This is a genomic window from Panacagrimonas sp. (assembly GCF_965216805.1).
Lineage (GTDB): Bacteria > Pseudomonadota > Gammaproteobacteria > Nevskiales > Nevskiaceae > Panacagrimonas.
Map to the genome: position 1 here is coordinate 230,100 of NZ_CBDCGN010000002.1, position 228,718 is coordinate 458,817.

The 228,718-nt window shown below is 65.0% G+C and carries 209 protein-coding genes, 1 tRNA gene, 2 pseudogenes and 1 other annotated feature (2 of these 213 only partly in view); of the genes and pseudogenes, 130 read left to right on the forward strand and 82 right to left on the reverse strand.

The genetic code is table 11. The features are described 5' to 3' along the window. From ACOOHP_RS01110 to ACOOHP_RS01130, 5 genes are all read left to right on the forward strand, one after another. On the forward strand, positions 1-3,799 hold the 3' portion of the coding sequence (locus ACOOHP_RS01110) for a beta-ketoacyl synthase N-terminal-like domain-containing protein (RefSeq protein WP_420464624.1). Its footprint begins 1,046 nt before the window's first position; 3,799 of the gene's 4,845 nt are visible here — the last part of the coding sequence; its start codon lies beyond the left edge, outside the window; its stop codon occupies positions 3,797-3,799. 38 nt (positions 3,800-3,837) lie between these two features. Further along, on the forward strand, positions 3,838-5,439 hold the full coding sequence (locus tag ACOOHP_RS01115) for an alkaline phosphatase family protein (protein WP_420464625.1): 1,602 nt from the start codon (positions 3,838-3,840) through the stop codon (positions 5,437-5,439). Between the two features lie 6 nt (positions 5,440-5,445). Next, positions 5,446-6,207: a CatB-related O-acetyltransferase gene (locus ACOOHP_RS01120; protein WP_420464626.1), complete on the forward strand. Its 762-nt coding sequence runs from the start codon at positions 5,446-5,448 to the stop codon at positions 6,205-6,207. Positions 6,208-6,392: 185 nt separating this feature from the next. Further along, positions 6,393-6,674, forward strand: a complete 282-nt coding sequence (locus ACOOHP_RS01125) for a phosphopantetheine-binding protein (RefSeq protein WP_420464627.1) — start codon at positions 6,393-6,395, stop codon at positions 6,672-6,674. A gap of 124 nt (positions 6,675-6,798) precedes the next feature. Next, entirely contained in the window at positions 6,799-7,665 is an 867-nt protein-coding gene (locus tag ACOOHP_RS01130; protein WP_420464628.1) for an alpha/beta fold hydrolase, read from the forward strand. 65 nt (positions 7,666-7,730) lie between these two features. Here the strand turns inward: ACOOHP_RS01130 and ACOOHP_RS01135 are convergent, their stop codons facing one another. After that, a complete protein-coding gene (locus tag ACOOHP_RS01135; protein ID WP_420464629.1) occupies positions 7,731-8,249 on the reverse strand; it encodes an RDD family protein in 519 nt (172 codons plus the stop codon). A gap of 59 nt (positions 8,250-8,308) precedes the next feature. Between ACOOHP_RS01135 and ACOOHP_RS01140 the strand changes: the two genes are divergently transcribed. The 5 genes from ACOOHP_RS01140 to ACOOHP_RS01160 all read left to right on the forward strand — a co-directional run bounded on the left by ACOOHP_RS01140 (position 8,309) and on the right by ACOOHP_RS01160 (position 11,648). Next, the gene (locus ACOOHP_RS01140; protein ID WP_420464630.1) at positions 8,309-8,878 is read left to right on the forward strand and encodes a glutathione peroxidase; all 570 of its coding nucleotides are present in this window, start codon (positions 8,309-8,311) and stop codon (positions 8,876-8,878) included. Positions 8,879-9,200: 322 nt separating this feature from the next. After that, positions 9,201-9,932: a hypothetical protein gene (locus ACOOHP_RS01145; protein WP_420464631.1), complete on the forward strand. Its 732-nt coding sequence runs from the start codon at positions 9,201-9,203 to the stop codon at positions 9,930-9,932. 63 nt (positions 9,933-9,995) lie between these two features. Continuing rightward, the gene (locus ACOOHP_RS01150) at positions 9,996-10,958 is read left to right on the forward strand and encodes an IS5 family transposase (RefSeq protein WP_420464632.1); all 963 of its coding nucleotides are present in this window, start codon (positions 9,996-9,998) and stop codon (positions 10,956-10,958) included. Positions 10,959-11,072: 114 nt separating this feature from the next. After that, entirely contained in the window at positions 11,073-11,567 is a 495-nt protein-coding gene (locus tag ACOOHP_RS01155) for a site-specific integrase (protein WP_420466924.1), read from the forward strand. A gap of 5 nt (positions 11,568-11,572) precedes the next feature. Then, positions 11,573-11,648, forward strand: a tRNA-Arg gene (locus tag ACOOHP_RS01160). 3 nt (positions 11,649-11,651) lie between these two features. Here the strand turns inward: ACOOHP_RS01160 and ACOOHP_RS01165 are convergent. Continuing rightward, positions 11,652-13,124: a hypothetical protein gene (locus ACOOHP_RS01165; RefSeq protein WP_420464633.1), complete on the reverse strand. Its 1,473-nt coding sequence runs from the start codon at positions 13,122-13,124 to the stop codon at positions 11,652-11,654. A 246-nt stretch (positions 13,125-13,370) separates the two neighbouring features. Between ACOOHP_RS01165 and ACOOHP_RS01170 the strand changes: the two genes are divergently transcribed. The 5 genes from ACOOHP_RS01170 (at position 13,371) to ACOOHP_RS01190 (ending at position 18,184) form a co-directional block, all read left to right on the forward strand. Then, the gene (locus ACOOHP_RS01170; protein WP_420464634.1) at positions 13,371-13,622 is read left to right on the forward strand and encodes a helix-turn-helix domain-containing protein; all 252 of its coding nucleotides are present in this window, start codon (positions 13,371-13,373) and stop codon (positions 13,620-13,622) included. Between the two features lie 15 nt (positions 13,623-13,637). Next, entirely contained in the window at positions 13,638-14,732 is a 1,095-nt protein-coding gene (locus ACOOHP_RS01175) for a replication protein RepA (protein WP_420464635.1), read from the forward strand. Further along, complete coding sequence (gene mobF / locus ACOOHP_RS01180; protein ID WP_420464636.1) at positions 14,732-17,539, forward strand: MobF family relaxase; 2,808 nt, start codon at positions 14,732-14,734, stop codon at positions 17,537-17,539. Before ACOOHP_RS01175 ends, mobF begins: the two co-directional genes overlap by 1 nt. A 112-nt stretch (positions 17,540-17,651) precedes the next feature. Beyond that, on the forward strand, positions 17,652-17,963 hold the full coding sequence (locus ACOOHP_RS01185) for an XRE family transcriptional regulator (protein WP_420464637.1): 312 nt from the start codon (positions 17,652-17,654) through the stop codon (positions 17,961-17,963). Between the two features lie 29 nt (positions 17,964-17,992). Next, complete coding sequence (locus ACOOHP_RS01190; RefSeq protein ID WP_420464638.1) at positions 17,993-18,184, forward strand: hypothetical protein; 192 nt, start codon at positions 17,993-17,995, stop codon at positions 18,182-18,184. Positions 18,185-18,285: 101 nt separating this feature from the next. On the opposite strand, the gene ACOOHP_RS01195 is transcribed toward ACOOHP_RS01190, so the two are convergent. Further along, on the reverse strand, positions 18,286-18,567 hold the full coding sequence (locus ACOOHP_RS01195) for a helix-turn-helix domain-containing protein (protein ID WP_420464639.1): 282 nt from the start codon (positions 18,565-18,567) through the stop codon (positions 18,286-18,288). 62 nt (positions 18,568-18,629) lie between these two features. Between ACOOHP_RS01195 and ACOOHP_RS01200 the strand changes: the two genes are divergently transcribed. Both ACOOHP_RS01200 and ACOOHP_RS01205 read left to right on the forward strand, forming a co-directional pair. Further along, on the forward strand, positions 18,630-19,052 hold the full coding sequence (locus tag ACOOHP_RS01200) for a hypothetical protein (RefSeq protein ID WP_420464640.1): 423 nt from the start codon (positions 18,630-18,632) through the stop codon (positions 19,050-19,052). Continuing rightward, entirely contained in the window at positions 19,049-19,474 is a 426-nt protein-coding gene (locus tag ACOOHP_RS01205; RefSeq protein ID WP_420464641.1) for a hypothetical protein, read from the forward strand. Before ACOOHP_RS01200 ends, ACOOHP_RS01205 begins: the two co-directional genes overlap by 4 nt. Before the next feature lie 748 nt (positions 19,475-20,222). Here ACOOHP_RS01205 and ACOOHP_RS01210 read toward each other — a convergent pair. Next, positions 20,223-21,448, reverse strand: a protein-coding gene (locus ACOOHP_RS01210; protein WP_420464642.1) for an IS3 family transposase whose coding sequence is annotated in 2 segments (ribosomal slippage) — positions 20,223-21,163 and positions 21,163-21,448 — 1,227 coding nt in all. Because the reading frame shifts where the segments join, the coding sequence is not laid out codon by codon here. Next, positions 21,054-21,170: a sequence feature (AL1L pseudoknot), on the reverse strand. (Overlaps the previous gene by 117 nt.) 344 nt (positions 21,449-21,792) lie before the next feature. On the opposite strand from ACOOHP_RS01210, the gene ACOOHP_RS01215 reads away from it, so the two are divergent. From ACOOHP_RS01215 to ACOOHP_RS01300, 18 genes are all read left to right on the forward strand, one after another. Next, entirely contained in the window at positions 21,793-22,197 is a 405-nt protein-coding gene (locus ACOOHP_RS01215) for a hypothetical protein (RefSeq protein ID WP_420464643.1), read from the forward strand. Positions 22,198-22,298: 101 nt separating this feature from the next. Beyond that, positions 22,299-23,339 (forward strand): DNA cytosine methyltransferase, encoded by a 1,041-nt coding sequence (locus tag ACOOHP_RS01220; RefSeq protein ID WP_420464644.1) that lies wholly within the window; start codon positions 22,299-22,301, stop codon positions 23,337-23,339. A gap of 63 nt (positions 23,340-23,402) precedes the next feature. Continuing rightward, positions 23,403-23,819 (forward strand): very short patch repair endonuclease, encoded by a 417-nt coding sequence (locus tag ACOOHP_RS01225; protein ID WP_420464645.1) that lies wholly within the window; start codon positions 23,403-23,405, stop codon positions 23,817-23,819. A gap of 19 nt (positions 23,820-23,838) precedes the next feature. Then, positions 23,839-26,967: a DISARM system SNF2-like helicase DrmD gene (gene drmD, locus ACOOHP_RS01230; protein ID WP_420464646.1), complete on the forward strand. Its 3,129-nt coding sequence runs from the start codon at positions 23,839-23,841 to the stop codon at positions 26,965-26,967. After that, on the forward strand, positions 26,964-31,328 hold the full coding sequence (locus ACOOHP_RS01235; protein WP_420464647.1) for an Eco57I restriction-modification methylase domain-containing protein: 4,365 nt from the start codon (positions 26,964-26,966) through the stop codon (positions 31,326-31,328). The genes drmD and ACOOHP_RS01235 overlap by 4 nt, the downstream gene beginning before the upstream one ends. After that, a complete protein-coding gene (locus ACOOHP_RS01240) occupies positions 31,325-33,466 on the forward strand; it encodes a KAP family P-loop NTPase fold protein (protein WP_420464648.1) in 2,142 nt (713 codons plus the stop codon). Before ACOOHP_RS01235 ends, ACOOHP_RS01240 begins: the two co-directional genes overlap by 4 nt. A gap of 10 nt (positions 33,467-33,476) precedes the next feature. Then, entirely contained in the window at positions 33,477-35,462 is a 1,986-nt protein-coding gene (locus ACOOHP_RS01245) for an ATP-binding protein (protein WP_420464649.1), read from the forward strand. Positions 35,463-35,473: 11 nt separating this feature from the next. After that, positions 35,474-36,538: a PDDEXK nuclease domain-containing protein gene (locus ACOOHP_RS01250; RefSeq protein WP_420464650.1), complete on the forward strand. Its 1,065-nt coding sequence runs from the start codon at positions 35,474-35,476 to the stop codon at positions 36,536-36,538. Then, the gene (gene drmA / locus ACOOHP_RS01255) at positions 36,535-40,512 is read left to right on the forward strand and encodes a DISARM system helicase DrmA (RefSeq protein ID WP_420466925.1); all 3,978 of its coding nucleotides are present in this window, start codon (positions 36,535-36,537) and stop codon (positions 40,510-40,512) included. Before ACOOHP_RS01250 ends, drmA begins: the two co-directional genes overlap by 4 nt. Before the next feature lie 2 nt (positions 40,513-40,514). Next, positions 40,515-42,374: a DrmB family protein gene (gene drmB / locus ACOOHP_RS01260; protein ID WP_420464651.1), complete on the forward strand. Its 1,860-nt coding sequence runs from the start codon at positions 40,515-40,517 to the stop codon at positions 42,372-42,374. A 1-nt stretch (position 42,375) separates the two neighbouring features. Next, on the forward strand, positions 42,376-43,137 hold the full coding sequence (gene drmC / locus ACOOHP_RS01265; RefSeq protein WP_420464652.1) for a DISARM system phospholipase D-like protein DrmC: 762 nt from the start codon (positions 42,376-42,378) through the stop codon (positions 43,135-43,137). Between the two features lie 37 nt (positions 43,138-43,174). Beyond that, entirely contained in the window at positions 43,175-43,351 is a 177-nt protein-coding gene (locus tag ACOOHP_RS01270; RefSeq protein ID WP_420464653.1) for a hypothetical protein, read from the forward strand. Positions 43,352-43,798: 447 nt separating this feature from the next. After that, positions 43,799-45,811, forward strand: coding sequence for a hypothetical protein (locus ACOOHP_RS01275; protein WP_420464654.1), 2,013 nt, complete (start codon positions 43,799-43,801; stop codon positions 45,809-45,811). 220 nt (positions 45,812-46,031) lie between these two features. Then, the gene (dacB, locus tag ACOOHP_RS01280; RefSeq protein ID WP_420464655.1) at positions 46,032-47,441 is read left to right on the forward strand and encodes a D-alanyl-D-alanine carboxypeptidase/D-alanyl-D-alanine endopeptidase; all 1,410 of its coding nucleotides are present in this window, start codon (positions 46,032-46,034) and stop codon (positions 47,439-47,441) included. Positions 47,442-47,535: 94 nt separating this feature from the next. After that, the gene (locus ACOOHP_RS01285; RefSeq protein WP_420464656.1) at positions 47,536-47,937 is read left to right on the forward strand and encodes a CBS domain-containing protein; all 402 of its coding nucleotides are present in this window, start codon (positions 47,536-47,538) and stop codon (positions 47,935-47,937) included. Between the two features lie 2 nt (positions 47,938-47,939). Beyond that, positions 47,940-48,368 carry an RNA-binding S4 domain-containing protein gene (locus ACOOHP_RS01290; RefSeq protein ID WP_420464657.1) on the forward strand — a complete coding sequence of 143 codons (429 nt, stop codon included), beginning with the start codon at positions 47,940-47,942 and terminating at the stop codon, positions 48,366-48,368. Beyond that, positions 48,365-48,799 (forward strand): CoA-binding protein, encoded by a 435-nt coding sequence (locus ACOOHP_RS01295; protein ID WP_420464658.1) that lies wholly within the window; start codon positions 48,365-48,367, stop codon positions 48,797-48,799. The genes ACOOHP_RS01290 and ACOOHP_RS01295 overlap by 4 nt, the downstream gene beginning before the upstream one ends. Positions 48,800-48,918: 119 nt before the next feature. Continuing rightward, on the forward strand, positions 48,919-50,514 hold the full coding sequence (locus tag ACOOHP_RS01300; protein WP_420464659.1) for a glucan biosynthesis protein: 1,596 nt from the start codon (positions 48,919-48,921) through the stop codon (positions 50,512-50,514). Positions 50,515-50,739: 225 nt separating this feature from the next. On the opposite strand, the gene ACOOHP_RS01305 is transcribed toward ACOOHP_RS01300, so the two are convergent. From ACOOHP_RS01305 to ACOOHP_RS01315, 3 genes are all read right to left on the reverse strand, one after another. Further along, on the reverse strand, positions 50,740-51,435 hold the full coding sequence (locus ACOOHP_RS01305; protein WP_420464660.1) for an FkbM family methyltransferase: 696 nt from the start codon (positions 51,433-51,435) through the stop codon (positions 50,740-50,742). Positions 51,436-51,575: 140 nt separating this feature from the next. Continuing rightward, positions 51,576-52,055: a YHS domain-containing (seleno)protein gene (locus tag ACOOHP_RS01310; RefSeq protein ID WP_420464661.1), complete on the reverse strand. Its 480-nt coding sequence runs from the start codon at positions 52,053-52,055 to the stop codon at positions 51,576-51,578. A gap of 127 nt (positions 52,056-52,182) precedes the next feature. Next, the gene (locus ACOOHP_RS01315; RefSeq protein ID WP_420464662.1) at positions 52,183-52,452 is read right to left on the reverse strand and encodes a hypothetical protein; all 270 of its coding nucleotides are present in this window, start codon (positions 52,450-52,452) and stop codon (positions 52,183-52,185) included. A 199-nt stretch (positions 52,453-52,651) separates the two neighbouring features. On the opposite strand from ACOOHP_RS01315, the gene ACOOHP_RS01320 reads away from it, so the two are divergent. Beyond that, complete coding sequence (locus ACOOHP_RS01320; protein WP_420464663.1) at positions 52,652-53,389, forward strand: TetR/AcrR family transcriptional regulator; 738 nt, start codon at positions 52,652-52,654, stop codon at positions 53,387-53,389. A 181-nt stretch (positions 53,390-53,570) separates the two neighbouring features. Here ACOOHP_RS01320 and ACOOHP_RS01325 read toward each other — a convergent pair whose 3' ends face one another. Continuing rightward, complete coding sequence (locus tag ACOOHP_RS01325; RefSeq protein ID WP_420464664.1) at positions 53,571-54,251, reverse strand: hypothetical protein; 681 nt, start codon at positions 54,249-54,251, stop codon at positions 53,571-53,573. A 45-nt stretch (positions 54,252-54,296) separates the two neighbouring features. Further along, positions 54,297-55,517: a helix-turn-helix domain-containing protein gene (locus tag ACOOHP_RS01330; RefSeq protein ID WP_420464665.1), complete on the reverse strand. Its 1,221-nt coding sequence runs from the start codon at positions 55,515-55,517 to the stop codon at positions 54,297-54,299. A 178-nt stretch (positions 55,518-55,695) separates the two neighbouring features. Between ACOOHP_RS01330 and ACOOHP_RS01335 the strand changes: the two genes are divergently transcribed. The 4 genes from ACOOHP_RS01335 to ACOOHP_RS01350 all read left to right on the forward strand — a co-directional run bounded on the left by ACOOHP_RS01335 (position 55,696) and on the right by ACOOHP_RS01350 (position 57,641). Next, a complete protein-coding gene (locus tag ACOOHP_RS01335; protein ID WP_420464666.1) occupies positions 55,696-55,824 on the forward strand; it encodes a hypothetical protein in 129 nt (42 codons plus the stop codon). Between the two features lie 54 nt (positions 55,825-55,878). Next, the gene (locus ACOOHP_RS01340; protein ID WP_420464667.1) at positions 55,879-56,259 is read left to right on the forward strand and encodes a nuclear transport factor 2 family protein; all 381 of its coding nucleotides are present in this window, start codon (positions 55,879-55,881) and stop codon (positions 56,257-56,259) included. Positions 56,260-56,327: 68 nt separating this feature from the next. Continuing rightward, the gene (locus ACOOHP_RS01345) at positions 56,328-56,753 is read left to right on the forward strand and encodes a cupin domain-containing protein (RefSeq protein ID WP_420464668.1); all 426 of its coding nucleotides are present in this window, start codon (positions 56,328-56,330) and stop codon (positions 56,751-56,753) included. A gap of 48 nt (positions 56,754-56,801) precedes the next feature. Next, a complete protein-coding gene (locus tag ACOOHP_RS01350) occupies positions 56,802-57,641 on the forward strand; it encodes a TauD/TfdA dioxygenase family protein (RefSeq protein WP_420464669.1) in 840 nt (279 codons plus the stop codon). 15 nt (positions 57,642-57,656) lie between these two features. On the opposite strand, the gene ACOOHP_RS01355 is transcribed toward ACOOHP_RS01350, so the two are convergent. Further along, positions 57,657-58,865, reverse strand: coding sequence for an acyl-CoA dehydrogenase family protein (locus ACOOHP_RS01355; RefSeq protein WP_420464670.1), 1,209 nt, complete (start codon positions 58,863-58,865; stop codon positions 57,657-57,659). 181 nt (positions 58,866-59,046) lie between these two features. On the opposite strand from ACOOHP_RS01355, the gene ACOOHP_RS01360 reads away from it, so the two are divergent. Next, on the forward strand, positions 59,047-59,901 hold the full coding sequence (locus ACOOHP_RS01360; RefSeq protein WP_420464671.1) for an enoyl-CoA hydratase: 855 nt from the start codon (positions 59,047-59,049) through the stop codon (positions 59,899-59,901). On the opposite strand, the gene ACOOHP_RS01365 is transcribed toward ACOOHP_RS01360, so the two are convergent. Next, positions 59,841-60,194, reverse strand: coding sequence for a hypothetical protein (locus ACOOHP_RS01365; RefSeq protein WP_420464672.1), 354 nt, complete (start codon positions 60,192-60,194; stop codon positions 59,841-59,843). The two genes, ACOOHP_RS01360 and ACOOHP_RS01365, sit on opposite strands and share 61 nt — an antisense overlap. Positions 60,195-60,465: 271 nt before the next feature. On the opposite strand from ACOOHP_RS01365, the gene ACOOHP_RS01370 reads away from it, so the two are divergent. Together ACOOHP_RS01370 and ACOOHP_RS01375 are read left to right on the forward strand one after the other, a co-directional pair. Then, positions 60,466-61,314: an alpha/beta fold hydrolase gene (locus tag ACOOHP_RS01370; RefSeq protein WP_420464673.1), complete on the forward strand. Its 849-nt coding sequence runs from the start codon at positions 60,466-60,468 to the stop codon at positions 61,312-61,314. Positions 61,315-61,431: 117 nt separating this feature from the next. Then, positions 61,432-62,940 carry an NAD(P)-binding protein gene (locus ACOOHP_RS01375; RefSeq protein ID WP_420464674.1) on the forward strand — a complete coding sequence of 503 codons (1,509 nt, stop codon included), beginning with the start codon at positions 61,432-61,434 and terminating at the stop codon, positions 62,938-62,940. A gap of 489 nt (positions 62,941-63,429) precedes the next feature. On the opposite strand, the gene ACOOHP_RS01380 is transcribed toward ACOOHP_RS01375, so the two are convergent. Both ACOOHP_RS01380 and icmF read right to left on the reverse strand, forming a co-directional pair. Continuing rightward, entirely contained in the window at positions 63,430-65,859 is a 2,430-nt protein-coding gene (locus ACOOHP_RS01380; protein WP_420464675.1) for a S8 family serine peptidase, read from the reverse strand. A gap of 459 nt (positions 65,860-66,318) precedes the next feature. Beyond that, a complete protein-coding gene (gene icmF, locus ACOOHP_RS01385) occupies positions 66,319-69,585 on the reverse strand; it encodes a fused isobutyryl-CoA mutase/GTPase IcmF (RefSeq protein WP_420464676.1) in 3,267 nt (1,088 codons plus the stop codon). 126 nt (positions 69,586-69,711) lie between these two features. Here icmF and ACOOHP_RS01390 point away from each other — a divergent pair, with 126 nt between their 5' ends. Both ACOOHP_RS01390 and ACOOHP_RS01395 read left to right on the forward strand, forming a co-directional pair. Further along, positions 69,712-70,755, forward strand: coding sequence for an AraC family transcriptional regulator (locus ACOOHP_RS01390; protein ID WP_420464677.1), 1,044 nt, complete (start codon positions 69,712-69,714; stop codon positions 70,753-70,755). 116 nt (positions 70,756-70,871) lie between these two features. Then, a complete protein-coding gene (locus ACOOHP_RS01395) occupies positions 70,872-71,372 on the forward strand; it encodes a flavin reductase family protein (RefSeq protein ID WP_420464678.1) in 501 nt (166 codons plus the stop codon). A gap of 24 nt (positions 71,373-71,396) precedes the next feature. Here ACOOHP_RS01395 and ACOOHP_RS01400 read toward each other — a convergent pair whose 3' ends face one another. After that, a complete protein-coding gene (locus ACOOHP_RS01400; protein WP_420464679.1) occupies positions 71,397-71,795 on the reverse strand; it encodes a nuclear transport factor 2 family protein in 399 nt (132 codons plus the stop codon). Between the two features lie 156 nt (positions 71,796-71,951). On the opposite strand from ACOOHP_RS01400, the gene ACOOHP_RS01405 reads away from it, so the two are divergent. From ACOOHP_RS01405 to ACOOHP_RS01425, 5 genes are all read left to right on the forward strand, one after another. Beyond that, complete coding sequence (locus tag ACOOHP_RS01405; RefSeq protein WP_420464680.1) at positions 71,952-72,701, forward strand: SDR family NAD(P)-dependent oxidoreductase; 750 nt, start codon at positions 71,952-71,954, stop codon at positions 72,699-72,701. A gap of 127 nt (positions 72,702-72,828) precedes the next feature. Next, entirely contained in the window at positions 72,829-73,926 is a 1,098-nt protein-coding gene (locus ACOOHP_RS01410; RefSeq protein ID WP_420464681.1) for an LLM class flavin-dependent oxidoreductase, read from the forward strand. A 134-nt stretch (positions 73,927-74,060) separates the two neighbouring features. Next, entirely contained in the window at positions 74,061-74,669 is a 609-nt protein-coding gene (locus tag ACOOHP_RS01415) for a 2-hydroxychromene-2-carboxylate isomerase (protein WP_420464682.1), read from the forward strand. 186 nt (positions 74,670-74,855) lie between these two features. Further along, a complete protein-coding gene (locus ACOOHP_RS01420; protein ID WP_420464683.1) occupies positions 74,856-76,934 on the forward strand; it encodes a 3-hydroxyacyl-CoA dehydrogenase NAD-binding domain-containing protein in 2,079 nt (692 codons plus the stop codon). A gap of 224 nt (positions 76,935-77,158) precedes the next feature. Further along, positions 77,159-78,697 carry a sodium:solute symporter family transporter gene (locus tag ACOOHP_RS01425; protein ID WP_420464684.1) on the forward strand — a complete coding sequence of 513 codons (1,539 nt, stop codon included), beginning with the start codon at positions 77,159-77,161 and terminating at the stop codon, positions 78,695-78,697. On the opposite strand, the gene ggpS is transcribed toward ACOOHP_RS01425, so the two are convergent. Both ggpS and ACOOHP_RS01435 read right to left on the reverse strand, forming a co-directional pair. Further along, positions 78,672-80,981 (reverse strand): glucosylglycerol-phosphate synthase, encoded by a 2,310-nt coding sequence (gene ggpS / locus ACOOHP_RS01430; RefSeq protein WP_420464685.1) that lies wholly within the window; start codon positions 80,979-80,981, stop codon positions 78,672-78,674. The two genes, ACOOHP_RS01425 and ggpS, sit on opposite strands and share 26 nt — an antisense overlap. Positions 80,982-81,137: 156 nt before the next feature. Beyond that, complete coding sequence (locus ACOOHP_RS01435) at positions 81,138-82,316, reverse strand: acetyl-CoA C-acyltransferase (RefSeq protein WP_420464686.1); 1,179 nt, start codon at positions 82,314-82,316, stop codon at positions 81,138-81,140. 151 nt (positions 82,317-82,467) lie between these two features. Between ACOOHP_RS01435 and ACOOHP_RS01440 the strand changes: the two genes are divergently transcribed. The 3 genes from ACOOHP_RS01440 (at position 82,468) to ACOOHP_RS01450 (ending at position 85,423) form a co-directional block, all read left to right on the forward strand. Continuing rightward, positions 82,468-83,289, forward strand: a complete 822-nt coding sequence (locus ACOOHP_RS01440) for a crotonase/enoyl-CoA hydratase family protein (protein WP_420464687.1) — start codon at positions 82,468-82,470, stop codon at positions 83,287-83,289. Positions 83,290-83,361: 72 nt separating this feature from the next. Continuing rightward, on the forward strand, positions 83,362-84,141 hold the full coding sequence (locus ACOOHP_RS01445; protein ID WP_420464688.1) for an SDR family NAD(P)-dependent oxidoreductase: 780 nt from the start codon (positions 83,362-83,364) through the stop codon (positions 84,139-84,141). A gap of 103 nt (positions 84,142-84,244) precedes the next feature. Then, complete coding sequence (locus ACOOHP_RS01450; RefSeq protein WP_420464689.1) at positions 84,245-85,423, forward strand: PQQ-dependent sugar dehydrogenase; 1,179 nt, start codon at positions 84,245-84,247, stop codon at positions 85,421-85,423. An 84-nt stretch (positions 85,424-85,507) separates the two neighbouring features. Here ACOOHP_RS01450 and dut read toward each other — a convergent pair whose 3' ends face one another. The 19 genes and pseudogenes from dut to coaBC all read right to left on the reverse strand — a co-directional run bounded on the left by dut (position 85,508) and on the right by coaBC (position 98,281). After that, positions 85,508-85,963: a dUTP diphosphatase gene (gene dut / locus ACOOHP_RS01455; RefSeq protein ID WP_420464690.1), complete on the reverse strand. Its 456-nt coding sequence runs from the start codon at positions 85,961-85,963 to the stop codon at positions 85,508-85,510. A 217-nt stretch (positions 85,964-86,180) separates the two neighbouring features. Continuing rightward, a complete protein-coding gene (locus ACOOHP_RS01460) occupies positions 86,181-86,873 on the reverse strand; it encodes a transposase (RefSeq protein ID WP_420464691.1) in 693 nt (230 codons plus the stop codon). Between the two features lie 101 nt (positions 86,874-86,974). Further along, positions 86,975-87,304 (reverse strand): hypothetical protein, encoded by a 330-nt coding sequence (locus ACOOHP_RS01465; RefSeq protein WP_420464692.1) that lies wholly within the window; start codon positions 87,302-87,304, stop codon positions 86,975-86,977. Next, positions 87,288-87,572, reverse strand: coding sequence for a hypothetical protein (locus ACOOHP_RS01470; RefSeq protein WP_420464693.1), 285 nt, complete (start codon positions 87,570-87,572; stop codon positions 87,288-87,290). The genes ACOOHP_RS01465 and ACOOHP_RS01470 overlap by 17 nt, the downstream gene beginning before the upstream one ends. An 80-nt stretch (positions 87,573-87,652) precedes the next feature. Beyond that, a pseudogene (locus tag ACOOHP_RS01475) lies at positions 87,653-87,893 on the reverse strand (antitoxin). 409 nt (positions 87,894-88,302) lie between these two features. Beyond that, positions 88,303-89,223 (reverse strand): TfpX/TfpZ family type IV pilin accessory protein, encoded by a 921-nt coding sequence (gene tfpZ, locus ACOOHP_RS01480; RefSeq protein ID WP_420464694.1) that lies wholly within the window; start codon positions 89,221-89,223, stop codon positions 88,303-88,305. A gap of 256 nt (positions 89,224-89,479) precedes the next feature. Further along, complete coding sequence (locus tag ACOOHP_RS01485) at positions 89,480-89,899, reverse strand: PIN domain-containing protein (RefSeq protein WP_420464695.1); 420 nt, start codon at positions 89,897-89,899, stop codon at positions 89,480-89,482. Next, entirely contained in the window at positions 89,892-90,119 is a 228-nt protein-coding gene (locus ACOOHP_RS01490) for a DUF6364 family protein (protein WP_420464696.1), read from the reverse strand. Before ACOOHP_RS01490 ends, ACOOHP_RS01485 begins: the two co-directional genes overlap by 8 nt. A gap of 404 nt (positions 90,120-90,523) precedes the next feature. Then, positions 90,524-90,700, reverse strand: a pseudogene (locus tag ACOOHP_RS01495) (transposase); the annotation flags it as partial. 256 nt (positions 90,701-90,956) lie between these two features. Next, positions 90,957-91,256, reverse strand: coding sequence for a HigA family addiction module antitoxin (locus tag ACOOHP_RS01500; RefSeq protein ID WP_420464697.1), 300 nt, complete (start codon positions 91,254-91,256; stop codon positions 90,957-90,959). 13 nt (positions 91,257-91,269) lie between these two features. Next, entirely contained in the window at positions 91,270-91,548 is a 279-nt protein-coding gene (locus tag ACOOHP_RS01505; protein WP_420464698.1) for a type II toxin-antitoxin system RelE/ParE family toxin, read from the reverse strand. Between the two features lie 614 nt (positions 91,549-92,162). Beyond that, positions 92,163-92,294, reverse strand: a complete 132-nt coding sequence (locus ACOOHP_RS01510) for a hypothetical protein (RefSeq protein ID WP_420464699.1) — start codon at positions 92,292-92,294, stop codon at positions 92,163-92,165. Positions 92,295-92,583: 289 nt separating this feature from the next. Beyond that, on the reverse strand, positions 92,584-92,982 hold the full coding sequence (locus ACOOHP_RS01515) for a hypothetical protein (RefSeq protein ID WP_420464700.1): 399 nt from the start codon (positions 92,980-92,982) through the stop codon (positions 92,584-92,586). Between the two features lie 128 nt (positions 92,983-93,110). Continuing rightward, a complete protein-coding gene (locus ACOOHP_RS01520; RefSeq protein WP_420464701.1) occupies positions 93,111-94,685 on the reverse strand; it encodes a sulfatase-like hydrolase/transferase in 1,575 nt (524 codons plus the stop codon). Positions 94,686-94,746: 61 nt separating this feature from the next. Continuing rightward, entirely contained in the window at positions 94,747-95,154 is a 408-nt protein-coding gene (locus ACOOHP_RS01525; RefSeq protein WP_420466926.1) for a pilin, read from the reverse strand. Between the two features lie 735 nt (positions 95,155-95,889). After that, entirely contained in the window at positions 95,890-96,264 is a 375-nt protein-coding gene (locus ACOOHP_RS01530; RefSeq protein WP_420464702.1) for a helix-turn-helix domain-containing protein, read from the reverse strand. Further along, the gene (locus ACOOHP_RS01535; RefSeq protein ID WP_420464703.1) at positions 96,261-96,674 is read right to left on the reverse strand and encodes a DUF5615 family PIN-like protein; all 414 of its coding nucleotides are present in this window, start codon (positions 96,672-96,674) and stop codon (positions 96,261-96,263) included. The genes ACOOHP_RS01530 and ACOOHP_RS01535 overlap by 4 nt, the downstream gene beginning before the upstream one ends. Beyond that, on the reverse strand, positions 96,671-96,901 hold the full coding sequence (locus ACOOHP_RS01540; protein ID WP_420464704.1) for a DUF433 domain-containing protein: 231 nt from the start codon (positions 96,899-96,901) through the stop codon (positions 96,671-96,673). Before ACOOHP_RS01540 ends, ACOOHP_RS01535 begins: the two co-directional genes overlap by 4 nt. A gap of 159 nt (positions 96,902-97,060) precedes the next feature. Beyond that, positions 97,061-98,281 carry a bifunctional phosphopantothenoylcysteine decarboxylase/phosphopantothenate--cysteine ligase CoaBC gene (gene coaBC, locus ACOOHP_RS01545; protein ID WP_420464705.1) on the reverse strand — a complete coding sequence of 407 codons (1,221 nt, stop codon included), beginning with the start codon at positions 98,279-98,281 and terminating at the stop codon, positions 97,061-97,063. A gap of 35 nt (positions 98,282-98,316) precedes the next feature. Between coaBC and ACOOHP_RS01550 the strand changes: the two genes are divergently transcribed. Both ACOOHP_RS01550 and ACOOHP_RS01555 read left to right on the forward strand, forming a co-directional pair. Then, positions 98,317-99,672, forward strand: coding sequence for an MFS transporter (locus ACOOHP_RS01550; protein ID WP_420464706.1), 1,356 nt, complete (start codon positions 98,317-98,319; stop codon positions 99,670-99,672). Between the two features lie 136 nt (positions 99,673-99,808). Then, on the forward strand, positions 99,809-100,291 hold the full coding sequence (locus tag ACOOHP_RS01555) for an REP-associated tyrosine transposase (protein ID WP_420464707.1): 483 nt from the start codon (positions 99,809-99,811) through the stop codon (positions 100,289-100,291). A 211-nt stretch (positions 100,292-100,502) separates the two neighbouring features. On the opposite strand, the gene ACOOHP_RS01560 is transcribed toward ACOOHP_RS01555, so the two are convergent. Beyond that, positions 100,503-102,839 (reverse strand): NADP-dependent malic enzyme, encoded by a 2,337-nt coding sequence (locus tag ACOOHP_RS01560; RefSeq protein WP_420466927.1) that lies wholly within the window; start codon positions 102,837-102,839, stop codon positions 100,503-100,505. 75 nt (positions 102,840-102,914) lie between these two features. Here ACOOHP_RS01560 and radC point away from each other — a divergent pair, with 75 nt between their 5' ends. The 10 genes from radC (at position 102,915) to ACOOHP_RS01610 (ending at position 113,524) form a co-directional block, all read left to right on the forward strand. Continuing rightward, positions 102,915-103,589, forward strand: a complete 675-nt coding sequence (radC, locus tag ACOOHP_RS01565) for a RadC family protein (protein WP_420464708.1) — start codon at positions 102,915-102,917, stop codon at positions 103,587-103,589. A 310-nt stretch (positions 103,590-103,899) separates the two neighbouring features. Further along, on the forward strand, positions 103,900-104,136 hold the full coding sequence (gene rpmB / locus ACOOHP_RS01570; RefSeq protein WP_420464709.1) for a 50S ribosomal protein L28: 237 nt from the start codon (positions 103,900-103,902) through the stop codon (positions 104,134-104,136). 5 nt (positions 104,137-104,141) lie between these two features. Next, on the forward strand, positions 104,142-104,315 hold the full coding sequence (gene rpmG, locus ACOOHP_RS01575) for a 50S ribosomal protein L33 (RefSeq protein ID WP_420464710.1): 174 nt from the start codon (positions 104,142-104,144) through the stop codon (positions 104,313-104,315). Between the two features lie 444 nt (positions 104,316-104,759). Beyond that, positions 104,760-106,223, forward strand: coding sequence for a magnesium transporter (mgtE, locus tag ACOOHP_RS01580; RefSeq protein ID WP_420464711.1), 1,464 nt, complete (start codon positions 104,760-104,762; stop codon positions 106,221-106,223). 104 nt (positions 106,224-106,327) lie between these two features. Beyond that, complete coding sequence (locus tag ACOOHP_RS01585) at positions 106,328-106,924, forward strand: methylthioribulose 1-phosphate dehydratase (RefSeq protein WP_420464712.1); 597 nt, start codon at positions 106,328-106,330, stop codon at positions 106,922-106,924. 249 nt (positions 106,925-107,173) lie between these two features. Beyond that, on the forward strand, positions 107,174-107,746 hold the full coding sequence (locus ACOOHP_RS01590; protein WP_420464713.1) for a 1,2-dihydroxy-3-keto-5-methylthiopentene dioxygenase: 573 nt from the start codon (positions 107,174-107,176) through the stop codon (positions 107,744-107,746). After that, the gene (gene mtnC, locus ACOOHP_RS01595) at positions 107,743-108,423 is read left to right on the forward strand and encodes an acireductone synthase (protein ID WP_420464714.1); all 681 of its coding nucleotides are present in this window, start codon (positions 107,743-107,745) and stop codon (positions 108,421-108,423) included. Before ACOOHP_RS01590 ends, mtnC begins: the two co-directional genes overlap by 4 nt. A gap of 149 nt (positions 108,424-108,572) precedes the next feature. Then, positions 108,573-110,726: a bifunctional metallophosphatase/5'-nucleotidase gene (locus tag ACOOHP_RS01600; protein ID WP_420464715.1), complete on the forward strand. Its 2,154-nt coding sequence runs from the start codon at positions 108,573-108,575 to the stop codon at positions 110,724-110,726. Between the two features lie 157 nt (positions 110,727-110,883). Further along, a complete protein-coding gene (locus ACOOHP_RS01605; RefSeq protein ID WP_420464716.1) occupies positions 110,884-112,197 on the forward strand; it encodes an NADH:flavin oxidoreductase/NADH oxidase family protein in 1,314 nt (437 codons plus the stop codon). Then, complete coding sequence (locus tag ACOOHP_RS01610) at positions 112,190-113,524, forward strand: hypothetical protein (RefSeq protein ID WP_420464717.1); 1,335 nt, start codon at positions 112,190-112,192, stop codon at positions 113,522-113,524. The genes ACOOHP_RS01605 and ACOOHP_RS01610 overlap by 8 nt, the downstream gene beginning before the upstream one ends. 29 nt (positions 113,525-113,553) lie before the next feature. Here the strand turns inward: ACOOHP_RS01610 and ACOOHP_RS01615 are convergent, their stop codons facing one another. The 3 genes from ACOOHP_RS01615 to cysQ all read right to left on the reverse strand — a co-directional run bounded on the left by ACOOHP_RS01615 (position 113,554) and on the right by cysQ (position 116,059). Beyond that, positions 113,554-114,465, reverse strand: a complete 912-nt coding sequence (locus tag ACOOHP_RS01615; RefSeq protein WP_420464718.1) for a hypothetical protein — start codon at positions 114,463-114,465, stop codon at positions 113,554-113,556. Between the two features lie 98 nt (positions 114,466-114,563). Further along, on the reverse strand, positions 114,564-115,238 hold the full coding sequence (locus ACOOHP_RS01620; RefSeq protein ID WP_420464719.1) for a lysophospholipid acyltransferase family protein: 675 nt from the start codon (positions 115,236-115,238) through the stop codon (positions 114,564-114,566). 17 nt (positions 115,239-115,255) lie between these two features. Next, on the reverse strand, positions 115,256-116,059 hold the full coding sequence (cysQ, locus tag ACOOHP_RS01625) for a 3'(2'),5'-bisphosphate nucleotidase CysQ (RefSeq protein ID WP_420464720.1): 804 nt from the start codon (positions 116,057-116,059) through the stop codon (positions 115,256-115,258). An 83-nt stretch (positions 116,060-116,142) separates the two neighbouring features. On the opposite strand from cysQ, the gene yrfG reads away from it, so the two are divergent. Further along, positions 116,143-116,826, forward strand: a complete 684-nt coding sequence (gene yrfG / locus ACOOHP_RS01630; protein ID WP_420464721.1) for a GMP/IMP nucleotidase — start codon at positions 116,143-116,145, stop codon at positions 116,824-116,826. Between the two features lie 52 nt (positions 116,827-116,878). On the opposite strand, the gene ACOOHP_RS01635 is transcribed toward yrfG, so the two are convergent. After that, a complete protein-coding gene (locus tag ACOOHP_RS01635; RefSeq protein ID WP_420464722.1) occupies positions 116,879-118,672 on the reverse strand; it encodes a patatin-like phospholipase family protein in 1,794 nt (597 codons plus the stop codon). A 117-nt stretch (positions 118,673-118,789) separates the two neighbouring features. Here ACOOHP_RS01635 and ACOOHP_RS01640 point away from each other — a divergent pair, with 117 nt between their 5' ends. Genes ACOOHP_RS01640 through ACOOHP_RS01650 form a run of 3 tightly spaced genes read left to right on the forward strand, consistent with a single transcriptional unit; the run spans position 118,790 to position 120,365 of the window. Then, positions 118,790-119,251: a YiiD C-terminal domain-containing protein gene (locus tag ACOOHP_RS01640; RefSeq protein ID WP_420464723.1), complete on the forward strand. Its 462-nt coding sequence runs from the start codon at positions 118,790-118,792 to the stop codon at positions 119,249-119,251. Positions 119,252-119,304: 53 nt separating this feature from the next. Next, positions 119,305-119,775 carry an NUDIX domain-containing protein gene (locus tag ACOOHP_RS01645; protein WP_420464724.1) on the forward strand — a complete coding sequence of 157 codons (471 nt, stop codon included), beginning with the start codon at positions 119,305-119,307 and terminating at the stop codon, positions 119,773-119,775. A gap of 44 nt (positions 119,776-119,819) precedes the next feature. Further along, positions 119,820-120,365, forward strand: a complete 546-nt coding sequence (locus ACOOHP_RS01650) for an HD domain-containing protein (protein ID WP_420464725.1) — start codon at positions 119,820-119,822, stop codon at positions 120,363-120,365. Between the two features lie 57 nt (positions 120,366-120,422). On the opposite strand, the gene ACOOHP_RS01655 is transcribed toward ACOOHP_RS01650, so the two are convergent. The 6 genes from ACOOHP_RS01655 to ACOOHP_RS01680 all read right to left on the reverse strand — a co-directional run bounded on the left by ACOOHP_RS01655 (position 120,423) and on the right by ACOOHP_RS01680 (position 126,819). Next, a complete protein-coding gene (locus tag ACOOHP_RS01655) occupies positions 120,423-121,091 on the reverse strand; it encodes a glutathione S-transferase (protein WP_420464726.1) in 669 nt (222 codons plus the stop codon). Then, complete coding sequence (locus ACOOHP_RS01660; RefSeq protein ID WP_420464727.1) at positions 121,088-122,710, reverse strand: GMC family oxidoreductase N-terminal domain-containing protein; 1,623 nt, start codon at positions 122,708-122,710, stop codon at positions 121,088-121,090. The genes ACOOHP_RS01655 and ACOOHP_RS01660 overlap by 4 nt, the downstream gene beginning before the upstream one ends. Before the next feature lie 11 nt (positions 122,711-122,721). Further along, the gene (locus ACOOHP_RS01665; protein ID WP_420464728.1) at positions 122,722-123,279 is read right to left on the reverse strand and encodes a twin-arginine translocation pathway signal protein; all 558 of its coding nucleotides are present in this window, start codon (positions 123,277-123,279) and stop codon (positions 122,722-122,724) included. Between the two features lie 190 nt (positions 123,280-123,469). Beyond that, complete coding sequence (locus ACOOHP_RS01670) at positions 123,470-124,315, reverse strand: AAA family ATPase (protein WP_420466928.1); 846 nt, start codon at positions 124,313-124,315, stop codon at positions 123,470-123,472. Between the two features lie 135 nt (positions 124,316-124,450). After that, a complete protein-coding gene (locus ACOOHP_RS01675) occupies positions 124,451-125,605 on the reverse strand; it encodes a fatty acid desaturase family protein (protein ID WP_420464729.1) in 1,155 nt (384 codons plus the stop codon). Positions 125,606-125,715: 110 nt separating this feature from the next. Further along, entirely contained in the window at positions 125,716-126,819 is a 1,104-nt protein-coding gene (locus ACOOHP_RS01680; RefSeq protein WP_420464730.1) for a ferredoxin reductase, read from the reverse strand. Positions 126,820-127,055: 236 nt separating this feature from the next. Between ACOOHP_RS01680 and fabR the strand changes: the two genes are divergently transcribed. The 4 genes from fabR to ACOOHP_RS01700 all read left to right on the forward strand — a co-directional run bounded on the left by fabR (position 127,056) and on the right by ACOOHP_RS01700 (position 130,450). Continuing rightward, the gene (fabR, locus tag ACOOHP_RS01685; protein WP_420466929.1) at positions 127,056-127,724 is read left to right on the forward strand and encodes an HTH-type transcriptional repressor FabR; all 669 of its coding nucleotides are present in this window, start codon (positions 127,056-127,058) and stop codon (positions 127,722-127,724) included. Between the two features lie 58 nt (positions 127,725-127,782). Beyond that, on the forward strand, positions 127,783-128,397 hold the full coding sequence (locus tag ACOOHP_RS01690) for a pyridoxamine 5'-phosphate oxidase family protein (protein ID WP_420464731.1): 615 nt from the start codon (positions 127,783-127,785) through the stop codon (positions 128,395-128,397). Between the two features lie 52 nt (positions 128,398-128,449). Beyond that, positions 128,450-128,938, forward strand: a complete 489-nt coding sequence (locus tag ACOOHP_RS01695) for a GFA family protein (RefSeq protein ID WP_420464732.1) — start codon at positions 128,450-128,452, stop codon at positions 128,936-128,938. Between the two features lie 222 nt (positions 128,939-129,160). After that, positions 129,161-130,450, forward strand: coding sequence for an OmpP1/FadL family transporter (locus tag ACOOHP_RS01700; protein WP_420464733.1), 1,290 nt, complete (start codon positions 129,161-129,163; stop codon positions 130,448-130,450). Between the two features lie 86 nt (positions 130,451-130,536). Here the strand turns inward: ACOOHP_RS01700 and ACOOHP_RS01705 are convergent, their stop codons facing one another. The 11 genes from ACOOHP_RS01705 to ACOOHP_RS01755 all read right to left on the reverse strand — a co-directional run bounded on the left by ACOOHP_RS01705 (position 130,537) and on the right by ACOOHP_RS01755 (position 142,404). Beyond that, positions 130,537-131,892, reverse strand: a complete 1,356-nt coding sequence (locus tag ACOOHP_RS01705; RefSeq protein ID WP_420464734.1) for a phosphomannomutase — start codon at positions 131,890-131,892, stop codon at positions 130,537-130,539. 20 nt (positions 131,893-131,912) lie between these two features. After that, positions 131,913-133,340: a mannose-1-phosphate guanylyltransferase/mannose-6-phosphate isomerase gene (locus ACOOHP_RS01710; RefSeq protein ID WP_420464735.1), complete on the reverse strand. Its 1,428-nt coding sequence runs from the start codon at positions 133,338-133,340 to the stop codon at positions 131,913-131,915. A 220-nt stretch (positions 133,341-133,560) separates the two neighbouring features. Beyond that, positions 133,561-134,979: an NAD(P)(+) transhydrogenase (Re/Si-specific) subunit beta gene (locus ACOOHP_RS01715; protein ID WP_420464736.1), complete on the reverse strand. Its 1,419-nt coding sequence runs from the start codon at positions 134,977-134,979 to the stop codon at positions 133,561-133,563. A gap of 107 nt (positions 134,980-135,086) precedes the next feature. Continuing rightward, positions 135,087-135,398 (reverse strand): NAD(P) transhydrogenase subunit alpha, encoded by a 312-nt coding sequence (locus ACOOHP_RS01720; protein ID WP_420464737.1) that lies wholly within the window; start codon positions 135,396-135,398, stop codon positions 135,087-135,089. A 63-nt stretch (positions 135,399-135,461) separates the two neighbouring features. After that, positions 135,462-136,619, reverse strand: a complete 1,158-nt coding sequence (locus ACOOHP_RS01725) for an NAD(P) transhydrogenase subunit alpha (RefSeq protein WP_420464738.1) — start codon at positions 136,617-136,619, stop codon at positions 135,462-135,464. 172 nt (positions 136,620-136,791) lie between these two features. Beyond that, positions 136,792-137,199, reverse strand: a complete 408-nt coding sequence (mscL, locus tag ACOOHP_RS01730; protein WP_420464739.1) for a large-conductance mechanosensitive channel protein MscL — start codon at positions 137,197-137,199, stop codon at positions 136,792-136,794. Positions 137,200-137,375: 176 nt separating this feature from the next. Next, positions 137,376-138,338 carry an IS5 family transposase gene (locus tag ACOOHP_RS01735; protein WP_420464632.1) on the reverse strand — a complete coding sequence of 321 codons (963 nt, stop codon included), beginning with the start codon at positions 138,336-138,338 and terminating at the stop codon, positions 137,376-137,378. A 139-nt stretch (positions 138,339-138,477) separates the two neighbouring features. Further along, positions 138,478-139,344 carry an SDR family oxidoreductase gene (locus ACOOHP_RS01740; protein WP_420464740.1) on the reverse strand — a complete coding sequence of 289 codons (867 nt, stop codon included), beginning with the start codon at positions 139,342-139,344 and terminating at the stop codon, positions 138,478-138,480. 17 nt (positions 139,345-139,361) lie between these two features. Then, on the reverse strand, positions 139,362-139,862 hold the full coding sequence (locus tag ACOOHP_RS01745) for a DUF4124 domain-containing protein (RefSeq protein ID WP_420464741.1): 501 nt from the start codon (positions 139,860-139,862) through the stop codon (positions 139,362-139,364). A gap of 47 nt (positions 139,863-139,909) precedes the next feature. Continuing rightward, positions 139,910-141,244, reverse strand: a complete 1,335-nt coding sequence (locus tag ACOOHP_RS01750; RefSeq protein ID WP_420464742.1) for a DUF1329 domain-containing protein — start codon at positions 141,242-141,244, stop codon at positions 139,910-139,912. 53 nt (positions 141,245-141,297) lie between these two features. Then, entirely contained in the window at positions 141,298-142,404 is a 1,107-nt protein-coding gene (locus tag ACOOHP_RS01755; protein ID WP_420464743.1) for a murein hydrolase activator EnvC family protein, read from the reverse strand. 178 nt (positions 142,405-142,582) lie between these two features. On the opposite strand from ACOOHP_RS01755, the gene ACOOHP_RS01760 reads away from it, so the two are divergent. The 4 genes from ACOOHP_RS01760 (at position 142,583) to ACOOHP_RS01775 (ending at position 144,906) form a co-directional block, all read left to right on the forward strand. Continuing rightward, a complete protein-coding gene (locus tag ACOOHP_RS01760; protein WP_420464744.1) occupies positions 142,583-143,008 on the forward strand; it encodes a rhodanese-like domain-containing protein in 426 nt (141 codons plus the stop codon). Positions 143,009-143,017: 9 nt separating this feature from the next. After that, positions 143,018-143,275, forward strand: coding sequence for a glutaredoxin 3 (grxC, locus tag ACOOHP_RS01765; RefSeq protein ID WP_420464745.1), 258 nt, complete (start codon positions 143,018-143,020; stop codon positions 143,273-143,275). A 104-nt stretch (positions 143,276-143,379) separates the two neighbouring features. Continuing rightward, positions 143,380-143,895 carry a protein-export chaperone SecB gene (gene secB / locus ACOOHP_RS01770; RefSeq protein ID WP_420464746.1) on the forward strand — a complete coding sequence of 172 codons (516 nt, stop codon included), beginning with the start codon at positions 143,380-143,382 and terminating at the stop codon, positions 143,893-143,895. A gap of 12 nt (positions 143,896-143,907) precedes the next feature. After that, positions 143,908-144,906, forward strand: a complete 999-nt coding sequence (locus tag ACOOHP_RS01775) for an NAD(P)H-dependent glycerol-3-phosphate dehydrogenase (protein ID WP_420464747.1) — start codon at positions 143,908-143,910, stop codon at positions 144,904-144,906. Between the two features lie 15 nt (positions 144,907-144,921). On the opposite strand, the gene ACOOHP_RS01780 is transcribed toward ACOOHP_RS01775, so the two are convergent. Then, positions 144,922-145,668, reverse strand: a complete 747-nt coding sequence (locus ACOOHP_RS01780) for an anti-sigma factor (protein WP_420464748.1) — start codon at positions 145,666-145,668, stop codon at positions 144,922-144,924. A gap of 1 nt (position 145,669) precedes the next feature. Next, complete coding sequence (locus tag ACOOHP_RS01785) at positions 145,670-146,233, reverse strand: sigma-70 family RNA polymerase sigma factor (RefSeq protein WP_420464749.1); 564 nt, start codon at positions 146,231-146,233, stop codon at positions 145,670-145,672. 233 nt (positions 146,234-146,466) lie between these two features. Between ACOOHP_RS01785 and hemB the strand changes: the two genes are divergently transcribed. Next, positions 146,467-147,459, forward strand: a complete 993-nt coding sequence (gene hemB / locus ACOOHP_RS01790) for a porphobilinogen synthase (protein ID WP_420464750.1) — start codon at positions 146,467-146,469, stop codon at positions 147,457-147,459. A gap of 17 nt (positions 147,460-147,476) precedes the next feature. Continuing rightward, on the forward strand, positions 147,477-148,370 hold the full coding sequence (gene aroE / locus ACOOHP_RS01795) for a shikimate dehydrogenase (protein WP_420464751.1): 894 nt from the start codon (positions 147,477-147,479) through the stop codon (positions 148,368-148,370). Positions 148,371-148,393: 23 nt separating this feature from the next. Here the strand turns inward: aroE and tatC are convergent, their stop codons facing one another. From tatC to dtd, 9 genes are all read right to left on the reverse strand, one after another. Then, positions 148,394-149,173: a twin-arginine translocase subunit TatC gene (gene tatC, locus ACOOHP_RS01800; protein WP_420464752.1), complete on the reverse strand. Its 780-nt coding sequence runs from the start codon at positions 149,171-149,173 to the stop codon at positions 148,394-148,396. Beyond that, on the reverse strand, positions 149,170-149,460 hold the full coding sequence (gene tatB, locus ACOOHP_RS01805) for a Sec-independent protein translocase protein TatB (protein ID WP_420464753.1): 291 nt from the start codon (positions 149,458-149,460) through the stop codon (positions 149,170-149,172). The genes tatC and tatB overlap by 4 nt, the downstream gene beginning before the upstream one ends. Before the next feature lie 12 nt (positions 149,461-149,472). Continuing rightward, entirely contained in the window at positions 149,473-149,703 is a 231-nt protein-coding gene (gene tatA, locus ACOOHP_RS01810) for a Sec-independent protein translocase subunit TatA (protein ID WP_420464754.1), read from the reverse strand. A gap of 47 nt (positions 149,704-149,750) precedes the next feature. After that, entirely contained in the window at positions 149,751-150,098 is a 348-nt protein-coding gene (locus ACOOHP_RS01815) for a phosphoribosyl-ATP diphosphatase (protein WP_420464755.1), read from the reverse strand. 10 nt (positions 150,099-150,108) lie between these two features. Then, positions 150,109-150,903: an imidazole glycerol phosphate synthase subunit HisF gene (gene hisF / locus ACOOHP_RS01820; protein WP_420464756.1), complete on the reverse strand. Its 795-nt coding sequence runs from the start codon at positions 150,901-150,903 to the stop codon at positions 150,109-150,111. A 79-nt stretch (positions 150,904-150,982) separates the two neighbouring features. Continuing rightward, on the reverse strand, positions 150,983-151,705 hold the full coding sequence (gene hisA, locus ACOOHP_RS01825; protein ID WP_420464757.1) for a 1-(5-phosphoribosyl)-5-[(5-phosphoribosylamino)methylideneamino]imidazole-4-carboxamide isomerase: 723 nt from the start codon (positions 151,703-151,705) through the stop codon (positions 150,983-150,985). 213 nt (positions 151,706-151,918) lie between these two features. Beyond that, on the reverse strand, positions 151,919-152,575 hold the full coding sequence (hisH, locus tag ACOOHP_RS01830; RefSeq protein WP_420464758.1) for an imidazole glycerol phosphate synthase subunit HisH: 657 nt from the start codon (positions 152,573-152,575) through the stop codon (positions 151,919-151,921). A gap of 121 nt (positions 152,576-152,696) precedes the next feature. Further along, the gene (hisB, locus tag ACOOHP_RS01835) at positions 152,697-153,290 is read right to left on the reverse strand and encodes an imidazoleglycerol-phosphate dehydratase HisB (protein WP_420464759.1); all 594 of its coding nucleotides are present in this window, start codon (positions 153,288-153,290) and stop codon (positions 152,697-152,699) included. Positions 153,291-153,386: 96 nt separating this feature from the next. Next, a complete protein-coding gene (gene dtd, locus ACOOHP_RS01840) occupies positions 153,387-153,824 on the reverse strand; it encodes a D-aminoacyl-tRNA deacylase (RefSeq protein WP_420464760.1) in 438 nt (145 codons plus the stop codon). A gap of 433 nt (positions 153,825-154,257) precedes the next feature. Here dtd and ACOOHP_RS01845 point away from each other — a divergent pair, with 433 nt between their 5' ends. Continuing rightward, positions 154,258-155,139, forward strand: a complete 882-nt coding sequence (locus tag ACOOHP_RS01845) for a lysophospholipid acyltransferase family protein (RefSeq protein ID WP_420464761.1) — start codon at positions 154,258-154,260, stop codon at positions 155,137-155,139. 10 nt (positions 155,140-155,149) lie between these two features. Here ACOOHP_RS01845 and ACOOHP_RS01850 read toward each other — a convergent pair whose 3' ends face one another. Then, positions 155,150-155,803, reverse strand: coding sequence for a TetR family transcriptional regulator (locus ACOOHP_RS01850; protein ID WP_420464762.1), 654 nt, complete (start codon positions 155,801-155,803; stop codon positions 155,150-155,152). A gap of 237 nt (positions 155,804-156,040) precedes the next feature. On the opposite strand from ACOOHP_RS01850, the gene ACOOHP_RS01855 reads away from it, so the two are divergent. From ACOOHP_RS01855 to ACOOHP_RS01905, 11 genes are all read left to right on the forward strand, one after another. Next, on the forward strand, positions 156,041-156,946 hold the full coding sequence (locus ACOOHP_RS01855) for a metal-dependent hydrolase (protein ID WP_420464763.1): 906 nt from the start codon (positions 156,041-156,043) through the stop codon (positions 156,944-156,946). 60 nt (positions 156,947-157,006) lie between these two features. Continuing rightward, positions 157,007-157,840: an SDR family NAD(P)-dependent oxidoreductase gene (locus ACOOHP_RS01860; RefSeq protein WP_420466930.1), complete on the forward strand. Its 834-nt coding sequence runs from the start codon at positions 157,007-157,009 to the stop codon at positions 157,838-157,840. A gap of 10 nt (positions 157,841-157,850) precedes the next feature. Then, positions 157,851-158,777 (forward strand): ferritin-like domain-containing protein, encoded by a 927-nt coding sequence (locus ACOOHP_RS01865; protein ID WP_420464764.1) that lies wholly within the window; start codon positions 157,851-157,853, stop codon positions 158,775-158,777. Positions 158,778-158,955: 178 nt separating this feature from the next. Next, positions 158,956-160,407, forward strand: coding sequence for a flavin-containing monooxygenase (locus ACOOHP_RS01870; protein ID WP_420466931.1), 1,452 nt, complete (start codon positions 158,956-158,958; stop codon positions 160,405-160,407). A 94-nt stretch (positions 160,408-160,501) separates the two neighbouring features. Further along, the gene (locus tag ACOOHP_RS01875; RefSeq protein WP_420464765.1) at positions 160,502-161,578 is read left to right on the forward strand and encodes a zinc-binding metallopeptidase family protein; all 1,077 of its coding nucleotides are present in this window, start codon (positions 160,502-160,504) and stop codon (positions 161,576-161,578) included. A gap of 41 nt (positions 161,579-161,619) precedes the next feature. Further along, the gene (locus ACOOHP_RS01880) at positions 161,620-162,789 is read left to right on the forward strand and encodes an alpha-hydroxy acid oxidase (protein ID WP_420464766.1); all 1,170 of its coding nucleotides are present in this window, start codon (positions 161,620-161,622) and stop codon (positions 162,787-162,789) included. A gap of 80 nt (positions 162,790-162,869) precedes the next feature. Beyond that, on the forward strand, positions 162,870-163,577 hold the full coding sequence (locus ACOOHP_RS01885; protein WP_420464767.1) for a dienelactone hydrolase family protein: 708 nt from the start codon (positions 162,870-162,872) through the stop codon (positions 163,575-163,577). Positions 163,578-163,763: 186 nt separating this feature from the next. Continuing rightward, positions 163,764-163,964, forward strand: coding sequence for a hypothetical protein (locus ACOOHP_RS01890; RefSeq protein WP_420464768.1), 201 nt, complete (start codon positions 163,764-163,766; stop codon positions 163,962-163,964). Continuing rightward, positions 163,964-164,647, forward strand: a complete 684-nt coding sequence (locus ACOOHP_RS01895) for an SDR family oxidoreductase (protein WP_420464769.1) — start codon at positions 163,964-163,966, stop codon at positions 164,645-164,647. The genes ACOOHP_RS01890 and ACOOHP_RS01895 overlap by 1 nt, the downstream gene beginning before the upstream one ends. Before the next feature lie 46 nt (positions 164,648-164,693). Next, positions 164,694-165,548 (forward strand): glutathione S-transferase family protein, encoded by an 855-nt coding sequence (locus tag ACOOHP_RS01900; protein WP_420464770.1) that lies wholly within the window; start codon positions 164,694-164,696, stop codon positions 165,546-165,548. Position 165,549: 1 nt separating this feature from the next. Further along, positions 165,550-166,341 carry an SDR family NAD(P)-dependent oxidoreductase gene (locus ACOOHP_RS01905; RefSeq protein WP_420464771.1) on the forward strand — a complete coding sequence of 264 codons (792 nt, stop codon included), beginning with the start codon at positions 165,550-165,552 and terminating at the stop codon, positions 166,339-166,341. Here ACOOHP_RS01905 and gcvA read toward each other — a convergent pair. The 4 genes from gcvA to ACOOHP_RS01925 form a co-directional block, all read right to left on the reverse strand. After that, positions 166,295-167,356, reverse strand: a complete 1,062-nt coding sequence (gene gcvA, locus ACOOHP_RS01910; protein ID WP_420464772.1) for a transcriptional regulator GcvA — start codon at positions 167,354-167,356, stop codon at positions 166,295-166,297. The genes ACOOHP_RS01905 and gcvA overlap by 47 nt on opposite strands. A 603-nt stretch (positions 167,357-167,959) precedes the next feature. Further along, positions 167,960-169,126 (reverse strand): serine hydrolase domain-containing protein, encoded by a 1,167-nt coding sequence (locus tag ACOOHP_RS01915; protein ID WP_420464773.1) that lies wholly within the window; start codon positions 169,124-169,126, stop codon positions 167,960-167,962. 54 nt (positions 169,127-169,180) lie between these two features. After that, a complete protein-coding gene (locus ACOOHP_RS01920; RefSeq protein ID WP_420464774.1) occupies positions 169,181-169,801 on the reverse strand; it encodes a response regulator transcription factor in 621 nt (206 codons plus the stop codon). After that, entirely contained in the window at positions 169,801-171,441 is a 1,641-nt protein-coding gene (locus tag ACOOHP_RS01925; protein WP_420464775.1) for a PAS domain-containing sensor histidine kinase, read from the reverse strand. The genes ACOOHP_RS01920 and ACOOHP_RS01925 overlap by 1 nt, the downstream gene beginning before the upstream one ends. A gap of 155 nt (positions 171,442-171,596) precedes the next feature. Between ACOOHP_RS01925 and ACOOHP_RS01930 the strand changes: the two genes are divergently transcribed. The 18 genes from ACOOHP_RS01930 to egtD all read left to right on the forward strand — a co-directional run bounded on the left by ACOOHP_RS01930 (position 171,597) and on the right by egtD (position 194,375). Next, complete coding sequence (locus ACOOHP_RS01930) at positions 171,597-173,147, forward strand: acyl-CoA synthetase (RefSeq protein WP_420464776.1); 1,551 nt, start codon at positions 171,597-171,599, stop codon at positions 173,145-173,147. A 346-nt stretch (positions 173,148-173,493) separates the two neighbouring features. After that, complete coding sequence (locus tag ACOOHP_RS01935) at positions 173,494-175,377, forward strand: DUF1302 family protein (RefSeq protein WP_420464777.1); 1,884 nt, start codon at positions 173,494-173,496, stop codon at positions 175,375-175,377. Between the two features lie 244 nt (positions 175,378-175,621). Continuing rightward, positions 175,622-177,634 (forward strand): hydantoinase/oxoprolinase family protein, encoded by a 2,013-nt coding sequence (locus tag ACOOHP_RS01940; protein ID WP_420464778.1) that lies wholly within the window; start codon positions 175,622-175,624, stop codon positions 177,632-177,634. Between the two features lie 110 nt (positions 177,635-177,744). After that, on the forward strand, positions 177,745-178,626 hold the full coding sequence (locus ACOOHP_RS01945) for an alpha/beta hydrolase (RefSeq protein ID WP_420464779.1): 882 nt from the start codon (positions 177,745-177,747) through the stop codon (positions 178,624-178,626). 157 nt (positions 178,627-178,783) lie between these two features. Then, positions 178,784-179,170: an acetone carboxylase subunit gamma gene (locus tag ACOOHP_RS01950; protein WP_420464780.1), complete on the forward strand. Its 387-nt coding sequence runs from the start codon at positions 178,784-178,786 to the stop codon at positions 179,168-179,170. Continuing rightward, positions 179,167-181,389 carry an acetophenone carboxylase subunit gamma gene (gene apcC / locus ACOOHP_RS01955; RefSeq protein ID WP_420464781.1) on the forward strand — a complete coding sequence of 741 codons (2,223 nt, stop codon included), beginning with the start codon at positions 179,167-179,169 and terminating at the stop codon, positions 181,387-181,389. Before ACOOHP_RS01950 ends, apcC begins: the two co-directional genes overlap by 4 nt. A gap of 106 nt (positions 181,390-181,495) precedes the next feature. Continuing rightward, positions 181,496-183,553, forward strand: a complete 2,058-nt coding sequence (gene apcD, locus ACOOHP_RS01960) for an acetophenone carboxylase subunit delta (protein WP_420464782.1) — start codon at positions 181,496-181,498, stop codon at positions 183,551-183,553. Further along, the gene (locus tag ACOOHP_RS01965; protein ID WP_420464783.1) at positions 183,554-184,435 is read left to right on the forward strand and encodes an NADP-dependent oxidoreductase; all 882 of its coding nucleotides are present in this window, start codon (positions 183,554-183,556) and stop codon (positions 184,433-184,435) included. Continuing rightward, positions 184,393-184,569: a hypothetical protein gene (locus tag ACOOHP_RS01970; RefSeq protein WP_420464784.1), complete on the forward strand. Its 177-nt coding sequence runs from the start codon at positions 184,393-184,395 to the stop codon at positions 184,567-184,569. Before ACOOHP_RS01965 ends, ACOOHP_RS01970 begins: the two co-directional genes overlap by 43 nt. A gap of 1 nt (position 184,570) precedes the next feature. Continuing rightward, on the forward strand, positions 184,571-185,476 hold the full coding sequence (locus ACOOHP_RS01975) for a hypothetical protein (protein ID WP_420464785.1): 906 nt from the start codon (positions 184,571-184,573) through the stop codon (positions 185,474-185,476). Next, positions 185,473-186,540, forward strand: coding sequence for a CobW family GTP-binding protein (locus ACOOHP_RS01980; RefSeq protein ID WP_420464786.1), 1,068 nt, complete (start codon positions 185,473-185,475; stop codon positions 186,538-186,540). Before ACOOHP_RS01975 ends, ACOOHP_RS01980 begins: the two co-directional genes overlap by 4 nt. A 1-nt stretch (position 186,541) precedes the next feature. After that, entirely contained in the window at positions 186,542-188,407 is a 1,866-nt protein-coding gene (locus tag ACOOHP_RS01985; protein WP_420464787.1) for a feruloyl-CoA synthase, read from the forward strand. Next, positions 188,404-189,594 carry a thiolase family protein gene (locus ACOOHP_RS01990; protein ID WP_420464788.1) on the forward strand — a complete coding sequence of 397 codons (1,191 nt, stop codon included), beginning with the start codon at positions 188,404-188,406 and terminating at the stop codon, positions 189,592-189,594. Before ACOOHP_RS01985 ends, ACOOHP_RS01990 begins: the two co-directional genes overlap by 4 nt. Positions 189,595-189,603: 9 nt before the next feature. Next, on the forward strand, positions 189,604-189,858 hold the full coding sequence (locus tag ACOOHP_RS01995; RefSeq protein WP_420464789.1) for a hypothetical protein: 255 nt from the start codon (positions 189,604-189,606) through the stop codon (positions 189,856-189,858). Positions 189,859-189,939: 81 nt separating this feature from the next. Next, positions 189,940-190,386 (forward strand): hypothetical protein, encoded by a 447-nt coding sequence (locus ACOOHP_RS02000; RefSeq protein WP_420464790.1) that lies wholly within the window; start codon positions 189,940-189,942, stop codon positions 190,384-190,386. A gap of 261 nt (positions 190,387-190,647) precedes the next feature. Beyond that, positions 190,648-191,934, forward strand: a complete 1,287-nt coding sequence (locus tag ACOOHP_RS02005) for a mechanosensitive ion channel family protein (protein ID WP_420464791.1) — start codon at positions 190,648-190,650, stop codon at positions 191,932-191,934. A 195-nt stretch (positions 191,935-192,129) separates the two neighbouring features. Further along, the gene (egtB, locus tag ACOOHP_RS02010; RefSeq protein WP_420464792.1) at positions 192,130-193,407 is read left to right on the forward strand and encodes an ergothioneine biosynthesis protein EgtB; all 1,278 of its coding nucleotides are present in this window, start codon (positions 192,130-192,132) and stop codon (positions 193,405-193,407) included. Further along, on the forward strand, positions 193,404-194,375 hold the full coding sequence (egtD, locus tag ACOOHP_RS02015; RefSeq protein WP_420464793.1) for an L-histidine N(alpha)-methyltransferase: 972 nt from the start codon (positions 193,404-193,406) through the stop codon (positions 194,373-194,375). Before egtB ends, egtD begins: the two co-directional genes overlap by 4 nt. Positions 194,376-194,377: 2 nt before the next feature. On the opposite strand, the gene ACOOHP_RS02020 is transcribed toward egtD, so the two are convergent. The 5 genes from ACOOHP_RS02020 to ACOOHP_RS02040 all read right to left on the reverse strand — a co-directional run bounded on the left by ACOOHP_RS02020 (position 194,378) and on the right by ACOOHP_RS02040 (position 199,552). Continuing rightward, positions 194,378-194,659: a DUF427 domain-containing protein gene (locus ACOOHP_RS02020; protein ID WP_420464794.1), complete on the reverse strand. Its 282-nt coding sequence runs from the start codon at positions 194,657-194,659 to the stop codon at positions 194,378-194,380. 263 nt (positions 194,660-194,922) lie between these two features. Next, complete coding sequence (gene truD / locus ACOOHP_RS02025) at positions 194,923-195,927, reverse strand: tRNA pseudouridine(13) synthase TruD (protein WP_420464795.1); 1,005 nt, start codon at positions 195,925-195,927, stop codon at positions 194,923-194,925. 69 nt (positions 195,928-195,996) lie between these two features. Next, the gene (locus ACOOHP_RS02030; RefSeq protein ID WP_420464796.1) at positions 195,997-196,968 is read right to left on the reverse strand and encodes a DUF7064 domain-containing protein; all 972 of its coding nucleotides are present in this window, start codon (positions 196,966-196,968) and stop codon (positions 195,997-195,999) included. Positions 196,969-197,165: 197 nt separating this feature from the next. Then, positions 197,166-197,966, reverse strand: coding sequence for an alpha/beta fold hydrolase (locus ACOOHP_RS02035; RefSeq protein ID WP_420464797.1), 801 nt, complete (start codon positions 197,964-197,966; stop codon positions 197,166-197,168). Continuing rightward, positions 197,963-199,552, reverse strand: coding sequence for a benzoate-CoA ligase family protein (locus ACOOHP_RS02040; RefSeq protein ID WP_420464798.1), 1,590 nt, complete (start codon positions 199,550-199,552; stop codon positions 197,963-197,965). Before ACOOHP_RS02040 ends, ACOOHP_RS02035 begins: the two co-directional genes overlap by 4 nt. Before the next feature lie 335 nt (positions 199,553-199,887). Between ACOOHP_RS02040 and ACOOHP_RS02045 the strand changes: the two genes are divergently transcribed. From ACOOHP_RS02045 to ACOOHP_RS02075, 7 genes are all read left to right on the forward strand, one after another. Continuing rightward, positions 199,888-200,775, forward strand: coding sequence for a helix-turn-helix transcriptional regulator (locus tag ACOOHP_RS02045; protein ID WP_420464799.1), 888 nt, complete (start codon positions 199,888-199,890; stop codon positions 200,773-200,775). An 81-nt stretch (positions 200,776-200,856) separates the two neighbouring features. Further along, a complete protein-coding gene (boxC, locus tag ACOOHP_RS02050) occupies positions 200,857-202,524 on the forward strand; it encodes a 2,3-epoxybenzoyl-CoA dihydrolase (protein ID WP_420464800.1) in 1,668 nt (555 codons plus the stop codon). Positions 202,525-202,663: 139 nt separating this feature from the next. After that, complete coding sequence (boxB, locus tag ACOOHP_RS02055) at positions 202,664-204,088, forward strand: benzoyl-CoA 2,3-epoxidase subunit BoxB (protein WP_420464801.1); 1,425 nt, start codon at positions 202,664-202,666, stop codon at positions 204,086-204,088. A gap of 171 nt (positions 204,089-204,259) precedes the next feature. Then, positions 204,260-205,513, forward strand: a complete 1,254-nt coding sequence (gene boxA / locus ACOOHP_RS02060; protein WP_420464802.1) for a benzoyl-CoA 2,3-epoxidase subunit BoxA — start codon at positions 204,260-204,262, stop codon at positions 205,511-205,513. Between the two features lie 35 nt (positions 205,514-205,548). Then, a complete protein-coding gene (locus tag ACOOHP_RS02065; protein WP_420464803.1) occupies positions 205,549-206,001 on the forward strand; it encodes a MaoC/PaaZ C-terminal domain-containing protein in 453 nt (150 codons plus the stop codon). Between the two features lie 81 nt (positions 206,002-206,082). After that, positions 206,083-206,322, forward strand: a complete 240-nt coding sequence (locus tag ACOOHP_RS02070) for a hypothetical protein (protein WP_420464804.1) — start codon at positions 206,083-206,085, stop codon at positions 206,320-206,322. A 168-nt stretch (positions 206,323-206,490) separates the two neighbouring features. Beyond that, positions 206,491-208,647, forward strand: coding sequence for a PQQ-dependent dehydrogenase, methanol/ethanol family (locus ACOOHP_RS02075; RefSeq protein ID WP_420464805.1), 2,157 nt, complete (start codon positions 206,491-206,493; stop codon positions 208,645-208,647). A gap of 362 nt (positions 208,648-209,009) precedes the next feature. Here the strand turns inward: ACOOHP_RS02075 and ACOOHP_RS02080 are convergent, their stop codons facing one another. The 4 genes from ACOOHP_RS02080 to ACOOHP_RS02095 form a co-directional block, all read right to left on the reverse strand. Further along, on the reverse strand, positions 209,010-210,203 hold the full coding sequence (locus tag ACOOHP_RS02080) for an MFS transporter (protein ID WP_420464806.1): 1,194 nt from the start codon (positions 210,201-210,203) through the stop codon (positions 209,010-209,012). A gap of 39 nt (positions 210,204-210,242) precedes the next feature. Continuing rightward, complete coding sequence (locus ACOOHP_RS02085; protein WP_420464807.1) at positions 210,243-211,583, reverse strand: MFS transporter; 1,341 nt, start codon at positions 211,581-211,583, stop codon at positions 210,243-210,245. 95 nt (positions 211,584-211,678) lie between these two features. Beyond that, positions 211,679-212,311, reverse strand: coding sequence for a 2-hydroxychromene-2-carboxylate isomerase (locus ACOOHP_RS02090; protein WP_420464808.1), 633 nt, complete (start codon positions 212,309-212,311; stop codon positions 211,679-211,681). A gap of 61 nt (positions 212,312-212,372) precedes the next feature. Then, the gene (locus tag ACOOHP_RS02095; RefSeq protein ID WP_420464809.1) at positions 212,373-213,440 is read right to left on the reverse strand and encodes a substrate-binding domain-containing protein; all 1,068 of its coding nucleotides are present in this window, start codon (positions 213,438-213,440) and stop codon (positions 212,373-212,375) included. A 167-nt stretch (positions 213,441-213,607) separates the two neighbouring features. On the opposite strand from ACOOHP_RS02095, the gene ACOOHP_RS02100 reads away from it, so the two are divergent. The 14 genes from ACOOHP_RS02100 to ACOOHP_RS02165 all read left to right on the forward strand — a co-directional run. Further along, positions 213,608-214,123 carry a formate dehydrogenase subunit gamma gene (locus tag ACOOHP_RS02100; protein WP_420464810.1) on the forward strand — a complete coding sequence of 172 codons (516 nt, stop codon included), beginning with the start codon at positions 213,608-213,610 and terminating at the stop codon, positions 214,121-214,123. Continuing rightward, positions 214,120-215,706 carry a formate dehydrogenase beta subunit gene (locus tag ACOOHP_RS02105; protein WP_420464811.1) on the forward strand — a complete coding sequence of 529 codons (1,587 nt, stop codon included), beginning with the start codon at positions 214,120-214,122 and terminating at the stop codon, positions 215,704-215,706. Before ACOOHP_RS02100 ends, ACOOHP_RS02105 begins: the two co-directional genes overlap by 4 nt. 139 nt (positions 215,707-215,845) lie before the next feature. After that, complete coding sequence (locus ACOOHP_RS02110; RefSeq protein ID WP_420464812.1) at positions 215,846-216,130, forward strand: GxxExxY protein; 285 nt, start codon at positions 215,846-215,848, stop codon at positions 216,128-216,130. A gap of 71 nt (positions 216,131-216,201) precedes the next feature. Further along, on the forward strand, positions 216,202-219,096 hold the full coding sequence (gene fdhF, locus ACOOHP_RS02115; RefSeq protein WP_420464813.1) for a formate dehydrogenase subunit alpha: 2,895 nt from the start codon (positions 216,202-216,204) through the stop codon (positions 219,094-219,096). 3 nt (positions 219,097-219,099) lie between these two features. Continuing rightward, a complete protein-coding gene (gene fdhD / locus ACOOHP_RS02120) occupies positions 219,100-219,915 on the forward strand; it encodes a formate dehydrogenase accessory sulfurtransferase FdhD (protein WP_420464814.1) in 816 nt (271 codons plus the stop codon). Beyond that, complete coding sequence (locus ACOOHP_RS02125; RefSeq protein WP_420464815.1) at positions 219,912-220,145, forward strand: formate dehydrogenase subunit delta; 234 nt, start codon at positions 219,912-219,914, stop codon at positions 220,143-220,145. The genes fdhD and ACOOHP_RS02125 overlap by 4 nt, the downstream gene beginning before the upstream one ends. Positions 220,146-220,206: 61 nt before the next feature. After that, complete coding sequence (locus ACOOHP_RS02130) at positions 220,207-220,614, forward strand: ketosteroid isomerase-related protein (protein WP_420464816.1); 408 nt, start codon at positions 220,207-220,209, stop codon at positions 220,612-220,614. Beyond that, on the forward strand, positions 220,615-221,205 hold the full coding sequence (locus ACOOHP_RS02135; protein ID WP_420464817.1) for a GNAT family N-acetyltransferase: 591 nt from the start codon (positions 220,615-220,617) through the stop codon (positions 221,203-221,205). Next, on the forward strand, positions 221,202-222,092 hold the full coding sequence (locus ACOOHP_RS02140) for a carbon-nitrogen hydrolase family protein (protein ID WP_420464818.1): 891 nt from the start codon (positions 221,202-221,204) through the stop codon (positions 222,090-222,092). Before ACOOHP_RS02135 ends, ACOOHP_RS02140 begins: the two co-directional genes overlap by 4 nt. An 83-nt stretch (positions 222,093-222,175) precedes the next feature. Next, positions 222,176-223,285 carry an S-(hydroxymethyl)glutathione dehydrogenase/class III alcohol dehydrogenase gene (locus ACOOHP_RS02145; protein WP_420464819.1) on the forward strand — a complete coding sequence of 370 codons (1,110 nt, stop codon included), beginning with the start codon at positions 222,176-222,178 and terminating at the stop codon, positions 223,283-223,285. 249 nt (positions 223,286-223,534) lie between these two features. Next, positions 223,535-225,472, forward strand: coding sequence for a hydantoinase/oxoprolinase family protein (locus ACOOHP_RS02150; protein ID WP_420464820.1), 1,938 nt, complete (start codon positions 223,535-223,537; stop codon positions 225,470-225,472). A gap of 12 nt (positions 225,473-225,484) precedes the next feature. Continuing rightward, positions 225,485-225,901, forward strand: a complete 417-nt coding sequence (locus tag ACOOHP_RS02155; RefSeq protein ID WP_420464821.1) for an acetone carboxylase subunit gamma — start codon at positions 225,485-225,487, stop codon at positions 225,899-225,901. A gap of 13 nt (positions 225,902-225,914) precedes the next feature. Then, positions 225,915-228,098 (forward strand): hydantoinase/oxoprolinase family protein, encoded by a 2,184-nt coding sequence (locus ACOOHP_RS02160; RefSeq protein WP_420464822.1) that lies wholly within the window; start codon positions 225,915-225,917, stop codon positions 228,096-228,098. A 25-nt stretch (positions 228,099-228,123) separates the two neighbouring features. Then, positions 228,124-228,718, forward strand: partial view of a hydantoinase B/oxoprolinase family protein gene (locus ACOOHP_RS02165; protein ID WP_420466932.1) — the start only. 1,673 nt of this gene lie beyond the right edge of the window; only the first 595 of its 2,268 coding nucleotides appear in the window; its start codon is at positions 228,124-228,126; the stop codon falls past the right edge of the window.

A 228,718-nucleotide genomic window follows, 5' to 3' on the forward strand; every position in this document is an offset into this window, starting at 1 on the left:
CGACGCCACCGAGATCCAATCGCTGACGCAGGTCTACGGCGCCCGCGGCGTCGGCCCGCACATCGCCGTGTCTGCGGTGAAGTCGATGATCGGTCACTGCCTGCCCGGTACCGCGGCGGCGTCGATGATCAAGACGGCGCTGGCGCTGCATCACAAGATCCTGCCGCCGATGCTGTGCGACGAGCCTGATCCGGCGCTCAACCTGGAACGCACGCCGTTCTACATCAACAACCAGACGCGGCCGTGGATCCACGGCGGCGCCACGCCGCGGCGCGCCGGGGTCAACGCCTTTGGATTTGGCGGCATCAACGCCCACGTGATCCTGGAAGAGTATTCCGGGCCGCGGCGCGAGCTGGTGCCGTCGTCGCAACTGCTGCCGCCGCGCGCCAGCGAGATGCTGCTGCTGTCGGCGGCCAACCATGCGCAACTGGTGAGCCTGGTGCGCTCGGTATTGGCGCACCTGCGCAGCGCGCATCCGCCGGGGCTGGCAGAACTGGCGCAGTCCGCGGCGCGGCGCGCGGTCGGCGAGCATCGCCTGGCGCTGGTGGCGGAGAGTGCGGAGGAGCTGACCCGCAAGCTCGAAGCGGCGCTGGAAAAACTCATTGCACCGGATTGTCGCCCGTTCAAATTGCGTGGCGGCGCCGCCTACGGTCGCGGCGCGGCGCCGGGCAAGCTGTGCCTGTTGTTCCCCGGCGAAGGTTCGCAGTATCCCGGCATGCTGGCCGAGTTGTGCCTGCACTTTCCGCAGGTGCGCGACTGGTTCGATTTCATCGAGGACAACGCGCGCGCCCGCGGCAGTCGCTCGCGTTCGGAACTGTTGTTCCCTGCGCCCACGGTGCTCAACACCGAGCAGCGCGCCGCGCTCGAAGCGGCGCTGTTCGACATGGATGTGGGCGCCGAGAGCGTCTACGCCGCCAGTCTCGGGCTGCAGGCGTTGATCGACGATATCGGTCTGCTGCCGGATGCGATGCTGGGTCATTCCACCGGCGAGAACACCGCGCTTACGGCCGGCAAGGTGCGCCGCTTCGTGCACCGCGAAGAGGTCGCCGAGGCGGTGCAGTCAGTCAATGCCTTCTTTCGCAAGCTGGAGGCTGAAGGCCGCATCGCCCACGGCAGCTTGCTCACAGTCGGCGGCTTGACCCGCGACACCCGCTCGCAACTGATGGCGCAGGTGCAGGCCGCGGGTTGCCGCATGCAGCTGGCGATGGACAACTGTCCCAACCAGGTGGTGCTGTTCGGTCCCAGCGACGTCGCCGCGCAGTGGCGCGAACGCCTGGCCGCCGACGGCGCAATCTGTCAGGAGCTGCCGTTCGGGCGCGCTTACCACACGCCATTGTTCAAGCCGCTGGCGGACGCCTTTCGCGCGTACTTCAAGACCCTGGATTTCGGTCCAGGCCGGGTACCGCTGTACAGCGCGCGTGCCTGTGCGCCGTTCCCCGAAGAGCCCGACGCCATTCGCGAACTGGCTGCGCAGCAATGGGAAAATCCGGTGCGTTTTACCGAAACCCTGGAGCGCCTGTACGCCGACGGTTTCCGCGTGTTCCTGGAAGTGGGTCCCAGCGCCAACCTCACGGCCTTCGTGTCCGACACCCTGCGCGGGAAAGCCGACGTGCTGGCACTGGCCACCAACAGCCGCCGCAAGGATGGACTGGCGCATCTGCAGCAGACCTTGGCGCAGTTGTTCGTCGCCGGAGTGCGCTTCGACGCCGCGCGGCTCTATGCGCATCGGCGTATCGACGAATTCGACCTGCTGGCCGATCCGCGTCCGGCTCCGAAGGCACGGCCGCGCAATGCCATCCCGATGCCGGAGGTGCGGCTGCCGGAGGCCTGGAAGCAGCGCAAGCCGCCACCGATCGTCGCGGCGCCGGCGCCGGCGACGCCGGCCGCTGCATCGGCACACGCGGCCGAGTCGGCGCCGTCAGCGGCGGCGGTATCCGAGGACCCGCGCGCGCAGGCGCTGCGCGCCCACTTCGGGTTGATGCAGGAATTCCTTGACAGCCAGGCGCGCGTGCTCGAAATGGCGGGCGTGCTGCCTTCGTCCGCAGCCGCTGGCGCAACGCTGCTGGCCGCCGATGCGGACCGGTTTCCCTTGCTCGGGCCCATCGTCGACAGCAGTGCCGACATGCTGGTCAGCGAGCGTCGCTACGATCTGCTCACCGACCTGTTCATTCGCGATCACTGCATTGGCGGAGCGCCCAGCGCACGCGAGCCCGAGCTGCTCGCCATACCGGTGATCCCTTTCACCTTCAGCATGGAGATCTGTGCCGAGGCGGCGATGCGCCTGCTCGACCGCAGCGATCGCGTGGTGGTGGCGCTGGAGAAATGTCGCGGCAGCCGCTGGCTGTCGCTGGACGATGGCCAGGTTCAACTGCGCATCGTGGCCGAACGCGCGGGCAGCGACGGCGAGCAGGACCGCATCCAGTGTCGTCTGTTCCTGCAGGATCCGGGTGGTCCGGCCGGTGGCATGGCGGTATTCGAAGCCCAGGTGTTGCTGGCGGAGGCTTATCCCGCGCCGCCGGCGCCGATGGGCTGGACCTCGCCCGATGCGCAGGCGCCGGTGTTCAACGCCGACGGCAGGCTCTACCGCCGCGGCATGTTTCACGGACCGCGTCTGCAAGGCGCCGTGCAGGTGCGCCGGCATGGCGACGCGCACATCGACATGGATCTGCAGACGCTGCCGACGCAGGATTATTTCGCCTTCACCACGGCGCCGCGGCTGCAATTGGATGCCACCCTGGCCGATGTGCTCGGGCAGACGTTCTATTACTGGCTGCAGGAACGTGAGGGCGCGCTGACCAATTGTTTTCCCTACCAGGTCGCGCGCCTGAGCCTGTATGCGCCGCCGCTCCCGGCGGGTACGCGCGTGAGCAGCCGTACGCAGCTTGGCGTCGCCGGTCCGGAGCGTCTGAGCGGCACCATCGAGGCGCTGGGGCCCGACGGACGCGTGCTGATGCGCGCCGAGGGTTGGGACGATCGAACCTTCGAGGTACCGCAACGCTTCCACCGTTTCCGTCTGGAGCCGGCGCAGGGCGCGCTGGGCGAACCCTGGATGGACGGCTTGTTGCCGCCGGGGCTGTTCGCACGCCGGGTGGCACCGTTCGAAAACGATCTGTTGAGTGCCGGGGGCGGTATCTGGGGTCGCGGCCTGGCACACATGGTGCTGGGCCGCGCAGAGCGCCAGCAGTTCTATGCGCTGCCGGCCACCGGGCCACGGCGTGCGCAGTGGCTGATGGGTCGTGTTGCGGCCAAGGAGGCGGTGCGCGACTGGGTGCGTTACAAGCACGGCCAGACACTGGCCAGCGCCGACGTCGAGATCGTGGCGGACACGCACGGCAAGCCGCTGGCTCGCTGCGCAGCGTTGGGCCTGAGCCCGATGCCGGCCGTATCGATCTCGCACAGCCAGCAGTGGGCGGCCGCGGTCGTTGCCGAACCGGGGCTGGATCTGGGGCTGGACTATCAGCGCCTGGATCGTCTGCAGGACGAGTCGCGCCTGATCGCGGCGTTCGATGCCGAGGAGCGGCGCTACATCGATGCTGCCAACGACCGGCCGCGCGTCGCCTGCGCCCTGTGGTGCGCGCGCGAAGCCGCCGCCAAGGCTGCGGGTCTGGGCTTGCAGGGCCGCCCGCAGGATTGGCGCGTGGTGGATGCGCGGCTGGATCCGCGCGCAGTGAGTTTCGGTTCCGTGCGCATCCGGCACGGTGACAGACTGTACGACGTGGCCCTGCAGTTCGAGGGCCGCGAGGCGCTCAGCGCGCTGTGTCTGAGCGCCGCCAGCGGCATGCCGGTGGCCACCGGCTGAGCATCCGATTCCGGTTTTCCATCATTCTTGCGGACACCATGACCAAAACACTTTTCATCGGACTGGACGGATGCACCTTCACCGTCCTCGACCAGATGACGCGCGACCTGCCGGGCGAAGGCCTGACCATGCCCTTCATGAAATCGGTGATGGAGCGCGGCGTGCGCGCCAGGCTGCGTTCCACGCCCAACCCGCTGACGCCGCCGGCCTGGTGTTCGATCATGACCGGCAAGAACCCGGGCGAGCACGGCGTGTTCGATTTCATCCGTGCCGAGGACAAGGGCGGCGAGGTGTTCTGGACCCTGTACGACGCACGCGACATCGATACCGAAACCATCTGGTCGATCTGCTCGCGCAAGAACCGTTCGGTGGCCGCGCTGAATTTTCCGCTGACCGCGCCGGCACCCGAGGAACTCAAGGGATCGATCGTGCCCGGCTTCATACCGGCCAAGCACCTGCGCCGCAACACCCATCCTCGCGAATTGTTCGAGCGCATCAAGACGCAGATTCCGGGCTTCGACCCCAGGGAGCTGGCCTGGGATTTCGACAAGGAAAAGCAGGCGATGGAGTCGCTGTCCGCCGACGAGACCGCCAAGTGGGTGCGATATCACCTGCCGCGCGAAGAGCAGTGGTTCAAGGTGGCGGAGTTCATTCTGGGCAACGATGCGCCGGAACTGATGGCAGTGATGTTCGACGGTACCGACAAGATCCAGCACCAGGCCTGGCCCTGGCTGGACCAGGCCCTGCTGCCTTCGAATCCGCAAGGCCACGACAAGCAGATGCGCGAGGTGTGCCTGGAGTACTTCCACAACCTCGACGGCTATATCGAGAAACTGGTGACGATGGCAGGACCGGACACGCAGGTGTTCTTCGCCAGCGACCACGGCTTCACCGCATCGACCTTCGTGCTGCGCATCAACGCCTACCTGGAGGACATGGGTTATCTGGCGTGGGCGCACAGCGACGGCAGCGACCAGGCGATCCGGCGCGAGGCCAGCGATTTCGCAAACCTCGACTGGAGCAAGACCACCGCGTACTGCCGCACGCCCTCGTCCAACGGCATCCACATCCGTGTCGCCGAAAAGCCCGGCGATCCCGGTATCCGCCCCGAGGACTACACCCGCTTCCGCGACCAGCTCATCGTCGATCTGCTGGCGCTGAAGGACCCCGACACCGGCGAGCAGGTGATCGTGGAGGTGCTCAAGCGCGAAGAGTGGTTTCCCGGCAAGCACATGCTGCGCGCCTGTGATCTCACCCTGGTACTGCGCGATCACGGCTTCGTGTCGATCAAAAACCTGCGGCCGGTGGTGGCTCAGCGTCCGCACGCGGCCGGCACCCATCACCCGGACGGCATCTTCATGGCAGTGGGGCCAGGCATCCCGGCGGCGGGCGAGGTGGGCCTGCGCCAGATCGTGGACGTGGCGCCTACGCTGCTCTACAGCCTGGGCGTGTCGGTGCCGTCGGACTTCGAGGGCGTGGTTCCGGGCACGTTCTTCAGTCCTGAATGGATGGCCGCGCACCCGGTCAAGAAGGGCGCGAAAACCCGCGCCAGCGGGCGCCGCGCGCTGGACCAGGAAATGGATGCCGGCGAAAAACAGCAGATCATCGAGCAGCTCCAGATGCTCGGTTACATGGAGTAGGCGGCAATGGACCCGGCGACGCCCGAACTCGATGCGCAGGGTCTGGTACTGGGCCCCGGGCCCGGCGTGCAAGGCTGGATGGATTTCGAAGCGCCGGTGTATCCCTTCGGACACCGGCTGAAAAACTGCACCTTGGGCGCGTTCACATTCTTCAATGCGGCTGGCCAGACCAGCGCCTATCGCGTGCGTTTCGGCCGCTATTCGCAGATCGGGGAGGGTTCGGTGCTCGGTCCACCGGAGCATCCACAGGACTGGTTTTCCAATCATCCCTTCGCCTTCACCCGACCCTCGTTGATGCCCAGCATCTACCGTGCGCCGCAGTTCGTGCGGCTGGGGCCCGAAGAAGGCAGCGCCGATTCGTACGTCGACGGTGTGGTCAACGACACCTGGATCGGCCACGAGGCCTATGTCGGCGTCGGCTGCTACGTCAGCCGGGGCGTGCGTATCGGTGACGGTGCGGTGATCGGCGCGCGCAGCGTGGTTACCCGCGATATCCCGCCCTATGCGGTGGCCGTCGGTGCGCCCGCGCGGGTGATCCGCCTGCGATTCGCCGAGCCGCTGGTCGAACGCCTGCTGAAGCTCCAGTGGTGGCGCTACGACCTGGCTCCCTACAAGCAGCGTGTGAATTACGCGCACCTGGAAGACACGCTGGCCTTCTTCGAGGATGAGTTGGCCGCCGGGCGCCTGCAGCCCCTGCGACCCGAGTGTCATCGCTACGTGCCTGGCACTCCGTTGCAACCGATCGCCTCGCCGTTGTACTGCGGATGAGCGTGCGGCGCTGGCCGGAAGCGGAAAGCGGAAGGCGGAAGGCGTTCAACGCAAGGGCGTGCATAACAGCCGAAGGACGCAAGCAAAGACGATTGGCGTGGTCGGGCGGCTCCTCGGGTGCATGTGCGGGCATGGCTTGGGTTAAGTTATGGCGCGTCCCGCCTTCCACGCACCAGACCAAATAAATGCTCCCTGCCGACAATCCCCACCTGACCCCGCTGATCGAGTTGCTGGAGGACTTCACGCAGGACTGGGATCACGAGTTCTCCGGCGAGATGGGGCCGGACACGCGCCTGCTCGCCGATCTGGGCTTCGAATCCATCGACATCATCCAGTTGGTGGTGGCGATTCAAGAGGAAGTGGTGCGCAGGAAGCTGTCCTTCGATCAATTGCTGATGAAGGACGGCCGCTACGTGGACGATTTGTCCATCGGGCAGATCGCGGGTTACCTCGCAGCCAACACCTGAAGCCCGGCTTTGTCACGCTTGATCTCCGCCGCCTGTCGTCCGTGCCCCGCAGGCGCAGCGCACCCGCGGCGGCACGGTGCGGCCCGTCCTCGCCGCTGGCGAATCCCGGCTGCGGTCGTCGTCCATGGCTTTCATTGAAGTCAACGGTGCGCGGCTGGCCTGGCAGCAACTGGGCGAAGGCCCCGATCTGATTCTGGTCCACGGGCTGGCGACCAGCCGCGCATTCTGGATGCCGACCGCGATGCGCCTGCAGACGCGGTTCCGGGTGACTCTGTTCGACCTGCGCGGCCACGGCTATAGCAGCCGCCCGCAGCAGGGATATCGCCCGCAGGATTTTGCCGCCGACCTCGTCGGATTGATGGACGCGCTGCAGCTTCAGCGCGCAGCCCTGGTCGGTCACAGCTATGGTGGCGCCGCGGCGCTGGAAGCCGCCGGGCTGATCGGGGATCGCGTGACGCATCTGGGTTTGCTGGATACGCGGGTGGCGCGTCTGCAGCCGCTGATGCGGCTGCACGACGGTCCGCGTATCAGTGAAGTCGAGAAACAGGTCGCTGCCACCACCGCACACGACTGGGCGGCACTGCCGCAGGTCGGGTATCTGTTCCTGGAAGCCGCCGCGCGCATGCAACTGTCCGGGCAGCCAGTGCAGGCGCGTGACGACTTCGCGCCTTTCGGCCAGGGCCGCGGCGCGGCCCGCGCGGCCAAGGCCTGGCTGGACCTGCTGGACCAGACCAGCGCGCGGGCGGACCTGGACCAGCCCGGCATGCATGAAGATCGGATCGCGGCGCTGGCCATGCCGGTGTACCTGATCTACGCGGAATATTCGCGCTGCGCCGCGTCGGCCGAAGCGCTGCGGCGACTGCTGCCGCAGGCGCGCTATCGCCTGGTCGCCGACGCCGGCCATTTTTTTCCGTTGAGCCAGCCCGATTGGGTGGCGCAGTGGATCGAGGCACTGGTCTCGGAGACCTCGTCCGCGGAGCCTGGGCGGTAGAAGCGCGCGTTTGCCTGCGCGGCTGCGGCCTCGCCGACTCGATCAGACTCTCTGGAGCGGCGCGGTCAGCCCTGCGCTCGCGGCAACTGCACCACCTCGGTGCCCGACACCCAGTCGCAGGGTGCGCGGCGGCGTGCATCGGCCCGCATCCATGCTGCGGCCACGACGGTTACCAGCACACAGGCGAGCGCGATCGGGCGCATCGCATCGTGCTGCGCGTAACGCGGAATCAGCAGCAGACCGGGCGTCAGCACCACGGCCCAGGTGGTCAGCATCGCGGTGTATCGCAGCAAGGCGATCGGCCAGCGCAGCGACGCCGCATCCAGCCGGCGCACCTGCAGTCGCCAGGCATGCATGCCCAGGGTCTGGCCGCCGCGCGTCCATGACCAGCCGAAAAATCCCAGCCCGATCGCGAAAAAGTAAAGCTGCATCCACGCGGCCGAGCGCGGCAGGCCCAGCATCTGTTGGCGCACGATCACTTCGATCAGTGCCGCCGCCATCCATAGGCCCAGCAGCAACAGGCCGTCGTAGGTGGCGCTAGCCAGTCGGCGCCACAACGGCGCGGGAACGATCAAGTTGGACATGGAAGACTCGCAAGGCGCAGCCTGTTAGTTTGCGGCAAACCGTTTCCGGGAGAGAGCCCATGCGTCTGGTCGTCGCCCTGTTGCTGATGCTGGCCGGCTCTGCCGCCTGGGCCATCGATTGCGATCGTTCCGACATCGATGTCGACATGCGCCGCTTGATGGGTGGCGCGGAGAATCTGTGCCAGACCTACGGCGGGCAGGTGATGCTGGTCGTCAACGTGGCCAGCCAATGCGGGTTCACGCCCCAGTACGAGGCGCTGGAGCAGACCTATCGCCGCTTTCGCGAACGGGGCTTTGTGGTGCTGGGGTTTCCTTCCGGCGATTTCGGTGACCAGGAATACGACGACGAGGCGCAGATCGCCAAGTTCTGCAAGGTCAATTTCGGCGTCAGCTTTCCGATGTTCGGCAAGAGCGCGGTCAAGGGCGACAAGGCCAACCCGCTGTTCCGCGGCCTGATCGCGCGGACCGGCCAGGCGCCGGGGTGGAACTTCAACAAATACCTGATCGGGCGCGACGGCCGCGTCATTCGACACTTCCCCAGCGATGTCGCGCCCGACAGCGCCGAGTTGCGCACGGCCATCGATGCAGCACTGGTGGGCGCCGCTGCGCGCGAAGTGACCGGCCGTTGAGGCTTGCAAACCGCGGAATCGGATGGTCAGGGCGGGTGTTGCGCCCATCCCGTCGCTGTCGGGAGAAGGGTGCTGTAGTTGGGCCTGCTTCCAGTCGTGTCAGCCAGGTGGCAAGACGCTGACAAGACGATCGGGCGCAGTCGTAACGCCTGGGAAGTTAAAGCGAACATAAAAGAAGTTGAGGTGGTGCCCCGGGCAGGAATCGAACCTGCGACCCTCCGCTTAGGAGGCGCAGGTACGATATTCTCTAGGCTCATGTTCACAAAGAGTTTTTACAGGTCCAGATGGTTGCCCATCTGCTCTGTATCTGCTCGTCGAGACAATGGCCTACTACAAAGAGCGTCGCTGGGAAGTAGAACGCGAATACGCGGACGGACGCAAGAAAGTCCTGAAGCAAGTTCGCCACGATTTCCGCATCACCCAGCCTGACGGGCGGCGGGTTACGCGCTCGTTCAAAACGCTGGAGGCAGGCAAGCGTTGGCTCGCGGAGCAGGAGCGCTTCGTTGAACTTGGCGCTGATCTGGCGGGCGTCGAACGCGCGAAGAAGATCACCGTCGCGAAGATCGTCGATCAGTACATGGACGAAATCGCGGGAACGCTCCGTTCGCCGGGAGCAGCCAAAAGTTGCGCGGACCCCATCCGGCGCGAGCTGGGGACCATCCCGCTGGCCGCGCTCACTCCGGAAAGGGTCGGCGAATACCGCGACAGTCGCCTGCGGCAACGCTGCCGTCGGGGCGGCGGCCGGGAGGGTGATCCGGTTGTCGAGCTGGACAGACTCGTGAAGCCGCCGACGGTGAAGAAGGAGATGGCCTTTCTCGCGCGCGTCATCGACATCGCGATCAAGCGCTGGGGGTACCGACTACCGTTTGGCAATCCCGCGCGCGGCGTCGACCGCCCCCCGGAAGGTGATGGCCGCGATCGGAGGCTCAATGAGGGCGAGGAAACGCGACTGCTTGCGGCGTGCGTCTACAACGAGCCGTTGAAAAATGCCGTCATCCTTGCCATCGAAACCGCGGCTCGTCGCGGCGAGTTGTGCGCCCTAGGGATTCTCTGATTTACCTCTCGAAGTTGCACGCTGTTTGCGTTTCAATCTGGAACGGACAGACGGATGACTTTGATGAAGCAACAGAGCCTGGGCAGTGGATTTGAGAAGTACGCGCGCACGACCAAGCGGGCGCGCTTCCTGGAGCAGATGGACTCGGTGATGCCGTGGTCCTCGCTGTGCGAGGTGATCGAGCCGTATTACTTCAAGGATACCGGCAGCGGCGGACGGCCACCGATAGCACTGGAGCGGATGCTGCGGATCTACTTTCTGCAGCAGTGGTTCGATCTGTCGGACCCGGCGGCCGAGGAGGCCTTGTACGACTCGGCGTCGATGCGCCGTTTTGCGGGGATTGACCTGGGCCTGGAGGCGCCGCCGGACGAAACCACGATCTGCAAGTTCCGCCACCTGCTGGAGCGCAACACCCTGGGCAAGCCGCTGTTTGACCAGGTCCAGCGCTACCTTCAGGAGCAGGGCTTCAAGATCAGCAAAGGGACGATCGTGGATGCCACGATCATTGGCGCGCCGAGTTCGACCAAGAATCAGCAACAGCAGCGCGATCCCGAGATGCACCAGACCAAGAAAGGCAACCAGTGGTACTTCGGCATGAAGGCGCACGTGGGTGTCGACAGCCGGACCCGGCTGATTCATTCGGTACAAGCCACGGCGGCGAACGTGGCCGACTGCCGGGTATTGCCGGAACTGCTGCACGGCCAGGAGACGCGGGTGTGGGGTGATCAGGCGTATCGCGGTCAGGGCAGCGTCATTCGTGAGAAGGCCCCGCAGGCGCTGGATTTCACCAACCGGCGCTACCGTCTCAAGGGCGTCATCGACGAATCAGAGCGGGCGAAGAACCGGACCAAGTCCAAGGTGCGCGCCAAGGTCGAGCACGTCTTTGCGGTGATCAAGCTGCGCTTCGGTTTTACCAAGGTCCGCTACCGCGGTCTGGCGAAGAACCTGCACCGGCTGCAGGTGACCTGCGCGCTGGCCAACCTGTACCTGGCGCGCGCTCAATTGATGAAGCTGCAGCAGGCGTAATCCGCCTGCTGCACAGCGATTGAGGCCGAAAGGCCAAGAAACGAGGCATCCGAGGCGATCCAAGCACCCATAATTCGGATTTCTTATCGGCTTGGGGCGCCAGTCACCAGGTAAATCAGAGAATCCCTAGTCTGGGGAGATGTGAACTTCGAACGTCGCACACTGCAAATCCGAGCAGAAGATGCCGGGGCAGCCAAGACCGGCACGAAACGAACGGTGCCACTCAGCCAGCGAGCCATTGATCTTCTGACGGAGACGAAGCCGAAGCGTGCCAAGGACGACGACTCCCTGCTCGGGTTCAAGGTCGATTCCCTGAGCCAGGCGTTCGACCGGGCGTGCAGACGTGCTGCGATCGACGGCCTACGTTTTCACGACCTTCGGCATGAGGCCACGTCTAGGCTCTTTGAGCTGGGCCTCGACATGATGGAAGTCAGCGCCATCACCGGGCACAAGACGCTGGATATGCTCAAGCGTTACACTCAGCTTCGTGCCGAGCAGATCGCCGCCAAGATGGATCGGCTGGCTTTGCAGGCGGCCGACAGTGCGTCTCTGGACGTGCAAATTGCCGCAATTTTTAAGGAATTGCGGCTGCTGCGGCAGATGAAATAGTCGCCGCCTCGGTAGCTCAGTGGATAGAGCATCTTCCTCCTAAGAAGAGGGTCGCAGGTTCGATTCCTGCTCGGGGCACCAACTTCATCTCCGTGATGTTCCCGTTCGGTGAGCATCCAAGCACAACAGTGCAGCCCGCACGGCCAGCCGTTGGGATTCGATCGTCACTTTCTTCTCTTCCGCGATCCATGCTGACGGCGCCCCGACGATCTCATCCAGGATTTTCTCAACTTGAACCTTCGCTCGGTCAGCTGCTGCTCGGTGATGAGATATTCGCTGGCGGCTCACGCCCATAGTTTCAGCAAGCCTGCTCGCCCCGCCTCGGCTCACGAAAGCTGGGTTCTTCAGCATTAGGCCTATACGAAAAGCGTTCGGTCGAATCCTTCTCCTGACGAGCTCATGAGCAATTTGGCGAACAGAGCGGCTTGAAAGTAAAAGCTCGTCCCGCTGGACCCACTGATCGAATCGAACGCCGGTGTTTCGAAACTCGTTCAGGGCCTCTTCAGAGCCGTGTTGACTCAAATGTGCCCGCGCAAATTCATATAGCGATTCTTGCCGAGCGAGCTTCTGACGGAGGTGGGCGAACTCTTCGAGCTCAAAGATTTGCTTCTCCACGCGACGGACGTAGTGCAGAAGGTCTCGGCTTAGGGATGCGAAACGTTCATGGTGGGCGCTTCGGCGATCGCTGTGAACGTGACGAGCGCATCGAAACGTCCTTGGCCGCGCGTCTCGAAAGCACAGCTCGCAGGTCCTGGTGATCCCGATCGGCGCGTTCGGGATGATCGTGATGCGCGGCCGCAGTGCCTCGCCGAGCTCGGAGAGGAACACGGTCAAGACGTAGTCGGGGTCTGCGCGCCACTCGACGCCGCGGTTCTTTGATTGGCACACGCGCTTGTACGCGGCCAACACGCTGGAAACGCTCTCTGCCCGCTGCCCGCGTGGGTCTCTGGAGACTTCGCGAAGATAGCCGGCGGGGTTGAGCGCGAGATCGGGCATCCCGGGCATCGTCCGAACAATACGATCAGGTGCTAGGCGATCCAGCAGGCCGGTGCGAGACACCGCGCCAATGACGGCGCGCAGGTCGACCGTTGCATCGCCATCGCGACGTCTCGCCGCCGAGAAGCTGTTGATTGCCTCTACCGCCGATGCTAACGCCGGACAGTCGTCTCGGTTGGGACTGGACCTCCGGTGAACGGACGTCGCAGACAAGATCAAGACGTCCCGTATAAAGAGCCGCCCATCGGCATCCACCTCGTGCGCGGCGGCGGACATCACCGCATCGACGCGCTTGGCTGCGGCGAGGATCGATCGGGGCGAGAGGAACGTCCGCGCGCTGATGCCGGTTACGGGAGCTCCAGCCAGGCGCTGAGCCCAGATTGATAGATCGCGCTGCCACCGGTCCCTGCCGTGGCGATCGCGTGCTGCTGTTAGGCAAGCGAAGTCCCGAACAACTGCCGCGAATGAAACGCTCTGCTGCCCGGATATTCCTCTGTCTTGCGCGAGTTCGTCCGCATGTCGCCAGAGCTCAGCGAGCCCCTCACGGAAGCCGGGAATCACGCGCTTGTGGAGAGCGCAATAGCGCCGAGCTGGCAGCGCTCGCGACGCGCCCTCTGCCTCGCGTTGCGCTTCGGCCGGCCGGCCGCAGGTCGCGCAGAACCGGATCCGTGGGATGGAATCTGGCTTGTCAACGATCTGGCCGGTTGATCTCGACATCGGAAGCATTCTGAACAATCGAATGCTCGTCCCGCCACCGCTGCAGGAATAATTTTCGAAGCCACCGCAAACAACTGCACGGGTGGCGCGATGGAACAGCAAGACAGCACAAACGGAATGCTCGGCATTGCCGAGGTCAGCCAACTGCTCGGGGTGAGCCCGGCGACACTTCTCACACTGAGGTGCCGCGCCCCCGAACGGCTCCCGCCTTCCTGGCGGTCAAGGCCGCTGCGTTGGCGGCGCAAGACGGTGCTCAAGTGGATCGAGGATCAGGAGACGATCGAACGGCGGCGTTGCGAGCTGAAGGGCCGTCCTGAGCGATCCGGACCGCTCGACCTCTGATCGGGATTCACAGACGTGAAATGCCCCGACCGTCCCCGGCGACGTCTGGTTGATGCCGCCGTCGCCATCGGCCTCGATCGGCCGCACGGCGACGACCTCGGCTTCGTCGACGCGCTTTTCTGCAGCGTCACATTTCCTCGGTCGCGTATCGATGGCCGGGTCTATGAATCAATGTCGGGCCGTGCGCATCTCCGCGTCGAGGCCGGTTGCGTTCTCGTGGGCGAGCGCTGGGTCCAAGTGCCGCTTCCGTTCGGCCCACTGCCGCGCTTGTTGATGTGCTGGTTGGTGACACAGTCACTGAGGCGTGACACGCAAAAGGTTTGTGTCGGCGGCTCTGCAAGCGCTTTCCTACGCGCGCTTGGCAAGACACCCCGAGGTGCGCAAACGAACCGTGGCGGACTGGCAGCGCTGCGGCAGCAAATCGAAGCGCTCGCTGTTTGCCGTATACAAATCGGGTGGATCCAGAATGGGCGCACGCGTACAGAAAACGTGCAGCCAGTCGCTTCAATTGAGGTGTGGACGCGTCGAAACGACGAGCTGCGATCCGAATGGGAGCCAATCGTCGAGTTGACGGAAGATTTCCGGCGTCGGCTGCAGAAACACGCCGTCCCGATCGACATTCGTGCGCTACGGGCGCTCGGATCGTCAGCATTGGCAATCGACGTCTACTGTTGGCTCATTCGGCGGACAGCCAAGCTCAAGGCGCCTGTGTTCATTCCTTGGCTGGCGTTGCATCGACAGTTCAATGCTGAGTCGGCACCTGTCGGCCGGAAAAACTTCAAACGTCAACTAAAGGCGTCGTTGAGCCGGGTTCTCGTCGTCGCGCCGAGTCTTGGCGTGTCGGTTGTCCGCGGCGGCGTGCGGATCGTGCCTTCGGATGCTTCCGCCGCGCGTGGTCGCAGTTGTCCACAGAAAGCTGTGGGTACGAAGAGTTATCCCAACGACATCGCCACCCCCCGAAGTACGACATCGTCACCCCGTTCGACCGGGGCGATGTACGACATCGCCACCCCCCTAAAACTGATTGCGTCTTCTGAACGCGATCCTGATAGCAGCGAGCCGCAACCTGTGGGTAGCTACCTGCCGCTCGCACGGTTGGGAGCTCGCTGATGCTTTCGATGGCAGCAGTAAGCTCCAGCGCCGTTGCCGCGTCCTACTTCGAACGAGACGATTACTACGTTGGTGATCGTGATGGCGAAACCGTTGGCGAATGGTTCGGCGATGGCGCGAGCCGCCTCGGGATGAACGGTGCTGTCGACAAAGACGATTTCAAAGCGCTACTCGATGGTCGTCTGCCCGCGGGTGAGCAACTCGGCACGGTTCGCGAGAAGGGCGGCGACGTCGAACACAGGCCCGGCTGGGATCTCACTTTCTCGGCGCCAAAGTCGGTTTCGCTGCTCGCGGAAGTCGGCGCAGATAGAAGCGTCATGTCGGCGCATGATCGTGCGGTGAAAGCTGCTTTGAGCTGGATCGAAGCGTCAGTGGTCGGGGCGCGCATCCGCAAGGACGGTATCGTTGATCGTGTCTCGACGGGGAACCTGGTCGCCGCCACGTTCCGCCACCACACGAGCCGCAACCACGATCCGCAGCTGCACACGCACGCGATCGTGATGAATGCGACGCAAAGCGCGGATGGCCGTTGGCGTTCCTTGGACGACAAAAAGTTGTTCGAGAACAAAATGGCTGCAGGCGCGGTATACCGAGCCGAGCTCGCCGTCGAGATGCGCAAGCTCGGCTTTCAGATCGAGCAGACGTGTGCCGATGGTCGTTGGGAGGTAGCAGGTGTCTCTGCCGCGGCGCTGCGGGAGTTCAGTACGCGGCGTCAGGAGATCGAAGCGTCGCTCGCCGCCAGAGGCGAATCCGGCGCGGAGGCGTCGGCGCAGGCGGCGCTGATGACCCGCCATACCAAAGTGCCGGAGAACCGGGCCGAGCTGGCGAAGGAATGGCGTGCGCGCGCTGAAGTGATCGGTTTCGATCCGCAGCAACTCATTCGAGCGGCCGGCCAGCGTGAGACGTCGTACCAGGTGGCGGATGCAGAGGATCAGTCACGCGCACTGCACGCCGCGATCAACCGACTCGCAGACCGGGAAGCCGTGTTCAAGCACTCCGCGCTGATTGCGTGGACGCTCGCTGGCGGCATGGGCCGCCTGACGGTTGGGCAGGCTGAAGCCCAGATAGAGCGTGAGCGGGCAGCGGGCCGACTGCATTCAGCGAAGCTGGGCGATCAAGCCGGTTGGACGACGATCAGCGCGCTTCAGCAGGAGCTGCGGATTCAGGTCGCCGTCGACACAGGGAAAGACGCTGTCGCGTCCGCCTATACGGGGACGGACGCTGCGGCCGCACTTGCCACCACGTCCCTAAATACGGGGCAGCGCACAGCGGTCGAGATGATCCTGACGACGCATGATCGCCATGTTGGCGTCGTCGGCCGGCCGGGGAGCGGCAAGACGTTCATGCTTGGGAAGGCGCGTGAGCTGATGGAAGCACGCGGTTTCGAGTTGGTAGGGATGGCCGCGAATGCCGAAGCGGCCAGGCAACTTGAGCAATCAGCCGGGATGAGTTCACGGACGCTGCGGAAGCACTTGGGCGAAATCGCGAAGGATGCCGCCCGTCTTCAGTCGGACAATCCTGCCATTCGGTCGGAGGTTGAAGCGCGATACCGGAAGCAGGTCTGGGTGGTGGACGAGGCATCGCAGGTGAACAACGCCACCATGCGGCGGCTCCTTGATTTAGCGGCAAAGCTGGGCGCGAGAACCGTTCATGTCGGCGACACCGCGCAGCTTGGCGCGATCGATGCCGGCAAGCCGTTCGCGCAAATGATTTCTCACGGCATGCAAAGCGTCGAAATGGATGAGATCCGCCGTCAGACGGACGCCCGGCACGTCGAGGCAATCCGCGATGTGATCGGTGCGGACATTGTTGCCGCGATCCGGAAACTGGCGCCCGAGACGCGGGAGATCGCTGATCGTGAGGATCGGGTTTCAGCGATGCTCAGGGACTGGACGGCTGCCGGCGATGGGCGTGAAAGGCCCTTGATGCTCGCCGTGAAGAATGCGACCCGCACCGAGCTGAACGACCGTGCGCGAGACATCCTGCGCATTGAGGGCCGGCTGGCGAACGAAAAACCAGCCCAGCAGCTGATCGCGGTGTATGCCGCGCGAGCGGACACTGCTCTGGCCAACAGCTACAAACCCGGCCATATCGTGCATTTTCCGCGGGCACTCGGCAGCCTCGGCATTGCGCGCGGTGCCTATGCGCGCGTGATAGCGGTCGATCTTCAAACTGGAACGGTGCGGCTGGACGTCGGCGGTAGCGCTGTCGACTGGCAGCCCAGCGTGATCGCCGGTGGCTCGAAGATGCCGCCGCAGATCTACACGCCGAGACAAACCTCGCTCGCGCCGGGGGAACACATCGTATGGTCTAAGAACAACGCCGATCTTGGACTCACCAACGGCCAGCGGCTGACAGTCATCGCTAACGGTGAGTCGTCGATGACGGCGCAGACCGAGAACGACCGGCGCGTAGTGATTGATCAGACGATCCCACGGAATCAGCACTGGGAGCATGGCTACGCGACGACCGTCTACAAGGCGCAGGGCCAGACCGCCGAACGTGTGCTGGTCGAGGCCAGCAGCGCTGACAAAACGCTACTCAGCCAAAAGGCGTTTCTGGTCGCCATTAGCCGCCAGAGAAACAGCCTGACGATCTACACCGACTCTGTATCGAAACTCTCCAGCACGGTCGAGCGCGAAACTGGCGACAAGACGTCAGCCCTCGAAGCGCGGATCGCGGCGCCAGCTCCTGATCAGCGAGACCGGTTCGAGCGTCGCTACCAACAGCTCAGCGAATCGCGGCAGGTCGAGCCGCGAGGGGTGCTCCGGCGTACACGGGATATTGATCGTGGGTGGGAGCGATGACCCGCCGCCACCCACTTTCGCATGCGAAAGTCCCCGCTCACTTACGGCGAGGTTTACGGGCATTTATAACTACAGAGTTATAATTGAGCACCGTTCGAGGCGCAGCCAATCCATGGATACCGTTGACGCAAGCACCATCAGCCAAGCCTACGAGGATGCCTTCGAGGCAGTTCATCCAGCCGATATCGCCGCGGTTCATCGCGCGCGTGCCGAGGCGCTGCGTTCGCTGCGTCGGTGCCTGTTGTCACTGCCGGGTACCCAACAGCAGATCGCAGGGCAACTCGGTCTCAAACAACCCCGGCTGAACCGGCTGCTGCGCGGCGAGATGTCTGCGATCTCGCTGGACAACATCGTCAAGATCGCCGCCCGGGCTGGACTGCGCGTGCGGGTGGAATTGCTGGCCGGCGGTGCGGACGCTGCTTGAGGAGCGCAACGGGCACCGTCGATTGGATGGTGAGCGATGCCGTCGAGGCATTGGCCCGCGCCGACCGTCACTGTGATCTGGAGGGATTGCCCGTCGCCTCTGGCTTCGCGCGTGGCCTGGACGACCGTCTCGTCAGCGGCCGAATCAGCGCGGAAGACGCGGTGCAGATGTTGATCGCGTTCCATCGCGAGCGAACGAAAGCACCGGACAGTCGCGGCTGACGATCAGTCATCGACTTTCGCATGCGAAAGTCCGGGCGGATTGTGTGTAGCGTAGTGTTGTGTAGCGCTACACGACACTACACCGCCGCCAACTCATGCAATCACGCCGGCTTGCGTGGGCGTCTCGGGGCCTTTGATCGCTCCGGGAGATTCGTCAGCGCATCGAGGGCCGGCATCAACTCGCCAGGCGCGCATTGCAAGCCGCGGGCGATTCGGAACAGTACCGACAGGGTGATGTTGTAGCGGCCTCGCTCGACGTGGCTGTAGTAGGCGCGGTCGAGCCCGACCACCGCCGCAAACTCTTCTTGCGAATGCCCGGAGGCCTCGCGCCGGGAACGAATCGCATGAGCGACGGAGACGATGGCGGGATGCTGAATTTGCATCCTGCCCATTCTTGGCAGATTGCGCTATAACTCCACGGTGTTTTACACACATGGAGATAATGATGAAGCAGCACAAGGGGAGCTCCGGCCAGCGAGCCAGATCCGGAGACGATGTTTTGCAGATGGATGCAGAAACTGCGTTCGAAACGTTTGGCCTCGTCTGGACGGACCCGCCGCCGCTCTTCGAGATGCGAAGCCCGTACGCACTGAACGCGGTGCAGTCGCTGGATGCCCTGATGGACATCGCCGAGGCCGGCGAGGAGGACGCAGAGGCAGTGATCGACGTGCTCGCCGCGTTTGCCGATCCCGTCGCACGGCCGCTGTCGCTCCATCTGCTCGGCGCGCTGAAGCCGCAAGCCTGGGCACACGTCGCGCTGTGTCTGGACATGCTGCGGCTCACCCAGGGCGTGAGTCCGCGCGACTTCCGGGACGGCGGCCAACGCCTCAAGTCGATTCTCGATCGCGCGGAGCGTGACGAGTCATGACGCCTGCGTACCGAACTCGCCACCAATTGATCCTCGTTGCTGCCGTCGTCGCAACCCTCGGCGCGCTAATGCCGATCGCGGAGCGCGGGGTCCTGTTCCTCTCGATCAGTCACATCGGCGGCCTGTCAGTTGCGCTATACCTGACCGGGCCGCTGATCGCTCTGTTCGCGTTGCTGTCTTTGACGGGGAAAATGCACGCCACGCGCATTTGGTACCTGCCGCCTGCCGTCTTCAGCCTCGCACTTTCGCTACTGATTTCCTTCGGGGTGGCAGAGAGTTTGGACCAGCGACCTTCGCTGCGCGATGCAAGCCCGGCGTCGTTCGGGCTGGGCGCGTACGCGCTGATGCTAGGTCATGCGGTGGTGACGTTCGCCACCATCGGATTGAAGGCGTCGAGAGCGTCCGTTGATGATCAGACTTAACAGATCTGTCCACACTTTCGCATGCGAAACGTCCGCTCGCCGGGAGCGGTGGTGTTGCCGTCGCCGCACCAACCTTGCTGGGCTGCCGTCAGCAAAACTGTGTGACTCACGCTGACACGCGGCTGTCCCGAAGCGTTTTGCCGAGGTACGAAGGTGTCAGCAGTCGTGGATACTTAGACTTGCCAGCGAGGCGCTACCAGCTGAGGGCATCGATGCGAGCAATCATGCTGCCGGCCGCAAAACGACGGACCTCGCCGACCCGCGTCCGCCGCCACCAAGCTGACGACAGGGCAGGCCCGGTTCCGTTGCCTCGTTACCCACGGCGACGCATGCAAATCTGCACGCCGAGCGTCAACAGCGGCGTTACGTCAATGTCGTCAGAGAACTCCCCGTGGTGTGGAAAATCCGTTAACGGATTTGTTGAGCCGACGCGAAACGGACGTCAGCGCTGACGGCATCACCGGACGAGTCTCGGGCACAACTTCTTGCAAACGTGCTGACGACATGACGGCTGCACAATCGTACGCGCGGATGACGACAAGATGCTGACGAGGTGTCCTCGCGCGTGACGACAAAAGTGACGTCGTCTCGCGAACAGGTCGTCGACAAGTTCGTCGCGAAGTCGTCAACACAGGAAAGTTGGGAAAGCATCAGCCGTGAAGGCGCTACGGTTACACGGCGTCAACAGAATTGACGACATGCTGTTGACTGAACCGCCCCGGTTTTCCCGGAGGCTCGTTGTTGTGAGTCACGCCGCGAGGGCGAGACTCGGGATTTGTGAATAGTAGGCAGCTTCTGCTTCGGCGGGTGGGATGTCGCCAAGCGGTTCCATCAGTCGGCGATTGTTGTACCAGTCCACCCACTGCAGCGTGGCCCACTCGACGTCTTCGCGGCGTTGCCAGGAAGGCCGCCGGTGAATCACCTCGGCCTTGTACAAGCCGTTGATGGTCTCGGCCAGCGCGTTGTCGTAGGAATCGCCCACACTGCCCACGGAAGGTTCGAGACCCGCGTCGGCAAGACGCTCGGTGTAGCGGATCGACACGTACTGGACACCTCTGTCGCTGTGATGCACCAGCCGATCCGGGCCGACCGGTTTGCGCTCATGCAGCGCCTGCTCCAGCGCGTCGAGCACCAGGTCGGTCCGCGCCGAGGACGAAGCCCGCCAGCCGACGATGCGCCGGGCGAAGACGTCGATGACGAAGGCGACGTAGACGAAGCCCTGCCAGGTCGACACGTAGGTGAAGTCCGAGACCCACAGCTTGTTCGGCCGATCCGCCTTGAAGTGACGACGGACATGATCCAGCGGGCAAGGTGCGTTGGCATCACTCACCGTCGTGCGCACCGACTTGCCGCGGATGACGCCACGCAAGCCCAGGCGCTTCATCAGGCGCGCCACCGTGCAGCGGGCCAGATCAAAGCCTTCGCGCCGCAGTTGCCGCCACACCTTGCGCACGCCGTAGACCTGGAAGTTTTCGTTCCAGACCCGTTCGATCTCCGGCACCAGCGCTCGATCTCGCTGGTCCCTCGTAGAACGGCGCTGTGGGTCGGCCTCGCGAGCCGCATGGGCGTAGTACGTCGACGGGGCAATCGGCAGCACCTTGCAGATCGGCTCGACCCCGTGGACCGAGCGATGCTCGTCGATGAACGCCTTCATCGTTTGAACGGGCGGTCGAGCTCCGCCTGCGCAAAATACGCTGACGCCTTGCGCAGGATTTCGTTGGCTTGGCGCAGCTCGCGATTCTCGCGCTCCAGCGCCTTGATGCGCTCGCCCTCGGCCGTGGTCAGGCCGGGCCGCACGCCGGCGTCACGCTCGCCCTGGCGCACCCAGCGCCGCAGCGTCTCGGCCGTACAACCAATCTTGGCGGCAATCGATTCGATCGCCGCCCACTGCGAGGTGTGCTGCGCCGCGTGCTCCGCCACCATCCGGACCGCGCGCTCCTGCACTTCCGGGGAATACTTCGATGCTCTGGTCATGGCTCCATTCTCTCAAGTGAGGGAGCCTCCGAGATTCCCGGGGCGGTTCAGACGCCATGCCTGCAAGATTGTTGCGTGACCCCATCACGCCTGCATGCAAGGTTGATGGCGTCGTGCAACAGATCCCTCCGCCTGTGGCGTAGGGTCAGAATCTTCACACCTGATGCACTGTTTCAGTTCGGACAAAAGCCGGCCCATCTCATTGAGCCGCTTGTCTTTTCCGCCGCTGAGTCGTCTAATGTACAAGCGCGTGGCAGACGCCACGCGACCTCGCAGAATCAATGCATTGCGGGCTTTCGACGGCGCACCGCGCCGTCGTGTCGTTTAGTGCATAGGGGGACGTGATGGCGGAGCAGATAGATGCCGGTTTGAAGTTCAGCCTGCGCCTAAGCGGGGAGATGGCCGAGCAGGCGCGGCAGCTGGCAAAAACGCGCCGGTCAACGCCCTATCGCGTCGTCAAGGACATGCTGGCGACCGCATTGCCGGCAGCGCTCGCCCAGCCCGCTGAACCCGCGGTGACGACCGAAGATTTAGCTGCCCAACTGCAGGAACAGCGCAAGACCATCGACCGACTGACACGGATGCTGCAGACCTCCACCGATTTCACGGCAGAAACCCTGATGCTTCTTCGTCGTGTCTCGGAGGAGCTGTCGATCACCCGGGACTTGCCTGGGAAACAAGCACTCTGGCGGAGCGTCAACAAGCAGATTCAGGATATGCGCGATGGCAACAAGGGCGGCGCTCACTGACGGAAGTGACAGGAGCCAATCTTTATCACTGGAAGAGCCGCCGAACGAAGCAACTCAATGAACGTCTGAGGCAGGACGGTGGGAAATGGGGTAGGTCGAATATGAAAAAAATTGCTTGTGTAGATCTGTTTTGCGGTGCTGGGGGACTGACGCATGGCTTCTCACTCGAAGGCCTTCCGGTCGTCGCAGGCATTGATCTCGACCCCGCCTGCCGTTTCCCCTACGAGGCCAACAACGAGGCCCGCTTCATTGAGCGCGACATCAGCACCGTCACGACCGAAGACCTCAGACAGCTCTTCGGCGACGCCGAACTGACGATCTTGGCGGGGTGTGCGCCGTGCCAGCCGTTCTCTACCTACGCCCAGCGTTACGAACTGGATGGCAAGGACGGCAAGTGGGGGCTGCTCTATCAGTTCGCCCGTCTCGCCCAAGGCACGATGCCGGACGTCATCACGATGGAGAACGTGCCGACGGTCGCCAAGCACGCGGTGTTCCATGACTTCGTCGATACGCTGAAACGGCTCGGCTACGGCGTCTGGTTCGATGTCGTTGACAGCTCTCTCTACGGCGTCCCGCAGTTGCGGCGTCGGATGGTGCTGCTGGCTTCCAAGCACGGCAGCATTCAGATGATCGAACCGACCCACAAAAAGCCGAAAACCGTGAAGAAGGCCATTGGACGGTTGCGCAAGCTGGGGGCTGGAGAATCTGCTCCACGGGACAAACTGCACGTTACCTCGACACTGTCCGAAACCAATCTCAAGCGGATCAAGGTCTCCAAACCCGGTGGTACGTGGCGCGACTGGCCGAAGCATTTGGTTGCCGAATGCCACCGCGCCGAGACCGGCCGCACCTATCCCGGCGTCTATGGGCGCATGGAGTGGGGCAAGCCCGCACCGACGATGACGACCCAGTGCTATGGGTTCGGCAACGGTCGCTTTGGCCACCCCGAGCAGGATCGCGCTATCTCCCTGCGGGAAGCCGCCATCCTGCAGAGCTTTCCGCGCGGCTATGCGTTCATCCCGCAGGACGGAGAGGTGAACTTCAAAGTGCTCGGCCGGCTCATCGGCAATGCGGTGCCGGTCGATCTCGGTCGCGCCATCGCCCGCAGCATTGGACAACATCTCGCATCGGTTGCGCGGTGATGGCCTGACATGGGCTGTCCGATGCCCAGACTCGCGTCTCTGCCATCCGATGCTAGTGACCGCATGGCGAGGGTGCGGCAGACCGGCACGGACGTCGAACTGGCGCTGCGTCGGGAGATGTACCGGATCGGTCTGCGCTACCGGGTCGGCTACGAGGTGCTGAAGAAGCCGCGCCGCGTCGCTGATGTGGCTTTCCCCGGTCGCAAGATCGCAGTCTTCGTCGATGGCTGCTTTTGGCACGGCTGCCCGGATCATGCCACGTGGCCGAAACGGAACGCGGAGTTCTGGCGGCAAAAGATCGAGGCCAACCGCCAGCGGGATGCCGATACGAATGCGAGGCTCGAAGCTGCCGGTTGGACGGCGCTGAGGTTCTGGTCACACGAGTCGTCAGTCGAAGCCGCTGCGACGGTCGCCCGCGCGGTCGCCAATGCTGACGCGAAGCCCGGTGTTCCGTCATCCGGCGCGAACGAGAAGAACTAAAAAGGTAGATGGCCACCAGATGGGCACCCCAAACGAACGGCAACCGCAGACATATCGCGCCCGCCCCGAGCCAGGGCAACTCGTGGAGGTGCGTCGTCGTCAATGGGTGGTGGCCGACGTCGACGCCGCGGGGCTGGAAACCGGCGCTCCCCAACACTGCGTGACGCTATCGTCCATCGACGAGGACGGTCTCGGCGAGGAGCTGCAAGTCGTCTGGGAAATCGAGCCGGGTGCTCAGATCATCGAGCGCGCAGGCCTGCCCTCGGTGACGGGGCAAGACGATTCGAGCGTGCTCGACGCTTTCCTCGATGCCGTGAGGTGGGGCGCAGCCACCAACGCCGACCGCGGGTTTCTCCAGGCTCCATTCCGCAGTGGCGTCAGCATTCAGGACTTCCAGCTCGATCCGCTGGTGCGTGCCATCGACATGGCTCGCGTCAACCTGCTCATCGCCGATGACGTCGGTATCGGCAAGACCATCGAAGCTGGACTGGTCATTCAGGAACTGCTGCTGCGGCACCGCGCACGCACCGTCCTGATCGTCTGCCCCGCATCGCTTCAGGAGAAGTGGCGCGTCGAGATGCTTGAGAAATTCGGACTCGACTTCCGCGTGGTGGACACCGACTACATCAAGCAGCTACGGCGCGAACGCGGCATCCACGCCAACCCGTGGACGTCGCATCCGCGTCTCATCACGTCGATGGATTGGGCGAAGAGTGGCGAAGGATTGCGCGCCATGCGCGACGTGATCCCTGCGCACGTCGGCCATCCGCGCAAGTTCGATCTCCTTGTCGTGGACGAAGCCCACAACGTCGCGCCCGCCGCAGGCGCGCACTACGCGCTGGAGAGCCAACGCACGCGCTTCGTTCGCACCATCGGCCCACACTTCCAGCATCGTTTGTTCCTGACTGCGACGCCGCACAACGGCTATACCGAGTCGTTCACCTCACTACTGGAATTGCTCGACGACCAGCGTTTCGCACGCAACATCCTTCCCGACGAAAAGCGCCTCGGTCAGGTGATGATCCGTCGCCTGAAAAGCGATCTGGTCGATGCGGACGGCAATCCCCTGTACGCCCGGCGCACCTTGCAGGCGCTCGAAGTTCCGTACTCGGCGGAGGAGCGCGAGATCCATCGCAAGCTGGACGCCTACTGCGCCAGCCGCGAGAAGGGCGCCGGGACCGCGGGCATCGGGTTCGGCACGGTCTTCGTCAATCGCCTCCTCAAAAAGCGGCTGCTCTCGTCGCCTGCGGCGTTCGCGTCCACGCTCGAAAAGCACGTTGCGTCGCTATCGCAAGCGCGTCCCGAGAAACCGGACGCGATGGCCGAGCGCATCCTGCACAAGGCCATCCTGAAGGTCGACGAGGACTATGCCGACGACCGGGAAGTCGAGAACGCCCAAGCTGAAGCCATCGAGGAAGCCACGCGCCGCTCGATGCCCTCGACGGCGGAACAGCGAGCGATGCTGGATGACTTGAGGGCGTGGGCGCAGCGTGCCCGCAATCAGGCCGACTCCAAGGCGCAAGCCATCCTCGACTGGCTCGCGGTCAATCTCAAGACGAACGGCGAGTGGAACGACCGCCGGGTGATCCTGTTCACCGAATACCGCACTACGCACCAGTGGATGCAGCAAATCCTGGCGAGCCACGGTTTCGGCGGCGAACGTCTCGGCCTGCTCCACGGCGGCCTATCCCAAGAAGAACGCGAGCCCATCAAGGCCGCGTTCCAAGCATCGCCGAAGGATTCGTCCGTCCGCATCCTGCTCGCCACCGATGCCGCATCCGAAGGCATCGACTTGCAGAACCACTGCAATCTGCTCATTCACTTGGAGATTCCCTACAACCCCAACGTGATGGAGCAGCGCAACGGGCGTATCGACCGCCACGGACAGCGCGAGAAGGAAGTGCTGATCTGGCACCCAGTCGACGGCGGCGGCATGAACGGCGCATCGGTCGGCGGGCACGGCGAAGACATACTCCGTGCTCTGCGGAAGCTGGACTCGATGCGCGCCGACATGGGCAGCGTCAACCCAGTCATTGCGCCGCAAATGTCAGGTCTCATCGAAGGCTCGCTGAAGGAATTGGACACCCGCATGGCCGAGGCGCGGATCGCCCGCGCCAAGAACTTCGTGCGCGCCGAGCGCGAGTTGAAGGAGCGCATCGCCAAGCTGCACGAGCGTCTGCTCACCACCAAGCGGGATTTTCACCTCACGCCCGACCATGTTCTGATGGCCGTGAAGACCGGGCTCGCGCTGGCGGGCCGTCCGCCGCTGGAACCCTTTGAACTGACGGGCGCACCTTCGGGAAGTGTCTTCCGGATGCCCGCACTGTCCGGCTCGTGGGCGCGCTGCCTGGAGGGGCTGCGCCACCCGCACACCCAGAAGATTCGGCCCATCACCTTTGACCATGCCGTCGCCAGTGGCCGCGACGACGTCGTGCTCGTCCACCTGAACCATCGCTTGGTGCAGATGTGCCTTCGGCTACTGCGAGCCGAGATCTGGGCGCATGACGATGTAAAGAAACTGCACCGCGTCGCTGTCCGCAGCGTGCCGGATGGGCTCATCGATGGCCCGGCCGTGATCGTCGTCTCGCGGCTGGTCGTCACCGGCGGCAACCACCATCGGTTGCATGAGGAACTGACTCTGGCGGGCGGCTACCTGCGCGACCAATCCTTCCGCCGCGAGGAAGGTGTCACCCGCGTCCAGCATTGGCTAGACGAATCCAAGCCGATCACGGCGGATCCGTCCCTGTTCGACACGCTGCGCGTCCGCTTAGACAGTCATCAGGAAGCCATCCTGAAAGCCGTGGATGTCCGTTCCAAAGAGCGGCTCCGCTACCTCACAAACACGCTCCAGACCCGCAAGCAGCAGGAGGTCGGCGACATTGGCGCAGTGCTCGACGAACTGGAGAAGGCGATCCAGTCCGAGTTGAAGAAGGGCGAACAGCCCGAACAGTTCACGCTCTTCACCGAGGACGAGCGCTCGCAACTGCGGCGCGACACTGCCGCGCTGGAAGCGCGCCTCGCGCGCATCCCTGACGAGCGCAGGACGGAGACACAGGCCATCGACGCCCGCTACGCCAAGCTCGACGACCGCACCTTTCCGGTTGCAGTGATTTTCATCGTGCCCGAATCTGCCGGAGGTGCCGCATGACCATGCACCACGACTGGCTCTCCCTCGTCGAGATTTCCGGCCCTTTCCTCGCCGTTCCCGTCCTGAAGGAAGCCTTCCCGCAAGGGCTGGACGAACTCGATGGCGGCAAGCGCAAACGGTTGCGCCAAGCCTACGACGAATGGCGTGACGCGCTGGACACGGACGACCCTGACTTCGCTGATCTGCACGCGGCATGGACCGACGAAGTGCTATCGCGCGGACTGGAACTCGACGAGGACCGTCGCGGCGACGTACTGCGACGCAATGACTGGTGTGCCGCGCACGTGAACGTCGCGCTGCCCGAGCACGGCATCAGTCTGTCGCCGGACTTTGCCGTCGTTGGGAACGGCGACATGCCACTGATGCTCATACACGCCTACGGGCCGGACATCGACCTCGATGCCACCCGGAAGATGGACGGCTGGGCCAGCACACCGGCGGAACGCATGGTGACGCTCTGCCGCGCCACCGGCTGCCGCCTCGGGCTGGTGACCAACGGCGAACGGTGGATGCTGGTCGATGCGCCAGTGGGCGCAGTCACCACCTTCGCCAGTTGGTACGCACGCATCTGGGCTCAGGAACCCTTCACCCTCCAAGCCTTCGTCCACCTCTTGGGTATCCGGCGCTTCTTCGTCGACGAGTCGGAACGGCTGCCAGCGCTCTTCGATCGCTCACTGAAGTTCCAGGACGACGTGACCGACGCCCTGGGCGAGCAGGTCCGGCGCGCGGTCGAAGTGCTGATCCAGTCGCTCGACAAAGCCGATCAGGACCGCGACCGCGCACTGTTGCATGGCGTGAAGGAAGCCGAGATCTACGAAGCTGCGCTTACGGTGATGATGCGGCTGGTCTTCCTGCTCTCCGCCGAGGAACGCGGCCTGCTGCTCTTGGGCGATGAACGCTACGAAGCCAACTATGCGATCTCGACCCTGCGCATGCAGTTGCGCGCCGAGTCCGACGAGATTCTGGAACGCCGCTGGGATGCGTGGTCGCGTCTGCTTGCCGTTTTCCGCGCCGTATACGGCGGCATCGAGCACGAAAACCTACGCCTGCCGGCGCTCGGGGGCTCGTTGTTCGATCCGGATCGCTTTCCATTCCTCGAAGGCCGAGCGAAAGGCTCTGACTGGCGCACCGACGTCGCCAAGCCGCTGCCGATCGACAACCGTACGGTGTTGTTGCTGCTCGAAGCCATTCAGCAATTTCAGGGCCGCACGCTGTCGTACCGAGCGCTGGACGTGGAGCAGATCGGCTACGTCTATGAGGGTCTGCTGGAACGCACCGTCAAGCGCACCGCCGAGGTCACGCTGGAACTCGATGGCACCAAGAGCGCCCAGTCCCCCTGGGTGAGGTTGGCCGAACTCGAATCTGCGAGTCTGGATGGCCGGGACCGACTGGCCGAACTGCTGCAGCAGCGTTCCGGCAGTTCCGCCAGCCGCGTTCGCAACGACCTGGCTCGTCCCGTGGACGATGCGCTTGCCGATCGCCTGCTGACGGCCTGCCACGGCGACACGGCGCTGCGCGACCGCATCAAGCCGTTCGGCCATCTGGTACGCACCGACCCTTGGGGCTACCCGTTGGTCTATCCCGCCGGGGCCTTCATTGTCACCACCGGCTCCGAACGGCGCGAGACCGGCACCCACTACACGCCGAAGTCGCTCACCGAAGCCATCGTCGCCGAGACGCTCACGCCCATCGCCTACGTCGGTCCGGCGCAGGGTACGCCGCGGGCGGGCTGGGTGCTGAAGTCGCCTGCCGAACTGCTCGACCTGAAGATCTGCGACCCGGCGATGGGTTCGGGCGCGTTCCTCGTGCAAGCCTGTCGGTGGCTGGCCGACCGGCTGGTGGAGGCTTGGGCCATTGCCGAAGTGCAAGGGCACGCGGTTGGCATCGATGGGCGGGTTGTGGCCACCGACGCCAACGTCGAGGCGCTGCCGCGCGACAGCGAAGCGCGCACCGTCGTCGCGCGCCGCCTCATCGCTGAACGCTGCCTCTACGGCGTCGATCTGAACCCGCTAGCGGTCGAACTGGCCAAACTCTCCATCTGGCTGGTTACGCTGGCCAAGGGCCGCCCCTTCGGCTTCCTCGACCACAATCTGCGCTGCGGCGATAGCCTGCTTGGCATCCACGAGTTGGATCAGCTCACCCAGCTTTCGATGAGCCCCACAGGCCAGGGCCAACTGCGCCTGTTCGGGCAGAATATCGAGCAAGCCGTGCGCGAGGCCACCGAACTGCGCTCTCGCCTGCGCGAGATGCCTATCCGCGACATCCACGACGTGGAGGTGATGGCGCATCTGGACGCCGATGCGCGCCGCAGGCTCGAAGTGCCGGAAAGCATCGCCGATGCGTTCATCGGGGAGGTCTTGGCTTCGGGTGGCAATAGTGCGGGGCTGGAGAACACGCTGACCTCGCTGACTGTCCAGGCTGGACAGGTCATCGACGGCGACCGCGACGTGCTCGCCTCGATGCACCGGAGGTCGATTGCCGCGCTCTCGACCGATCTGCCCGCCGACAAGCCCGCGCGTCTGCCTTTCCATTGGCCGTTGGAGTTTCCGGAGGTGTTCGCGCTCAAGCGCGGTGGCTTCGATGGCATGGTCGGCAATCCGCCCTTTCTGGGCGGTCAACGCATCACTGGCGTCGCGGGCACGGCATTCCGCGATTGGCTGGTTGCCCATATCGCTGAGCGGCGGCGCGGCTCTGCCGATCTGGTCGCCTATTTCTTCCTGCGTGCTTGGAGCCTGTTGCGCGATGGAGGCGGATTTGGGCTGCTCGCAGTCAATACCATCGCGGAAGGCGACACGCGGCAGGTCGGGCTGGAAGCGATGGTCGGCGCGGGTGCCGTCATCCATGCGGCATACCCGAACGAACCTTGGCCGGGCAAGGCGGCGGTCGTCACCAGTCGCGTGCATGTCCACAAGGGCGTGTGGCAGGGCGAACGCTCGTTGCTCGGACGACCTGCTCCCTTCATATCGGCCTTTCTGTCCGATCGTGAAGAGTGGAGTCCAGAAAGACTGAAAGCGAACGAAGGTCTTGCATATCAGGGTTCGATAGTGCTCGGCATGGGCTTTGTGCTCGCACCCGGCCAGGCTCGCAGGATGCTGGACGCCGATCCAAGAAACGCCGAAGTGGTCTTCCCTTACATCAATGGCGATGACCTCAATTCAGACCCCGGGCAGCAGCCGAGCCGCTGGGTAATCAACTTCTGGGATTGGCCCGAAGAAAAGGCGAAGACATACGCACTGCCCTACGAGTGGCTGGTAGAAAACGTAAAGACGGAGCGCCTTGCCAACAACGACAAGGGGGCACGCGAAAAGTGGTGGCTGTTTCTCCGAGCGCGGTCTGAGCTGTACCACGCCATCGGTCGTGGCCGCCATTTCGAGCGTCACCCGGATGGTTGGTCGCCCGCCAGTCGCCAACCGCCGCGGGTGCTGGCAATCACTCGCGTGAGCAAGACGCTGGCGTTCTCGTTCGTCGATTCCAACATAGTGTTCTCCGATGCGACTGTCATGTTCTCGCTCGGTCGCGGGCGGGACTTCGCGCTCTTGCAATCAAACATCCACGCCGTCTTCGCGTGGCAGCACGCGTCACGCCTCAAGAGCGACTTGCGGTATAGCCAGACGGATGCGCTTGAACCGTTCGTCTTTCCCGATGGTTTCAGTGGCGCACAGAACGACCCGCTTGATGGCTTGGGAGATCGCTTTCACCAAGCGCGCATCGACGTCATGCTAGCCGATCGCATCGGCCTGACCAAGGTCTATAACCGCTTCCATACCGACACCGAACGCGATCCCCGCTTCCACGGGCTACGCGCATTGCAGCGCGAAATGGATGTAGCCGTAGCGCGCGCCTACGGCTGGAACGACCTCGACTTATCGCACGGCTTCCACGAAGTACCTTACCTGCCGGAGAACGACCGCGTCCGCTTCACCATCTCGGAAACCGCGCGCGTCGAAGTGCTGCGGCGGCTGTCGGAGTTGAACCGTCAGCGATACCAGGAAGAGGTTGTCCGTGGCCTGCATGGCGACGCCACGCCACGCGCTTCGACCCGTGCCCCACGCGCCAGTAGCACCACCAGTACCGCAACAGTTCAACCCTCGCTCGACTTCGAAGCCATTCCCGCCAATGAAGGCCAATACCTCAAAGTCGCCGAACCTCGCGCCAACTATCACGCTGGCCCAGCCCACGCCATCGCCGAATATCTGAGCGCCCATCCCGGCTGGCACGCCAAGGCCGATGTTCTCGCTGCTACCGGCATCACGGACGGCCAATGGAATGCCACGATCACCGACCTGATCTCGCGCGGCAGAGTCGAGCGCCAGGGCGAGCGGCGCGGCGCTCGGTACCGCCTCATTGGAGATGGCGCATGACACCCCTTTCTGCCGATCGTCCCAGCATCGACCCTATGGACGATCTCTTCGGCCATGCGCCATTCGCAAAGAGCCTGGCTGAGAGCATTTGCCGTTATCCGGGCAGCGATGGCCTGGTACTCGCCCTTTACGGCCCGTGGGGTTCAGGCAAATCCACGGTGCTCGCCTATGTCAGCCATTACATTGATCAAGAGCCTGAAGAGAGCCAGCCTGTCGTTGTAGCGTTCAATCCTTGGTGGTTCTCCGGGCAGGAAAACCTTGCACGCGCATTTCTCGGTCAACTCCAAGCAGTGCTACCTAGCAGGAGCGATAAGTTCAAGAAGTTGGGCGATCTGCTGGGCGACTTTGCGGAAGGTGTGGGCGGACTGATCGACCTTTCTGGCGTAACTGGCGGTGCAGCCGGCACCATCGGAAAGTTCATCGCGAAGCTGACCAAACGGAAGCCGAAAGACGTTCCGGCCTTAAAGGCCGAGATCAGCCAAATATTGAGGGATGCCAAAAAACGCATCTTGGTCGTCATAGATGACATTGATCGCCTGGCGCCAGATGAAACACGGCAGTTGTTTACCGTCATCAAGGCGCTGGCTGACTTCCCGAACGTTGTCTACTTACTGGCCTTCGACCGTGATGTCGCCGCGCAGGCCATCGAGCAGCAGAGCGGCCTACCTGGCGAACGCTATCTGGAGAAGATCATTCAGGTGCCGTTCGAGTTGCCACCCATCGATCGCGTGGCGTTGAGGGCTGCCCTGTTCAAGCGCCTCGATCAGGTACTGGGCAACACGCCTGATGGTCTGTTCGACCAGTCTTATTGGACGAATGTGTTCTTTGATGGCATCGACCCTCTGATAAAAGTGCCACGGGATGTCGTTCGCTTCACGAATACTCTGTCAGTGACGTATCCGGCGGTGCGTGGAGAGGTCAACCCCGTCGACTTTATCGCGCTCGAGGCGATCAGAGTATTCCTGCCTGATCTGTACGGGGTCGTTCGGGCGAATTCCGAGAGGTTCTCCGGCCACAGCCGTGACGCGAGGTATGAGGGTGATCGGAATGCAGCACAAGCCTTCCATCAGACATGGGCAAATCAGGTGACGGAGTCGCTGCGAGCCAGCACCAAAGCACTGCTGGAGCGCATCTTTCCGAAGATCGGTCAGATGGGGCACGGCTCCGAGTGGTTGGCTGAATGGCGCAGAAATCTGCGGGCCTGTCACCCCGAAGTATTCCCGATCTACTTCAAACTCACCGTGCCTCTTGGGGCCGTACGCCGTAACGAGATGATGGCCTTACTGAGCCTGGCGGCCTCGCCAGTGGATTTCGGCGACGCACTCGTCCGCGCCAAAACAGAGCGGCGCCCGGATGGCCTATCGAAAGCTCGCGCCCTGCTTGAACGCCTAATGGATTACGTCGAAAAAGACGTGCCTGCCGAGCACATCTCGACGGTCATTCAAGCTCTCTTCAACGTAGGCGATTCATTGATCGATCCTGCCGATGAGCGGGGGATGTTCGACTTCGGCAACGTCTCACGCGCGTCTCGTCCCGTATATCACTTGCTAAAGCGCTTGCCTGCCAATCAGCGCGTCGGAGTTTTGGATGCGGCCATCAAGGCAGGTATAGCCGTCGCAGTTCACTCGTGCGTGCTGCGAGAGTTGGAGGACGACGCCACCAAGGCGAAGGAGTCGGGCGAGGTCACACTGCTGTCGCCTGATGAAGTCGCGCAACTGAAAGCCACTTGGCTCGATAAGGTGCGTACGCTTTCGTGTGAAGCTAGCTTCATAGTTCACCCGGAACTATCCAGGCTGCTCGCGGTGTGGCGGCAATGGGGTGATGACGCCGAGGTGCGAGCGTGGTGTGGCCGATTCACTGAGTCCGACGATGGACTTTTGGCGTTGCTGCCGAAATTCCTCCAGCACACCAGATCCCAGACCATGGGCGATTGGGCCGTGCGCCTTGAGCCTCGCCTCAATCCGACATGGCTGGAGAATTATCTCGATACTGCCGCTTGTTCCCAACGATTGGCTGAACTTACAAGGAAAGGAATGATTCCCGGTGAAGCCGAGGAAGCCGTTTCCCAATTTCTGAAGGAGTTCGAAATGCTGAGAGCGGGGAAGAGCCCAGATGGTTTGGGTGCATTCGATGAGTGACGGGGAAATCATGTCCGAGAACAACACCGCCGATAAGGGATCGACCATGCCGACGTTCGAGATGACCGTCGACCTCAACGTCCTCGAACATCTCGGCATCAACCTCTACAGCAACATCGCCGCCGTTCTCACGGAAGCGGTTGCCAATGCTTGGGATGCGGATGCGTCGAGCGTGCAGATTCGCGTCGATTCGAAAAACGAATGGATCGAGATCGAGGACGACGGTATCGGAATGTCCGTCGATGACCTGAACGGTAAGTATCTGCGCGTCGGCTACCGCCGCCGTGATGAGGATGCGGAACACGGACGCAAGACGGCCAAGGGTCGTCCGGTCATGGGCCGCAAGGGGCTCGGCAAGCTGTCGCTGTTCTCCATCGCCAACGTCATCGAAGTGCAGTCCGCCAAGAATGGGGGAAAGCACGGCTTTCGCATGAGCGTGCCGGGTATCCAGCAGGCGGTACAGGAAAAGCGGGCATATCACCCAGAGCCGCTGACGACCGAAGCACTCACAGTAACGCTAGGTACGAAGATCATGCTGCGCGACATCAAGCGACAGCGTCTCGGCAAGGGCGTTGCCGCGCTACGCAAGCGTCTGGCCCGACGCTTTTCGATCATTGGTCCAGCCAACGGCTTCGAGATCAAGATCGACGGCCAGCCCATCACAGCGGCGGATCGCGGTGATTTGCCCAAAGTCCAGTTTCTCTGGACGTTCGAAGGTTACGAGCCGGAAGCCAATTCCATTGCTCACGTTGTCGAGCGCGAATCGCTGCCCGCGCGGTTCGAGGCTTGGGATTCGGGATGGCGCGTGAGCGGCTGGCTCGGCACCGCGCGTAAGCCGAAAGACCTCGACGACGATGAAGCGGGCAATCTAAACGGCATCGTGGTCTTTGCCCGGGGCCGCCTTTTCCACGAGAACGTCCTCGACCGTCTGAACGACGGACGGCTCTACACCAAATATCTCACCGGTCAGATAGAGGCGGACTTCCTCGATGCCGACGATCAGCCGGACATCGCCACTAGCGACCGCCAGCGCGTACAAGAGGATGACGAGCGATACATCCAGCTGATCGTTTTCCTCGGCTCGCAGCTCAACAAGCTCGAAAAGCGCTGGAACGAATGGCGCAGGAAGCACGAGGTGGAAAAGGCCAAGGAAACGTCCCCCGCCCTTGCCGAATGGTTGGACACGCTCCGTGAAGGCCACAGGAAGAACGCGGAAACGCTGATCGCCAAGCTGAGCGCACTCCCGGTGGACGACGAGGAAGACCGCAAGACCCTCTACAAACACGGCATCCTTGCCTTCGAGCGCATGAAGTTGCGCGGCTCCACGGATGAATTCGTGAGCGGCGTGGAGAGCGCCGACAAGTTGCTGGCCGTGCTTGCCGACCGCGATGCACTCGAGGATTCGCTCTACCGCGACATCGTGCGATCAAGGCTCGACGCCATCCGCGCCTTCCAAAAGCTTGTCGATGACGACGAGAAAGAAAAGGTGCTTCAGAAGTACCTGTTCGACCACCTATGGCTGCTCGACCCCTCGTGGGAGCGGGCGACTGGAACCGAAGTCATGGAAACGCGCCTGCTGGATTCAGGAATCGTCGTCGAAGATTTGACCGAGAAGGAGAAGCTCGGCCGCGTGGATATCAAATACCGCACGACAGCAGGTAAGCACATCGTGGTTGAATTGAAGAAGGGTCAGCGGACGATGAAGCTGCTTGAACTTCAGGAGCAGGGCCAGACCTACGTGGACAAGCTCAAGAAGATTCTGCTCGCTCAGAACGAGCCGACGCCAAACATCGAGGTCATATTCGTGATCGGGAAGCCAGTCGATGAGGAAGCGTCGAATCCAGACCGCCTCAAGTCGTCGATGGCTGCCGTGTCGCCGGGCAGCCGCATCGTTCACTACGACACGCTGATCCGCGGGGCGCAGGTGGCCTATTCGGCCTACATCGACAAGAGCAAGGAACTCGACAAGCTCGAAAACATCGTGAACAGGATTTGAGGGGCAGCGGCATGGCGACGACCAAGAAGGCCACCCGAAAGAAAATCGCACCAGCGGTGCGAGAACCCCTTGCGACCAAGGATTACCCGGCCTTGCTGGCCGAGGTAAAGGCGCGCATCCAGTCCGCGCAATACGCGGCGTTGCGCGCGGTCAATAAGGAACTGGTCGGTCTGTATTGGGACATTGGACGGCTGATCGTGGAGCGTCAGCAAAGCGCAGGATGGGGCAAGGCCGTGGTGGCGCAGCTCGCCGCCGACCTTCAAGCAGCTTTTCCAGGCACGGGTGGTTTCTCGGCCTCCAATCTGTGGCGGATGAAGAGCTTCTTCGAGACCTACAGCGGCGCGGGAAAACTCGCACCACTGGTGCGAGAAATCGGCTGGAGCCACAACCTGGTCATCCTCGAACGCTGCGGGGATGCGCAGGAGCGCGAGTTCTACCTGCGCATGGCGCGCAAGTTCGGCTGGTCGAAGAACGTGCTCTCCCACCAGATCGACAACCAGAGCTACGAGAAATCATTGCTTGGCCAGACCAATTTCGACCAGACGCTGACCCCGGCCCTGCGCGCGCAAGCCAAGCTGGCGGTGAAGGACGAGTATGCCTTCGATTTCCTCGAACTGGGCGAGCAGCACAGCGAGCGCGAACTGGAACGCGCGCTGATCGCCCGCATCGAGGAGTTCCTGCGCGCGATGGGCGGCATGTTCGCCTTCATGGGTAGCCAGTACCGGCTGGAAGTTGAGGGGAAGGAATATTTCATAGACCTACTTCTGTTCCACCGGAGGCTGCATGCGCTGGTCGCAATCGAGTTGAAGATCGGCGAGTTCGAGCCGGAGTTCGTGGGCAAGATGCAGTTCTACCTCGCCGCGCTGGACGCGCAGGTGCGGCAGGAGGATGAGAACCCGTCAATCGGCATCATCCTGTGCAAGGAGAAAACTCGCACCATCGTCGAGTACGCGCTCCGCGAGGCGCGCAAGCCCATCGGCGTGGCGACTTACGAAATCACCAAGACGCTGCCGAAGAATCTGAAAGACCAGTTGCCGTCTCCGGAAGCCATCGCCCGCCTTCTGGAGAGCATATGAATGACGCACTGGTGAGTGACGCCAACGCATGGATTGCTGTCGATCACGGTTTCGGCATCAATCGCAGGCTCGCGCCTTACACCCTCGTCTTGAAGGGCGATCGCTCCCTGCATCAGGCCATCGCCGAGGACGATTGGGTGCTCGTGCTGAACCCTGCTGGGGAGATCGTCCGCGCCGGGCGCGTGCTGCGTCTTCGTTCCGACCTCGGAGCCACGACGCTTTTCTTTGACCGGCTGTCCGCCGCCGACGCTCCGGTGGCGGTCGCCAACGTCTCGCTTGTTCCTCCGTCGGCGGGCAACGTCGGGCGCATCCAGTGGGACGAGTTCGTAGCGGCCTTGTCCACGGCGCTGCACCAGACCGTCACTGGCATGCCGCCGGTCGAGGATCGCGCCTACATCCGTGAACTGCTGCAACTGGCCGTGGTGGACGATCTGCTCGGTCCGGCGGGTGGCCCGCACGAACGCATCGTGGACATGGGTGTGCGCGACCGTTATCTGGTCGGCAAGCTGGCACCGCGCGACGATGCTCAGGGAGGCATCGAAGGTCTGGAAGGCCCGCTGGCCGAGGACGAGGTCGAGGAACCCACCGACCCCATCGTGCCTGGCCAGCACGAACCCGGTGCCGAGTTCGGCACGGCGACGGGGCGGGTGGAACCCGAGGACGGTTCGGACGAAATCGACGCGGCCAGCAATCAGTCGCTGGTGCCCAGCAGCTTCGGCATGACCTTCTGCGTGGATGGCGACGCCGAGCAGATCGAGGTCGAGGCGCGATGGGGCAGCTACGAGCGTATTCCCAACGAGGAACACGAGCTGACCCGGCCCAACGGGCAGAAGGTCAAGATTTGGCAGCGCATTCCCTGCGGCGGGAAGCTGGTTCTGCCACTCACCGAAGGTGGGATTCCCCATCGGGCACCGGACGCGGGTCGTCCGGCGGTGCGGATACAAGGCTCCGTCCGTGCCAAGAACGCCAATGGCGACCGCTTGGTGACGCTGTTCCTGATCAACGCGCAGGAGGAACCCGATACCAACCGCGATACGGCGTGGCTGTTCCAACCGGAGCTGATCGTGCGAGCGGAAGCGGAGGCATCCAAGCGCGCCATCTTCCGCCGCCGCCCCGTGCTCGACGCCAACGGGGACGACCAAGAGCGCGAATCGCTGGAGATGATCTACCGCAATCGCGTGGAGTTCGCAGTCGGACATGGCGTCGCCGTCCACGCGGAGACGGCGGACGACGTGACGCTGGCCACCGAGGTGCGCACCACCGTGCTGCCGCAGTACGAAGTTCAGGTTACGGAGACGCCGGGCCTTGATCCCACCGACCGTCCGGCAATGAAGGAGATGCTGGCGAGTGGCCTGCTCGACATGCAGCGGCTCGCCACGCTCGGTGTCGCCGAGTTGGTCGATGCACTGAACGTGCTGACGAAGGACTACGCGGCGTGGATTGCCGAGCAGCGCGAGCGTATCGGTGAGGACGTGGTCGGATATGACGCACAGGCTGCGCAGGCGATGGATCGCTGTCAGGAAATCCAGTCGCGCTTGCAGCAGGGCATCGACACGCTGAAGAACGACGAAAAGGCACTGGCCGCTTTCCGTTTCGCCAACCGGGCGATGGCAATCCAGCGCGTGCGCAGCCTGTATGCGCTCGAAGTGCGGCGTGGACGTGACGTGGCAGTCGATCAGTTCGACCTCCCGAAAAACCGGAGCTGGCGTCCGTTCCAGTTGGCGTTCCTGTTGCTATCGATCCCATCGCTGGCCGACCCCATGCATCCGGATCGCGTGCAGCCGATGGAAGCGCATGCCGATCTGCTGTGGTTCCCAACCGGCGGCGGCAAGACCGAAGCCTATCTGGGTGTGGCTGCGTTCACGATGGCCATCCGCCGCCTGCAAGGCAAGCTCGGCTGCTACGACAACTCGCGCGGTTTGGCTGTGATCATGCGCTACACGCTGCGTCTGCTGACCCTGCAACAATTTCAGCGCGCTACTGCGCTGATCTGCGCGATGGAGATGCTGCGGCGAGAGGCGCTGGCCAGCGGCGATTCCGCCTTGGGTAACGAGCCGTTCACCATTGGTCTATGGGTCGGCAACAAGGTGACGCCAGGAACGACCGAGGACAGCCACCGGGCCATCGACGACATTCGCAACCCCGGCAAGCACCACGCCGGGGCGGCGTCACCCGTGCAGCTGACCAGCTGCCCTTGGTGTGGCTCCGACATCGCGCCGGGGCGCGACGTGGAAGTCGACAAGAACCGCGGCCGCACGCTCGTCTATTGCGGCGACAAGAAGGGCCACTGCGATTTCTCTCGTGGAAAATCCAGCAAGTCGCCGCATCCCGGTATCCCGGTGCTGACGGTGGATGAGGAGATCTACCACCGCCCGCCAACGATGATGATCGCCACCGTGGACAAGTTCGCCATGATGGCGTGGCGCGGTCAGGTGCGCACGCTATTCGGTCGAGTGAGTCAGGAATGCGAGCGCCACGGATTGCTCTGGCCTGACTGCGAATGCAATACAGGTCATCGTGCTGCGAAAGGATTGCCTGCGGCGGCGGTGAAACCTGCCGGCCGTATTCGCCCGCCCGATCTGATCATCCAAGACGAGTTCCACCTCATCAGCGGCCCTTTGGGCACGATGGTCGGGCTATACGAATCCGCCGTCGATGAACTTTCCGGCTGGACGCTGGATGGCAAGACGGTGAAGCCCAAGATCGTCGCGTCCACGGCGACGGTTCGAAAAGCCAAGGAACAGGTGAACAACGTGTTCATGCGGCGCGTGTCGGTGTTCCCGCCGCCCGGCTTGGACGTGGAGGACAACTATTTCTCGGTGCAGCGCCCGATCGAAGCGCGGCCCGGACGGCGCTATCTCGGTGTGTGCTCGCCGGGCAGCTCACGGCCCGCGATGCTGATCCGCGTCTATACCGCCTTCCTCACCGCCGCCCAAGCCTTGTTCGATCGCTTCGGCGAGCCCGCCGATCCTTACATGACGATGGTCGGCTACTTCAATTCGCTGCGCGAACTGGGCGGGATGCGGCGTTTGGCCGAGGACGATGTGCAGACACGTTCCTACCGCGTGCAGATGAGCATGGTCGAACGGCCCGCACTCGCGCAGCGCAGCGTCAACAACATCCGCGAGCTGACTTCTCGCGTCTCCAGTCAGGACATCCCGAAGTACCTCGACGATCTGGAGGTCAAGTTCAAGGCCACGTTCGACGCGGCTGCTGGGAAGTACGTGACGAAATGGAGCGAGGGTGACACCCGCGCAATCGACGTAGTGCTGGCAACCAACATGCTGTCGGTCGGCGTGGACGTGAATCGCTTGGGCCTGATGGCGGTCAATGGCCAGCCCAAGGGCACGGCTGAATACATCCAGGCCACCAGCCGCGTGGGCCGTTCGTTCCCCGGTCTGGTCTGTACCGTGCTCACATGGGCGCGTCCGCGCGACCTATCGCACTACGAGACCTTCGAGCATTACCACGCGACCTTCTACAAGCATGTGGAAGCGCAGTCGGTGACGCCGTTCTCGCCGCGTGCAATGGATCGTGGCCTGACCGGCGCGCTCCTGAGTCTGATGCGCCTGGAGAACGACGCCTTCAGCCCGAATGTGGGCGCGGGCGAGCTGGACAAGTCTGACAAGCCCGAGATCCTCGATGCCATCGACGTGCTGGTGAGGCGGGCTTGGAACGTCAGCGAGACGACCGCCATCAAGAGTCTGGCCGAGCGTGAATTGAAAGAACGCGCGGACGAATGGGCGAAGGCAGTAAGCGTCCCCGGTCGTACGCTCGCCTACGAAAAGCGCGGCGCACAAGCGGCGACGATGGTCGGGCTAGTCAAGTCGCCGGGCATACATGCGTGGGACAACTGGACGGTGCCGATGTCGATGCGCGAGGTGGAACCCGGCGTGCGCCTGATCATGAATACGGGACACATCTCGGACGACCACGGGTGGAAGCCCCGTCCAGTGTCGAAGGACGAGGACTGACCATGACCTCCAATAGAACCCCTGTCGGTGAGGTCCGGCCCAGTCAACTGCTCTGGACGTACGGGCCGGGCGCGCTGATCGACCTGCCGAGCCTGTCGGTCGTGACGCTGGGCATCGACCAGTGGGAGAAGGATCGCTGCCAACCCATCTCTGAACCACGCCTGCTCACCGCCGTCCGTAAGGTTCTCGGTGCGCAGGTGGAGAACCTGCGCGTACCGCCGTTCCAGAAAAGCGAACTCGTCGATCCGTGGTCCGCGGAATCGAACATCGGTGTCCCCGTCCGTCCGTTTCCGCGCTGGATGCGCTGCGTGAAGTGTGGCCTGCTGTCGCCCTTCGACGCCGGGCTGTTCGAGATAAAGGAAAACCGTTTCCGCCCAGAGCGCACCCGCTTCGTCCACAAGGGATGTCGTGGCTCCAAGGGCGATCAGCCCGCGAGGGATGCCGACGCTGTTCCGGCGCGCTTTCTCTTGGCCTGCCGCGACGGACACCTCGACGATTTCCCGTGGCACTACTTCGTCCACGGCGGCAACAGATCGTGCAAGGGGACGCTACGCTTTTTCGAGAGTGGCGCTTCGTTGCAGACCGAGAATCTGTGGGTAAAATGCGATGCCTGCAGTGCATCGCGCAGCATGGCCCACGCCTTCGGCAAGGCTGGGAAGGAGAACCTGCCGAGTTGTCGAGGCAGGCATCCCCACCTCGATCATTTCGACGAGGAATGTGACGAGGACGCGCGGGCCGTCCTGCTGGGTTCGACTAACAGTTGGTTCCCGATCACGCTGTCGGCGCTCGCCATCCCGCAGGCCAAAGACCCGCTGGGCCAACTGATTCAAGACGGATGGGAGTTCTTCGACGATTTGGATTCCGAGGTCGCCGTCGCCGTGACGGTGAAGACGCTGAAGAAGACGGGAGCCTTGCCGGGTATCGACAAGTACCCGTCATCGGACATTTGGGCGGCTATCGAAGCCCATCGTAGCGGTGGCGGACAGGATGCGGTTGGCGAAGCCGACATCAAGGGACCGGAGTGGGAAGTGCTGACGGCGGCCAACCCGCCTGCCGACTACCCGCACTTCATGAGCAAGAAGGCGGGCACGCCCACAGGCTTCGAGAACCAGATCGGCAGGGTGTTGCTGCTCGAAAGGCTGCGCGAGGTCAATGCCCTACTGGGCTTCACTCGGGTGGAAGCACCCGAGGAATCGAGCGATCCGAACGAGCGTCCGCAGATGGCGGGTCTCGCACGTCGCAGGCCGGATTGGGTTCCGGCGAATCAGGTTCACGGCGAAGGCATCTTCATCCAGTTCGACGAAGCGGCGCTGCAGACGTGGGAGGCGCAGCCTGGCGTCACGCGTGTGGATGGGATGCTTGAAGGTGGTCATCGCGGATGGCGCAATTCGCGCCACCTCGACCCGAACGAGGGCTATCCCGGGATCCGGTACGCCATGCTCCACACGCTCTCGCACCTGCTCATCCGCGAACTGGCCCTGGAATGCGGCTACAACGCAGCGAGCATCCGCGAACGCATCTACGCCGACGTGTCGTCGGGCGCGAATCCACAAGCAGGCATCCTCATCTACACGGCGGCTGCTGATTCCGATGGGACGCTGGGCGGCCTCGTCGATCTCGGCAAACCGGAAAACCTCGGCCGACTGCTCCGACAGGCGCTGAATCGATCGAAGATCTGCTCGTCCGATCCGCTCTGCTCGGAGCACGACCCAGGCAAAGATCGCTCGCTTCACGCGGCGGCCTGCCATGCGTGCAGCCTCGTCGCCGAGACTTCCTGCGAGCGGGGTAACCGTTACCTCGACAGATCGTTACTGGTGCAGACCCTCGACAGAGGGGATGCCGCGTTCTTCACGGGGCTGTGACATGGAAAGGCTGCTGGAAGCCGTGACAGCCGTGGTCTGTCTCGTGTCGCCGGAGAAGGTTAGAGCACTGGCAGGGGCGATTCGGAAGATTGAGGCTATGAAAGCGAACGTCGCCTTGTCAGATGTCGTTGGCACGGCCGCGGCCAAATCGGTCATCGAACGGCTCGTCGAAGCGTGGCGGGCCACGTCGATTGGCTCCAGCGAGTTGGCCTCGATGCTGCTCTCCGCCAGCCATGCATTCGAGAACGTGTCGAAGCAGCAGTCCACCGAACTCGTATGGACGGGGCCGACGACGCCGTTCGTTTCCGCGCGTCGCACCGAGCAGGCGCTGCTGCAAGTCATCGGGGCGGCCAAGCAGACCCTGTTCGTCACCAGTTTCGTCGCCTATGACGTCTCGACCATCGTGAAAGCTTTGAACGACGCGAGCACGCGCGGCGTAACTATTTCGATGCTGCTCGAATCATCACAGGATCACGGGGGCAGCGTCTCATTCGACGTGATCGGCAAGATGCGGACACTGGTTCCAACCGCGAAGCTCTACGCTTGGCGTGAGCGGGCAGCCCCGTTCGCGGACGGGAGGGTCCACGCCAAGGTTGCGGTAGCTGACGGCGCAGTCAGCTTCATCACCAGCGCCAATCTGACGGGCCACGCGATGGAGCAGAACATGGAAGCTGGGGTGCTCATCCGCGGCGGACACGTCCCCAAGACACTCGATGACCATCTGCGATATTTGGTCGATACGAACCTAGTCAAGCTCGTCTGAACAGTGTCACCTCAGACCCTGGCTGTGTGGCGCATGGATGGAAGTCAGCGAGCCACTCTGCGACCTGTTGCAGGAGGTTTTCAGTGGCTTCACCGGGCATGCCGACCCAGGAAAAATATCTGCTCCACATCTGCTCTACCGAAGCAAAAACCAGCAAAACAGCGCATTGCCGAGCAATGACGCGCAAAGTAAGGTTCTCAATCAGAACAGATAGATACGCGAAAACACCATGTTTTCGTGCCCTGAGAGGCTTCCCTTAGGAGGCGGATGCTCTATCCACTGGGCTACCGGGGCGATCACGGCAGTTTAGCGAATTGGCCGGTCCAGCTGGCGCCACCGCCGGCACTTGCCAAACTACTTGTTGTTTGAATTGGATTTGGTTGTTTGCCCTGTACTTTCAAGCTAGCATCCTGACCGAATCAGGGCGTCACTTTCTCTTGAGTGGCGAAAGCTTTCCGGGGGGTCTATGGGCAGTCACCGTTACCTGCGGTTCATATGTGCCGCGCTGTGCGCGTTGACCGTGGCTGGCTGCGGCGGTAGTGGAAGCAGTGGCGAAGCCGGTTTCGGCGAAGGCGGAGGAGGAGGTGGCGGAAGCGCGTCGGCGTCCGCGGTCTCGATCTCGCTTCCCGGCGGCAACCAGCTGCCTGCAGACGCCGATTCGGTGGATGAAGGTCTGCCGGTGGTCGCGTTGGCGGTGGATCGCAACAACAATGCGGTGCCCGGCGTGCTGGTGACGTTCGCTGCAACGTCCGGAGAACTGGCGGTGATCAACGCCACCACCGACGACAACGGTCGTGCCTCCGCGACCCTGACCACGGCGAGCAATTCCCAACTTCGCGATATCACCCTGCTGGCTTCGGCCGGCGGTGCTCAGACCACCGCGGTGGTCAGTGTGGTGGCGCCGTCGCGCGACAACGAGCCCGATCCGCGGCTGGGCCTGATCCAGCCCGACGGCGGTTTCATGGCTGGCGTGATCGGCGTGGCGGTCAGTCCGCTTGCGTCGGGCGGTAGTTCCGGTCTGCGCATCGACGTCGTCGATGTGGCCAACGGCAACGCCTTGTTCACCGATCCGCTGGACGTGACGTTCAGCTCTTCGTGCATCAGCAGCAGTCTGGCCAGCGTCACGCCCAATCCGACCGTGTCGGCCAACGGTGCGGTGTCGGCCACCTACGTCGCGCAGGGTTGCAGCGGCGAAGACGTGGTCACTGCGCGCGTGGTGGTGGACGGCGTGGCGCGCACGGCGCAGGGCAGCATTCAGGTGCTGCCCTCGGTGCTGGGGGCGATCGAATTCGTTTCCGCCGAGCCCATCAACATCGGACTGCGCGGTGCGGGTCGCGCGGAGACTTCCACGGTGCGTTTCCGGGTGCGCAACTCGGCAGGCGGCCCGGTGGCCGATCAGCAGGTCACATTCTCGCTGAACACCACCTTGGGCGGCATCACGCTGGATCCGCCCGATGGCAGAACCAACACCGATGGCATCGTGCAGACGGTGGTGCGCTCGGGCACGGTGGCGACCGCAGTGCGCGTGACCGCCCGTGCCACACAGGACGGCAACACCGTATCCAGCCAGTCCGAACAGCTCACCATCACCACTGGCATTCCCGACCAGGACAGTTTTTCGCTTTCGGCCGAATGTCTGAACGTGGAAGGGCTCAACCGCGACGGCACCACCGCAGAGGTCACCCTGCGTGCGGCGGACCGATACAACAACCCGGTGCCCGATGGCACGGCGGTCAACTTCACCACCGAAGGCGGCTCCATCGACGGCAGTTGCGTGACATTGGGGGGCGCCTGCAGCGTGACCTGGACCAGTCAGGATCCGCGGCCCATTTCATATAATGGATGCAGTCCAAGCGGTGACAATGACAACGGCTGCTCGGTCATTGGCTCCCAGGGTGCTTCTCGCGCGGGTCGCAGCACTGTACTGGCTTTTGCCATCGGCGAAGAGACCTTCATCGACAGCGACAGCGACGGCCTCTTCGACGTGGTCAATCCGACGGAGACGTTCACCGATCAGCCCGAGGCCTGGCTGGACGTGGATGAAGACGGGCAGCGTGACACGCAATCGCATGTCGAGCCCTTCTTCGATTTCGGTGCCGACGGCATCAGTACCAACGGGGCCTACGATGGCCCTGACGGGCAGTTCAACGGCTTGCTGTGCGACAACAGCGATCCTGCGGACATCCTGTGCCCGACTCCTCGAACGATCCACGTTCGCGACACCGTCACGATCATCATGTCCGGCTCCAGCCCATTGATCGACCTCCAGCCGCTGGAGGGCGATGGCGGCGACGGCGGCGGTGACGTCCTGGTTTCGCCGGCGGACGCTTACAACCCTGATTCCGGGGTCATCACCATTGGTGCCAACGAATTTTTTGTTCTGAGGGTGGTCATTCGCGACGTCAACGAACAGCCGATGCCGGCTGACACCGAGATCGCGTTCAACGCCAGCGGCGACGCCGGGGCCATCCAGGGCACCAGCACCTTCGCAGTGCCGTGCTCGATCGACGACACCGCGGGCGGTAACGCATACGGTGTCGCCTTCAAGGGCGCCGATCTGGATGCCGGCGACCCCAATGGGGTCAGCACGCTCGAGTTGAGCGTGACCACGCCGGCTGGTTTGAACACCTTGTTCGCGTTCACGGTCGTAACCGAGGCGCCTGGCAGCGATTGAGTCGAACGCCATATGGTCCCAGAGGCCCGGGGCGTACCCGGGCCTTTTCATTTATGGGTGTGCTCGCTTGCCGCCAGCAAAGCGCTTCCGAGCATCGATTTCCTGCGTGCCGGTTGACGTGCGCATCCTGTACCGCCGGTCACGCCATCGTGGGTATCCAAATAAATTGAAGCGTAGAAAAGTTTTCTGTTGGCGAGATATTTCCGGACTGCTTGCCTTGATGTCGCTGCTCGTTGCCGGCGCGGCTCACGCCGACTGGCAGGCCCTGCGGGCCCTGGAACGCGAGGGTGCCGAAGTCAGTGCGCAGGTGCTGGATCTGGGCTCCGGCGATGTCCTGCAGGGCTTGCATGCCGCTACCCGGCGCGGTCCGGCCTCCATCACCAAGCTGGTGGTGGCCGCCGCCGCTTTGGACACCTGGCCGGCGGACAAGACGTTTGAGACTCGCGCGCTGGCGGCGGGCAAGATCGAAGACGGCGAGCTGCAGGGCGATCTGATTCTGCATGGCGACGGCGATTCCACGCTGGATCACCGCGACCTGTGGATGCTGGCCGGGCAGATCCGCGCCACCGGTCTGCGCAGCATTCGCGGCAACGTGGTGGCGCACCCGGTATTCGGTCCGCTGGGCTGCGACAACCTGGACCGCTGCGAGGCGCTGAGCCGCAGCGATACCGCATACAACGTGCCGATCTCGGCGCTGGGCGTGGATTACGGCACCTGGTGCATGGAGGTGGATGCCGTTCGACGCGGCGCCCCGGCCGCCCTGCGCGCCTGTGGCGGGGTCGCGCTGCCGATTCCGGTGGAGGGCCGCATCGACACGGTGTCGCCCACCGCGAAAGAGGCGTACTGGGCGGAGCGCCGTACGGTGGACGGACGCGACACCCTGCACGTGGGTGGCACCGTCCGCGAGGGCAAGCTGCAACAGATTCATCGCGCGATGTCAGACCCGGCCCTGGGCGCGGCACTGTTGCTCAGGCAGATGCTGGTGGAGCTGGGTGTGCGCGTGACCGGATCCGGCCAAGTGCGCCATGAGGCGCCGCCAGCCATCGCGATCACCCTGGCCCGCGTTCAGGGGCTGGCGCTGCGCGAGCAGCTTGGACGCATGTTGCGTTATTCCAACAACTACGTGGCCGACCTGCTGACTCTGAACATTGCAGCCGCGCGCGGTGCGCGCCCGCCCGAGCAATTGGGCGAGGCATCCGAGGTGCTGGCGCGTTTTGTCCAGGGTAGCGGCGCTGAGGGTGCGGACGCGCCGCGGCTTTACAGCGGCAGCGGCCTGACCCCCGAAAACCGGCTGTCGGCAGCGGAGATGGTGTCGATGCTGGCAACGCAATACCACGACGCCGAGACCTTCTCCGCGTTCTACGGCGGGCTGGTGGTGCCGCGTCAGGCGCCTTACGCGTTCCTGCGTCGCGGCAACGCGGCCTGGCTGGATCGGGTGGCGCTCAAGACCGGCACCATGAACGACCCCCGGTCGGTCTGCGCGGTAGCGGGATACCTGCGCCGCAAGGACGGCGGCTGGATGGCGTTTGCGGTCATGGTCAACGGCAGCGAGCGCAAGCGCCGGGTGCCGCTTTACAAGGCAATGGAGGCGATCCGCGCGGACATCGAGGACGTGCTGGCGCACCATTGAGGCGGGTGGCTCGATCGGGAGCGGTCCTGCATTGTCAGGCCGGGGGTGCGGCCAGTAAGGTGCATTCCTGGGGCACTTCACGGGGAGAATCTCGATGTCCAAGCTCGATGCGGTCAGCGTTCGCGACTACATGACCACGCAACTGGTGACGCTGTCGCCGCAGATGGAGGTGATGGCCGCCATCAATCAGTTGGTGAAGAACCGGATCTCCGGTGCGCCGGTGCTGGACGCCGACGGGCAGCTGGTGGGCATGCTGTCGGAAATGGACTGCATGCAGGTGGGCCTGATTGCGGCCGAAGACACCTGCGTGGCCGGCCCGGTCCAGCAGTTCATGAAGACCAGCGTAGTCGCGGTGTCGCCGGACGATAGCCTGACCCAGCTCGCGCAGATGTTCCTGAGCAAGCCTTACCGGCGCTTCCCCGTGTTGGAGGGCGGCAAGCTGGTCGGCCAGATTTCGCGCTCCGACGTTTTGCGTGCCATCAACGCCATGTGCTGAGCGTGGGTCGGGCGCAGAACCGATCGGGAGCGGACCGGCACGCCGAGGATGACGGCGCGGTACGCCTGGACAAATGGCTGTGGGCAGCGCGATTTTTTCGCACGCGCAACCTGGCCAGGCAAGCAATCGAATCCGGGCATGTGCGCTACCAGGGCGAGCGCGCCAAGGTCGGTCGTGCGGTGCGGATCGGCGCCGGCTTGCAGATCAGGCAGGGCTGGGACGAGCGCGAAGTGGTCGTGCTCGCGCTGAGCGATGAGCGTCGCGGCGCCCCCGAGGCGCAGCGACTCTACGAGGAGACCGCACAGAGCATCCGGGCACGCGAGGAAAAGCGCGAACTGCGTGCACAGGGACCGCGCTTCGACGACCCCAAACCCGACAAGCGCGACCGCCGCCAAGGCGCGCAGTTCAAGCGCAGCGCGGTTGATTCGTGAGCGCGGCGCGCGTGATCGACGACGCTGCCGGTATCGCCGCCCTGATCGGATCGGTTCGGCGCATCGCGGTGCTGGGGATCAAGACCGCGCAGCAGGCTCGTCAGCCGGCCTACTACGTGCCGGAGTATCTGGCACAGGCCGGATTCGAGGTGATTCCGGTGCCGGTATATTTCCCCGAGGTGCGCGAGATTCTGGGGCGGCCGGTGTTGCGGGCACTGCGCGATATCCGGGGCACGGTCGATCTGGTGAACGTGTTCCGTCGCTCCGAACAGGTCGCCGACCATCTCGACGATCTGCTGGCCTGCGCGCCGCGCGCGGTGTGGATGCAACTGGGCATTCGCGACGATGCGGTTGCGGCGCGGCTGGTCCAGGCAGGCATCGACGTCGTGCAGGATCGCTGCCTGATGGTGGAGCATCGTCGGCTGGTCTGAGCCGGGCGCTGGGTGCTAGGCGCATACGTGTTCGATTCAGGCTGGCGACGTTAAGCTTCCCATCCTCCGGGACACGGGCCAGTACCTGGCTCGATCCGCCAACTGCCTTGACTTCAGGTATGAATCGACGAGACCTGCTGAAAGCCGGCGCTTCGCTGTGTGCCGCCGGTATCCCCTTGCCGCTGGCGTTGTTCGCCCTGCCGGCGCAGGCGGTGCCGATCCGCCATGTGGGCAAGCGCCAACCCTTCGATTACGCCTGGCTCAAGGGCGAGGCGCTGAGCCTGTCCGCCCGGGAGTATGTGTCGCGCAAGGGCGAACTGCCCGAGCAAGTGGCAAATCTGGATTGGGACGCCTACCAGGCCATCCGCTATCGCGACGAACATCGACTTTGGCGCGATGACGATCGCTTCTTCGAGGCCGCGTTCTTCCATCTGGGGCTGTTCTTCAAGTCGCCCGTTCACATCTACGATCTTGCCGACGGACAAGCGCAGGAAATCGCCTACGACCCGGCCATGTTCGATTACGGCAAGAGCGGGGTGAACGGCCGCAAGCTGCCCAGGGACCTGGGCTTTGCCGGATTTCGGTTGGTGTTCCATACCGATCCGGTGCGGGACGTGGCCGCGTTTCTCGGCGCCAGCTACTTCCGCGCAGTCGGGGGTGAATGGCAGTACGGGCTGTCCGCGCGAGGCTTGGCTATCGACTGCGGCATGGATCGGCCGGAGGAGTTTCCCGACTTTGTCGCGTTCTGGCTGGAGCGCCCGGCAACCGGGTCCAACAAGGTCACCGTCTACGCGTTGCTGGATTCGCCCAGCGTGGCGGGGGCTTACCGTTTCGACATCACCCCCGGGGACACCCTGGTGATGGACCTGGACGTGGCTCTGTACCCGCGCAAGCCCATCGAGCGACTGGGGATCGCGCCGCTGACCAGCATGTACCAGACCGGCGAAAACGACCGCCGCAAGGCCAACGACTGGCGCCCGGAAATTCACGACTCCGACGGTCTGTCGATGTGGCGCGGCAACGACGAATGGGTATGGCGGCCGCTGACCAACCCGCGCCACCTGCGCTTCAACGTGCACGTGGACGAAAATCCGAAGGGCTTCGGCCTGCTGCAGCGTGACCGCAACTTCGAAAACTACCAGGATGACGGCGTGTTCTACGACCGCCGCCCCAGCCTTTGGGTGGAGCCGCGCGCCGGCTGGGGCAAGGGCTCGGTGCAGTTGCTCGAACTTCCGACCGAGGACGAGACCTTCGACAACATCGTCGCGTTCTGGTGTCCCGAAACCCCCACCCAGCCTGGACAGGAGCTGCTCTACAGCTATCGCCTGCACTGGGCCGGCAACCCACCGGTGCGGCCGTCGCGCGCGCGCGTCGTGGCCACACGGCTCGGCATCGGAGGCGTCATCGGCCGGCCACGGCCCTATTACTCCCAGCGTTTCGCGGTCGATTTCGCCGGCGGCGATCTGTCGCTGCTGGGACCCGAGGCGGGTGTGGAGGCGGTGATCACCACCTCCCGCGGACGGGTGGAGATCACCTCGGCGCGGCCGCTGCACTCGGTGCGCGGTTATCGGGCGATGTTCGATCTGGTCCCCCCGGACGATTCCGAACAAGCCATCGACCTGCGCCTGTTCCTCAGTGTCAACGGTCAGCCGTTGAGCGAAACCTGGCTGTATCAATGGACGCCGCCGCCGGTATCGGAGCGGCGCCTGAGCTAGCCCGCATTTCTCACGGGTCGCCGGAGAATCCCTTGCCATTTTCCGTCCTCGCAGCGTTCTTCGAGTTCGGTTCCGAAACAGACAGTCGGAAGATTCTCCGTCTGGATCGGCGCTGGCCTGTCTGCGGTGCGCAGGGCTTGGGGTTCGCTCCACCCCGGCGCCCTGCACGTCCTCGACCTACGGCCATCGCTCGATCCCCCTGTGAGAAATGCGGGCCAGACCTCTTCACGCGAGGTTGATCGCTGCCGCCAGTGGTACCCCGGGCGGTGTCGTGGCGACCGGCGCATCTCCGTAGGCCAGCATCTCGCCCGGCTTGCTGCCGCTTTCGATGCGGTAATCCAGCGTCCGCAACAAGGCGCCGCAGTCGACGCGCAATCGCGTGCTGTGGACCGACAGCAGCACGGTCGGCCGGTGCAGGGCCAGACAGCGCAGCGCACCTCGCAATGCCAGCAGCTCGGCGCCCTCGACGTCCATCTTGATGAAATGCGGCGGCGGGATGCGTCCGCTGTCGATCTCGTCGTCAAGGCTGACGACCTTCATCGCGCCGTGACCTAGAGTGCCCAGTCGTCCGCGGCCGGTGCCCTTGCCGTGGTCGAAATCCGCGAAGCCTGCGGTTTCGGCCACACACGCGGCGAGCACGTTGACGTTGGCGATCCGGTTGGCGCGCAGATGGGCGCGCAGATACTTCAGATTCAGGGCCAGCGGCTCGATCGCCACCACCGTGCCTTGGGGCCCGACCTGTTGCGCGGCCAGCATGGTCAGGTAACCGACATGCGCGCCGATGTCGTAGACCGTAGCGTCGCGAGGGATCAGGCGGACGAACTGTTGTACCGCGGAGCGATCGTAGCGCCCCCGTATGAAGCGCATGCCGCAGAACAACCCGATCCACTGACCGCGCAAGGGTCCCGAGCGAATCGGCACTCGCAGCCAGGCGAAGCGCGCCTTGAGCCTAACGTAACGTTTTCACACGCCACCGCTCGGGTTTAGGAAGGTCGGGTTTAGGCGGACGACGATGACAATCGCGGGAAACCGGGCGGGCGCGACTGGGCAGCCAGGTCGTACTACGGGCCAGCTGGCCGCATCTCGGGCCAGTTCTTCTGCGCCGTCTGGATGCGGACAACCTGCTCGGCGCTCCACTGCTCAGCAACCGCCTCGTTGTAGTTCAGGTAGAGCCGATCGTCGACAACACTCCAGACAGTGGGATCGCTGTTGGCGGTATAGCCTTCACTGACGGCGTAAGCGCAATAGCCGCCGAACTGGGGCGCGTATTTCGCGGGATCGGCCGCAAACGCGTCGCGGTTCTCGGCGCTGGAAAACAGCCATTTCGCGCCGTTCCAGACATGATGGAACTGAGGCTCGCCCGGCACCGCCTGCCCTTGAGCGAAGTAGGCCACGGGATCGTAGCCGCCAATGGCGCCCGTGGCGTCCGCGTAGACGGCCTGGCCGGAAAACACGCCCAGCGACTTCAGATAAAGGAAGCCGCCGACGCTCATCAGCATCAGCAGCAATGACGAGCCGATCAGAATGCGGCGCAGGCGCATGGACGTTCCGGGGTGCGAGGACATCGAATCCTAAACGGCCCGGCTCGGGTCTGTCCCGGCCGCAGTGGTGTCGAAGTGCCTGCCCGCGCGGGCAGGCACTTCGACGTCAAGATCTGAAGAGTTCAACCTATTGCGGCTGATTTTCCTGGATACGCTCCCTGCGCTCCACCGCCTGCTCGCGGCGCTGCTCGCGCGTGGCGTCGGCCCGATCCCGGTGCAGTTCCTTGCGTGCCTCGCGACCTTCCTGCCGTCGTTCCTGGCGCTCGTCGCGGTGTTCGCGCAACTGCTCCCGGCGCTCGTCCGCACGCTCGGCGGCGCTGTCTTCGGCGACGGCGGTGCCCGTGGCCAGGTTGCCGGCCAGCAGCGCGGCCGCTAACGCGATCAGGGTCTTGTTCATGGCGTTTCTCCAAGCGAGGTGAGGGTGACGGATCATGCGGCGCCTTTAACGAATGACGGATGAACGGGGTAAACGGTTGCTACGAGGCCCCGACCCGTCGCGCGACCCGCCGCCGCCGCAGCGAGGCGCCGAAACTTGCGGATCACGTTTACGCCCACGCGATCCTGCTGGCCTGGCAACGTTGATAGGCTTGCCGCCCATGGACAAGCCCAAATCCAGGAAAGCACCGGCCAAGGCTGCCAAGGCCGCGCCGTCCGCTCGCGGCACGCGCCGCAGTCACGCCGCGCGTCTGACGACGCGGGCATCCGCGCAGCCGCAGAGCAAGGACGGCGACGCCAAGCGTCCGCGCGGCGCCGAGGTGCGCGAGCGTGTGCTGCACGCAGCGCTCGAATGCTTCGGCGCGTTCGGTTTCGAAGGGACCTCGACGCGCGCGGTGGCCGAGCGCGCCGGCATCAGCCACACCCTGCTGCTCTATCACTTCGACTCCAAGGACAAGCTATGGCTGAGCACGATGGAGGACGTCATCGGCCGCTATCGCCACGAGTTCGAATTGCGTCTGAAGCACGTGGACCGCCAGGACTCCGCCGCATGCCTGCGAGCCTTTATCGAGAACTTCGTGCGCTTCTCGGCGCAGGTGCCGCAGCTGTATCGCATCATGACCCAGGAGAGCACGCAGGGCAGCGAGCGCATCCATTGGCTGCTGGACACCCACCTGCGCGCTTCCTTCAACGATGTGCGCGACATGATCCGGCGCGGCCAGGCCGCCGGCGCGGTGCGCGAAGGCGAATCCGCGCGGCTGTACTACGCGATCATCGGTCTGGCCGGCACGCTGCTGTCGGTGTCCACCGAGTTCAAGCTGCTGGCCGGGCGCGACGTGTTCGCGGAGGCCGAGATCCACCACACCATCGGGTTTATTTTCGACTTCGTGTTTGTGTAGGGAGCCTGTTCGCCGAAGTATTTGCCACGGATTTCACGGATGACACGGATTGAAAGTCGGCTACTTGCCAGCGCCGGGCAAGGCCCCCAATCGGTGCAGCAAAGATTCTCAGCAGGCTTATGTTTGGATCCGTGCTTATCCGTGAAATCCGTGGCTGAAACGCTTCTCCCAGGCTGATCGTCTACCCCGCGCGCCGGCGCCGGCGCACCGCACGGACCTTGCCGCTGGGACCACCGCCGCAATAGAACAGGTCGCCGCCGTCGGATTCCAGGCCGCTGACGCCGATGCCGGGCGGCATCTGCAGTTGCTCCAGCACTTCGCCGCTGGCGGGATCGATGCGACGCAGGTCGCTGTCGTCACCTTCCCAGGTGCCGTGCCACAGCTCGCCGTCGACCCAGGTCACGCCGGTGACGAAGCGATTGGACTCGATGGTGCGCAGCACCGCGCCGGTGTCGGGATCGATCTGGTGAATCTTGCGATCGCGATACTGGCCGACCCACAGGCTGCCCTCGGCCCAGGCCATGCCGGAGTCGGCGCCGTGGCCCGGCGCCGGAATGGAAGCCAGCACCTTGCCGCTGGCGGGATCGATCTTGTCGATGCGCGCCTCGGCGATCTGGTAGAGAAATTTGCCGTCGAAGGCGGTGCCGGCGTCGCCGTTGCAGGCCAGCGTCTGCGCGATCTGGCCGCTGTCGGGATCCAGGGCGAGCAGGCGGGCGCCGGTGGCGGCCCACACCCGGCTGCCGTCGTGGGTGACGCCGTGGATGCTCTCGGCACCGGGGTAGGGGCCGTACTCGCGCACGATCTCGGCGGTGCGGGTGCGGTTGTCGACGGCGGTATCGCGAGGCCTGACTGCAGTGTTCATCTGTGGTTCTCCTGTGGGACGCCGGAGCGGCGCCGTGGCAACAATCTATCCAGGCGCCAGCACAGCAGGGAGTAACAAGTTCGTCGTGAATCCGGTCAGCGGCGGCGCCAGCCAGCGCTGCGCGCGAGCACGTCCGACCGAACGTGCGCGTCCTTCGGCTTCCAGGGCCACCAGGGCGCGCTGGATGGTGCGCTGACTGGCGCCCAGGGCCAGCGCCAGCGCGGACGTGGACCAGGCGGCGCCGTCGCCGAGCAGCGCCAGCAGCGAGGCCTGGTCGCCGTCGATGGGGGGCAGCAGCACGGCGACCTCGCGTTTGCCATGCGCGATGAGCGCGAAACCACGCGCGCTGGCCTCGATGCGCGCCAGCTGCGCGACCAAGGCACGCAGCCGCCCGATTTCTACGCGCAGGCGTGCACGGTGGGTGTCGTCGGGTCGGCGCATGCGGAACGCGCGGGCAATCAGCGCATTGCGATCGACATCGCCGGGCCAGGCCGTGGCGAGCGCGCACAGGAGTTCAAACAGCAGGGGTCGGCGCGCCAACGGCAGCCAGAACCCGTCTGCGCGCAGGCCGCGGCGGCAGGCGTCGATCACCAGCGTGCCCGAGGCCAGCAGCGCCTCGACTTCGTGCAGACGCAGGACCTGATGTGCGCCGTCCCGCACCCGCCGCGCGGCGGGCCGATCCAGCGCAGCACGCGCCTCTTCCACCTCGACGCGCAGCGCCGGGACACGCGCCCGATCCGCGGCGTCGCTGGCGCGGTCCAGCGCTGCACTCGCCGCTGCGGTGCGCAAGCCGCGCAGTGCCAGCTCGGCGCCGGCCAGTTCGGCCACCGCCTGCAGCGCGGGCGGCATCCCGCGGGTGTCGAGTGTGGCCAGTTCGGCACCGGCCTGATCCAGACGACCCAGCAACAGCAGCCGGCGCAGCGCGATCAGGCGCGCCTGCAAGGCATTGGCGTGATCGCCGCGCGCTGCCAGTGCCGCCGCCGCTGCGGCCAGCGTGCGCGGCGAACCGCCCAGATCGCGCATCGCCAGCGCCACTTCGGCGGCGGCCACCACGCAGCGTGCGCGTGCCAGTTCCTCGTGTGCACCGAAGCCACGCGCGGCGCGGCGCAGCAAGTCCCGCGCGCGGGGATGCTCGCCGAGCTGGGCCATGGCGATGCCGCGCAGCGCCAGCGCTGGCGGATCGTCGCGCAGGCTGACGTGCTTGAGCGCGCCCAGCGCATCGCCGACGGCAAGCGCTCGTGCGGCTGCGGCGATCAGGGAGTCCATCGGTGCATGCTAATCGGGCCGTGCAGAAGGGTCGCGGCCGCACGCAGCGGGTAGACGGTTCGAACCGCAGCGGTCGGTGTCCGCCCCAGCTTTTTCCGCGCCCCCGCACTGGTGCACCATGTCGGAGCGGAGCGCTGGCCCTCCGCGATCCTCCCACCCACTGGCAGAGGGACATGCGATGCGCGCAGCAACCTTTCGCGGCATCGGTGAGGCATTCGAGATCGGCCAGGTCGACGACCCGGTCGCGCGGCCGGGCAGACTGATCCTCAAGCTGCTGGTCGATCAGCTGTCGATGGCGACGCACTGAATGAACCGGCCTTCGACCTCTCCCGAACCCAGCACGAACCTATCCGGAGCACTCATGTCCGACCTGATCCGCAACAACCTGGCCGTGGCGCAACGCTACGTCGATCTCTACAACACCGATCCCGAGCGCTTCGTGCGCGAGTGCTACCACAGCGATTACACGGTGGGCGTGATGGGTGTCGGTTCGTTCGAAGGCATCGACAAGTTCATCGAGGTGGAGAAGAGCGTGTGGAACGCCGCCCCCGGACGACGCATGCGCGTGGCGCACATGCATGCGACCGAAACAGCCGTGACCGTCGAAGCGGTCGTCGTCGACGAATCGCGCGGCAAGGACTGGGGCATTCCCTTCTGCGCGGTGCTGGAGATACGCGGCGACAAGATTGCAGTCGACCGCACCTACGCCGACTTCAAGGATTGGCCGGGGCTCGCGGGATAACCATAAGCTGCCGGTCTTCCAAATTTTCTTTTCGCAAAATTTATCCTTTCGGAAACCGAGATCCATCCATGGCGACGCATACGTTTGACGACAGCAACATCAACTGGAAACGGCTCGGCGATTACGAGCATCTGCACTTCTCGATCCTGGCCATCGACGAAACCAACGGTATCGCCGACGTGCTGTTCAAATTTGCCGCCAACGAGAAGATCGTTCTGCATCGGCATCTGGCGCACAACAATACCTTCGTGGTGCAGGGCGAACACCGCCTGTACAAGCCTGATGGCTCGATCAAGGAAATCCGCGCGGTCGGGTCCATGACTTCGAGCCCGCCAGCAGAGGAGCCGCATCGCGAGGGCGGCGGCGACCAGGACGTCATCATCGCCTTCAGCATCCGCGGGCGCGGCGTGCTCTACGAGCTGCTCGACGACGACATGCAGGTCATGGGCACCATCAGCATGCAGGACCTGATCGAGCTGAAGAAGGCCGGCTGAATGCCGGCACTCTGCTGCCATCGCGCTGGCGCCAGCTTTGATTCGCACATGACGCTCCTGATCACGCCTTCCGGACAAGCCTGCGGGGCTACGGTGACCGGCGTGGATCTGTCGCGGCCGCTGGATGCCGCGAGCGTGAAAGCGATACGCGCGGCCTGGCTGGAACACCATGTGCTGGCGTTTCCGGACCAGGTGCTGAGCGACGATGACCTGGAGCGCTACACGCGGTGCTTCGGCGACTTCGGCGAGGACCCTTTCATCGCGCCGATCGAAGGGCGCCAACACGTCATCGCGGTGGAGCGACGCGCCGACGAGACCTCGTCGCTGTTCGCCGAGACCTGGCACAGCGACTGGAGCTTTCAGGCGCGACCGCCGGCCGGCACCTGCCTGTACGGCATCACGATTCCCCCGGTGGGCGGCGACACTCTGTTTGCCAATCAGCACGCCGCGCTGGCGGCCATGCCCGATACCTTGCGCAGGCGGATCGACGGCCGCATCGCGATCCACTCTGCCAGGCGCGCTTACGCCCCCGACGGTCTTTACGGCGCCAGCGACCGCAAGGGCCGCTCGATGGTGATCCGGCCCTCGAAAGATGCCGAGCACACGCAGCGACATCCCTTGATCCGCCGGCATCCCGAGAGCGGCCGCGAAGGGCTGTTCGGATGCTTCGGCTACATCATCGGCATCGAGGACATGATCGAGGCCGAGGCGGTGCCGCTGCTGATGGAGCTCTACCAGTGGCAATCGCGCGAGGCGTTCTGGTATCGCCATCGCTGGCAGCCGAACATGCTGGTGATGTGGGACAACCGCTCACTACTGCATGCGGCGACCGGAGGTTACGCCGGCCACCACCGCTTGCTGCACCGGACCACCATTGCGGCTGCTTGAGACATCAGGCTGAATTCAACCGAGTTCGGCGCGCCCCAGGTGCTGCATCAACTGATCGGTGGTCAGGGGATGAAACGGCCCGCTGCGCGCGTCGCGGTAAAGCTTCTCCAACACGTGGCCGCGACGGAACGCACCGCCGCCGACCAGACGCATGCCGATGTCGACCACGCGGATCGCGTTTTCGGTCGACACCACCTTGGGAATTTCCAGCCAGCCCAGGCGCAGAGACGGATCGGCCGGCAGGTCGCGATCTTCGTTCAAGCGTGTCGCTGCCACCTCGATGCAATTGGCGGCGGTTTCGATCAGCACGCGCATTTCGCCAATACCGACCTGCACCAGTTGCTGTTCGCTGAGCTTGACGTCGGCCGCTTCGGACACCGCGCCCAGGCGCTTCTTGCGCAGGATGGCGAGGGTCTCGTCGTAGGCGCGTCGCGCCAGGCCAAGATAGATCGAGGCGAAGCTCAGGGTCTGCCATTCAAGGTTGGCGAACAGGCCGGGCCGGAACGCCGCCGACACCAGATCGGCCTGCGGCACGAAGACATCCTCGAACACCACGGTTTCGGTGCCCGAAGCGCGCATGCCCAGCGCATCCCAGGTCTTCTCGATGCGCACGCCGGGGGCGGTGGCGGGGCAGACCAGCATCACTTCGCGCGCCGCGCGCTCGGCATGGTCGCCGGGCAGTTCGCCATTGGGGTTGGTGACGGTGGCATTGAAGGTGTGGAAGTCGGCCACCAGCGACAGCGTGCCCCAGCTCTTGCGCCCGCTGACGCGATAGCCGCCTTCCACCGGCACCGCGCGCGTATCGGCCAGCCCCATCACGCCGGCGCGCGTCTCACTGTAGGCGCCATCGAACAGATGCCCGTGCTGCGCCACACCGGGGAAGAAGCGCGCCTGGTGTTCGGCGCTCCACATGCCGCGGAAGAAGCCAATCACGCCGAAGTGCATGTTGAATCCCAGCGTGATCGCCGGATCGCCGTAGGCCAGCAGTTCGACGCAGCGCGCGGTGGTGGCAATGTCGGCGCCCCAGCCACCGTAACGCTTCGGAATGTTGAGCCCGGGCAGGCGCAATTCGCGAACGCGTGCCGCCATCGCGTGAGGAAACGAATTCTCGGCGTCGTGTCGCGGACCGACCGCGCGGAATTCCTCGGCCAGCTCGCGGCAGACGGCGAAGGCGTGTTCGCGTTCGTCCGCACTCATTTCGACGACATGGACGGGAGTGGGCATGCGCGGTTGCTCCGGAAGCGGGTTGGATTCCCTGCCCGATTCGACCGCCGCAGGCCTGCCAGCGACAAGTAGGCCGATCACTGAACTCGCAGGGGCATCGTCCTGCATGGCCGAGGGCCTGCTGGCGCGGCGCGGGTGCTGCGATACTGCGCGCCATGATCATCCCGCCCCAGGAGCCGTCATGTCGGACACGCCCAGCTACATCCTCTACGACAACCCGGCCGAGCACGTCGCCCGCATCACGCTGAACCGCCCGGCGCAGGCCAACTCGCAGGACACCCACCTGCTGTACCAGCTCAATGAGGCGTTCGACCGCGCCGCGCATGACGACGATGTCCACGTCATCATCCTGGCCGCCAACGGCAAGCACTTCTCGGCCGGCCACGACCTGATCGAGCCGCTCGAAGACTATCCGCAGAACATGGGCGAGCACCGCACCGTGTTTCCGCTGTGCGGCTTCGGCTGCGCCGGGGCGGCGTCGCAGATGGCGCGCGAAGAGGAAATCTACCTGGGCTTCTCCGAGCGCTGGCGCAACATTCCCAAGCCGACCATCGCGGCCGTGCAGGGCAAGTGCATCGCCGGCGGCCTGATGCTGGTGTGGCCCTGCGACCTCATCATCGCCAGCGAGGATGCGCGCTTCAGCGACATGACCGTCACCCTCGGCGTCGGCGGCATCGAATACTTCACCCACGTCTGGGAAATCGGCATCCGCAAGGCCAAGGAGATGCTGTTCACCAGCGACGAGTTCACCGCGCAGCAGGCACAGGACTGGGGCATGGTCAACCAGGTGGTGCCGCGCGAGGCACTCTCACAGGCAGCAGTGGACATGGCGGTGAAGATCGCGCGCAAGCCGCCGTTCGCGCTCAAGCTGGTCAAGAAGGCGCTCAACGGTTCGGTCGACGCCCAGGGCCGCGACATCGCGATGCAGAACGCCTTTCACCTGCACCAGCTCGCCCATACCCACAACCTCAAGCTCTACGACCAGCTCATCGATCCCAGCGGCCTGTCGCCAGCGATCCGTAAGGGCTCCGGGTAAGTGACGAACCTGAAACTATATGCCACGGATTTCACGGAGGACACGGATCGAAAATCAGCGACCTGCGCGTGCCGCACGTCACCCTGCACTGTGGGGGTGCTCAGGCCGAAGCTGACCAGGAAGTCCAGGTTGGTTCTGGAGGCATCGTCGATCTCCACGATCAAGGGCGAGTCCAGTGCCGGGAAGGCGCCGCAGGCTTCGCCTTCGTCGCCGATGAAGCCGTCGTTGGCGCTGTCGGTGCCGGAGTAGCCGTAGGGTGGGCAAAGGCCGCAGAGAGCGGCGAGGCTTTGCAAGCCCTACATTCCGCACCATTCCCGTAGGGCGGGCCATGCCCGCTGGCGACGTCCGATACGGGGCAGACACGGCGGGCACGGCCCGCCCTACGGTTGGCGCAGGCCGTAGCACGGCGGCCAATTGCGCTGCCTCCAGCGACTGCACTGCAATACATGCCGGTGGAGGGTGGCACCGATACGCTGCCCGGTATGTGACATTCGTCACATCTTCCCTGGTCGTCGCCGCGGAATAAGCGTGCTCGACTATTCGATCATCAAACCGGCCCGCCCAATGAAAAAACCCCTGCCGATGACCCGCTCGTCACACCTGCGTCGTGGCCTGAGGCTGTCCTATCTCGACAGCGCCCCCGGCGACACCGAACGCCCGGTGGCGCTGTTGCTGCACGGCTTCCCGGACGAGGCGCGCATGTGGGACGGGGTCATTCCGAAGCTGCATGCCGCGGGGTATCGCTGCATCGCGCCGGACACCGTGGGTTGCGGCGAGTCCGACATGGCGGCCCGACGTGGCGATTACCGGATCGCCGAGGTCTGCGCCGATTTCATGGCCTTGCTCGATCACCTAGGGGTGGAGCGGGTGACGCTCGTCGGACACGACTGGGGCGCGGCGCTGGCCTGGTATCTGGCCATCCATCATCCCGGAAGGATCACGCAACTGGTGGCGGTCTCGGTCGGCCACCCGACCGCTTTCGCGCGCGCTGGGCTGAAGCAGAAGCTGCGCAGTTGGTACATGGTGTATTTCACGGTGGCCGGACTGGTCGAGCGGATGCTGTTGGGCTCGGGTCCGCTCAGTGCCCGCCGCCTGCTGGCCTCGCACCCCGACGTGGACGGGGTGCTCGAGCGCATGCGCCAGCCCGGCCGCCTGACCGCGGGGCTGCGTCTCTACCGCGCCAACCTGCTCACCCTGCTGCTGAAGAGTTTTGCGCCTGCGCAGTGCCCGGTGCTGGGCATCTGGAGCGACGGCGATGTCTATCTCACCGAGCGCCAGATGCTGGACTCCGAGCCCAGGGTCAAGGCGTCTTTTCGCTATCGGCGGGTTATCGGCGGGCATTGGATTCCGCTGGATCAGCCCGAGCGCCTGGCGTCGGAGATTCTCGATTTTGCAGCACCCGTTCGTTCGTAGCAGTAGGGCGGCCCGTGGCCGCCGGGGTTGGGACATGAATCAAGGTCGGATGGCGGGCACGGCCCGCCCTACAACCGATCAAAAGAACGCGACAGCAGGAAAAGGAGAGCCGCAGACATGAACACAACGAGCACAACCATCGATTGCGAGCTGTGCGTGATCGGGGCCGGCATCGCCGGGCTCAACGCACTGCACTCGGCCTCGCGCTATCTCAAGCCCACTGATCAGGTCGTGCTGATCGACGCCCGTCCCGGGGCGGGCGGCATGTGGCGGGACACCTACGACTACGTGCGCCTGCATCAGCCGTACCAGATGTTCACGGTGGGCGACATTCCCTGGGTGCTGAAGAAGCCCGCTACTTATCTCGCCGACAAGACCGAGGTGGGCGAGCAGTTAACGCACTGCATGGCGCAACTGCGTCAGAGATTTCAATTGCAGGAACACTACTGCCACCGCTATCTGGCCCATCAGGAATCCAGTGATGCCGAAGGTCCCGTCGAGATCCAGTGCAAACGGATCAACGACGGGCAGCGGCTGCGCGTTCGCGCACGGCGTCTGGTCAAGGCGATCAGCTACGACATCAAACCCAGTGCGGCGATGAAGTTTTCGAGTAGCGCGGTGCGCTCGCTGAGTCCGCACGACTTGGGCGCGAACGCGGCGACGCTCGGTGCCGACGATGCCCCGGTGTATGTCGTCGGCGGCGGCAAGACGGCGATGGACACCGCGCATCTGCTCGTCCGGCGGTTTCCAGGACGCGACATCCGCATGCTGATCGGTGAGGGCTGCCTGTTTCTGGATCGCAGCAGAAGCAGCGCGACCGGCTGGCGGCGCTGGTTCGGCGGCCAGGTGGCGTTCGAGACCTTCCTGGACACCGCGCTACGGTTTGACGGCGGCAACATCCAGGCGACCTACCAGCACTTCCTGTCGCACCACGGCCTCGCACTCAACGAACGCGCGCGGCAGTTTCAGTTCGGCGCCATTTCACCCGAGGAGATTGCGGCGATCCGCAGCAGCGCGCGCGAAGTGATCGAGGATTACTTGGTCGACGTGACCGATGGCGATGACGGCCCGCTACTGCAACTGCGCCAGGGACAAGCCCGGCCCATTCCAGCCGGGAGCTGGTTGATCAATTGCACCGGCTACATCGCGCGCGACGTAGGCCTGGCCCCTGAGCCCTACATTTCCGAAGGCGGCAAAGTACTGTCAATCAACCAGACCTCGATGGTGTTCTTTCTCGGCAGTTTCAGCGGCTATTTCCTGACCCACCTGTTCTACCGCGACCGCCTGCGCGACTTGCCGCTGTATCAGGGCGACGTGACCGCCCTGCGCGGGCCGAACAAATCGGCTCTCGGCGTTATCGGCGCGACCCAGACCGTGCTCAACGTGCTGCTGTGCATGCAGGCCTTGCCGGTGTCGGTGTTCAACGAATGCCGGCTGGATTTCAACCGCTGGTACCCGCTGCCGCGCCGCTTGCCAATTCTGTTGCGCTTCCAGATCAACAGCGCCAAGTACCTCAAGCATTGCCGCGCCGCGCTGGACCGTATCGAAGCCACGACCGGGGTGCGTTGGGGTGTGCTGCCGCATGTACAGGCTGCGGCGACCAACATGATGGACAAGGCGGCGTAAACCGTAGGGCGCACCTTGTCCGCCGTGTTTGGCACGTGAACCAATCCCTGTCGGCGGGCGCGGCCCGCCCTACGCGATAAGCGATGTGCAGTAGCCGTAGGGTGGGCAAAGGCCGCTGGCGCGCGCGCGTGGGCACGTGAGCCGCGGAGAGCGGCGAGGCTTTGCAAGCCCTACATTCCGCACCATACCCGGGTGGGCAACCACGGTTGCCCACCCGGAATCCGGCAACCGGCACCGCGCAACACCCGTCCCATCGCAACGCCATCGCGACAGCGCAACACCGACGACGCCGCCCCTCGCCGGGCGGCGTTTTTCATGGGCATGCTCGATGACGCGACGACCACGGCGGGCAGATGCAACCTGCCCGCCCTACGGCTCCTGCCAGTGGATCAGCCATCAGGAAACTCGAACCCTGTCTGAACCGGCATGCGGCTGCGTTGCGGTCGCCAGATGGGGTGCCGTCCCGTCGGGACGGGCGGCGGGGTCGGGTCAAGGTTGGGCCGGAACGTCGGACAGTAGCCGATACCCCGCCCGCGGCGGACGTACACCTCCCTGCACGGTGGGGGTGCTCAGGCCGAAGCTGACCAGGAAATCCAGGTTGGTTCTGGAGGCATCGTCGATCTCCACGATCAAGGGCGAGTCCAGCGCCGGGAAGGCGCCGCAGGCTTCGCCGTCGTCGCAGATGAAGCCGTCGTTGTCGCTGTCGGTGCCGGAGATGAGCTGGTAATTGCCCGGCGCGACGTTCTGGAACGAGAACGCGTAGGTGCCGTCGTTGCCGATGCTCACCTCGTCCTGGGCCAAGGCTGCCGAGGTGGCGGGGTCGATCAGCAGCACATACTGCTTGCCCGCATCGATCCTGCCGCTGACCTGACCCACCGAGATCAACACCGGCACGCTGACGGTGTTGATTGCAGAAGTGAAAGTGAGGGTGGCTGCGAGGGTGCCGTCGGTCAGTCCGCTGCGATCCACCACCACCTGGTAGCGGCCGAGCCCGTCGTCGTCGATCGCTTGCGCGCTCACGCTCAGCCAGGGCGCATCGTCGGAGACCGAGGTCACCGCCAGGGCGCCGGTGCCGGCGTTGGTCACGTCCACGGTGGCAGTGGTCAGCGTGTTGCCGAAGTTGAGCGAATCGGGCTGCGCCGACAGGCGCGGGTTGTCGGCCGGCGCCTGACCATTGGCGAGACGGATGGCCTCGCGCACCGCCAGGTTGGCGTCGATCAGGCCGTGGCCGAACGAGCTGTCGCGACCCGGCGTGCCGAGGTCCTCGGTGATGGAGCCGCCGGCGAGCAACTGATCGAGCTGCGCGGGGGTCAGGCGGGGGTTCACCGCCTTCATCAGCGCCACCACGCCGGCCATGTGCGGTGCGGCCATGGAGGTGCCCTGCAGAAAGCCGACGCCGTCGCGGATCGGCAGGCTGCTGTCGCTGGACAGGGTGCTGAGCACGCCGTCGGGGTTGGCGCGCGACTGGTCGCCGCCGGGCGCGGCGACGTCCACCGCGGCGTTGAACTGCGAATACGGCGCGCGCTGCTTCTGCCGCCCGACCGCAGCCACCGACACCACGCCCGGATACGAGGCGGGAAAACTCTGCCGCGAGTCGCCGCTGTTGCCGGCGGCGGCGATCACGATCAAGCCGGCGTTGACCGCCGCCGCATACGCGGCCTGCTCGCTTTGCGAGGCGGTGTCGGCGCCCAGGCTCAGGTTGATGAGGTCGGCCGGTCGCGGCGGCAGTTGTCCGGTCGCGTTGTTCAGGCCGGCGGCGTAGAGCACGGCATTCTGGATGTCGAAGCTGCTGCCGCTGCCGCCGGCACCCAGTACGCGCAGCGGCATGACGCGGGTGTCCCAGCCGACCGCGGCGGCGCCGAACCCTCCGTTGTCGGTGGCCGCGCCGATGGTGCCGGCGACGTGGGTGCCGTGGAAGCTGCTGTTGCCGGCCAGGCCGCCGTCGCCCGGATCGTCGGCATTGCCGTCGATGCCGTTGCCGTCCAAGGAGCGGCTGGGGTCGCTGACGAAATCGAAACCGTCAGGATCCAGCGGGTCGAACTTGCCGACCAGATCCGGGTGATTCAGGCGCACCCCGGTATCGGCCACCGCCACGATCACATCGGGCGAGCCGGTGGTGATGTCCCACGCCTGCGGCAGGTTGATCAGGTTGTAATGCCACTGCTGGTTGAAGAACTCGTCGTTGGGCACCGCGCTGGCGCGGCGGATCAGGTTGGGCTCGGCGTAGGCCACGCCGGGCTGACGGGCGATGGCCTTGATCGTCGTGAGGGTGGCGATCCTGGCGGCGAGATCGGGGTCGGCGATGCGCAAGCCATTGAGATCGTCCGACGTCTGCGACTTCGCGCGCGTGGAGATGTCCAGCAAGTCGACCCCGCCCGGCACGCCGGCCAGCCAGTCGCCGCCCATGGACTTGGCGCGTGCCTGCGGCGCAGTGCCGTCTTCGGCGCGGTACTGCACCAGCACCTGGTCCGGCATGAACTCCGCCTGCGTGCTCATGGCTGAGATCGTGGCCGGCGCGCTGCCACCAGCGCCGGGCTGGGTGATGGTCAGCACGTAGTTGGAGGCACCGGCAAAGGCGTTGACCTGAATGATGTAGGTCGCAGTGCCGCTGCCCGGCACGGTCAGCGATTCGAACTTTCCAGTGTCCAGCGATTGGTCGACGATATTGAGATTGCTGTCGGCCAGGGTCAGATCCAGATCGTTCGCAGCACCGTCCTCGGCGATGAACAGGTTGATGATCTGGCCGCCGGCCAACTCCACCTGGAAGACGTCGAACTCGTCGGTCGCCAGATTGGCGTAGCCGCCCAGGGTCACCGGGTTGCGGATGAGCTGCGGCGTGTTGGTGAAGTTGTTGGAGACGCTGGGGACGGTGGGATCGGCGGTATCGCTGTCGATGGCGGCATCGCCGGCCGCGGTCATGCTGCCGCTGAGACTGAAGGGACCGGGCGCCGGGCTTGGTGTCGGGGTCGGCGAGGGTGTCGGGGCGGGCGCCGGGCTTGGCGTTGGGGTGGGCGCCGGAGTCGGCGTCGGGGCGGGCGCTGGACTGGGGGTTGGCGCCGGCGCCGGACCGGCGGAACTGCCGCCGCCACCGCATCCCGCCAGCGCGAAAGACAATGCAAAGCCGGCGAGAGCGTGGCGCATGGCAGAACCCGAAAGTCGGCGGATAGACGACGACCAGACTAGCGCAGGCGGCATGCGGCAGCGAGCACAACTGTTACGTGACGCACAGCGCTTGCTTCGCCGCTTCGTCGACACCGCGACCCTCGCGATAGCGGCGGGTGCCGGCTTCCAGCCTTGCGGTCGCGTGCGCCGAAGGACTGTACCGAAGGTCTGCGCCGATTAGGCCCCCGCCTGGGTCCAGGCGCGTCGGCTTCAGCGCTACATGTTGCGCCGGTAACGGCCCCCCACCTCGAACAGGGTCTGGGTGATCTGGCCCAGCGAGCAGTGACGCACCGCGTCCATCAACACGTCGAAGGTGTTGCCGTTGTTCATCACGGTGTCGCGCAGCCGCTGCAGCACGCGCTGACCTTCGTCGCGATTGCGCGTCTGGAAGTCCTTGAGCCGGGCGAGCTGGCTCTGCTTCTCGTCGTCGGTGGAACGCATCAGCTCGATCGGGCCGGACGCCTCCTCACCCTTGGGATTGCGGAAGGTGTTGACGCCGATCAGGGGCAGCGAACCGTCGTGCTTCTTGTGCTCGTAGAGCATCGACTCGTCCTGGATCTTGCCGCGCTGGAAGCCGGTTTCCATCGCGCCCAGCACGCCGCCGCGCGAGGAGATCGCCTCGAACTCGCGCAGCACCGCTTCTTCGACCAGATCGGTCAGCTCGTCGATGATGAAGCTGCCCTGCAGGCCGTTCTCGTTCTTGGCCAGGCCGAACTCGCGGTTGATGATGAGCTGGATCGCCATGGCGCGGCGCACCGACTCCTCGGTCGGCGTGGTGATCGCCTCGTCGTAGGCGTTGGTGTGCAGGGAGTTGCAGTTGTCGTTGATCGCGATCAGCGCCTGCAAGGTGGTGCGGATGTCGTTGAAGTTCATTTCCTGCGCGTGCAGTGATCGACCGGAGGTCTGCACGTGGTACTTGAGCTTCTGCGAACGCTCGTTGGCGCCGTACTTGTTCTTCATCGTCACCGCCCAGATGCGACGCGCCACGCGGCCGATCACCGAGTATTCCGGGTCCATGCCGTTGCTGAAGAAGAACGAAAGATTGGGCGCGAAGTCGTCGATGTGCATGCCGCGCGCCAGGTACGACTCCACGTAGGTGAAGCCGTTGGACAAGGTGAACGCGAGCTGCGAAATCGGGTTGGCCCCGGCCTCGGCGATGTGATAGCCGGAGATCGACACCGAGTAGAAGTTCTGCACCTTGTGGTGCACGAAGTATTCCTGGATGTCGCCCATCATCTTGAGCGCGAACTCGGTGCTGAAGATGCAGGTGTTCTGACCCTGATCCTCTTTCAGGATGTCGGCCTGCACGGTGCCGCGTACGGTCGACAGCGTGTAGGCCCGGATCTTGGCGAGTTCGTCGTCGCTGGGATCGCGATCGTTGTCGGTCTTGAACTTGTCGACCTGCTGTTCGATGGCGGTGTTCATGAACATCGCCAGGATCATCGGCGCGGGCCCGTTGATGGTCATGCTGACCGATGTGGTGGGCGCGCACAGGTCGAAGCCCGAGTACAGCACCTTCATGTCGTCCAGCGTGCAGATCGACACGCCGGAGTTGCCGATCTTGCCGTAGATGTCCGGGCGCAGGTCCGGGTCCCAGCCGTACAGCGTCACCGAGTCGAACGCGGTGGACAGGCGGTGCGCGGGCATGCCCTCGGACACGCGCTTGAAGCGCTTGTTGGTGCGGAAGGCATCGCCTTCGCCGGCGAACATGCGGGTGGGGTCTTCGCCCTCGCGCTTGAACGCGAATACGCCGGCGGTGTAGGGGAACGAGCCCGGAACGTTCTCTTTCATCAGGAAGCGCAGGGTCTCGCCCTCGTCCTCGAAGCGCGGCAGCGACACCTTGCGGATCTTGGTACCGGACAGCGATTCGCTGGTGAGCCTGGTGCGGATCTCCTTGTCGCGCACCTTCACCACGTACTCGTCCTTGGAATACAGCTCCTGCTCCTTGGGCCACTGCGCCAGCAGCTTGCGCGCGGCCGGCAGCAGCTCGCCGTCCTTGGACGAGATCAGCTCGTCCAGTCCGGTCACCGGCTGGCCGGCGGCTTCCAGCAGCGCCTTGGCGGTCTTGAGCGACTGGCGCTCGCGGGCCACCCGCGCCTGCGCCGCCACGTCCTTGTGATAGCCGCGCACGGTTTCGGCAATCTCCGCCAGATAGCGGGTGCGATCCGCCGGCACGATGGCGCGGCTGCTGGTGCTGGCGCTGACCTCGACCTTGGGCAACTTGCCCGGCTGCGGTTTGAGGCCCTTTTCCGCCAGCCGCGGAAGGATCGCCTGGTACAGCGCGGTGACGCCGTCGTCGTTGAAGCGCGAGGCCATGGTGCCGTATACCGGCATGCTGTCGGGACGCTGGGTGAACAGCTCGCGGTTACGCTGGTACTGCTTGCGCACGTCGCGCAGCGCATCTTCGGCGCCCTTGCGGTCGAACTTGTTGATCGCCACGAAATCCGCAAAGTCCAGCATGTCGATCTTCTCGAGCTGGCTGGCGGCGCCGAATTCCGGCGTCATCACGTACAGCGACAGGTCCACGAACGGCACGATGGCCGCGTCGCCCTGGCCGATGCCGGAAGTCTCCACAATTACCAGGTTGAAACCTGCGAGTTTGCAGGCGGCGATCACTTCCGGCAGCGCGGCGGCGATCTCCATGCCGGTGTCGCGGGTGGCCAGCGAGCGCATGTAGATGTTCTCGCCCTCGATCGCGTTCATGCGGATGCGATCGCCCAGCAGCGCGCCGCCGGTGCGCTTGCGCGACGGGTCGATCGAGATCACCGCAACCCTGAGCCGATCCTCCTGATCCAGGCGCAGGCGCAGGATCAACTCGTCGGTGAGCGAGGATTTGCCGGCGCCGCCGGTGCCGGTGATGCCCAGCACCGGGGCCGCGACGGTCTTGGCGCGTTCGATCAGGTCCTGGCGCAGCGCGTCCGGGTAGGTGCCGGCCTCCAGTGCGGTGACGATGCGCGACAGCGCGCGCAGGTCGCCGCCCTGCAAGGCCTCGTCGACCTTGGCGGCGGGTGGCGCGGCACTGGCCAGATCGGCATCGGACTTGGACAGCAGATCGTTGATCATGCCCTGCAAGCCCAGGGTGGCGCCGTCTTCGGGCGAGTAGATGCGGGTGACGCCGTACTCCATCAGCTCCTTGATCTCGGAGGACACGATGACGCCGCCACCACCGCCAAAGACCTTGATGTTCTCGCCGCCCTGCGCGCGCAGCAGATCGACGATGTACTTGAAGAATTCGATATGCCCGCCCTGGTAGGAGGTAATGCAGATGCCGTGAGCGTCCTCCTGCAGTGCGGCGTTGACGATCTCGCCGGCCGAGCGGTTGTGTCCCAGGTGGACCACTTCGGCGCCGGAGCCCTGGATGATGCGGCGCATGATGTTGATCGAGGCGTCGTGGCCGTCGAACAGCGAAGTGGCCGTGACGAAGCGGACCTTGTTGGCCGGCTTGTAGGGCATCAGCTTGGCGGGCATGGAAAGATCGTTCATGGCGGGCGTGTCGGGCTGGTTTTCGAACCGTGGAAGGTAACCCAGGCGCGCCGCCATCGCGATGCCGGAAAATCGCGGCGCGCGTGAGAGAATTTGCCACCCCCCGAGGATCGCCATCCATTCCCCGTGCGCGAAGACGCCGAAAGCAAGGACAGTGTGTCGATCTGGTTCGTGCGCCAGGCCGTCGCTGGGCTGGTGCGCCATCAGCGCGATGCCGCGCCCATCCTGCAGGCCGCCGGCATTCCGATGGCGCTGCTGCAGGTGGATCAGGCGCGGGTGTCGGCCGCCAGTTTCGGTGCCCTGTGGCTGGCCATCGCAGCGGAGCTGGACGACGAGCTGTTCGGCATGGACCGGCGCCGCATGAAGGTCGGCAGCTTTGCGCTGCTGTGCCGCGGCATGGCGCGTGCCGCCGATCTGGGCGATGCCCTGCAACTGGCGGTGCAGTTCTTCAACGTCACCATGGACGACGCCCGCGTGGACGTGGAAGAGTCCGGCCCGGTGGCACGGCTGTCGATGATGGAGCGCCAGCCCGGCCAGCGGCCGTCCGCTTATGCGGTGTTTGCGCACGAAACCGTGATGATGATGCTGCACGGCCTGATGTGCTGGCTGGTGGGCCGGCGCATCCGCATTCAACGTGCGGCGTTCCCGCACGCGCGACCGCCGTGGTGGCGCGAGTACCAGGCCATGTTCTCCGCCGAACTGGAGTTCGACGCCGCCCGCAGCGAGATCGCTTTCGATGCCCGAACGCTGGCGGCGGCGCCGGAGCGAGGCGAGGCCGAAGTTCGCGAGTTTCTGCGCTCGGCGCCGCACAATTTCATCGTCAAGTTCCGCGATCGCAACAGTTGCTCGGCGCGTATCCGCCGTCGCATGCGCCACACCGCGCCGACGCATTGGCCCGACCTGCCGCAGCTGGCGGCGGAGATGGACCTTGCTTTGTCCACCCTGCACCGGCGGCTGGACCAGGAGGGCACCAGCTTTCGCGAGATCAAGGACAGCCTGCGGCGCGATCTGGCCATCGACCTGCTGACGCATTCGCAGGACCGCATCGCCAGCATCGCCGCGACCTTGGGCTTTGCCGAGCCCAGCGCGTTCCATCGCGCGTTCAAGCAATGGACCGGCGCGCGACCCGGCGACTATCGGCAGCGCGCAGGCTCACGCTGCCTGGAATGAGCCGGGCTACGTTGTTGGCATTGAACCCGCAGGGTCGTCCCCAATGTCGGGCACCGCGCAGGGCGTGAGATTATCGGCGTCCGACAATCGGGGGCCCGGAGGAGAGCGGACTCAAGATGAGTGAATTTTCCGAACGCGAGTTTCGCCAGGCGATGGGGCAGTTCTGCACGGGCGTGGTGATCGTGACGGGCCGCGATGCGCAGGGCGCACCCTGCGGTTTTTCCGCGCAGTCGTTCGTGTCGGTGTCGCTGGCGCCGCCGTTGATCGCAGTGTGTCCCGCCAACACCAGCAAGAGCTGGCCGGCGATGCGCGCCAACGGCAGCTTCGGCATCAACATCCTGGCTGCCGACCAGCAGCCGCTGTGCGCCGGCTTTGCGCGCTCCGGGGGCGACAAGTTCAAAGGCCTGGAATGGAGCGCCTCCGCCGCCGGTGTGCCGATCCTGGATCGCGTGCTGGGCTACATCGAATGCAGGCTGGAAGCCGAACACCCGGTCGGCGATCACCAGATGGTGATCGGCCGCGTGCATGACGTGCAGATCCGCGCCACCGACCGCCAGCCGCTGCTGTTCTTCCGCGGCGCCTACGGCGCCTTCGGCGATCTGCCGGCGGCGGCCTGAGCCCGCCGCCGCGCCCCGGGGTTCTCAGGGAGTGCAGAAAATCTCGTTGGTGTGCATGGTGTCCAGGTACTCGCGCACCTCGAAGATGTGGCCGTCGCGAACCTTGAACAGGAAGTGGTAGTGGTTGTTGTAGACGCGGCCGTTCTTGAGATGCGCCAGCGATTCGGTCTCCACCGCCACCCGCTCGCCCTGCACGGTGAACGCCTTGGGCGTGAGCTTGATCGCGCCTTCGCAGGACTCGCCGATGCCGGCCAGCAGCTTGGCGAACTCGGCCTTCGGGTAGAGGCCGGAGATCGGCATAGTGCCGGCCACCCACCAGGTGGCGCTGTCGTCCAGCATGCTCAGCACCTGCTCGACATCGCCGCGCGAAAACGCACTCATGAAGCTCAGGACGGTGTCCTGATTGGTTTGTTCCAGCGTCATCGTTGCTCCTCCTGGTCGTGGGGCTGCGGGCGGGACCTACTGGGACGAGTCCTGACGGCGCCCGGATTGCTTACCGGAATATAGTTCAGGCAGCGAAATCGGACTCGATCCGGCGCCTTCGGCGTCGGTTGCACACCCCATCAGGAGAGACCCTCAATGAAAGGCATCGCGATCCTCGGCGCTACCGGCGGGCTGGGCAGCGCCATCGCACCGCTGCTGGCGCAGCGCGCGCCGTTGACCATCGGCTACAGCCGCAGCCGCGACAAGGCCACCGCACTGGTCAGCAACATCGAAGGCGCGGGCGGCAAGGCACAGGCGCTGCAGGTGGACATGACCCAGGGCGAATCGGTGCGCGCCTTCTTCGAGCAGGCCTCGGCCAGATGGGGCGGGTTGCAGGCCATCGTGTCCTCCACTGGCCCGGCGATTCCGCTGCGGCCGATGTCGCAGGTCAGCGAAGACGATTTCCAGCGCATCTACCAGACCGACGTCTATGGCTCGTTCAACGTGCTGCGCCATGGCTCGGCGCTGCTGGCAGCCAACGGCGGCGGCGCCATGGTGCTGTTCGTCACCACCGCGGTGCTGCGCACCCTGGAGAACGACGGCATGTCCGGCGGGCCCAAGACCGCGGTGGCCGGACTCATCCGCCAGTTCGCGCGCGAGACCGGCGCGGCCAACGTGCGCTGCAACGGCGTGGCGCCGGGCGTGATCGACGCCGGTATCGTGCATTCCTCATTCGAGGCCGACGAGGTCGCCAAGGGCGTCATCGCCGACTGCATGAACAAGACGCCGATGGGCCGCATGGGCAAGCCCGAGGAGATCGCCGCGCTGGTCGATTTTCTGGTGTCGCCCGGCGCCGGCTACATCAGCGGCCAGATCATCGGTATCGACGGCGGCTACAGCGCCTGAGCGGGGCGCCGCGGCTCAGGGTTTTCCCGGGTTGTGGCGCCCGCGGGCGAGGTATAGCGTCCGGGTGCGGGTTTCCGATCAATTCTACGGGCGAGCCCAGGCATTGCCCCAAGGCAGGAGGAGCGACATGGACGTAGGCGTACTGGGTGTATTCCAGAACTGGCACAAGAATCTCACCGACGAACAGATGTTCATGGAAGAGCTGCGCATGCTGGAGCGCTGCGAGGAGCTCGGCTTCGATTCCATCTGGATGGCCGAGCACCACTTCGACGACTACTCGATGTGCCCGGACAACATGCAGGCCTTGTCGTATCTGGCCGGGCGCACCAAACGCATCAAGCTCGCCACCGGCGCGGTGATCCTGCCCTGGAACAACCCGCTGCGAGTGGTCGAGAAGATCACCATGCTCGACCACCTCGCCGGCGGCCGCATGATGTTCGGCATGGGCCGCGGCCTGGCCAAGATGGAATACAAGGGTTTCGGCATCGACATGAACGAGGCGCGCGAGCGCTTCGACGAAGCGGCGCCGATGATCATCAAGGGCCTGGAAACCGGCTATGTCGAGGGCGACGGCAAGCACTACCCGCAGCCGAAGGTGGAGGTGCGGCCCAAGCCCACCCGCGGCATCCGCGATCGCCTGTTCTGCGTGGCGATGAGCCCGGACTCGGTGGACGTGGCGGCCCAGCTCGGCGCCACCATGACCAGCTTCATCCAGTACGACATCGAAAAGCACGCACCCGAGATCCTGCGCTACAAGAAGATGTTCAAGGAGATCCACGGGCGCGAAGCCCCGCCGCCGGTGCTCACCGACTTCTGCTACGTCGATACCGACATGGCCGAGGCCGAGCGCGTGTCCAAGGAATACATCGCGCAGTACTTCCTGTCGGTGTGCAAGCACTACGAATTCACCGGCACCCACTTCGATAACACCAAGGGCTACAAGAGCTACGGCGAAGGCGCAGCGCTGATCCGCCAGTTCGGTCTGGAGGCGTCCGCAGAGGCCTACCGCAACGCGCAAAGCTGGGGCACGCCGGACAAGGTGCTGGCCAACTACGCGCGCTGGCGCGGGCTGATCGGCGACTTCTCGCTCAATACGGTGTTCAGCTACGCCGGCCTGCCCTACGAGCAGGTCGAGCGCAGTCAGCGCCTGTTCGCCGCCGAGGTGCTGCCGCAGCTCAAGAAGCAGGTCGCTGCCGACAAGCCTGCGCGCGCGCTGGCGGCCTGAGTCACCGCGCATCACACCACAATCCGCGACCGGCCCGGCGCGCTGCGCAACGAGGCAGCGCGCCGGGCCGGTCGCGGTCGCGATGACCGCCGCGCGCCTTTTCCCATTTGCCGGCCGACCGACGGGGCCCCGCCGTGATCGAGTTCTACTTCGACATTTCCAGCCCCTGGACCTATCTGGCGTTCCACAACGTGCAGCCGCTGGCGGCGGAGCTGCAGGTGACCATCGACTGGAAGCCGATCCTGGTCGGCGGCATCTTCAACAGCGTCAATCACTCGGTGTACGAATCGCGTACCCGCGGCGTGCCGGCCAAGCAGAACTACATGGTCAAGGACCTGCGCGATTGGGTGCGCCACACCGGCCTGAACATCCGGTTCCCGCCCAGCGTGTTTCCGGTCAACAGCGTCAAGGTCATGCGCGCCTGCCTGTGGCTGGCGCCGCAGGGACGCCTGCCGGATTTCGCACGCGCCGCGTTCGAGGTCTACTGGGGCGATGACCAGGACATCTCGCAGGACGACGTCATCCGCGGTCTGTGCAAGCGCACGGGTATCGATGCCGAGGCCTTGTTTGCCGGCATCGCGCAGCCAGCAATCAAGGATCGGCTCCGCCACAACACCGAGGAGTTGATCGCCCGCGGCGGCTTCGGCACGCCCACCTGCTTCGTCAACGGCGACGACATGTACTTCGGCAACGACCGCCTGCCGCTGATGCGCGAGGCGATCCTGCGTACGCGCAAGACTTGAAGCTCAGCACGGATTCCAGCGACGGCTAACCGGGTTCCGCGCCGCGAGGCCGGGCGCTTTTGCGGGCAAGGCGTGAACCCCCCCGCGATTCGCTGCACGCATCGCAGGCGACACAGCACCGGTGAGCATGCTGCGAAGCGCACACACGCCATAATTGGCGGCAACTCGAACTATTCCGGAGGCCCCATGAGCCAGGTGCACTACCGCGCGCAGGACGGCGTTGCCGTGCTGACCATTGACAACCCCCCGGTGAACGCGGCCTCGCACGGCGTGCGCGCCGGCATCGTCGACGGCATCGCCCGCGCGGCGGGCGACACTGCGGTGCGCGCGGTGGTGCTGATCGGCGGCGGCAAGACCTTCGTCGCCGGTGCCGACATCCGCGAGTTCGGCCAGCCGCCGCAGCCGCCGCATTTCCCCGAGGTGCTCGACGCCCTGGAAGGCTCGGCCAAACCGGTGGTCGCCGCGCTGCACGGCACCGCGCTCGGCGGTGGGCTGGAGTTTGCGCTCGCCTGTCATTACCGGGTGGCCTTGAAATCCACCCGGCTCGGACTGCCGGAAGTGAATCTGGGCCTGCTGCCCGGCGGCGGCGGTACCCAGCGCCTGCCGCGCCTGGCCGGCGGCGCCAAGGCGCTGGACATGATTCTGAGCGGCAAGCCGATTGCGGCCGCCGAAGCGCTGAGCCTGAGCGTGATCGACGCGGTGGTCGCTGGCGAGTCGCAGACGGATCTGGAGCGCGAGGCCATCGCCTTCGTGCGGGCCAAGGCCGACGCTGGCGGCGCACACCCGCGTGCGCGCAATCGACAAGCGCGGGCCGAAGCGGGCCTGTTCGATCAGGTGCGCGAAAAGAACGCCAGGAAATGGAAGGGTGTGCTGGCGCAGTGGAAGATCGTGGATTGCGTGCAGGCGGCTTGCGAGCTGCCGTTCGAACAAGGCCTGGAGATCGAGCGCGAGCGCTTTCTGGAACTGCGCGCCAGCCCGCAGTCTGCGGCGCTGCGCTACGCCTTTTTTGCCGAGCGCGAGGCCGCCAAGATTCCCGGCCTGCCGCGAGAGGTGCAGCCGCGCGAGATTCGCAGCGCGGCGGTTATCGGCGCCGGTACGATGGGCGGCGGCATCGCCATGTGCTTTGCCAATGCCGGTATCCCGGTGCAGATCCTGGACACCGCGCAGGCCGCCATCGACGCCGGAATGGAGCGCGTGCGCGGCAACTACGCCACCTCGGTGGCACGCGGTTCCATGGCGCAGTCCAAGGCCGATCAGGCGCTGGCCTTGATCACCGCGACCACCGCGTACGAAGAGATCGGTCAGGCCGATATCGTGATCGAGGCGGTGTTCGAGGAGATGAAGATCAAGCACGCCGTGTTCGGCGCGCTGGACCGCGTGATGAAGCCCGGCGCGGTGCTGGCCAGCAACACCTCGACCCTGGATATCGACAGCATCGCCAACGTCACGCAGCGGCCGCAGGACGTCATCGGCACTCATTTCTTCTCGCCGGCCAATGTGATGAAGCTGCAGGAGAACGTGCGCGGCAAGGCGTCCAGCAGCGAGGTCATCGCCACCGCGATGCATCTGGCCAAGCGCATCGGCAAGGTGCCGGTGCTGGCCGGCAACTGCACCGGCTTCATCGGCAACCGCATCCTCTACGCCTACGGCCGCGAGTGCGACTTCATGCTCGAAGAAGGCGCCACGCCCTGGCAGATCGACCGCGCGCTACAGGACTTCGGCTTTCCGATGGGCCTGTACCTGATGCGCGATCTGGCTGGGCTGGATGTGGGCTGGCGCGTACGCCAGGGTGCCGAGGCCACGCGCGACAAGTCGCTGCGCTACTCGCCGGTGGCTGATCGCATCTGCGAGCTGGGTCGCTTCGGGCAGAAGACCGGCAGCGGCTACTACCGCTACGAGGGCCGCACGCCGACGCCCGATCCCGACATCGAAAGGCTGATCGAATCCGTGGCAGCGGAACTAGGAGTCGAACGTCGCACCGTGAACGACGACGAGATCGTCGCCCGCGTGCTCTGCGCCATGGTCAACGAAGGCGCCAGAATCCTGGACGAAGGCATTGCCATCCGCGCTTCCGACATCGATGTGACCTATCTCTACGGGTACGGCTTCCCGCGCTATCGCGGCGGCCCGATGTTCTGGGCCGAGCAACACGGCCTGGCCAAGGTGCTGCAGACCGTGCAGCGCTATCACGCCGAGCAGGGCCCGGCATGGATCCCGGCCAGGCTGCTCGAACGGCGCGCAGCGTCCGGTCGCTGGGTGGACTGAGCACGGATTCGTGGATGCCTTACTTCATCGAGATGTTTTTGCGAGCCGGCTTTCGTAGGGCGGGCCGTGCCCGCCATCCGACCTTGATTCATGGCCCCACCCCGGCGGCCACGGGCCGCCCTTGCGAATGACCGCCGCGTCAGGGGCATGTCGGGCATGCGCAAACTTGATCCCTGCGCCCGCATGTGTTTCCGTGCGGGCCTACTCCCAAATGATCCTGGCCGATGGGTGTCCTGCATCCTCTCGACTACGGCGTCCTTGCGGCGTACGTGGTGTTCGTCATCGTGGTGGGCGTGCTGGTGGCAAGGCGCAGTCCCGATTCCGACGAACTGTTCCTGGCGGGCCGCAGTCTCGGCTTCGGCGTGGTGGGCCTGTCGCTGTTCGCCTCCAACATCTCGTCGACCACGCTGATCGGCCTGCCGGGTGCGGCCTGGGAACACGGCATCGCGGTGGCCAACTACGAATGGATGGCAGCGCTGGTGCTGGTGTTCAGCGCGGTGTTCGTCGTCCCGATGCTGCTGCGCCATCGCGTCACCACTATTCCGCAATGGCTGGAGCAGCGCTTTGATGCGCGCATGCGCAAGTACCTTTCCGGCGTCGCCATCTTTCTGAGTGTGGTGCTGGATACGGCGGGCAGCCTCTACGCCGGTGCGGTGGTGCTGGACCTGTTCGTTCCGGGGTTGACGCTGGGCTGGACCTGCGCGGGCATCGCGGTGTTCGTCGGCCTCTACACCGCTGCGGGTGGATTGCGCGCGGTGGCGTATACCGACGTCATGCAGGTGATCGTGCTGATGGCGGGCTCGCTGATGCTGACCGTCATCGTGTTCGGCGAATTCGATTACTCCTGGGCGAACGTCAAGGCGGCGATTCCGGACGATCATCTGTCGCTGATCCGGCCGCTGGACGATGCCGCGCTGCCCTGGCTGGGCACGCTGATAGGGCTGCCGGTGCTGGGCTTCTACTACTGGACCATGAACCAGTACGTGTCGCAGCGCGTGCTGGCGGCGCGCGATCAGGCCGCCGCCGGTTATGGCGCGCTACTGGCGGCGTTCCTCAAGCTGCTGCCCTTGTTCCTGATGGTGCTGCCGGGGGCGATGGCGATCAGTCTGCTGCCGGACCTGGACCGCGCCGATAGCGTGTTTCCCGCGCTGATTGCGGAGTATGCGCCGGTGGGTCTGGCTGGGCTGATCCTGGCCGGCCTGCTGGCGGCGATCATGTCCAGCATCGATTCGGCGCTGAATTCGGCGTCCACCCTGATCTCGGTGGATTTCGTACTGCCGCGCCGCCCAAACACCACACCGCAGCAACTGGCGTTCATCGGCCGCGGGGTCACTTTCGGGCTGGTCGCGTTTGCCGCGGTGTGGGCACCGGCCATCGATAACTTCCCCGGCCTGTTCGCCTATCTGCAGCAGGGCTTTGCCTATGTCACCCCGCCGCTGGTGGCGGTATTCCTGCTCGGTGTTTTCACCCAGCGACTAGGTGCGCGCGGCGCGCTGTACGCCACGCTGTGCGGGCATGCGGTGAGCGCAGCGTGGTTCGTGGCCACGCAGATGGGCCTGCTGGACGTGCATTTCACCATCGTCGCCGGTGGCCTGTTCCTGTTCACCCTGGCGGTCGCCTGGGGGTGGAGCGTGACGCTGGGCGAAAGCGCCAATGCCGGCGTCGGCTACGTGCGCGGGGCGATCGCCCTGCCGGCCGGTGTCAAGGCCGGCGCGCTGGGCCTGCTGGCACTGACCGTCACGCTGGTACTGGCATTTTGGTGAGCTGCATCACCGGCTCGATGCTGGCCGGCTCGCCGGGCTCCATCGGCACGCCGGTGACCTCCGACAGGAAGTGACGTCCCCAGTAGCGGATGTCGTAGTAGCACACGATCTCGAACATGGTGCGCAGGCGGCTGCGCGCCTCGGTGGGCCCCATGGAAAGTCCCAGATAGCAGGCGTTGGCCAGGTCGACCGGGTCGTGCGGATTGCACAGCACGGCGTCCTTGAGTTCGGCGGCGGCCCCGGCAAATTCGCTCAGCACCAGCACGCCGCGGCCGCTGACCATGCCCTGGGCGGCGACGAATTCCTTGGCCACCAGGTTCAGACCGTCGCGCAGCGGGGTCACCCAGGCCAGATCGGCGATGGCGTAGTAGGGCACCACCTCCTCAAACGGCAGGCTGCGGAAGAAGAACTGCAACGGCGTCCAGCCCACCTGCGCGAAGCGTCCATTGATGCGCCCCACCGCCTGCTCGATCTGCGACTGCAGGGTCGCGTAGATCTTCATTTCCTTGGCTGCAGGCACGCAGATGGAGACCAGCGTGACCTTGCCGAGCAGCTCCGGATTCTCCGACAGCAGTCGCTCGTAGGCCTGCAGGCGCTCCAGCGTGCCCTTGGTGTAGTCCAGGCGCTCCACCGACAGGATCAGCTTCTGCTTGCCCAGGTCCTGGCGCAGTTGCGCCATGCGCTTTTGCACGCCCTCGCTCTTGAGCAGGCTGCGGATGCGCTCCACGTCCAGGCCCACCGGGTGAGCGCCGAGCCCCACCTTGCGACCGTGGACTTCGATGGATTTGGTCATCTCGTCCAGGCCCATGGCGCAGCCGTAGGTCAGGAAGCGCGGCGCGCAGTTCTCGCGCTCCAGCACTTTGATCGGGGCCACGCCGCGGGCGACGTCAACAAAATTTTCCACCTGCCGCGGAATGTGGAAGGCCACGTAATCGCACATCAGCAGGCTGCCCACGATCTGGCGCCGCCACGGCACCACGTTGAACACGTCGGCGGACGGGAAATAGGTGTGGTGGAAGAACGCAATCTTGACGTCGGGGCGCAATTCGCGCAGGTACGCCGGAACCATCCACAAATTGTAATCATGGATCCACACCACCGCGCCCGGCGCCGCCTCCGAGGCGGTGGTTTCGGCAAAGGCGCGGTTGACGCGCAGAAACACCTGCCAGTGGTCCTCGCGAAAACGCGCGCGTTCCCAGAACGTGTGCAGCAGCGGCCAGAACGCTTCCTTGGAAAAGGTCTTGTAGAAGATGTCGACGTCAGATTTGCTCAGCGCCACACGCGCCGCCACCACATTGGGGTAGCGCTCCACGTCCACCGGCGTGTGGGTTTCGAATTCGCCGCCGCGCTTGGCATCGTGGACCGACCACGCCACCCAGGTGCCGCGCTGGTCCTTGCTGCGGCCATCGGCGAAGAAGCTCATCAGGGTCGGGATGATGCCGTTGGGCGAGGTGTGGCGGCGCCGCACCGTCTTGCCGTCCACCACCGCCTCTTCGTAGGGCAGGCGGTGATAGACCATGACCAGGTCCGACGTGCCGGACTCGCGGATCGGGTCGCCGTGCAGCGAGAAGCCTTCTGGCCCGATAAATCCGAAATGCGTCATCGCGTCCAGAATGCCGGCGCAGCCGATCTGCTCGGCATGCAGCACCTGGGGCAGATCGCGCGTGCGCTGCAACAGCTCTGCCTCCGAGCCGCCGACGCACACGCCCTTGAAGCCGTGCTCGTACATCGGCAGATCGTTGAGCGTATCGCCGGCCACCAGCACCTGATCCAGGCCGATGTCGACCAGCTCCGCCAGGTGTTTGAGGCTGGAACCCTTGTTGACGCCCCGCGGCAGCACGTCCAGATACAGGCTGGCCGAATACAGCAGCTCGCAGTCCAGCGCCGCCGCGGCCTGCACCATGGCATCGGTGATGACGCCGTCTTCGCAGAAATACGAACAACGCCGTTGCTGCGGCGTGGCCTGCCGGTGCAGACTGGGAAATCCGGAAAACGCCGCGCTCACCGCCTGCTCGCCGGGCCACAGCGCATCCAGGCGATTCTGCAGTGGCTGGATCGGCTGCAGCGTGTGACCGTCGACCACGGTGGCGCCGACGTCGCAGACGATGTAATCCGGCTGCGGCAGTTGCGGGTCTGCCAGCAGCGGGATGACCGATTCCAGCCCGCGTCCGGTGACGTAGGCCAGGCGAATGTCCGGGTGGCGCGCGATCAGGCGATAGAGCTGCTGGCGCGCTTCGGCGCTGCCGGCGAGAAAGGTTCCATCCAGATCGGTGGCAAGCAGCATGCGCATTCTCCATTAGCTAGCGAGGATGACGCCGAATGCGCACAGCACAAACGACCCCAAAGCGAAATTGTAGCTTTTTAAGCGCGATTCGATCAAATAACTCAACATTTACCGAACTATTACAAATAGCGGGTATTACGGCGCTGCCGCCAATGCCTAGAGCTCGAACAGCGCCGCCGCCCCCATGCCGCCGCCGACGCACATGGTCGCCACCACGTAACGCGCGCCGCGGCGACGGCCCTCGATCAGCGCATGACCGGCCAGCCGCGCGCCGCTCATGCCGAACGGATGGCCGATGCTGATGGCGCCGCCGTTGACGTTGAGACGCTCGTTGGGAATGCCCAGCCGGTCGCGGCAGTACACCACCTGCACCGCGAACGCCTCATTGAGCTCCCACAGGTCGATGTCCTGCACCTTCAGGCCATGGCGGGCCAGCAGCTTGGGTACAGCAAATACCGGGCCGATGCCCATCTCGTCGGGCTCGCAGCCAGCCACCGCCCAGCCGCGGAAGCGCCCCAGCACCGGCAGGCCGCGCCGCTGCGCCAGACCGGCGTTCATCAGCACGCAGGCGCTGGAGCCGTCGGACAATTGGCTGGCGTTGCCGGCGGTGATGAACTGTTCGGGGCCGGACACCGGCTGCAGCTTGGCCAGCGCCTCCAGCCGCGTGTCGGGACGGTTGCCCTCGTCGCGCGCCAGATGCACGGCCTCTTCGCCGATCGCCTGGCCTTCGCGGTCGAACACCTGCTTGATCGTGTCGATCGGCGCGATCTCGGCGTCGAAGCGCCCGGCGGCCTGCGCCGCGGCGGTGCGCTGCTGGCTCTGCAGCGCGTAGGCGTCTTGCGCCTCGCGGCTGACGCCGTAGCGCGCGGCCACGTTATCGGCGGTGCGGATCATCGGCCAGTACATTTCCGGCTTGTGCTGCAGCAACCAATCGTCCTTGAAGCGGTGACGATTGAGGTGCTTGGACACCAGCGACACCGACTCCACCCCGCCCGCCACCAGCACATCGGCTTCGCCGGTCATGATGCGGTGCGCGCACAACGCGATGGCGTTGAGGCCGGACGAACACTTGCGGTCGATGGTGGCGCCCGCCACCGTGACCGGCAGGCCGGCGCGGATCGCGCCCAGGCGCGCCACATTGGCGGCGGTGGTGCCTTCCTGCCAGCAGCAGCCCATCACCACATCTTCGACTTCGCTGGGTTCGATGCCCGCGCGCTGCACCGCCGCGCCGATGCTGTGCGCCGCCAGCTCGGTGCCGCCGAGGTTGTTGAGTGCCCCCTTGAACGCACGGCCGATGCCGGTGCGCGCGGTGGAAACGATCACGGCTTCGTTCATGTCCGGGTTCCTCGATTTTCGATGTGCCAGTGTTGTGATCGCATGGAACGACCGGCTCGCCGCTGGCGAATTTCAGCGCCCGCGTGGAAGCCGGTGCGGATAATCAGCGGATAATCGCCAGCCTTCACGTCCCGATGCCCGAGCGCAAATCATGACCCAAACCCCATCACCTTCGCCTTTCGTGCTGTGCACTCGTGAAGGGCGCATCGCCACGATCAGCTTCAACAGCCCGCAGACGCGCAATGCCATCGGCACCCTGCAGGACTGCGAGGACATCCTCGCCGCGCTGGAGCAGGTCAGTGCCGATCCACAGGTGAGCTGCCTGATTCTGACCGGCGTGGGCAGCGCGTTTTCGGCCGGCGGCAATCTCAAGAGCATGAAGACGCGCAGCGGCATCGGCCGGCTGGACGCACCGGTGGACACGCGTGCCAACTACCGGCGCGGCGTGCAGCGCGTGATTCGCGCGCTGTGGGATTGCGAACTGCCGATGATCGCGGCCATCAATGGCCACGCCATCGGCCTGGGCCTGGATCTGGCCTGCACCTGCGATCTGCGCATTGCCGCCGACAGCGCCAGGTTCGCATCGAGCTTCATCAAGATGGGCCTGATCCCCGGTGATGGCGGCGCCTGGATCCTGCCGCGCGCCATCGGCCTGGCGCGGGCCTCCGAGATGATCCTCACCGGCGACACCTTCGACGCCGCGCGCATGCTGGAGTGGGGCCTGGTGTCGCAACTGGTGCCGGAAGCGCAACTGATGGACGCCGCCCGGCAACTCGCGCAGCGCATCGTCGCCAATCCGGCCAAGAGTCTGCGTCTGGCCAAGCGGCTGCTGCGCGAAGGCCAGCAGCAGCGCCTGGGCGACGTGCTGGAACTGTCCGCCGCGCTGCAGGCCCTGGCCCACGAAACTGCCGACCACGCCGAGGCGGTGGACGCCTTTCTGGACAAGCGCCCGCCGCAGTTCAGCGGACTCTGAATCCGCGTCCGCTGTCGTTGCGCCGCGCGGCGCGGCGACAATGACAGTCCCATCGAACCGGAGACCGCTGCCATGAGCACCTACCCACAAACGCTGTTCGACCTCAGCGGTCGCAAGGCCCTGGTCACCGGCGCCTCGGGCGGACTGGGCGAACACTTCGCGCACACCCTGGCGCGCGCCGGCGCCGAGGTCGTGCTGGCCGCGCGGCGCGCCGACAAGCTGGAGGCCACGGTGCAGGCCATCCGCGCCGCCGGCGGCAAGGCCTGCGCGGTGGCCATGGACGTGGTGGATCGCGCCAGCGTGATCGATGCCCTGGACCGGGCCAACGAGCAGGTCGGCACCCTCGACATCCTGGTCAACAATGCCGGCGTGTCCGGCACCAAGCGGGCGCTGGACTACACCGACGAGGATTGGGACTGGGTGGTGAACACCAACCTCAAGGGTGCCTGGATCGTGGCGCAGGAAACCGCACGCCGACTGATCCAGGCCAAGCAGCCGGGCAGCCTGATCAACATCACCTCCATCCTGGCCAGTCGCGTCACCGGCCTGCTCAGTCCGTACGCGGCGGCCAAGTCCGGCCTGCAGCAACTGACGCGCGCGCTGGCGCTGGAATTTGCGCGCTACGACATCCGCGTCAACAGCATCGCACCCGGCTACTTCATCACCGAAATCAACCGCGAGCACCTGTCCGGCGCCGAGGGCGAAAAATTCAAGCAGCGCATACCCACGCGCCGCTTCGGCGAGTATGCGGACCTGGAGGGTCCGTTGCTGCTGCTGGCCTCGCCGGCCGGGCGTCACATGACCGGGTCCGAGATCGTGGTCGACGGTGGCCATCTGGTGAGCGCGCTCTAGGAGCCTGGGCTGCATCGCGACGCGAATCGCGCGACGGGTGAATTATTTTGATGCGCGTGGTCTGATCGTCTGTCTCGCTGTCCTGCCGATGGAGTAATTCACGATGCGTGCGCGCCCCTTGCTGGTCCTTGGTCTGCTCATCGTCAGCGGCGTGGCGCTGTGGTTTTTCCAGCCCTGGTCGGATGACCGCAAACGCTTCTTCGTCAACGAATCCATCGCCGCCAGCGAACAGGACCTGTACGTCCAGGGCGAGCCCGGCTTCAAGACCGAGGTCGCCATCGAAGGGTTGGATGCGCCCTGGGACATCGCCTTCATCAGCGACACCAACGTGCTGGTTACCGAAAAGGCCGGGCGCCTGCTGCGCATCGACCTCGCCACCGGCAAGCAGCAGGCCGTGACCGGCGTGCCGGAAGTGGACGTGCACGGACAGGGCGGCCTGCACGCGGTGCTGCTGCACCCCGACTTCAAGCAGAACGGCTACGTGTACCTGAGCTACGCGCGCGAAAGCCCCGACGGCGGCTACACCACGCACTTCTCGCGTGGGCGCCTGCAAGGCACCGAGCTGAGCGACGTGCGCCTGCTGCTGCAGGCCAAGGCCGAGACCGGACGCGGACAGCATTTCGGCGGCGCCATGGCCTTCGACAACGATGGCTTTCTGTTCGTGTCCATCGGTGATCGCGGCGAGCGCGACGACGCTCAGAACCTGGAGCGTCACAACGGCAAGATCCTGCGCCTGACCGACGACGGCCGCGTGCCCGAGAGCAATCCTTTCCAGCTCAAGCACAACGCCCTGCCGGAGATCTGGAGCTACGGCCATCGCAATCCGCAGGGCATGGATTTCGATCGTGCCACCGGCAAGCTGTGGGCGGTGGAGCACGGTCCGCGCGGCGGTGACGAAGTGAATCTGGTAGAGCCCGGCGTCAACTACGGCTGGCCGGTCATCACCTACGGCAAGGAATACGTGGGCGGCAGCATCGGTGAAGGCACCGCCAAGCAAGGCATGGCGCAACCGGTGCATTACTACGTGCCCAGCATCGCCACCGCCGGCATGGCCTATTACCAGTCCGACCTGTTCCCGCAATGGAAGAACAGCGTGTTCGTCACCGCCCTGCGCGGCCACCTCAATCGCGTGCAACTCGACGCCGACAGCAAGTTCGTCGCGGAAGAACGCCTGCTGGCCGACCGCAACCTGCGCATGCGTGCCGTAAGAGTCAGCCCCAGCGGCGAAGTCTGGGTCGTCGCCGACGACGGCGTGGTGCTGCGCCTGCGCAAAGCCACGTAGCCCGGGCGCAACCCGGGTTGGCGACACCTGATCACCGCGCCGCGCAACAACCGACACAACCCCGGGCTACGTTATGTCGGCGGCTCAATGGCGGCCGGTATGGCCGAAACCGCCGGCACCGCGGTGGCTGGTCTCGAACTCGTTGACCAACTCGAACTCCGCGCGCACCACCGGCACGATCACCAACTGCGCAATGCGCTCGCCGGGGTTGATCGTGAACGGGCTCTGCCCGCGGTTCCAGCACGACACCATCAGCTCGCCCTGGTAATCCGAATCGATCAAGCCCACCAGGTTGCCCAGCACAATGCCGTGCTTATGGCCCAGGCCCGAGCGCGGCAGGATCACCGCCGCCATGCCCGGATCGGCAATATGGATGGCAATGCCGGTGCGCAGCAGCGTGGTCGCACCGGGCGCCAGCTCCTGCGGCGCCTCGAGCAGCGCGCGCAGGTCCATGCCGGCCGAACCGTCGGTGGCGTGGGCGGGCAGCGGCAGTTCGCGGCCCAGGCGCGGGTCAAGAATCTTGAGCTGAATTCGGGTCATGTGAGCGGAGTCGGAGCAAGTGGAGGTTGCGAAGGCGGCGAGAACACCAGTGTAAATCGCCAACCGCGTCATGCCGCATCGAGTCGATTGCAGGCTGCCGCGAGCCGGGTCTGGAATAACCGAAGGTGCGCCTGAACTCCAACACCTGATCCTTGCTCGACCTCCGCTCCGTTACGCCGTTACGGTGACACGATATTACCGTTACGGTGACACGATATTAAATCCCTAAATTCCCCTGCCCGGGTCCGCTGTCCGCAGATCTTTTCGGTCCTCGACGTTGGCGCCGCACCAGTCGCCCGAGCCTGGTTTCTAGGGCCGCCAGGGCCTGATCGTCCATCAGCGGCCGACCGATGCCCTGAGCGTTGAGCAGCCTCTGCTCCGTCTCATGATCTGCCGGCAGGGCCAGAAAGCCCGCCACGTTGTCGATCCGATCCAGCACCGGGCCCACCCGCACCAAGCCATCGTCCTGACCCGCCAGCAGGGCTCGCGTGCTCGCCCACGGCCAGGCATCCGCCCGCGTCACCAACTCCGCCTTCACCGGATTCAATGCCACGTAGCGGATTGCCGCCAGCAGGTGCGCCTCATCCATCGCCACCGACCCGAAACGCGACTGGAACAGGTGGCCTGTCACGCGTGCCCGCGCATTGACGAAGGCCGTGTAGCGCCGATGGGTCTCGCCAACCGCTCGCGACAACCCCTCCTCCGTGCTTGGCACAAGAATCAGGTGCACGTGGTTGGGCATCAGGCAGTACGACCACACCTCCACGCCGCAGTCCTGGCATCGCGCCGCCAGCAGATCGCGGTAAAGCGCGTAATCCTGTTCGCCCTCAAAGATGCGCTGCCGCCGATTGCCGCGTTGGGTGACGTGGTGAGCGACGCCGGGAACGACGATGCGTGCGAATCGGGCCATGGGACTGGGAAGCTACGGAAAGGAAAGGGGCAGGAAGGGGGACAAGTTATCATGTCACCGTAATGCCGTAATGCCCCACCGTAGTGCCCGTAATGCCCAGGCTATTTCCTGCCGTAGGTGGCGTCGTGATCCGGCGGAATGGCCAGCAGGCGTATGAAGTCGCCTTCGCGGTAGGCCACGGCACGGCGTGCCTGGGTGATGCGCAGGCTGTAGAGCGCAGCCGCGTTGGCTGGCGGCTCGATGCTGGCGATCTTCTCCCAGCGCAGACCCTTATCCCGATAAACCTGATGCCAGGTGAGCTGGCGCAGCTTGCCCAGCATGTCCAACGCCGCGTGACGTTCGGTCTTTTGCAGTGCGAACAGGTCGCGCTGGAAAACGGGATTGTTCAAGTCCAGCCGAACCGTGGCGTCGCGCTCAGTTGCGACCGTCATCGCGCAGGCGCTTTAACAGAGCTTCGCTATCGTCGTCGCTAGCGGGGTGGGATTGCGCCCAGGTCAGCGCCTCACGCAGGCTCGCCGCCGTTTGCGGGTGGTGCAGCCAGCGCTCGTTGTCGGGAATCACCGTAGCGGTACGTACCAACCAGACCCCCGGCTCCTGTTCTTCCAGCAGCACTTGGCGCCCGGCGTACTGCTTGCCGAGCGAAATGGTCCCGTTGGCGCCAACAACCTTCACAGCGGGCTGGCTTGCGAGTGCGGGCATGGCGACCTTCCTGATACCAAAATACAAAGGCACTATAGCACCAAGATCAGGATCCGTTTTCGTTGGCGTCGCCGACCTGATCACCCCTCGCGCAGACGACCCTCCACATACTTGTGGAGAATGCTCGCCACCAGCGTCTGGTACGGAATGCCCTCGGTCAGCGGCTTTTTCTGCAAGCCGCGGAGATCCTTTGACGGCAATCGGATATTGATCCGCGCATCTTTACGGAACATCGCTTCTGCGTATTCCTGATGCCGCTGCTGGGGTCCGCGCGCCGTCGGCAGCGCGCTTGACCTCGCCCGTCTCGAACGCCTCCAGGATTTCAGCAGTTACGGTGACACGATACTAAATCCCCAAATGTCTCGGACCCGCCCCCCGTCGCCTGATCATTGGCGTTGAAATGAGGTTTCCAGGTTGATGGCACTCCCACGCTGGGACCCAATCATCTGCCCCGGTAGTCGTTGCTTTATCGAGCGCGCATAAAAACGCCGCCTGGTGAGGGGCGGCGCGGGTGTTGCGGTGTAGCGGTCAGTCAGTACCAGGGTGACAACTTATCATGTCACCGTAACTCAGGGTGACAACTTATCATGTCACCGTAACTAAACCATGTCACCGTAACTCCATGTCACCGTAACTCACTGCGCGAGTTCCAGCGCGTACCGGACCTGCTTGTCGAGAGCTGGATGTAGCTCGCGTAGGACGGCCCGCCGCCGCCTTCGCTCCGCCAGCCTCAACCCACGCCGGGTGAGGCCATCGGCCGCGGACTTGGTGCCGGGCTCGGAGTTTCCGGCGCCGGGCTTGATGCTGGCGCAGGCTCGGTTTGCGTAGCCGGCGCCACCGGCGTCGGCGCATCGCCGGGCGGTTTCTTCAGCGCCGCGTAACTGGGAATCAGCAGACGCATGCCCAAAACCTCACCGGTCTGCGCATCCAGAATCATGGCGCCGTCTTTCACGTTGCCGCTCACCGGCAGATAACCCAACTCCAACTCGGTCGGGGTCTGCTTGCCGAAAGACGCCAGCAACGCGGCCCACGCTGCGTCGTCCAGTTCATTGAGTTTGCGCAGCTCCTCCATCGGACGCAGGCGCGCCAGCATCGCCGCGCGTTCGGCGTCCAGCGCCACGTAATACTCCGGGAGCTGCGCCAGGTCCGCGCCGCCGCTGATGGATGAAAACAGGACATCGCTGCGCTTTTCGGGGTCATCCGGCATCCGCGCCGCCACCGTCGCCGGCCGCCAGAACGAAGGCTGGAATTCCGCCGCGGTGCGGCCCAGGCTGTCCTGGTTTACGTCCTGCACCGGCACCACCTCGAAGCGATCCACACTAAACACCACGTACGCCGGCCGGCCGTCGTAGATCGCCTGCAAACCATAGAGCAGCGCCAACGTCTGCAGCATGGCAATCACGCCCAGGTCAAAGCGCAGGGATTTCTTCGCCGGGTTGTAGACAATCAGGGTGATCAGCGGCCCGATCACCACGTCCACCCCGATCATGATCAGCACCAGCCGGTCCACGCCCTGCAGGTCCGACAGCGGTGCCGGGTACCACACCTGAAAGATCACCAGCATCGCCAGCATCGCAATCAGCGCGCTGATGCCCAGGTGGATCAAGGCCGGTCTGAAGCTGATGCGCAGGCGTTGGGCAATCGCGTTCATGGCATACCTGGGCAAAGTGTGAATGGGCAAGAGTCAGCGCAGCCGCGGCAGGTAATGTAACGGTGCGAGCAATCGATTCAAGGTTGAAGCCGCGCGGGTAAATGGTGGTAAATCGACGGATGGGAAAGCCCAAGCGTCTGCCCACCGCCATCGTGACGTCATCGAGCGCACATAAAAAAACCGCCGCCCGGTGAAGGGCGGCGCGGGTGTTGCGGTGTAGTGGTTCAGTCCGCGTCAGGGGCAGGGTGACAACTGATCAAGTCGCCATAACTCCAAACGGATTGGCGATCTGCAAGCCCCCGAAGCGCAAGCCATCGTGCATATCCTCACTCCATAACCGGGCGCAGCCAGCAGCAATCGCCGCGCGCACAATCAGCGCGTCGTACAAGGCCAGTTGATGCGAGGCATGCAGGTCCACCGCCGCTGCAATCAGATCCGCTGTCACCGGCACGACTTCAAAACCGGCGTAAAACTTCAAACGCTCTCTGACCAGACCGGGTGGCAGGCGCAGCTTGCGCAGCGCCACATTCGCGAACTCCTGCAACACCTGGGTGGACACCACGCCTTCGCCGCTCAAGCGAGCCGCTGCAACCAGACGCAGCGCACGCTCCTGTTTGACCGGCTCGTCGCCTGCGTCCGCGTAGACCAGGATGTTGGTGTCGATGAAGCTACGCACGGGCGTTGGCGTCCTCGCGGTCAAAGCGCCAGCCCGCCAGCCGGCCGGGTGTTTGCCGGGCAGACCGCTCGAAAGCCTGCACCTGCGCCTCCAGGGCTTCGGCGCCCGCCAATTGCTCCAGATAGTCCCGCACCGCCTGGTTCAAGCTCTTGCCCATGTTCTGCGCCGTTCTGCGCGCCTTCTCGGCGATGCGCTCGTCAACCGATAACGTGATGTTCATTGATTGCTCCAGATGGAGAGACAGAGACACGTAATATGTGCGCACAGCATGCGTGCGATTCTGCCGGATCACAACTTCGGGTGCCGTTCCTGTCCACAGTCGGGGTCTGCATGCGCTGCCCGCCACATCGTGATCGAGCGCCCACAAAAAAACGCCGCCCGGTGAAGGGCGGCGCGGGTGTTGTGGTGCAGCGGGTCAGGCAGTGTCAGAGGAAGGGTGACAACTTATCATGTCACCGTAACTGCCGTTCCTGTCCACAGTCGGGGTCTGCATGCGCTGCCCGCCACATCGTGATCGAGCGCCCACAAAAAAACGCCGCCCGGTGAAGGGCGGCGCGGGTGTTGTGGTGCAGCGGGTCAGGCAGTGTCAGAGGAAGGGTGACAACTTATCATGTCACCGTAACTGCCGGCGTCACGCTCGCCCTGGCGCACCCAGCGCCGCAACGTCTCGGCTGTACAACCAATCTTGGCAGCAATCGATTCAATCGCTGCCCACTGCGAGGTGTGCTGCGCCGCGTGCTCCGCCACCATCCGGACCGCGCGCTCCTGCACTTCCGGGGAATACTTCGATGCTCTGGTCATGGCTCCATTCTCTCAAGTGAGGGAGCCTCCGAGATTCCCGGGGCGGTTCACGGCGCGGGTGTTGCGGTGCAGCGGGTCAGGCAGTTTCAGAAGTAGGGTGACAACTTATCATGTCACCGTAACTCCACAAGAAACGCCGCCCCCCGGTGAGGGGCGGCGCGGGTGTCGCGGTGTAGCGGGTCAGTCTGTGTCAGGGTGACAATCTATCGTGTCACCGTAACCCTTATCGTGTCACCGTAACCCATTTCGTTCCAGCTCAGGCGGCTGCGGGCACGACCTCGCGTTCCACGCGCCTGCCGTTGGCGATCTCCGCAACGCGCAGATCGTAGGCGGCCTGCAAGTTCATCCACGTGCGCGCATCGCCGCCGAAGTAGCGCGCCAGCCGCATTGCGGTATCTGCCGACATTCCGCGCCGCTCGCGCACCACGTCGTTGAGGCGCGGCGTGGGCACGTTCAGCGCCTTCGCCAGCGCGTTGACCGACAGTTCCAGTGGCAGGAGGTATTCCTCCCTGAGCACCTCGCCGGGGTGTACCGGTCGCATTCCGTTTTTGAACATGAGTTGCACCTTTTCAGTGGTAGTCCACGATCTCGACGTCCGCGGGGCCGTCTGGAGTCCATTTGAAGCAGAGCCGGAACTGATCGTTGACCCGGATGCTGTAGCGGCCGGACCGATCACCCTTGAGCGCCTCAAGCCGATTGCCCGGCGGCGCTCGCAATGCGTCCAGCGTCTGCGCCGCATCGAGCAGCGCGAGCTTTCGCTGTGCGACCACGAGCAGGCTCGCGAAGCGCTTCGCCTTTCCGATCTCGAATAGCGCTTGCGTATCGCGGCAACGAAACGAGCGGATCATGCGAAATCGTATAACGATAAACGTTAAACGACAAGCCCGGGGCCTCAGCCGCCCTTCTTCCCCGCCTGCACGATCACCCGGTCGTCCGCCACCACGAACAGCTCGCCCAGCGGGCTTACGCGCGCCGAGCGGCAGGTTACGGTGACACGATACTAAATCCCCAAATGTCCCAGACCCGACCCCTCGTCGTCTGATCATTTGCGTTGAAAAGAGGTTGCCAGGTCGATGGCACTCCCACGCTGGGACCCAATCATCTGCCCACGGTCGTCGTCGCTTCATCGAGCGCCCACAAAAAACGCCGCCCGGTGAAGGGCGGCGCGGGTGTTGCGGTGCAGCGGGTCAGGCAGTTTCAGAAGTAGGGTGACAACTTATCATGTCACCGTAACTTGGCGCTGCTGATCAGGCTCCCGAGTCGCCACCAAATACCAGTGGTCACTATCCTCGCCCTTACCGCGTCTGCCGTGCGAATTCATGCGCTGTGGTTCAGTGCCAACTTGGACCAAGTTTATTGTTACTCGCACTTGCGCCTGTCCGGGCTCATGACCGGATCGCTTCTCGCCTTAGTTTTGACGCGGACTCAGATCCACTGGCTCGTCGCGCAGGCTCTGGGGGTTCTAGGCCTCATCGGTTTTATGGCCCTGCACCAGGCCGATCTCTGGAAGACTGCCAGCGGACTGACCCTTGGCATCTTCGGTGCCGAGCTGGCTGCCGTAGGTCTGATCGTATGGGCGACCGGCCAGCCTCACCTGCTCAGCAATCCCCTGTTGATGTGGCTAGGCCGTTATTCCTATGGGATCTACCTCTGGCATTACCCCGTCTTCAGATGGCTACGCGTGGACAATCCGTGGTGGCTCACCCTCGCAATCGGGTTCTGCCTCGCAGTGGCACTAGCTGCGCTGAGCTATCACACAGTCGAGGCGCTCTTCCGCCGAAGGCCCCCCTCCGCTGCGGCCAGACGATCAATCCAAGGCTGAAACGAGTTCGCTTGTGCGCAGCCGACGAGACTGGTTGCCCACCAGGAGGTCGCGTCAAAGTTCAATTCGTGTTGGGACTGGGAGCGTATTCAGAAGGATCGACCGTCTTACACCACGCCGGAATTCGCGCTTTGATTTCCGAGTGATCGCAGGCAAGCGCGAGGAGTTCGGTGTCCATTCGCTCATCAGCGACTGGTGCAAAAGCGAACACGTCCCAAGATCGCGCATTGATATCCGAAATGACGACCGCTGGGACGCCTTGTGGTCCGGTGACGACCAGTGATCGACGCCCATCTGTTATGCCGAGACTCTTGCGATTCATCGCGGCGCTATAGACATCCGGCTTCATCTCGATCCGGCCGTCCTGCGCGACGTTGTAGCTCGACTCGGCAATTCGGAGTGCTGCGGAACCATTGGGATTCAGGATATTGAACCCGCTGGGCGCCCAGCCCGTTTCCATGAGTACGTGCGTCCGGGGTCCGAATGCCGGCGAAATTTCGTGCGCACTCGGGTGCCGTTCGTCCCCGAACACCAATGAGCGGACTTTGGGCGCAACGTCTTCGAGCGACGCCAGCGAACTGGAGCGATTCACCTGAATGGCACCCGCGCGACTGGCACCGAGAACAGCACGAAGCTCTGCCATTGCTCCGGCGCCAGCAAGGAACCGCCGTGGCCTCCCATGGGCCAACTCAGGTCCACGTCCACACCGTGCGTGCGAACGGTCAGCGGCGCGGCGCTGTCAGAAGGAAGCCCTTCGCCATGGTCGGATAGCACTACGAGGAGGGTTTCCTGCGTCAGGTAACCCTCGTCACCCAACTGGTCGAGCATGTCGCCCAGTTGCCGGTCGACCAGGCGCAGCATGTGTTGGTACTTGGCCACGTCCAGAGGCCCGCCGCCGGGTTCCTGCACGGCGCTGCCGGCTTCAGCCGCGAAGAACGGCCAGTGCGCCGTGCACAGGTGAACAGAAAGAAACAGCGGCCGGTCACCCTTGCTGCCCAAGGCCGCCACGAATCTGCGGTTGAACCGCTCCGGAACGTAGGCATGGGCAAATGCCCGATTCCCTACCAGCGCCGGCAGGAAGTGCTCGGCACCTGGCATCTGGACAAAGAAGTTGATCAGGGGCTGGTCAGAGAACTGACCAAGGAGGAAGTCAGTCACGCCGATCTGCGGCCCAATGACCTCGTCGAAGCCAAAGGCGGGAAGGATATGGCTGAATCGGGTTTCGTCCGTGGCGTACACGGTTCGATACCCTGCGTCTCGGAATGTCCAGGCCATGCTCGCGTTGCGCGCCACCCGCTCCTGCGGCGCGTGATTGGTTCGGGCGCCGCTCTGCGTCGGGTGCATGCCGGTCAGGATCGTGACCCATGAAGGAAACGTCCGGGCCAGCGGCGTCACCACGTTGTCATTGAGGTGACCATTGGCCACCAGTGCGGCGAGGTTCGGCATGCCCCAGGACGCCGGGTCTTCAACGACCTCGCGCCGCAGCGAGTCCAGCCCAAGGATGACCACGTCGCGGTTCGTGTTCGCGGTGACAGCTGCAGGTGCTCTCAGCTTGCCGGTGGAAGCAGGACCGGGCGCGAGCGCATTCACGACAGCTGATGCGCAGAACAGGAAGATTAGGTACGACCACGGCGACAGCGCAATGCGCCGCATCCGGAATCCGTCATGACGGCCACGGTCTCGGAGCCGCCGGATCAAGGTGGGGGCTGCGCGAAATAGCAGGTATCCGAGTGCGATGGCGCACAGCAGGTCGACACCCCATACCGCAGCACGGTCGAACAGCGGCTCGGTCGCCCACGTCCACGACGAATTCGGAAACCAGGCGGCGTGCGCCCGAAGAAGAATCCAGGTGGACGCAAGCCATAACCATGCGAGGCAGGCCGCGGGATGCTGCGACCAGTGCCCGCCGGCGCCGGCCAATCCCGAGATGCGCCACAGCGCGGTCAGCCAGAGTGCGTAGAGACCCACCATTGCCACTAGCTGCGCCGCAACGCTCGCAAGGATGAGCGGCGAGCCAAGCAGAGTCGTGAGCAGGAATCCGGCCGCCTTTCGATTCCCCAGTTGGATCTCATAGCCGACAGTTGCCATGAACAGGCAGGTGGCCAGCACGGCGAGGCAAATGATCAGGAAGAGGAATGTCCGCAGCACGAAGGTGGCCCCCAATCAGCTCAAAAGAAAACGCCGCCCGAAGGCGGCGTCATAGTGATGGGTCCGGGCGGATCTGTTAGCGGCAGTTCGCCGGCAGGTACTTGGACGCAATGGTCGAGGTATCGCAAGCCCACTCCACAGTGCCGACGGAAGCGGTGTAGGTCGGCACGAGAACGAAGTTCCCGGCCGCATTGGCAATTGCCGACACGGCGGTGATCGTGCCGTTTGCAACAGCCAGGCTGGTAACGTACTGCGTCGGGTTGCTGGAGCAGCCGGCGGTATCAGTGTCTGCCGGGGCGGCATTTTCAGACTGGTAGTACTCGGAAACGGACGTCTTGCAGGCGCTGGCGGCAGTTGCAATTTCCGTCACCTTCGAGCGGGTGATGTAGTCCTGATACGCCGGAATCGCGATGGCAGCCAGGATGCCGATGATCGCGACCACGATCATCAGTTCGATCAGGGTAAAGCCCTTCTGAGTCTTCAACATGGGTAACTCCTTGATGATTGATTGCTTGTTGGTGTTGCGGCAAAGCGTTAATTCGCAGGTTCTGTTCAGCATTGCGTGTGCCAGCGAACAGACCGGTGGGCGGGGTTTATGGAAATCAATCGTTTACGTGGTGCGCCCGGTTGGCGGCCACGCCGGCCTGCCTTCGTGATCTGTCAATAAGTGACACGAAGCGTCGGGTCCGTTCAGGAAAGGGGCGGTTTTGCGGTGGCGCGGGGTGTTTTTGGGGTGGCAAACCGGCGGGGCGCGGCGCGGCCGGTGTGCCGGGCCGGGGGTTCAAGACCAGCGGTGCGGTTTGCGGGGGTGGGCGGCGTCGACCGCGGCCGCCGACCGATCTTCATGGGGTGATCGGGGTGCAACGTGGGGTGGTTCGCGACGTGGCCGACGCGACCCCGGGCTGCGCCCGGGCTACTGGCTGCGGGGTTCATGGGGTAGCCCGGGTGCAACCCGGGATTGCGCTGCATCGGGACCGACACCACCCCGGGCTGCGCCCAGGCTACTGATGAGGCCGCGAGTTCGCGAGATGGTCGATCGCTGCAGGAGGATTACGCGGCGCTGGCATCACGGGTTAATCGCCGGGGCGAGCGGACTTCAGCAAATGGGAAAGCGCCTGGACTTGATCCGTTGAACGAACCCCGCTTTGGCGGGGTTTTCGAGTTATGTGCAAAAAAAGTTGGGCAGCCCAGCATTCCAGCCACCTCTTGCCCAGAACGCTTATGCGGCCCTGGGAGAAACGCGCTGATTGATCAAGCTCTCGGCGGGGATGTTGAACCGCTTGTTCAGCGCCTGGATCATCCGCACCGTCAGCGGCCGCCGACGGGCCAGCACTTCGTAAACGCGGTTCTTCCGACCAATCGCAGGCACCAGGTCATCGACCGTCAGGCCTTGCTGTTCCATCCTGAACTTGATGGCTTCTACCGCATCCGGGAGATCCATCGGAAAGTGTGTGCGCTCGTAGGCTTCGACCAAGGTTGCCAGCACGTCGAGGCGGTCGCCTGCCTCAGTGCCCGCTTCCGCCGACATGAGCGTTTCAATCTCACGCAGTGTCTCGCGATAGTCGGCTTCGGTCTTGATGGGTCGGATGTTCATGGCGCGCTCTTTACACGCGAATCCTGGTTGCGCCGTATCGGGTGGCCAGGCGGGCGACCTGTTGGCGCTTGGCGTGCAGGCTTTCCAGCAGCATGGTTGTGCTCCAGGGCGTTGACCGGGGTGACCTTACGGTGACGCAGGGGTAGCCCGGGTGCAACCCGGGGTTGCGCCACCTCGCGACCGACACCACCCCGGGCTGCGCCCGGGCTACGGGTGAGGCCGGCGAGCAGCGCGCCAAAGTCGAGGTCGTTGGTGACGTCCACTTCTTGCGAAGCTCTGGCAACCGCCATGATCTCGAGATCGCTCGCGGTCACGTTGCCCACCTCGCTCCAGTGCCGCACCTGATGCCCACTCGGCACAAGAAAGTCCCGCCACCGGGGCGACAGGTTCATATCCAACAGGAGTTTCACGCAGCCTGCAGGTGGAATTCACGGGCCTCGAGCCGCCATGCGGCATAAGCCAGCGACTCTCGGATATCTCCGGGCTCCAGATAGGGATAATCGGCCAGCAATGCCGGCTCGGTGCCGCCGTTGGCAAGGTGGCGGATGATCATGCCGACGGTGGCTCGCATGTTTCGGACACAGGGCTGACCGCCCATCACGGCCGGGTCGTGGGTGATGCGGGGGAACTCTTTCATGGCTTGGCCCGATGCGTACCAAGGCAGAGGCTAGAGCGCTTTTGACTTTAGGACGTAGCCCCTCGGCTCGTCGCGATGTTGCGGCGAGCCGGAGCTTTCGCCGACGTTCGCTCCCGGCGCCACGTTCGCGTAAATCGGGCCACGCGGCACCAGACCGGGTTAGGGCATGTGGCCCATGCGTTGGGCGATGAGGGTGGCGAGTTCGCGGGCGACCTGGTCCTTGGCGCCGTGCGCAATCTGGTGCTGGCCGTCGGCCCAGAACACGCTGAGCTGGTTGTCGTCGCGGTCGAAGGCGCGGCCGTTGCCGACCCAGTTGGCGGCGATCAGGTCCAGCTTCTTGCGGCTGAGCTTGTCGCGGGCGTTGGCTTCCAGGTCCCGGGTTTCGGCGGCAAAGCCCACCATGAACAGTTGCGGGCAGGCGCTGCGCACGCGCACCAGGATGTCGTCATTGCGGGTCAGCGACAGGGTCATGCGGGCATCGCTTTTCTTGATCTTGTCGGTGGACGCCGTTTCCACGCGATAGTCGGCCACCGCGGCGGCGCCGACGAACAGGTCGGCTTGCTCGGCGGCAGTCAGAGCGGCGTCGCACATGGCCTGGGCACTGTCGACGTCCACGCGGTTGCAGCCGGCGGGCGCGTCCAGGTGGGTGGGGCCGGAGATCAGGGTGACCTGCGCGCCCAACTCGGCCAGCGCGCGCGCCACCGCATAGCCCTGCTTGCCCGAGGAGTGGTTGCTGATGAAGCGCACCGGGTCGATGGCCTCGCGCGTGGGTCCGGCGGTGACCACCGCGCGCTTGCCGCTGAGCGGGCCGGCCGGTGCGGCCAGCAGGGCGGCGACGTCGGCACGCAGGTCCAGCGGTTCGCGCATGCGGCCTTCACCGGTTTCACCGCAGGCCTGAAAGCCGGCGCCGGGGCCCAGCACCTGCACGCCGCGCGCGATCAGGGTGGCCAGGTTGTCCTGGGTGGCGCGGGCGGACCACATCAGGCGGTTCATGGCCGGCGCCACCGCGACGGGTCTGTCGGTGGCCAGCACCAGGGTGGCCAGCAGATCGTCGGCCAGGCCGTGCGCCAACCGCGCCAGCGTGTTGGCGCTGGCCGGCGCGATCAGGATCAGGTCGGGCCAGCGCGCCAGTTCGATGTGGCCCATGGCGCTTTCGGCCTGCGCGTCCCACAGCGAGTCGCGCACCGGCTTGCCCGACAGCGCCTGAAAGGTGGCAGCGCCAACAAAATGTTGGGCGCCATCGGTCATCACCACCTGCACTTCGGCGCCGGCTTCCATCAGGCGGCGGGTGAGATCCGCGGCCTTGTAGGCGGCGATGCCGCCGGTGACGCCGAGCAGGATGCGGCGGCCTTGCAGCTTGGGCGTCTCGGTGGGGTCCATGGGCGAGCAGTTTAGGCAAGCTGCGGGCACGCCGCATGCCGATCACGGGAAGTGCAGGTAAGGTTGGGTTTGGAACCGTCCAACCTTGCGCCGTGACCGCCGCTGTTGCCGATCTTTCTCCCCGCCATCGCCTGCGATCGATCTTCAGCGGTTCGGTGGGCAACCTGGTGGAGTGGTACGACTGGTACGTGTACGCGGCGTTTTCGCTGTACTTCGCCAAGAGTTTTTTCCCGCAGGGCGATCTGACCGCGCAGTTGCTCAACACCGCGGCGATCTTTGCGGTGGGTTTTTTGATGCGGCCCATCGGCGGTTGGCTGCTGGGCATTTACGCGGACCGGCGCGGGCGCAAGGCGGCGCTGCTGCTGAGCGTGTGGATGATGTGCGGCGGCTCGCTGATGATTGCAATCACGCCCGGCTTCGAGCAGATCGGCATCGCCGCGCCGATCCTGCTGGTGGTGGCGCGGCTGATCCAGGGCCTGTCGGTGGGCGGCGAATACGGCACCTCGGCGACCTACCTGAGCGAGATGGCCACGCGCCGGCATCGCGGCTTCTGGTCCAGCTTCCAGTACGTGACACTGATCCTGGGCCATTTGTTGGCGCTGGGCGTGCTGATTCTGCTGCAGCGCGTGTTCCTCACCACCGAAGAGCTGGAAGCCTGGGGCTGGCGCATTCCGTTTGCGATCGGTGCGGTGCTGGCGCTGGTGGCGCTGTGGTTGCGTCGGCGCATGGACGAGACCGAATCGTTCAAGCGCGACACCGCACAAGGGCCGCGCCGCAACGTGATGCGCGAACTGCTGGCCCACCCGCGCGAGCTGGCCACGGTGGTGGGCCTGACCCTGGGCGGCACGGTGGCGTTCTACACCTACACCACGTACACGCATAAATATCTGGTCAACACCGCCGGCATGGATCGGCATGACGCCACCCTGGTCAACGCGCTGAGCCTGTTCCTGTTCATGCTGATCCAGCCGCTGATGGGGGCGCTGTCGGATCGCATCGGGCGGCGACCGCTGCTGATCGGGTTTGGCGTGCTGGGCGCGCTGTGCACGGTGCCGATCCTGTCGGCGCTGGGGCAGGTGCAAACGGTGTGGGCGGCGTTTGTGCTGATCATGCTGGCGCTGGTGATCGTCAGCGGTTACACCTCGATCAACGCGGTGGTGAAAGCCGAGCTGTTTCCCACCAGCATCCGCGCGCTGGGCGTGGGCCTGCCTTATGCGCTGACGGTGTCGATCTTCGGCGGCACCGCCGAGTGGGTGGCGCTGTGGTTCAAGTCGGTGGGCGCAGAGAGCGGCTTCTACTGGTACGTGAGCGGCTGCATCGCGTGCTCGCTGCTGGTGTACCTGTGGATGCCGGACACGCAAAAGACCTCGCGCATCGTGGATGCGGGGTAGGACGGGCCTTTCTGTCGAGCGCGCACGGCGGCCACGGGCGGCCCAGCGGAAGACGGTGATCGGTAGGGCGGGCCCCCGCCATGGGGTGTTTCCACCGAGTGCTGACGGCGGCCATGGGCCGCCCTACCGTCGGGTCATGCCGAATTACGTGCGCTCGCGGGTGGCTGGCGGAACCTATTTCTTCACCGTGGTGACACGTGATCGACGGCCGGTGCTCACGGACGACGCATGTCGCGGCGCGCTACGCGCGGCCGTCCTGTCCACCCGCCAGCGCTGGCCGTTCACGGTGGACGCCTGGGTGTTGCTGCCGGGTCATCTGCATTGCATCTGGACCTTGCCGAGCGGCGATGCGGATTTCTCCAAGCGCTGGTCTGCCACCAAGCGCATGACCTCGCAGGCGCTGGGCAGGTCGGTGTGGCAGCCGCGCTTCTGGGAGCACAGCATTCGCGACGAGTCGGACCTGCAACGCCACATGGATTATCTGCATGGCAACCCGGTGAAGCACGGGTACGTTCCACGCGCAATCGATTGGCCGTATTCCACGTTTCATCGTTATGTTGCGCTCGGCCGGTATGCCGCCGATTGGTACGACACCGCGCCCGACGAGGATTGGGATTGAACGAGTGGGGCGGCCCGTGCCCGCCACCGGGAGTTTCTATGCAGAGCGGACGGCGGCCACGGGCCGCCCTACGGGGTTCGGCCGATATGTAATCGCGCCCGACGAGGATGGTTTTGAGCACAGACGGCGGCGGGTAGGGCGGGCCGTGCCCGCCGTCGGGTCTTTCTATGCAGCGCGGATGGTGGGCATGGCCGTCCCACGGCGGGGGGCATCACATTTCGGCCGCGGGCCGGTGGAGGTTGGCTTCCACCACCGTCAGTGCGGCCATGTTGACGATGCGTCGCACGGTGGCGGACGGGGTCATGATGTGCACCGGTGCGCCGCAGCCGAGCAGGATCGGGCCGATGGCGACGTTGTTGCCGGCAGCGGCCTTGAGCAGGTTGTAGGCGATGTTGGCGGCGTCCAGGCTGGGCATCACCAGCAGGTTGGCGGTGCCGCTAAGGGTGGAGTCGGGCAGGATCGCCTGGCGCATGGATTCGTTGAGCGCGCAGTCGCCGTGCATCTCGCCGTCCACCTCCAGTTGCGGCGCGCGCTGACGCAGCAGGGCCAGCACTTCGCGCATCTTCAGCGCCGACGGCGCATCGGAGCTGCCGAAGTTGGAGTGCGACAGCAGCGCGGCCTTGGGCTCGATGCCGAAGCGGCGGATGTGCTCGGCGGCGCTCAGCGTGATCTCGGCCAGTTGCTCGGCGCTGGGCTCCACATTGACGTGGGTGTCCACCACGAACACCTGGCGGTCCGGCAGGATCAGTGCGTTCATGGCGCCATAGCAGCTCGCGCCGGCTTCCAGGCCGAGCACACGATCCACGTACTGCAGGTGACGACCGTAGTTGCTGACGGTGCCGCAGATCATGCCGTCGCCTTCGCCCTTCTTGAGCAGCATGGCGGCGATCAGGGTCGGGCGGCGGCGCATTTCCAGCTTGGCGTACTGGGCGGTGACGCCGCGGCGCGCCATGAGCAGGTGATAGTCCTTCCAGTATTCGGGAAAGCGCGGGTCGTATTCGGTGTTGACGATGTCGACGTTGGTGCCGGGCCTCAGCCGCAGTCCGAATTTTTTGATGCGCTTTTCGATCACCGCCGGCCGGCCGACCAGGATGGGCACGGCCAGGCGATCATCCACCAGCACCTGCACCGCACGCAGCACGCGCTCTTCTTCGCCTTCGGCAAAGATGATGCGCTTGCGCTCGGGCAGCTCCTTGCGCGCGCGCTCGGTCACCGGTTTCATCATGGTGCCGCTGCGGGTGGTGAAGCGCTGTAGCTGTTCGCGATAGGCGTCGAAGTCGGCGATGGGCCGCGTCGCCACGCCGGAGTCCATCGCCGCGCGCGCCACCGCCGGTGCGATGTTGACGATCAGGCGCGGATCGAAGGGCTTGGGGATCAGGTACTGCGGGCCGAACTGCAGGTCCTCGATGCCGTAGGCCGAGGCCACCACATCGCTCTGCTCCATGCGCGCCAGATCGGCGATGGCATTGACGGTGGCAATTTCCATCTGCCGCGTGATGGTGGTGGCGCCCACATCCAGCGCGCCGCGGAAGATGAAGGGAAAGCACAAAACGTTGTTGACCTGGTTGGGGTAGTCGGTGCGGCCAGTGGCGATCACCGCGTCGTCGCGCACGGACTGCACTTCTTCGGGCAGGATTTCGGGCGTGGGATTGGCCAGCGCGAAGATCAGCGGTTGCGCGGCCATGCCGGCCACCATGTCCGGTTTGAGCACGCCGCCGGCCGACAGGCCCAGAAACATGTCGGCGCCGACGATCACCTCTGCCAGGGTGCGCCGGTCGGTGGGTTGCGCAAAGCGTGCCTTGTCCGGGTCCATCAGCTCGGTGCGGCCCTGGTAGACCACGCCGGCCAGGTCGGTGAGCCAGATGTTTTGGATGGGCAGGCCCAGGTCCACCAACAGGTCCACGCAGGCCAGAGCAGCGGCACCGGCGCCGCTGACCACCAGCTTGATCTGCGCAATGTCCTTGCCCACCACCTTGAGGCCGTTGAGGGTGGCGGCGCCGACGATGATCGCGGTGCCGTGCTGATCGTCGTGAAACACCGGAATCTTCATGCGGCTGCGCAGCGCGCGCTCCACGTGAAAACACTCCGGCGCCTTGATGTCTTCCAGATTGACGCCGCCGAAGGTCGGTTCCAGCGCGGCGATGATCTCGATCAGTCTGGAAGGGTCGCGCTCGTTGATCTCGATGTCGAACACGTCGATGCCGGCAAACTTCTTGAACAGCACGCCCTTGCCTTCCATCACCGGCTTGGCGGCCAGCGGGCCGATGGCGCCCAGGCCCAGCACCGCGGTGCCGTTGGTGATCACCGCCACCAGGTTGCCGCGCGCGGTGTAGCGAAAGGCGTTGACCGGATCGGCGACGATCTCTTCGCAGGCCGCCGCCACGCCAGGCGAGTAGGCCAGCGCCAGGTCGCGCTGGTTGACCAACTGCTTGGTCGGCGTGACCGAGATTTTTCCCGGGGTGGGGTACTCGTGATAGTCGAGGGCGGCCTGGCGCAGGCCTTCGCGAAGTTTCAAGGTAAGACCGGAGACGGCGAGGTAAGCGTCCATCTTGCCATGCAAGGTGAGTTGCACGGCATCGCGAAAAGTGACTAGATGCGGATGAAAACCGCAGGGAGCCCGGCCATGGCGATCAGCGACTGGCCTCAAGCCGAACGTCCGCGCGAGAAGCTGCTCGCGCAAGGGCCGGTTGCGCTGTCGGACGCCGAGCTGCTGGCGATCTTTCTGCGCACCGGCGTGCCGGGGTGCAGCGCGGTGGACCTGGCGCGCGATCTCATCACCCGCTTCGGCAGTCTGCGTGCGCTGGCCGCGGCCTCGCCGCAAGCCTTCTGCGAGGCGCGCGGTCTGGGCCTGGCCAAGTACGTGCAACTGCAGGCGGCGGTGGAAATGTCGCGTCGCGTGCTGGCCGAAGACCTGCGTCAACGCGACGCCCTGGCCGACCCCGCCGCCACCCGGCGCTACCTGAGCGCCTGGCTGCGAGATCGCGACCGCGAAATCTTTGCCGCGCTATTCCTGGACAGCCAGCACCGCGTGCTGCGCATCGAAGAACTCAGCCAGGGCACCCTGGACGCCGCCAGCGTCTATCCGCGCGAGGTGGTCAAGCGCGCCCTGGCCCTGGGCGCGGCGGCGGTGATCTTTGCCCACAACCATCCCAGCGGCGTGGCCGAACCCTCCGCGGCGGACCGCGTACTTACTGATCGCCTCAAGCAGGCGCTGGCGCTGGTGGACGTGCGCGTGCTGGATCACTTCGTGGTTGGTGAGGGCAGCCCGGTGAGCTTTGCCGAGCGCGGCTGGCTGTAGATTGCGTGGACCGACGGGAGCATCGAAGGAATCGGGAATCGGGAATCGGGAATCGGGGGTCAGTCCTGGGGCGCCATTCCGGACGAAAACGATCGCCAAGGTGGCCGAAGGCATTGTGTCGGGTCGGCCGCCGCCCGGCGCCGACGGTAGCCGCGGACCGTTGTTCCGCGCGGAGCGACAGGTTTTGCCTTCGACTCGGCCGGGGATAGCTGCCGCCTTGCTCCGGTCGGTTCGCGCTGGTATCTTTCGCGCCCCCCAAAATCCGGGGTCAACCCTGGGCGGTCGTCTGCCGTCCCCACGAGAGCGCGTCATGTCCAAAGTCTGCCAAGTCACCGGTAAGAAGCCGATGGTGGGCAACACCGTCTCGCACGCCAACAACCGGCGTCGTCGGCGTTTCGAGCCCAACCTGCACACCCATCGTTTCTGGGTGGAAGGCGAGAAGAAATTCATCAAGCTGCGCGTGTCGCATCACGGCCTGCGCATCATCGACAAGAAAGGCATCGAGACGGTGATCGCCGAACTGCGTGCCAACGGGCAGAAGGTGTAAGGCACATGGCCAAGGGCAAGAAAGACCGCGAAAAGATCAAGCTCGTGTCCACCGCCGGCACCGGCTTCTACTACACCACCACCAAGAACAAGAAGAACACGCCCGACAAGTTCGAGTTCTCCAAATACGACCCCGTCGTGCGCAAGCATGTCGCGTTCAAAGAGGCGAAGATAAAGTGACCGAGCACCCGGCCGCGTAGGCCGTCGGCCCTTGGTGAGGGCTGACTCGAAGTCAGCCCGAAGTCAGCCGACGGCGGCAAGCGAGTGTCGGCTGTATCGGCGCATAGCTCGAATGCAAATCCTGTTGGTGGGCGGCGCAACGCGAGCACCCGCCCTCACAGACCCGCCTGTCGGCCAGCCCCTGGCTTGCTTTTATCCGCCAGCGGAGTAGTCTCCAACGCCCGGTCGCGAAAAAGCGCCGGTTCAAAGAACCTGTCACAGGAATGTCGTTTCGATCGGACATTCTCAACAAGTGAGAACAACGAGTAGCGGCGCCGCCCACGGCCACCGTTGCCAGTCTGGAGAGGCCCAATCGGCGCCCGCGCAAGCGGGCGTTTTTGTTTTTGTCGTTTGGCGGGGCGGCTGCAGCGAGATCGCAGCGCCGACTTTCCGGTGGGAGCATGCATGGACGAGGCCCAGGCGACACGAACCCATCACCATCGGCACCTGGAGCACGCGCGTGCGCAGGTGATCGAGCTGCTGTCGCGGCAGGCGGTGGAGCGCGAGCTGGTTCATCGCAGCGAGGCGGTCATCGGCGCCGCCCGGCAGGACGTGGTGGCGCAACTGGTGGAACGCCAGCACCACGCGGCCCTGCAGCAGCGGCTGGCGCATTTCCATCCGGCGGACATCGCCTTCGTGCTGGAGGCCCTGGAGGTCGATGCGCGCGCGCTGGCGTGGTCGCTGGTGCGGCCCGAGCGACGCGGCGCGGTGTTGCTGGAGACCACGGCGGCGGTGCGTCGTGCGCTGGTGCAGTCGATGCCGGTGTCGGAGATTGCCGACGTGGTGCGGCCGCTGGATCCGGAAGACATCGCCGATCTGGTCCAGGACTTGCCCGAAGAGGATCGTCGCCAGGTGCTGGCGCAGCTGGACCAGACCGATCAGGCCGAGGTGCGCTCGGTGCTGTCGTTTCCGCCCGATTCGGTGGGTGCGGCGATGGACCTGGATTTCGTGCAAGTGCGCGAGGATGCCTCGCTGGAGGCGGTGCTGCGCCTGCTGCGCCGCCGCCGCGAACTGCCGGCGCATACCAACGAGCTGATCGTGGTGGACCGCGGCAACCGCCTGCGCGGCTTTCTGCCGCTGGCCAAGCTGCTGCTGGGCGATCCCGACGACCAGGTGGCGCAGGCGATGTCGCGCGACCCGGTGTTCTTCTACACCGACGACCGCATGCCGGAAGCCGCCAACGCGTTCGAGAAGTACGACCTGGTGTCGGCGCCGGTGGTGAATCTGCACGATCAGGTGGTGGGCCGCATCACCGTGGACGCGGTGGTGGACGATATCCGTGAGCGCGCGCAGACCGAGGGTCTGCGCAAGGTGGGCCTGTCGGAGGCCGACGAAGACCTGTTCGCACCGCTGCAACAGGCCGCGCGGCGCCGCTGGCCGTGGCTGGCGATCAACCTGGCCACCGCGTTCCTGGCCTCGCGGGTGATCGACGCCTTCGAAGGGGTCATCGCGGCGGTGGTGGCGCTGGCGGCACTGATGCCCATCGTCGCCAGCATCGGCGGCAATTCCGGCAACCAGTCGGTGGCCCTGGTGATCCGCGCGCTGGCGCTCAAGGCGGTCAGCGCCGCGCAGTGGCGCCGGCTGCTGCTGCGTGAGCTGGGTATTGCGCTGACCAATGGCGCGCTGTGGGGCCTGGCGCTGGGCGCCGCCACCTGGATGCTGTACCGGAACGCGGCGCTGGCGGGGGTGATCGCGGTGGCCCTGCTGCTGAACCTGACGGTGGCGGCGGCGGTGGGCGTGTGCGCACCGGTGCTGCTGCAGCGATTCGGGCGCGACCCGGTGATGGGTTCCAGCATCATCCTGACCGCCACCACCGACAGCATGGGCTTCTTCATCTTTCTGGGCCTGGCCGGGATTTTCCTGGCCTGAAACCGCCACCGGATGCGGTCTGCACAGCGGTCGTACGGTGGCGGCGGAATCGACCGAGCGTTTCGTTGCGCCCCCCGGGGGCTTGGCGTAAGGTGCCGCGCCCCATGACTCCCGACGACCTCGCGCAAGACCTGATTGCGGCCGGCGAATTGTTTCACCGGCGCGGCTGGGTGCCGGCCACCGGCGGCAATTTTTCGGCGCGCCTGGGCGCCGAGCGCATGCTCATTACCGCCTCCGGCTGGCACAAGGGCGAGCTCAAGCCCGAAGCGTTTCTGGTCGCCGATCTGCACGGCATCCCCGAAGACGCTGCCCGCAAGGCCTCCTACGAAACCTTGCTGCATTGCCAGACGTATCGTTTCGACGCCGCGGTGGGCAGCGTGCTGCACACCCATTCGGTGGCCAACACGGTGCTGTCACGACGCCATGCCAGCATCCGCCTGTCGGGCTACGAGCTCTTGAAACTGTTGCCGGGAATCCAAACTCATGGAACCACGGTGGAGGTTCCCGTGTTTGACAACGATCAGGACATCGCGCGGCTGGCAGACCGGGTCGATCGGCACATGCAACGGCATCCGGCCATGCCGGCCTATCTGATCCGTGGGCACGGTCTGTACGCCTGGGGCGCCACGGTGGCACAGGCACGACATCGTGTGGAGGCACTGGAGTTCATGTTTGAGTGCGAGATGCACTCAAACCCATGATGAGCAGCGAGTGCGAGATGCACTCGAAGTCGTGATGAGCAACGAGTGCGAACTGCACCCGAACCCATGATGAGTAGCGAGTGCGAAATGCGCTCGATTCGGCTTTCGGCGGCCTGTGCAAGGCGCGGGCCGCGATAGCGGCACAGACGGGCGCGATGCGTCCGGACCGACGGTAGGTAACGGGCGCAATCGGCGCCTTTAAGATGATCCGGGTGCAACACGGTGCCCGCGTTGAGAGGAGTACACCCCATGAGCGAACTGCGCATCTACGATGAAAACAACCCCAAGCAGGCCGAGCGCGTGCTGACCCGGTTTGCCGACATCCAGGCGGCCCTGGCCGAGATCGAGGTGGGATTCGAACGCTGGGAAGCGTCGCGGCAACTGGATGCCATGGCCTCGCAGGATGAAGTGATCGAGGCCTATCGCGGCCCCATCGACCAGTTGATGAAGAAATACGGTTTCCAATCGGTGGACGTCATCAGCCTGACCGCCAATCACCCGCAGAAGCAGGCCATGCGCGAGAAATTCCTGAGCGAGCACACCCACGACGATTTCGAGACGCGCTTCTTCGTGGAAGGCGAGGGTCTGTTCAACATCCGCAAGGGCGGGCGCGTGTACGCCACCCTGTGCACGCGCGGCGATCTGCTCAACCTGCCGGCCCATACCACCCACTGGTTCGACCTGGGCCCGCACCCCCAGCTCAAGGCGATCCGCCTGTTCACCACGCCGGAAGGCTGGGTCGCCAATTTCACCGGCGACAAGATCGCCGACCGTTTCCCCAAGCTCGAAGCACCGCATTACCCGCTGGCCCGCGCGGCATGACGTTGCGCGCGGTTCTCACCGACATCGAGGGCACCACGTCGTCGATCGACTTTGTGCACCGGACGCTGTTTCCGTACGCCCGCCAGCACCTGCGCGCGTTCCTGCGCGCGCAGGCCGGGCAGACGCAGATCCAGCAGATCATCGACGACGTGGAAGCTCTCGAGCACTGCGATCTGTCGCTGGATGACGCTGCCGACGTGCTGGAGCAGTGGATCGACGAGGACCGCAAGCTCACGCCGCTGAAAACCCTGCAGGGCCTGATCTGGCGGCAAGGCTACGCCGCCGGCGAGCTCAAGGGTCACGTTTATCCCGACACGCCGGAGGCGCTGCGCCGCTGGCACGCCCAGGGGCTCAAGCTGTTCGTGTATTCCTCGGGTTCGGTGGAGGCGCAGCAACTGATCTTCGGCCACACCGACTATGGTGACCTCAACCCGTTGTTCTCCGGGTACTTCGATACCCGCGTCGGGCCCAAGCGCGCGGCGGCCTCGTACCGCGAGATCCTGCGCCTGACCGGCCATGCGGGCGCCGAGATGCTGTTTCTATCCGATGTCGGCGAAGAACTGGATGCGGCGCGCGCCGCCGGCCTGCAGACCCTGCAACTGATCCGCGACGACAAGACCATCCCTTCTCCGTCGCATCCGCAGGCGCGCGACTTTGCGGGCGTGCTCGCCGGCTGAGGCTCGGCGTTTCCAGAGGCCGGCGCCGCGCGGGGCGTGATCGTGGCGGCTGCGGGTTCCTCGTCACGCTGTCTTCATCGGGCTTTCAAGGCGCGGTCACATCGGCCCGCTAGCGTCCAGGGTCTTCTTCTGTCCTGGATATTCCGGCAATGCGCGTCGTCCGCCTGATTGCTCCCGCCCTCGTCCTGAGCCTGGTCGCCTGCGGCGGTGACAGCAATCGCAATTCAGTTCCCTCGCCCAGCCCGAGCCCGGCGCCCGCGCCAGCCCCGACGCCGACGCCAACCCCGACGCCAACCCCGACGCCAACCCCGACGCCTACGCCGGCCGCAACGTTCACCCTGCAATTGATCCACGCCGCCGACATGGAAGGCGCCGGCAACGCGGTGGAGGATGCGCCGCGCTTCTCGGCGGTCCTCGACGCGCTGCGTGCGCAGTCGCCGGACAACAGTCTGGTGCTGTCCTCGGGCGACAACTACATCCCCAGCCCCTTCTTCTCGGCCAGCAACGACAGTAGCGTGGACCCGCTGCTCGGCGCCGGCTGCGGCGACACGGTGGACTGCAGCGGACGCGGCGACATCCTGATGCTCAACGCCATGGGCTTCCAGGCCGCGGCCATGGGTAACCATGAGTTCGACCAGGGCCCTGCGCGCATCGCGGCCCTGATCGAGCCGGCCGACGGCTATGCCGGGCAGAGCTTTCCGTATCTGTCGGCCAATCTCGATTTTTCTGCCGACGCCGAGCTGTCCGACCGCGTGGTGGCCGACGGCGCCGCGCCACAGGCCGGGCGCATCGCCCGCAGCGTGGTGATCACAGTCGACGGCGTGCGCATCGGCGTGGTCGGTGCCACCACCCCGACCCTGGCCTCGATCTCTTCGCCGGGCGCCGATATCGCCATCACGCCGGCGGGCTTTGCCGCCAGCCCCGACGCTGCCGATCTCGATGCCCTGGCCGCGGTGATCCAGGATTCGGTCGACCCGCTGCTGGACCAGGGCGTCGACAAGATCGTGCTGCTGGCGCACATGCAGCAGATCAGCATCGAAGAGGGCCTGATCCCGCGCCTGAGCGGCGTCGACATCGTGGTCGGCGGCGGCTCGGATTCGATTTTCGCCGATGGCAATGATCGCCTGCGCGTCGGCGATGCGGCGGTGCGCGACTATCCCGAGTTGCTCGAAGACGCCGACGGCAACCCGGTGGCGCTGGTCAACACCGACGGCCAGTACCGCTACGTCGGTCGCCTGACGGTGGGCTTCGACGACAACGGCCTGCTGTTGCCCGACACCATCGATGACGAGGTCAGCGGCGCCTATGCCACCGACGACGCTGGCGTAGTGGCGCTCGGCGGTCCCGATCCGATCGATGAGGTCGCCGAGATCGCCGCTGCGCTGGGCACGGTGCTGGCGGCGCGCGAAGGCAATGTGCAGGGCATCAGCACGGTGTATCTCAACGGCAATCGCGGTGCGGTGACCGGCAACGGCGAGGTCTTTGGCGGCGTGCGCCAGGAAGAAACCAACCTCGGCAATCTGACCGCCGACGCCAACCTCGCCGCGGCGCAGGTGGTCGATCCCACCGCCAGCGTGTCGATCAAGAACGGCGGCGGCATTCGCGCGCCGATCGGCAGCATCGTGGTGCCGGCGGGCAGCAGCGATCCGCTGCAGGCGCAGTTGCTGCCGACCGAGGCGATTGCGGCAGCCGGCAAGCCGGCCGGCGGCGTGTCGCAGTTCGACATCCAGAATGCGCTGTCCTTCAACAACGCGCTGAGCCTGCTGACCCTGAGCGCGGCCGAGCTCAAGGACGCGCTGGAACACGGCATCAGCGGCGAGTTCGACGGCGCCGGGCGTTTCCCGCAGGTGGGCGGCATCCGTTTCAGCTTCGATCCGGCACAGACCTCGCGCCAGGCCGGCATGCCCAACAGCGGCAGCCGCATCCGCTCGCTGGTGGTGCTGGACAGCAACGGCGCCGCCGAGGGCGGCAGTGCCGATGTGGTGGTGCAGAACGGCGCCATCGTCGGCGATCCGGCGCGCACCTTCCGCGTCACCACCCTGAGCTTTCTGGCCGACGGCGGCGACGATTATCCGTTTGGCCTGGCCACCAGCCCGGCGCGGGTCGACCTGCTCAACAACGCCGCCTACGCGGCGGGCGGCGCCACCTTTGCCGAGCCCGGCTCGGAGCAGGATGCGCTCGCCGAATTTCTGCAGGCGGGCTTCCAGGCGGATTCGCCCTTTGCGGCAAGCGAGACCACGGCCGAGGACGACACCCGCATCCAGAACCTGTCGCGCCGCGACGATACGGTGATCGCGCCGTAGGCTCCTCCGGGGTCACCCTGCCGGCTCAGGGATGACCCCCATCGACTTCTCCAGCGCAGATTTCCGAGCGGAAAATCCGGATACTGCGCGTTGTGGCCGGTTGATCATCGACGCCTGCAGAAGCGATGACGCCGCCGGATGCCTGGAGGAGAACTTCATGGACGAGGTGCTGGGCCAGTCGCTGCAACTGCCCTGCGGCGTGACACTGCCCAATCGCATCGCCAAGGCCGCGATGACTGAAGGGCTGGCAGATCGTTATCTGCGCGCCACCGCGCGCCTGTGCCGTTTGTACGAGCGCTGGTCGCTGGGCGGCGCAGGCTTGCTCATCACCGGCAATGTGCAGATCGACAAGCGCGTGCTGGAGCGGCCGGGCAATGTCGCCATCGACGCCAACGGCGGACGCCGCATGCTGGAGCTGTGGGCGCAGGCCGGCACCGTCGCCGGCAATCACCTGTGGATGCAGATCTCGCACGCTGGCCGGCAGGCGCCCTGGTACGCAACCTGGGAGCCGCTGGCGCCGTCGCCGGTGCAGCTCAGGATTCTCGGCACCTATCGCAAGCCGCGTGCGCTGAACGACGCCGAGATCCGCGAGCTGATCTGCCGCTGGGCGGCCGTGGCCGGCGTGGCCAAGGACAGCGGCTTCACCGGCGTGCAGGTTCACGCCGCGCACGGGTATCTGCTCAGCTCCTTCCTGTCGCCGGCGGTGAACCGGCGCATCGATGCCTGGGGTGGGTCGCTGGAAAATCGCGCGCGCATGTTGCTCGAATCCATACGCGCCGTTCGCAAGCGCGTGGGCCCCTCGTTCCCGGTTGCGGTCAAACTCAACTCCGCGGACTTCCAACGTGGCGGTTTCGAGTTCGACGATTGCCTGAAGCTGGTCGAAATGCTCAATGCCGAAGGCGTGGACCTCCTGGAGATTTCCGGCGGCTCCTACGAGCAGCCGCGCCTGCTCGGCTTCAGCGGCGATGCGCAGACCGCGCAGGGCGAGAGCAGCACCGCCAAACGCGAGGCCTATTTCCTCGAATACGCCAAGCAAGTGCGCGCCATCGCGAAGATGCCGGTGATGGTCACCGGCGGTTTTCGCACCCGCGCCGGCATGCGCGCGGCCATCGAATCCGGCGACACCGACGTGGTGGGCATCGCGCGTCCGATGTGCGGCGATCCGGAGATCGTCGGCAAGCTGCTGCGTGCCGAAGTCGCGGAGACCCCGCGCTTCGAGCAGACGCTCAAGGTCATGTCCGGCAATCAGAGCACGCCGATGTGGCTGTGGCCGATCCAGGTGTTCGGCCAGCAGGCCTGGTACTACGTGCAGATCTTCCTGCTCGGTCGCGGCATGAATCCGAAGCTGGGGCTGTGGCCGATGCTGTGTTTCATGATCTTCCAGACCGATGAGATGGTGCGCGCGCTGCTGCTGCGGCGACGCAAGCCGCCACTAGAACGCGAGGAGCCGAGGTATGTTGGCCATGGCTGATTCCGACGCGCCAAACCTGCGATCACCCATTGCGCCCCTCGCGCCGGACCAGCGCCGCGCCGCCGCCATCGCGGGCCGCGATGCGCGACTGCCGGACTGGGTGGTCAGCGGCCGGCCCATCGTCGAGCGCCCGCGCTACGACAGCGTGATCGTCGTCGGCGCAGGCATCGGCGGCCTGTGCCTGGCTGCGCGACTGGCGCGCAGCCCGGCGTTCGCAGGCCGCGTCACAATCGTCGGTAAGCCGCCGGAACAGAATCCGCGCCTGATTGGCGGACTCACCTTGCGGGCGCGCTCGCTGGATTATTTCGCCGCCTGTCTCGGCATTCCGCGCGCGGACCTGATCGAGCACCTCTACGGCCCGCACAAGGCCGAGGTCGCGAGCAATCGGCAGATCGCGGCGCGCTTCGATCGTGACCGCGAGGGTCGCTACGAGATCGGCCCGACCGGCGAGTGGATGAGCCGCTGGGATCACGACGGCCGGGTGCTGTCCTACGGCGTGCGCAACTCGCACATGTCCGGCGCCATCTACGATTTCATGGCGGGGCTGGACATCGCCTGGCATTCGACCAAGCCGGCTTCGCTAGACGATTGCAGGGGCCTTGCGCGGGGCAGCAAGCCGTTCGTGGTGGTCACCGAGCCGATGGCACTACCCGGCGCGGGCGGGATTCCACCGAATCCGAAGAAGTTCGTGGTGGCCGCGCAACTGCCGTTCGCCGATCCGCAGCGCAGATCGAGGCGCGTGCTGCCCGACAACACCAGCATGCTGTGCGGCCGTCGTCGCAACGGCAGCCTCGACGCCTCAGTTTGGTATCCGCTGCGTGACCCGCTGTCGCCCGACGCGCGCTACTACGGCATTTTCTACAAGGTGGTGCGCGGCGGCGTGGACCTGCATCGCAACGCCGAGATCGAGGTGATGAAGGACAACCTGCTCGGTGTGTCCGCCGCGCTGGGACTGGAGCCTGTGTCGCCCGCAGACACGATGGGCACCGCCATGATTCCCTGCTCCGACTGGCGCGCGATTCACGAGCACACCGAGGGCTATCTGGATCTGGCCAAGCTCGCCAACGCCGGCACGCCCATCATCTGTGGCGACGGCATGCTGCGCGCCGGCCTCGCCGCGTACGTTGCGGGCGAGGCGCTGATCGCCGGCGTCGAACCTCAGGCGCACTTGAACCGCGCGATGCGCGGCTGGAAGTGGCGCAACTGGCTGGTCTACCAGGCGGTGGGTCCGTCGAGCTTGCTGGGCGATACCGCGCTGCGCTGGTTCCCGGGGATGGGCCTGAATCTGATCCAGGAATTCGGCGAGACCTGGGCCGGGGTGGAGTAGCGCCGCGGCGTGGTCTGACTCGGCTGGCTCTAGTCGATCAGACCACGACCCTCGCCATCGCGCTGGCCCTGGAAGCGCAGCAGGCGCCCGAACAGTTTTTCCGGGTCCACATCCAGGGCTTCGAACGAGCTGGAGATCGGCCGCAGCATGTCCACCATGCCGGTGCGGGTCAGCTCGTAGCAGTCGCGAAAATTGGCCGAGTTGAAGCCCAGGTCCACCGCATGGTCGCGCGATTTGCGCACGTGGGTGGCCTCGTCGTGGCGGATGTGCTTGATCAGCCGTGCGAAGCCGTTGGCGCGCCGCACCTTGGGCGAACCCAGCAGCGCCGACAGCGAGATGCATACCCCTGAATCCAGCCCGGTGATGCGGGCGAAGTGTTCGCCCAGGTCGCGGCTGGCCACACGCATGAACAGGCGCTTGGTGCGGCGGCGCACGGCGTCGATGTCGTCCGGTTGCGGGTAATGGCTGCGCGCTTGCTGGATCAGCCAGTTGTGTACGCGCTCTTCGGATTCGATTTCGCGCAGGGCGCGCTGTTCGCTGGCGGCGCGCTGCGCATCCAGCCGCCCGCTTTCGTGATGAAAGATGTTGATGGCCGATTCCTCGGCGCAGATCAGCACGCCGAGGATGCGCGCAATGCCGAGCTGGGCGGCATCGTCCACACCACACAGCATGGCGTCGCGGGTCGCCCGGGCATCGCTGTAGTCGCGCATCATGGCGGCGGCACGCAGGCGTGAGTCGGCGTCCCAGTCCAGTTCGCGCAGGATCGCCGCCGGGTTGTCGCCGCAGTGATCGGGGGCGGGATAGCCAAAGCAGAAGTGCGGCGTGGTCGAGGTCTGTTCCAGAGTCGGCGGCAGTCCCTCGATCGGGACATAGACCTCCACCGGCTCGGCCTGGATGGCCACCAGTTGTTCGTCGAACGTGGCTTCGAAATCGTCCCGCATGCGGCTGCCGACCCTGTTCAGAAAAGTCAATCCGCGCACGCTAGCACGGTCGTCGCAAAGCTCGTAGGCGGCGCTGGCAAATAAATGACCATGAACCCCTACACGGTTTCGACCAGCGCCACCAGCCGCATCAGCTCCCGCTCCACCGCCTGGCGGCAGCGTTCCAGCTCGGCCTCGTCGGCGTGCTTGCCGACGTGGATGGGCTCGCCGTAGGCAAAGTGCAGCCGATTGAACGGGTAGGGCACGATCATCGAATCCCAGGAGCGCAGGATTTTTCGGCGCTGTGCCTGATAGGCCATGGGAATGATGGGGATGCCGGTGAGCCGGGCAGTGGTCACGACGCCGGCCTGCACCACGTACTTGGGGCCGCGCGGACCGTCGGGGGTGATGCCCAGGTCGTGCCCGTGCTTGACCGCGCGCAGCATCTGGCGCAGGGCCTTGCTGCCGCCCTGGCTGGATGAGCCGCGGATGCATTCAACCCCCAGCGAGCGCATCGCCGCCGCCGCCAGGGAGCCGTCGCGCGAGGCGCTGGCCAGCGGTCGGAAACGTCGACCGCGCCGGGCATGAGCCAGGTAGCCGAAGCAGGCCAGGATGTTGCGGTTGTGCCAGGACACCAGGATGAAGGGCTGGTCGTTGTCCAGGTGCCGGTGCAGGGTGGCCAGGTTGGTGAAGGTCTTGCGGCTGGTGAAGTAGATCAGCCGCATGACCTGGGCCAGCGCCCAGCCGGCGATGCGCGCCTTGAGCGGCAGTTGCGCGGGTTCGTCTTCGGTCACGGCGGCGGTGGTGGTGTTCAGGACACCGTCTCCAGCAAGGAACGCCAGTTGTGCTGCGGGTCGCCCAGCACTGCAAAGCAGGGGTTGAGCAGCGAATCCTTGCGGTTGTAGGTCAGCCGCTGGAAGCCCGGCAGTTGCAGCACCTGCGCGCCGGCCTGCTCGGCCACGCACTGGCCGGCGGCGGTGTCCCATTCCGAGGTCGGGCCGGTGCGCGGATACAGGTCGGCGCTGCCTTCGGCGATCTGGCAGAACTTGAGCGAAGAGCCGCGGCTGAGCGCCTCGTGCGGTGGTGCCGCCGCTAGTAGGCGTTGCAGCGCAGCGTCCTGGTGCGACTGGCTGACCACCAGAGTCGGCCGCGTGGGCGTGCGACGGCTGCGGATAGCCTGACGCTGGCCGTCGACCAGCTTCCAGGCCCCGCCCTCGCCCGCGGCCAGATAGCTCAGGTCCAGGGCCGGCGCGTGCACCACGCCGAGCAGCGGATAGCCGTGATCGATCAGCGCGATGTTGACGGTGAAGTCGCCGTTGCGCTTGATGAATTCCTTGGTGCCGTCCAGCGGGTCCACCAGCCAGTAGCGGGTCCAGCGGCTGCGCACGTCGAAGCCGATGTCGGCGGCCTCTTCGGACAGGATCGGGGTGTCCGGCGTGAGCCGCGCCAGCGCCTCGACGATGCAGCGATGCGCGGCGAGATCGGCCTGCGTCAGCGGCGAGGCATCGTCTTTGTGCGTCACGCCGAAGTCGGCCGAGCGGTAGACCGCCATGATGCGGCGGCCGGCTTCGAGCGCAATGTCGAACACCGGGTGCAGTAGTTCGGCGGGATTCATGCAGCGGAAGGGGTCGGGTGACCGCTTATGATAGAGGACTGAGCGCGCACGACCGCGCGGGCCCTTCACTCGTTTTTTCGAACATGCCTGTTGCCCCTCCCGACTGGTCGGTCGTGGAATGCGTCCTGCTCGACATGGACGGCACCGTCCTCGACCTGGCCTTCGACAATTTCATCTGGATGCAGGCCGTACCCAGCCGCTACGCCGAACGTCGTGGCCTGAGTCTGGAAGCGGCGCGGGCGGAACTGGCGCCGCAGTTCATGTCGGTGGCGCACACCCTGCCCTGGTACGACCTGAATTACTGGACACGTCTGACCGGGGTGGATCTGGCTGCGCTGCACGATGAGTTTCGCGACCGCGTCGGCATCCTGGAGGGCAGCGTGGCGTTCCTGGACGCGGTGCGCGCCAGCGGCCGGCCGATGTGGCTGACCACCAATGCGCATCCCGACAGTTGGCGACCGAAGCTGGCGCAGACCGGATTGGCACATTATTTCGATCACATCGTCTCGTCCGACGATCTCAAAGCGCCCAAGGAAGACCCGCGCTACTGGCAGGGTCTGCGGGATCGGTACGGCATGAACGCCGCGCGCTGCCTGTTCGCAGACGACAGCCGTCGGGTGCTGGAAGCGGCGCGCAGGTTCGGCATCGGCCAGATCGTGGCGATGACCCACCCCGACACCACCCGGCCGCCACATGTGTTCGAGGATTTTTTCAGCGTGGCGCGCCTGCATGAACTGTTGCCGGTGCCGCCGCTGCATCGCGTCTGAGCGCGCGCTCATTGCAGGCAACAAAACCGCGTGCATTGTCGGTGACCTGAGCTCAGTCGCGCGCCTGCACCGGCCGCAGCACGCTGTCCTGGAATTCCGGCAGCTTTTCCATTGCCTGGCGGTAGCCGATTTCGACCAGCTCGTCGATGCGCTTCCAGTCGAATACGCCGATGCCGCCCACCGGCATGCGCAGGTACAGGTCGGCGCGCGCGGCGCGCGCCGCCACGCCCGATTCGCTGGTCAACGTGGCGGTGCGAAACAGGATGGAGAACAGGCTCGGCCGTTTGCCCTGCGCCTGCCAGCGCAACAGGCATTCGGGATCCGGGCCCTCGATACCGGGCGCGCCGATGCCACCTTCGGTGCTGACGTCGGAAGCGATGATCGGGCCCCGCTCCAGGTCCTGCATCACGTCGGTCGGCAGGCTGTTGATGACCGCGCCATCGACCAGCAGATCGCCGCGATAGGCCACCGGCGGCGCCACGCCGGGGATGCACATGCTGGTGGCCAGCCAGGTGCTGAGCGGGCCGCGGTCGTGGACCTGGGCGCAGCCGCGCGTGAGGTTGGTGGATACGCAGAAGAACGGCGTGCGCAGATCCTCGATGCGGCGATCCTCGAAGATCTCCTGCATGCGGCGCAGGAACTTGCGGCCGCGAATCAGCGCCACCGACGGAAACAGGTAATCGTTGAGCAGGTTGCGCCTGACGAAGGTGTCGCGCGCGATGCGCAGCATCTCGTAGCTGCTGAAACCGGAAGCCTGCAGCGCGGCAAAGAATGCACCCATGCTGGTGCCGCCAATCGCATCGATCTCGATACCGGTTTCTTCCAGCGCACGGATCAGGCCGATGTGGGCGAAGCCGCGCGCGCCGCCGCCGCCCAGTACCAGCCCCAGCGCGCGCCCGGTCAGGCTGCGCACGACGTGGGCGACGTCGCGCAGTTGATGCGGCCGCACGAAGTAATGTGCGCCGGCGCCGACGCGATCGCGCCAGACGGCGGCGCGACCGGGCGGCGTGGTGTGCGCGCGCAGCAGCACCAGGTCCACCGGTGCGCGCACGCCGCTGCGGCGCAGCATGTCCAGGGTCGGGTGCGGCGCGGCGGGTTCCTGGTGGGCGTCGGCCAGCACCAGCACGCGATCCACCTGGCGCAGACAGCGCTGCGACCACGCGCTGGTGTCGCCGTCGCCGACATAGAGCAGATGACGGCTGGCCATCTCGCGCGACTGCAGCCACTGGATCAGGCGGTCTTCGGCCTCGCCGCCACCAATGGGGGTCTGCGCCGCGCCGACGCCCAGTTCGGCGTCCACCCGCGCGGCGTTCATCAGTTCGGCCGAGCCGCAGTTCGCCAAGGTCTGCAGCAGGTCCTGCGCAAAGCCCGCCAGGTCCAGTCCCGGGCTGGCCGACAGCAACGCGAACGAGCGCCAGCGACGCCCGGCCGCGAGCGTGGCGGCGCGCTGGTTCTGGCGCAGGCGTTCGATGACGGTGCGACTCACTTCCAGCAGCGCCGCGGGGTGAGCGTCGAACACCTGCATCATCGCGGCGCGATCAATCTTGAGCACCTTGGAATCGCGCACCGCATAGACGGTGGCCGAGCGCGCCTCGCCCGACAGCAGGCTGATCTCGCCCACCGGTTCCAGACGGCCGATCTCGTTGACCACGGTGCCGTCGGCCAGGCGCACGCGCAGGCGGCCTACCGCCAGGATGTAGAGGTGATCGGCGGAGGTGCCGATCTCGATCAGCACCTGGCCGCTGCGGATCGCCACCACCTCGGTACGCGCGGCAAGCTGGTCCAGCGCAGCCGCAGGCATGCCTGCGAGCAGACTGGTTTCGGCCAGCAATGCGCGGATGTCCAAGCGAGGCTCCTCCCGGACGGAAGTCTAGCCGGCCTATCGCTGCGTCAGATGTCGGCGCCGGTGCCGACGGGTGCGCGCGAAGTTGAGCGCCCGACGCGGCTCGGATAGCGTCGGCCGATGACCACGACCCAATTGAACGCCTGTCTGCACGCGCACATCCCCGTGAGCCGGCACATGGGCCTGCAGGTGTTGCACCTGGACGCGCGCTCGATCCGCGTGGGCCTGCCGCTGGCGCTCAACCTCAATCCACATGGCACCGTGTTCGGCGGCTCGCTCACCGCGTTGGGTCTGGCCACCGCGTGGATGTTGCTGCATGCGCGCTTTGCGGCCGCCGGCCTGCCGGTGAAGCTGGTCGGCAAGCGCAGCGAGTGCGATTTCCTAGCGCCGGCCAATGGCGACTGCGTGGCCGAAACCGTGTGCGACGCCGACACGCTGGACGCGCTGTTCGCAGGCTATCGACGCCAGGGTCGCATGCGGCAGGCGCTGCAGACGGTCATCCGCGTGGGTGCGGTGGAGGTGGCCCATCACCGCGGGCTTTACACTGCGCTGGATCCCGAATCCGACCGCCGCCGACCATGAATCCTGCGTTCCGCTTTTGCCCGCAGTGCGCCCAGCCCCTGCAAACCGTCGAGATGAACGGCACCCCACGCCGCGCCTGCGAAGCGACCGGTTGCGGATACGTGCATTGGGACAACCCCACGCCGGTGGTCGCCGCCATCGTCGAGTACGAGGGCAGGATCGTGCTGGCACGCAACGTTGCCTGGCCCAAGGAGTGGTACGCGCTGATCACCGGCTTTCTGGAGCGCGACGAACATCCGCGCGAGGCGGTGATGCGCGAGGTCAAGGAAGAGCTGAACCTGGACGCGCAGGACGCCACCTTCGTGGGCCATTACGAATTCCGCCGCATGAACCAGCTCATCATCGCTTACCACGTGCCGGCCACCGGGACGATCCGGCTCAACGAAGAGCTCAACGATTACCGCCTGGACGCCTTCGAGGACGTGCGCTACTGGGAGGCCGGTACCGGCTACGCGCTGCGCGACTGGCTGCAGGCCAAGGGCTACGATCCGCAGGTGGTGGGCTGGGCCCGCGGCGCGGGCTGATTCAGGGGCAAATCAACCGACCTACGCAGGCAGGGAGAAACACGATGGCCATCGTCGATCGCATCGAATCGCTGGACGCTTTGCTGGAACGTTACGCCGACACTCTGGGTCCGGCGCGTCAGCCCTACACCAACCACAACTACCGCGTCGCCAATTTCTGCATCGAGTTGGCCGGTTGCGGTGATGACGCCGAGGCTGTCGACAAGATCGGCATCGCCTGCGCGTTTCACGACATCGGCGTGTGGACCGTGGGCACGCTGGATTACCTGGAGCCTTCGCGCAAGCTGGCGGCGGAGTACCTGGAACAGATCGGCAAGTCGCAGTGGCTGGCCGAGATCGAGGCGATGGTGATGGAGCATCACAAGCTGCGGACTGCCGGTGCCAGTGCGGGGCCGCTGGTAGAGCCGTTCCGCAAGGCGGATTGGATCGACGTGTCGCTGGGCCTGCTGCGCTTCGGGTTGTCCGGCGAGTTCATCGGACAGGTGAAGGCGCGCTTTCCCAACGCTGGTTTTCACAAGCTGTTGATGCGCGCCACCGGCGCGCAACTGATGCGCGATCCCTTGCACCCGATGCCGATGATGCGGTTCTGAGGCTGGGCCGGGTCGACGCTCGCCGCCGGCGCTCCGCCGCGGATCGCGGTCGGCCCCCTATCGCAGCAACTGGTACGGACCGCCCTTGGCCAGCGCGCGCTGGTAGGCCGGTCGGGCATGGATTTTTTGCAGGAAGGTGGCCAGCCGCGGGCGCGAGGCGTCCAGTCCGCCGCGGCTGGCGGCCGCTTCCAGCGGAAAGCTCATCTGCACGTCGGCGGCGCTGAATTCCGGGCCTGCGAACCACTCGCTCCGGCCCAGCTCAGATTCCAGGTAGTCCAGGTGCAGCTTGATCTGCGGCCCGAGGAAGGCGGTCTTGACCTTGCCTTCAATGGCCCGCATCAGCGGCCGAAGCAATGCGGGCGACATCGGCGCCAGGCGGCTGAAGATCAGGGTCATGACCATCAGCGGCATCACCGAGCCTTCGGCGTAGTGCAGCCAGTAGCGGTAGCGCAGGCGGTCTGCAGTGTCGGCAGGAGGAATCAGCTTGCCGCCACCGTGCGTCTCGACCAGGTACTCGATGATATTTCCGGATTCCGCGACGACCACCTCGCCGTCGGTGATCACGGGAGACTTGCCCAGCGGATGCACCGCTTTGAGTTCCGGCGGTGCCAGCATGGTTTTGCGGTCGCGCTCGTAGCGCTTGACTTCGTAGAGTAGCCCCAACTCTTCAAGCAGCCAGATGACGCGCTGCGAGCGGGAATTCTCCAGATGATGGACGACGATCATGAAACGGTCTCGGTACTGGGCGCTGTCACCGGCCTGAGCTGAGCGGCGAGCCGGGTGGCGTGCTTGGAAATCAGCGCGTAGATGGACAACTGCGGATTGGCGCCGATGCTGGTCGGAAACAGCGATCCGTCCAGCACCGACAGGTTCTGTACCTGATGGTGGCGGCCGTGGCTGTCGCAGACCGAGGTCTTTGCGTCGCTCCCCATCGCGCAGCCGCCCATGAGATGCGCGGTGAACACGCCGGCGCGGAATTTCTTCATCGGCAGGTCGGCAATGCCGCGCTGCGCCTCGGCCCAACTGCGGTACCAGGGGCTGTCCAGGTGACCGGCCATGACACGCCTGGCGCCAGCGGCGAACTGCGCTTCGGCCATCTTCAGGTAGGCGCGGTGCGCGCCGCGCCAGAGGTAGTCGCTCAGTTGGTAATCCAGGATCGGCATGCCGCCGGCGTCCACACGGATCTCGCCGCCGATGCTGTGGTCATGAAAGCCGTCGCGCAGCAGCGCAAGAAAGGCGTTCAGATGCGGCAGCAGTTGCATACCCTGGGTCAGCGCCGGGCCGTGCGCGCCGAAAATGGCCGAGGCCAGGAAGGGAAAGATCGGCGGCACTTCCAATTTGAAGCCGGGCAGTTCGCCGTCGGGCTGCCATTGGAACTGGTCGCTGGCGATGGACTGCGGCGCGCCGTAGTACGGATCGACGCGATCCGGCATTTCGGCCAGGGTCAGCACTACCGGATGGATCATGGTGCGCTTGCCCAGCCGGCCGTAGGGGTCGGGCGTGCCGGAACGCAGCAGCAGCGCGGGGCTGTTGATGGCGCCACCAGCGACAACGTAGTGGCGCGCGCGGATGGTCAGCGTCACGCCGTTCGGCGTGGTGCCGTCGGCGCCGAGCGCGACGGCCTGCAGGTCCTGCACCTGATCGCCGCGATAACGCAGACGCTGGGCGCGAACGCGGTAGATCAAGCTAGCGCCGCGTTGGAGTGCGGCCGGAAGGGTGGTGACCAGCATGCCCTGCTTGGCGTTGACCGGGCAGCCGACGCTGCAGTAACCGCTGTTCCAGCAGCCGCGCACGTTGCGGGGAATAACGTGCCATTCCCAGCCTAGCTTGTCGCAGCCATCGCGCAGCACCGCGTTGTTGGCGTTGGGCGCAGCGGCCCAGGGTGCGACACCCAGACGCGACTCGGCCTGCTCGAACCAGGGCCGCATGCTGGCGGCGTCGGCATCGATCACGCCATGCGCGTCGGCCCAGCGCGCCAGCGTCTGCGTCGGGGTACGAAAGCTGGAGGTCCAATTGACGGTGGTGGTGCCGCCGACGGAGCGTCCTTGCAGAACGGAGATGGCGCCGTCGGCCGTCATCCGCGCAGCGCCTTCCTGGTAGAGGTCGCGATAGGCGCGCTGCTCGTCCATGTCCTTGAACTGCGCGGCAGTCTGCAGCGGACCTTCTTCCAGCATCAGCACCTGCAGACCCGCGGCGCTGAGGATGTCGGCCGCGGTGCCGCCGCCGGCGCCGGTGCCGATGATGACGACATCGGCTTCCAGCGTCTGGTTGTTCTGCAGCGTGGCGGCGTCGGTGACGCTCCAGCCGGATGCAATGCCCGCGGTGTAGAGATCGTCGATGGCCATGGTGATGGTGCTCAGGCGTTGACGGCCTTGAACATGAACTCCAGCGGCCCCGGATAGCCGCTGGCCTGGGCGCCTTGCGGGCCACCGTAATAGCCGACGGCGCACAGCTTGGTCAGCACGCGATATCCGGCGTTGAGCAGGCCGATGCTGCTGTTGCGCCAGCGCAGCAGAAAGGCGTCGGTCTGTTCCGCCGTGGCCTCGCTCCAGGGCGACGCGATGCCCGCCACCGCCCAGCGCGTGAGGCGCAGATGCAGCAGGTCGAACAACTGGAACAGGCTCTTGAGTGCCGGTGGCTGCGCTTGCGCCAGGGTGTTGTCGACGATGCGCAGTGCCTGCTCGAGGTCGGCGGCCGTGAGGGTGACACCCTCGAGCACCACCGGGGTCAAAGCGCGCAGCAGTTGCAGGTCCGCATCGCGCAGCACGGTGTAACCCTGGGCTGCGGCGGTTTCGCGTGTGCTGCAGCCGACGAGGCTGCCGGCCAGGCCCGCGGTGGCAAGTACGGCGGTGGCGCTCAGCCCCAGGCGCAGGAATTCCCGGCGTGAATCATCAGCAAGGTCTGTGGATGTCATGGCGGCGTGCCCCTACGGATCGCGCTGGAAAAGTCCGTCCGTTTAATTCATCGCCGGAATAAATGCGCGGCCGACGTGCCAGGCGACGCTGTCTGTCCGGTGCGATGAGCCCGGGTGCAGGTCGCTACGCTAGCCGGGATCTATCAATGATCCGAACGCTGCGCCATGAAGGCGATTCGTTCGTTGCTCATCATTGACTCGAACGCCTCGCCATAAAGGCGATGCGCTCGAACAGGTGCACGTCCTGCTCGTTCTTGAGCAACGCGCCGTACAGCGGCGGCAGGCTCTTCTTGGTGCTGGCCTCGCGCAGCACGGAAGGATCGATGTCCTCAGCCAGCAGTAGCTTGAGCCAATCCAGCAGTTCCGAGGTCGACGGCTTCTTCTTCAGGCCCGGCAGCTCGCGCAGACCGAAGAACACCTCCATCGCTTCCTTGACCAGGTTCTTCTTCAGGTCCGGGAAGTGCACGTCCACGATCTGCTGCATCGTGTCCTTGTCCGGGAAGCGGATGTAATGGAAGAAGCAGCGGCGCAGAAAGGCGTCCGGCAGTTCCTTCTCATTGTTCGAGGTGATGATGATCACCGGCCGGTTGGTCGCAGTGACGGTCTGGCGCGTCTCGTAGACGTAGAACGCCATCTGGTCGAGTTCGCGCAGCAGATCGTTCGGGAACTCGATGTCGGCCTTGTCGATCTCGTCGATCAGCAGCAGCGGGCGCTTGCCAGCCTCGAAGCACTCCCACAGCTTGCCCTTGACGATGTAGTTGGCAATGTCCTTGACCTTCTCGTCGCCAAGCTGCGAGTCGCGCAGGCGCGACACCGCGTCGTACTCGTACAGGCCCTGCTGCGCCTTGGTCGTCGACTTGATGTGCCACTCGAAGTAGGGCATGTCGAGCTGCTGCGCGACTTCCTGCGCCAGCCGGGTCTTGCCGGTGCCCGGCTCACCCTTGACCAGCAGCGGGCGCTGCAAGGTGACGGCAGCGTTGACGGCCATCTTGAGGTCGTCGGTGGCAACATAATTATCAGTACCCTGGAAGCGCACGGCGCGGTCTCGGCGGTAGTGGAAAGCGTCGAGTTTAATGGACATGCGCCCGGGCCCGCTGAAATGTGGCGGAAAGCACGAATACCGCGACCCGGTGTCGGATACGCGGCATCGCGGAATCTCAGGCGTGGCAGATCAGGCCGCCATCAGTTCCGGCATTTCTTCGCGCACGGCCCCGATCGTTGCCGCCGCAGCCTGCGTTTTCGCAGGCCGGCTCGGCAGCGCCTCGCGGAAGATGCGCTTCCACACGCCGAGGAACTGCTTGGCCATCGGCGCGCTGTTGTAGTGCTGGCCGTACTTCGCGCAGATCTTGCGCACCTCGACCGACATCTCGGCGTAGCGGCGCCCCGGAATGTCCGGGAACAGGTGGTGCTCGATCTGGTGCGACAGGTTGCCGCTCATGATGTGCATGAGCTTGTTGCCGGTGAAGTTGCTCGACCCGCGCATCTGGCGCAGGTACCACTGTCCGCGGGTCTCGTTTTCCAGCGACTCCAGCGGGAACACCTCGGCGTCCTCGGTGAAGTGGCCGCAGTAGATCACCGCGGACGACCAGAAATTGCGCATCAGGTTGGCGGCGATGTTGCCGGTCAGCACGGGCAGGAAGAACGGACCCGCGGTGGCCGGGAAGAACACGTAGTCCTTGAACAGCTGCTTGCGCATCTTCTTCCAGATCGGCTTGATGTCCTTCTTCACGCGCGCGAGTTCCTGCTTGCGCGCGTCCTTGCTCTTCGCGCCGACCACGCGCTCCAGCTCCAGGCTTTGCAAGGCCAGCAGGTGCTGGAAGCCGGCCATCAGGATCAGCGCCATCAGCGGGTTGGCGAGGAAGCGCGGTTCCCACTTCTGCTCGGGGTACAGGCGCAGCACGCCGTAGCCGATGTCGTGGTCCTTGCCCATCACGTTGGTGTACGTGTGGTGCTCGTAGTTGTGCGTCTTGCGCCAGTTGTCGCTGGTGCAGCTCGTGTCCCACTCGTACGTCTGGCCGTTGAGCTCGGGATCGTTCATCCAGTCGTACTGGGCGTGCATCACGTTGTGGCCCAGCTCCATGTTCTCGACGATCTTCGAGAAGCCGAGCAGCGCGCTGCCCGCAATCCAGGCCGGCGGGAAGAAACCGGCGTAGAGCAGGCCGCGACCGGCGACTTCCGTGTAGCGCACGGTGCGCACGATGTTCTTGATGTACTTCGCGTCGACTTCGCCGAGGTCGGCGACGGTGCGCGCGCGCAGCGCGTCGAGTTCGGCACCGAAGGCTTCGATTTCGGCGGGGGAGAGTTTGCGGTCAGGGGTGTTGCTCATAGGAGTGCTCCGGAAAATGGTTGAACGCAGAGGCGCAAAGGGCCGCAAAGGAACTGCTTGAAACCTTTTTTCTTTGCGCCCTTTGCGCCTTTGCGTTGAATTGTTTTGGCTTACAGGTCCAGGGTGAGGTCGGACTGCGCGCTGCTGATGCAGATGCGCAGGTTGGCTTCCGGGTCGGCGGAGTCGCCGCCGTTCTTGAGATTGCGCGTGAGGCCCTCGCGCTTGCCGCAGGCGCAGGTGTTGCAGATGCCCATGCGGCAGCCGTACTTCGGTTTCACGCCCTGCGCTTCGAGCGCGGCGAGCAGCGGCTCGCCGGTCTTCACGGTCAGCACGCGGTTGCTCTTGGCGAGCATCAGGGTGACGGTCTGCGTGCCCACAACCGGCTCGAAGGTCGGCGGGGTGAACGCTTCGGACTGGAAGCTGCGCGCAACCGGCTTCACGAGGTTCTCGATCTGCTGCACGAAGCCGGCCGGTCCGCAGGCATACGCGGTCTGGTTCGCGAGTTCCGGCACCGCGTCGGCAAACAGCTCGGCCGAAGGGCGGCCGCGCAGCTCGTCGCTGCCGGTGACGGCGTCGCCAGTCAGCGCAATGCGCAGCTTGAAATTCGGTTCGCGCGCGGCGAGCGCACGCAGCTCCGGCAGGAAGCACAGGTCGGCGCGGTGGCGCGCCCAGTAGATCAGGGTGGTCTCGACCGGCATGCCGCGACGGTCCAGTTCGCGCGTCAGGCTCATCAGCGGGGTGATGCCGCTGCCGGCGGCCAGAAACAGCAGGCGGCCCGGCAGGACTTCCGGCAGGGTCATCTCGCCGAACGCGCTGCCCAGCTCGACGATGTCGCCGACTTGGATTTCGGCGAACAGATGTGTACTCACCAGGCCGCCTTCGACCTTCTGCACAGTCAGACTGACCCTGCCATCAGCGCGCGGCGTGCCGGTGAGGCTGTAGCTGCGCGTGTGGCGGCGACCGTCGATCTCGACCGTAAGGTTGACGTGCTGACCGGCGCTGAAACCTTGGAACCGCTTGTTGGGCTGCAGCTCCAGGGTCACCGCGCGAGCGGATTCATCGCGCTTGGCGATGACGCGGGCCAATACGCGCTCGCGGCTGGCCAGGCTGCCGAACTCGCGGGCCCAGAAGTCGAACACCGCCGTGTCCATCGGGCCGAGTGCGCGACGCAGCAACTGCGCTGCGCCTCTCAGCCCACCGTTGGCCTTCGCCACCGGTCCTCCCCTCTCCCGCTGAGCGGGCGAGGGGCCAAGGTCTCGCGGCGCGAGATCAGTGCTCGTGGGGCGGGTAAGTGGCGAGGCCATCGGGAGCTCCATTTGAGTGAACAAGTGTTCACACAATGCCGGAAGCCCGAAAATGAGTCAACAATTGTTCACTGAAGTTCCGACGAACGGCGAGAGGAGCCCCTCATCTACATGAGCACATTGATTTTTCCTTTTGAACATCCGTGATGCTAGCCTGCGCGATCATGGCGATACGCGACGAAAAAAAGCAGCAAACGCGACAGGCGCTGCTGGAGGCCGCCATCGATCAGGTCGCCGGCGGCCGCAGCTTCGCCAGCCTGTCGCTGCGCGAGGTGACGCGCGACGCCGGCGTCGTCCCCGCTTCGTTCTACCGCCATTTCCGCGACATGGACGAGCTGGGGCTGGCGCTGGTGGACGAGACCTGCCAGCAGTTGCGCAGACTGATCCGTGCTGCGCGTACCACGCAGGCGCCGGGCGACAACATGCTGGCGGCCTCGGTCAGCACCTTTCTGCTCTACGTGGAGGCCAACCGGCCCGCGTTTCACTTCCTGACCCGGGAACGTTACGGCGGGAGCAAGCCCTTGCGTGAAGCCATCGCGCGCGAGATCCGCGGCTTCGTGGTGGATCTGGCCGCCGACTTTGCCCGCTTTCCCCACTTCAACCAGTTGCCGCGCGACGACCTGGAGATGATGGCGAGCCTGCTGGTGAACACGGTGGTGTCGGCGCTGGGCGAATTGCTGGAACTGCCGCCCCACCACCCCGATGCCAAGGGCGCCCTGGCTCAGCATCTCACCGATCAGATGCGCGTGGTGATTCTGGGCGCGCTGGCGTGGAAGCCCGGCACGCGGGTGCCGACAACGACATCGGCCGCCTGAGCCCGGCTGCGTTAGGCTTCGGTCCGTCGACCTCCACCAGTGACGGAGAGCTGCCGCCGTGTCGCATCGCTACGCCGAACTTGCTTTCACACCCGCGGTGGAGCGCGCGCAGGAACACTACGGTACGCGCCTGCAGAATCAGCGCATGCAGAGCGACTTCGGGCCCAACGATGCCTTGACTGCACGCGAGACGGCGTTCATCGCGCAACGCGACAGCTTCTATCTGGCCAGCGTGAGCGAAACCGGCTGGCCCTATGTGCAGCATCGGGGTGGACCGGCAGGGTTTCTCAAGGTGCTCGATCCGCGGCAACTGGCGTACGCCGACTTTCGTGGCAACAACCAGTACATCAGTGTGGGCAACCTCGCGGGCAACGATCGCGTCTCGCTGTTCCTGATGGACTACCCGAACCGGCTGCGGCTGAAGATCATGGGCCGCCTGCGCATGCAGGACGTGGCCGACGCCGACGCCGATCTGGTGGAGGCCTTGCGTCCGTATCCGTATCGTGCGTCGATGGAGCGGGTCGCGCGCGTCGAGGTCCAGGCCTTCGACTGGAACTGCAGTCAGCACATCGCGCGGCGATTCACCGAAGCGCAGGTGCGCGATGCAATGGCGCCGCTGCAATCGCGCATCGCCGAACTGGAACAGCAACTGGCGCAGCGCGACGCCGGTTGATCATGGGTCGAAGCCGCGCAACCGGCCGCCCTCTGCCCGGAGAAAACGAGGAATGAAACTGCAAGGTTCATGTCACTGCGGTGCCGTGCGCTTCAAGCTGGAGTCGAACAGCCCGGTGCCGTTCATGCGCTGTTATTGCTCGATCTGCCGCAAGACCTCCGGTTCGGGTGGCTACGGCATCAACCTGGGCGGCGACAAGTCCACACTCAAGGTCAAGGGCCGCAAGCACCTGTCGGTGTATCGCGCCATGATCGCCGAGACCGGGACCGGCAAGCGCAAGCGCAGCGCCGCGCGGCGTCATTTCTGCAAGCACTGCGGCAGCCCCTTGTGGTTGTGGGATCCGACCTGGCCGGAGTTGGTGCATCCGCATGCCTCGGCGATCGATACCGAGCTGCCGGTGCCGCCGGAAGTCACCCACATCCTGCTCGCCTCCAAGGCCAACTGGGTGAAGGTGCGGGCCGGTCGCAAGGACCTGAAGTTCGACGAGTATCCAACGGAGTCGCTAGCCGAGTGGCACCAGCGGGTCGGCCTGGGATCGTGATGGCTTTTGCCTGCCGCAGCCGGTCCCGCGCGCCCGCGGCCTGAGCCGCGTCGTGCGCTGCGAAAAGCATCCGCTGCGTTGTCAGCGCTGCAGTCATGCGCGGATGTCCGCGCGGGGCTGCCCCAATGCCGCGCCGCAGCGGACACCGGGATAATCGAGGGCGGCCCGGCCCGGTGAGTTGCAGCGCGGGGCATAACCAAAACGACAGCCCCGGAGGACACCTTGAGCACGCGCATCCGCCGCAACCTTGTCTGCGGCCTGGGCCGGCCAGCAATGGCGGCACTGCTCGCGATGGCCGCCGATGCGCGTGCCAGTAACGGTCTCAACCTGGTCGGCTTCGGTGCCGAGTCGTTGGGGCTGGGCAGTGCCGACATCGCGATGTCGCGCGACAGCAACGCCGTCAACATCAATCCGGCCGGCCTGACGCAGATTGCCGCGCAGCGTTTCGACGGCTCGCTGGTGCCGTTCTACACCTTCGGTTACGCGCACACCGACGCCTTCAACGATAACGACAAGATCGACAACCCCTTCGGATTGTTCGGCAACGGTGCCTACGCGCGTCGCGCGCCGCACCCGGACCTGGTGTTCGGCCTGGGTCTGTTCGTTTCCGGCGGCACCGGCGTCACCTACGAGACGCTGCAAACCGCGTTCGGCACCACCGACGAATACTCGGCAGTGCTCGGCATCACCAAGATCGCCACCGGCATCGGCTGGCAGGTGAGCGAACAACTGAGCTTGGGCGCAGGCCTGAACCTGAGCTACTCGCAAACGCGACAGAAGGTGTTTCCCGATACGTCCGACGCCGATGCCGGATTCTTCGGCCTGCGCTTGGACGGCGCCGACGGGGTCAGTTTCAACGGCCGCCTGGGACTGCAGTACCGGGTCACACCCGAGCTGACCCTGGGCGCGAGCTGGGCCAGCGAAACCGACATCAAGCTCGAAGGTGGCACGCTGACGGTCAACTACGAGGATATCGGCTTGGGCAGGGTCAAGTACGAGGATGCCGAGGTCGATGGCTTCGCGCTGGCGCAGGAGCTGGGCGTCGGCCTGGCCTGGCAGTTCCATCCACGCTGGCTGCTGGCGGCCGAGGTCACCTGGCTGGACTGGTCCGGCGCGTTGGGTGACGCGCGACTGCGCGCGACGCGGCCGCGAAACGGCGATGCACCGGCGGTGGTGGAGATCACGCAGGCGCTGGACCATCGGGACCAGTACGTCGTCGGTGTGGGCCTGGCCTACGACTGGGACGACAAGACCGTGCTGCGCGTGGGGGTGAACATTGCCGACAACCCCATCCCCGCGCAGACCCTCACGCCGGTGCTGAACCTGACCGCCGATGGTGAGCTTGACCTGGGCCTGACGCGCCGGTTTGGCAAGGGCTGGGAATTCGGCACCGCGCTGCAATACCAGCCCTACAAATCGGTGGACTACAACAACCCGCAACAGCCCTTCGGGCCCTCGCGCGAGGACTACGGCGTGGTCGCACTGACGCTGCAGCTCAGCCGCAGTTGGTAGGGGGTATCGACATCGCGATGGCGACCGGTTTCGCCGTCGCGGTCGCTGCGATCCGCACGTGCCACGGTCGAAACCTTGTCCCCGGATCAGGCACGCGACTCGATCAACCCGATCAACCCGATCAACTCGGCGGTACGCGCCTGCATCAGTTCCGCATCGCCGCGCGATTCCACGTTGAGGCGGATCACCGGCTCGGTATTGGAGCCACGCAGGTTGAAGCGCCAGTCGGCAAAGCTCATGCCCAGGCCGTCGGTGCGATCGATCTGCGCCGCCTCGTCGCCGTAGTGCGCCTCGACCGCGACCAAGGTCGCCGCGACGTCCGTCACTTTCCGGTTCACCTCGCCACTGCAAGGGAAACGCGCCATGCGCTCGGCCACCAGCGCGCTGAGCGGCTGACCGCTAACGCAGACCAGCGCGGCGACCAGCAGCCAGGGGATGTTGCCGTTGTCGCAGTAGGCGAAGTCGCGAAAATAATGGTGCGCGCTCATCTCGCCGCCGTAGATGGCGTTCTCGGCCCGCATGCGCTCCTTGACGAAGGCGTGGCCGGTCTTGGATTGAATCGGCATGCCGCCGGCAGCCTGCACCATCTCGATGGTGTTCCAGGTCAGGCGCGGATCGTGGACGACCTTGGCGCCCGGCTCCCTGGCGAGCAGCGCCTGCGCCAGCAGGCCGACGATGTAATAGCCCTCGATGAACTCGCCACGCTCGTCGAACAGGAAGCAGCGGTCGAAGTCGCCGTCCCAGGCCACGCCAAACGCGGCACCGCTTTGCCGCACCGCGCGCACGGTATCGGCACGCATCTCCGGCAGCAGCGGGTTGGGAATGCCGTTGGGAAAGCGACCGTCGGGCTGGTGATGAACGCGCACGAACTCGAACGGCAGATGCGGGGCCAGCGCGTCGATCACTGCGCCGGCACCGCCATTGCCCGCGTTGACCACGATCTTCAGGGGCTTGAGCGCAGCCCGGTCGACGTAGCCCAGCAGGTGCTGCACGTAGGCGGGTCGAAAGTCGGTGGGCTGCATCTGTGGCACCGTCGACGGGGGCTTCCCGAACTGCGCCAGCGTGCGCGACTGCAGCTCGCGCAGCCCACTGTCCCCCGAGATCGGAATGGCGCCGGCGCGCACCAGCTTCATGCCGTTGTAGTCCATCGGGTTGTGGCTGGCGGTGATGGCGATGGCGCCGTCGACTCCGGGCTGCTGCGCGGCCCAGTAGGCTTCTTCGGTGCCGGCCAGCCCGAGGTCCAGCACCCGCACCTTGCGTGCGATCAACCCGTGCGCGAGCGCGTGAAGCAGCGGCTCGGACGACAGTCGCACGTCGCGACCCAGCGCCACGCAGCGCGGTTCGAACTGTTCGGCATAGGCCATGCCCAGGCGGTAGGCCAGGCCCGGATTCAGCTCGTCGGGTACGCGGCCGCGGATGTCGTAGGCCTTGAAGCAGCTCATGACCGAATGTTCTCCGGGAATTACTCCGCCCTGCGACCGTACACGTCGTCGAAGCGCACGATGTCATCCTCGCCCAGGTAGGCGCCGGACTGCACTTCGATCATTTCCAGCGGCACCTTGCCGGGATTCTCCACCCGGTGGGTGGTGCCCAGCGGAATGTAAGTGGACTGATCTTCGCTCACCAGGTATTCGCGCTCGCCGCAGGTGACCTTCGCGGTGCCGCGCACCACCACCCAGTGCTCGGCACGGTGATGGTGCATCTGCAGCGACAGCTTGTGCCCGGGCTTGACCGTGATGCGCTTGACCTGGAAACGGTCACCCAATGCCACGGTTTCATAGTGTCCCCAGGGGCGTGCCACCCGCGGCAGCGATTCGGCCTCGGGGCGCTTCAGGGCCTGCAGGCGCTTGACCAGCCTGCCCACGTCCTGCACGCGATCGCGCGCCGCCACCAGGATGGCGTCGTCGCTCTCCACCACCACGCAGTCGTCGACCCCGAGCATCGCCACCAGGCGTCGCCGTGCCTGCACCAGGTTGCGGTGCGAATCTTCCATCAGGCCCTGGCCGCGGACGTGGTTGCCGTGCTCGTCGGAAGCCGGCGTCAGCCCCAGGAATGACCACGAGCCGACGTCATCCCAGCCCGCATCCAGCGGCACCAGCGCGATGTTGCGGCTCTTTTCCATCACCGCGTAGTCGATCGAGTCGCTGCGGCAGGCCTTGAACGATTCGGCGTCCAGGCGCAGGAAGTCCAGATCGCGGGTGGCGCCGTCCAGCGCAGCTAGCGCGTGCGAGTGCATGTCCGGTTCCAGCGTCTGCAGCTCCGCCAGAAAGGTACCGGCCTTGAACATGAACATGCCGCCGTTCCAGTAGTAGCCGCCTTCCCGCAGGTACTGCTGCGCCTTGTCCAGTGACGGCTTCTCGAAGAAGCCGGAGACCTCGAATGCCCCCGGCACCACCGTTAGCGGCGCACCCACGTGCACGTAGCCGAAACCGGTTTCCGGGCGCTGTGGCTGAATGCCGAAAGTGACGAGCCGGCCCGCGGCGGCGGCCCCGGCCGCCTTCCCGGCGCTGGCCTGAAACGCCGCCACGTCGGTCACGGTCTGGTCCGCGGCCATCAGGAACACGATGGCGTCGTCGCCGTAAAGTTTCGCGACGTGATGCGCAGCGACCGCCGCCACCGGTGCGGTATTGCGGCCTTCCGGCTCCAGCAGGATGCCGGGATGTTCCAGGCCGAGCTCCTGCAACTGCTCCGCGATGATGAAGCGGTGACGCTCGTTGCCGATCACCAGTGGTGCCACCGCGCCGTCGATCTGCTGTGCGCGCCTGACCGTGGCCTGCAGCAGGCTGTCGTGATCGAGCAAGCGCAGGAACTGTTTCGGGTAATGCGCCCGCGACAGCGGCCACAGCCGCGTGCCGGATCCGCCTGCCATCAGCACGGGAACGACGGTCATGGAGGGTCCTTCGGAGTGGCGAAGAGTCACGGGCACAGACTATGCAAAAAGAAGCGCCCGCGAAATGGCGGGCGCGATCGAAAGCCGGATAAAGGTGAACCCGGTCAATGTCCGCCGTCCAGCGACTTGACGGCCTGGATCATCGACACCATCACCTTCTGGGCATCGCCGTCACGAACGATGGCGGTGTTGTCCTGGTGAGGTCGGAGCCGCGACTCGCTCAATGTCCGCCGTCCAGCGACTTGACGGCCTGGATCATCGACACCATCACCTTCTGCGCGTCGCCGTAGACCATGTTGGTGTTATCCGCGAAGAACAGTTCGTTCTCCACTCCAGAGTAGCCCTTGCCCTGACCGCGCTTGACCACGTAGACCTGCTTGGCGTGATCGACGTTGAGGATGGGCATGCCGTAGATGGGGCTGCTCTTGTTGGTGCGCGCAGCCGGATTCACGGTGTCGTTGGCGCCGATGACGATGGCGACGTCGGCTTCCTTGAACTCGCCGTTGATGTCTTCCATGTCGTAGATGATGTCGTAGGGCACCCCGGCTTCCGCCAGCAGCACGTTCATGTGACCGGGCATGCGGCCGGCGACCGGGTGGATGGCGAACTTCACGTCGACGTCGTTGGCCTGCAGGATCTTCACGAACTCGTAGAGCTTGTGCTGCGCCTGCGCCACCGCCAGACCGTAACCGGGCGCGATGATGACCTTCTGCGCGTAGCGCATGTTGATGCCGGCATCGCCCGCATCGACCGGCTTCATGCTGCCCTTGATCTCGCCCTGCTGTTCGTCGCCCGCCGCGCCGAAGTTGGAGAACAGCACATTCGACACGCTGCGGTTCATGGCCTTGGCCATGAGCAAGGTCAGCAAGGTGCCGGCCGAGCCCACCACCATGCCGGCAATCATCAGCGCCGGGTTGTTGATCACATAGCCTTCGAAGCCGACGGCCAGACCGGTGAACGCGTTGTACAAGGAGATCACCACCGGCATGTCGGCACCGCCGATCGGCATGGTCATCATCACGCCGTAGACCAGCGCCATGGCAAAGAAGATGGTGATTTCCAGCGCGCCGACCTGCCCGCCGTTGTAGATGATCCAGGCGCCCAGACCTGCGGTCACCGCCAGAAAGGTACCGTTGATGAGTTGCAGGCCGGCCAGTCGCAGGGTCTTTTCGATGCGTCCGTCGAGCTTGGCCCAGGCGATCAGCGAGCCGGACAGCGACACCGATCCGATCAGTCCGCCGAGCACCGCCAGGGTGAGCACGATGTGGCCATGAGTCTTGTAGCCGTAGAGCTCGATCGCGGCGATGGCCGCCGCTGCGCCGCCGCCCATGCCGTTGTAGAGCGCAACCATCTGCGGCATCGCGGTCATCGCGACCTTCTTGCCGCTCCACCAGGCCCAGCCCAGGCCGACGCCTAGCGCGATGGCCGCGAGGACGATGTTGGTGGTCAGATGCGGGCGGGCGGCCTCGTTGACGTCCAGCGTGTAAAGAAAGCTGGCGACCACTGCGACCACCATGCCCCAGCCGGCGACGACGATGCCCGAGCGCGCGGTGACCGGCGAGGACATGCGCTTCAAGCCGTAGATGAAGAGAAACGCGGCGACAAAGTAGCTGGCGTCGATGATGAGGGCTGCGTTCATGGGTTTTCCGTGAGGCGTGAGGCGCAAGGCGTGAGGTGTCGAGGGTCAGGCGTTCTCATGGCGAGGCAGGCGGCGCGGTTTGCGCCTCACGCCTCACCCCTGACGCCTCACGTCTTCTTCTTGTCCGAAGGCTTGAACATTTCGAGCATGCGCTCGGTCACCACGTAGCCGCCGGCCGCGTTGCCGGCGCCGAGCAGCACGCCGAAGAAGCCGATCACCTGTTCCAAGGTGCTCGACGCATTGACCAGCGCCCACAGCGCGCCCACCACCACGATGCCGTGCACGAAGTTGGAGCCCGACATCAGCGGCGTGTGCAGGATCGAGGGCACGCGGCCGATGATCTCGTACCCGGTGAAGGCCGCGAGCATGAAGATGTACAGGGCGACGAAGCCGGTCAGGATGGTGGTGGTGTATTCCATTAGAGAAGCTCCGGGAATCGGGAATGGAGAATCGGGAATCGGAAAAACGGATGCGTCGGCGACTCAGCGATTCCCGATTCCCGATTCCCGATTCCCAGTGGTTTCGACGGCGTTCTTGGCCATCTCGTTCTTGATCTCGCCAGCGTGCGTCAGGCAGGCCTTGGCCAGCACCTCGTCCTCCCAGTCGATGCCGATCGCACCTTCCTTGACGAACAGTTCGATCAGATTGAACTGATTCTTCGCATACAGCTCGCTGGCATGTTCGCCGAGCAGGCTGGGCACGTTGAGCGGCGCACAGATCGTGACCTGGCCGACCTGCGTGGTTTCGCCCGGCACCGTGTATTCGCAGTTGCCGCCGCCTTCCGCCGCCAGATCCACGATCACCGCGCCCGCCTTCATCCCGTCGACCTGCGCCTTGCCGATCAGCTTCGGCGAGGGGCGGCCCGGGATGGCGGCGGTAGTGATGATCAGGTCGGCGGCCTGAATGTGCTTGGTCACCACCGCGGCGATCTTGTCCTTCTCCTCGGCGGTGAGCTCACGGGCGTAGCCGCCCTGGCCGCGCGCATCGACGCCGGTGTCGACGAACTTCGCGCCCAGCGACTCGGCCTGCTCCTTGGTTTCCGGGCGCACGTCGTAACCCTCGGTCATCGCACCCAGGCGGCGTGCGGTGGCCAGGGCCTGCAGGCCGGCCACGCCCAAGCCCATCACCAGGCACTTGGCCGGCCGGATCGAACCCACCGCCGTGGTCATCATGGGAAGAATTCGCGCGAGCTGCGTGGCGCCCAGCAGCGCGGCGTAGTAGCCGGCCAGCGCGGCTTGGCTGGACAGCGCGTCCATCGCCTGCGCACGTGTGATGCGCGGCACCAGCTCCATCGCAAAGCAGGTGATCTTGCGGTCGCGCAGTTTGGCGGTGAGCGCGGTCTCCTTGTGCGCATAGACGAAGGAAATGAGGATCGCGCCTTCCTTCATCGCGTCCACCACGTCGGACGAGGGCGGCTGCACTGCGAGCACGATGTCGGCGTCCGAGACCAGCCCCAGTGGGTTGGCCGCGAAATGCACGGCCTTGTAGGCGCTGTCCGGCAGCTTCACCGCCAGCCCGGCGCCTGCCTGCATGTGCAGCTCGGCCCCGAGCTTGTTGAGCTTGTCGGCGACGACGGGAACCAGCGCGACGCGCTTCTCGCGTGGCGCGGTCTCCTTGAGCACGGCGATTTTGACCGGCATGCGGTGATCCCTTCCCGGAAGTTTTGATGATGAGGACTGCGGGCCGGACCCTATTGTGAAAGCGCCGTTACCCGTTTAGGGGGGAGGAGTTTAATCCAAGCCGCGCCGGCTCAGGGCGACCGGCTATCCGCAGGCCGGCTCCAGAGTCCTGGTGAGCCCGGTTCCTCCGCGGCTACTTTCTGAGCAGGTCGCGGATCTCGGTCAGCAGCTTTTCCTCGTTGCTGGGTCCGGGCGGCGGCGGTGGCGGTACTGCCGCCGCTTCCTCTTTGCGCTTGGCAGCGTTGATCGCCTTGATCACCATGAAGACGGCAAACGCGACAATGACGAAATCGAAAGTGACCTGGATGAATTTGCCGTAGCCCAGCAGGACCGCGGGGGTGTCGCCCTCGGCGGCCTTGAGCGTGATGGCCATTTCCGAGAAATCGATTCCGCCGATGATCAGGCCCAACACCGGCATCACGATGTCCCCGACCAGGGAAGACACGATCTTGCCAAAGGCGGCGCCGATGATGACGCCGACGGCCAGATCGACCACGTTGCCGCGCATTGCGAACTGCTTGAATTCCTGGACCATGCTCATGGCTTTGTTTTCCCGGTTTTTTTGCCCTGGATGGGGCGGGTGGATTCTAGGGATTCTCTGATTTACCTGGTGACTGGCGCCCCAAGCCGATAAGAAATCCGAATTATGGGTGCTTGGATCGCCTCGGATGCCTCGTTTCTTGGCCTTTCGGCCTCAATCGCTGTGCAGCAGGCGGATTACGCCTGCTGCAGCTTCATCAATTGAGCGCGCGCCAGGTACAGGTTGGCCAGCGCGCAGGTCACCTGCAGCCGGTGCAGGTTCTTCGCCAGACCGCGGTAGCGGACCTTGGTAAAACCGAAGCGCAGCTTGATCACCGCAAAGACGTGCTCGACCTTGGCGCGCACCTTGGACTTGGTCCGGTTCTTCGCCCGCTCTGATTCGTCGATGACGCCCTTGAGACGGTAGCGCCGGTTGGTGAAATCCAGCGCCTGCGGGGCCTTCTCACGAATGACGCTGCCCTGACCGCGATACGCCTGATCACCCCACACCCGCGTCTCCTGGCCGTGCAGCAGTTCCGGCAATACCCGGCAGTCGGCCACGTTCGCCGCCGTGGCTTGTACCGAATGAATCAGCCGGGTCCGGCTGTCGACACCCACGTGCGCCTTCATGCCGAAGTACCACTGGTTGCCTTTCTTGGTCTGGTGCATCTCGGGATCGCGCTGCTGTTGCTGATTCTTGGTCGAACTCGGCGCGCCAATGATCGTGGCATCCACGATCGTCCCTTTGCTGATCTTGAAGCCCTGCTCCTGAAGGTAGCGCTGGACCTGGTCAAACAGCGGCTTGCCCAGGGTGTTGCGCTCCAGCAGGTGGCGGAACTTGCAGATCGTGGTTTCGTCCGGCGGCGCCTCCAGGCCCAGGTCAATCCCCGCAAAACGGCGCATCGACGCCGAGTCGTACAAGGCCTCCTCGGCCGCCGGGTCCGACAGATCGAACCACTGCTGCAGAAAGTAGATCCGCAGCATCCGCTCCAGTGCTATCGGTGGCCGTCCGCCGCTGCCGGTATCCTTGAAGTAATACGGCTCGATCACCTCGCACAGCGAGGACCACGGCATCACCGAGTCCATCTGCTCCAGGAAGCGCGCCCGCTTGGTCGTGCGCGCGTACTTCTCAAATCCACTGCCCAGGCTCTGTTGCTTCATCAAAGTCATCCGTCTGTCCGTTCCAGATTGAAACGCAAACAGCGTGCAACTTCGAGAGGTAAATCAGAGAATCCCTAGCCAGTCTGGCCAGCGCGCCGGGCCCGTCGCGAACCTGCGTGAACGCAGGGTCCGGGGCCGCTCAGGCCAGGCAACTGGGCAGGCCGCTGGCGATGTCCGGGTAGCGCAGCTGCACGTGCAGGTCTTCGAGCATGCGGTTGTTGCGCAGGCGTTTGGACTCTTCCAGGAATGACAGCAAGGCAGGGCTGAGCGCGCTGCGCGCCTCGTCCAGCGACACCTGCGGCGGTTCCGGCAGGCCCAGCAGGCGTGCGCAGCGACCGAAATAGTCGCTCATGGTGCTGGGGTGGCCGTCGCTGGCGTTGTAGGCCGCCGCATGCTTTCCGCGCTGCATCGCCGCCAGCACCGCGTCGGCCAGGTCTTCGGCGTGAATGCGGTTGGTCCAGCGTCGCTGCGCGGGGTCGTCAACATCGCGCACCACGGGCAGTCCGCGGCGCAGTCGCTCTACCGGGAGCCGGCCCGGACCGTAGATGCCGGGGACGCGCAGGACGCAGTAGCGGCTGCTGCCGTTGGCCGGCAGAGCGGCCAGCATCCGCTCGGCATCGAGCCGCCTGCGGCCGCGGTCGGTCTGCGGCTTTAGGGGTTCGTCTTCGTCGATCCAGCGACCCTCGCAATCGCCGTAAACGCCGGACGTGGACAGATACACGATCTTGCGCGGTGACGACGCCAGCCCGTGCAGCCAGCGCTGCAGGCGCGGATCGCGGTCGCCCGTGCTTGGCGGTGGTGCCAGCCAGTAAACCTGTTCGGCGTCCGCAGGCGCCTGGTGATCGAGGTCCAGGGTCAGCGCGTCGATCCGCTGTGCCCGCAGCCGTGCGGCGCTGGACGGCGACCGCACCACGCCGGTGACCGGCTCGCCTGCCTGCTGCAGCCGCGCCGCCAGCCGCAGTCCGATGTCGCCGCAACCGACGATCAGATTCTTCAGCGGACGCATGCGGATCGGCCGTCCGCTCAGCGGCAATGGGTGTCGGCCTGTTCCTTGGCCGCATTCAGACGACGCATGAACTCGTCTTCTTCCATGCGCGCGAGATTGCCGTCGTCGGCCGGGATCACCAGGCGCCGCGCCGTGCGCTCTTCCAGAAACGCCACGCGATCGCGTGCCTCTCGGCATTTGCGCTGCGCGGTTTCCTTTTCCTGCTTGGCCTTGGCCTCTGCTTCCTCGCGCGCTTTGTTTTCGGCCTCGCGCCTTTGCAGGAACTGGCGGGTGCGCTCCTGCATGCTGGGTTCGCTGGCTGCGGGCGCGGCCCCGGCGCCCTCGTCGGCGCTGCTGCGCGGCGCGCCGTGTGCTTCGATAACGTCGTAGGCGGTGCCGCGGGGCGGCACCTGACCGAAGTGAACCTGGCCATTGGCGTCCACCCAGCGGTACACGGTGGCAGCGGCGGCAGGTGGCACCAGTCCTGGATGCAGGCTGGGCACCAGGGCCAGCAGCAACGCAACGATGACAGGCTTCATGCAGGGCTCCGGTTCCACCAAGGTGCGACCGGGATCATAACGTCAGCTCAGCGCGGCGCCTGATCGCGCGCACCGGAGAGCGTGAAGCGCTCGGGGTCGAACGCGATCTCGACCCGTTCCGGATCGCCCTCGTCGATGCCCAGGACCAGATAGCGTCGGGTGCCCAGTTCGTAGGACACCTCCACGGCTGGAATCAGCGTGGCGCGGTCGTAGGCCATGATCGTGTGCACTTCCTGCGAGCGCCACAAACGATCGCGGTTGTCGTACAGGTCGACCATCAGAATCTGCCAGCTGTCCTCGTCGATGTAGAACGTACGGCGCTTGTAGCGATGCGTGGCGTTGGGCTTAAGGCTGGCCTCGATCACCCACACGCGATGGACCTCGTAGCGTGTCAGCGCCGGGTTCAGGTGCGCCGGGCGGATCAGCTCGCGCAGGTTCACGCGCCCGCTGTGGGCGGCGTAGGCGTTGTACGGCACCACCATCTCGCGCTTGTCGGCGATCCGCCACAGGTAGCGTTCGGGACTGCCGAAGTAGGTGTCGAGCTGATCGTCGGTGCGCAGGTTCTCGGACAGAATGGCGGGGCTGTCGTAGCCGTAGGTCTTCTCCAGCCGCATGCGACGCGGGCCCGGCAATTGTCGCCACAGCTTCTGCGGCTGGGCGTCGAAGTTGGCCGGTTCGTGGATCAGACTCAGAAAACCTTCTATGCGCTCGGGCTGCAGCGCCACCTGCAGCCATTTCAGCGCGATGCCGTCCTCGACCGCGCCTTCGGGTCCGGCGTACGGCATGCCGACGTCCTCGCGCATTCGCAGCACGTGCGCGCCGCCGGACTGGGTGACCGTTGCCTGTGTCACCCAGCGACTGTAGCCGGTGCCGCGATAACGCAGCTTGTGGTTCCAGATCGGCTCCACGCCGTCCTTGGGAATGGGGAAGGGCACCGCGGTGGCTGCGTCGCGCACACCGTTGCCGCTCGGCAGCAGGCTGGCGCCGATGGCGTTGCGATAGGCCGCCTCGTACACCGCCCCGGGATTGGCGAAACTGCGCCGCGTCGGGTAGACCGGCATGCTGAAGCTGGGATGCTCGCGCACCATCTCGATCTGCGCCGGCGACAGGAAATCCAGCCACTTCTCCAGGGTATCGCCGTTGATCACGGCGTAGGGTTGGTCGTCCGCATAGGGGTTGCAGTAACGGTTGCCTTCAACGTGGCAGGGTGGCGGTGCGGTCAGGCCGCCGCGCCACTCGGGAATGGTGCCTTCGGCATTGCCCGCTCGTTCGGCACCCATCGGCGTCAGGCGGGCGCGCAGCTGGCTGGCCTCGCGCTCGGTGACCTTGGCGGCCACGGGCAGGGTGGCGAACAGAAAAATCAAACAAGCGTGCAGCCGCATTTCCAGCCTCGTTGGTGGAATGGAGGGGGTCAAACTCGATAGTGCAGCAGATTTCAGCGCTTGAGCCAAGAACGCGGATCGACGGCATTGGTTCCCTGCCGAATCTCGAAGTAGACGCCGTTGCGATCCTGTCCGCCGCTGTTGCCGGCGGTTCCGAGCGAGTTGCCGGCGGTCAGCGTTTCGCCGACTTCCACCGCGGATTCCTGCAAATGGCCGTAAAGCGACAGATAAGGGCCGGGATGATCGACGATCACCAGCAGCCCGTAGCGCTGCACCCAGCCGACGTACACCACGCGACCGTCGGCCACCGCGCGCACCGGGGCGCCGGCCGGGGACTCGATCCACCAGCCGTTCCAGGTCAGCGGGCCGCCGCCCTTGGGACTGCCGAAGCCGGCCAGCAGCTTGCCGCGTAGCGGCCATGGCAGGCGTCCGCGCTGGCTCTTGAACGGCACGCCGCGTTCGTATTTCATGGTGGGCGAATCGCGCAGCGCCTGGCGCAGGCTCTCCAGCAGCTTCTCGACGCGCCCCTGCTCGGCGCGCGCGCGCGCAATTTCGGTGTCGCGGCTGACGGTGCGTTGGCGCAGCGCCTCGAGCTGGGTGCGCCGCGCCTTCTGCGCCGCCTGCAACTCGCCTAATCGCGCCTGCTGCTGCTGCTGTTTGGTCTCCAGCCCGGCCTGTTCTTCCTTGAGGAAGGCTTCGGCGATGCGCAGCTGCTCGATGGTGGCAAGCAGATCGCGCACCTGTTCCTGCAGCGCACCGGCCAGGGTCGATGTGTCGGCGTCCAGGCGTTCCATCCCGCCTTGCGGACCTTGGCGGAACAGCATCTGCAGGCGCCCGGGGTTGCCGGCCATGTAGCTGGCGCGCAGAGCCCGCGCGAGGTCGTCGCGGCGGGCTTCGGCCTGTTGCAGGGCTTTGTCCTGCTCGGCCTGGGCGGCGCGTACCTGCTGCTGTTGCGCCTCAACCTCGGCGCGCGCGAGACGCAGGGCGGCGGCCGCGGCGGACAGCGCCTTTTCCGCAGCCTCAATGTCTTGGCGCAAGCGGTCCTGATGGCGCCGGTCGCCCGCCTGCTCGCGATCCAGTTCGGCCACGCGCGCGCGCAAGGTCTTGAGTTCGGACTCGCGGCGCTGGGATTCGGTATCGCCCAGCGTCGCCGTCGGCACGAGGATTGCAAAGCAGAGCAGAGCGATCCGGCTCGCGGCGCAAGGATGGGTTCGGCGTCGGCGGGCGCACGATGCGATAATCGACATACGCGATGGTGTCACGTCGCGTACGCCTTTCGCAGCCGGCAATGCTGCGCGCTCCGTTTTTTCGCGTCACCGCAACGATCGGTCCACAACCATGCAGCAGTTCATCGAATTCATCGGTAACAACATTCCGCTGTTTGCGGCGTTCGTCGTGGTGCTGGCCCTGTTGGTTGCCAACGAGGTGCACGGCAGCCTCACCGGTGGCAAGCGCCTGACCGCGCTGGAAGCGGTACGCATGATCAACGACCGCGAGCCCCTGATCGTCGATCTTCGTCCGCTCGGCGAGTTCAAGAAAGGCCACATGCTCAACGCCGTCAACCTGCCGCTAGCCAAGCTGGAGGATCGCGTCGGCGAGCTGGGCAAGGACCGTAGCCGGCCGGTGCTGGTGTACTGCGCGATGGGCGTTTCCAGCACGGATGGGGTGGCCAGGCTCAAGAAGCTGGGCTTCACCGAGGTCTACCCCATTCGGGGCGGGCTCAACGCCTGGCTGCAGAACAACCTGCCGGTGACCACGAAATAAAGCGATGCCATGAACGCCGTTCGCGTCTACAGCACCCTGTTTTGTCCGTACTGCGTGATGGCCAAGCGTCTGCTCGACGGCAAGGGCGTGCGCTTCGAGGAAATCCGCGTCGACGAAGACCAGGCGCGGCGCGAAGAGATGATGCGCGTCAGCGGGCGCCGTACGGTGCCGCAGATTTTCGTTGGCGATACCCACGTCGGCGGGTGCGACGAGCTGTACGCACTGGACCGGGCCGGCCAGCTGGACCCCTTGCTGCGCGGAAGCTGAGGGCGGCAGCGGTTCCGAGCGGGTATCCTTGCGCCCGCTTCGACGTCTCGCGATTCATCCGCGAGCATCGGATTCTTTCCCTGCCCCGCCACGAGAAATCACCCATGGCTGAAGAAAACGCCGCTGCCGGCAACGGCGCGCAAAAGCCCAACCGACAGGTTCTATTGCAGAAGATCTACGTCAAGGACGCGTCCATCGAGGTGCCGCAGGCACCGCAGATCTTCGCCACCAATGTACAACCGCAGATCGACGTCAACGTCGGCACCCAGATGAAGCCGATGAAGGATGATCTGTTCGATGTCGTCCTGACCGTTACCGTCACCGCCAAGACCGGCGACGACACCGCGTTTCTGGTCGAAGTGCAGCAGGCAGGCATTTTTCTGGTGCGCGGCTTCGACAATCCTCAGGAAAAAGGCGCAATTCTCGGCGGCTACTGCCCAAGCATGCTGTTCGCGTTCGCCCGCGAAGCGGTATGCGACTTCGTGCAGAAGGCCGGCTTCCCGCAGTTGTTGTTGCAGCCGATCAACTTCGAGGCCCTGTATCTGGAGCACTTGGCGCGCCAGCGTGCCGAATCCAAATCCGTCATCACCGACCCCTCCGCGGCACCGGCCACGCACTGAGGTCTTGACGCCATGATCGAGCTGGGGGTGCTCGGCGCCGGCTCCTACGGCACGGCCATGGCGATCCAGCTGGCCCGTCGCGGCACGCCGACCCGTCTGTGGGGGCGCAATGCCGACGAAATTGCGGTCATGCAGGACGCGCGGGTCAATGCGCGCTATCTGGCGGGATGCCATTTCCCGGCCTCGCTGACGGCCACCGCCGACCTGCCGGGCACGGTGCAGGGCAGTGCCCATCTGCTGGTCGTGGTGCCCAGCCACGCTCTGCGCGAAACCCTGATCCGCATCGAGCCGATGCTGAATCCTGAGCAAGGCCTGGCCTGCGCCTGCAAGGGCCTGGAACCTGGCAGCGGCCTTCTGGTTCACGAAGTGGTGGCCGACGTGCTGGGCGCTGCCCGGACGCTGGCGGTGGTTTCAGGACCCACCTTTGCCAAGGAGATGGGCATGGGGCTGCCCACCGCGGTGACGGTGGCGTCGCGCACGCCGGCCTTCGCCGATCTGGTGGCGCAGGCCCTGCACGGCGACGGCTTTCGCGCCTACACCTCGGTCGATGTGGTCGGGGTGGAAATCGGCGGTTCTGCGAAGAACGTGATGGCCATCGCCGTCGGTATCGCCGATGGCATGGGCCTGGGCGCCAATACCCGCGCAGCGCTCATCACCCGCGGTCTGGCCGAGATCATGCGCCTGGGCGAAGCCTTGGGCGCGAGTCCCGAAACGATGATGGGTCTGGCCGGGATGGGCGACCTGGTCCTGACCTGTACCGACAACCAGTCGCGCAACCGCCGGATGGGGCTGTTGCTGGCGCAGGGCAGGAGCGTGGCGGATTCGATCGCCGAAATTCAACAGGTGGTGGAAGGCGTCAAGGCGGCGCCGGAAGTGCTGCGCTTGGCGCGTCGCCTGCAGGTGGACATGCCCATCACCGAGCAGGTCGTGGAGTTGATCGAGGGCCGCATCACGCCGGTGCAGGCGGTCAAGAATCTGGCCACACGCCCGTCGCGGGCCGAGGCCGAGTAGGTCCTGGGGCCGGACTCAGACCGACGGCACCAGCGGCGTAGCGACCAGCACCGGCCCGCTGGGACCATCTTTTGCCGGAGAACCGCCAGCGGGCTCCAGGCTGACGGCGATGCGGCCACTCGGTCGTACGCGCACCTGCGCCGGCAACGCGATCTGCCAGGCGCCCTGGCGCGGCAGCAGGCCCAGCGACACCACGCCTTCGTCGCCCAGCCACCAGAGTTCGTAATCCTGGTCGAAGCCCAGCTTGGCCGGACCGTTGGCCAACACGCGTACCGCGCGGGTATCCGGAAGGATGCTGACGGTCCACTGCGCTTCTTCCTCGGGCAGCCTCAGCGCGGCGACGTAGGCCTGCGTCTGTACCTTGACTTCGACGATGCGCGGGCCCGGTTCGGGTGTGACCGTAGCCGGCATGAACTGGCGCAGCAGCAGCAGCGCCATGACCAGCGAAGCGGCGGTGGCGAAGCCGGCCCACAGGCGCCAGAAACTCAAGTTGGCACGACGTCGCTGCTCGGTGATCGGCACCACCTTGCCGTCCATCTCGCGCACGCGGTGTTCGATTTCCGCCCATACCTGCATGCGCGGCGGCACCGGCTCGAATATGCCGAGGTCGTCGAAGCGTGCCTCCCAGTAGCGAACCTCGGCGCGCAGCACCGGGTCTTCGGCGAGCAGGCGCCGAAACCGGCGGCGGGCGGCGCCGGTCAGGGTGCCCGCCACGTATTCGGCGGCGAGCATCTGTTGGAGTCGTGGCGAGCGGTAGTTCACGTTACTCGTCCAGGCAGTCGCGCAAGCGCGCCAGGCCGCGGCGCACCCAGCTTTTGACGGTGCCCAACGGTGCTTTCAAGCGCACGGCCAGTTCCTGGTGGGTATAGCCCTCGTAATAGGCCAGCAGCAGCGCGTCGCGCTGTTCTTTGGGCAGTTCGCGCAGACAGGCTTCCATGCGCGCGATGCCCTGACCCTCGACGGCGCGAGCCATCGGATCCTCGGCCTCGTCGTGCAGGGTCAGCGGCGGTAGCGAGAAGTCGTCGTCGCCGTCGGGCATCTCCACTTCCGGCCGCTTCATTCTCAGCAGATCGAGCGCGCGATAGCGGGCCACACTGAGCAACCAGGTAAGCGGGGCACCTTTTTCCGCATCGTAGGTTTCCGCTTTTTGCCATATCTTGATGTAGCAATCCTGGAGAGCTTCTTCCGCCCAATCGCGACGTTGCAGCATACGCAGCAGCAATCCGAACAGATGCGAACTGGACTCGCGGTAAAGCTCCGCAAACGCCCGCCGGTCGCCCGTTGCGGTCGCGTGCAATAGTCGGGTGAGTTCCTGTGAATCGGCCATTCGGCTCGTTCTCGTCCTCCAAACGACATGATAGCGGGCCCGCGTGTGCGTGGCGGGCAATGTTGCTCCGCACGCCAGTGCGCCGGGTTCGGACCGACGTTGCAAATGGTCGCACCAAGTCCCTGATCGATGGTTACAGCACGGGAACGATGATGCAGCAGACGGCGGTCCGCTGCGCGGGAAACGCGGCGCAGCGGGCCTATAATCCGCAGAGCATTTCTGAGAGCAAGAACTTGACTCACGCCAGCTTTCCCGCGATCCGTCCGCGCCGCCTGCGTCGTACCGCCGCGCTTCGCGCCATGGTGCGCGAGTCTGTGCTGGCACCGGAACATCTGATCCAGCCGCTGTTCGTAGCCGAAGGCGATCTAGCCGGGTCGATCGGTTCCATGCCCGGCGTCCATCGGATGGACATCGCCGCGCTGGTGCGCGAATGCGAGCAGTTGCAGGCGCTGGGTATCGCCTGCGTTGCGCTGTTTCCAGTGATCCCGCAGGGCCTCAAGAGCGACGAGGGCGACGAGGCGCTGAACCCTCAAGGTCTGGTGCCGCGCGCCGTACAGGCGGTCAAGCAGGCCTGTCCTGAGCTGGCGGTGATGGTCGATGTGGCGTTGGATCCGTTCACCACGCACGGACACGACGGTGTGCTGGATGGCGGCGACGTCGATAACGAGCGCACCGTGGAAATCCTGCGGCGCCAGGCCTTGGTGTACGCGCGAGCGGGCGCCGACATCGTGGCGCCCAGCGACATGATGGATGGCCGCGTCGGGCAGCTGCGCGAGGTGCTGGAGCGCGACGGGCAGCGGCACACTCTGATCCTGTCCTACGCCGCCAAGTACGCTTCCGGCTTTTACGGGCCTTTTCGCGATGCGGTGGGCTCGGCGCGAAATCTCGGCAAGGCCGACAAGCGCACCTACCAGATGGATCCGGCGAACAGCGACGAGGCCCTGCGCGAGGTGGAACTGGATCTGGACGAGGGCGCCGACATCGTCATGGTCAAACCCGGCATGCCCTATCTGGACATCGTGCGCCGGGTCAAGGATCGCTTCGCAGTACCGGTGGCGGCCTATCAGGTCAGCGGCGAGTACGCGATGCTGCACGCCGCCATCGACAATGGCTGGCTGGACCGCCGTACTGTTCTGATGGAAGCGCTGCTGTGCTTCCGCCGCGCGGGCGCCGACCTGATTCTCAGCTACTACGCCAAGCAGGCCGCGGTCTGGCTGGCGGAATAAATACGCGCTCACTCCACATGGACCGTTACGCCGTCATCGGGCAGCCCATCGCCCACTCCAAGTCGCCCTCGATCCATGCGCACTTCGCGCGGCAGACCGGGCAGGTGCTGGAATACACCGCGCTGGCCGTGCCGGCAGATCGCCTTGCCGAGGAATTGCAGCGCCTGCATGCGCTCGGCCTGCGCGGGCTCAATGTGACCCTGCCGCACAAGCAGGCAGTAGCGGCACAGTGCGAATCGATTTCCGAGCGCGCGCGGCAGGCAGGTGCGGTGAACACGCTGCAGCGCACGGAAAGCGGCTGGAGCGGCGACAACACCGACGGTGTCGGCTTTGCGGCGGACCTGAAACGCCTGGGCATCGCGCTGCGCGCCAGGCGCGTGCTGGTGCTCGGCGCCGGCGGTGCGGCGCGTGGGATTCTCGAACCCATCCTGGCGGCGTCGCCGGCACTGGTTGCGGTATCCAACCGCAACCCCTGGAAGCCGGAGGCGCTGGCCGAGTCTTTCAAGCCCCTCGGCGAGGTTCTGCCGCGCACGCATGTGGCGCTCAAGGGCGATCGTTTCGATGTGATCGTCAACGCCACCTCGGCCGGACATTCGGGTCAGATGCCGCTGATGCCATCAGGACTGCTGGCGCCGGGCGGCGATTGCTACGACCTCAGCTACGGTCCCGCGCATGCTCCGTTTGCCGCTTGGGCGGTGCGCCAGAACGCGGCGCGCATCGAGGACGGCCTGGGCATGCTGGTGGGCCAGGCTGCTTCCGCGTTCGAGATCTGGCGCGGCGTCGAGCCGGCGTGGGAAGCGGTGATCGTGGCGCTGCGGCGCGAATTGCAGGTCGGTACGGACACCGACCTGGTGGCGGCGGTGCACGCGCCGGTGCATCGATCCCACGTCGAGCTGCCGCCGCAGGACTGAAGCGGCTCCGCAGCCGCAATCAATCAGTCGCGCTCGGCAACCTTGGCCTGCGCCTCGACTTCACGTGCCTCCGGCGTGGTCCATTGCGCTACCAGGATGCCCAGCTCGTAAAGCAGATAGGTCGGCACCGCCAGCAGAATCTGCGACAAGACGTCCGGCGGCGTCAGCACCGCTGCAATGACGAACACACCGACCAGCACGTACTCGCGCTTGTCCTTGAGCTGTTGCGGAGTGACAAAGCCGGTTTTCACCATCAACACGATCGCCACCGGCGTTTCGAACGCCAGGCCGAAGGCCAGAAAGATCGACAGGATGAAGTTGAGGTATTTGTTGATGTCCGTCATCACCGCCACGCCCTCGGGCGCAACGCTGATCAGGAAATGGAACACCGTCGGCAGTACCAGGAAATACGCCATGGCCATGCCCAGATAAAACAGCAGAGAGCTGGAGATGAGTACCGGCGCGACCAGCCGTCGTTCGGTCTTGTACAGGCCCGGCGCCACGAATGACCACATCTGGTAGAGCGTCCACGGAATGGAGATCGCCACTGCCAGCACCCCGGCCAGTTTGATCGGGGCGAAGAATGGCGATGCCACCTCGGTGGCGATCATCGACGTGCCTGCGGGCAGCAGGGTCATCAGCGGCTTGGCCGCGAATGCGTAGATTTCCTTGGCGAAATATGCCAGCGGGATGAAGGCCAGGCCGACGCCATAGATGATGCGCACGACGCAGTCGCGCAGCTCCAGCAGATGCGCGATCAGCGGCTGCTCGGGCGCCGAGTTTTCTGGCGGGGTGTCGCTCACGGTTTGGGCTTGAGATCCTGCGACACGTCATCGGCGATGCTGCGACTTTCGCGTTCGACGGCGGTTTCCGCCTCACGCAGGGCGCTCTTGGCCTCTTGCAGCTGCTGCTTGATCTCCCGCACCTGGGTCTCGCGCTCCAGTTCGGTGGACAGATTCCGCATGTAGCCGCGGGCCTGACCGGCCCACCGGCCGACGGTGCGCGCGACCTTGGGCAGCTTCTCCGGTCCCAGAACGATCAGAGCGACCACGAAAGCCAGCGCCAGCTCGGTGAAGCTGATGTCGAACAAGGCGGCGGTCCGTCAGACCTTGTGCGAATCGCGCGCCGGGGTTTCGGACGTGGACTTGTCTTCGTCCGCGGTGAGTTCGGCGGTGTGTTTGTCTGCGGTGTCCTCGCCGTCCTTCATCGAGCCCTTGAAGTTCTTGATTGCACCGCCGAGGTCGCCGCCCAAGTTGCGCAGCTTCTTGGTGCCGAACACCAAGATCACGATCGCCAGAACGATCAACCAATGCCAGACACTGAATGTACCCATGATGCTTTTCTCCTTGCCGACGCGGTGTCGCGCGGCGAATTGTGCGCCTATTTGTCTTTGCCGTCGGTGCGGCTGGCTTTTTCCGCCAGGCCCGACCGACCGCTCCTTCTGTCCAGCTCTACGGCCAAATCGGCCGGAGAGATGCCTGCCTGCGCCATCAGGACGAACAAGTGGTAAAGCAGATCCACCGTTTCATAGACCAGCTCCGGACGGGTTCCGTTCTTGGCGGCGATCAGCGTTTCGGTCGCTTCCTCGCCCAGCTTCTTGAGAATGTGGTCCAAACCCTTGGAATAAAGGCTGGCTGCGTACGATTTCGTCGGATCGGCCGATTTGCGGTCCAGCAAGGTGGCATAGAGCGCGTCCAGCGCGCGGCCGATGTCGGATGAGTCGCTCACCCTAGCGTGCTCAGATGACGAATGCGGGAAGCGACTGCTCCCGCACGCGCACGCCGTGTTCCGAAAGATAGCGCTTGGCGTCGCCGACGGTGTGAGTGCCGTGGTGGAAGATGCTGGCCGCCAGCACCGCGTCGGCATGGCCCTCCTGCAGGCCATGGACGAGGTGATCGAGGTTGCCGACGCCGCCGGAGGCGATCACCGGTACCGGGACCGAATCGCAGATCGCGCGCAGCAACTCCACGTCGTAGCCTTCCTTGGTGCCGTCGCGGTCCATGCTGGTGACCAGCAGTTCGCCAGCGCCGTGCTTGACCATGCGTACCGACCATTCCACCGCATCGATGCCGGTGGATTTACGCCCTCCATGGGTAAAGACTTCCCAGCGCAGCGGTTCCTTTTTTTTCGACACGCGCTTGGCGTCGATCGCCACCACGATGCACTGCACGCCATAACGGTCGGCGGCCTCGGTCACCAGTTCAGGACGCTGCACCGCCGCGGTGTTGATCGACACCTTGTCGGCGCCGGCTTTGAGCAGTGCGCGCACGTCGGCGCAGGTTCGCACGCCGCCGCCCACCGTCAATGGGATGTAGATTTCCCGTGCCACCGCCTCCACCGTCTGGAACAGGGTAGGGCGGTCGTCGGAGCTGGCGGTGATGTCCAGGAACACCAGTTCATCGGCGCCCTGGCGGTCGTATTTGCGCGCCACTTCGACCGGGTCGCCGGCATCGCGCACGTCTTCGAACTTGACACCCTTGACCACGCGCCCGCGGTCGATGTCCAGGCAGGGGATGACGCGTTTGGCGAGCATGGGAGTCGGAAATGGCGAATCGGGAATCGTTCGAATCAAAGGCACCGAGCGTCGTCGGCTTGGGCGATTCCCGGATTCATCACAGCGCCGCCTTCAGACAATCCTTGAGGCTCAATCCGCCCTCGTAAAGCGCGCGTCCGATGACAGCACCGGCCACGCCTTCGACCTCGAGTTCCTTGAGCCGGCGAATGTCCTCCAGCGAGGACACGCCGCCACTGGCAATCACCGGTGTGTTAACCGCGGCCGCCAGCTTGCGCGTCGATTCCACGTTGAAACCGGCCATCATGCCGTCGCGGCCGATGTCGGTGTAGATGATGGCTTCGACGCCATCGCGCTCGCAGTGCTGTGCCATCTCCACCACATCGTGGTGGGTCAGCTTGGCCCAGCCGTTGAGGGCGACTCGGCCGTCTTTGGCGTCGAGCCCGACAATGATGTGACGAGGGAACTCCAGGCACAGGTCGTGCAGAAAATGCGGGGTGTTGACCGCCTTGGTGCCGATGATGACGTAGGAAACGCCGGCATCCAGATAACGCTGCACGGTTTCCTCGTCGCGGATACCGCCGCCGACCTGCACCGGCACCTCGATCGCCTCGGCGATCTGTTCGACGATGCGCAGATTCATCGGCTGGCCCTTGACCGCACCGTCGAGGTCGACGATGTGCAGGCGTTCTGCTCCTTCGTCGGCCCAGCGCCTGGCCATGGAAACCGGGTCGGAGGAGAACACGGTGACGTCGTCCATGCGCCCTTGGCGCAGGCGAACGCATTCGCCGTTCTTGAGATCGATTGCAGGGATCAACAGCATTGCGAGCGTGCCGGGCGGGTGGTCGCGTATGGGAGGAAAGCGCCGCAGCGGCGCGACAAATCTGCAGAATGAAGGTTCCCCGTGTGCACGCGACTGTGCCTCAATCATTCGGTGCGGGCAATAGGGGGTACGGCATGCGCATCAACGGTTGCCGATGCCGTATTCGCGGCAATCAGGGAACGTCATGACGACTGCCCGGTCCGCGTCAGTCGACTATCCGGGCACCGTCCCGTCCCATTGCACGAAGTTGGCGAGCAGGCGCAAGCCGGCGCCCTGGCTTTTTTCCGGGTGGAACTGGAATGCCACCAGATTCTCGCGCGCGATCGCACAGGCAAACGCGTGCACGTAATCGGCGCTGCCGATCACGTGCCGCGATTCGCGTGGGCGTGCGTAGTAGCTGTGCACAAAATAAAACCAGCTGTCGTCAGGTACGCCGGCCCAGATCGGGTGCGCGTGCGTCTGATGCACCCGATTCCAGCCCATGTGCGGAACCTTCAGTCGTTCTGCGCCGGCTTCCGGCAGCCGTGGCGGGTCGGTGAAGCGCACCACCTCGCCGGGGAACAGTCCCAGCGCCGGGACGCCCTCGTTCTCTTCCGAGAATTCCAGCATGACCTGCATGCCCAGGCAGATTCCGAGCATGGGCAGCTTCTGCGAGGCCTCCAACACCAGATCGCTGAGTTCCAGACGCCGCAGCTCGTTCATGCAGCCGCGCACGCCGCCGACGCCGGGCAGTACCAGCTTGTCGCACTTGATGAGTTTCTCTGGATCGAAGGAGATCTCGATGCGGTCCGACCCTGCGACCCGCTCCAGCGATTTGCCGAGCGAATGCAGGTTGCCCATGCCGTAGTCGATGACGCCGATAATACTCATCGGAGCGTTGGCTCCGGCCAACGTCCCCCTACCGCGAATCGGGAGAGGGGGCGACCGTCTGCGGTAGCAGACGGTGGGGTGGGGGCATCTCGCAGCAAGGAGCTAGTCTCGTTGACGAGGTTCAGAGCGAACCCTTGGTCGACGGGGTGACGTCGCCCATCCGTGCGTCTTTGGACACCGCCACGCGCAATGCGCGGCCGAACGCCTTGAACACGGTTTCCGCGATGTGGTGCGCGTTGCGTCCGCGCAGGGCGTCTACGTGCAGGGTGGTCTTGGCGTGGTTGACGAACCCGCCGAAGAACTCGCGAAACAGATCGACATCGAATTCGCCGATGTGCGAACGCGGGAATTCGACGAACCACTCCAGCCCCGGACGACCCGACAGATCGATCACCACGCGCGACAGCGCCTCGTCCAGCGGAACGTAGGCGTGGCCGTAGCGGGTGACGCCCTTCTTGTCGCCGACCGCCTGGTCCAGGGCCTGGCCCAGAGTGATACCAATGTCCTCGACCGTGTGATGGGCGTCGATATGCAGGTCGCCGTCGGCCTGAATGCTCAGGTCGATCAATCCATGGCGCGCGACCTGGTCCAGCATGTGGTCGAGGAACGGCAGGCCGGTGGCAAGCCTGGACACCCCGGTACCGTCGAGGTTGATGTCGACGCGGATGGTCGTCTCTCGCGTCTGGCGGGAAACGCTGGCAGTGCGGGCTTGCATCGGACTTCGCGGTTCGGGGGGCGGCAAGGATAGCGCCAGTCAGGTTGCTTTTGAACTGATGGTCAATTTGGTCGCCGACGCGTTGACGCGGGATTTTCAGGCTTGCAACCGGAAAGTCACCGGGCCGTCGTTGGTCAGGGTCACCTGCATGTCGGCGCCAAAGTGGCCGCAGGCGACCGGGCCGTGGCTTCGGCGCGCCTGCGCGACCAGGTGATCGAACAGCTGCCGCGCCAGCATAGGCTCGGCCGCAGCCGAGAAGCTTGCGCGCATGCCTTGGCGTGTATCGGCGGCCAAGGTGAACTGCGGTACCAGCAGCAGGCCGCCTCCGCAGTCGGCCAGGGAGAGATTCATGCGTCCCTGCGCATCCGCGAACATGCGGTAGCCCAGTACGCGCTGCAGCAGACGCTCGGCCCGCGCCGCCGAATCGTCTGCCTGCACACCAACCAGCACCAGCAAGCCGGCGCCGATCTCCGCGATTCGCTGGCCCGCGACATCGACGTGGGCGCGACTGACGCGCTGCAGGAGGCCGATCACGAGGGGCCGGCAGCCTGGGCGGCAGCAACGCGCGCGGCTACGGCTGCGTCCTTTCTGAGAATGCTTCGCTGCGTCTTATCAAGCCGAATCACGGTTCGCCCCGCCGCCTCAAAAAGTCCGAATCGAAATGGCCACGCGTTGCCTGCGCCCTTGCTGCCAACGGGGCCCCGGGCAGGTTCGCGAAGATAGAAGGATGCGTTCGCAGCGCGCAACGTCAAGACCGGCGCTTCCGCCGCGCGCGGGATTGGCCAACAATTGCCGACATGCCTCTGTTACCGAGGCGGCCACTGTTCTCTTGAAGAAAAATGATTCCAAGGTGTGAGCAATCTCCGGATTGCGAGACCGGCGCGGGTCGCCTCAATAACCCTGGGCAACGTTGGGTTGCCGATCCGGCCACCCGAACTGCGGTTGGTCTCCGAAATTCAAGTTGATTGTGGCCGGGTCGATAACGCGCGTATTCCTGATCGGGCTCGGATATCTGCCGCTGGTGGTACTCCATGGTCTGGCCACCAGCCTCGGCAGCTTGATGTGGTGGCTGCCCAACAAGCGCAGCCGCATCGCGCTGCGACACCTGGACCTGTGTCTGCCCGAACTGCCTGAATCGGAGCGCCGCCGCATCGCGCGTGCGTCGCTGATCCACTTCGTCAAGGCGATCCTGGAAGCACCGGCGATCTGGTTCGGGCCCGAGCGGCGCCTGCGTGCCTGGCTCAACGATCCGCCTGCGGCCGCGCAGCTTCGCCAGGTGACGTCTGCTGGCGGCGCCATCCTGTTGTGTCCGCATATCGGGTCCTGGGAACTGGCCGGGATGTTCTGCGCGTCGCTGGGCGGCATCACCTCGTTGTACAAGCCGCAGAAAGGCGCCATTGATGCCCTGATTCTGGAAGGCCGTGCGCGCCTGGGTGCCAACCTGGTGCCGACTACCGGGGGCGGTGTGCGCGCGTTGCTGCACGCATTGCGTCAAGGGCAGATGATCGGCGTGCTGCCGGACCAGGATCCGCCCCAGGGTTCGGGCGTATTTGCGCCGCTGTTCGGCATTCCCGCGCATACCAGCGAACTGGTCAGCAAGCTCGCCGCGCGCAGCGGCGCGCCGGTGTGCTTCTGCTACGCCGAGCGTCTGACCTGGGGGCGCGGCTTTCGATTCCACATCGTGCCGCTGGGGGTCGAGGTGGCGGACGCTGCGGGCGGCGCCGCCGCGCTCAATCGTGGCATCGAGTCGGTTCTGACCCATCTGCCAGAACAGTATTGGTGGAGCTACAAGCGTTTCCGACGACTGCCCCGGGGCATCCAGAGTCCCTACCGCCGGAAGCGCCTCTAAGCGCCCCCGATCACACTTCAGGGAATTTGATGCCGGATTGGGTGAGCAGGCCCGGCGCCCGGGCAGCGATCGCGCCCCAGAACAGCAGCAGAATGAAGCGCTCGGCCTCGCGCTTGATCTGTGCGTGATTTTCCGGGCGCTCCAGGTAGTCCATGGAGAAGAACACCATCTGACGCACGATCACGCGAGCCACTCCGATCAGCTCTTCGGGCGTCACCGCCGGCAGCTTGAGCACGCCGAGCAGATCCTCGGTCATGTCCTGGGCGATGCCTTCGAGCAGGTCCTGCATGGCCTTGCGCATGATCGGGCTGGTGCCGTGCAGCTCGCGGATGCCGACGGTGTAGGCCTCGCGGTGGTCCATCACGAAGTCCAGCACCAGGCCGACCGACTCGCGAGCCAGCGCCTGCGCCTCGTTCAGGCCCTTGGCCGGATCGCTGAAGTCCGACAGACGGAAACCCTTGGCGGCAGGGTGCATGCGCCGCTCGCGCAGGCCAGAGCGCAACTCGGTTCCGAGATCCTTGAGCATGGCCACGCCCAGGTCGTCGAAGTCTTTGAAGTGACGATAGAAGGTGTTGGGATTCAGGCCAGCATGCCGCGCCACTTCGCGCAGGCCCAGGCTCGCCAGGCTGCGGGTGGTGGCGGCCAGTTCCAGCGCCGCCTCCATGATCTTCTGGCGGCCGCTCGGCGGTCGCTCTGGAGCCCCTTTTTTGGGCGGTGATCGGCCTACATTTTTCGCCATATCAAATACCTATGATATTTACATCGCTCAATGGCACAGACGGTGTTGACGTCTAAGTAGACACTCGTCTACATTGCCAGTAGACGATTGTATACCGACCGCGGGCCGTTGCCCCGGGAACTGCACAAGCAAGGGTTTCGTCGGCCCGAGGAGCATAGAGAAATGAACACGTTGAAGTCCGTGAAGTCCGCCACCCGCAACGCGAAGTCGGAATCCGTGATGCCGACGCGCCGCGACCTCAACTTCCCGCTGCCCGCCGAGCGCGTGCACGACTGGGTTGGCGATGGCCAGGGTAGCGTGCACTTCACCCACCTGATGAACACCATGAGTTTGGTCATCCCGGTCGGCGAGCGCTTCTTCATCGACGCCGTACGCCATTACCGCGACCAGATCCAGGACCCGGAACTGAAGAAGGCCGCCACCGCGTTCATCGGCCAGGAGGCCATGCACGGTCGCGAGCACGACGAGTACAACGCCAAGATGTTCGAGCGCCTGCCGTCCGCCGCGGTGTTCGAGAAGCGCGTGAAGAAGCTGCTCGACCTGTTCGCGCAGAACACCTCGCCCGCGTTCCGCCTGTCCGGCACCATCGCGCTGGAGCACCTGACCGCGATCATGGCCGACGGCCTGCTCAAGGAGCCGCGCATCGCCGCTGATGCCGAACCGGGCTATCTGGCGCTGTGGAAGTGGCATGCGCTGGAAGAGACCGAGCACAAGGGTGTGGCCTACGACGTGTGGGAAGCCACGCAGGGTCGCGGCCTGAAGGCCTACACCATCCGTGCGTTCGGCCTGGTGCTGGCGACCACGATCTTCTGGGCCATGGTGCTGCCGCATTACGCGAACTTCGTGCGCCAGGAAGGCAAGCTGAGCGACGTCAAGGGCTGGCGCTCGTTCTACAAGATGGCCATCGGCGAGGTCGGCTTCCTGCGCAAGATGGTGCGCCCGTGGTTCGCGTACTTCCGCCCGGACTTCCATCCCTGGGATGACGACAACAGCCACTACCTGGAAGGCATCGAGCAGTTCAGCGCGCCGTATGCGCGTCGCGCGGCGCCGTTGGCGGCGGCTGCGTAAAGCGCTTCACGCCCCGCGTCGAAACCGGCGCGGGGCGTCATTCCATCCGGCCGGAGGAGAATCTTGGCCAAGCAGAAACTCACCACGAACGCGGCCGCCGTCGTCACCGGCGCCGGCAGCGGTATCGGCCGCGCGTTCGCGCTGGAACTTGCGCGACGCGGCGGACGCATCGTCTGCGCGGACATCAATCTCGCCGCGGCGCAGGAAACCGTCGCGCTGGTCGAGGCGGAGGGCCAGGCCGCAACCGCGATTGCCTGTGACGTCTCCAAGCTCGCCGAGGTCGAGGCGCTCGCCGCAGCGAGCGAGCGCTGGCTCGACGGCCCGATCGACATCGTCATCAACAACGCCGGCGTCGGCGCGGGCGGCAAGCCGGTGGGCGAGACCTCGATCGAGGACTGGAACTGGGTCCTCGGCGTGAATCTCTACGGCGTGATCCACGGCTGCCACGTGTTCACGCCCAAACTCAGGGCCAACGGCCGCGGCGGAATCATCAATGTCGGCTCCACCGCCAGCTTCGCGGCCGCGCCGACCATGGGCCCGTACAACGTCTCGAAGTCCGCGGTGCTTGCGCTGACCGAGACCATGGCGGCGGAATTCCAGGGCAGCGGCCTGCACATCACGGCGCTGTGCCCGACCTTCGTGAAGACCAACATCGTCCGCGACGGCCGCATCGCCGCGGGCGCCTCGGGCTTTGCGCACAAGGTCATGAAGTGGACCGGCATCGAGGCCGAGGGCGTTGCGAAGCTCACGCTCGACGCGCTGGATCGCAATCAGCTCTACGTGCTGCCGCAGCTCGATGCACGAACCATCTGGCGCATGAAGCGCCTTGCCCCATCGCTGTACGCGCGCGGGACGGGTGTGCTGAACCGCCTGCTCGCCGCAAAGACTGCCTGAGGAGAACACCATGCAACTCGACGAAACCAAGATGCTGGCGAAGATCAAGGCCAGCCAGTGGGCGCTCGCGGACATCGACTGGGACGCGCCGGGCCGCGAACTCGTGACCGAAAACAAAGAGCTGTATCCCAAGCTCAAGGCCTTCATGGCCGACCTGATGTGGATCGAGCATGTCGGCGCGCGCGGCTTTGCCGCGATGGCGAAGAAGGCGCCGAACGAGACGCTGGCCGAGATCTATCGCTACTTCCACGCCGAAGAGCAGAAGCACGCGAACGCCGAGATGGCGCTGATGAAGCGCTGGGGCATGCTCGACGGCGACGAGTTGCCCGAGCCGAACATCAACATCCGCCTCGTCGTCGAGTGGCTCGACACCTACGCCGACCAGATGCCGCTGTCGGTGCTCGGCTCGGTGATCCCGATGCTGGAGATCACACTCGACGGCGCGCTGTGCAAGTTCCTGCTCGACACGGTCGAAGACCCGGTGTGTCACACCGCGTTCAAGCACATCAACGACGACGAGTCGCGCCACCTCGGCGTGGACTTCCACGTGCTGGAACTGCTTGGCCACGGCCCGCTGTATCGGCAGGGCATCGAGTTCATCGGCCGCATGCTCGATCCGCGCCTGCTGCTGGGCATCGCGTCCTACCTGCCGCTGCTCAACAAGATGCGCGACAACCTCGTCGAGCTGGGCCTCAAGGAGGAGAAGCTCTACGACGCAGTGCGCAAGTACGAGCGTGTCGGCGGCACGCCGGGCGGACGCCGCAATCCCTGGTTCCAGCTCATCTCGCGCCAGGGGCGCTGGGTGATCGACCGCGGCGTGCGCGCCTACCACGTGCCGGTCGACACGCTGGTGAAACTCACCGCGAGAATTCCGGCGAAGGCGCTGCCGCGCGTGCCGACCTGGGTCAATGAGCTGACCTGGAAACCAGCCGCGTAGGGCGGGCCGCGCCCGCCAACTGCGCTCTGCCGATCAACCGAACAACGCGGGCGGGCACGGCCCGCCCTACCTCCCTACGGAGATTTGCGCTGTGAACGACATCCGCCTGCCCAGCTTCAAGCGCCGCAAGAAATCCGATGCCGCCGCGAGCGTCGATCTGCCGAAGTCCGATTCGCGCGTGGTCGACGTGCTGATCGTCGGCGCCGGCTTCGCGGGACTCGGTACCGCGATCCGTCTGCAGCAGGCCGGTATCCGCGACATCGTGATCCTGGAGCGCGGCAGCGAGGTCGGTGGCACCTGGCGCGACAACCAGTATCCGGGCGCGGCCTGCGATATCCCGTCGAACCTGTACTCGTATTCCTTCGCGCAGAACCCGGAGTGGACGCGCGGATTTTCGGGCAGTCGCGAGATTCTCGGTTATGTGCATCAACTTGTGCAGCGCTTCGACCTGGCGAAGTTCGTGCGCTTCAATCAGAACGTCACCAGCATGGCGTTCGACGAGTCCGCCGGCGTCTGGAACGTACAGACCGCGGGCGGCGAGACGCATCGCGCGCGCAGCGTGGTGATGGCGCAGGGCCCGCTGAGCAATTCGAGCTGGCCCAAGATCGCCGGCCTGGAAACCTACGAAGGCCACAAGATTCACAGCGCGCGTTGGGATCACAGCTACGACTTCACGGGCAAGAAGGTCGCCGTGGTCGGCACCGGCGCGAGCGCGATCCAGATCGTGCCCGAGCTGGTGAAGCAGGCGGCGCAGGTCAAGGTGTTCCAGCGCACACCGGCCTGGGTGATGCCGCGGCCGGATTACGTCTCGCCCGCGTGGAGCAAGAAGCTGTTCGTGCGCTTCCCCGCCGCGCAGACCGCGTTCCGCGAACTGCTGTACTGGGTGCACGAGTCGATGGCGGTAGGCGTGGTGTGGACGACGCCGGTCACCACCCTGTTCGAGCGCCTCGCCAAGCTCTATCTGCGATCCGAAGTGAAGGACGGCTGGCTGCGTCGCCAGCTCACGCCGGACTTCCGGCTCGGTTGCAAGCGAATTCTCATTTCCAACGACTGGTACAAGAGCTTGCAGGCACCGAACGCCAAGCTCATCACCTGGCCGATCGCGAATCTCTCGCCGAAGGGCATCCGCACCGTCGAAGGCATCGAGCACCAGTTCGACTGCATCGTGTTCGCCACCGGCTTCGACGTGAGCAAATCCGGCGCGCCGTTTCCGGTCAACGGTCTGAAGGGTTGTCAGCTCAACGACGAGTGGTCGCGCGGTGCGCAGGCCTACAAGAGCGTGAGCGTGTCCGGCTACCCGAACCTGTTCCTGACCTTCGGTCCCAATTCCGGCCCCGGGCACAACTCCGCGCTGGTCTACATGGAAGCGCAGATCGACTACATCGTGCAGGGCGTCGGCAAGCTGCTTGGCGAGAATCTCAAGGTCCTGGACGTGAAGCCCGAGGCGCAAAAGACCTATAACCAGGGCATCCAGAAGCGCCTGATGCGGACCAACTGGAACAGCGGCTGCAAGAGCTGGTATCTGACCGAGGATGGCTACAACGCCACCATGTATCCGGGCCTTGCAACTCAGTTCCGGGCGCAGATGGCGCGCTGGAACCCGCAGCATTACCGCACGATTGCCGTTTGAGGTCTCATTCAGCGCCCGGCAGGGCGAAGTGCAGCACCGGGAGGGCAGGCGACATAAGCTAGACGGCCTTCTGTAACGGTGGTGATGTAGCGAGATGAGAGTTTTTCATTGCGATGGCTGTGGGCAGACCGTATTTTTCGAGAACTCGGTCTGCGTGGCTTGCGAGCGAACATTGGCCTATCTGCCGGAACTCGGCGCGATGGCGGCCCTGGAGCCGCTGGACGACGGGACCTGGCGTTCGCTGGCGCCGGCATCCGACGGTGCGGAGGTGCGCTTGTGCGAGAACGGCATCACCCACGCCATCTGCAACTGGGCGGTAGCGATGGAGGACGCCGATTCACTGTGCAGATCCTGCCGCCTCACGCAGATGCTGCCGGCGCTCGACGTGGGCGGAAACCTGGAGGCGTGGCGCAAACTGGAGGCGGCCAAGCGTCGCCTGGTCTACACCCTGCTCGATCTGGGCCTGCCTCTGGACGGGTTGCGTTATCGCTTCCTCAGCGATGATGGCGACGACGTGCAGGGCAGCGTGCTGACCGGGCACGAAGACGGCATCATCACCATCAACATTGCCGAAGCGGACGACCTCGAGCGCGAGCGTCGAAGGCTGAATCTGCACGAGCCTTATCGCACCTTGCTCGGACATTTCCGCCACGAGGTCGGCCATTACTACTGGGATCGCCTGATTCGCGATGGTGATCGCCTGCAAGCCTTTCGCGAGTGTTTCGGTGACGAGCGTCAGGATTACGCCAGCGCACTGCAGCGGCATTACGAACGCGGTCCCGCACCGCAGTGGCAGGCCAGCCACGTCAGCGCTTACGCCAGCGTCCATCCTTGGGAAGATTGGGCCGAGACCTGGGCGCATTACCTGCACATGCTGGACTCGCTGGAAACCGCGGTCCGCTGTGGCGTGCGCATCCGTCCGCAGCGCGACGACGAGCCGAGTCTGACGAGCTGGGATGGCACGCCGCTGGAGCAACGTCCGTTCGATATGCTGATCCGCGAGTGGCTGGCCCTGACCTACGTGCTCAACAACCTCAATCGCAGTCTGGGACTCGCCGACGGCTATCCTTTCGTGCTGGCCGAGCCGGTCATTCGCAAGCTGCGCTTCATACACGAGAACCTGAGGCCGGCCGCCCCCCCGAGCGCGGTCGCGAATGGCGTCGCGCCGTGATCGCGCTGCCATCGATGGACTGAGCCAGTCGATCCGGGCCGATGGATCTGCAGCACTGTCACAACGTCGATGACCTGCGCGCCCGCGCCCGCCGACGCCTGCCGGCGCCCCTGTTTCACTACATCGACGGCGGTGCCGACGATGAATGGACGCTGCGTCACAACACGCAAGCCTTCGACGACTGGAACCTGCTGCCCTCGATCCTGCGCGATGTTTCCCGCATCGATCTGAGCACTCGCGTGCTCGGCTGCGATCTGGAGCTGCCGTTCTTCCTGGCGCCGACCGGCATGTCGCGACTGTTTCACCACGATAAGGAGCTGGGCGCTGCTCGCGCTGCGCATCGCTACGGCACGCTGTACTCCCTGTCCACACTCGGTACCACCAGTCTTGAGGACGTGGCCCAGGTGCCCGGCCCGAAGATGTTTCAGGTCTACATTCATCGCGATCGGGGACTGACCCTGGAGTTCGCGCAGCGCTGCAAGGCCGCCGGATATGCCGCCCTGTGTCTGACCGTGGACACGCCGCTGGCCGGAAACCGCGAACGCGACCGTCGCACCGGGATGATCATGCCGCCGCGGCTCGGCCTGCGCAGTCTGCTCAGCTTCGCGGCCTCGCCGCACTGGGCTTGGCATTGGCTGCGCGATCCGGACTTTCGCCTCGCCAACGTCGTGCACCGGGTCGATGCCCTCGCCGGCGGCGCCATGGGCCTGATCGATTACGTCAACAGCCAGCTCGATCGCAGCGTGAGCTGGCGCGATGCCGAGTGGTTGCGCGCCCAGTGGGATGGGCCGCTGGTGATCAAGGGCATCGGCACGGCGAGCGACGCCCGACAGGCGCTGGCGGTGGGAGCCGATGCGGTGATGATTTCCAACCATGGCGGACGGCAGCTCGACGGCACGCCGGCTCCGATCGAGGCGCTGCCGGCGATGCGCGAGGCGGTCGGCACCCGGCTGGAGTTGATCGTCGACGGCGGCGTCCGCCGCGGTACCCACGTGCTCAAGGCGCTCGCGCTCGGCGCCAACGCCTGCAGCATCGGTCGTGGTTATCTCTACGGCCTGGCCGCTGGCGGACAGGCCGGCGTCGAGCGCGCATTGCATCTGCTGCGCGAGGAGCTGCTGCGCGACATGGCATTACTCGGCTGCACACGTATCGACGAGTTGGGCCGCGCCCAGGTGCGGCGCCGGGATGGCCGCACCGACGTCGAGGTATGACGCGCGCGCCGGCCTGAAACGCTCAGCGGTAAGCTGCGGGGCGACGTGCTGTCCCTATTTCATGCGAAGAGTCCGACACCATGAGCGCATCAGACTGCTGGATCGACATCGCCGCCGAAGGCGGCAGGTTTCAGGCGTACCTGGCCACGCCGCCGACCGGGAGCGGACCCGGCATTCTGCTTATCCAGGAAATCTTTGGTGTAAACGCGCACATTCAGGCAGTGGCTGCCCAGTACGCCATGGATGGCTACACGGTGTTGGCACCCGACGTGTTCTGGCGGCAGCGGCCAGGGGTGCAACTGGGCTACGACGGCCAGGATTTCGCGCGCGGTATCGAGCTGATGCAAGGCCTCGATTTTCCGTGCGCGCTGGCGGATTTGACCGCTGCGCTCGCAGCCCTGCGCGAACGCCCGGAGTGCAAGGGGCCGGCGGCGGTCATGGGTTATTGCATGGGCGGGCGCCTGAGCTTTCACGTCGCAGCGCAGACCGACGTGGATGCGGCGGTCTGCTACTACGGCGGTGGTATCCCCTCGGTACTGGATCTGGCGCCGCAGATCCGCGCGCCGATCCTGTTTCACTTCGCGGAGCAGGATCGCTTCATTCCGCTCGAAGGGGTGGAGGCGGTGCGGCAAGCCTTTGGACCGCGCGACAACGCCATGGTCGAGGTCTACGCCGGCGTGGATCACGGCTTCAACTGCTGGGCGCGCGGCAGCTATGACCAGACCGCCGCGGCACTGGCGCGCGGCCGCACCCTGGCATTTCTGGCCACCAATATGCCCTCCTCCTAGGAACTCGGGACGCACCCGCCGCCATGCATTCCGCGCAGCTGGAGGTCGCTCCGGCCGGGCGGGCGCCCCCGCCACAGGATGAGGGCGGTCCCTAGTTTCTTCGCTTCGGGTCGCGGCGCAAACTGGCCAACACTCAAGGATCGGCTTCGGGCCAGATCGGATGTCGCCCAGGCGGAGGAGACGATCATGCAACTAGGAGCCTGCCCCATCTTCCAGGCTGTCGCCCGTACCAACGACGCACCGATCACGGCCTGGTCCTTCTGCGACGACAACGCTGATCATGCCGAGGAGAAGGCGCGCAATTGCATCGGCGGCTACCGGCGCTCGGTGATCGATCACGATGAACCAGTCGGCGATCGCTTGGGCAGGACCAAGGAGCAAGTCTGATGGCGACCTGGATCGTGACCGGAGCAGATCGTGGCATCGGAGCGGCGATCTGCGCACAGATCGCCGCGCGCGGCGACACCGCGATCGGGGCCTGCCTGGAGGACGCGCCTGCATTGAGCGACAAAGGCGTCGAGGTCGCGGCGGGCATCGACATCACCTCGGCCGCAGCGGTGCGCAAGCTGGTCGGACAGATCGGCAGTCGCGGCGTCGACGTGCTGCTGCACAACGCCGGGCTGGTGGTCGAACGCAAGCTGGGCGAGTTCGACTACGACATGTTCCAGCGCGAATTTGCGGTCAACGCCTTGGGACCGCTGCGCGTCACCGAGGCCTTGCTGCCGAGGATGGCTGCGGGCGGCAAGATCGGGTTGGTGACCAGCCGCGTCGGCTCGCTGAGCGAGAACGGCAGCGGCGGCTTGTACGGTTACCGGATCTCCAAGGCGGCGGCGAACATGGCCGGCATCAATCTCGCGCATGAGCTGCGCCCGCGCGGCATTGCGGTGATCTGCCTGCACCCGGGCAGCGTGCGCACGCGTATGACGGCGGGCTTGAGCGATCAGACCACGGTCGGAACCCTGATCGACCCCGATGAATCCGCGCGTGGGCTGATCGCGCGACTCGACGAGCTGAGTCTGGAAACGACGGGAACGTTCCGTCACGCCAACGGCCAGGCGTTGCCCTGGTAGCCGATTTCAGCGGCCGCAAGTGCCGCGACCTGAGGAGAGTTGCATCATGATCACACTGTATGGATATCTGCCGGCCTGGGGCCTCTCCGACATGAGTCCCTATGTCTCCTATACCGATGCCTACCTGCGCATGGCGGAAATTCCGTTCAAGGCGGTGATCCTGGAAAAGGGCGATCTGGCCAAGACCCCCAAGGGCAAGCTGCCGTGGATCGTCGACAGCGACGGCACCAACGTGGACGACACCCAACTCATCCAGTACTACCTGGAAGACAAGTACGGCGACAAGCTCGATGGCTGGCTGACCAAGGAGCAGAAGGCCACGGCCACACTGATCCACCGCATGTTCGGCGAGTGCTGGTACTGGATGGCGGTACAGACGCGCTATCGCCGCGACCAGGATTTTGCGATCTACGACCCGCTGTGGGTCACCTTCCTGTCGTGGCTGCCGGAAGAGCAGCGCCGCGCGCCGGTCGAGGCCTTCCGCGACAACCTGCTCACGCAGTTCTGGTTCCACGGCACCGGGCGCAACAGCGAGCAGGATGTCGAGTTCATCTGTCGCAAGCTCACCGATGCGATGTCCGATCTGCTCGGCGACAAGCCCTATCTGTTCGGCGATCGGCCGTCGTCGCTGGACGCGAACATGTATGCCGCGCTGGGCCACTGTGCGATGACGCCGTTCCCGAGTCCGATCGGTCAGTACATCCGGGCCAAGCCGAATCTGGCGGCCTTCCTGAAGCGCGTGTTCGACAAGTACTACCCCGAGCTGCGCAAGGATCGTGAAGCGGCCGAGGCCTACCTGGCGGAAAATCTCAAGAAGCCGCGGCCTAACGACGAGCACGCGGACCATCGCCTGCGTAGCCTGTTCGATCCGGCCAAACCGAAATTCAGAGAGGTTTCCTGACATGCAAGGCAAGCTGGATACGCGTAAGGCGCTGATCTCGGGCGGTGCCTCGGGCATCGGCGAAGCGACTGCAAGGCTGTTCGCCAGCGAGGGCGCGGCGGTGTTGATCGCCGACATCGACGACGCCGGCGGCGAGCGCGTGGTTCGCGAGATTCGTGAGGCCGGCGGCGTTGCGCATTACCGCCGCGTCGACGTGACCGACCGCTCCGCAGTGCGGCGCATGGTGCATGACGCCGCCGACACGCTCGGCGGCCTCGGCATCCTCTTCAACAACGCGATGACCAATCCGAGCGCGGATTACAGCGAAGACGAGCGCTGGAACCTGATGCTGGAAAGCGGCCTGTCGGCGTACTGGGCGGCGGCAACCGAGGCCGCGCCCATCCTCGCGCGCTCCGGCCACGGCGCGATCGTCAGTAATGCCTCGATTGCCGGCGCAAGACTCGGCATCGAGTTCGCGAGCGAGGCCTACAGCGCGGCCAAGGCCGGTGTGCTTGGGCTGTCGCGCAAGCTCGCCAAGCGCTTCGGGCCGGAGGGCGTGCGCTCCAACGCGATCTGCCCCGGCATCATCGAGACGCCGCGCTGGCGCAGTCCGGGACAGGCGGAGCCGCAGTTTGCCCGGCGCTGGCGGCAGATGGCCCCGCTCGGTCGCTTCGGCAAAACCGACGAGGTTGCCAGGCTGGTGCTGTTCTTCGCCAGCGACGATGCGTCCTACATCACCGGCCAGGACATTGCCATCGACGGCGGCTTCACCACTGCGATGCGCTTCGAGTCGGTGGACTTTCTGGCCGATTGAGCGGCCGCAGCCCACGCGGCTCACGGGTCAGGTCGGCACCGCCGGCGGCGTCTCGACGAACCCCCGGCGGCGCCGCCCACCGTTCGTTGCGCGCCTCTTCGAGCAGCCACGCCCGGAATGCGGCAACCGAAGCATCCTTCACCGCGTCTTCGGAGTGGACGAGGTAGTAGTCCGCGTTGACGCGCAGGCTCAGCGGGAAGGGCATGACCAGCCGGCCGGCGGCCAGATCGGCCGCCGCGACCACCGGGATGCCCAGCACCACGCCCATGCCGTCCGCAGCGGCCTCGATCGCCATCGCCACCTGGTTGAACGTGGGACCACGGCGCCCGTGCAGACCTTTGACCCCCGCAGCGTCCAGCCAGACGCTCCAGTTGGGGCGGTCGGTCGCGGCCGATTCCGACCCCATCACGTAATGCAACAAGGTGTGGTGGCGCAGGTCGTCCGGCGTTTTCAGCGGATGTTCGCCTTCGAGCAGGCGCGGATGGCACATCGGCGTGACGTAGGCCATGAACAGGCGCTCGACCGCGTAGCCGGGGTAGTCACCGTCGCCGGAGCGGATCGCCAGATCCGCCTCCTCGATCAGGCTGCCGGTATCGCCGGTATCTTCTCGCACGATATCGATCAGCGTGCCTTGCGCGGTGATCCTCAGATCGATGTCCTGATGAGCCGCGGTGAAGCGATGCAGGCGGGGCGCCAGCCATTTCGCAGCCAGAGCCGGCGGCGCGGCCACCGTCACCCGTCCGGCGTTCTGGGCGCGACGGACCGTGGCCACCGCGTCCGCCAACTGCTCGAAAGCTGTCGACAGCGGTTCGATGAAGGCCTCGCCCGCAGGCGTCAATTCGACCCGGCCCGGCAGGCGGCGAAACAGGCTGACCCCCAGCGATTCCTCCAGGGCCCGCACTTGGTGGCTGATCGCCGCCGGCGTGACGTGCAACTCCGCCGCCGCCCGTCGCAGGCTCATGTGCCGGGCGGCGGACTCGAAGGCGCGAAGGGCGTTAAGTGGAGGGAGGCGCATGGCTTTCGTGCTTAGATTTCCTAATGCTGGAATCAAGAACAAATCAATTGATGCACTGCAGCATCGAGGAGTAATGTATCACCTGTCGGATACGCCACTGCGGTTCCCCCTAGCCTCGGCGGCATCGGTATTCGATCGGTTAGACCATGGGCAGCATTGAGGAAAACTCAATCTGACCATAGTTCTAACCACGATCTCCTCCAGTCCCGCGCAAAGCGGGACCGCACTCAAGGCCACCGCAAGGTGGCCTCTTTTTTTGGGGCTCCCCGGTTGAAGGCAGCCTTGAATTGAATCAAATCGCGGCGCCGACCTGACCTTCGATTTTCGCCCGCGATCACGGTGAGCAATTCTATCCGGCGAGACCAGCAGAATTCATTTGCTGCACTGCAGCATCAAGTGCACAATGGGCTCACTGAGATTGATGGCAAACGGTGTCACGTCCTTTGCCGATCACCTCAAGTCGCGCCGCGCATAGTTCTTGCTTTGAACTTGAACAAGTGCCGTCGCCTGCGACGCACCCGTCTCCTCCAGTCCCGCGCAAAGCGGGACCGCACTCAAGGCCACCGCAAGGTGGCCTCTTTTTTGGTGCGTGTGGGCGACTGGCTACCGACGCGACTGGTAGATCGACGACTCGAACTGGTGCAGCAGGTCCACCACCGGCCCGTCGTAGAACGGCAGGATCTGCGTCATCAGCGCGCCGGTAACCTGCGCCGTGGGGTCGATCCAGAAATAGCAGTTGGACAGCCCCGCCCAGGACAGGCTACCCGCCGAGCGACCCTGCGCCGTCTTGCCCATGTTGATCAGGAAGCTCAGGCCCCATTTGCAGTTCACGCCGGGGTGGAAGTCCACGGGATTGGAGTAGGGCCCCGCCGCCGGCAGAGGGGTGACGTTGAGTTCGCCCATCTGGTTTTGCGCCATGTCCGCTACGGTCCTGGCTTCCAGCACCCTGACGCCGTCGAGCTGTCCGCCACCCATGATCATGCGGGTGAACCTCAGATAATCGGGCAGCGTGCCGTAGAGGGCATGCCCGCCCATGTCCAGCGGCGCGTTCTGGTCGACCTCGAACGGATAAGGCACCAGATTGCCTTCCGGCAGGCGGGCGTGCATGCCGGCCAGCCGTTGACGTTGCTCGGGGGTGAGGCGAAATCCCGTGCTGTCCATGCCCAGCGGCTTGAACAGGTTGTCGCGCATGAAGTCGCCCAGGCGCTGCCCGCTGACTTCCTCAACCATGCGGCCGGCCCAGTCGATGCCGGGGCCGTAATCCCATACGGTGTCGGGATCGTGCAGCAGCGGCCGGTTCAGGGTGGCCTGCGTGCCCGACAGGATGTTGTCTATCCCGCGCGATTCCAGTTCCTGCGCGGCGACCGGGTTCCAGATCTCGTAGCTGAAGCCGGCGCTGTGGGTGAGCAGATTGCGCAAGGTCACGTTGCCGCGTGCCGGGCGCAGGCGCGGGTTGCCCGCGTCGTCAAAGCCTTCCAACACCTGCGGATTTGCAAGTTCCGGGCAGACCTTGCCCGCGGGTGCATCCAGCGACAGCTTGCCGCGCTCCACCAGTTGCATCGCCGCGGCGCCGGTCACCGCCTTGGTCATCGAAGCATACCAGGCGACCGTGTCGATGGTCATCGGCGCAGGCTGCCCCAGGCTGCGCGCGCCGGAGGCGCCCTCGTAGATCACGCCACTGCCGTCGGCGACCGTGGCGATCACCCCGGGGATTTTGCCGCTGGCGGTGGCCTGGTTCAGCAGCGTGTCCAGGGTGGTGCTCAGACTCATCGGTCTTCTCCTTTGGTTGTAGCTATGGGTACGTTGCCCGCTGGGTTCCCCGGCTCAGGGTTCGCGCGGGATGGCGGCGCGAAAGCGGCTGCTGAGCTCGCGTGCGCTGCCGATCTCGAGTTTGCGCAGAATGTTGGCGCGGTGCACGTCCACCGTCTTGGGACTGATGTCCAGCTGGCGACCGATCTGTTTGCTGCTGCCGCCATCGAGCATCTGCTTGAGCACCTCGCGCTCGCGCGCCGACAGCCTTGCCAGGCTGGCGTCGTAATCACAGCGGCGCAGCCATTCGCCGTGACGTTCCAGCGCGTGCCGGCGTGCGCGCTGGATGCAATCCAGGAACTGCTGCGGGTTGAAGGGCTTCTGCAGGAAGTCGAAGGCGCCGAGCTTCATCGCCCGCACCGCGCTGGGAATGTCGCCATGTGCGGAAAGGAAGACGATGGGAATGTCCGGCCGACGCTGCACCAGACGCTCCATCACTTCCAGGCCGGACAGGCCGGGCATGCGCAGATCCAGCACCACGCAGGCGGGTAGGTTCTCCGCATCCAGCGCCGCCAGGAAGGGCTCTGCCAGGGCAAAGGCCTGCGCCTGCAGACCTACCGACTCCAGCAACCACGACAGGCCGCGGGTGACGTCGTCTTCGTCATCGACCAGGAAAATGCGAACTTCGGCGTCCATCAGCAAGCGGGCAGTGCGGTGGGCAGGGTGACGCGAAAGCTTGCGCCGCGCTTGCGCCGGTTATCCAGTTCCAGCTCGCCGCCGTGCGATTCGACAATGGTACGGCACATCATCAGCCCCATTCCGAGCCCGCCGGACTTGGTGGTGGTGTAGGGCTGGAAGATCGATTCGTGCAACGACGGGGGTACGCCGGGGCCGTTGTCGCTCACCTGTATCCGAACCCGGCGACGGGCGGCGCGGGTCACCCGCAGATCGATGCGCGGGGTTCGGGTGCCGGTGCCGCGCATGGCCTCGACCGCATTCAGGATCAGGTTCACCAGCACTTGCTGTAGCTCCACGCGGGTGCCCTGCAGCTTGGGCAGGTCGGGATCGACGGCGATGCGTACCACCGCGCCGTTCTCGCGCAACTGCAGCTGCAGCAGCTCCAGGGTGGCGTGCACCAGCGCGTCGAGGTCGATCTCCTCGTTTCCGGGACGATGCCTGGCGATGAAAGCGCGCACGTTGCGCACCACGTCGCCGGCCTGATGCAGATGCAACTGGATGCGGCTCAGCGCCTCCTGTGCGTCCGGCCGGGTGCGCAGCTCCGGCCCCAGCCGGTGTTCGATGCCGGCCGCGTAGCTGATGCAGGCATTGAGCGGCTGACCCAGCTCATGGGCCAGAGCCGACGCGAACTGGCCCATCATCGAAAGCCGCGTGGCGTGCGCCAGTTGCTGCTGCTGGCTGTGCTCGCGCGCCCGCGCGCGACGTTGTTCGGTGCGATCCAGGAACACGATGGCACAGCCCAAGTCGCGCACCGGCACGCGCACGCCGATCACGTCGAACCACAGCGGCTTGCCGCTGGCCTGGGTCCAGCGCACGGTGAGGTGTTCGACGCGACGGGTGACGCTGGGCGAGCAGGTGCCGATGAGCTCGCGCAGGCTGAGCACCGCGCCGTCGCGCAGCACGGTGCAAGGGGTGCGGCGCGACAGCGTATCGAAGCCGGCGAGGTCGGCGGCGCCGAAGAATTCCTGCATCGCCGGATTGATCTCCACGAAGTCGCCGGCGGCGTCGGTGATGACGATGCCCAACGGGATATTGCGGATCAGCACGCGATACTTCTCGCGGCTTTCGATCATCGCGCGCTCGGTGTCGCGGCGGCGCTCCACTTCCAGCTTGAGCGCTGCATTGGTCTTCTGCAGGTTGAGCGTGCGGCTTTGCACGATCTGTTCGAGGCGCTGGTTGGCGCGTGCCAGTTGGTCCTCGGCGTGCCGCGACGCCGACATGTCCTGCACCACCCACACCGACGGCGAGTTCGGATCGGCGGGGTCGATCTTGCGCCCGGCGATCAACCCCCACAGCAGCGAGCCGTGGCGTGTTACCAGCGGACGCTCGTGCACGTAGCGGTTATCGCGGGGGAAATCCTGCACCACGCGTCCGACTTCTTCGAAATCCTCCTGTCGCGCATAGACCATACGGACCGACTGGCCGGTCAGCTCGCCGGGGCCGTAGCCGAGCATTTCTTCCATGCGCGCGTTGACCCGCAGGAAGCGACGTTCGTGCATGAAGCAGATGCCGACCAATGCATTGTCGAACACCTGCTCGTAGATCAGCCGGTCGGTGTCGGCTTGCAACGCAGCGGAATCGGTCAAGGGGCGGCCCATGGCCGGATCATCGGCAACCGCCGATGGCGCGCGCAAGCGCTTGGCCGCTGCGGCGATGTCTTCCGGGCTAGGGCGCGTCCGGGTATTCGCAACTGGCGGCAGCGACGATCATCGGACGGCCGTGCTCAAACGACATTTATTCGGAAGTCCCGACCATGCGCATCATCGAATTCTTCGACCGCGGTGTGCACCTCGATCCACGACGCGCCTGTCTCAAAGATGCGCAAGTCTCGCGCAGCTATGCCGAGGTGCAGAAACGCAGCTACCGCATCGGTCACGCCCTGATCGCCGACGGGCTGGCGCCACAGTCCAGAGCTGCGGTCTACAGCCCCAACGCTGCAGTGGCCTTCGAGTGCGTGCTCGGCATCCTGCGCGCCGGCGGCGCCTGGGTCCCGGTCAACGCCCGCAACGTGGCGGACGAAAACGCCTACATCCTCGACAACTGCGATGTTGAAGTGCTGTTCTACCACTCGGAGTTCGAAGCCAACATCGGCCTGTTCCGCGCGCACTGCTCGCGCCTGCGACGCACCGTGTGCATCGATCGCGCGACCGACGCCTCGCCTTTCCTGGAGGACTGGATCGCCACCGCGCCCGATACCGATCCCGATGTGCCGGCGCGGCGCGACGACCTGGCCACCGTGTTCAGCTCCGGCGGCACCACCGGCAGACCCAAGGGCGTGCTGCTGTCGCACCTCAACTGGGAGACCATGATTGCCAACTTCTACAGTTCGCTGCCGGTGAGCGAGCCGCCGGTACATCTGGTGGTAGCCCCCATGACCCACGCGGCGGGTGCCGTCGGGATGACCTTGATGGCGAGCGGGGCAACGCAGGTCATCCTGCCGCACTTCGACGCCGAACGGGTGATGGAGGCGATCCAGAACGAACGGGTGACACATCTGTTCCTGCCGCCCACCGCCATCTACGTGCTGCTCGCGCACCCGCGGCTGCGCGACTACGACTATTCCTCGCTGCGGGCCTTCATCTACGCCGCCGCGCCGATGTCGGTGGACAAGCTCAAGCAATGCCTGGAAGTGTTCGGGTCGGTGATGGCGCAGACCTTCGGCCAGACCGAAGCACCGATGCTGTGCACCTGCCTGACCCAGAACGATCACCAGGTGGTCGGCGACCCGGCGCGCGAGCATCGCCTGGCCAGCTGCGGCCGTGCCACGCTGTTCACTCCGGTGGCGGTGATGGATGACGACGGCCATCTGCTGCCCAACGGCGAGCGCGGCGAGATCGTGGTGCGCGGCAACCTGGTCATGCTCGGGTATCACAAGAACGAGGAGGCCACTCGCGAGGCCTCCGCGCACGGCTGGCACCACACCGGCGACATCGGCTACATCGACGGGGACGGCTTTGTTTATCTGGTCGACCGCAAGAAGGACATGATCATTTCCGGCGGCTTCAACGTGTACCCCAGCGAGATCGAGCAGGTGATCTGGTCGCATCCCGCGGTGCAGGACTGCGCGGTGGTCGGCGTGCCCGACGACAAGTGGGGCGAGGCGGTCAAGGCCGTGATCGAACTCAAGCCGGGCGCAGCGGTGGGCGCCGAGGAAATCCTGGCGCTGTGCAAACGGCAGCTCGGTAGCGTCAAAGCACCCAAGAGCGTGGAATTCTGGGACAGCCTGCCGCGCAGTGCGGTGGGCAAGGTGCGCAAGAAGGATATCCGCGAGCATTTCTGGAAAGGGGCAACTCGGAACATCTAGCGTCGCCATCGCAGGCACGAAAAAGCCGCACACCGCGTTGCCGGGCGCGGCTTTTTTTGTGCCCGTAGACGCCCTGGCAGGCGACATCGGCCGCACCTGAGACGGCCGCACGTGTGTTTCCCGATAAATTGTCCTACAGTGTCGACCAACAACTTTGAGCTGAACTTGTCAGGCAGGCGCTCTAGGGTTTCCCTAGGCCGACCTGAACCGATAACGAAAAGCGCGCCGATCAGGGCCCGCGATACACGGGGGATTCATGCAGCACTGAGCGACACCATCGAGGTTCGCGGGCGACCGTGGGCGCAAGACTCCCGGCACGCGCGACCTCCCCAGCGAGGAGAAAACGATGTTCAGCAAGCCAGGCAGGCGTCACGGACGTATCGCAGCCGTCATCATTGCGGCGATCGGCGGCATCACGGCCGGTCACATGGCCACAAATGCGGTCTACGCGCAGGAGCCTGAACAGGCTCCACCCGAAGACCATCAGGTCACCTGGAGCCTCAGCGGCCTGGTCCGCTACGAGGCCGCCTTCAAGACCACCAGCGACGAGAACATCGTCAACCAGCGCGGCAACCCCTTCAACGGGGTCGAAGTGCAGCGCGACAGCACGGCGCTCGGCGGCGGCCCCGACACCGTCATCCGTAACGGCGAGCCTGCCGACAACGACTGGAATCTGATGCAGTTGCGCACGCAGCTGGACCTGTCGGCCGGCCTCACACCCAACCTGCGTTTCTTCGGGCGCCTGCGCGGCATCTACGATCTGGCGCCGTACGACGAATTCGATCCGGACGCCGTCGGCAGCCAGGCGGCCGGCTTCAACTACCAGGAGCCGGAATACTTCGAGTACGACAGCTTCAACAACGGTGGCAGCCAGAACCTGCTGGAAATCGCAGGCGAGAAGTTCATGATCGACCTGCCGTCGTTCTATCTGGATTACCAGCGCGGCCCGCTGCTGGTGCGGGTGGGCCAACAGCAGATCGCCTGGGGCCAGGCCCTGTTCTTCCGGGTGCTGGATGTGCCCAACGGCCTGGACCTGCGGCGGCACCTGTTCCTGGACTACGCGCCGGAGGAATACGCCGACGAGCGCATCGGCTCACCGGCGATCCGCACCACCTGGCAGGCCACTCAGGAGTGGGAGGTGGACGCCTTCGTGCAGAAGTTCCAGCCCACCATCTACCCCAATGCCAACACCCCGTACAACGCCATCGCCTCGCAGTTCACCATCCGTGATCGCTACGACGACTACGACGACAAGCTCAATACAGGACTGCGCCTGCGCGGCAGTCACGGCCAGTGGAGCACCCAGTTCGTCGCCGCGCGTCGGTACAACCCGGACGGCGTATTTCGCTGGACCGAATCGCAGGTCAATCGCGACCTGCCAGATGCGCCGGGTAGCGGCGCGGTATTGCAGGACACGGCGTTCGAAGTGGACTCCACCGGCGTGCAGTCGGCGCGCGAGTGGTTCACCTTCGCCGGCAACGCGCGTCTTGACGGACTTGAAGGTTTGAACGCCAGCATCACCGAGTTCCCGGCAGCGGCGCTGCTCGGCGCCGCCGCGGTGCCCACCATGGATCTCGCATCTGCCGAACTGGATCTGTTCTTCCAGCTTTCCGGAGGCCTGCGCGGGCATCTGGCACGGGAGTACATGCGCGAGACCAACCTCGGCGCCGGCGTGGGTTATGTGTTCAACGCCGGACCCGGTTCGTTGCTGGACCAGCTGATCGTCAACTTCGAAGCCTCGTTCACGCCGGATCGCAAGTTCACCAATACCACGCTGTCGCGCGACTACATCGAGGAAGACGAGTGGATCACCGCGCTGGTGGTGGAGAAGTACCAGCGCTTCAGCCAGCACGTGCCGGCGACGTATCTGGTGTTCCAGTGGATGCACCGCACCGAGTCCGATCTGTACGGCCGTCACCTGAGCGGCATGGGCGGTAGCGCCGACATGGTCGCACCGGGTGTCAGTGGCGGCTGGAATGGGCTGGTGTTTGCGCTGCAGCAGCCGTCGCCCACCTTGACCTGGCGCTTCGACGGGGCGCTGCTTTACGACACCCGCGGTGGCCTGCTGGTCCAGCCAGCGCTGAAATGGTCGCCCAACACCAAGTACACGGTGGAAGCGTTCTACAACTTCCTCGACGGCGACATCGGCGGTGCCGACCCCAACGAGAACATCATCCAGACCCTGGAATACGGTGACGAGCTGGGCATCCGTATCGCCTACCAGTTCTGATGCCGGAACGCTGAAAACTCCCGGCGTCGGCATGGCGCCGGGAGTCCTTCCGGTCGGCTAGAGAAGATCAAGTTGCGCGCGGAAGCCGGCGCCCGGAAGTTTCCGCTTGCTGCACTGCACTACGGAAAAGCGCCTAGGTCTTAGGGAATCGCTCCACCTGTTACGCGCGCGCGTCGCCGCCTAGTCTTGCTCGCACAGACCAGCCGTCGCCTACGGGCCGCGGACAGCGCAGCGAGGAGAGGCGATGCTCACAATCGATATCGATACGGGCGGCACCATGACCGACGCCCTGGTGACAGACGGCGCGACGCGTCACTGCATCAAGGTGGATACCACTCCGCACGATTTCACCGTGTCCTTCCAGTCCTGTCTGCGCGAGGCCGCGAGCCTGTATGGCATGGATGACCTCGATGTCTTCCTGCAGAAGGTCGCGCTGATCCGCTGGTCGTCCACCATCACCACCAACGTGCTGGCCGAGCGGCGCGGCGCCAAGGTCGGATTGCTGGTGACGCGCGGACACGAGCAGGACCTTTACGGCGAGGGGCGCTCGGCGATCATCGACGAGCTGGTAGCGGCCGAAGCGGTGATCGGCCTGCCGCAGAACCCCGAGGCCAAGGACATCCTGCTGGGCGTGAAGTCCTTGCTCGAATCGGGGGTGCGGCGCATCTGCGTGGCACTGGCGGGGTCCTTCCCCGACAGCCGCGAGGAAGTCGCCATCAAGCAGATCATCGAAGGCCAGTATCCGGATCACATCATCGGATCGGTGCCGGTGCTGCTCGGTTCGGATATGGCGCAGATCGGTCACGACCAGACCCGTGCGCACTACTCGGCGATGAACGCGTACACCCACTCGCATCTGGCCACCAGCCTGTTCAAGGCCGAAGACGTGCTGCGCGACGAGTTCAACTGGCGCGGCGCGCTGTTGATCGGACAGACCAGCGGTGGCGTCGCCCGCATCGGCAAGACCAAGGCGGTCGACACCATCGAGTCGGGCCCCGTGTTCGGCACGTTCGGTGGCGCCTTCGTCGCTCGCGAATACGGCCTGGAAAACGTGGTCTGTGTGGACGTCGGCGGCACTACGACCAAGTGTTCCATCGTGCGCGACGGCGAGCCGGTGGTTCAGCGCGGCGGCGATCTGATGGAGATTCCGGTCAAGACCGCGTTCGCCATGCTGCGCTCGGCGGCGATTGGCGGCGGTTCGATCGCGCGGGTCAAGGACGGTCGTTTGCGCCTGGGCCCCGACAGCCAGGGCGCTGCGCCCGGGCCGGCCTGCTACGCCCTGGGCGGGCGCGAGGCCACGCTCACCGACGCCATCCTGCTGCTGGGCTATCTGGACCCGGACAGCTTCCTCGGCGGACGCCGCAAGCTGTCGGCCGATCACGCGCGCAAGGTCGTCGAGAACAAGGTGGCCAAGCCGCTGGGCCTCACGGTGGAGCAGGCGGCGCTGATGATCCGCGACGAGGCCGTCGCTGTCATGGCCGAACTGATCTCCACCACCCTGGCCGAGGCCGGTTTGGGTGGCAGCGAGACGACGCGGCAAGCCGGCCGCGTGGCCGGCGTCCCAGCCTTGTTTTCGTTCGGCGGCAACGGGCCCATGTTCGCGGCGCTGGTCGCCGAGAAGCTGGGGATCGGGCAGGCCTACGCCTTCGATTTCGGTCCGGTGTTCGGTGCCTTCGGCTCGTCGGTCTCGGACGTGGCGCACGTCTACGAGCGCGGCGTCGGCATGGCTTGGTCCGCCGAGCATCAGGATGCGGTGCTGCGGGTGGCGCAGCAGCTGCACACGCAAGCGACGCGCGATCTGCAAGGGGAGGGCTTCGAACCCGCCTCGGCCGCGTATCGCTACGAACTCGAGTTCGGCCGCCAGGACCGGCTGTCGGGAGCCTGTCGTTTCGAATGTGCCGACGTGCCCGCCACCCAATGGATCGAAGCAGCCCGGCAGGCCATGGCGGCAGCAGGGCTGGACACCCATGATCCGCTGCAACTGATCCGGCTCAACGCGCGCCTGGAAGTAGGACCGAACCGCCTGCAACCGCGCGTGGGGCGCAGCGAGAGCGTCAAGCCCGCCAGTCGCGCCATGCAGTTCAGCGGACGCGCCGCGGAGACGCTGCCGACCTACGTGTGGGAGCAGCTCAATGTCGACGATCGCATTGTCGGGCCCGCCATGATCAACGGCGCCACGCTGACCTGTCCGGTGCCGCCGGGCTGGACCTTGAAAGTCGACGCCTACGGCAACGCAGCGCTGCTGCACAGCGACTGATGTCCAGCGCAATCACCGGGGGGACGCCCTAGGCGGTCAGGCGCCGGTCCGGCTGCCAAGCTTCGAGGGTCCAGCCCATCCCGGGTCGGGTGACCAGGAGGAACACCACCATGAAACAGCGTGAAGTCCAGTTCTACAGCGAGGGATTCAAGATCCTCGGCGACTACTTCCTGCCCGACGATCTCAAGCCGGGCGAGAAGCGCCCCGGCATCGTGCTCTGCCACGGCTACAGCGGCATCCGACCGCTGATCCTGCCGGACTATGCCGCGGTCTTCGTCGCCGCCGGGTTCCCCTGCCTGACCTTCGACTACCGTGGCTTCAACGGCAGCGAAGGTCCGAAGTGGCGCATCCAGGCGCTCGAGCAGATCGACGACATCCGTAACGCCATCACCTATCTGCAGGCGCAGGACGAGGTGGATGCCGACCAGATCGGCATCTGGGGCACGTCCAACGGCGGCGCGCACGTGGTCTATACCGCGGGTATCGATGAGCGCGTCAAGGTTGCCGTGGGTCAGGTGGGTTACGGCGACGGCGAGCGTCTGCTGATGGACATCCGCTCCCCGGAGGAGCGTCGACAACTGCTCGATACCTTGGCCAAGGACCGGACGCAACGCGTGCTGACCGGCAAGGGCGGCGCTGCCGACACCGCCAGTCTGCTCGCCAGTCCGCAGACCAAGGCTTTCTTCGCCGAGGCATTGAAAGTCATGCCGGACTTCTATTGCGAAATTCCCTGGCAGTCGGCCGAGGCGACGATGGAATACCGGCCGATCGACGTGGCGCACAAGATCGCACCGCGCGCCCTGATGCTGATCGGCGCCGAGCAGGACGACCTTTGCAAGATCGACGGCTACAAGGCGGTCTTCGATGCGGCCGGCCAGCCCAAGAAGTGGCTGCAGTACCCGATCTCGCACTACCAGATCTACACGCCCGAGTGGGTGGCGCCATCGGCCAAGGCCGCGGCGGAATTTTTCACCGAGCACCTGAAGAGATAGCGACGGAGAGCGTTTCACCGCAAAGGCGCAAACGGATAAAGAAAGGACGCAGAGAAAAAGAAAAGCGGAAATATCGAGGGCTTCCGATCGAAGTCTTTGCGACCCCTCCTTTTCTTTTGCGCTGTTGCGGTGAAGTTTTTTTGAGGAGAAACATCGCGTGGCCGATAGAATCCGCTTCACCGAGTATCTCGATCTCGATGTCAAAACCGAGATGTGGCACTGCCACAGTTGCGATCGCGCGCTGATCGGTGCGCGTGAGAGCTACAAGCGCGGCTGCCTGGTGGCGGAGCGCGATCCGCGCGAAATCCACGCGCCGGTGCTGGAGGGCGAGTACAGCTTCTCGCCCGATCCGGACTGGTCGCGCATCGTAGAGTTCTACTGTCCGAACTGCGGGCGGCAGATCGAGACCGAGTACCTGCCGCCGGGGCATCCGATCACGCACGACATCGAACTGGACGTGAACAGCCTACAGCGACGTCTCGCCTCCGGCGAGCTGACGATCAGTGACGGCGGCAAGCTGTGCATAGCAGAGGAGTCGGCATGAGCAGTTCAATGACGCAGAGCGCGCCCAAGACCACGTCGGTGATGAACTCCATCGACATCGACGTCGGCGGCACGTTTACCGACTTCGTGCTGACGCTCGACGGCGAGCGTCACATCGTGAAATCGCCGACCACGCCGCATGACCTCTCCATCGGATTTCTGAACGCGGTCGAATCCGGTGCGGAGAAGGTCGGGCTCACCGTAGACGAGCTGCTGCCACGCATCGACATCGTGCGTTACTCCACGACCGTGGCGCTCAATCGCCTGCTGCAGCGTCAGGGACCGCGCATCGGCTTCGTCACCACCGAGGGCCATGAGGACATGGTCCATATCGGTCGCGGTGCGCAGTGGGTGGATGGCCAGATCATCTCCGAGCGGCGCAATCTCTGCGCGCAGAACAAGCCGCACCCATTGATCCAGCGTGATCTGGTTGTTGGCATCAAGGAGCGCATCGATTCCAAGGGCGTGGTCGTGCGCCCGCTGGACGAGGAAGACGTGCGGCGCAAGCTGAGGGTGCTGATGGATCGCGGCGCGCGCGCCATCGTCGTCTGCACCCTGTGGTCGTTCGTGAACCCGGCGCACGAGAAGCGCATCCGCGAAATCATTCGCGAGGAGTACAAGGAATTTCACATCGGCTTCGTGCCGGTGGTGATGAGCCACGCGGTCACTGCCAAGCTCGGCGAATACGAGCGCGCGATGACCGCCATCCTCGATGCCTACCTGCAGCACGCGATGCAGACCGAGATCTGCGCCACCTGGGACAAGCTGCGCGATCAGGGTTATCGCGGCACCTTCCTGATGATCCATAACAGCGGCGGCTCGGCGGACATCTTCAAGACGCCGGCCTCGCGCACCTTCAACGGCGGCCCGGTGTCCGGCCTGATGGGCAGCGCATTCTTCGCGGCGAAGCTCGGCTACCGCAACGTGATCATGGGCGATGTCGGCGGCACCAGCTTCGATGTGGCGCTCGTCGTCGAATCCGGCGTGCGCAACTACGAGTTCAAGCCGGTGATCGACCGCTGGATGGTCAACGTGACCATGATGCAGACCATCTCCATCGGTGCCGGCGGCGGTTCGATTGCGAGCGTCGACAGGAACGGACGCCTGACCGTCGGTCCGAAAAGCGCGGGCTCCATGCCCGGGCCGGTGTGCTATGACCTCGGCGGCACCGAGCCGACGACGACGGATGCGGACGTGGTGCTCGGCTACATCAACCCGGACGGTTACTTCGGCGGCCAGATGCCGCTGAACAAATCCAAGGCCGAGAAGGCGATCAAGGACAAGATCGCCGACAAGCTCGGCGTCACCGTCTTTGAGGCCGCGGCGAAGATGCGCAACGTCATCGACGAGAACATGGCTTCCGCGATCAAGCGCGAAGTCCACATGCGCGGCTACCACCCGGAAGAGTTCGTGCTGTTCGCCATCGGCGGTGCGGGCCCCACGCACGTGTCCGGGTTTCAGGCCGATGTGCCCAAGGCCGTGGTGTTTCCCGCCGCACCGGTGTTCTGCGCCATGGGCAGCTCGATCATGGACATCGTGCACCTGTACGAGCAGTCGCGGCGTATGGTGTTCATGGAACCGGTCAGCGAGAAGCTGATCGTGGATCGCGTTGCGTTCAACGCTGTGGTGCAGGAGATGATCGACAAGGCGAACCAGGAACTGGTGTCGGAGAACCTCGATCCGCGCGAAGCGAAGTATTCGCTGGAGCTGGACATGCTCTACGGAGGCCAGGTGAATGTGAAGCGTACCGACTGTCCCGTGCTCAAGATCGAAAGCGATGCGGACGCGCAGGCGACCTACGACGCGTTCGAGAAGGAATTCTCTGCGGCTTTCAGCCCGCTGGTCGTGAATCGGCCGGGCGGTGTGTATCTCGACAATTTCGTGCTGCGCGTGACGGTGCCGGTGAAGAAGCCGCCCATCCCCGAGTACCCGCTGCAAGGAAAAGACCCGTCCGCCGCGAAGAGCGGAACGCGCGAGTGCTACTGGATGGAACTCAAGAACACCGCGCCGACCGCGATCTACCAGTTCGAGAAGCTGCAGCCGGGCAACGAGCTGCTCGGCCCCGCGGTGATCGAGGCCGAGCTGACCACGGTGGTGGTGCCGCCGGGTCGGCGCTTCCACATCGACAAGCATCGGCTGGGAATTCTCGAATACGTCGAGGGCGCAAACCCTGCGCAGCGTGCAAAGTCTGCGGCGAAGAAGAAGGCCGTTACCGCCTAAACCTGCTGTCATTCTGAGCGAAGCGAAGAATCTTCTATCCGACCGCACCAGAGTCCTGCGAGTAGATCCTTCGCTGCGCTCAGGACGACAGCCCAAGAGAGAACACATGGCCATTCCCACCCTCGAACAGAAGCTCAACTGGCTCAAGACCGTGCCACCGACGCCGGAGGTGCAGGCTGCGGCCGACGCCATCGACGCCGCGCGTTTCGAGATCGGCTTCCAGCGCACCAACGACATCCTCGACGAGGGCATGGACGTGTTCCAGCGCTCGGTGCGCTGCGCGATGGGCGTGGCCGGCGATTCGCTGGTCGGCATTTGCACCGCGGACGGCGACATCGTCAACGGCTCGATGGGCACCTATCTGCACGCGGTGATTCCGCCCATCGTCATCAAGTACATCATTCACACCTACGGCAAGAGCATCGGCATCAACGACGGCGACTACTGGTTCGCCAACGACGCGGTGTACGGCGGCGTGCACAACCCGGATCAGGGCGTGATGACGCCGGTGTTCTACAAGGGCGAGCTGATCGCCTGGACCGTCGCGCTGGTTCACACCACCGAGACCGGCGCCATCGAACCGGGCGGCATGCCGGTGTCGGCGACCACGCGCTTCGAGGAGGGCATGAACCTGCCGCCCATGCGCATCGGACAGAACCACAAGCTCTCGCCGGACATCGAGACCATGTTCCAGGCCTTCGGCATCCGTGCGCCGCAGATGATCGCGGTGGACCTGAAGGGTCGGTGCACGACGGCGGATCGCGTGCGCACGCGCCTGATCGAATTCTGTGATCGCGAAGGCCCGGAGTTCGTGAAGGGCCTGTTCGCGAAGATGATCCAGAGCGCGGACACCGGGGCGCGCGAGCTGATCCGCCAGTGGCCGGACGGCAAGTTCCGCTGCGTGAATTTCTCCGACGGCGTGGGCTTGAAGCAGGGCCTGATCCGCAACTGCTACATGACCCTGCACAAGAACGGCGACCGCATCCTGGTCGACTTCCGCGGTACCGGGCCGGAGACGCCATCGAGCTACAACGCGCATCCGCAGGCGGCGATAGCGCACTTCACGAACTACATCTACGAATACCTGTTCCACGAACTGCCGCTGTCGAACGGCACCTTCAACAACATCGACTTCGCCTTCGATCCCGGCACCTGCCTGTCGCCCGATCCGCGCGCGGCAACCAGCAACTCGGTGATGATCGCGACCGGCATCATGAGCGCGGTGCACAACTGCTTTGCGAAGACCCTGTTCTCCACGCCGAACTGGAAGCAGGCCGGCGCGAGCATGGCCAACGCCGGCAACGCGCTGGTGCTCGCGGGCCTGTCGCAGTGGGGCGTGCCGTTCGCCGACATGCTCGCGTACTCGATCAACTCGGAAGGCCAGGGCGGTCGCCCGACCGAGGACGGCATGGATGCCTACGGCTTTCCCTGGGCGCACGGCGGCCGCGCGCCGAACACCGAGAATGTGGAAAACGAATTCCCGCTGCTGATCCCGCTGTCGAATCACTGGATCGATTCCTGCGGCCACGGCAAGTACCGCGGCGGCGTCGGCACGGTGCAGATGTGGGTCGCGCACCACGTGCCGCAGGTCTACATGATGTGCATCGCGGACAACACGAAATTGCAGACACCGCAGCCGCTGTTCGGCGGCTATGCGCCCTGCACCGTGCCCGGCATCTCGATCAGCAACTCAAAGGTCATGGAGCAGATGGCGGGTCGCGGCGAGTTGAAGCTGGAGCTTCAGGAAATACTGAAGGACCACACCATCGAGGGCGACTACAAGACCGAGTTCCTTGGTCGCTCGGTGCGTCCGTACAACAACGGCGATGTGATTACGTTTGGCTTCTCCGCCGGCGGCACCGGCTACGGCGATCCGCTGGATCGCGAACCGGAGTCCGTCGCACTTGATCTGGACAAGGGCACGATCACCGCCGAGACCGCCAAGCGCATCTACAAGGTGATCTGGGACGAAACCACGCGGCGCATCGACAAGGCCGCGACGGCGGACGCGCGCAAGGCCGAGTTCGCGGCGCGGCTGCGGCGTGGCAAGCCTTACGATGCCTTCGAGGCGGAGTGGTCGCAGAAAAAGCCGCCGGAAGAAATTCTCGAGTACTACGGCACCTGGCCGGACGCCAAGCCCAACAAGGTGTGGATGCGTGCGTAAATGACCGATATCAATCGCCAATGGCTGCTGAAGTCGCGCCCGCAGGCAGCGCTGCCGGAGCGCAGCGATTTTGAACGACGCGATGTGCCGATCCCGACCATCCGCGACGGCGAGTTCCTGCTGCGCAACCGCTGGTTGTCCTGCGATCCCTCGCAGCGCGCCTGGATGGATTCGGAAACCTACATCCGACCGGTCGGGCTCGGTGAAACCATGCGCTCCTTCACCGGCGGCGAGGTCGTCGAATCGCGTCATCCCGGATTCAAGCCGGGCGATCTGGTCACCGGCACCTTCGACTGGCAGGACTACGCGGTCAGCGACGGCCACGATCCGCTGCTCGGCAAGCTGACGCCGCTCGCGCCGGACATCGATCTGCCTTCCGCGCTGTCGCTGTTCGGCATCACGGGACTGACCGCGTACTTTGGCCTGTTCGACGTAGGCCGGCCGGTTGAAGGCGATACGGTCGCCGTCAGTGGCGCGGCCGGAGCCACCGGCGTGATCGCCGTGCAGCTCGCCAAGGCGAAAGGCCTGCGCACGATCGGCATCGCAGGCGGCGAAGCGAAATGTCGCTGGCTGCGCGAGGACCTTGGTCTTGACGATGCGGTGGATTACAAGGCCGTCGATACGATGGCCGCACTGCGCGAGAAGTGCCCGGACGGCATCCACGTCTACTTCGACAACGTCGGCGGCGAGATGCTCGACGCGGGCCTCGCGAATCTCGCGCCGGGCGCGAGGGTCGTGCTCAGCGGCGCGATCTCCGGCTACGGCAACTTCGCCGAGATGCCGGTGATCCGGCACTACCCGAACCTCATTCTCAAGAAGGCGCGCATGGAAGTTTTCTGGTGTTCGACTACCTGCCACGCAGCGTCGAGGCCATCGCGGTGATGAGTCCCTGGCTCGCTGCGGGCAGGATCAAGAACCCGGTCGACATTGCGGAAGGTTTCGATGCCGCGCCCGACGCGCTGCGCCGCCTGTTCACCGGCCAGAATCGCGGCAAGCAGCTCGTGCGGCTGGATTGAGATGAGCGCTTCGATCCCTTGGCGTCGCCGGCTATCCGAACTTGGTCGCGGCGTCGGAAAATCGCACGCGCCGCTGTTCGCGCCCTTGCTCTACGGTGTCGCCGCGCAGATCGAGGCGCTGCCGCCCGCTGAGGTCACCGCTGATCCGACACGGCTCGGCAAATGCCTGACCGAGCTGCGTCGCGCGGTCGGCACTGCATCGTTCGTCGTCGCAGCGCCGACGGCGATGGAAGCCGAAGCGCTGGGCGCAGGCGTGGACCGCGAGGTGTGGCCGCCGAAAGTGATCGCAGCCGCGTCACCGGGCGTGATCGAGCGGGTCGAGTTCGATCAGGTCTGGACGCAATCCGAGGCGCTGGCCGCGGGCCTGGAAACCTGCAAGCGCTTGTCGAGCACGCAGCAGAACGAACCGGTGCTGCTCGCCGCACTGACCGGGCCGGCCTCGCTGCTCGCAGAACTGCTCGGCGATGAGGCCGATGGCGATGCCGCCTGGGAGTTCGCAGGCCGTGCCTTGAGCGCGCTGTGCCGCCAGTTCGCGCAGTCCGGGGCCTCGGCGATCTTGCTGTGCGAGCGTGGGTTGCCTGCCGATCTGCAGGGCTGGTCGGCCGCGCTCAGCACCATCTCCAACATCGCGCGCTTCCATCGCATTCCCGCCTTGCTGGCCTTTGACGGTGCCATGCCGGCGGATTGGCCTGGCGCGACCATCGCCTGCCCGCCGACGGAACAGGAAGCGCTGATCGAAAAGCCGCATGGCCTGTGCATCACCGCCGAACCGGAGAGCTGGCGATACCTCGTCGGGCAGACCGGCGATTCGCGCGTCGTGGTGACCGCGCGCGAGGTCGCGGCGGATACCGACATCGAAGCCCTGGCCGATGCCTGCAGCGATGCGCTGGATATGCAGACGCAATGAGACCGCAAGCCGTCCCGGTCACCGTGCTCACCGGCTTTCTCGGCTCGGGCAAGACCACGCTCATCAATCGCATCCTGAAAGAAGCGCACGGCCGGCGCTTTGCGGTGATCGAGAACGAGTACGGCGAGATCAATGTCGATGCCGATCTGCTGGTGAAGGACGGTGGCGAGACCGTGGTGCAGCTCACCAATGGCTGCGTGTGCTGCACGGTACGCGGTGATCTCGCGAATGCACTGAACGATCTGGCATCGAAGCGCGACAAGGGCGAGATCGAGTTCGATCATGTGCTGATCGAACCCACCGGCCTCGCCGATCCCGGACCCATCGTGCGCACCTTCATGGCCGAGACCGAGGTTCTGGGAAAGTATTTTCTCGACGGCGTGGTGACCTTGTTCGATGCCGTGAACGGCGAGCGCAATCTCGCCGAGTCGGTCGAAGCGCAGGCGCAGCTCGCCTACGCGGACCGCGTGCTCGTCACCAAGGTGGACCTGCTGGGTGGGCCGGGCTTCAGCCCGACAGCCGAACCTGCGAGTCGGCCTGAAGGCCGACCTACGGATGCGGCGGACGAACTGGTCGCGCGCGTGTCGGCGCTGAACACCATGGCGGGTGTAGCGAGCGTGGATACACACCGCGCGCCCTGGGACGAGGTGTTCGAGAAATTGCTGGAGCTACGCGGCTACCAGTTCGACCGGGTCGTATTTGCCCCGCAGGCCAGCGATGCGCAAGGCGGTACGCACACCCGGGGAGTCGGCAGCATCAGCTTCAACGCGGAAACCCCGCTCGACGGGGTACAGCTTAATCGCGCGCTGGCTGCAATCAACGAGCGCTACGGCGAGGCGCTGTGGCGCATCAAGGGCGTGCTCGCCATCGACGGCATGCGTAACCGCATCATCGTGCAGGGCGTGCAGGGACTGATCCAGGCCAACCCCTCCACCGTGTGGCGCATGTTCGAGCCCAAGCTGAGTCGGCTGGTACTGATCGGGCGCGAGTTGGATCGTGACTGGGTGCTGGGTCTGCTGCAGGGTTGCGTGTCGGCGGCGACGAACGCGCCGCCGGAGCATTGAGATGAGTTCCTTGTTTGCCGTCCCGAAACTCGAGATCGCAAGGCGCAGCGACGGCAGCCTGATCGTCGCCTCTGCCGATCCGCTGCGGTCGTCGCCGCGAGCGGTTGGCGTGTGGCTGCAGCATTGGGCGCAGGTCGACGGGAAACGGACTTTCTTGGCGCAGCGCGATGAACCCGGAGGCTGGCAGCGCCTGAGCTACGGGGAGGCCTATCGACGTGTGCTCGCTGCGGCGAGCGGGCTCCTTCGTAACGCCGAGTCCCGACCCGGACCGGTCGCCATCCTGTCCGACAACAGTCTGGATCACGCGGTGCTGATGCTCGCAGCGATGCAGGTCGGTATTCCGGTGGCGGCCATCTCTACCGCGTACTCGCTGGCGTCGAAAGATCACGCCAAGCTCGGCAAGCTGATCCGGGAACTGGCGCCGGGCGTGATCTATGTCGCCGACGCGCAAATCTATGGCGCGGCGCTCGAGGCGATCGCGCCGCTGCATCGCGCGCGCGTAATGACGTCGAACCATGCGGGTGGCGACGTGCACAGGCTGAGCGAATTGATGGCGACCACCCAGGCCGAAGCCGTACAGCGTGCATTCGATCGCGTCACCCCCGACACGGTTGGAAAGATTCTCTATACCTCCGGCTCCACCGGCGAGCCCAAGGGCGTGCTCAATACCCAGCGCATGCTGTGTAGCAACCAGCAGGCGCGGGTACAGGTCTGGCCGTTCCTGGAAACCACGCCGCCGGTGATTGTGGACTGGTTGCCGTGGAACCACACCTTCGGCGCCAACCACAATTTCAATATGGTCCTGCGCAACGGCGGCACGCTTTACATCGACGGCGGCCGGCCGATGCCGGGCCTGTTCGACACCAGCCTGGCCAATCTGCGCGAGATCGCGCCCACACTGTATTTCAACGTGCCGCGCGGCTACGACATGCTGGTCGGCGCACTGCGCGAGGACCCAGCCCTGCGCGAGCATTTCTTCTCGCGCCTGCAGATGCTGTTCTATGCTGCCGCGGCGTTGCCCCAGCATCTTTGGGATGCGCTGCGTGAACTGTCTCAGCAAACGTTGGGACACGAGATTCCGATGGTGTCGGCCTGGGGCACCACCGAGACCGCGCCGCTGGCCACGGACTGCCATTTCCAGGCCGAGAGTTCCGGCAACATCGGGCTGCCGGTGCCGGGCACGGAACTGAAGCTGCTGCCCTTGGGCGCGACCGAGGCTGGCGCCGCGGCCGCGAGCTCGGGTGCGCAGGCGGGCAGTTTCGAGATTCGCGTGCGCGGTCCCAACATCACGCCCGGCTACTTCAAGCGTCCTTCGCTGTCCGCGCAGGCGTTCGATGACGATGGCTTCTATATCACCGGCGACGCCGTCCGTTTCGCCGACCCCGCGCGGCCCGAAGCCGGCCTGATCTTCGGCGGCCGCATTTCCGAGGACTTCAAGCTTTCCACCGGCACCTGGGTCAACGTGGGCGGTGCCCGGATCCGTGCGCTGGAATGCCTGGCGCCGGTGGCGCAGGACCTGGTCATCGCCGGGCACGATCGGGATCATCTGGCCTTCCTGATCTTTCCCAATTTGGCCGCGTGTCGGCAGATCGCCAGTCTGCCCGCGGATGCCGATATCGTCGAAGTGCTGCAACACACGGCGGTGCGTGCCGCCACGCGCGCGGGCATGCGGCGGCTCAAGGCACTCGGCGGCGGCAGCTCCATGTACGCGCCGCGTGGCGTACTGCTGGCCGAGCCGCCCCACATCGATGCCGGCGAGATCACCGACAAGGGCTACATCAATCAGCGCGCGGTGCTGAACCGGCGTGCGCAACAGGTCGAGCGGCTGTACGCGGAACCCCCCGAAGCCTGCATCATCACCTTATGAGATTCGACAACGCGTTCATTCCCATCGGCGCTTGCTGGTCTTCGCCCTTCGTACGCTGGCAGGGCGCGCTGGCCGACGTGTCCAGTCTGGATGTGGCGATGCACGTCACTCGCGACGCGCTGGCGGCCCGTCAGCTCGATCCCCAGTCCTTCACCCAACTGGTGATGGGTCTGACCATTCCGCAGAACGACGCCTTCTACGCCGTACCCTGGACCGCCTCGCGCCTGGGCATGGAGGCGGTGACCGGCCCGCTGATCGCGCAGGCCTGTGCCACCTCGGTGGCCTGCCTCGCGGCTGCGGCCGCGGCGGTGCAAGGCGACAGCAACGAGCAGGTACTGGTGGTGGCCGCCGATCGCACCAGCAACGGACCGGTGCTGATCTACCCGTCGCCGTCCGGCATGGGTGGTGCCCCGCAGATCGAGAACTGGGTGCTGGACAACTTTGCCGCTGATCCCAATACCGGCAGCGCCATGGTGACCACCGCCGAGAACGTGGCCAGGCAGGGCGGTCTGTCGCGCGAGGCGCTCGACGACCTGACGATGCTGCGCTACCAGCAATATGCCAGCAGCCTGCGCGACGATCGCGCCGTGCAGAAGCGCTACCTGCAGCCGGTGAACCTGCCCGCTCGCAAGGGTCAGGTGCACTGCGTCGACACCGACCAGGGCATCCACCCCTACGATCGCGAGAATCTGCGCAGTCTCAAACCCACCACCGCGGGTGGGGTCGTCACCTTCGGGTCGCAGACGCATCCGGCTGATGGCGCAGCCGGTGCGGTGGTATGCAGCGCCGAGCGTGCGCGCGCATTGTCGAAAGGCGAGGGCAGCGTGCGCCTGCTGGGCGTTGCCCAGGCGCGGGTGGAAAAGGCGTGCATGCCCAAGGCCGCAACCCTGGCCGCGCAGAAGGTGCTGGCCGAGTGCGGCAGGAACATGGCCGAGGTGCGGCTCGTCGCCACGCATAATCCTTTTGCCGTCAACGACGCCTGGTTCTGTCGCCAGACCGGCTTCGACGCCGAGAAGATGAACGTCTACGGCTGCAGTCTGATCTACGGCCACCCGCAAGGTCCCACCGGTCTGCGCACCATCGCCGAACTCATCGTGGCCTTGCATGCGCAGGGCGGCGGCCTGGGTCTGTTTACCGGCTGTGCTGCGGGCGATACCGGCGCAGCCCTGCTGCTGTCGGTGCAGTGAGACGCGCCGGTGTCGGCTCCGTTGCCCGATGCGTTGATCTCGCCGCTGCAGCGCTATCTCGACGAGGACGACGACGAAGCCGCGCTGCGCGCTGCTGCCGACTGGGCTCGGGCGCATACGGTGGACATTGCTGGACTGTTCGATTGGTTGCAGCACTACCCCGCCGACAAGGCGCGTCGCAGCCGGGCGCAGGTGGTACTGCGCGCCGCGCTGGGGCTGCCGCTGGTGCCGGGGCCGGTGTGCCGGCCGACGCCTTCGGACTGAGGGACCGGAATCTCGGTGGGCCAGCGTCCGACGGCGCGCTGCCGACGTATGCAAAGCCACACGTTCAAACCGGTGGCGGTCATGACGCACATCAAGCTCCCACGATTCTCCGCGCTCTCAGGCATCGGCGGCCTGGCCATGCTGATGCTTGCGCTGCTCGTCGAGGTTCCCGTACGGGCGGCGGAGTGGCGTTCCAGCCAGACCGCCGAGCTTGCGGGTCAGGCTTTGATCGAAGAGGTCGCACGCGGCGAACTCGACCGCGCCTTCGAACAGGCTGCTGCGCTGGGTCGCCCCGACGACAGCGGCCTGCGGGAAAGGCTGCAGGCACACCAGCGTGAGGTGGCCGCGACCGTGTCCGATCTGGGTGCGGCGCGCAGCGTGTCGACTCCGGAAGAGACCTTGTTCGCCGGCTGTGTCACCCGCAGTTACCTGGTCCGTCATGACGAGGGCCATCAGCGCTGGTTGCTCAAGTTCCGTCGCGGGGTCGAAGGCTGGCACCTGAGCGAGTTGAACGTGCGGGTGTTCTGACCGCGTTGCGAGCCTCGTAGTCGGTTGGCGCAGACACCGAGGCAGGTAGGTCTTCTCGAATTCGATCGCCCTTCTCAGGCGCGTCGAGCGCGATGGTGGGGGCCTTTCCGGGCGCGTGGCGATCGTTTGCCTGGACGAGGTCGGCCCGGTCGCGGCCGAAAGACGCTCGTCATTCTGGACTTTGCGCAAGGGTGACAGCAGTCTTGGCGCCGTCATCACCCTGCGGCCGGTCGACCGATCGTGAATCTCCATATGCCGAACATGAGTGCGTTCAACGATTCCGTCGTGCAAGCCGCCGCGGTGGTGCAGGCGGCGCTGACCTCACCCGCAACCTACGTGCAACTGGCGCTGGCCTTGGCGGCGCTGCTGCTGAGTTGGGCGCTGTCGACGCGCCTGGTGAAACTCGGGGCGGCCGGCACCCCCTTGCGGCGAACCCTGGAGCGGCTGCACACGCTGGTGCAGCCGGCGCTATCGACCCTGCTGGTGGTGGTCGCAGCGGGCTTGAGCCTGACCTGGGTCGGCGAGGACTGGTTGTTGCGGGCGGTGACGTTGGTGCTGGTGCTGTGGCTGGTGGAGAGCGTGATCCGCCTGATGCACGTGGGACCGCTGACGGCGCGCCTGCTGCGTCTGGCGGTGCTGCTGTTGGTGCCGCTGCACTTGCTGGGGGTACTGAGCACCGTCACGGCGACCCTGGAGTCGATGTCGCTGGAGATCGGCAATCTGCGCTTCACCGTCAGCGGCCTGCTGCGCGTATTGGTGTTCGGGTCGCTGCTGTTCTGGCTTGGCTGGATCTCCAACACCGCGGGCATCAACGCCATCCGCCGGCAGGAACGCCTAGCAGTGCGGACCCGCGAGGTCATTGCCAAGCTGTTCCAGATCGCCCTTTCGGTCCTGGTGCTGCTGCTGTTCCTGCAGGTGCTGGGCATCAACCTGACCGCGCTGGCGGTGTTCGGCGGCGCCGTCGGTGTGGGCCTGGGCTTTGGCCTGCAGTCCATCGCCTCCAACTTCATCTCCGGCATCATCATCCTGTTCGACCGCTCGCTATCGGTCGGCGACTACGTGGAGATCGAGGGCGGGCAATCCGGCTATGTGCGCGAACTGACCCTGCGCTACACCACCTTGGAAGGCTTTGACGGCAAGGATGTGCTGGTGCCCAACGAAACCTTCATCACCAAGTCCTTCACCAACTGGACGCACAAGAACCACAAGCAGCGCTACCGGGTGGATTTCTCGGTGGCCTACAGCACCGATATCCGCGCCATGTGCGAGCTGATTCGTAACGCAGTCGCCAGCCATCCGCAGGTCATCAGTGGGGTCGATATCCCCATCGAAGAGCGTCCCGACTGCGAGATCGACAGCTTCGGCGACTCCGGCGTGAACATGTTCGTGGAGTTCTGGATGGATGGTATCGACGACGGGCGCAATCGGGTGGGCGGCGATCTGCTGCTGCTGATCTTCGAGACGCTGCGCGAGCACGGCATCGAAATTCCCTTCCCGCAACGCGAAGTGCGCCTGCTGCCGTCGTCGGCTGCTGCACCGTCGTCGTGAAGCCGGCAGGCCCGTAGGGCAATTCGTCGGCGCCGCGATAGCGGTCGGGCGCAACCCGCGTATTCAGGTTGCGGGTTTATCCATCGCGGCGATGGTGCGTAGACTACGGACCTCAGCCGAGGCCCGTACCTTGCTGCGACGTGTGGACCGCGCCGCGATTCGTCCAAGAAAAATCAACTTTCACGTTACCGTCACGTGCTCGAACGAACCCGAAATCCACCGGACTCGCCCGGCCGCCAGGCGACTGCGGATGCCTACCGGCAGGTGCGTGACGCCAGTGTGGCGCTGATCGCGGGGCTGGCCCCTGAAGATGCCGCGCTGCAGTCGATGCCCGATGCCAGCCCCAGCAAGTGGCATCTGGCCCACACCACCTGGTTCTTCGAGCAGTTCGTGCTCGGGCGCGATCCCGGCTACAACCCCTACGACGCGCGTTGGAACTACCTGTTCAATTCCTACTACCAGAGCGTGGGCCCGATGCACGCGCGTCCGCAGCGTGGGCTGCTGTCGCGGCCGACCTTGGCCGAGGTGCTCGATTACCGCGCGCAGATCGACGCTCGCATGGAAGCGCTGCTGGCCGACGCCGAAGACGATGCCGAGGACGATGCCCAAACGCGCAGCCTGGTGACGCTGGGTCTGCACCACGAACAGCAGCACCAGGAGTTGTTGCTCACCGACATCAAGCATCTGTTCTCGCTCAATCCGCTGGAGCCGGCGTTCCGGCCTGCCAAACCGCGGGACACGTGCGCGGTGGTGCCGCTGCGTTACCTGCAGGGCGCGCAAGGCATCGCCGAGATCGGTCATGCCGGCGCTGCCTTCGCATTCGACTGCGAGACCCCGCGGCATCGTGTGCTGCTGCAGCCGCACGCACTGGCCAATCGTCCCGTCAACAACGGCGAGTTCCGCGACTTCGTTCGCGACGGCGGCTATCGCCAGCCGGCGCTATGGATGTCGGAAGGCTGGAATACGGTGCAGCAGCGGCAGTGGGCGCATCCGCTGTACTGGTCGGACGATCTGGAAAGCGAGTTCACTCTGGGTGGCCGCGTGAGCCTGGATGCAGCCGCGCCGGTATGCCACATCAGCTTCTTCGAGGCAGACGCCTACGCGCGCTGGGCCGGTGCCCGCCTGCCGACCGAAGCCGAGTGGGAAAGCGCAGTGGCGACCCAAGAAGTGCAGGGCCATTTTGCCGATGACGGCGCGCTGCATCCGCTTCCTCCGCAAGTCGGGCCAGGCATCCTGCAGGCCTACGGCGACGTATGGGAGTGGACTGCAAGCCCCTACGTGAACTACCCAGGCTATCGACCGCTGGCCGGCGCGCTGGGCGAGTACAACGGCAAGTTCATGTGCGGGCAGTACGTTCTGCGGGGCGGCTCCTGCGTGACGCCGCCCGGCCACGTGCGCGCCACCTATCGCAATTTCTTCACACCGGCAGACCGCTGGCAGTTCACCGGACTGCGCTTGGGGCAGGACCGATGAAACTTCCGAGCAGCGCGTGGCAGTTGTCCCCCGAGCACGCTGCGCGTGATGAATTGGCCGCGGACGTACGCAAGGGTCTGCGCGCCACACCCAAGCGCCTGCCATCGAAATATTTCTACGATGCGCGCGGCTCCGCGCTTTTTGAGCAGATCTGCGAGCAGCCGGAGTACTACTTGACGCGAGTCGAACTGGACATCCTGCAGCAACAAGCAGCCAGCATGGCGCAGGTGATCGGGCCCGGTGCGCTGGTGGTGGAGTACGGCAGCGGCAGCGGCATCAAGACCCAATTGCTGCTCGCCGCTTTGGAAGCGCCGGTTGCCTATGTGCCGATCGAGATTTCCTCCAGCGCGCTGGATACCAGCCTGGACGAACTGGCCGCGCGTTTCCCTGACATCCAGATGTTGCCGCTGTGCGCCGACTTCAACACCACCGTCAGCTTGCCCAGGCCCAGGCGCGAGCCGCGCAGCGTGCTGATCTTCTTTCCGGGGTCCACGCTCGGAAATTTCGAGTCTGCCGAAGCCCTGCGCCTGCTCAAGGTGATGCACGCGGAGATGGGGCCGCAGGGCGCTGCGCTGGTCGGCATCGATCTGAAGAAGGACCCGAAAGTCCTCGAAGCCGCCTACAACGATGCGGCCGGTGTCACCGCCGAGTTCACGCTCAATCTGCTGCACCGGCTCAATCGCGAGCTGGATATGGATTTCGACGTGGAGCAGTTTCAGCATCGCGCCCGCTACAACGTGCTGGCCGGGCGCATCGAAACGCACATCGTCAGCCGTGCCGACCAGCAGGTACACCTGGACGGGGCCACCATCGAGTTTGCGGCCTGCGAAAAGATGCTGGTGGAATACAGCTGCAAGTACGCGCTACCGGAGTTCGCGCGCATGGCCGCGCAGGCCGGGCTGGCGGTGCATCAGACCTGGACCGACGACGAGCAGCGCTTCGCGATCCAGTTGTTGCGGAGGGTGTAGCTCTAAGCGGTGACGGTCACGCCCTTCCAGAACGCGACGTAACCGCGGATGTTCTCTGCCGCCGGCATCGGCTCGGGGTAGTACCAGGCGGCATTCGCGTTCACCGCGTCAGCCACCACCACGTCGTAATAGCGCGCCGTGCCTTTCCAACCGCAGAAACTTTCGTGCGTTGAAGCGCGAAATCGATCCTGCTTGATTGCGTCCGGCGGAAAGTAGTGATTGCCTTCCACCACCACGGTGTCGTCGCTCTCGGCAATGACGGTGTCGTTCCAGATTGCTTTCATGTCTTGTGTCCTTGGTTGATCAACATGGAAACACCAGTTCGCTGCGGATCTGCGCAGATCGGTGCTAAAGAAATGGCGCACGGCGGCTGGTTTGCCGGGGCAAAGATGCTCCGTATCGACTTGTGTTCATTCGCATCATCTGCGGCGAAAGCGTTTTCAAGGCGGGCAGGCTCGCATACCTGCAGGCGCGAGTCATCAGGTCTACGTGATGGATCGGCTTCACAGCCTTGAGCATGGGCTGGACGGCTGATTCGCCGTGGCCATCAACCCGTCAGCTCCCGCATCACCACCGTGGCATAGGTTCCCGGCGGCAGTTGGAACTCGAGCTGCAGCACCTCGTCCTGCCGCCAGTGCCAGCGCAGGTCCTGCGGCTGCAGTCGCAGGGCGCGGCGGTCCTGTTCCAGGCCGGCTTTCTCCAGGCCGTGCTTGAGCGCGGTGTACGGTTGCAGCACCTCGGTTTCCAGCGCCAGCGCCTGTGCTGCGGTCGGCAGGGCGCCGCGTCCCCACAAGGGGCCAGAGGGATGGATGTCGCCGCTGCGCAGACGTTGTTCCAGAGTGTCGGTGTGGGCCTCAGGGCCGAACCAGGAACGCGACCCGGACAGGCTCCAGATTTCGCCTGCCAGCGCCTGATCCCAGCTCTGAGCACGCACGCGTTCTGCCAGCACGCAGTTGAACAGGTGCGAGCGCACGGCCGACAGCAACATGGAACGCGCTTGGCGATCCACCCGCTTGCCGGCAAACATCGCCTGCGCGCGTTCGATATTGGCGCCGCCCAGGCCGAAGCGCTGTTCACCGAAGTAGTTGGGCACGCCACGTGCGGCGATGGCTTGCAGGCAGCGTTCGGCGTCGTCGCGGTCGCCCTGCACGTTGCGCAGGATCAGGCGGAAGCGATTGCCGATCAGCGCGCCGCGCTTGAGCTTGCGACGGTGATGGTGATGTTCAATGACCTGCACGTTGTCGTGCGGGAACGCCGACCAGTCGGGATGTGCGCGACCTGGCAGGTGCAGGGTGTAGACCTGCGTGGTCACGGCGTCGCGATCCTTGAGGCCGGCGAAGCCGACGTCCACCGGTGCCACGCCCGCAAAGCGTGCCAGTTCGCGGGCAAGCCATTCGGTGTTGGCGCCCCGTTTACGCACCAGCAGCCAGGCGTGATCGCCGTCGCCATCGGGGCAGATGCCCTGGACTTCGTCGACGATGAAGTCTTCGGGGACGCTGCGCAGAGTGGCGGTCAACGGCGGGCCACCGTGGGCAAAGGGAAGCTGGTCCATGGAGTGCGTGTGCGTTGGCGCCAGCTTCAATGGATCGGATCGGATCGGTCGTCGCTTGGGCAGCCTGCGTTAGCCGTAACGCGCGCGGATGGCGTCGCGATGCCGCGTCAGGTAGGCGCGGCTCAGGCCCATCTGCTGCACGCCGTAGCCGATCTTGCCCGCATGGCTGACGCGGTGAAACGCTTGCAGAAAGGTGTTGGACGGATACGGTGCCCAGTAGCAGGAGTTGAGCGTCGAATAGGTGATGGCAAAGGTCTTGCCGCGGGTGTCGGTGACTTCCAGCTCGCCGCCCTGTGGCACCGCCTTGCGATAGTCCTGGGTGCCGCGCGAATCGACCAGGCCGTAGGTCTGGCCGTTCTCCAGCACGTAGCCGCTGACGTGCGGACCGAGCGCGTTGGTCTTGGCGATGTCGTGACCGGTGAACAAGTGCACGGTCAGTTCCTCGCCGAAACTCGCGTGCCACCAGATCACCGAGGAGTTATCGCGCTCCACGCGCGGGCCCCAACTGCGGTCGCCGGTATCCACGCAGTCCACTTGGTAGCGCCTGCCACGGGCCACCAGTTCGCCGGTGATGCGGTAGGTCTGTTCGTAATGTCCGGACCATGAGGTGTCCCAGGCGCCGGCGCCACGCTTGGCGGCCATGGGGTCCATTTCGGGGTCGTTGATGTCGTAGGGCTGGTGCAGCGCGTGGAAGTGCAGATCGAAGCGGGTGTCGTCGATACCTTCATAACGCGCGTGATAGTGCTTGAGCGGCTCCACCACGTTCAGACTCAGGCCATTGGGCAGGGTGAACTCCAGCAGCGACTTCGGACAGGGCATGTGCTGCTGGTTGTCGATGTACAGCTGCTCTTCCCACAGGTCGGCGATGCGGTCGTGCAGGGAGATATCGCACATGCACACGCCCAGCATTGGTCGTGCCAGCACGTAGATGATGCCGTTGAGGCTGGCCTCCGGCACGCAGAACGGCAGTGCGATGGTCTCCACCCACTGCCAATGGGAATCGGGTTTGAAATGGAATTCGGCGTCTTCGGGCTTGATCACGATGGCTCTCCTTGGCCGGATGTTCTCGAGCGCGGCGACGTGGCGGCGCGCGCCAGACAGTATGCCACCCTACCAATTTGGGGCTCTCGATTCGGAGCGCTGGGCGAGTAGAACGAGAGTCACCCAACGAAACCGCGATCAAAGCTGCGATGGAAGTGCCTGGTAGCCCGGGTTGGAACTACCAGGTTGAACTGGCCTTATCGGCTCTCAACGAAGCGTAGGCTCGCGCGGATCAGCGCCTCCGGCTGATCGCGGTGCGGCGAATGGCCGCAGCGCGGCAGCTTGAGCAGCTCGGTTTGGGGCACGCTTAGTGCAACGTGCTCGATCTGCGCGAGGGTGCCGTATTCGTCGTCCAGACCCTGCACGGCGAGCACCGGGCAGCGAATGCCGGCGATGTCGCGCTCGATATTCCAGTCGCGAAAAGCCGGGTCCAGCCAGATGTCGTTCCAACCCCAGAACGCCGAATCCACGTCCTGGTGATGGCGTGCGAGCTTGTCGCGCAGATCGGTGTGCCGATAGGCCTCGCGCGCCTTGGCGATGCTGTCTACGCTGAGGTCCTCCACGAACAGGTGCGGAGCCAGCGCGATGACGCCGCGTACGCGTTGCGGGAAGTGCGCCGCGTGCAGCAGCGCGATGGAGCCGCCGTCGCTGTGCCCGAACAGCCATGCCGGCTCGCTGGTGGTGTCGATGCCCAGCGCATCGAGGACCGCAGGCAGCACGTCCTGCGCCTGGTGGTGCATGAAGGTGACCGGCCATTTTTCGTGAGCTGGCCGCGCGGTCGACCGGCCATAGCCGGGCCGCGAATACACCAGGCCGCGCAGACCGCCGGCATCGCACAGTTGCCGCGGAAAGTCGCGCCACATCGAGACCGACCCCAGGCCCTCATGCAGAAACACCAGCAGCGGCGCGCTGGCACGCTCGGCGAACAGCAACTGCGTTTCGATCCGATAGTCGCGCTCGCCGACGCGAATCGCGGTCAGGGCGTCGCTCGCGCTCATCCGCGGGCGGATTCCTGTTCGCGCAGCTTGAAGCGCTGGATCTTGCCGGTGGGCGTTTTGGGCAGTTCTTCGATGAAATCGATGCGCCGCGGATACTTGTGCGGCGCCAGGCGTTCCTTGACGAAGTGCTTGATCTGCACGGCCAGCGCATCGCTGCCCTCGATGCCGGTCTTGAGCACCACGAAAGCCTTGGTCTTGGTCAGGCCGTCGCCGTCGGAAACGCCGATCATCGCCGCTTCGAGCACCGCTTCGTGCTGCATCAAACAGCTTTCGACCTCGAACGGCGACACGTACTGGCCGCTGACCTTGAGCATGTCGTCGCTGCGACCGGCGTAGGTGTACCAGCCCTGCGCGTCGCGCACGTACTTATCACCGGTCCTGGTCCAGGGGCCCAGGAAAGTGGCGCGCGATTTGTCGCGATTGCCCCAGTACATCAGCGCGGCGCTGTCGCCCCTGACGTAGAGATCGCCGACCTCGTCGTCGTCGACCGGCTGGCCGTCGTCGTCGAGCAGCTGCATCTCGTAGCCCGGAACCGGCTTGCCGCTGGTGCCGTAACGCAACTGCCCGGCGCTGTTGGACAGGAAGATATGCAGCATTTCGGTGGAACCGATGCCATCGAGAACCGGGCAGCCGAAGTGCGCCTGAAATCGCTCGCCGATCTCCTTGGGCAAAGCCTCGCCGGCGGAGGTACACAGGCGCAGGCTCACCGCGTCTCCGGGCGGCAGCTCCGGTGCGGCCAGCATCGCCGCGTACAGGGTGGGCACGCCGAAGAACACGGTGGGGCGGCGTTCGGTCAGGCGCTTGAATACGGCGAGCGGCGTCGGCCGTTCCGGCATCAGCACCACGGTGGCGCCGACGCTGAGCGGAAACGTAAGGCCATTGCCCAGACCGTAGGCAAAGAACAGCTTGGCGGCGGAGAAGGTCACATCGGCTTCCATCAAGCCCAGAACCTGGGCGCCGTAGGTTGCCGTGGTGGCGAACAGGTTCCCGTGGGTGTGCACGGTGCCCTTGGGGCGACCGGTGGAGCCGGAGGAGTACAGCCAGAACGCGGCTTCGTCGCGACCGGTATCGGCGCAGGCCGGCCGCTCCGGACCATCCTGGATCAGGTTTTCGAAGCGCAGCGCGGATTCGGGGAGGGGGCCTTCGGCGCGCGACACGATCAGGGCATCGGGCGTGTGACGGCTGGAAGCCAGCGCCGCCTGCAGTACCGGCACCAAGGCGCCGGACACCACCACGGCGCGCGCCCGACTGTGTTGCAGCATGTAGGCGTAATCGGCGGCCGTCAGCAGGGTGTTTACCGCAACCGGCACCACGCCGGCATACAGGCAACCCAGGAAAGCCACCGGCCAGTCGGTGGTGTCATGCGCACATAGCAGCACGCGCTCTTCGCGGCGCACGCCCAGCGCATCGAGCCGGGCGGCGAAGCAGCGAATCGCGCGCGTCAGTTCCGCGTAGCTCAACGAATGGGCGTCGTCGAGGTAGGCGATCTTGTCGGCGCGGCCGCTGTTCTGCGCGATCAGATGCTGGGCAAAGTTGAGCCGGTCGGGCGTCTGCTCGGCGGTCTGCTCAAGGCTTGCAGCGATCATCTTTCCTCCAGGCGGCGGGTGGTCCCGCCGATTCTGCTTTTGGGTTGAACGGCGATCGTCCAGGAGCACACGCGAACAGGCGGTGAGGTCGCGGACGCGAGGGTCATAGCGTAAAGACGTGACGGCCGCGGGGCGTCGCCACATAAGGTGACGAGCGGCGGGGCGCCGTGCGACAAGATGGCGTTGGCATGAGGGTCGGCGATTGGGCGGTTCGGGGTGCGCTTTGGCGTTCCTGGGTCCGACGGCACAGGCGGCTGAAAATGCACGATAATGCATGGGGAGTCAAAATCAGGTGAAACCCGATGTCGGTCCGTAATCCAACTCCAGGTCACCCCTTGCCCACCGTTGCGCCGCGGTCCGCGGCGGCGCTGCAGTCGTCCCTGGGCAGCCGGGTGAGGCGCCTGCGCGCACGCCGCGGCATCACGCGCAAGGTGCTGGCGCAGATGGCCGATGTATCCGAACGACACCTGGCGAACCTGGAAGCCGGCGAGGGCAATCCGTCCATCCTCATCCTCAGCCAGATCGCGGGTGCGCTGGATTGCTCGCTGGCCGAACTGTTGGGGGATGAGACCACCGATTCGCCGGAATGGCTGCTGATCCGCGATCTCCTGCACGGCCGCAGTCAGACCCAGCTGGAAGCCGCGCGGCACGCTTTGACGAGCTTGTTTGGCGGCATGACCAGCTCCGATCACCGGCTTGATCGCATTGCCTTGATCGGCCTGCGCGGGGCCGGGAAGTCCACCCTGGGCCGGGCCTTGGCCAAATACCTGGAGCGACCGCTGGTGGATCTCAATCGCGAGATCGAGCGCATCGCCGGCTGCCGGCCCGACGAGATCCATGCCTTGTACGGCCCTGCCGCGTACCGGCGCTACGAGCGCCGCGCGCTGGACGAGGCGGTGGACGCGCACCCGCTGTCGGTGATCGACACGCCCGGCGGCATCGTTACCGAAGCCGCCACCTTCAATCTCCTGCTGTCGCGCTGCTACACGCTGTGGCTGACCGCCTCGCCTGAGGAGCACATGAATCGCGTCATCGCCCAGGGCGACCTGCGACCCATGGCGGGCAACCGCCAGGCGATGGACGATCTGCGCCTGATTCTGGAAGAGCGCACGCCGTTCTACGCCAAGGCCGACCTGGTGCTGGACACCAGCGGCAAGTCGGCAGCGGATTGCCTGAGCGCGGTCGCCGCGAGCCTCGACGAGGCTTTGGCGCGGCGCCTTTGAGTGTCACCGGCTGTGATCATCGCTTGACATGCATAATAGTGCATGCACAATGCTGCACTATTGCTCATCCGAGGAGTCGTCATGCAAGCCACCCATTCTGAAGTCGCCAGCTGTCCGGTCGACTACCAGACCGACCCCTCGCGATATCGACACTGGAGTCTGAGCTTCGACGGCTTGGTCGCCACCCTGGCCATGGATGTCGCCGAAGACGCCGGCCTGCGCCCGGGCTACAAGCTCAAGCTCAATTCCTATGATCTGGGCGTGGACATCGAGCTGCACGATGCGCTGCAACGCATCCGCTTCGAGCACCCGGAAGTGCGCACCGTGGTGGTCACCAGCCTCAAGGACCGCATTTTCTGCTCCGGCGCCAACATCTTCATGCTGGGTTCGTCGTCGCACGCCTGGAAGGTGAACTTCTGCAAGTTCACCAACGAGACACGCAACGGCATCGAGGATTCGTCACGGCATTCGGGCCTCAAGTTCCTGGCCGCGGTCAACGGCGCCTGTGCCGGCGGCGGCTACGAGATGGCGCTGGCCTGCGACGAGATCTATCTGGTCGACGACCGTTCCTCCTCGGTATCGCTGCCAGAGGTTCCGCTGCTCGGCGTGCTGCCCGGCACCGGCGGACTGACCCGAATCACCGATAAGCGCAAGGTGCGCCACGACCGTGCCGACATCTTCTGCACCAGCGTCGAGGGCCAGCGCGGCCAGCGCGCCAAGGACTGGAAGCTGGTCGACGAGATCGCCAAGCCGGCCAAGTTTGCGCAGACCGTGCGGGCGCGCGCGCTGGAACTGGCGGCGCAGAGCGATCGTCCGGCCGATGCGCAGGGCGTGACGCTGACCCCGCTGGACCGCAACATCTCGGCCGACTCCCTTGAATACCGTTACGTCGCGGTGCAGATCGATCGCAATCGGCGGCTCGCCAACCTCACCGTCAAGGCGCCGGACGCACCGCAGCCGACCGACATCGAGGGCATCCTCAAGGCCGGCGCCAACTGGTGGCCACTGCGCCTGGCGCGCGAGCTGGACGACGCCATCCTGTCGCTGCGCACCAACGAGCTGGAGATCGGCACCTGGATCCTGCGCAGCCAGGGCGACGCAGCGGCAGTGCTGGCCTGCGACGCCACGCTGGAGGCCCATCAGGGCCACTGGTTCGTGCGCGAAACCCTCGGCTTTCTGCGCCGCACCCTGGCGCGGCTGGACGTGTCCTCGCGTACCCTGTTCGCGCTGATCGAGAAGGGCTCCTGCTTCGCCGGCACGCTGCTGGAAATGGCGCTGGCGGCCGATCGCAGCTACATGCAATTGCTGGAGGCCGACTCGCCGCGTGTGCAGGTGTCGAATCTCAATTTCGGCAGCTACCCGATGGTCAACGGCAAGAGCCGCATCGCGCAGCGCTACTACGACGATGCCGGCGAGATCGAGGCGGTACGCGCCACGCTCGGCCAGGCGCTGGGGCCGGAACAGGCCGAACAACTGGGCCTGATCACGGCGGCGCCCGACGACATCGACTGGGACGACGAGATCCGCATCGCGCTCGAGGAGCGCGCCGCGTTGTCGCCCGACGCGCTGACAGGACTGGAGGCCAACCTGCGCTTCGGTGTCACCGAGACCATGGAGACGCGCGTGTTCGGGCGACTGTCGGCCTGGCAGAACTGGATCTTCATCCGCCCCAATGCCGTCGGCGACAAGGGCGCGCTCAAGGTCTACGGCAAGGGTGAGAAAGCAGCATTCGACTTCCAGCGGGTTTGATCAGACAACGACGTTCAACGCAAAGGCGCAAAGGAAGAAAAGAAGGGGCACAGCCTTCCATCGATTTTATTTCGATTCTTCCGTGCGTTCTTTCTGTTCCCTTCGCGCCTTCGCGTTGATTTTTTCTTGAGAGACAACCATGACTATCGACTACAGCCAGAAGATTCCCAACAACGTGAACCTGTCATCCGACCGCGTGCTGCAGCGCGCGCTGGAGAACTGGCAGCCCAATTTTCTCGACTGGTGGGGTGACATGGGTCCGGCCGGCTCGCACCAGCACGATGTTTACCTGCGCACCGCGACCAGCGCCGAACCCGGCGGCTGGGCGCACTTCGACTACGTCAAGATGCCGGACTACCGCTGGGGCATCTTCCTGGCGCCGCAGGTGCAGGATCGCAAGATCCATTTCGGCGAACACAAGGGCGAAGACGCCTGGCAGGAAGTGCCCGGCGAGCACCGCGCCAACCTGCGCCGCATCATCGTCACCCAGGGCGACACCGAGCCGGCGTCGGTGGAGCAGCAACGCCACCTCGGGCTGACCGCGCCCAGCCTCTACGACCTGCGCAATCTGTTCCAGATCAACGTGGAGGAAGGTCGTCATCTGTGGGCGATGGTGTATCTGCTGCACCGCTATTTCGGCCGCGATGGCCGCGAGGAGGCGGATGCATTGCTGGAGCGACGCTCCGGGCAGGAAGACAATCCGCGCATCCTCGGGGCGTTCAACGAGCAGACGCCGGACTGGCTGAGTTTCTTCATGTTCACCTATTTCACCGACCGTGACGGCAAGTTCCAGCTCTGCGCCCTGGCCGAGTCCAGCTTCGATCCTTTGGCGCGCACCACCAAGTTCATGCTCACCGAAGAAGCGCACCATATGTTCGTGGGCGAGTCCGGCGTGTCGCGTGTGATTGCGCGTACCTGCGAGCTGATGAAGAAGCACAACGTCGAGGCGCCCGATCAGGTGCGTGCCCTGGGCGCCATCGATCTGCAGACCCTGCAGCGCTACCTGAATTTCCACTACAGCGTCACCCTGGATCTGTTCGGGGCGGACCAGTCGTCCAACGCCGCGACGTTCTACAACTCTGGTCTCAAGGGGCGTTTCGAGGAAGGCAAGCGCAACGACGATCACCGCTTGCAGGATATGGGCTACAAGATTCTCGATGTGGTCGACGGCAAGCTGGTGGAAAAGGAAGCGCCGATGCTCAATGCGCTCAACGAGGTGCTGCGCGACGACTTCATCCGCGACTCCGAGGCCGGCGTGGGTCGCTGGAACAAGGTCATCGAGAAGTCCGGGATGCCGTTTCGCCTCACGGTTCCGCACAAGGCATTCAACCGCCAGATCGGCACTTTGTCCGGCGTGCGCATCGCCCCCGACGGCCGCCCGCTGACGCAGGATGAATGGAACGCGAACGTCGCCAAATGGATGCCCAGCGCTGAGGATCGTGCCTACGTGGCCTCGCTGATGGGCCGCGTCGCCGAACCCGGTCAGTACGCCAACTGGATTTCCGCCCCGCTGGTGGGCATCAACAAGCAGCCGATGGACATGCAGTATGTGCGGTTCGACTGAGTTTTAACGCAACAGCTTCCACCGCAAAGGCGCAAAGTCAGAAAGAGAGAACGCAAAGAAAATCTGCCGAAGGCAGGAAGCGGTTGCCGGGTGCTATCTCTTTCGATCCTTTGCGACCTTCCTTTTCCCTTTGCGCCTTTGCGGTGAAGGCTTTGATTTTCGGAATTCCCGATGAACGCCCCCACCGAAATCCTGCGCCAGCACCTGATCGATCCAGTCATCTGCATTCGCTGCAACACCTGCGAAGAGACCTGTCCGGTCGACGCGATCACGCACGATTCGCGCAATTACGTCGTCGACCCGGCCATCTGCAATGGCTGCAACGCCTGCATCTCGCCGTGTCCGACCGGGTCCATCGACAACTGGCGCAAGGTGATCCGGGTCGAGGCTTATTCCATCGACGAGCAGCTGACCTGGGACGAGTTGCCCGAAGAGAAAGACATCGAAGGTTCCGAGGCAGGTACGCCATCCGAATCTGCTTTCGTGCCGCCGCCGGTCGATGCGACGCGCGGCTCCACCACGGCGCCACGCTCTGCGCCGACGCCGACGGTCAATCTCTACACGCTCAAGCAGACTGCGACGGCCACGGTCGCCGGCAACTTTCGCGTCACCGCCGCGGATCGCGATAGCGACACCCACCACATCGTGCTGGATTTCGGCTCGGTGCCGTTTCCGGTGCTCGAAGGCCAGTCGATCGGCATCATCGCGCCGGGCACCGACGTGCACGGTCGCCCGCACCACGCGCGCCAGTATTCGATCGCCAGTCCACGCGACGGCGAGCGCCCGCGCTACAACAATCTGTCGCTGACCGTGAAGCGGGTGACCACCGACCACGACGGCAGGCCTACCCGCGGCGTGGCCTCCAACTATGTCTGCGATCTGGCCAAGGGCGATCAGGTCAAGGTGATCGGGCCATTCGGGTCCACCTTCCTGATGCCGGACGATCCCCGGTCCAATCTGTTGATGATCTGCACCGGTACGGGCTCGGCCCCGATGCGCGCCATGACCGAGCGCCGCCGCCGACTGTGCCGTCCGGGTCTGTGCGAGGAGGAGCGATCGAAGGCGTCGCCGGACACCGCCAACGGCCGCCTGATGCTGTTCTTCGGAGCCCGCACGCAGGAGGAACTGCCTTACTTCGGGCCGCTCACGCAGCTGCCGAAAGATTTCATCGACATCAATCTTGCGTTCTCGCGCACCCCAGGCCAACCGCGCAAATACGTGCAGGACCTGATGCGCGAACGCGCCGACGATGTGTTGGATCTGCTTCGCAGCGAGCACACGCACATCTACGTGTGCGGTCTCAAGGGCATGGAGGACGGCGTGATGGATGCGCTTCGCTTCGCGACCGACAGTCACGGCCTGTCGTGGAAGGAGCTGCATCCACGACTCAAGGGCGAAGGGCGGCTGCACCTGGAAACCTACTAGCCAGCGCGCCGAGTCGTTCCAATCCGGAGGCTCCAATGCGATTTTCAGAGTTTCATGACGCACAGACCATCGAGCTCGGGCCGATCTCGGTCGATGCCCGCCAGATCGTGGAGTTTGCACAAGCCTACGATCCGCAATGGTTTCACACCGACCCGGTGCGCGCGGAGCAAGGCCGCTGGAACGGCCTGATTGCCAGCGGCTGGCAGACCTGTGCACTGGCGATGAAGTTGGTGGTGCAGGAGCTGTTGAGCGATTCGGAATCGTTCGGGTCGCCGGGCTTGTCGTACCTCAAATGGACGGCCCCGGTGCGCCCTGACGACAAGCTGCGCCTGCGCCTGACCGTGCTCGAGAAGCGCGTTTCGTCCAGCGGCAGCATCGGGTCCTTGCGCTGGCGTTGGCAGTTGTTCAATGCGGCCGCGGTTCAGGTGCTGGACCTGGAAGCCACCAGCCTATTTGCGCTGGACCCCGCAGGAGCGCAATTCACATGACCGATGCCTACCTCTGTTAGCCCCTATGATCCAATTCTTGCGGCGTCGGCGTACTGGAAAAATCACGAACCGGGTCGGCTCATGACGCTGGAGCAAATATCGATACGCGCGGCAGTAGCGCGCCGACAGCACGTCCAGTACATCGACTTTGTCGAGCGCTGCGAACTGGTCTTGCAGCAGGCGCATGACCTCGGCTGGCGGGTGGCCCAGATGCTGAACGACGAACATTCGGTGCGTGCAGCCGAATCGCTCATGGGTGCACACCTGAAATCCGATTTCTGCGAGTCCACGCCGTTATCGAGGTTGATCTACGGCTTCTGAGGCGGCGGTCGTTTCGGTCCCCGGCGCCTGCAGACGGGAAAACGGCCGGGGGTAGGGCGCGGGTAGGGCGCCGCGCCGCGCGGCCTTTTAGACTTGTGCAGTGACCAGAGGACCTGGAGCAAACGGGTCCCTACAAGACGCACCGCTACCTACTCAGAGGAGATGCACATGAAAACTCGGTACCGATGGGTTCCGCTGATCGCGCTCGGCCTTCTCGCTGCCTGCGGTCAGCAAGGCAATGCGCCTTCCGGCAGCGCCGACAAGTCCGGCAGCGACATTCCAGGGGCAACGGTGGACGGCGCGCGCATCATCGCCGCCGACACCGAGCCTGGCGCCTGGATGAGCCACGGCCGCACCTATGACGAGCAGCGCTACAGCCCGCTGGACAAGATCAACCAGGAGAGCGTCGCCGACCTGGGCCTGGCCTGGAGCTACCGGCTGGACGTCGATCGCGCCACTGAGGCGACGCCCATCGTGGTCGATGGGGTGATGTATGTCACCGGCGCATTCTCCATCGTCTCCGCGCTGGACCCGGTGAGCGGTAAGGAACTGTGGAAATACGATCCCAAGGTGCCTCGCGACAAGGGCCGCGACGGCTGCTGCGACGTTGCCAATCGTGGTGTGGCGATCTGGAAAGGCAAGGTCTACGTCGGCGCCTACGATGGCCGCCTGATTGCGCTGGACGCCAAGACCGGCGCCAAGGTGTGGGAAGTGGATACGGTGCTCAATGCCAACCGCAGCTACACCATCACCGGTGCGCCGCGCATCATCCAGGACAAGGTCATCATCGGTAACGGTGGCGCCGAACTCGGCGTGCGCGGCTACATCACCGCCTACGATTCCGAGACCGGCAAGGAGCTGTGGCGCTTCTTCACCGTGCCCGGCAATCCGGAAGATCCGCCCGAGAGCAAGGCCATGGAAATGGCGCTGCCGACCTGGAAAGGCGATCACTACTGGAAGTTTGGTGGCGGCGGCACGGTGTGGGACGCCATGGCCTACGACCCGGATCTGAATCTGCTCTACATCGGCGTGGGCAACGGCTCCACCTGGAACCGCGAGGTGCGCAGCCCCGGCGGCGGCGACAACCTGTTCCTGTCGTCCATCGTCGCGCTCAAGCCCGATACCGGCGAATACGTCTGGCATTACCAGACCACGCCAGCCGATCACTGGGACTACACCGCCACCCAGCACATGATCCTGGCCGATCTGGACATCGACGGCACTCCGCGCAAGGTGCTGATGCAGGCGCCCAAGAACGGCTTCTTCTACGTGCTGGATCGCGCCACCGGCGAGCTGCTGAGTGCCGAGAAATTCGCCCCCGCCAACTGGGCCACGCATGTCGATATGGAGACCGGCCGGCCGGTGGAGAATCCGGAGGCCGACTGGAGCAAGGAACCCAGGCTCGTTTCGCCGGGCCCGCTGGGCGCGCACAACTGGCAGCCGATGTCGTACAGCCCCAAGACCGGCCTGGTCTACATTCCGATGCAGGAGGCGGTTGCCTATTTCGTTCCCGAGGATCAGGAATACAGCGGCAAGGGCACCTGGCACATGGGCTCCAAGCCCATCGCCCTGCCCGAAGATCCCAAGGAGCTTGCGGGAGCGGTCGCCGCTCACAAAGGTCATCTGATCGCCTGGGACCCGGTGGCGCAGAAGGAAGTCTGGCGCCAGAGCTATGTCACCCTGTGGAACGGTGGCACCCTGAGCACCGCGGGCGACCTGGTGTTTCAGGGCACCGCAGACGGCCGCTTCGTGGCGTACTCCGCCGCCAAAGGCGACAAGCTGTGGGAAACCCCGGCCAACACCGGCGTGATGGCCGGTCCCGTCAGCTACGAGATCGACGGCGAGCAATACGTGACCGTGGCGGCCGGCTGGGGCGGTGCCTTCCCGCTGGCGCTGGGCGGTCTGTCGGAACCCGCCAAGGTGCGCCCCGAGGCGCGCATCCTGACCTACAAGCTTGGCGGCAAGGCGACGCTGCCGCCGCCGAACAACGAGGTGCTGCCACTGCCCGAGCCCCCGGAAGTCACCGCTGACGAAGCGACCATCGCCAAGGGTCGCGACCTTTACAACGCCGGCTGCGGCATGTGCCACGGGCCCAACGCGATCTCCGGTTCGGTGCTGCCCGACCTGCGCTACATGACGCCGGAAACGCACAAGCTGTTCGCCGGCATTCTGGCGGGCGCCTATGCCGGCAAGGGCATGCCTTCGGTGATGGACAAGTTCAGTCCCGAAGATGTGGAGGCTGTGCACCAGTACATCATCCAGCGCGCGCACGACCTCAAGAAGCAGATGCCCGAGGCGGACAAGGCCGGGAGCCCGGCGGGCTGATCACTGGCAAGCGACCGCAGACGCCCGGCCTGAGTGCCGGGCGTTTTTTTGGCCTAACCCGAAAAAGCGTTTGACGCCGATTTCGCGGATGAACGCGGATCAAAGCGCCTAATGAAAGTTTTATCTTGGAAACCGCATTTCAACGCAAAGGCGCAAAGCCAACAGAAAGGACGCCAAGGATTTTCTGGATGGCGCCCTGCACCAGATGGGTGAACGCCGTCCACGGTGTTTTCATTTGCGCCTTGCTTGCTGTTCTTTGCGTCCTTCGCGTTCAACCGCTTTTCCCAGGTTAATCCGCGTCGTCGGTGGCGTTCGCGTTTGTTCTCCGTCGATTCGTGTATAGCCTTGGTCGATTGCTGTTCCTAGCCCGTATCCTTGCGACCGCGCAGCAGGGGGAATAAAGCCCACACGCCGAGTATCGGCCCCAACCCCATCCACGGAATCAGGCTGGCCAGAGGGTAGTGCTGCGCCAGGCTCACGAACAGCTGGATGCTGATGATGGAAATGGCGAAGCCGATGCTGTTGGTCAGGGTCAGGACGCTGCCGACCAGGGCCGGCGGCGAATTTACCGCGGTCAGCGCAGAGAACTGCGGCGAATCGCCGGAGATGGTGATCCCCCACACTACCAGCCAGATGGCGAACAGCACGAAGGGCGCATCGAGCATCCACGGCGCGATCAGGCAGCACAGCCCGCTGACCGCCAGTTGCACACCGGCCACCGGTGCGCTTCCAGCCCGCTGGGCAATCCAGCCGCCGACGGCGCACCCGAGCGCACCCGAGCCCAGCGCGGCGAACGCCCACCACGAGATCGCGACAGGATCGCTCAGCCGTAGCGCCAGGATCATCGGCATCAGCACCCACAGGGTGTACAGCTCCCACATGTGGCCGAAGTAGCCGAGTACCGAGGCGCGTACCTTGCGGTCGCCCGCCACCGCCCATAGCGCCCGAAACTGCAGACCGACGGCGCGTGCCGGTGCGTGCGCGGGTTCCGGGATGAGCAGGAACAGGGCCACCCCGGCGGCCGCCGCGATGGCCGCCACGCTGTAGAACACGCTCTGCCAGGGCCAGCCGGCCGACAGTGCGCGCAGGGCGTGGGGAAATGCACTGCCCAACACCAGCGCGCCGATCAGCAAGCCGAGCGCCGCGCCCAGGCCGCGCGGAAACCACTGCGCGGCGATCTTCATGCCCACCGGATAGATGCCGGCCAGGAAGAAGCCGGTCAGCGCTCGCCAGACGCACAGCGCGACAAACGATTCTGCCGCGTACACCGCGGCCAGCGTGCAGACCGTCTGCGCCAGCGAGCACAGCAGAAAAACGCGGCGCGCGGAAAAGCGATCCGCCACCGACAGCAGCGCAAACACCAGCGCGCCGGTGATGAAGCCGAGCTGCACCGCCGAGGTGAGGGTGCCGACGTCGGATGCCGCCCAACCAAAGGCGAGCTGCAGGTCCGGCATCACCGCATTGACCGCGAACCAGGTACTGGTGCCGGCCAGCTGTGCCAGCACCAGCACCGGCAGCACGCGGGCTGGTGCGGCAATCGGCGACGCCGGCGTCACGGTTCTGGAGGCGTCGTGCGTGCCGACTCGCGCGTCGCGCTAGCGGGCGGCCATCGGCGCGGCGACGCCGGCCGATTCCAGCGAGATTTGCGAGGTCTCCGGAACGAAGCGCGATGCAATCAAACCAATGCTCACCGAGACAAAGATGTACGCCGAGATCGCCATCGAGGTGCCGTACACCTGGTACAGGGTGGTCGCAATCACCGGCACGAAGGCGCCGCCGAACAAGGTGCCGACCTGGTAGGCCAGCGAGTTTCCGGTGTAGCGCAGCCGCGTGGGGAACAGCTCGGACAGCATCGCGGCGACCGGCGAGTACATGGCTGCCAGCGGCAATGCCAGCACGAACATGGCCAGCGTCATCAACGCCAGGTTGCGTGTGTCCATCAGCAGGAAGAACGGAAACGCCCACAGCAGTCCGCCCAGCGCGCCCCAGGTGTAGACGCGCCGTCGGCCCCAGCGGTCCGACCAGTGCGCAAAGATCAGACAGGTGAACAGCCACACCGTGGACGACAGCAGCACCAGTGTGATCATGGTGCTGCGCGGCATCTCCAGGTTGTTGACGCCGTAGCTGAGGATGTAGGCGATCAGGACATAGCCGATCATGGCGGTGCTGGACATGGTCAGACCACCGGCAAGCACGCCTTTCCAGTGCGAACGCAACACCACGAACAGCGGCACTTTCTCCTTTTTCGGCGCCTTGGCGGTGGCGTCGGCGAACACCGGCGTCTCTTCCAGCTGCAGGCGGATCACCAGGCCCACGATCACCAGCACCGCGCTGAGCAGAAAGGGAACGCGCCAGCCCCAGGTCAGGAACTGATCTTCGGGCACGAAGGCCACCACGCTCAGGAATGCGAGATTGGCCAGGATCAGGCCGGCCGGCGTGCCGATCTGCACAAAGCCGCCATAAAGCCCGCGCCGGTTCGGCGGTGCGTACTCCACCGCCATCAGCACCGCGCCGCCCCATTCGCCGCCGATGCCGATACCCTGCAGCACACGCAGCAGTACCAGCAGGATCGGCGCCCAGATGCCGATCTGCTCGTAGGTCGGCAGCAGGCCGATCAGCACCGTGGCCAGGCCCATGCTGAGCAGGCAGAACACCAGCATGTGCTTGCGCCCCACGCGATCGCCGAAATGGCCGATGACGATGCCGCCCAACGGCCGCGCGATGAAGCCCACCGCGAACGTGGAGAACGCCGCGAGCTGGCCGGCGAAGTCCGACACGTTGGGAAAGAACAACGGGCCGAACACCAGCGCCGCCGCCGAGGCGTATATGAAGAAGTCGTACCACTCGAAGGTGGTGCCGATGAAGCTCGCGGCCAGCACCTTGCGGGCCTGGCGCGCCTTGTCCGCAGGAACCTGCGGCTTGTCTTGCTGCGTCATGTGCTTGTAGTGCTTGATTGATGCCGGTCAGAAGGCCGACGCTCCCCTTTTGACAACCATTTTCACTCAGCCGCGTATCGGGTGAAACCGTTGCTTCAGAAATCGCCGTTTGCCGCCTGCGCCCAGGCCAGAGCGGCCTCCAGTCGATCGTTGCCCCAGAACACTTCGTTGCCGACCACGAAGCTGGGTGCGCCGAACAGATCCAGCGCCTGCGCGCGCTCGGTCTGGGCCCGGAGTTGTGCCTTGGCTTGCGGCGCCTGGCCCGCTGCCAGCACGCTTGCCGGCAAGTCCAGCGAGTGCAGCACCTGCTGGATCACGGCCGGGTCGGCGATGTCCAGATCCTCGGCGAAGTTGGCGCTGTAGACGCGGCGGACGAATTCCGGCAACCAGGCGGCGTGCGCGTGCGCACAGGCGATACGGGCCGCCAGCAGACCATTGCGCGGAAACTGCGAGGGCTGGCGCAGGGGCAGCCCGGTTGCCGCACAGATACGTGCCAGGTCGCGCCACATGTAGCGGCCCTTGGCGGGATAAACGTTGAACGGCGAATCGTTCCAGCCCTGCATGCTGAAAATTGGGCCGAGCAGGAATGGGTGCCACGCCAGCGTCACGCCCGCTTCGAGGGCCGCGCTTTCCACCCGCATCGCCGCGGGATAGGAGTAGGTACTGGCGAACTCGAACCAGAATTCCAGGAGCGGTGCGGCCGCATTCGAAGAGGAGGGTGTGCTCACGCGCGCAGGATGACAGAGTGATCTGGATGGGCGAAGTGGGCCGGGCTTCGGGACGCATCGCTCAGTCGCCAAAGGCGTCGTTCAAGGTCAACACCTGGCCGGAGGTCATCGCATCGTAGCCGGGCAGCGCGTTGATGACCGCACGGAATTCCGCGCTGCGCAGCTCGGCCAGCACCGGCTGCATCGCCACCGATTGCAGTGCGTCGGTCCGGCAGGCGAAGAAATAGCGCTCTGATATCAAGGGCAGGAAATCCAGGCCGAAACGCTGCGCCGGGGTTTCCACCCCGAAGCCCACGTCGGCCATGCCGCTGGCGATGTAGGCCGCTACCGCCGCGTGCGTGAACTCGTGCGTGTCGTAGCCGCGTATCTGTGCCGGGTCGATCCGCGCGTTGCGCAGCAGCAGGTCGATCAGCAGGCGGGTGCCGGCGCCCGGTTGCCGGTTGACGAAACGCACCTCGGGGCGCGTCAGGTCCTGCCAGCTGTGTACCTGCTTGGCATTGCCGCGGGCGGTCATCAGACCGAGCCGGCGCGTGGCCAGACAGATCAGGCGTGCGCCGCTGCTGCGCAGGTCGCGCTGGTAGTGGGTCAGGGTGGGCTGTTCGAATTCACCGACCGGAACATGGAAGCCAGCCATGTCGCAGCCGCCGCGAGCCAGCGCGCTCAAGGCCTCGATGCTGGTGCAGTACTTGAGATCCAGCGGAATCTGCTGTTCGTGAAAACGGCGGCGCAAGGCTTCCACCGCGAAGCCGTGACTGGCGTGCAGGCGCAGGATGCCCTGGGCATGGCTCAGCGCACGTTCGATTTCCGCTTCGAGTTCCGAGGCCAGCGAGTCGAATACCGGGGTCAACCGAGCGGCGATGCGGCGGTCGGCCCACACCAGCTTTTCGCCCAGCGCGCTGAGCACGGCGCCGCGACCGCGCCGGCTCACCACCAGCGGCAGGCCGAAGGTACGGCTGGCGTCGCGCAGCACCCCCCAGGCGTAGCGGTAGCTCAGGCCCATGCGCTGACAGGCCGCCGCCAGAGTGCCGCATTCGTCGATATGCACCAGCAGCTCGATCAGGCGCGGCAGCAGGGTGGCGCCCTGGCCGCGATCCAGTTGCCACTGGGGTTTGATGGAGACCCGGAACATGGCAGCAGCATATCGGCTCTTTAGAGCCTATAGAAGCGGAAGCGCCTGGCCGATTGTTGGCGACAGCCTGTGTCCGGAATATGGTGTGGGCTTGAGCCGACGGGCTTTTTCCCCGACCAGGGAAATAGGCTGAGCCGGAACCGATACTGCCAGCGCGAGCCAGCCGAATGAAGCAGGCCAGGAAGGTCATTCCCATCAAGCCTGAACCCGGCGCCGACCTGTCGCCGCAGGTGCGCGCAGCGGTGTCTTCGGCGGTGGAGGCGCATCGGCATCGACCCGGCAATCTGCTGGAAGTGCTGCATGCGGTGCAGGACGCCTTGGGCCATGTGCCGCCGGCCACCATCGTGTTGATTGCGCATCTGCTTAACCTGTCTCGCGCCGAAGTCCACGGCGTGCTGAGCTTCTATCACTGGTACCGCAGCGAGGCGCCCGGCCGGCACGTGCTGCACCTGTGCCGCGCAGAGGCCTGTCAGGCGGTCGGCGCGGTGCACCTGGAAGCGCACGCCAAGCAGACTCTGGGCGTGGACTTTCACGGCACCACCGCCGACGGCGCGGTGACCCTGCAACCGGTTTACTGCCTGGGCAATTGCGCGCTGGGGCCGGCGCTTATGATCGACGACACCCTGTGCGGGCGGGTCACGCCGCAACGGTTCGACCAGTTGATCGGGGACCTGCGCGCATGATCAGGGTCTACGTTCCGCGTGACGCCGCCGCCCTGTCGGTCGGGGCCGATGACATCGCGCACGCCATCGCCGCCGAGGCCGGCCCGCGCGGCGCGGAGATCCGGCTGGTCCGCAACGGCTCGCGCGGCATGCTGTGGCTGGAGCCGCTGGTCGAAGTGGAGACGCCGCAAGGGCGCATCGCCTACGGTCCGGTGACCCTGGAGGACGTCCGCGATCTGTTCGACAGCGGCTTCCTGCAGGGGGGCGATCATCCGCTGCGCCTGGGGCCGACCGAGCAGATTCCGTATTTCAGGAATCAGCAGCGCCTCACCTTTGCGCGCTGCGGGGTGACGGATCCGGTCAGCCTGGACGACTACCTCGCCTATGGCGGCTACCGCGGATTACAGCGTGCGCTGCTGATGGAACCGGGCGCAATCGTGATGGCGGTGACCGAATCCGGGTTGCGCGGTCGCGGCGGCGCCGCGTTTCCGGCCGGCATCAAGTGGAAAACGGTCCTCGATGCGCCAAGCCCGGCTGCCCACGATTCCGGATTCCCGATGGCCGATTCCCAGCCTTCGAAGTACATCGTCTGCAACGCCGACGAAGGCGACTCCGGCACCTTCTCCGATCGCATGATCATGGAGGGTGATCCGTTTCAGCTGATCGAGGGCATGACCATCGCCGGCATCGCCACCGGCGCCACCCAGGGCTACATCTACCTGCGCTGCGAGTACCCGCACGCGCTACGTACTTTGAACGCGGCCATCGGCACGGCGCGTGAACAGGGGTATCTGGGCCGCGATATCCGCGGCAGCGGCCTGGACTTCGACGTCGAGGTGCGCCTGGGTGCCGGCGCCTACATCTGCGGCGAGGAAACCTCGCTGCTGGAATCGCTGGAAGGCAAGCGCGGACAGGTGCGCTTCAAGCCGCCGCTGCCGGCCATATCGGGGCTGTTCGGCAAACCCACGGTGATCAACAACGTCATCACCCTGGCCTCGGTGCCGGTGATCCTGGAGAGGGGCGCGGAGCACTACCGGGATTTCGGCATGGGCCGTTCGCGCGGCACCCTGCCGATCCAGCTTGCGGGCAACATCAAACGTGGCGGACTGGTGGAACTGGCCTTCGGCGTCACCCTGCGCGAGCTGCTGTACGACTACGGTGGTGGATCGCTGTCCGGACGACCGATCCGCGCGGTACAGGTGGGCGGTCCGCTGGGGGCCTACATGCCGGAGTCGCAGTTCGATACGCCGCTAGATTACGAGGCCTTCGCCAGCATTGGCGCGATGCTCGGCCACGGCGGCATCGTGGTGTTTGACGATGGTGTCGACATGGCTGCGCAGGCGCGCTACGCGATGGAATTCTGCGCGGTGGAGTCCTGCGGCAAGTGCACACCCTGCCGCATCGGCTCGACGCGTGGGGTCGAGGTGATCGACCGACTGCTGGCCGGGACCGAGACCGGAAAGCAGGAAACCTTGCTGCGCGACCTGTGCGAGACCCTGACCCACGGTTCCCTGTGTGCCCTGGGTGGGCTGACGCCGTATCCGGTGTTGAGCGCCTTGAACCACTTTCCGGGAGACTTCCGGGGTGCGGCACGGTCGGTATGAAAGATTTCAACGCAAAGGCGCAAAGGGGGAACAAGAGGGCGCAAAAGTGGACGAGAACGAATGCTCGAATATCGTCATTGGAGCCGCGATCGAGGTCCACAGGACGCTCGGGATCGGCCTGCTCTAATCTGCCTATGAGTTGGCCCTGGCCATCGAACTGGAGCAGCGCGGCTTGCGATTCGAGCGCCAGCATCTCCTTGCCGCGACCTATAAGGGCATGGATCTCGGGGATGCATACAGGGTCGACTTACTGGTCGAAAATCTGCTCATCATCAAGATCAAGGCGGTCGCGCAGCTCGCTCCGATTCATGCCGCGCAGTTGCTCACCTATTTGCGACTGGCCGGCAAGCGGCTCGGTCTCATTCTCAACTTTCACGCCGAAACCATTCGGGCCGGCACCAAGCGCGTCGTCAACCATCTTTGATCCTTCGCGTCCTTTCATCATTTCTTCTTCGCGCCTTTGCGTTGAACGCTTCTTTTCGTGAGGTAAGCACCATGCGCTCGATTGCCGAAAACGATCTTGGAACACCGGCCCGTAGCGGTGACGCGATGGTGACGTTGACCATCGACGGTCGGCAGGTCAGCGTGCCCGAGGGCAGCAGCGTGATGCGCGCCGCGTCGCTGGCCGACCTGAAGATTCCCAAGCTCTGCGCCACCGACACCCTCGAGGCCTTCGGGTCCTGCCGGCTGTGCCTGGTGCAGATCGAGGGCATGAAGGGCTACCCGGCCTCGTGCACGACGCCGGTGGCCGAAGGCATGAAGGTGACCACGCAGAACGGCAAGCTGGCGCAACTGCGCCGCGGGGTGATGGAGCTGTACATCTCCGATCATCCGCTGGACTGCCTGACCTGTCCGGCCAATGGCCACTGCGAGCTGCAGGACATGGCCGGCGCCGTCGGGCTGCGCGAAGTGCGCTATGGCTACGAAGGCGACAACCATGTCCACAAGTACGTGCCGGGTCAGGGCGCCGTGCCGAATCCGCGCTTCGTCGACAAGGACGAGTCCAATCCCTACTTCACCTTCGATGCTTCCAAGTGCATCGTCTGCTCGCGCTGCGTGCGCGCCTGCGACGAGCAGCAAGGCACCCTGGCGCTGACGGTGCAGGGCCGCGGGTTCGAGTCGAAGATCGCCGCCAGCGTGGACGAGTCTTTCCTGTCCTCGGAGTGCGTCTCCTGCGGTGCCTGCGTGCAGGCCTGCCCGACCGCCACGCTGACCGAGAAGACCGTCATCGAACAGGGTCAGGCCGAACACAGCGAGATCACCACCTGCGCCTACTGCGGCGTGGGCTGCTCGTTCCGCGCCGAGATGCGCGGGCAGGAAGTGATCCGCATGGTGCCGAACGTCGACGGCCACGCCAATCATGGTCACTCCTGCGTCAAGGGCCGTTTCGCGATCGGCTACGCCACGCATAGCGACCGCATTACCAAGCCCATGATCCGCGCGAAGATCACCGACCCCTGGCGCGAGGTGAGCTGGGACGAAGCCATCGACTACGCCGCGTCGGAGTTCAAGCGCATCCAGTCCAGCTACGGGCGCGACTCGGTGGGTGCCATCACCTCCAGCCGCTGCACCAACGAGGAGGTCTACATCGTCCAGAAGCTGGTGCGAGCGGCTTTCGGCAACAACAACGTCGATACTTGCGCCCGCGTGTGTCACTCGCCGACCGGCTACGGTTTGAAGCAGACCTTGGGCGAATCGGCCGGCACGCAGACCTTCGACTCGGTGATGCAGGCCGATGTCATCATGGTGATCGGCGCCAACCCAACCGACGGCCATCCGGTGTTCGCCTCGCAGATGAAGCGGCGCTTGCGGCAGGGGGCCAAGCTGATCGTGGCCGACCCGCGCCGCATCGACCTGATCCGCACGCCGCATATCGAGGCCGCCCACCACCTGGCGCTGCGCCCTGGCACCAACGTGGCGCTGATCAATTCGCTGGCCCACGTCGTGGTGACCGAAGGCCTGGTGAAGGAGGACTTTGTCCGCGCCCGCTGCGAGATCGAATCCTTCGACAAGTGGCGCGCCTTCGTCGCCCAGGAGCGCAACTCGCCGGAGGCGATGGAGGCGGCCACAGGGGTGCCGGCCGCGGACGTTCGCGCGGCGGCGCGTCTGTACGCCACCGCCGGCAACGGTGCCATCTACTACGGCCTGGGCGTCACCGAGCACAGCCAGGGCTCGACCATGGTCATGGGCATCGCCAATCTGGCCATGGCCACCGGCAATGTCGGCCGCGAGGGTGTCGGCGTGAACCCGCTGCGCGGACAGAACAATGTGCAGGGCTCCTGCGATATGGGCTCGTTCCCGCACGAGCTGCCGGGCTATCGCCACGTGTCCGACGCGGCGGCGCGCGGTGCGTTCGAAGCCGAGTGGGGTGTGACGCTGTCGCCGGAGCAGGGCCTGCGCATTCCCAACATGTTCGAGGCCGCGCTCGATGGCGAGTTCAAGGGGCTCTACGTGCAGGGCGAGGACATCGCACAGTCCGATCCCAATACCCAGCACGTCACCGCCTCGCTCAGCGCGATGGAATGCATCGTGGTGCAGGACTTGTTCCTCAACGAGACGGCCAAGTTCGCGCACGTGTTCCTGCCCGGCAGCTCGTTCCTGGAAAAGGACGGCACCTTCACCAACGCCGAGCGGCGCATCTCGCGCGTGCGCAAGGTCATGGCGCCGAAGTCGGGGGTCGGGGAATGGGAGGCCACTGCGATGCTGGCCAACGCGCTGGGCTATCCGATGCATTACACGCATCCGTCCGAGATCATGGACGAGATCGCGCGTCTGACCCCGACGTTCCAGGGCGTGAGCTTCGACGAGATCGACCGCCTGGGTTCGATTCAATGGCCGTGCAACGAATTGCATCCACAAGGTACGCCGACGATGCATGTGGATACGTTCGTGCGCGGCAAAGGCCGCTTCCTGGTGACCGAATACGTACCCACGCAGGAGAAGGTCACCGCCCGCTATCCGCTGATCCTCACCACCGGGCGCATTCTGTCGCAATACAACGTCGGTGCGCAGACGCGGCGCACGCACAATCTGGCCTGGCACAGCGAGGACCTCATCGAGATTCATCCGCACGACGCCGAGGTGCGTGGCATCGCCGAGGGCGACTGGGTGGGCGTATCCAGCCGCGCCGGCGAAACCGTCCTGCGCGCCACCTTGACCGCGCGCGTCCAAGCCGGCGTGGTCTACACCACATTTCATCATCCGTTCTCGGGTGCCAACGTCATCACCACCGAGAATTCCGACTGGGCCACCAACTGCCCCGAATACAAGGTCACGGCGGTGCAGGTGGCGCGCGTGAGTCAGCCCTCCGAGTGGCAGAAGCGCTATCGCGAGTTCAGTGACCGGCAGGAGGCGCTGCTGCGCGCCGCCGATATCGTGGCGGCCAGATAAGCGATGACGCTACCTGCGCATCGCGGTATCCAGGTCTGGCGCGAGGACGGCGCGGCGCCCGACCGCGTGGCCGAAGAAGTGCCGGTGGCGTTGCGCTACAACGGCGAACCGCACGTGGTGATGATGTGCACGCCCTCGGACCTGGAAGACTTTGCCCGCGGCTTTTCGGTGACCGAAGGCATCGTCGAGGATGTGGCGCAGATCGGCGCGATCCAGCTCCGCGAGCTGTCCGAGGATCAGGGCTTTGAAATGGATGTGGCGATTCCGCAGTCGTGCGCGCAGCGCTTGGCCGGTCGCCAGCGCCAACTGCGGGGTCGTACCGGCTGCGGTCTGTGTGGTGCGCAGACCTTGGCCGACGTGTTGCGGCCGGCGCGTCGCGTGCCGGCCGGCGTTGCCGTCGCCGCCGGGGCGGTACGGCGCGCGTTGGAGGCTTTGCGCCGGCAGCAGCCGCTCAACGCCGCCACCGGCTCCACCCACGCGGCCGCCTGGGCAACACCCGATGGGCTGATCGTGGCCGTGCGCGAAGATGTCGGTCGGCATAACGCCCTGGACAAGTTGATCGGTCATCTGCTGGCGACGAACAGCGACCTTGCGCGCGGATTCGTTGTGGTGACCAGTCGTGCCAGCTACGAAATGGTTGCCAAGTCGGTGGCCGTGGGCATGCCGATGCTGGTGGCGATCTCTGCGCCGACTGCGTATGCGGTCAGGCTGGCAGAGGATGCCGGCCTGACCCTGATCGGCTTTGCCCGCGCGCATCGCCACGTGGTGTACGCCTGCCCAGGGCGCGTGAGCAGTGCCCCGCTAGGGACGCCAGGATGAAAGTGGATCGCCTGGTGACCATGGCCAACGACATCGGCCAGTTCTTCGCGGGTGAGCCCGATCCGGCGGAAGCCGTAGCGGGCACTCTCAATCACTTGAGGCGATTCTGGGACCCGCGCATGCGCAAACAGATTCTGGAATATGCGCTGCGCGACGGCGGCGCATTACAGGAGCCTGCCCGTTCGGCGGTGCTGGCGCTGGCGCAGGGCGACCGCAGCCCGGCGGCATGAGCCTCACGACCTGACGAACGCAAACCTTTACCGGATAAGGTCCATCGACGAGCTTTCCCCTATGCCTACCGATACCCGCTCATTGCTGCAACGCTACTACGCCGCCTTCAATCAGGCGGACTGGCCGCAGTTTCTCGGTCTGCTGACGGACGACGTGATTCACGATCTCAACCAGGGTGATCGCCAGGTGGGTCGCGCTGCATTCGCCCGGTTCATGCAGCGCATGAACCGCTGCTATGCCGAGCAGATCGCGGATATCGAGATCATGGTCAACCCTGACGGTAGTCGCGCGGCGGTTGAGTACACCGTGTTGGGCACCTACCTGAGCACCGACGAAGGTCTGCCGGCTGCCAACGGACAGAAATACCGGCTGCCGGGCGGTGCGTTCTTCGAGATACGCAAGAACCATGTGGCGCGAGTCACCAACTACTACAACCTGGAAGATTGGCTGCGGCAGGTGAAGGGTTAAATGGCGGAGCTTCGAATTCAGACGCTGCAAGCTGCCGCGATCGCCGACGGTCTGGATCCGTTGGCGGCGCTGCGCATCGCGGTGTTTCGCGAGTGGCCCTATCTGTACGAAGGCAGTTCCGAGTACGAGAAGAAATATCTGGACACCTATCTGCGCAGTGCGCGCAGTCTGGCGATACTGGTGTGGGACGGCGAGCATTGCATCGGCGCATCCACCGCCTTGCCGCTGATCGAAGCGGAGCCCGCTGCGCAGCGACCGTTCCTGGAGCAGGGCCAGGCGCTGGCGCAGATCGATTATTTCGGCGAGTCGATCATCCTGCGCTCCTACCGCGGCCGCGGGCTGGGCGTGAAATTTTTCGAGTTGCGCGAAGCGCACGCGCGCGAACACGGGCTCAAGCACTGCGCATTCTGTGCGGTCGAGCGCCCTGTGGACCATCCGGCGCGTCCGGCCGACTACGTTCCAAACGATGCGTTCTGGACGCGACGCGGCTACCGCAAGCAGACCGCTTTGCAGGCCAGCTACGATTGGCCGGACATCGGCCAGACGCAGTCCAGCGCCAAGGCCATGAGCTTCTGGATGAAGACGCTGTGACTGCGTCTTTCGTCGCTGCGGTGGCGCAGTATCCGGTGAGCCGACCAGGCTCGTGGGAGCAGGCGGCTACTACGCTTGCGCAATGGGTGGCCGAGGCGGCTGCGTATGGCGCGCGCTTGCTGGTGTTCCCGGAGTACGCCTCGATGAGCATGGCCGCGTTGCTCGAACCGACGATGCAGGATGACCTGCGCCTGCAGTTGCCCGCCCTGCAAGCGTTGCGTACGCGTTATCTGGACCTGCATCGGGAGCTTGCCCGCGAGCATCGCGTGTACCTGCTGGCCGGTAGCTTCCCCTGGCAACTGGATGCGCAGCGCTACGTCAATCGCGCGTGGCTGTGCGCGCCCTCCGGGCGGGCTGCGTTTCAGGACAAGCAGATCATGACGCGCTTCGAGCGCGAACACTGGGGCGTCACCGCTGGCGAGCCGGCCAAGGTGTTCGACACCGCACTGGGCCGTATTGGCGTGGCGATCTGCTACGACGCGGAGTTTCCGTTGCTGGTGCGTGCGCAGATCGCGGCTGGCGCTACCGCATTGCTGGTGCCCTCCTGCACCGACGCGCTGGCGGGTTACCACCGCGTGCGAGTCGCTGCGCAGGCGCGTGCCTTGGAGTCGCAGTGCCACGTGCTGTTGGCGCCGCTGGTGGGCGTTGCGCCGTGGTCGCCGGCCGTTGACGTCAATATCGGTGCGGCGGCGGTCTACGGCCCGCCCGACCGCGGCTTTCCCGACGATGGCGTGCTGGCACAAGGCGAGCTGAATACGCCGGGCTGGGTCTACGCCGCGATCGATCCGTCGATGGTCGAGTCCGTCAGGGCCGACGGCCAGGTTCTCAATCATCTTCACTGGGCAGAGCAGGACGAACGGCGGACCGCTCTGGTGGAAACCCTGTAAGTCCCGACGACGACGATGGCTGCACCCGAAAGGCAACCCGGGCGTCGGTTGCCGCGATCACTGACCTGAGCAGGAGAACAACTATGGATACCCGCGCTGCGGTTGCATTTGAAGCCGGCAAGCCCCTGAGCATCGAAACCGTGCAGCTCGATGGACCGCGCGAGGGCGAGGTGCTGGTGGAGATCAAGGCGACCGGCCTCTGTCATACCGACAAGTTCACGCTGTCCGGCGCAGACCCGGAGGGCGCGTTTCCCGCCATCCTCGGACACGAGGGCGCTGGCGTCGTGGTGGATGTGGGCCCGGGCGTGAAAGGCCTGAAAAAAGGCGACCACGTCATTCCGCTGTATACGCCCGAATGCCGCGAGTGCGACTACTGCACCTCGCAGAAGACCAACTTGTGCCAGAAGATTCGCGTTACTCAGGGCAAGGGGATGATGCCGGATGGCAGCAGCCGCTTCAGCTTCAAGGGCAAGCCGGTGCTGCATTACATGGGCTGCAGCACGTTCTCCAACTACACGGTGGTACCCGAGATCGCGCTGGCCAAGGTTCGCGAGGACGCACCTTTCGATAAGATCTGTTACATCGGGTGCGGCGTCACCACCGGCATCGGCGCGGTGCTGTTCACCGCCAAGGTCGAGGCCGGCACCAACTGCGTGGTGTTCGGGCTGGGCGGCATCGGCCTCAACGTGATCCAGGGGCTGAAGATGGTCGGCGCCAACATGATCGTCGGTGTGGACATGAATTCGGCGCGCGAGGCCATGGGCCGCAAGTTCGGCATGACCCACTTCGTCAATCCCAAGGACGTGCAGGGCGATTTGGTAGCGCATCTGGTGGAACTGACCAAGGGCGGCGCCGATTACAGTTTCGAGTGCATCGGCAACGTGCAGGTGATGCGCCAGGCGCTGGAGTGCTGCCACAAGGGCTGGGGGGTGTCGACCATCATCGGGGTGGCACCGGCCGGTGCGGAGATCGCGACGCGCCCCTTCCAGCTGGTGACCGGGCGTCGCTGGATCGGCTCGGCCTTCGGTGGCGCGCGCGGGCGCACCGACGTGCCGAAGATCGTCGACTGGTACATGGACAAGAAGATCAACATCGACGATCTCATCACCCACGTCATGCCGCTGGAAAAAATCAACGACGGATTCGATCTCATGACCCGCGGCGAATCGATTCGCGGGGTGGTCGTTTTCTGAACTGAAGTTGCAATAACGGAGAACGGCTTCGGCATCGACCGAAGCCCGGGGCCGGCGCCGCGAGGTGCCGGTCTTTTTCGTTGGCGCGCGGCTTTGCACAAGCGCTGGAGCGCCCCTTGGGGAAACCCCCTTGACGCCTAGGGGGCGTCCTAATTGCTGGTCTTGAGGGGCAATTTCATATTGGTCGGGCGTCTAGCACGCCTGCCGCTGGCGACGGCATCCCCTTAAAAATCTACAGAGGCGGACTCTATGTCCATGTTGATCAGTATCGATAACGGCGGCACGCTGACCGACGCCTGCGTCATTTACGGAGCCCAGGTTTTCCATGCGAAAACGCTGACGACTCCGCACGATCTGACCCAGTGCTTCGTGCAGGTACTCAAAGAGGTATCGAAGCGCATCTATGGTGAAGCCCGGCTCGATGCTTTGCTCGAAGAAGTCGACTACATCCGCTATTCGACCACCCAGGGCACCAACGCCGTCGTTCAGCGCAAGGGTCCCCGCCTGGGTCTGATCCTGCGCAGAGGACAGAAGCTCGACAGCATCATCCGCAACGAGGACGAGCGCGAACTGCTCGACGCCATGGTGTCGGACCGGGTTGCATCTATCGACCCGACGTTGGCCGAGGACAAGCTGGAGTCGCATCTGACCAAGGTTATCAACGAGTTGATGTCCGCGGGCGCCAATCGCGTGGTGGTCAGTTTGGGTGGCGATTCGCTAGCCGCCGACGAGACCAAGGTCAAGCGCATGGCTTTACTGCGCTATCCGCGCCATTTGCTCGGAGCGGTGCCGATCCTCTATTCGCACCAGTTGTCCGATGATGCCGATGATGGCCGCCGCACCTGGAGCAGCATCATCAATGCGTTCCTGCATCCGGCGATGGAGCGCTTTCTCTACAACGCTGAGAATGTGCTGCGAGAGGCACGAGCCCGCAATCCCTTGTTGATTTTCTGTAACGATGGCACTTCGTCCCGCGTGGCAAAGACGGTGGCGCTCAAAACCTGGGGTTCGGGTCCCCGCGGTGGCATGGAAGGCGCAAAGGCGCTGGCCCGGCATTATCGTAAAAACACATTGCTGACGATGGACATCGGCGGTACCACGACTGATATCGGCGTGGTTGATCGCGGCAACGTGCGCGAGCAGCGCTGGGGCGCACTGGAAAACATCAAGATTTCGTTCCCGCTGTGCGAGGTTGAAAGTCTTGGCGCGGGCGGCAGCTCGGTGTTCAAAGTGGTTGACGGCAAAATCCAGGTCGGTCCCGAGTCGGTCGGTGGCGCGCCTGGCCCGGCCTGCTTTGGCTACGGCGGCACAGAAGCGACGATCACAGACGCCTACCTGCTGCTTGGAATCCTGGACGGAGATTCCTATTTCGGAGGCACGCTCAAGCTCGACAGCGATCGCGCCAAGGCCGCAATTACGGAAAACGTCGCCAAGCCCCTGGGCCTGTCACTCGATGAGGCGCTGGTGCGGATGGAGAGCGCATACACGGTCAAGATTGCCGACGCGATGCGTGAGATCGCTCCGAGTTTGACGGACGCGGCGCTGCTGGCCTTCGGTGGCGCCGGCCCGATGTCGGCCTGTCGTGTGGCCGATGCGCTTGGCGTCAGGGAGATCATCGTGCCGCGCATGGCCGCGGTGTTCAGCGCTTTCGGCATCGGTTTTTCGGATATCGCGCATAGCTACGACGCAGCGCTCACGGACAGCGGTGAAAAAGGCCTGACGGATGTCATTGATCGGCTGACGGAGCGTGCAACCCGTGACATGTTCGCGGAGGGCTTCGATCTGTCGGAGTGCACCCTCGAGAAGACGCTGAGCTTCACTCAAAACGGAGAACAGGCCACGCGCCGCCTCAACGGCGAAATGAAGGTCCCGGATGGTCTGAAGGACGCGCAGGACCTGCGTATGCAGTTGCGCGCAACCAAAGCCATCCCGCACTTTGCGCTCAAGCCCGACGATATCCAGGGCGGCAAAGCGGCAGCCACCGAACTCACCCGCCGGGTGCGTCTGAGCGACGGCGGCAAGCTGGCCGATGCGAGCCTGCCCCTGTATCGCCATGCGGAACTTGCTGCTGGACAAGGCGCGACCGGCCCGGCAGTGGTGGAGGAGGAGTACTTCACGTGCCTGATCCCCGCCGGCTGGAAGTTCCAGGTCAACGACAACCACGATCTCGTTCTGCAGAAGAACTAAGAGAGAACATTCATGAAAATCGCGATGACGGAATACCTGCAGATCGACCTTGAGAAGGAACGCTGGATGTGCCGCGTGTGCGAACACGACGTCGGTCCTGCACGCGGCAACTACAAGGAGGGTCTGCTGGTCCACGCGCGAGATCCGCGCGAGATCCACAAACCGATTCTGGACACGTCCTATGAATTCACGTTCGCACCAGATCCGAAATGGGTACAGATCGTGGAGTACTACTGTCCGAGTTGCGGTACGCAGATGGAGGTCGAGTATCTGACGCCCGGCCACCCGCCGCTGCACGACATGGAGTTCGACATCGACGCGCTCAAGGCGCAGTGGGCCAAGCGAAGCCCGCAGGATCTGAGCAAGATCGCCGGACCCGAGCCGATGGGTGTCGAGTACCACACCCAGAAGTCCACCGGCCTGCGCTGAGGAGCCACCGATAATGAAACGAGTTGCCGTCGATATCGGTGGAACCTTCACCGACTGTTTCATGGTCTGGAACGAGCACACCATCCAGTCCAAGGCCCTGACCACGCACCACAACCTCGCGCTCGGATTCCGCGAGGCGCTGCAGGCCAGCTGTGCCAAGCTCGACCTCGACATGCTGGACGTGCTGTCGCAGGTCGATTCGGTCCGCTATGCCACCACGCTGGGCACTAACGCCTTGATCCAGCGCAAGGGCCCGAAGGTGGCTCTGCTGGTCACCTGTGGGTACGAGTCCACCGTGCCGCTGGCGCGCGGCCGCGGCTATGGCGAAGGCCTGAGCGAGAAAAGCCAGGCCGATCTGCCGGGCGCCTGTCGCCCGCCGCCGCTGGTACCGGTGCCCATGATCGCCGGCGTCCGCGAACGCCTGGACGCGGTCGGCAACGTGCTGATGCCGCTGGACGAGAACGACCTTCGGAAGAAGATTCGCAACCTCGTCGACCGGGGTGCGCAGAGCTTCTGCGTGGCGCTGGTCAATTCGGTCTCCAATCCGGTCCACGAGCGCCGCATCCAGGAAATCCTGCTCGAGGAGTATCCGGAGCACATGCTGGGCGCCATGCCGATCGTGATGTCGCACAAGGTTGCCGGTCGTAAGGGTGAGTACGTGCGGGCGTCCTCGACGATCATGGATGCGTTCCTGCACGACGTCATGTACCACGGCCTGTCGTCGCTGGAACTGAACCTGCGCGAGTCCAGTTACAAGAAACCGATGCTGGTCATCCACAACTCCGGTGGCATGGCGCAGCTGAACTCCACCGACGCGCTACAGACCATTCATTCGGGTCCGGTGGCGGGCGTGAGTGCCTCTGAGCATCTGGCCAAGGAGGCCGATCTGGGCAACGTGATCTGCACCGACATGGGCGGCACCAGCTTCGACATCGGTCTGGTGGTCGAAGGCGGCGTCAAGCATTACGACTTCAACCCGGTGATCGAACGCTGGATGGTCAGCGTGCCGATGATTCATCTGGTCACGCTGGGCGCAGGGGGTGGTTCGATCTGCCGGTACGATCGCATGTATCACACCGTGCAGGTGGGGCCCGAGTCCGCAGGGTCAAATCCAGGCCCCGCCTGTTACGACCGCGGGGGTCTGAAACCGACAGTGGCAGACGCCGACCTGTTGCTCGGCTACCTGGATCCGGCCAATTACGCTGGCGGCGCCATCAAGCTCAAAGCCAACCGCGCGAAGCAAGCCATCGAGGACGAGATCTGCGAGGCGCTTGACATCTCGGTGACCGAGGCAGCGCTGATGATCAAGCGCAAGGTCGATGCCAACATGGCCAACGGCATCGCCACCGAGCTGCGTGCACGTGGCTACGATCCCTCAAACTTCACCATGCTGGCCTACGGCGGAAACGGCCCCCTGCATGGTTGCGGCATTGCTGACCAGCTGGGCATCAATCGCATGCTGGTGCCACCGTTCTGTTCGGTCTTCTCGGCCGTGGGTGCCGGCAACATGCACCAGCTGCACATCCACGAGAAGTCGCTGTTCATGTGGATCTTCGACAGCAACACGCGGCGGCTCTACAACGACTATGAAACCTTCAACAATATCGTCGCCGAACTGGAAGAAAACGGCCGCCAGGATTTGCTTCGCCAGGGCATGAAGCCGTCGGACATTCAGCACCGGCTGGAGCTGGATATGCGCTACGGCAATCAGCTCGCGACCACCACCGTTGTGGCGCCCAAGCTCCGCTTCGAGTCGATCGACGACGTGATGGCAATCATCAAGCAGTTTTCGGTCGATTACGGCAACCGCTTCGGCAAGGGCTCGGAGGCGCCGGAGGCCGGCATTCGCATCAATACCGTGCGCGTCCAGAGTTTCGTGGAACTGGAGACCGTGAATCTGGGTAAATTGCGTGCCGAGCGTACCGTCCCGGTGGGGCCGGCAGACGGTTCTCGCAAATGCCATTTCGTCGGCCACGAAGGACCGGTCGACACGGCGGTCTACAAGCACGAGTCCCTGGAGGTCGGCACGGTGGTCACCGGGCCGGCGGTTGTGGTCTCCGCCGTTACCACCTATCTGGTCGAGCCGGGCTGGACGATGGAGATTGGCGTGCACGGCGCCGCGTGGTTCATGCGCGGCACGGCGACTGCTGGTGGCAAGGCCGAGAAGGCTTCCAACAAGCTCAAGGCCAAGGCCTGAGTCTCAACCGAATCCCGGAGTTCACATGGGCAACAACGATACCGTTCAAAGTTATACCGAGAAGGAAAAGTCCGTTATCGACCAGTTTCTGGCCGATAACGTGCTGTTCCTGGGGCCAGACCCCGACATCATGAACACGCATGATCTTTCGCCGCGGAGTGCATCGGAAGAGCGCGCACTTGCAAGCTGCACCGATGCGGCGATGCACGCGCTGGTCCGTGATCGTCTGCAGGCCGGTGCTAACGAATCGTTCGAGATGCTCGAACAGATGGGTGCCGCACCGGGCGCGAAGTGGGGCGACCTGATCACCGGCGTGTTCACCGCCGCGGGGGACTTGGCCGTCTCCAGCGCCGGCGGCGTGCTGATCTTCTCGGCGGTGGTTCACCACCCGATCAAGTTCATCGTCAAGTACTGGACCGGCGATCCCACCGTGGGGGTCAGGGAGGGCGACGGATTCATCCACAACGACGCTCGCTACGGCAACATCCACAACACCGACCAGTCGATGATGATGCCGGTGTTCTGGGAAGGCGAGCTGGTGTGCTGGGTCAGCACCACCGTGCACGAGGGCGAAAACGGAGCGATCGAACCGGGCGGCATGCCGTCCCTGGCCGAATCGG

Excerpts from the sequence above, each read along its gene's own strand:
- ACOOHP_RS01115 (WP_420464625.1), top strand. The coding sequence starts at position 3,838 with ATGACCAAAACACTTTTCATCGGACTGGACGGATGCACCTTCACCGTC.
- ACOOHP_RS01120 (WP_420464626.1), top strand. The coding sequence starts at position 5,446 with ATGGACCCGGCGACGCCCGAACTCGATGCGCAGGGTCTGGTACTGGGC.
- ACOOHP_RS01125 (WP_420464627.1), top strand. The coding sequence starts at position 6,393 with ATGCTCCCTGCCGACAATCCCCACCTGACCCCGCTGATCGAGTTGCTG.
- ACOOHP_RS01130 (WP_420464628.1), top strand. The coding sequence starts at position 6,799 with ATGGCTTTCATTGAAGTCAACGGTGCGCGGCTGGCCTGGCAGCAACTG.
- ACOOHP_RS01135 (WP_420464629.1), bottom strand. The coding sequence starts at position 8,249 with ATGTCCAACTTGATCGTTCCCGCGCCGTTGTGGCGCCGACTGGCTAGC.
- ACOOHP_RS01140 (WP_420464630.1), top strand. The coding sequence starts at position 8,309 with ATGCGTCTGGTCGTCGCCCTGTTGCTGATGCTGGCCGGCTCTGCCGCC.
- ACOOHP_RS01145 (WP_420464631.1), top strand. The coding sequence starts at position 9,201 with ATGGCCTACTACAAAGAGCGTCGCTGGGAAGTAGAACGCGAATACGCG.
- ACOOHP_RS01150 (WP_420464632.1), top strand. The coding sequence starts at position 9,996 with ATGAAGCAACAGAGCCTGGGCAGTGGATTTGAGAAGTACGCGCGCACG.
- ACOOHP_RS01170 (WP_420464634.1), top strand. The coding sequence starts at position 13,371 with ATGGAACAGCAAGACAGCACAAACGGAATGCTCGGCATTGCCGAGGTC.
- mobF (WP_420464636.1), top strand. The coding sequence starts at position 14,732 with ATGCTTTCGATGGCAGCAGTAAGCTCCAGCGCCGTTGCCGCGTCCTAC.
- ACOOHP_RS01185 (WP_420464637.1), top strand. The coding sequence starts at position 17,652 with ATGGATACCGTTGACGCAAGCACCATCAGCCAAGCCTACGAGGATGCC.
- ACOOHP_RS01195 (WP_420464639.1), bottom strand. The coding sequence starts at position 18,567 with ATGCAAATTCAGCATCCCGCCATCGTCTCCGTCGCTCATGCGATTCGT.
- ACOOHP_RS01200 (WP_420464640.1), top strand. The coding sequence starts at position 18,630 with ATGAAGCAGCACAAGGGGAGCTCCGGCCAGCGAGCCAGATCCGGAGAC.
- ACOOHP_RS01205 (WP_420464641.1), top strand. The coding sequence starts at position 19,049 with ATGACGCCTGCGTACCGAACTCGCCACCAATTGATCCTCGTTGCTGCC.
- ACOOHP_RS01215 (WP_420464643.1), top strand. The coding sequence starts at position 21,793 with ATGGCGGAGCAGATAGATGCCGGTTTGAAGTTCAGCCTGCGCCTAAGC.
- ACOOHP_RS01220 (WP_420464644.1), top strand. The coding sequence starts at position 22,299 with ATGAAAAAAATTGCTTGTGTAGATCTGTTTTGCGGTGCTGGGGGACTG.
- ACOOHP_RS01225 (WP_420464645.1), top strand. The coding sequence starts at position 23,403 with ATGGCGAGGGTGCGGCAGACCGGCACGGACGTCGAACTGGCGCTGCGT.
- drmD (WP_420464646.1), top strand. The coding sequence starts at position 23,839 with ATGGGCACCCCAAACGAACGGCAACCGCAGACATATCGCGCCCGCCCC.
- ACOOHP_RS01235 (WP_420464647.1), top strand. The coding sequence starts at position 26,964 with ATGACCATGCACCACGACTGGCTCTCCCTCGTCGAGATTTCCGGCCCT.
- ACOOHP_RS01240 (WP_420464648.1), top strand. The coding sequence starts at position 31,325 with ATGACACCCCTTTCTGCCGATCGTCCCAGCATCGACCCTATGGACGAT.
- ACOOHP_RS01245 (WP_420464649.1), top strand. The coding sequence starts at position 33,477 with ATGTCCGAGAACAACACCGCCGATAAGGGATCGACCATGCCGACGTTC.
- ACOOHP_RS01250 (WP_420464650.1), top strand. The coding sequence starts at position 35,474 with ATGGCGACGACCAAGAAGGCCACCCGAAAGAAAATCGCACCAGCGGTG.
- drmA (WP_420466925.1), top strand. The coding sequence starts at position 36,535 with ATGAATGACGCACTGGTGAGTGACGCCAACGCATGGATTGCTGTCGAT.
- drmB (WP_420464651.1), top strand. The coding sequence starts at position 40,515 with ATGACCTCCAATAGAACCCCTGTCGGTGAGGTCCGGCCCAGTCAACTG.
- drmC (WP_420464652.1), top strand. The coding sequence starts at position 42,376 with ATGGAAAGGCTGCTGGAAGCCGTGACAGCCGTGGTCTGTCTCGTGTCG.
- ACOOHP_RS01270 (WP_420464653.1), top strand. The coding sequence starts at position 43,175 with ATGGAAGTCAGCGAGCCACTCTGCGACCTGTTGCAGGAGGTTTTCAGT.
- dacB (WP_420464655.1), top strand. The coding sequence starts at position 46,032 with ATGTCGCTGCTCGTTGCCGGCGCGGCTCACGCCGACTGGCAGGCCCTG.
- ACOOHP_RS01285 (WP_420464656.1), top strand. The coding sequence starts at position 47,536 with ATGTCCAAGCTCGATGCGGTCAGCGTTCGCGACTACATGACCACGCAA.
- ACOOHP_RS01300 (WP_420464659.1), top strand. The coding sequence starts at position 48,919 with ATGAATCGACGAGACCTGCTGAAAGCCGGCGCTTCGCTGTGTGCCGCC.
- ACOOHP_RS01310 (WP_420464661.1), bottom strand. The coding sequence starts at position 52,055 with ATGCGCCTGCGCCGCATTCTGATCGGCTCGTCATTGCTGCTGATGCTG.
- ACOOHP_RS01315 (WP_420464662.1), bottom strand. The coding sequence starts at position 52,452 with ATGAACAAGACCCTGATCGCGTTAGCGGCCGCGCTGCTGGCCGGCAAC.
- ACOOHP_RS01320 (WP_420464663.1), top strand. The coding sequence starts at position 52,652 with ATGGACAAGCCCAAATCCAGGAAAGCACCGGCCAAGGCTGCCAAGGCC.
- ACOOHP_RS01325 (WP_420464664.1), bottom strand. The coding sequence starts at position 54,251 with ATGAACACTGCAGTCAGGCCTCGCGATACCGCCGTCGACAACCGCACC.
- ACOOHP_RS01330 (WP_420464665.1), bottom strand. The coding sequence starts at position 55,517 with ATGGACTCCCTGATCGCCGCAGCCGCACGAGCGCTTGCCGTCGGCGAT.
- ACOOHP_RS01335 (WP_420464666.1), top strand. The coding sequence starts at position 55,696 with ATGCGCGCAGCAACCTTTCGCGGCATCGGTGAGGCATTCGAGATCGGC.
- ACOOHP_RS01340 (WP_420464667.1), top strand. The coding sequence starts at position 55,879 with ATGTCCGACCTGATCCGCAACAACCTGGCCGTGGCGCAACGCTACGTC.
- ACOOHP_RS01345 (WP_420464668.1), top strand. The coding sequence starts at position 56,328 with ATGGCGACGCATACGTTTGACGACAGCAACATCAACTGGAAACGGCTC.
- ACOOHP_RS01350 (WP_420464669.1), top strand. The coding sequence starts at position 56,802 with ATGACGCTCCTGATCACGCCTTCCGGACAAGCCTGCGGGGCTACGGTG.
- ACOOHP_RS01355 (WP_420464670.1), bottom strand. The coding sequence starts at position 58,865 with ATGCCCACTCCCGTCCATGTCGTCGAAATGAGTGCGGACGAACGCGAA.
- ACOOHP_RS01360 (WP_420464671.1), top strand. The coding sequence starts at position 59,047 with ATGTCGGACACGCCCAGCTACATCCTCTACGACAACCCGGCCGAGCAC.
- ACOOHP_RS01370 (WP_420464673.1), top strand. The coding sequence starts at position 60,466 with ATGAAAAAACCCCTGCCGATGACCCGCTCGTCACACCTGCGTCGTGGC.
- ACOOHP_RS01375 (WP_420464674.1), top strand. The coding sequence starts at position 61,432 with ATGAACACAACGAGCACAACCATCGATTGCGAGCTGTGCGTGATCGGG.
- ACOOHP_RS01380 (WP_420464675.1), bottom strand. The coding sequence starts at position 65,859 with ATGACCGCGGCCGGCGATGCCGCCATCGACAGCGATACCGCCGATCCC.
- icmF (WP_420464676.1), bottom strand. The coding sequence starts at position 69,585 with ATGAACGATCTTTCCATGCCCGCCAAGCTGATGCCCTACAAGCCGGCC.
- ACOOHP_RS01395 (WP_420464678.1), top strand. The coding sequence starts at position 70,872 with ATGAGTGAATTTTCCGAACGCGAGTTTCGCCAGGCGATGGGGCAGTTC.
- ACOOHP_RS01400 (WP_420464679.1), bottom strand. The coding sequence starts at position 71,795 with ATGACGCTGGAACAAACCAATCAGGACACCGTCCTGAGCTTCATGAGT.
- ACOOHP_RS01405 (WP_420464680.1), top strand. The coding sequence starts at position 71,952 with ATGAAAGGCATCGCGATCCTCGGCGCTACCGGCGGGCTGGGCAGCGCC.
- ACOOHP_RS01410 (WP_420464681.1), top strand. The coding sequence starts at position 72,829 with ATGGACGTAGGCGTACTGGGTGTATTCCAGAACTGGCACAAGAATCTC.
- ACOOHP_RS01420 (WP_420464683.1), top strand. The coding sequence starts at position 74,856 with ATGAGCCAGGTGCACTACCGCGCGCAGGACGGCGTTGCCGTGCTGACC.
- ACOOHP_RS01425 (WP_420464684.1), top strand. The coding sequence starts at position 77,159 with ATGGGTGTCCTGCATCCTCTCGACTACGGCGTCCTTGCGGCGTACGTG.
- ggpS (WP_420464685.1), bottom strand. The coding sequence starts at position 80,981 with ATGCTGCTTGCCACCGATCTGGATGGAACCTTTCTCGCCGGCAGCGCC.
- ACOOHP_RS01435 (WP_420464686.1), bottom strand. The coding sequence starts at position 82,316 with ATGAACGAAGCCGTGATCGTTTCCACCGCGCGCACCGGCATCGGCCGT.
- ACOOHP_RS01440 (WP_420464687.1), top strand. The coding sequence starts at position 82,468 with ATGACCCAAACCCCATCACCTTCGCCTTTCGTGCTGTGCACTCGTGAA.
- ACOOHP_RS01445 (WP_420464688.1), top strand. The coding sequence starts at position 83,362 with ATGAGCACCTACCCACAAACGCTGTTCGACCTCAGCGGTCGCAAGGCC.
- ACOOHP_RS01450 (WP_420464689.1), top strand. The coding sequence starts at position 84,245 with ATGCGTGCGCGCCCCTTGCTGGTCCTTGGTCTGCTCATCGTCAGCGGC.
- dut (WP_420464690.1), bottom strand. The coding sequence starts at position 85,963 with ATGACCCGAATTCAGCTCAAGATTCTTGACCCGCGCCTGGGCCGCGAA.
- ACOOHP_RS01460 (WP_420464691.1), bottom strand. The coding sequence starts at position 86,873 with ATGGCCCGATTCGCACGCATCGTCGTTCCCGGCGTCGCTCACCACGTC.
- ACOOHP_RS01465 (WP_420464692.1), bottom strand. The coding sequence starts at position 87,304 with ATGACGGTCGCAACTGAGCGCGACGCCACGGTTCGGCTGGACTTGAAC.
- ACOOHP_RS01470 (WP_420464693.1), bottom strand. The coding sequence starts at position 87,572 with ATGCCCGCACTCGCAAGCCAGCCCGCTGTGAAGGTTGTTGGCGCCAAC.
- tfpZ (WP_420464694.1), bottom strand. The coding sequence starts at position 89,223 with ATGAACGCGATTGCCCAACGCCTGCGCATCAGCTTCAGACCGGCCTTG.
- ACOOHP_RS01490 (WP_420464696.1), bottom strand. The coding sequence starts at position 90,119 with ATGAACATCACGTTATCGGTTGACGAGCGCATCGCCGAGAAGGCGCGC.
- ACOOHP_RS01500 (WP_420464697.1), bottom strand. The coding sequence starts at position 91,256 with ATGTTCAAAAACGGAATGCGACCGGTACACCCCGGCGAGGTGCTCAGG.
- ACOOHP_RS01505 (WP_420464698.1), bottom strand. The coding sequence starts at position 91,548 with ATGATCCGCTCGTTTCGTTGCCGCGATACGCAAGCGCTATTCGAGATC.
- ACOOHP_RS01515 (WP_420464700.1), bottom strand. The coding sequence starts at position 92,982 with ATGGAAACGGGCTGGGCGCCCAGCGGGTTCAATATCCTGAATCCCAAT.
- ACOOHP_RS01530 (WP_420464702.1), bottom strand. The coding sequence starts at position 96,264 with ATGAACATCCGACCCATCAAGACCGAAGCCGACTATCGCGAGACACTG.
- ACOOHP_RS01540 (WP_420464704.1), bottom strand. The coding sequence starts at position 96,901 with ATGAAAGAGTTCCCCCGCATCACCCACGACCCGGCCGTGATGGGCGGT.
- coaBC (WP_420464705.1), bottom strand. The coding sequence starts at position 98,281 with ATGGACCCCACCGAGACGCCCAAGCTGCAAGGCCGCCGCATCCTGCTC.
- ACOOHP_RS01550 (WP_420464706.1), top strand. The coding sequence starts at position 98,317 with ATGCCGATCACGGGAAGTGCAGGTAAGGTTGGGTTTGGAACCGTCCAA.
- ACOOHP_RS01555 (WP_420464707.1), top strand. The coding sequence starts at position 99,809 with ATGCCGAATTACGTGCGCTCGCGGGTGGCTGGCGGAACCTATTTCTTC.
- ACOOHP_RS01560 (WP_420466927.1), bottom strand. The coding sequence starts at position 102,839 with ATGGACGCTTACCTCGCCGTCTCCGGTCTTACCTTGAAACTTCGCGAA.
- radC (WP_420464708.1), top strand. The coding sequence starts at position 102,915 with ATGGCGATCAGCGACTGGCCTCAAGCCGAACGTCCGCGCGAGAAGCTG.
- rpmB (WP_420464709.1), top strand. The coding sequence starts at position 103,900 with ATGTCCAAAGTCTGCCAAGTCACCGGTAAGAAGCCGATGGTGGGCAAC.
- rpmG (WP_420464710.1), top strand. The coding sequence starts at position 104,142 with ATGGCCAAGGGCAAGAAAGACCGCGAAAAGATCAAGCTCGTGTCCACC.
- mgtE (WP_420464711.1), top strand. The coding sequence starts at position 104,760 with ATGGACGAGGCCCAGGCGACACGAACCCATCACCATCGGCACCTGGAG.
- ACOOHP_RS01585 (WP_420464712.1), top strand. The coding sequence starts at position 106,328 with ATGACTCCCGACGACCTCGCGCAAGACCTGATTGCGGCCGGCGAATTG.
- ACOOHP_RS01590 (WP_420464713.1), top strand. The coding sequence starts at position 107,174 with ATGAGCGAACTGCGCATCTACGATGAAAACAACCCCAAGCAGGCCGAG.
- mtnC (WP_420464714.1), top strand. The coding sequence starts at position 107,743 with ATGACGTTGCGCGCGGTTCTCACCGACATCGAGGGCACCACGTCGTCG.
- ACOOHP_RS01600 (WP_420464715.1), top strand. The coding sequence starts at position 108,573 with ATGCGCGTCGTCCGCCTGATTGCTCCCGCCCTCGTCCTGAGCCTGGTC.
- ACOOHP_RS01605 (WP_420464716.1), top strand. The coding sequence starts at position 110,884 with ATGGACGAGGTGCTGGGCCAGTCGCTGCAACTGCCCTGCGGCGTGACA.
- ACOOHP_RS01610 (WP_420464717.1), top strand. The coding sequence starts at position 112,190 with ATGGCTGATTCCGACGCGCCAAACCTGCGATCACCCATTGCGCCCCTC.
- ACOOHP_RS01615 (WP_420464718.1), bottom strand. The coding sequence starts at position 114,465 with ATGCGGGACGATTTCGAAGCCACGTTCGACGAACAACTGGTGGCCATC.
- cysQ (WP_420464720.1), bottom strand. The coding sequence starts at position 116,059 with ATGAATCCCGCCGAACTACTGCACCCGGTGTTCGACATTGCGCTCGAA.
- yrfG (WP_420464721.1), top strand. The coding sequence starts at position 116,143 with ATGCCTGTTGCCCCTCCCGACTGGTCGGTCGTGGAATGCGTCCTGCTC.
- ACOOHP_RS01640 (WP_420464723.1), top strand. The coding sequence starts at position 118,790 with ATGACCACGACCCAATTGAACGCCTGTCTGCACGCGCACATCCCCGTG.
- ACOOHP_RS01645 (WP_420464724.1), top strand. The coding sequence starts at position 119,305 with ATGAACGGCACCCCACGCCGCGCCTGCGAAGCGACCGGTTGCGGATAC.
- ACOOHP_RS01650 (WP_420464725.1), top strand. The coding sequence starts at position 119,820 with ATGGCCATCGTCGATCGCATCGAATCGCTGGACGCTTTGCTGGAACGT.
- ACOOHP_RS01655 (WP_420464726.1), bottom strand. The coding sequence starts at position 121,091 with ATGATCGTCGTCCATCATCTGGAGAATTCCCGCTCGCAGCGCGTCATC.
- ACOOHP_RS01660 (WP_420464727.1), bottom strand. The coding sequence starts at position 122,710 with ATGGCCATCGACGATCTCTACACCGCGGGCATTGCATCCGGCTGGAGC.
- ACOOHP_RS01665 (WP_420464728.1), bottom strand. The coding sequence starts at position 123,279 with ATGACATCCACAGACCTTGCTGATGATTCACGCCGGGAATTCCTGCGC.
- ACOOHP_RS01675 (WP_420464729.1), bottom strand. The coding sequence starts at position 125,605 with ATGAGCAACACCCCTGACCGCAAACTCTCCCCCGCCGAAATCGAAGCC.
- fabR (WP_420466929.1), top strand. The coding sequence starts at position 127,056 with ATGCTAGCCTGCGCGATCATGGCGATACGCGACGAAAAAAAGCAGCAA.
- ACOOHP_RS01695 (WP_420464732.1), top strand. The coding sequence starts at position 128,450 with ATGAAACTGCAAGGTTCATGTCACTGCGGTGCCGTGCGCTTCAAGCTG.
- ACOOHP_RS01705 (WP_420464734.1), bottom strand. The coding sequence starts at position 131,892 with ATGAGCTGCTTCAAGGCCTACGACATCCGCGGCCGCGTACCCGACGAG.
- ACOOHP_RS01710 (WP_420464735.1), bottom strand. The coding sequence starts at position 133,340 with ATGACCGTCGTTCCCGTGCTGATGGCAGGCGGATCCGGCACGCGGCTG.
- ACOOHP_RS01715 (WP_420464736.1), bottom strand. The coding sequence starts at position 134,979 with ATGAACGCAGCCCTCATCATCGACGCCAGCTACTTTGTCGCCGCGTTT.
- ACOOHP_RS01720 (WP_420464737.1), bottom strand. The coding sequence starts at position 135,398 with ATGGAATACACCACCACCATCCTGACCGGCTTCGTCGCCCTGTACATC.
- ACOOHP_RS01725 (WP_420464738.1), bottom strand. The coding sequence starts at position 136,619 with ATGCCGGTCAAAATCGCCGTGCTCAAGGAGACCGCGCCACGCGAGAAG.
- mscL (WP_420464739.1), bottom strand. The coding sequence starts at position 137,199 with ATGAGCATGGTCCAGGAATTCAAGCAGTTCGCAATGCGCGGCAACGTG.
- ACOOHP_RS01735 (WP_420464632.1), bottom strand. The coding sequence starts at position 138,338 with ATGAAGCAACAGAGCCTGGGCAGTGGATTTGAGAAGTACGCGCGCACG.
- ACOOHP_RS01740 (WP_420464740.1), bottom strand. The coding sequence starts at position 139,344 with ATGCGTCCGCTGAAGAATCTGATCGTCGGTTGCGGCGACATCGGACTG.
- ACOOHP_RS01745 (WP_420464741.1), bottom strand. The coding sequence starts at position 139,862 with ATGAAGCCTGTCATCGTTGCGTTGCTGCTGGCCCTGGTGCCCAGCCTG.
- ACOOHP_RS01750 (WP_420464742.1), bottom strand. The coding sequence starts at position 141,244 with ATGCGGCTGCACGCTTGTTTGATTTTTCTGTTCGCCACCCTGCCCGTG.
- ACOOHP_RS01760 (WP_420464744.1), top strand. The coding sequence starts at position 142,583 with ATGCAGCAGTTCATCGAATTCATCGGTAACAACATTCCGCTGTTTGCG.
- grxC (WP_420464745.1), top strand. The coding sequence starts at position 143,018 with ATGAACGCCGTTCGCGTCTACAGCACCCTGTTTTGTCCGTACTGCGTG.
- secB (WP_420464746.1), top strand. The coding sequence starts at position 143,380 with ATGGCTGAAGAAAACGCCGCTGCCGGCAACGGCGCGCAAAAGCCCAAC.
- ACOOHP_RS01775 (WP_420464747.1), top strand. The coding sequence starts at position 143,908 with ATGATCGAGCTGGGGGTGCTCGGCGCCGGCTCCTACGGCACGGCCATG.
- ACOOHP_RS01785 (WP_420464749.1), bottom strand. The coding sequence starts at position 146,233 with ATGGCCGATTCACAGGAACTCACCCGACTATTGCACGCGACCGCAACG.
- aroE (WP_420464751.1), top strand. The coding sequence starts at position 147,477 with ATGGACCGTTACGCCGTCATCGGGCAGCCCATCGCCCACTCCAAGTCG.
- tatA (WP_420464754.1), bottom strand. The coding sequence starts at position 149,703 with ATGGGTACATTCAGTGTCTGGCATTGGTTGATCGTTCTGGCGATCGTG.
- hisF (WP_420464756.1), bottom strand. The coding sequence starts at position 150,903 with ATGCTCGCCAAACGCGTCATCCCCTGCCTGGACATCGACCGCGGGCGC.
- hisA (WP_420464757.1), bottom strand. The coding sequence starts at position 151,705 with ATGCTGTTGATCCCTGCAATCGATCTCAAGAACGGCGAATGCGTTCGC.
- hisH (WP_420464758.1), bottom strand. The coding sequence starts at position 152,575 with ATGAGTATTATCGGCGTCATCGACTACGGCATGGGCAACCTGCATTCG.
- hisB (WP_420464759.1), bottom strand. The coding sequence starts at position 153,290 with ATGCAAGCCCGCACTGCCAGCGTTTCCCGCCAGACGCGAGAGACGACC.
- ACOOHP_RS01850 (WP_420464762.1), bottom strand. The coding sequence starts at position 155,803 with ATGGAGGCGGCGCTGGAACTGGCCGCCACCACCCGCAGCCTGGCGAGC.
- ACOOHP_RS01855 (WP_420464763.1), top strand. The coding sequence starts at position 156,041 with ATGAACACGTTGAAGTCCGTGAAGTCCGCCACCCGCAACGCGAAGTCG.
- ACOOHP_RS01865 (WP_420464764.1), top strand. The coding sequence starts at position 157,851 with ATGCAACTCGACGAAACCAAGATGCTGGCGAAGATCAAGGCCAGCCAG.
- ACOOHP_RS01875 (WP_420464765.1), top strand. The coding sequence starts at position 160,502 with ATGAGAGTTTTTCATTGCGATGGCTGTGGGCAGACCGTATTTTTCGAG.
- ACOOHP_RS01880 (WP_420464766.1), top strand. The coding sequence starts at position 161,620 with ATGGATCTGCAGCACTGTCACAACGTCGATGACCTGCGCGCCCGCGCC.
- ACOOHP_RS01885 (WP_420464767.1), top strand. The coding sequence starts at position 162,870 with ATGAGCGCATCAGACTGCTGGATCGACATCGCCGCCGAAGGCGGCAGG.
- ACOOHP_RS01890 (WP_420464768.1), top strand. The coding sequence starts at position 163,764 with ATGCAACTAGGAGCCTGCCCCATCTTCCAGGCTGTCGCCCGTACCAAC.
- ACOOHP_RS01895 (WP_420464769.1), top strand. The coding sequence starts at position 163,964 with ATGGCGACCTGGATCGTGACCGGAGCAGATCGTGGCATCGGAGCGGCG.
- ACOOHP_RS01900 (WP_420464770.1), top strand. The coding sequence starts at position 164,694 with ATGATCACACTGTATGGATATCTGCCGGCCTGGGGCCTCTCCGACATG.
- ACOOHP_RS01905 (WP_420464771.1), top strand. The coding sequence starts at position 165,550 with ATGCAAGGCAAGCTGGATACGCGTAAGGCGCTGATCTCGGGCGGTGCC.
- gcvA (WP_420464772.1), bottom strand. The coding sequence starts at position 167,356 with ATGCGCCTCCCTCCACTTAACGCCCTTCGCGCCTTCGAGTCCGCCGCC.
- ACOOHP_RS01915 (WP_420464773.1), bottom strand. The coding sequence starts at position 169,126 with ATGAGTCTGAGCACCACCCTGGACACGCTGCTGAACCAGGCCACCGCC.
- ACOOHP_RS01920 (WP_420464774.1), bottom strand. The coding sequence starts at position 169,801 with ATGGACGCCGAAGTTCGCATTTTCCTGGTCGATGACGAAGACGACGTC.
- ACOOHP_RS01925 (WP_420464775.1), bottom strand. The coding sequence starts at position 171,441 with ATGGGCCGCCCCTTGACCGATTCCGCTGCGTTGCAAGCCGACACCGAC.
- ACOOHP_RS01930 (WP_420464776.1), top strand. The coding sequence starts at position 171,597 with ATGCGCATCATCGAATTCTTCGACCGCGGTGTGCACCTCGATCCACGA.
- ACOOHP_RS01935 (WP_420464777.1), top strand. The coding sequence starts at position 173,494 with ATGTTCAGCAAGCCAGGCAGGCGTCACGGACGTATCGCAGCCGTCATC.
- ACOOHP_RS01940 (WP_420464778.1), top strand. The coding sequence starts at position 175,622 with ATGCTCACAATCGATATCGATACGGGCGGCACCATGACCGACGCCCTG.
- ACOOHP_RS01945 (WP_420464779.1), top strand. The coding sequence starts at position 177,745 with ATGAAACAGCGTGAAGTCCAGTTCTACAGCGAGGGATTCAAGATCCTC.
- apcC (WP_420464781.1), top strand. The coding sequence starts at position 179,167 with ATGAGCAGTTCAATGACGCAGAGCGCGCCCAAGACCACGTCGGTGATG.
- apcD (WP_420464782.1), top strand. The coding sequence starts at position 181,496 with ATGGCCATTCCCACCCTCGAACAGAAGCTCAACTGGCTCAAGACCGTG.
- ACOOHP_RS01965 (WP_420464783.1), top strand. The coding sequence starts at position 183,554 with ATGACCGATATCAATCGCCAATGGCTGCTGAAGTCGCGCCCGCAGGCA.
- ACOOHP_RS01975 (WP_420464785.1), top strand. The coding sequence starts at position 184,571 with ATGAGCGCTTCGATCCCTTGGCGTCGCCGGCTATCCGAACTTGGTCGC.
- ACOOHP_RS01980 (WP_420464786.1), top strand. The coding sequence starts at position 185,473 with ATGAGACCGCAAGCCGTCCCGGTCACCGTGCTCACCGGCTTTCTCGGC.
- ACOOHP_RS01985 (WP_420464787.1), top strand. The coding sequence starts at position 186,542 with ATGAGTTCCTTGTTTGCCGTCCCGAAACTCGAGATCGCAAGGCGCAGC.
- ACOOHP_RS01990 (WP_420464788.1), top strand. The coding sequence starts at position 188,404 with ATGAGATTCGACAACGCGTTCATTCCCATCGGCGCTTGCTGGTCTTCG.
- ACOOHP_RS02000 (WP_420464790.1), top strand. The coding sequence starts at position 189,940 with ATGACGCACATCAAGCTCCCACGATTCTCCGCGCTCTCAGGCATCGGC.
- ACOOHP_RS02005 (WP_420464791.1), top strand. The coding sequence starts at position 190,648 with ATGAGTGCGTTCAACGATTCCGTCGTGCAAGCCGCCGCGGTGGTGCAG.
- egtD (WP_420464793.1), top strand. The coding sequence starts at position 193,404 with ATGAAACTTCCGAGCAGCGCGTGGCAGTTGTCCCCCGAGCACGCTGCG.
- ACOOHP_RS02020 (WP_420464794.1), bottom strand. The coding sequence starts at position 194,659 with ATGAAAGCAATCTGGAACGACACCGTCATTGCCGAGAGCGACGACACC.
- truD (WP_420464795.1), bottom strand. The coding sequence starts at position 195,927 with ATGGACCAGCTTCCCTTTGCCCACGGTGGCCCGCCGTTGACCGCCACT.
- ACOOHP_RS02035 (WP_420464797.1), bottom strand. The coding sequence starts at position 197,966 with ATGAGCGCGAGCGACGCCCTGACCGCGATTCGCGTCGGCGAGCGCGAC.
- ACOOHP_RS02040 (WP_420464798.1), bottom strand. The coding sequence starts at position 199,552 with ATGATCGCTGCAAGCCTTGAGCAGACCGCCGAGCAGACGCCCGACCGG.
- boxC (WP_420464800.1), top strand. The coding sequence starts at position 200,857 with ATGCAAGCCACCCATTCTGAAGTCGCCAGCTGTCCGGTCGACTACCAG.
- boxB (WP_420464801.1), top strand. The coding sequence starts at position 202,664 with ATGACTATCGACTACAGCCAGAAGATTCCCAACAACGTGAACCTGTCA.
- boxA (WP_420464802.1), top strand. The coding sequence starts at position 204,260 with ATGAACGCCCCCACCGAAATCCTGCGCCAGCACCTGATCGATCCAGTC.
- ACOOHP_RS02065 (WP_420464803.1), top strand. The coding sequence starts at position 205,549 with ATGCGATTTTCAGAGTTTCATGACGCACAGACCATCGAGCTCGGGCCG.
- ACOOHP_RS02070 (WP_420464804.1), top strand. The coding sequence starts at position 206,083 with ATGACGCTGGAGCAAATATCGATACGCGCGGCAGTAGCGCGCCGACAG.
- ACOOHP_RS02075 (WP_420464805.1), top strand. The coding sequence starts at position 206,491 with ATGAAAACTCGGTACCGATGGGTTCCGCTGATCGCGCTCGGCCTTCTC.
- ACOOHP_RS02085 (WP_420464807.1), bottom strand. The coding sequence starts at position 211,583 with ATGACGCAGCAAGACAAGCCGCAGGTTCCTGCGGACAAGGCGCGCCAG.
- ACOOHP_RS02095 (WP_420464809.1), bottom strand. The coding sequence starts at position 213,440 with ATGTTCCGGGTCTCCATCAAACCCCAGTGGCAACTGGATCGCGGCCAG.
- ACOOHP_RS02100 (WP_420464810.1), top strand. The coding sequence starts at position 213,608 with ATGAAGCAGGCCAGGAAGGTCATTCCCATCAAGCCTGAACCCGGCGCC.
- ACOOHP_RS02105 (WP_420464811.1), top strand. The coding sequence starts at position 214,120 with ATGATCAGGGTCTACGTTCCGCGTGACGCCGCCGCCCTGTCGGTCGGG.
- fdhF (WP_420464813.1), top strand. The coding sequence starts at position 216,202 with ATGCGCTCGATTGCCGAAAACGATCTTGGAACACCGGCCCGTAGCGGT.
- fdhD (WP_420464814.1), top strand. The coding sequence starts at position 219,100 with ATGACGCTACCTGCGCATCGCGGTATCCAGGTCTGGCGCGAGGACGGC.
- ACOOHP_RS02125 (WP_420464815.1), top strand. The coding sequence starts at position 219,912 with ATGAAAGTGGATCGCCTGGTGACCATGGCCAACGACATCGGCCAGTTC.
- ACOOHP_RS02130 (WP_420464816.1), top strand. The coding sequence starts at position 220,207 with ATGCCTACCGATACCCGCTCATTGCTGCAACGCTACTACGCCGCCTTC.
- ACOOHP_RS02135 (WP_420464817.1), top strand. The coding sequence starts at position 220,615 with ATGGCGGAGCTTCGAATTCAGACGCTGCAAGCTGCCGCGATCGCCGAC.
- ACOOHP_RS02145 (WP_420464819.1), top strand. The coding sequence starts at position 222,176 with ATGGATACCCGCGCTGCGGTTGCATTTGAAGCCGGCAAGCCCCTGAGC.
- ACOOHP_RS02150 (WP_420464820.1), top strand. The coding sequence starts at position 223,535 with ATGTCCATGTTGATCAGTATCGATAACGGCGGCACGCTGACCGACGCC.
- ACOOHP_RS02155 (WP_420464821.1), top strand. The coding sequence starts at position 225,485 with ATGAAAATCGCGATGACGGAATACCTGCAGATCGACCTTGAGAAGGAA.
- ACOOHP_RS02160 (WP_420464822.1), top strand. The coding sequence starts at position 225,915 with ATGAAACGAGTTGCCGTCGATATCGGTGGAACCTTCACCGACTGTTTC.